Annotated in this window: 222 protein-coding genes, 4 tRNA genes, 3 pseudogenes and 1 riboswitch; of the genes and pseudogenes, 107 read left to right on the top strand and 122 right to left on the bottom strand. The window is 68.7% G+C overall.

Going from position 1 to position 224,374, the window contains the following annotated elements; genetic code table 11:
- Positions 1 to 134: 134 nt before the first annotated feature.
- From OG587_RS07955 to OG587_RS07990, 8 genes are all read right to left on the bottom strand, one after another.
- The gene (locus OG587_RS07955; RefSeq protein WP_329088282.1) at positions 135 to 374 is read right to left on the bottom strand and encodes a hypothetical protein; all 240 of its coding nucleotides are present in this window, start codon (positions 372 to 374) and stop codon (positions 135 to 137) included.
- 167 nt (positions 375 to 541) lie between these two features.
- Positions 542 to 1,846: an aspartyl protease family protein gene (locus OG587_RS07960; protein WP_329088283.1), complete on the bottom strand. Its 1,305-nt coding sequence runs from the start codon at positions 1,844 to 1,846 to the stop codon at positions 542 to 544.
- A gap of 382 nt (positions 1,847 to 2,228) precedes the next feature.
- Entirely contained in the window at positions 2,229 to 3,197 is a 969-nt protein-coding gene (locus OG587_RS07965; protein ID WP_329088284.1) for an NAD(P)-dependent alcohol dehydrogenase, read from the bottom strand.
- 30 nt (positions 3,198 to 3,227) lie between these two features.
- Entirely contained in the window at positions 3,228 to 3,497 is a 270-nt protein-coding gene (locus OG587_RS07970; RefSeq protein WP_329088285.1) for a hypothetical protein, read from the bottom strand.
- Positions 3,498 to 3,848, bottom strand: coding sequence for an ArsR/SmtB family transcription factor (locus tag OG587_RS07975; protein WP_329088286.1), 351 nt, complete (start codon positions 3,846 to 3,848; stop codon positions 3,498 to 3,500). It abuts the gene before it with no gap.
- A 296-nt stretch (positions 3,849 to 4,144) separates the two neighbouring features.
- Positions 4,145 to 5,260, bottom strand: a complete 1,116-nt coding sequence (locus OG587_RS07980; RefSeq protein WP_329088287.1) for an aldo/keto reductase — start codon at positions 5,258 to 5,260, stop codon at positions 4,145 to 4,147.
- Between the two features lie 258 nt (positions 5,261 to 5,518).
- Positions 5,519 to 6,016, bottom strand: a complete 498-nt coding sequence (locus OG587_RS07985) for a DUF1203 domain-containing protein (RefSeq protein ID WP_329088288.1) — start codon at positions 6,014 to 6,016, stop codon at positions 5,519 to 5,521.
- A 175-nt stretch (positions 6,017 to 6,191) separates the two neighbouring features.
- Positions 6,192 to 7,652: a hypothetical protein gene (locus tag OG587_RS07990; RefSeq protein WP_329088289.1), complete on the bottom strand. Its 1,461-nt coding sequence runs from the start codon at positions 7,650 to 7,652 to the stop codon at positions 6,192 to 6,194.
- Between the two features lie 197 nt (positions 7,653 to 7,849).
- Here OG587_RS07990 and OG587_RS07995 point away from each other — a divergent pair, with 197 nt between their 5' ends.
- Positions 7,850 to 9,031, top strand: coding sequence for a sensor histidine kinase (locus tag OG587_RS07995; protein WP_329088290.1), 1,182 nt, complete (start codon positions 7,850 to 7,852; stop codon positions 9,029 to 9,031).
- Positions 9,028 to 9,702: a response regulator transcription factor gene (locus OG587_RS08000; RefSeq protein ID WP_329088292.1), complete on the top strand. Its 675-nt coding sequence runs from the start codon at positions 9,028 to 9,030 to the stop codon at positions 9,700 to 9,702. The genes OG587_RS07995 and OG587_RS08000 overlap by 4 nt, the downstream gene beginning before the upstream one ends.
- A 318-nt stretch (positions 9,703 to 10,020) precedes the next feature.
- On the opposite strand, the gene OG587_RS08005 is transcribed toward OG587_RS08000, so the two are convergent.
- Positions 10,021 to 10,980: a superoxide dismutase gene (locus OG587_RS08005; protein WP_329088294.1), complete on the bottom strand. Its 960-nt coding sequence runs from the start codon at positions 10,978 to 10,980 to the stop codon at positions 10,021 to 10,023.
- Positions 10,981 to 11,463: 483 nt separating this feature from the next.
- Here OG587_RS08005 and OG587_RS08010 point away from each other — a divergent pair, with 483 nt between their 5' ends.
- The gene (locus OG587_RS08010; RefSeq protein ID WP_329088296.1) at positions 11,464 to 11,952 is read left to right on the top strand and encodes a CAP family protein; all 489 of its coding nucleotides are present in this window, start codon (positions 11,464 to 11,466) and stop codon (positions 11,950 to 11,952) included.
- A gap of 276 nt (positions 11,953 to 12,228) precedes the next feature.
- Positions 12,229 to 13,080 carry a DUF72 domain-containing protein gene (locus tag OG587_RS08015; protein ID WP_329088299.1) on the top strand — a complete coding sequence of 284 codons (852 nt, stop codon included), beginning with the start codon at positions 12,229 to 12,231 and terminating at the stop codon, positions 13,078 to 13,080.
- Between the two features lie 231 nt (positions 13,081 to 13,311).
- Here OG587_RS08015 and OG587_RS08020 read toward each other — a convergent pair whose 3' ends face one another.
- The 3 genes from OG587_RS08020 to OG587_RS08030 all read right to left on the bottom strand — a co-directional run bounded on the left by OG587_RS08020 (position 13,312) and on the right by OG587_RS08030 (position 16,436).
- Entirely contained in the window at positions 13,312 to 14,811 is a 1,500-nt protein-coding gene (locus OG587_RS08020) for a DHA2 family efflux MFS transporter permease subunit (protein WP_329088301.1), read from the bottom strand.
- 75 nt (positions 14,812 to 14,886) lie between these two features.
- A complete protein-coding gene (locus OG587_RS08025) occupies positions 14,887 to 15,375 on the bottom strand; it encodes a MarR family winged helix-turn-helix transcriptional regulator (RefSeq protein ID WP_329088303.1) in 489 nt (162 codons plus the stop codon).
- Positions 15,376 to 15,536: 161 nt separating this feature from the next.
- Positions 15,537 to 16,436, bottom strand: a complete 900-nt coding sequence (locus tag OG587_RS08030) for an aminoglycoside phosphotransferase family protein (RefSeq protein WP_329088305.1) — start codon at positions 16,434 to 16,436, stop codon at positions 15,537 to 15,539.
- Between the two features lie 334 nt (positions 16,437 to 16,770).
- Between OG587_RS08030 and OG587_RS08035 the strand changes: the two genes are divergently transcribed.
- Positions 16,771 to 17,736: a serine hydrolase domain-containing protein gene (locus tag OG587_RS08035; RefSeq protein ID WP_329088307.1), complete on the top strand. Its 966-nt coding sequence runs from the start codon at positions 16,771 to 16,773 to the stop codon at positions 17,734 to 17,736.
- Positions 17,737 to 17,844: 108 nt separating this feature from the next.
- On the opposite strand, the gene OG587_RS08040 is transcribed toward OG587_RS08035, so the two are convergent.
- The 7 genes from OG587_RS08040 to OG587_RS08070 all read right to left on the bottom strand — a co-directional run bounded on the left by OG587_RS08040 (position 17,845) and on the right by OG587_RS08070 (position 22,902).
- On the bottom strand, positions 17,845 to 18,090 hold the full coding sequence (locus tag OG587_RS08040) for a hypothetical protein (RefSeq protein WP_329088310.1): 246 nt from the start codon (positions 18,088 to 18,090) through the stop codon (positions 17,845 to 17,847).
- 146 nt (positions 18,091 to 18,236) lie between these two features.
- Positions 18,237 to 19,118 (bottom strand): L,D-transpeptidase family protein, encoded by an 882-nt coding sequence (locus OG587_RS08045; RefSeq protein ID WP_329088311.1) that lies wholly within the window; start codon positions 19,116 to 19,118, stop codon positions 18,237 to 18,239.
- Between the two features lie 179 nt (positions 19,119 to 19,297).
- Entirely contained in the window at positions 19,298 to 19,765 is a 468-nt protein-coding gene (locus tag OG587_RS08050) for a GNAT family N-acetyltransferase (RefSeq protein ID WP_329088314.1), read from the bottom strand.
- A 71-nt stretch (positions 19,766 to 19,836) separates the two neighbouring features.
- The gene (locus OG587_RS08055) at positions 19,837 to 19,968 is read right to left on the bottom strand and encodes a hypothetical protein (protein WP_329088315.1); all 132 of its coding nucleotides are present in this window, start codon (positions 19,966 to 19,968) and stop codon (positions 19,837 to 19,839) included.
- 318 nt (positions 19,969 to 20,286) lie between these two features.
- Positions 20,287 to 20,697: a Rieske (2Fe-2S) protein gene (locus OG587_RS08060; protein WP_329088316.1), complete on the bottom strand. Its 411-nt coding sequence runs from the start codon at positions 20,695 to 20,697 to the stop codon at positions 20,287 to 20,289.
- Positions 20,698 to 20,747: 50 nt separating this feature from the next.
- Entirely contained in the window at positions 20,748 to 22,232 is a 1,485-nt protein-coding gene (locus tag OG587_RS08065; RefSeq protein ID WP_329088317.1) for a sensor histidine kinase, read from the bottom strand.
- 1 nt (position 22,233) lies between these two features.
- Positions 22,234 to 22,902 (bottom strand): response regulator transcription factor, encoded by a 669-nt coding sequence (locus tag OG587_RS08070; protein ID WP_329088319.1) that lies wholly within the window; start codon positions 22,900 to 22,902, stop codon positions 22,234 to 22,236.
- A gap of 184 nt (positions 22,903 to 23,086) precedes the next feature.
- Here OG587_RS08070 and OG587_RS08075 point away from each other — a divergent pair, with 184 nt between their 5' ends.
- On the top strand, positions 23,087 to 23,713 hold the full coding sequence (locus tag OG587_RS08075; protein WP_329088320.1) for a hypothetical protein: 627 nt from the start codon (positions 23,087 to 23,089) through the stop codon (positions 23,711 to 23,713).
- Positions 23,714 to 24,205: 492 nt separating this feature from the next.
- On the opposite strand, the gene OG587_RS08080 is transcribed toward OG587_RS08075, so the two are convergent.
- Both OG587_RS08080 and OG587_RS08085 read right to left on the bottom strand, forming a co-directional pair.
- Positions 24,206 to 25,297 (bottom strand): hypothetical protein, encoded by a 1,092-nt coding sequence (locus OG587_RS08080; RefSeq protein ID WP_329088321.1) that lies wholly within the window; start codon positions 25,295 to 25,297, stop codon positions 24,206 to 24,208.
- A gap of 195 nt (positions 25,298 to 25,492) precedes the next feature.
- Positions 25,493 to 25,951, bottom strand: a complete 459-nt coding sequence (locus tag OG587_RS08085) for a hypothetical protein (RefSeq protein ID WP_329088323.1) — start codon at positions 25,949 to 25,951, stop codon at positions 25,493 to 25,495.
- Between the two features lie 9 nt (positions 25,952 to 25,960).
- On the opposite strand from OG587_RS08085, the gene OG587_RS08090 reads away from it, so the two are divergent.
- The 3 genes from OG587_RS08090 to OG587_RS08100 all read left to right on the top strand — a co-directional run bounded on the left by OG587_RS08090 (position 25,961) and on the right by OG587_RS08100 (position 27,971).
- The gene (locus tag OG587_RS08090; protein WP_329088324.1) at positions 25,961 to 26,140 is read left to right on the top strand and encodes a hypothetical protein; all 180 of its coding nucleotides are present in this window, start codon (positions 25,961 to 25,963) and stop codon (positions 26,138 to 26,140) included.
- Positions 26,141 to 26,323: 183 nt separating this feature from the next.
- Positions 26,324 to 26,860 (top strand): peptidylprolyl isomerase, encoded by a 537-nt coding sequence (locus OG587_RS08095; protein WP_329088326.1) that lies wholly within the window; start codon positions 26,324 to 26,326, stop codon positions 26,858 to 26,860.
- Between the two features lie 256 nt (positions 26,861 to 27,116).
- On the top strand, positions 27,117 to 27,971 hold the full coding sequence (locus OG587_RS08100) for a rhomboid family intramembrane serine protease (RefSeq protein WP_329088328.1): 855 nt from the start codon (positions 27,117 to 27,119) through the stop codon (positions 27,969 to 27,971).
- Positions 27,972 to 28,004: 33 nt separating this feature from the next.
- Here OG587_RS08100 and OG587_RS08105 read toward each other — a convergent pair whose 3' ends face one another.
- Entirely contained in the window at positions 28,005 to 28,250 is a 246-nt protein-coding gene (locus OG587_RS08105) for a cell division protein CrgA (protein WP_329088329.1), read from the bottom strand.
- A 211-nt stretch (positions 28,251 to 28,461) separates the two neighbouring features.
- Here OG587_RS08105 and OG587_RS08110 point away from each other — a divergent pair, with 211 nt between their 5' ends.
- Genes OG587_RS08110 through OG587_RS08120 form a run of 3 tightly spaced genes read left to right on the top strand, consistent with a single transcriptional unit; the run spans position 28,462 to position 29,904 of the window.
- Positions 28,462 to 29,151 carry a class E sortase gene (locus OG587_RS08110; RefSeq protein WP_329088330.1) on the top strand — a complete coding sequence of 230 codons (690 nt, stop codon included), beginning with the start codon at positions 28,462 to 28,464 and terminating at the stop codon, positions 29,149 to 29,151.
- 25 nt (positions 29,152 to 29,176) lie between these two features.
- The gene (locus OG587_RS08115; protein ID WP_329088331.1) at positions 29,177 to 29,335 is read left to right on the top strand and encodes a hypothetical protein; all 159 of its coding nucleotides are present in this window, start codon (positions 29,177 to 29,179) and stop codon (positions 29,333 to 29,335) included.
- Entirely contained in the window at positions 29,332 to 29,904 is a 573-nt protein-coding gene (locus OG587_RS08120) for an anthranilate synthase component II (RefSeq protein WP_329088333.1), read from the top strand. Before OG587_RS08115 ends, OG587_RS08120 begins: the two co-directional genes overlap by 4 nt.
- 184 nt (positions 29,905 to 30,088) lie before the next feature.
- On the opposite strand, the gene pknB is transcribed toward OG587_RS08120, so the two are convergent.
- The 7 genes from pknB to OG587_RS08155 form a co-directional block, all read right to left on the bottom strand.
- Positions 30,089 to 31,957, bottom strand: coding sequence for a Stk1 family PASTA domain-containing Ser/Thr kinase (gene pknB, locus OG587_RS08125; protein ID WP_329088335.1), 1,869 nt, complete (start codon positions 31,955 to 31,957; stop codon positions 30,089 to 30,091).
- An 82-nt stretch (positions 31,958 to 32,039) separates the two neighbouring features.
- Positions 32,040 to 33,587 (bottom strand): serine/threonine-protein kinase, encoded by a 1,548-nt coding sequence (locus OG587_RS08130; RefSeq protein ID WP_329088336.1) that lies wholly within the window; start codon positions 33,585 to 33,587, stop codon positions 32,040 to 32,042.
- The gene (locus tag OG587_RS08135; protein WP_329088338.1) at positions 33,584 to 35,041 is read right to left on the bottom strand and encodes a peptidoglycan D,D-transpeptidase FtsI family protein; all 1,458 of its coding nucleotides are present in this window, start codon (positions 35,039 to 35,041) and stop codon (positions 33,584 to 33,586) included. Before OG587_RS08135 ends, OG587_RS08130 begins: the two co-directional genes overlap by 4 nt.
- Positions 35,038 to 36,417, bottom strand: a complete 1,380-nt coding sequence (locus OG587_RS08140; protein ID WP_329088340.1) for an FtsW/RodA/SpoVE family cell cycle protein — start codon at positions 36,415 to 36,417, stop codon at positions 35,038 to 35,040. The genes OG587_RS08135 and OG587_RS08140 overlap by 4 nt, the downstream gene beginning before the upstream one ends.
- Before the next feature lie 4 nt (positions 36,418 to 36,421).
- Positions 36,422 to 37,735, bottom strand: a complete 1,314-nt coding sequence (locus OG587_RS08145; RefSeq protein WP_329088342.1) for a PP2C family protein-serine/threonine phosphatase — start codon at positions 37,733 to 37,735, stop codon at positions 36,422 to 36,424.
- Positions 37,732 to 38,199, bottom strand: a complete 468-nt coding sequence (locus OG587_RS08150; RefSeq protein WP_329088343.1) for an FHA domain-containing protein FhaB/FipA — start codon at positions 38,197 to 38,199, stop codon at positions 37,732 to 37,734. The genes OG587_RS08145 and OG587_RS08150 overlap by 4 nt, the downstream gene beginning before the upstream one ends.
- Before the next feature lie 17 nt (positions 38,200 to 38,216).
- Positions 38,217 to 38,957, bottom strand: coding sequence for a DUF3662 and FHA domain-containing protein (locus OG587_RS08155; protein WP_329088344.1), 741 nt, complete (start codon positions 38,955 to 38,957; stop codon positions 38,217 to 38,219).
- A 166-nt stretch (positions 38,958 to 39,123) separates the two neighbouring features.
- Here OG587_RS08155 and OG587_RS08160 point away from each other — a divergent pair.
- Positions 39,124 to 39,206, top strand: a tRNA-Leu gene (locus tag OG587_RS08160).
- A 552-nt stretch (positions 39,207 to 39,758) separates the two neighbouring features.
- Here OG587_RS08160 and OG587_RS08165 read toward each other — a convergent pair.
- Both OG587_RS08165 and OG587_RS08170 read right to left on the bottom strand, forming a co-directional pair.
- A complete protein-coding gene (locus OG587_RS08165; protein WP_329088345.1) occupies positions 39,759 to 40,793 on the bottom strand; it encodes a hemolysin family protein in 1,035 nt (344 codons plus the stop codon).
- The gene (locus tag OG587_RS08170; RefSeq protein WP_329088347.1) at positions 40,790 to 42,289 is read right to left on the bottom strand and encodes a hemolysin family protein; all 1,500 of its coding nucleotides are present in this window, start codon (positions 42,287 to 42,289) and stop codon (positions 40,790 to 40,792) included. Before OG587_RS08170 ends, OG587_RS08165 begins: the two co-directional genes overlap by 4 nt.
- 357 nt (positions 42,290 to 42,646) lie before the next feature.
- On the opposite strand from OG587_RS08170, the gene OG587_RS08175 reads away from it, so the two are divergent.
- Positions 42,647 to 43,879, top strand: a complete 1,233-nt coding sequence (locus OG587_RS08175; protein ID WP_329088348.1) for an LCP family protein — start codon at positions 42,647 to 42,649, stop codon at positions 43,877 to 43,879.
- Positions 43,880 to 43,905: 26 nt separating this feature from the next.
- On the opposite strand, the gene OG587_RS08180 is transcribed toward OG587_RS08175, so the two are convergent.
- Entirely contained in the window at positions 43,906 to 44,550 is a 645-nt protein-coding gene (locus OG587_RS08180) for a GOLPH3/VPS74 family protein (protein ID WP_329088350.1), read from the bottom strand.
- Positions 44,551 to 44,704: 154 nt separating this feature from the next.
- On the opposite strand from OG587_RS08180, the gene OG587_RS08185 reads away from it, so the two are divergent.
- The 4 genes from OG587_RS08185 (at position 44,705) to OG587_RS08200 (ending at position 47,943) form a co-directional block, all read left to right on the top strand.
- Positions 44,705 to 45,277, top strand: a complete 573-nt coding sequence (locus tag OG587_RS08185) for a DM13 domain-containing protein (protein WP_329088352.1) — start codon at positions 44,705 to 44,707, stop codon at positions 45,275 to 45,277.
- A 15-nt stretch (positions 45,278 to 45,292) separates the two neighbouring features.
- Positions 45,293 to 45,898, top strand: a complete 606-nt coding sequence (locus tag OG587_RS08190; RefSeq protein WP_329088353.1) for a TenA family protein — start codon at positions 45,293 to 45,295, stop codon at positions 45,896 to 45,898.
- A 159-nt stretch (positions 45,899 to 46,057) separates the two neighbouring features.
- Positions 46,058 to 46,381 (top strand): rhodanese-like domain-containing protein, encoded by a 324-nt coding sequence (locus OG587_RS08195; protein WP_329088354.1) that lies wholly within the window; start codon positions 46,058 to 46,060, stop codon positions 46,379 to 46,381.
- Positions 46,382 to 46,448: 67 nt separating this feature from the next.
- Positions 46,449 to 46,588, top strand: a riboswitch (TPP riboswitch).
- Positions 46,579 to 47,943, top strand: a complete 1,365-nt coding sequence (locus OG587_RS08200) for a purine-cytosine permease family protein (protein WP_329088356.1) — start codon at positions 46,579 to 46,581, stop codon at positions 47,941 to 47,943. (Overlaps the previous riboswitch by 10 nt.)
- Before the next feature lie 82 nt (positions 47,944 to 48,025).
- Here OG587_RS08200 and OG587_RS08205 read toward each other — a convergent pair whose 3' ends face one another.
- Positions 48,026 to 48,610 carry a methylated-DNA--[protein]-cysteine S-methyltransferase gene (locus tag OG587_RS08205; RefSeq protein WP_329088358.1) on the bottom strand — a complete coding sequence of 195 codons (585 nt, stop codon included), beginning with the start codon at positions 48,608 to 48,610 and terminating at the stop codon, positions 48,026 to 48,028.
- A gap of 125 nt (positions 48,611 to 48,735) precedes the next feature.
- On the opposite strand from OG587_RS08205, the gene OG587_RS08210 reads away from it, so the two are divergent.
- Both OG587_RS08210 and OG587_RS08215 read left to right on the top strand, forming a co-directional pair.
- Positions 48,736 to 50,607 carry a sensor histidine kinase gene (locus tag OG587_RS08210; protein ID WP_329088360.1) on the top strand — a complete coding sequence of 624 codons (1,872 nt, stop codon included), beginning with the start codon at positions 48,736 to 48,738 and terminating at the stop codon, positions 50,605 to 50,607.
- Between the two features lie 157 nt (positions 50,608 to 50,764).
- Complete coding sequence (locus OG587_RS08215; RefSeq protein ID WP_329088362.1) at positions 50,765 to 51,214, top strand: ATP-binding protein; 450 nt, start codon at positions 50,765 to 50,767, stop codon at positions 51,212 to 51,214.
- Positions 51,215 to 51,321: 107 nt separating this feature from the next.
- Here the strand turns inward: OG587_RS08215 and OG587_RS08220 are convergent, their stop codons facing one another.
- The 4 genes from OG587_RS08220 to OG587_RS08235 form a co-directional block, all read right to left on the bottom strand.
- Complete coding sequence (locus OG587_RS08220) at positions 51,322 to 51,501, bottom strand: hypothetical protein (RefSeq protein WP_329088363.1); 180 nt, start codon at positions 51,499 to 51,501, stop codon at positions 51,322 to 51,324.
- Positions 51,502 to 51,517: 16 nt separating this feature from the next.
- The gene (locus OG587_RS08225) at positions 51,518 to 52,213 is read right to left on the bottom strand and encodes a YidC/Oxa1 family membrane protein insertase (protein WP_329088365.1); all 696 of its coding nucleotides are present in this window, start codon (positions 52,211 to 52,213) and stop codon (positions 51,518 to 51,520) included.
- Between the two features lie 166 nt (positions 52,214 to 52,379).
- Positions 52,380 to 52,646 (bottom strand): DUF6412 domain-containing protein, encoded by a 267-nt coding sequence (locus OG587_RS08230; protein ID WP_329088367.1) that lies wholly within the window; start codon positions 52,644 to 52,646, stop codon positions 52,380 to 52,382.
- Positions 52,643 to 52,810 carry a hypothetical protein gene (locus OG587_RS08235; protein ID WP_329088368.1) on the bottom strand — a complete coding sequence of 56 codons (168 nt, stop codon included), beginning with the start codon at positions 52,808 to 52,810 and terminating at the stop codon, positions 52,643 to 52,645. The genes OG587_RS08230 and OG587_RS08235 overlap by 4 nt, the downstream gene beginning before the upstream one ends.
- Positions 52,811 to 52,938: 128 nt before the next feature.
- Between OG587_RS08235 and OG587_RS08240 the strand changes: the two genes are divergently transcribed.
- Positions 52,939 to 53,634: a response regulator transcription factor gene (locus tag OG587_RS08240; RefSeq protein WP_329088370.1), complete on the top strand. Its 696-nt coding sequence runs from the start codon at positions 52,939 to 52,941 to the stop codon at positions 53,632 to 53,634.
- Entirely contained in the window at positions 53,631 to 54,758 is a 1,128-nt protein-coding gene (locus OG587_RS08245) for a sensor histidine kinase (protein ID WP_329088373.1), read from the top strand. Before OG587_RS08240 ends, OG587_RS08245 begins: the two co-directional genes overlap by 4 nt.
- A gap of 153 nt (positions 54,759 to 54,911) precedes the next feature.
- Here OG587_RS08245 and OG587_RS08250 read toward each other — a convergent pair whose 3' ends face one another.
- A complete protein-coding gene (locus tag OG587_RS08250) occupies positions 54,912 to 55,550 on the bottom strand; it encodes a hypothetical protein (RefSeq protein ID WP_329088375.1) in 639 nt (212 codons plus the stop codon).
- A 229-nt stretch (positions 55,551 to 55,779) separates the two neighbouring features.
- On the opposite strand from OG587_RS08250, the gene OG587_RS08255 reads away from it, so the two are divergent.
- The 3 genes from OG587_RS08255 (at position 55,780) to mptB (ending at position 58,665) form a co-directional block, all read left to right on the top strand.
- Positions 55,780 to 56,133, top strand: a complete 354-nt coding sequence (locus OG587_RS08255; protein ID WP_329088376.1) for an STAS domain-containing protein — start codon at positions 55,780 to 55,782, stop codon at positions 56,131 to 56,133.
- Positions 56,134 to 56,182: 49 nt separating this feature from the next.
- Complete coding sequence (locus OG587_RS08260; protein WP_329088377.1) at positions 56,183 to 56,869, top strand: glycosyltransferase family 2 protein; 687 nt, start codon at positions 56,183 to 56,185, stop codon at positions 56,867 to 56,869.
- A gap of 281 nt (positions 56,870 to 57,150) precedes the next feature.
- On the top strand, positions 57,151 to 58,665 hold the full coding sequence (gene mptB, locus OG587_RS08265; protein ID WP_329088379.1) for a polyprenol phosphomannose-dependent alpha 1,6 mannosyltransferase MptB: 1,515 nt from the start codon (positions 57,151 to 57,153) through the stop codon (positions 58,663 to 58,665).
- On the opposite strand, the gene OG587_RS08270 is transcribed toward mptB, so the two are convergent.
- Positions 58,547 to 60,994: a hypothetical protein gene (locus tag OG587_RS08270; RefSeq protein WP_329088380.1), complete on the bottom strand. Its 2,448-nt coding sequence runs from the start codon at positions 60,992 to 60,994 to the stop codon at positions 58,547 to 58,549. The genes mptB and OG587_RS08270 overlap by 119 nt on opposite strands.
- Positions 60,995 to 61,059: 65 nt before the next feature.
- Here OG587_RS08270 and OG587_RS08275 point away from each other — a divergent pair, with 65 nt between their 5' ends.
- The 3 genes from OG587_RS08275 to serS all read left to right on the top strand — a co-directional run bounded on the left by OG587_RS08275 (position 61,060) and on the right by serS (position 65,210).
- Positions 61,060 to 62,472, top strand: coding sequence for a glycosyltransferase 87 family protein (locus OG587_RS08275; protein ID WP_329088382.1), 1,413 nt, complete (start codon positions 61,060 to 61,062; stop codon positions 62,470 to 62,472).
- A gap of 414 nt (positions 62,473 to 62,886) precedes the next feature.
- A complete protein-coding gene (pheA, locus tag OG587_RS08280) occupies positions 62,887 to 63,807 on the top strand; it encodes a prephenate dehydratase (protein WP_329088383.1) in 921 nt (306 codons plus the stop codon).
- A gap of 140 nt (positions 63,808 to 63,947) precedes the next feature.
- On the top strand, positions 63,948 to 65,210 hold the full coding sequence (gene serS / locus OG587_RS08285) for a serine--tRNA ligase (RefSeq protein WP_329088385.1): 1,263 nt from the start codon (positions 63,948 to 63,950) through the stop codon (positions 65,208 to 65,210).
- A gap of 56 nt (positions 65,211 to 65,266) precedes the next feature.
- Here serS and OG587_RS08290 read toward each other — a convergent pair whose 3' ends face one another.
- Together OG587_RS08290 and OG587_RS08295 are read right to left on the bottom strand one after the other, a co-directional pair.
- On the bottom strand, positions 65,267 to 66,799 hold the full coding sequence (locus OG587_RS08290) for a hypothetical protein (protein WP_329088387.1): 1,533 nt from the start codon (positions 66,797 to 66,799) through the stop codon (positions 65,267 to 65,269).
- Positions 66,800 to 67,197: 398 nt separating this feature from the next.
- Positions 67,198 to 67,401: a cold-shock protein gene (locus tag OG587_RS08295; RefSeq protein WP_012886943.1), complete on the bottom strand. Its 204-nt coding sequence runs from the start codon at positions 67,399 to 67,401 to the stop codon at positions 67,198 to 67,200.
- A gap of 236 nt (positions 67,402 to 67,637) precedes the next feature.
- Here OG587_RS08295 and OG587_RS08300 point away from each other — a divergent pair, with 236 nt between their 5' ends.
- Entirely contained in the window at positions 67,638 to 68,438 is an 801-nt protein-coding gene (locus OG587_RS08300; protein ID WP_329088395.1) for an HAD family hydrolase, read from the top strand.
- Between the two features lie 57 nt (positions 68,439 to 68,495).
- Here the strand turns inward: OG587_RS08300 and OG587_RS08305 are convergent, their stop codons facing one another.
- Both OG587_RS08305 and OG587_RS08310 read right to left on the bottom strand, forming a co-directional pair.
- Positions 68,496 to 69,011: a bacterial proteasome activator family protein gene (locus OG587_RS08305; protein ID WP_329088397.1), complete on the bottom strand. Its 516-nt coding sequence runs from the start codon at positions 69,009 to 69,011 to the stop codon at positions 68,496 to 68,498.
- A gap of 4 nt (positions 69,012 to 69,015) precedes the next feature.
- Complete coding sequence (locus OG587_RS08310) at positions 69,016 to 69,972, bottom strand: NAD(P)H-quinone oxidoreductase (RefSeq protein ID WP_329088399.1); 957 nt, start codon at positions 69,970 to 69,972, stop codon at positions 69,016 to 69,018.
- A 116-nt stretch (positions 69,973 to 70,088) separates the two neighbouring features.
- On the opposite strand from OG587_RS08310, the gene OG587_RS08315 reads away from it, so the two are divergent.
- Positions 70,089 to 72,524 carry a nucleotide-binding protein gene (locus tag OG587_RS08315; RefSeq protein ID WP_329088400.1) on the top strand — a complete coding sequence of 812 codons (2,436 nt, stop codon included), beginning with the start codon at positions 70,089 to 70,091 and terminating at the stop codon, positions 72,522 to 72,524.
- 118 nt (positions 72,525 to 72,642) lie between these two features.
- A tRNA-Ser gene (locus OG587_RS08320) sits at positions 72,643 to 72,731 on the top strand.
- Between the two features lie 253 nt (positions 72,732 to 72,984).
- On the opposite strand, the gene OG587_RS08325 is transcribed toward OG587_RS08320, so the two are convergent.
- From OG587_RS08325 to OG587_RS08335, 3 genes are all read right to left on the bottom strand, one after another.
- The gene (locus OG587_RS08325) at positions 72,985 to 73,719 is read right to left on the bottom strand and encodes a hypothetical protein (protein WP_329088402.1); all 735 of its coding nucleotides are present in this window, start codon (positions 73,717 to 73,719) and stop codon (positions 72,985 to 72,987) included.
- Between the two features lie 664 nt (positions 73,720 to 74,383).
- Positions 74,384 to 74,776: a hypothetical protein gene (locus OG587_RS08330; protein WP_329088404.1), complete on the bottom strand. Its 393-nt coding sequence runs from the start codon at positions 74,774 to 74,776 to the stop codon at positions 74,384 to 74,386.
- A gap of 267 nt (positions 74,777 to 75,043) precedes the next feature.
- Positions 75,044 to 76,506, bottom strand: a protein-coding gene (locus OG587_RS08335) for an IS3 family transposase (protein ID WP_443075509.1) whose coding sequence is annotated in 2 segments (ribosomal slippage) — positions 75,044 to 76,132 and positions 76,135 to 76,506 — 1,461 coding nt in all. Because the reading frame shifts where the segments join, the coding sequence is not laid out codon by codon here.
- A 1,366-nt stretch (positions 76,507 to 77,872) separates the two neighbouring features.
- Between OG587_RS08335 and OG587_RS08345 the strand changes: the two genes are divergently transcribed.
- From OG587_RS08345 to OG587_RS08360, 5 genes are all read left to right on the top strand, one after another.
- The gene (locus tag OG587_RS08345; protein ID WP_329088405.1) at positions 77,873 to 78,796 is read left to right on the top strand and encodes a hypothetical protein; all 924 of its coding nucleotides are present in this window, start codon (positions 77,873 to 77,875) and stop codon (positions 78,794 to 78,796) included.
- A complete protein-coding gene (locus OG587_RS08350) occupies positions 78,796 to 79,305 on the top strand; it encodes a hypothetical protein (protein ID WP_329088408.1) in 510 nt (169 codons plus the stop codon). Before OG587_RS08345 ends, OG587_RS08350 begins: the two co-directional genes overlap by 1 nt.
- A 5-nt stretch (positions 79,306 to 79,310) precedes the next feature.
- Positions 79,311 to 79,946, top strand: coding sequence for a 2'-5' RNA ligase family protein (locus OG587_RS08355; protein ID WP_329088411.1), 636 nt, complete (start codon positions 79,311 to 79,313; stop codon positions 79,944 to 79,946).
- A 233-nt stretch (positions 79,947 to 80,179) separates the two neighbouring features.
- Entirely contained in the window at positions 80,180 to 80,356 is a 177-nt protein-coding gene (locus tag OG587_RS47085; protein WP_443075510.1) for a hypothetical protein, read from the top strand.
- A 1,043-nt stretch (positions 80,357 to 81,399) separates the two neighbouring features.
- Positions 81,400 to 81,990: a DUF6000 family protein gene (locus OG587_RS08360; RefSeq protein ID WP_329088413.1), complete on the top strand. Its 591-nt coding sequence runs from the start codon at positions 81,400 to 81,402 to the stop codon at positions 81,988 to 81,990.
- A 319-nt stretch (positions 81,991 to 82,309) separates the two neighbouring features.
- Here the strand turns inward: OG587_RS08360 and OG587_RS08365 are convergent, their stop codons facing one another.
- The 6 genes from OG587_RS08365 to OG587_RS08390 form a co-directional block, all read right to left on the bottom strand.
- Positions 82,310 to 82,705, bottom strand: coding sequence for a hypothetical protein (locus OG587_RS08365; protein WP_329088415.1), 396 nt, complete (start codon positions 82,703 to 82,705; stop codon positions 82,310 to 82,312).
- A 531-nt stretch (positions 82,706 to 83,236) separates the two neighbouring features.
- Positions 83,237 to 83,860, bottom strand: a complete 624-nt coding sequence (locus OG587_RS08370) for an ASCH domain-containing protein (protein WP_329088416.1) — start codon at positions 83,858 to 83,860, stop codon at positions 83,237 to 83,239.
- Between the two features lie 120 nt (positions 83,861 to 83,980).
- On the bottom strand, positions 83,981 to 84,727 hold the full coding sequence (locus tag OG587_RS08375) for a 2OG-Fe(II) oxygenase (RefSeq protein ID WP_329088418.1): 747 nt from the start codon (positions 84,725 to 84,727) through the stop codon (positions 83,981 to 83,983).
- Complete coding sequence (locus OG587_RS08380; RefSeq protein ID WP_329088421.1) at positions 84,724 to 85,344, bottom strand: methylated-DNA--[protein]-cysteine S-methyltransferase; 621 nt, start codon at positions 85,342 to 85,344, stop codon at positions 84,724 to 84,726. The genes OG587_RS08375 and OG587_RS08380 overlap by 4 nt, the downstream gene beginning before the upstream one ends.
- Positions 85,341 to 85,832, bottom strand: a complete 492-nt coding sequence (locus tag OG587_RS08385) for an RNA polymerase sigma factor (RefSeq protein WP_329088423.1) — start codon at positions 85,830 to 85,832, stop codon at positions 85,341 to 85,343. The genes OG587_RS08380 and OG587_RS08385 overlap by 4 nt, the downstream gene beginning before the upstream one ends.
- A gap of 48 nt (positions 85,833 to 85,880) precedes the next feature.
- A complete protein-coding gene (locus OG587_RS08390) occupies positions 85,881 to 86,381 on the bottom strand; it encodes a methylated-DNA--[protein]-cysteine S-methyltransferase (protein ID WP_329088424.1) in 501 nt (166 codons plus the stop codon).
- A 421-nt stretch (positions 86,382 to 86,802) separates the two neighbouring features.
- Between OG587_RS08390 and OG587_RS08395 the strand changes: the two genes are divergently transcribed.
- The gene (locus OG587_RS08395) at positions 86,803 to 87,135 is read left to right on the top strand and encodes a DUF417 family protein (RefSeq protein WP_329088426.1); all 333 of its coding nucleotides are present in this window, start codon (positions 86,803 to 86,805) and stop codon (positions 87,133 to 87,135) included.
- Between the two features lie 109 nt (positions 87,136 to 87,244).
- Here OG587_RS08395 and OG587_RS08400 read toward each other — a convergent pair whose 3' ends face one another.
- Positions 87,245 to 88,012: an ArsR/SmtB family transcription factor gene (locus OG587_RS08400; RefSeq protein WP_329088427.1), complete on the bottom strand. Its 768-nt coding sequence runs from the start codon at positions 88,010 to 88,012 to the stop codon at positions 87,245 to 87,247.
- 268 nt (positions 88,013 to 88,280) lie between these two features.
- Between OG587_RS08400 and OG587_RS08405 the strand changes: the two genes are divergently transcribed.
- The 3 genes from OG587_RS08405 to OG587_RS47090 all read left to right on the top strand — a co-directional run bounded on the left by OG587_RS08405 (position 88,281) and on the right by OG587_RS47090 (position 90,073).
- Positions 88,281 to 88,937, top strand: coding sequence for a protoglobin domain-containing protein (locus OG587_RS08405; protein WP_329088429.1), 657 nt, complete (start codon positions 88,281 to 88,283; stop codon positions 88,935 to 88,937).
- 145 nt (positions 88,938 to 89,082) lie between these two features.
- Entirely contained in the window at positions 89,083 to 89,832 is a 750-nt protein-coding gene (locus tag OG587_RS08410) for a haloacid dehalogenase type II (RefSeq protein WP_329088431.1), read from the top strand.
- 58 nt (positions 89,833 to 89,890) lie between these two features.
- Positions 89,891 to 90,073 (top strand): putative quinol monooxygenase, encoded by a 183-nt coding sequence (locus OG587_RS47090; RefSeq protein WP_443075610.1) that lies wholly within the window; start codon positions 89,891 to 89,893, stop codon positions 90,071 to 90,073.
- Here OG587_RS47090 and OG587_RS08415 read toward each other — a convergent pair.
- Positions 90,055 to 90,225, bottom strand: coding sequence for a hypothetical protein (locus tag OG587_RS08415; protein WP_329088433.1), 171 nt, complete (start codon positions 90,223 to 90,225; stop codon positions 90,055 to 90,057). The two genes, OG587_RS47090 and OG587_RS08415, sit on opposite strands and share 19 nt — an antisense overlap.
- Before the next feature lie 36 nt (positions 90,226 to 90,261).
- Between OG587_RS08415 and OG587_RS08420 the strand changes: the two genes are divergently transcribed.
- Entirely contained in the window at positions 90,262 to 90,855 is a 594-nt protein-coding gene (locus tag OG587_RS08420; protein WP_329088435.1) for a DNA-3-methyladenine glycosylase family protein, read from the top strand.
- A gap of 127 nt (positions 90,856 to 90,982) precedes the next feature.
- On the top strand, positions 90,983 to 91,378 hold the full coding sequence (locus tag OG587_RS08425; protein ID WP_329088437.1) for a RidA family protein: 396 nt from the start codon (positions 90,983 to 90,985) through the stop codon (positions 91,376 to 91,378).
- 9 nt (positions 91,379 to 91,387) lie between these two features.
- Here OG587_RS08425 and OG587_RS08430 read toward each other — a convergent pair whose 3' ends face one another.
- From OG587_RS08430 to OG587_RS08440, 3 genes are all read right to left on the bottom strand, one after another.
- Positions 91,388 to 92,302, bottom strand: coding sequence for an alpha/beta fold hydrolase (locus tag OG587_RS08430; protein WP_329088438.1), 915 nt, complete (start codon positions 92,300 to 92,302; stop codon positions 91,388 to 91,390).
- A 171-nt stretch (positions 92,303 to 92,473) separates the two neighbouring features.
- Positions 92,474 to 92,647: a hypothetical protein gene (locus OG587_RS08435; RefSeq protein ID WP_329088440.1), complete on the bottom strand. Its 174-nt coding sequence runs from the start codon at positions 92,645 to 92,647 to the stop codon at positions 92,474 to 92,476.
- Between the two features lie 80 nt (positions 92,648 to 92,727).
- Positions 92,728 to 93,312, bottom strand: coding sequence for a hypothetical protein (locus OG587_RS08440; protein WP_329088442.1), 585 nt, complete (start codon positions 93,310 to 93,312; stop codon positions 92,728 to 92,730).
- 492 nt (positions 93,313 to 93,804) lie between these two features.
- Between OG587_RS08440 and OG587_RS08445 the strand changes: the two genes are divergently transcribed.
- Complete coding sequence (locus OG587_RS08445) at positions 93,805 to 94,074, top strand: hypothetical protein (protein ID WP_329088444.1); 270 nt, start codon at positions 93,805 to 93,807, stop codon at positions 94,072 to 94,074.
- A 239-nt stretch (positions 94,075 to 94,313) separates the two neighbouring features.
- Here OG587_RS08445 and OG587_RS08450 read toward each other — a convergent pair whose 3' ends face one another.
- The 3 genes from OG587_RS08450 to OG587_RS08460 form a co-directional block, all read right to left on the bottom strand.
- Complete coding sequence (locus OG587_RS08450; protein ID WP_329088446.1) at positions 94,314 to 94,928, bottom strand: hypothetical protein; 615 nt, start codon at positions 94,926 to 94,928, stop codon at positions 94,314 to 94,316.
- A 2-nt stretch (positions 94,929 to 94,930) separates the two neighbouring features.
- Entirely contained in the window at positions 94,931 to 95,503 is a 573-nt protein-coding gene (locus tag OG587_RS08455) for an RNA polymerase sigma factor (protein WP_329088448.1), read from the bottom strand.
- 321 nt (positions 95,504 to 95,824) lie between these two features.
- Complete coding sequence (locus OG587_RS08460) at positions 95,825 to 96,367, bottom strand: hypothetical protein (protein ID WP_329088450.1); 543 nt, start codon at positions 96,365 to 96,367, stop codon at positions 95,825 to 95,827.
- On the opposite strand from OG587_RS08460, the gene OG587_RS08465 reads away from it, so the two are divergent.
- A complete protein-coding gene (locus OG587_RS08465) occupies positions 96,366 to 96,641 on the top strand; it encodes a hypothetical protein (protein WP_329088453.1) in 276 nt (91 codons plus the stop codon). The genes OG587_RS08460 and OG587_RS08465 overlap by 2 nt on opposite strands.
- Before the next feature lie 44 nt (positions 96,642 to 96,685).
- On the opposite strand, the gene OG587_RS08470 is transcribed toward OG587_RS08465, so the two are convergent.
- Positions 96,686 to 96,934, bottom strand: coding sequence for a cell division protein SepF (locus tag OG587_RS08470; RefSeq protein WP_329088455.1), 249 nt, complete (start codon positions 96,932 to 96,934; stop codon positions 96,686 to 96,688).
- Between the two features lie 82 nt (positions 96,935 to 97,016).
- Here OG587_RS08470 and OG587_RS08475 point away from each other — a divergent pair, with 82 nt between their 5' ends.
- Together OG587_RS08475 and OG587_RS08480 are read left to right on the top strand one after the other, a co-directional pair.
- Positions 97,017 to 97,652: a DJ-1/PfpI family protein gene (locus tag OG587_RS08475; RefSeq protein ID WP_329088457.1), complete on the top strand. Its 636-nt coding sequence runs from the start codon at positions 97,017 to 97,019 to the stop codon at positions 97,650 to 97,652.
- Positions 97,653 to 97,862: 210 nt separating this feature from the next.
- A complete protein-coding gene (locus tag OG587_RS08480) occupies positions 97,863 to 98,420 on the top strand; it encodes a flavoprotein (RefSeq protein ID WP_329088458.1) in 558 nt (185 codons plus the stop codon).
- 381 nt (positions 98,421 to 98,801) lie between these two features.
- On the opposite strand, the gene OG587_RS08485 is transcribed toward OG587_RS08480, so the two are convergent.
- The 5 genes from OG587_RS08485 to OG587_RS08505 form a co-directional block, all read right to left on the bottom strand.
- A complete protein-coding gene (locus tag OG587_RS08485; RefSeq protein WP_329088460.1) occupies positions 98,802 to 99,731 on the bottom strand; it encodes a protein phosphatase 2C domain-containing protein in 930 nt (309 codons plus the stop codon).
- A gap of 265 nt (positions 99,732 to 99,996) precedes the next feature.
- A complete protein-coding gene (locus OG587_RS08490) occupies positions 99,997 to 100,233 on the bottom strand; it encodes a hypothetical protein (protein ID WP_329088462.1) in 237 nt (78 codons plus the stop codon).
- A 245-nt stretch (positions 100,234 to 100,478) separates the two neighbouring features.
- Positions 100,479 to 100,865: a hypothetical protein gene (locus OG587_RS08495; protein WP_329088464.1), complete on the bottom strand. Its 387-nt coding sequence runs from the start codon at positions 100,863 to 100,865 to the stop codon at positions 100,479 to 100,481.
- Between the two features lie 3 nt (positions 100,866 to 100,868).
- Positions 100,869 to 101,291 (bottom strand): hypothetical protein, encoded by a 423-nt coding sequence (locus tag OG587_RS08500; protein ID WP_329088466.1) that lies wholly within the window; start codon positions 101,289 to 101,291, stop codon positions 100,869 to 100,871.
- A 60-nt stretch (positions 101,292 to 101,351) separates the two neighbouring features.
- A complete protein-coding gene (locus OG587_RS08505; RefSeq protein ID WP_329088468.1) occupies positions 101,352 to 102,038 on the bottom strand; it encodes a hypothetical protein in 687 nt (228 codons plus the stop codon).
- A 183-nt stretch (positions 102,039 to 102,221) separates the two neighbouring features.
- Here OG587_RS08505 and OG587_RS08510 point away from each other — a divergent pair, with 183 nt between their 5' ends.
- Both OG587_RS08510 and OG587_RS08515 read left to right on the top strand, forming a co-directional pair.
- Positions 102,222 to 102,806: a cadmium resistance transporter gene (locus tag OG587_RS08510; RefSeq protein WP_329088470.1), complete on the top strand. Its 585-nt coding sequence runs from the start codon at positions 102,222 to 102,224 to the stop codon at positions 102,804 to 102,806.
- Between the two features lie 52 nt (positions 102,807 to 102,858).
- Entirely contained in the window at positions 102,859 to 103,671 is an 813-nt protein-coding gene (locus OG587_RS08515; protein ID WP_329088472.1) for a PrsW family glutamic-type intramembrane protease, read from the top strand.
- Between the two features lie 83 nt (positions 103,672 to 103,754).
- Here the strand turns inward: OG587_RS08515 and OG587_RS08520 are convergent, their stop codons facing one another.
- Together OG587_RS08520 and OG587_RS08525 are read right to left on the bottom strand one after the other, a co-directional pair.
- A complete protein-coding gene (locus OG587_RS08520; RefSeq protein WP_329088474.1) occupies positions 103,755 to 104,213 on the bottom strand; it encodes a hypothetical protein in 459 nt (152 codons plus the stop codon).
- A 43-nt stretch (positions 104,214 to 104,256) separates the two neighbouring features.
- Positions 104,257 to 105,120 carry an NUDIX hydrolase gene (locus OG587_RS08525; RefSeq protein WP_329088476.1) on the bottom strand — a complete coding sequence of 288 codons (864 nt, stop codon included), beginning with the start codon at positions 105,118 to 105,120 and terminating at the stop codon, positions 104,257 to 104,259.
- A 219-nt stretch (positions 105,121 to 105,339) separates the two neighbouring features.
- Between OG587_RS08525 and OG587_RS08530 the strand changes: the two genes are divergently transcribed.
- Positions 105,340 to 106,446 (top strand): DUF4328 domain-containing protein, encoded by a 1,107-nt coding sequence (locus OG587_RS08530; RefSeq protein WP_329088477.1) that lies wholly within the window; start codon positions 105,340 to 105,342, stop codon positions 106,444 to 106,446.
- Positions 106,447 to 106,696: 250 nt separating this feature from the next.
- Here OG587_RS08530 and OG587_RS08535 read toward each other — a convergent pair whose 3' ends face one another.
- Positions 106,697 to 107,500: a M15 family metallopeptidase gene (locus OG587_RS08535; RefSeq protein WP_329088478.1), complete on the bottom strand. Its 804-nt coding sequence runs from the start codon at positions 107,498 to 107,500 to the stop codon at positions 106,697 to 106,699.
- A 56-nt stretch (positions 107,501 to 107,556) separates the two neighbouring features.
- On the bottom strand, positions 107,557 to 108,459 hold the full coding sequence (locus OG587_RS08540) for a MerR family transcriptional regulator (protein WP_329088479.1): 903 nt from the start codon (positions 108,457 to 108,459) through the stop codon (positions 107,557 to 107,559).
- Between the two features lie 54 nt (positions 108,460 to 108,513).
- Here OG587_RS08540 and rplK point away from each other — a divergent pair, with 54 nt between their 5' ends.
- Entirely contained in the window at positions 108,514 to 108,948 is a 435-nt protein-coding gene (gene rplK, locus OG587_RS08545) for a 50S ribosomal protein L11 (RefSeq protein ID WP_329088481.1), read from the top strand.
- A gap of 347 nt (positions 108,949 to 109,295) precedes the next feature.
- Entirely contained in the window at positions 109,296 to 110,468 is a 1,173-nt protein-coding gene (locus OG587_RS08550) for an AAA family ATPase (protein ID WP_443075512.1), read from the top strand.
- Between the two features lie 119 nt (positions 110,469 to 110,587).
- Here OG587_RS08550 and OG587_RS08555 read toward each other — a convergent pair whose 3' ends face one another.
- Together OG587_RS08555 and OG587_RS08560 are read right to left on the bottom strand one after the other, a co-directional pair.
- Positions 110,588 to 111,433, bottom strand: coding sequence for a MauE/DoxX family redox-associated membrane protein (locus tag OG587_RS08555; protein ID WP_329088483.1), 846 nt, complete (start codon positions 111,431 to 111,433; stop codon positions 110,588 to 110,590).
- 5 nt (positions 111,434 to 111,438) lie between these two features.
- Entirely contained in the window at positions 111,439 to 112,389 is a 951-nt protein-coding gene (locus tag OG587_RS08560) for a hypothetical protein (RefSeq protein ID WP_329088484.1), read from the bottom strand.
- Between the two features lie 305 nt (positions 112,390 to 112,694).
- Between OG587_RS08560 and OG587_RS08565 the strand changes: the two genes are divergently transcribed.
- Entirely contained in the window at positions 112,695 to 113,201 is a 507-nt protein-coding gene (locus tag OG587_RS08565; RefSeq protein ID WP_329093789.1) for a SigE family RNA polymerase sigma factor, read from the top strand.
- Positions 113,202 to 113,409: 208 nt separating this feature from the next.
- Here the strand turns inward: OG587_RS08565 and OG587_RS08570 are convergent, their stop codons facing one another.
- Positions 113,410 to 113,913 carry a MarR family winged helix-turn-helix transcriptional regulator gene (locus OG587_RS08570; RefSeq protein ID WP_329088485.1) on the bottom strand — a complete coding sequence of 168 codons (504 nt, stop codon included), beginning with the start codon at positions 113,911 to 113,913 and terminating at the stop codon, positions 113,410 to 113,412.
- A 102-nt stretch (positions 113,914 to 114,015) separates the two neighbouring features.
- Here OG587_RS08570 and OG587_RS08575 point away from each other — a divergent pair, with 102 nt between their 5' ends.
- The 9 genes from OG587_RS08575 to OG587_RS08615 all read left to right on the top strand — a co-directional run bounded on the left by OG587_RS08575 (position 114,016) and on the right by OG587_RS08615 (position 124,054).
- A complete protein-coding gene (locus OG587_RS08575) occupies positions 114,016 to 114,579 on the top strand; it encodes a YceI family protein (RefSeq protein WP_329088487.1) in 564 nt (187 codons plus the stop codon).
- A 285-nt stretch (positions 114,580 to 114,864) separates the two neighbouring features.
- A tRNA-Ser gene (locus OG587_RS08580) sits at positions 114,865 to 114,954 on the top strand.
- Positions 114,955 to 115,212: 258 nt separating this feature from the next.
- Positions 115,213 to 115,623 (top strand): hypothetical protein, encoded by a 411-nt coding sequence (locus OG587_RS08585; protein WP_329088489.1) that lies wholly within the window; start codon positions 115,213 to 115,215, stop codon positions 115,621 to 115,623.
- A complete protein-coding gene (locus tag OG587_RS08590) occupies positions 115,620 to 116,333 on the top strand; it encodes a creatininase family protein (RefSeq protein WP_329088490.1) in 714 nt (237 codons plus the stop codon). Before OG587_RS08585 ends, OG587_RS08590 begins: the two co-directional genes overlap by 4 nt.
- Before the next feature lie 281 nt (positions 116,334 to 116,614).
- Entirely contained in the window at positions 116,615 to 117,970 is a 1,356-nt protein-coding gene (locus OG587_RS08595; protein ID WP_329088492.1) for a hypothetical protein, read from the top strand.
- Positions 117,971 to 118,566: 596 nt separating this feature from the next.
- A complete protein-coding gene (locus OG587_RS08600) occupies positions 118,567 to 119,844 on the top strand; it encodes a cytochrome P450 (protein ID WP_329088494.1) in 1,278 nt (425 codons plus the stop codon).
- Positions 119,845 to 120,117: 273 nt separating this feature from the next.
- Positions 120,118 to 121,899, top strand: a complete 1,782-nt coding sequence (locus OG587_RS08605) for a DUF2235 domain-containing protein (RefSeq protein ID WP_329088496.1) — start codon at positions 120,118 to 120,120, stop codon at positions 121,897 to 121,899.
- A 464-nt stretch (positions 121,900 to 122,363) separates the two neighbouring features.
- Positions 122,364 to 122,894 carry an RNA polymerase sigma factor gene (locus OG587_RS08610; protein WP_329088498.1) on the top strand — a complete coding sequence of 177 codons (531 nt, stop codon included), beginning with the start codon at positions 122,364 to 122,366 and terminating at the stop codon, positions 122,892 to 122,894.
- Positions 122,891 to 124,054, top strand: coding sequence for a CU044_5270 family protein (locus OG587_RS08615; protein ID WP_329088500.1), 1,164 nt, complete (start codon positions 122,891 to 122,893; stop codon positions 124,052 to 124,054). The genes OG587_RS08610 and OG587_RS08615 overlap by 4 nt, the downstream gene beginning before the upstream one ends.
- A 112-nt stretch (positions 124,055 to 124,166) precedes the next feature.
- Here OG587_RS08615 and OG587_RS08620 read toward each other — a convergent pair whose 3' ends face one another.
- Positions 124,167 to 124,475 carry a MiAMP1 family antimicrobial peptide gene (locus tag OG587_RS08620; RefSeq protein ID WP_157594637.1) on the bottom strand — a complete coding sequence of 103 codons (309 nt, stop codon included), beginning with the start codon at positions 124,473 to 124,475 and terminating at the stop codon, positions 124,167 to 124,169.
- 818 nt (positions 124,476 to 125,293) lie between these two features.
- Here OG587_RS08620 and OG587_RS08625 point away from each other — a divergent pair.
- A complete protein-coding gene (locus OG587_RS08625) occupies positions 125,294 to 125,863 on the top strand; it encodes a hypothetical protein (RefSeq protein WP_329088503.1) in 570 nt (189 codons plus the stop codon).
- 95 nt (positions 125,864 to 125,958) lie between these two features.
- Here the strand turns inward: OG587_RS08625 and OG587_RS08630 are convergent, their stop codons facing one another.
- The 6 genes and pseudogenes from OG587_RS08630 to OG587_RS08655 all read right to left on the bottom strand — a co-directional run bounded on the left by OG587_RS08630 (position 125,959) and on the right by OG587_RS08655 (position 130,299).
- Positions 125,959 to 126,207: a hypothetical protein gene (locus OG587_RS08630; RefSeq protein ID WP_329088505.1), complete on the bottom strand. Its 249-nt coding sequence runs from the start codon at positions 126,205 to 126,207 to the stop codon at positions 125,959 to 125,961.
- A gap of 172 nt (positions 126,208 to 126,379) precedes the next feature.
- Positions 126,380 to 127,603 (bottom strand): ABC transporter permease, encoded by a 1,224-nt coding sequence (locus tag OG587_RS08635; RefSeq protein WP_329088507.1) that lies wholly within the window; start codon positions 127,601 to 127,603, stop codon positions 126,380 to 126,382.
- 239 nt (positions 127,604 to 127,842) lie between these two features.
- Positions 127,843 to 128,502 (bottom strand): annotated as a pseudogene (locus OG587_RS08640) (ABC transporter ATP-binding protein); the annotation flags it as partial.
- Positions 128,499 to 129,635 (bottom strand): efflux RND transporter periplasmic adaptor subunit, encoded by a 1,137-nt coding sequence (locus OG587_RS08645; RefSeq protein ID WP_329088511.1) that lies wholly within the window; start codon positions 129,633 to 129,635, stop codon positions 128,499 to 128,501. The gene OG587_RS08645 and the pseudogene OG587_RS08640, both read right to left, overlap by 4 nt.
- Positions 129,635 to 129,784 carry a hypothetical protein gene (locus OG587_RS08650; protein ID WP_329088513.1) on the bottom strand — a complete coding sequence of 50 codons (150 nt, stop codon included), beginning with the start codon at positions 129,782 to 129,784 and terminating at the stop codon, positions 129,635 to 129,637. The genes OG587_RS08645 and OG587_RS08650 overlap by 1 nt, the downstream gene beginning before the upstream one ends.
- Positions 129,784 to 130,299: a hypothetical protein gene (locus OG587_RS08655; RefSeq protein ID WP_329088515.1), complete on the bottom strand. Its 516-nt coding sequence runs from the start codon at positions 130,297 to 130,299 to the stop codon at positions 129,784 to 129,786. Before OG587_RS08655 ends, OG587_RS08650 begins: the two co-directional genes overlap by 1 nt.
- A gap of 162 nt (positions 130,300 to 130,461) precedes the next feature.
- On the opposite strand from OG587_RS08655, the gene OG587_RS08660 reads away from it, so the two are divergent.
- Positions 130,462 to 131,118, top strand: coding sequence for a response regulator transcription factor (locus OG587_RS08660; protein ID WP_329088517.1), 657 nt, complete (start codon positions 130,462 to 130,464; stop codon positions 131,116 to 131,118).
- Complete coding sequence (locus OG587_RS08665) at positions 131,115 to 132,320, top strand: sensor histidine kinase (RefSeq protein WP_329088519.1); 1,206 nt, start codon at positions 131,115 to 131,117, stop codon at positions 132,318 to 132,320. The genes OG587_RS08660 and OG587_RS08665 overlap by 4 nt, the downstream gene beginning before the upstream one ends.
- Positions 132,321 to 132,362: 42 nt before the next feature.
- Here OG587_RS08665 and OG587_RS08670 read toward each other — a convergent pair whose 3' ends face one another.
- The 3 genes from OG587_RS08670 to OG587_RS08680 all read right to left on the bottom strand — a co-directional run bounded on the left by OG587_RS08670 (position 132,363) and on the right by OG587_RS08680 (position 136,504).
- Positions 132,363 to 132,548: a hypothetical protein gene (locus OG587_RS08670; protein ID WP_329088521.1), complete on the bottom strand. Its 186-nt coding sequence runs from the start codon at positions 132,546 to 132,548 to the stop codon at positions 132,363 to 132,365.
- Positions 132,549 to 134,464: 1,916 nt separating this feature from the next.
- The gene (locus tag OG587_RS08675) at positions 134,465 to 134,890 is read right to left on the bottom strand and encodes a hypothetical protein (protein WP_329088522.1); all 426 of its coding nucleotides are present in this window, start codon (positions 134,888 to 134,890) and stop codon (positions 134,465 to 134,467) included.
- A gap of 339 nt (positions 134,891 to 135,229) precedes the next feature.
- Positions 135,230 to 136,504, bottom strand: coding sequence for an esterase-like activity of phytase family protein (locus OG587_RS08680; RefSeq protein ID WP_329088524.1), 1,275 nt, complete (start codon positions 136,502 to 136,504; stop codon positions 135,230 to 135,232).
- Between the two features lie 300 nt (positions 136,505 to 136,804).
- On the opposite strand from OG587_RS08680, the gene OG587_RS08685 reads away from it, so the two are divergent.
- Positions 136,805 to 137,269: a MaoC family dehydratase gene (locus tag OG587_RS08685; RefSeq protein WP_329088526.1), complete on the top strand. Its 465-nt coding sequence runs from the start codon at positions 136,805 to 136,807 to the stop codon at positions 137,267 to 137,269.
- 23 nt (positions 137,270 to 137,292) lie between these two features.
- Here the strand turns inward: OG587_RS08685 and OG587_RS08690 are convergent, their stop codons facing one another.
- The 3 genes from OG587_RS08690 to OG587_RS08700 all read right to left on the bottom strand — a co-directional run bounded on the left by OG587_RS08690 (position 137,293) and on the right by OG587_RS08700 (position 139,846).
- Positions 137,293 to 137,928, bottom strand: a complete 636-nt coding sequence (locus OG587_RS08690; protein WP_329088528.1) for a response regulator transcription factor — start codon at positions 137,926 to 137,928, stop codon at positions 137,293 to 137,295.
- Entirely contained in the window at positions 137,925 to 139,055 is a 1,131-nt protein-coding gene (locus OG587_RS08695; RefSeq protein ID WP_329088529.1) for a histidine kinase, read from the bottom strand. The genes OG587_RS08690 and OG587_RS08695 overlap by 4 nt, the downstream gene beginning before the upstream one ends.
- 161 nt (positions 139,056 to 139,216) lie before the next feature.
- Positions 139,217 to 139,846, bottom strand: a complete 630-nt coding sequence (locus tag OG587_RS08700; RefSeq protein ID WP_329088530.1) for a nitroreductase family protein — start codon at positions 139,844 to 139,846, stop codon at positions 139,217 to 139,219.
- 91 nt (positions 139,847 to 139,937) lie between these two features.
- On the opposite strand from OG587_RS08700, the gene OG587_RS08705 reads away from it, so the two are divergent.
- Entirely contained in the window at positions 139,938 to 140,237 is a 300-nt protein-coding gene (locus tag OG587_RS08705) for an ArsR/SmtB family transcription factor (RefSeq protein ID WP_329088531.1), read from the top strand.
- A gap of 135 nt (positions 140,238 to 140,372) precedes the next feature.
- Positions 140,373 to 140,445, top strand: a tRNA-Arg gene (locus OG587_RS08710).
- 7 nt (positions 140,446 to 140,452) lie between these two features.
- Here the strand turns inward: OG587_RS08710 and OG587_RS08715 are convergent.
- On the bottom strand, positions 140,453 to 140,737 hold the full coding sequence (locus tag OG587_RS08715; protein ID WP_329088532.1) for a hypothetical protein: 285 nt from the start codon (positions 140,735 to 140,737) through the stop codon (positions 140,453 to 140,455).
- A gap of 75 nt (positions 140,738 to 140,812) precedes the next feature.
- Between OG587_RS08715 and OG587_RS08720 the strand changes: the two genes are divergently transcribed.
- Entirely contained in the window at positions 140,813 to 141,598 is a 786-nt protein-coding gene (locus OG587_RS08720; protein WP_329088534.1) for a DUF5677 domain-containing protein, read from the top strand.
- Between the two features lie 48 nt (positions 141,599 to 141,646).
- Here OG587_RS08720 and OG587_RS08725 read toward each other — a convergent pair whose 3' ends face one another.
- A complete protein-coding gene (locus OG587_RS08725) occupies positions 141,647 to 142,975 on the bottom strand; it encodes an IS630 family transposase (RefSeq protein WP_329081388.1) in 1,329 nt (442 codons plus the stop codon).
- 48 nt (positions 142,976 to 143,023) lie between these two features.
- On the opposite strand from OG587_RS08725, the pseudogene OG587_RS08730 reads away from it, so the two are divergent.
- Positions 143,024 to 143,698, top strand: a pseudogene (locus tag OG587_RS08730) (transposase); the annotation flags it as partial.
- 317 nt (positions 143,699 to 144,015) lie between these two features.
- Here OG587_RS08730 and ltrA read toward each other — a convergent pair.
- Entirely contained in the window at positions 144,016 to 145,332 is a 1,317-nt protein-coding gene (ltrA, locus tag OG587_RS08735) for a group II intron reverse transcriptase/maturase (RefSeq protein WP_329082443.1), read from the bottom strand.
- A gap of 791 nt (positions 145,333 to 146,123) precedes the next feature.
- Here ltrA and OG587_RS08740 point away from each other — a divergent pair.
- The 4 genes from OG587_RS08740 (at position 146,124) to OG587_RS08755 (ending at position 154,357) form a co-directional block, all read left to right on the top strand.
- The gene (locus OG587_RS08740) at positions 146,124 to 147,497 is read left to right on the top strand and encodes an IS1380 family transposase (protein WP_329088536.1); all 1,374 of its coding nucleotides are present in this window, start codon (positions 146,124 to 146,126) and stop codon (positions 147,495 to 147,497) included.
- Positions 147,498 to 147,834: 337 nt separating this feature from the next.
- Positions 147,835 to 151,383 (top strand): DEAD/DEAH box helicase family protein, encoded by a 3,549-nt coding sequence (locus OG587_RS08745; protein WP_329088537.1) that lies wholly within the window; start codon positions 147,835 to 147,837, stop codon positions 151,381 to 151,383.
- The gene (locus tag OG587_RS08750; protein ID WP_329088539.1) at positions 151,380 to 152,786 is read left to right on the top strand and encodes a restriction endonuclease subunit S; all 1,407 of its coding nucleotides are present in this window, start codon (positions 151,380 to 151,382) and stop codon (positions 152,784 to 152,786) included. Before OG587_RS08745 ends, OG587_RS08750 begins: the two co-directional genes overlap by 4 nt.
- Positions 152,783 to 154,357 carry a class I SAM-dependent DNA methyltransferase gene (locus OG587_RS08755; protein WP_329088541.1) on the top strand — a complete coding sequence of 525 codons (1,575 nt, stop codon included), beginning with the start codon at positions 152,783 to 152,785 and terminating at the stop codon, positions 154,355 to 154,357. Before OG587_RS08750 ends, OG587_RS08755 begins: the two co-directional genes overlap by 4 nt.
- A gap of 271 nt (positions 154,358 to 154,628) precedes the next feature.
- On the opposite strand, the gene OG587_RS08760 is transcribed toward OG587_RS08755, so the two are convergent.
- Entirely contained in the window at positions 154,629 to 156,686 is a 2,058-nt protein-coding gene (locus tag OG587_RS08760) for an AIPR family protein (RefSeq protein ID WP_329088542.1), read from the bottom strand.
- Between the two features lie 61 nt (positions 156,687 to 156,747).
- The gene (locus OG587_RS08765) at positions 156,748 to 157,068 is read right to left on the bottom strand and encodes a hypothetical protein (RefSeq protein WP_329088543.1); all 321 of its coding nucleotides are present in this window, start codon (positions 157,066 to 157,068) and stop codon (positions 156,748 to 156,750) included.
- A gap of 604 nt (positions 157,069 to 157,672) precedes the next feature.
- On the opposite strand from OG587_RS08765, the gene OG587_RS08770 reads away from it, so the two are divergent.
- Entirely contained in the window at positions 157,673 to 157,960 is a 288-nt protein-coding gene (locus OG587_RS08770) for a hypothetical protein (protein ID WP_329093790.1), read from the top strand.
- Positions 157,961 to 157,982: 22 nt separating this feature from the next.
- Here the strand turns inward: OG587_RS08770 and OG587_RS08775 are convergent, their stop codons facing one another.
- On the bottom strand, positions 157,983 to 158,522 hold the full coding sequence (locus OG587_RS08775) for a TetR/AcrR family transcriptional regulator (RefSeq protein WP_329088545.1): 540 nt from the start codon (positions 158,520 to 158,522) through the stop codon (positions 157,983 to 157,985).
- A 74-nt stretch (positions 158,523 to 158,596) separates the two neighbouring features.
- Here OG587_RS08775 and OG587_RS08780 point away from each other — a divergent pair, with 74 nt between their 5' ends.
- Together OG587_RS08780 and OG587_RS08785 are read left to right on the top strand one after the other, a co-directional pair.
- Positions 158,597 to 159,028, top strand: coding sequence for a hypothetical protein (locus OG587_RS08780; protein ID WP_329088547.1), 432 nt, complete (start codon positions 158,597 to 158,599; stop codon positions 159,026 to 159,028).
- Between the two features lie 108 nt (positions 159,029 to 159,136).
- Entirely contained in the window at positions 159,137 to 159,523 is a 387-nt protein-coding gene (locus OG587_RS08785) for a hypothetical protein (RefSeq protein ID WP_329088549.1), read from the top strand.
- 79 nt (positions 159,524 to 159,602) lie between these two features.
- Here OG587_RS08785 and OG587_RS08790 read toward each other — a convergent pair whose 3' ends face one another.
- Together OG587_RS08790 and OG587_RS08795 are read right to left on the bottom strand one after the other, a co-directional pair.
- Positions 159,603 to 159,989 (bottom strand): tyrosine-type recombinase/integrase, encoded by a 387-nt coding sequence (locus OG587_RS08790; protein WP_329093791.1) that lies wholly within the window; start codon positions 159,987 to 159,989, stop codon positions 159,603 to 159,605.
- A 379-nt stretch (positions 159,990 to 160,368) separates the two neighbouring features.
- On the bottom strand, positions 160,369 to 161,658 hold the full coding sequence (locus tag OG587_RS08795) for a helix-turn-helix transcriptional regulator (RefSeq protein ID WP_329088551.1): 1,290 nt from the start codon (positions 161,656 to 161,658) through the stop codon (positions 160,369 to 160,371).
- Positions 161,659 to 161,899: 241 nt separating this feature from the next.
- Here OG587_RS08795 and OG587_RS08800 point away from each other — a divergent pair, with 241 nt between their 5' ends.
- Positions 161,900 to 162,637, top strand: a complete 738-nt coding sequence (locus OG587_RS08800; RefSeq protein WP_329088553.1) for a Pr6Pr family membrane protein — start codon at positions 161,900 to 161,902, stop codon at positions 162,635 to 162,637.
- 446 nt (positions 162,638 to 163,083) lie between these two features.
- Here the strand turns inward: OG587_RS08800 and OG587_RS08805 are convergent, their stop codons facing one another.
- Positions 163,084 to 163,950, bottom strand: coding sequence for a hypothetical protein (locus tag OG587_RS08805; protein WP_329088555.1), 867 nt, complete (start codon positions 163,948 to 163,950; stop codon positions 163,084 to 163,086).
- A 765-nt stretch (positions 163,951 to 164,715) separates the two neighbouring features.
- Complete coding sequence (locus tag OG587_RS08810) at positions 164,716 to 165,639, bottom strand: hypothetical protein (RefSeq protein ID WP_329088557.1); 924 nt, start codon at positions 165,637 to 165,639, stop codon at positions 164,716 to 164,718.
- Between the two features lie 623 nt (positions 165,640 to 166,262).
- On the opposite strand from OG587_RS08810, the gene OG587_RS08815 reads away from it, so the two are divergent.
- Positions 166,263 to 167,003, top strand: a complete 741-nt coding sequence (locus OG587_RS08815; protein WP_329088559.1) for a hypothetical protein — start codon at positions 166,263 to 166,265, stop codon at positions 167,001 to 167,003.
- Positions 167,004 to 167,487: 484 nt separating this feature from the next.
- Here OG587_RS08815 and OG587_RS08820 read toward each other — a convergent pair whose 3' ends face one another.
- On the bottom strand, positions 167,488 to 167,940 hold the full coding sequence (locus tag OG587_RS08820; RefSeq protein WP_329088561.1) for a hypothetical protein: 453 nt from the start codon (positions 167,938 to 167,940) through the stop codon (positions 167,488 to 167,490).
- 492 nt (positions 167,941 to 168,432) lie between these two features.
- Here OG587_RS08820 and OG587_RS08825 point away from each other — a divergent pair, with 492 nt between their 5' ends.
- Entirely contained in the window at positions 168,433 to 169,902 is a 1,470-nt protein-coding gene (locus OG587_RS08825; RefSeq protein ID WP_329088563.1) for an MDR family MFS transporter, read from the top strand.
- Positions 169,903 to 170,179: 277 nt separating this feature from the next.
- Here OG587_RS08825 and OG587_RS08830 read toward each other — a convergent pair whose 3' ends face one another.
- Both OG587_RS08830 and OG587_RS08835 read right to left on the bottom strand, forming a co-directional pair.
- On the bottom strand, positions 170,180 to 170,614 hold the full coding sequence (locus tag OG587_RS08830; protein ID WP_329088565.1) for an Rrf2 family transcriptional regulator: 435 nt from the start codon (positions 170,612 to 170,614) through the stop codon (positions 170,180 to 170,182).
- A 139-nt stretch (positions 170,615 to 170,753) separates the two neighbouring features.
- The gene (locus tag OG587_RS08835) at positions 170,754 to 171,326 is read right to left on the bottom strand and encodes a helix-turn-helix domain-containing protein (protein WP_329088567.1); all 573 of its coding nucleotides are present in this window, start codon (positions 171,324 to 171,326) and stop codon (positions 170,754 to 170,756) included.
- A gap of 74 nt (positions 171,327 to 171,400) precedes the next feature.
- Between OG587_RS08835 and OG587_RS08840 the strand changes: the two genes are divergently transcribed.
- The 4 genes from OG587_RS08840 to OG587_RS08855 all read left to right on the top strand — a co-directional run bounded on the left by OG587_RS08840 (position 171,401) and on the right by OG587_RS08855 (position 175,851).
- Positions 171,401 to 172,351: an alpha/beta hydrolase gene (locus tag OG587_RS08840; protein ID WP_329088569.1), complete on the top strand. Its 951-nt coding sequence runs from the start codon at positions 171,401 to 171,403 to the stop codon at positions 172,349 to 172,351.
- Between the two features lie 322 nt (positions 172,352 to 172,673).
- Positions 172,674 to 173,420 (top strand): CPBP family intramembrane glutamic endopeptidase, encoded by a 747-nt coding sequence (locus OG587_RS08845; protein WP_329088570.1) that lies wholly within the window; start codon positions 172,674 to 172,676, stop codon positions 173,418 to 173,420.
- A 318-nt stretch (positions 173,421 to 173,738) separates the two neighbouring features.
- Positions 173,739 to 174,782: an alpha/beta fold hydrolase gene (locus tag OG587_RS08850; RefSeq protein ID WP_329088572.1), complete on the top strand. Its 1,044-nt coding sequence runs from the start codon at positions 173,739 to 173,741 to the stop codon at positions 174,780 to 174,782.
- Positions 174,783 to 175,044: 262 nt separating this feature from the next.
- Positions 175,045 to 175,851: an IclR family transcriptional regulator domain-containing protein gene (locus tag OG587_RS08855; RefSeq protein WP_329088574.1), complete on the top strand. Its 807-nt coding sequence runs from the start codon at positions 175,045 to 175,047 to the stop codon at positions 175,849 to 175,851.
- Positions 175,852 to 176,063: 212 nt separating this feature from the next.
- Here OG587_RS08855 and OG587_RS08860 read toward each other — a convergent pair whose 3' ends face one another.
- The 5 genes from OG587_RS08860 to OG587_RS08880 form a co-directional block, all read right to left on the bottom strand.
- Positions 176,064 to 177,017, bottom strand: a complete 954-nt coding sequence (locus OG587_RS08860) for a quinone oxidoreductase family protein (protein WP_329088575.1) — start codon at positions 177,015 to 177,017, stop codon at positions 176,064 to 176,066.
- Positions 177,018 to 177,021: 4 nt separating this feature from the next.
- Complete coding sequence (locus OG587_RS08865) at positions 177,022 to 177,384, bottom strand: hypothetical protein (RefSeq protein WP_329088576.1); 363 nt, start codon at positions 177,382 to 177,384, stop codon at positions 177,022 to 177,024.
- Complete coding sequence (locus OG587_RS08870) at positions 177,381 to 178,244, bottom strand: extradiol ring-cleavage dioxygenase (RefSeq protein ID WP_329088578.1); 864 nt, start codon at positions 178,242 to 178,244, stop codon at positions 177,381 to 177,383. Before OG587_RS08870 ends, OG587_RS08865 begins: the two co-directional genes overlap by 4 nt.
- A gap of 35 nt (positions 178,245 to 178,279) precedes the next feature.
- Complete coding sequence (locus OG587_RS08875) at positions 178,280 to 179,104, bottom strand: citryl-CoA lyase (RefSeq protein ID WP_329088580.1); 825 nt, start codon at positions 179,102 to 179,104, stop codon at positions 178,280 to 178,282.
- 159 nt (positions 179,105 to 179,263) lie between these two features.
- A complete protein-coding gene (locus OG587_RS08880; RefSeq protein WP_329088582.1) occupies positions 179,264 to 180,448 on the bottom strand; it encodes a CaiB/BaiF CoA transferase family protein in 1,185 nt (394 codons plus the stop codon).
- A 208-nt stretch (positions 180,449 to 180,656) separates the two neighbouring features.
- Here OG587_RS08880 and OG587_RS08885 point away from each other — a divergent pair, with 208 nt between their 5' ends.
- Both OG587_RS08885 and OG587_RS08890 read left to right on the top strand, forming a co-directional pair.
- Positions 180,657 to 182,117: an amidohydrolase family protein gene (locus tag OG587_RS08885; RefSeq protein WP_329088583.1), complete on the top strand. Its 1,461-nt coding sequence runs from the start codon at positions 180,657 to 180,659 to the stop codon at positions 182,115 to 182,117.
- A gap of 232 nt (positions 182,118 to 182,349) precedes the next feature.
- Entirely contained in the window at positions 182,350 to 184,440 is a 2,091-nt protein-coding gene (locus tag OG587_RS08890; RefSeq protein ID WP_329088585.1) for a sensor histidine kinase, read from the top strand.
- Here the strand turns inward: OG587_RS08890 and OG587_RS08895 are convergent.
- Positions 184,437 to 185,045 carry a response regulator transcription factor gene (locus OG587_RS08895; protein WP_329088586.1) on the bottom strand — a complete coding sequence of 203 codons (609 nt, stop codon included), beginning with the start codon at positions 185,043 to 185,045 and terminating at the stop codon, positions 184,437 to 184,439. The two genes, OG587_RS08890 and OG587_RS08895, sit on opposite strands and share 4 nt — an antisense overlap.
- A gap of 98 nt (positions 185,046 to 185,143) precedes the next feature.
- On the opposite strand from OG587_RS08895, the gene OG587_RS08900 reads away from it, so the two are divergent.
- Positions 185,144 to 185,875, top strand: a complete 732-nt coding sequence (locus OG587_RS08900; protein WP_329088587.1) for an ABC transporter ATP-binding protein — start codon at positions 185,144 to 185,146, stop codon at positions 185,873 to 185,875.
- Complete coding sequence (locus OG587_RS08905; protein WP_329088590.1) at positions 185,875 to 188,415, top strand: ABC transporter permease; 2,541 nt, start codon at positions 185,875 to 185,877, stop codon at positions 188,413 to 188,415. The genes OG587_RS08900 and OG587_RS08905 overlap by 1 nt, the downstream gene beginning before the upstream one ends.
- 143 nt (positions 188,416 to 188,558) lie before the next feature.
- Here OG587_RS08905 and OG587_RS08910 read toward each other — a convergent pair whose 3' ends face one another.
- Together OG587_RS08910 and OG587_RS08915 are read right to left on the bottom strand one after the other, a co-directional pair.
- A complete protein-coding gene (locus OG587_RS08910; RefSeq protein ID WP_329088592.1) occupies positions 188,559 to 189,137 on the bottom strand; it encodes a YdeI/OmpD-associated family protein in 579 nt (192 codons plus the stop codon).
- Between the two features lie 34 nt (positions 189,138 to 189,171).
- Positions 189,172 to 189,936: an SDR family oxidoreductase gene (locus tag OG587_RS08915; protein ID WP_329088593.1), complete on the bottom strand. Its 765-nt coding sequence runs from the start codon at positions 189,934 to 189,936 to the stop codon at positions 189,172 to 189,174.
- 68 nt (positions 189,937 to 190,004) lie between these two features.
- Here OG587_RS08915 and OG587_RS08920 point away from each other — a divergent pair, with 68 nt between their 5' ends.
- From OG587_RS08920 to OG587_RS08930, 3 genes and pseudogenes are all read left to right on the top strand, one after another.
- Positions 190,005 to 190,664, top strand: a complete 660-nt coding sequence (locus tag OG587_RS08920; protein ID WP_329088595.1) for a TetR/AcrR family transcriptional regulator — start codon at positions 190,005 to 190,007, stop codon at positions 190,662 to 190,664.
- A gap of 53 nt (positions 190,665 to 190,717) precedes the next feature.
- A pseudogene (locus tag OG587_RS08925) lies at positions 190,718 to 190,819 on the top strand (NAD-dependent epimerase/dehydratase family protein); the annotation flags it as partial.
- A gap of 23 nt (positions 190,820 to 190,842) precedes the next feature.
- Positions 190,843 to 191,442 carry a YdeI/OmpD-associated family protein gene (locus tag OG587_RS08930; protein WP_329088597.1) on the top strand — a complete coding sequence of 200 codons (600 nt, stop codon included), beginning with the start codon at positions 190,843 to 190,845 and terminating at the stop codon, positions 191,440 to 191,442.
- Positions 191,443 to 191,482: 40 nt separating this feature from the next.
- On the opposite strand, the gene OG587_RS08935 is transcribed toward OG587_RS08930, so the two are convergent.
- From OG587_RS08935 to OG587_RS08945, 3 genes are all read right to left on the bottom strand, one after another.
- Positions 191,483 to 192,028, bottom strand: coding sequence for an AAA family ATPase (locus OG587_RS08935; RefSeq protein WP_329088599.1), 546 nt, complete (start codon positions 192,026 to 192,028; stop codon positions 191,483 to 191,485).
- Between the two features lie 72 nt (positions 192,029 to 192,100).
- The gene (locus OG587_RS08940) at positions 192,101 to 192,298 is read right to left on the bottom strand and encodes a DUF397 domain-containing protein (protein WP_329088601.1); all 198 of its coding nucleotides are present in this window, start codon (positions 192,296 to 192,298) and stop codon (positions 192,101 to 192,103) included.
- Positions 192,299 to 192,300: 2 nt separating this feature from the next.
- Positions 192,301 to 193,128, bottom strand: a complete 828-nt coding sequence (locus OG587_RS08945; protein WP_329088604.1) for a helix-turn-helix domain-containing protein — start codon at positions 193,126 to 193,128, stop codon at positions 192,301 to 192,303.
- 231 nt (positions 193,129 to 193,359) lie between these two features.
- Here OG587_RS08945 and OG587_RS08950 point away from each other — a divergent pair, with 231 nt between their 5' ends.
- Positions 193,360 to 194,193: a hypothetical protein gene (locus OG587_RS08950; protein ID WP_329088605.1), complete on the top strand. Its 834-nt coding sequence runs from the start codon at positions 193,360 to 193,362 to the stop codon at positions 194,191 to 194,193.
- Positions 194,194 to 194,290: 97 nt separating this feature from the next.
- Complete coding sequence (locus tag OG587_RS08955; protein WP_329088608.1) at positions 194,291 to 194,572, top strand: hypothetical protein; 282 nt, start codon at positions 194,291 to 194,293, stop codon at positions 194,570 to 194,572.
- A gap of 82 nt (positions 194,573 to 194,654) precedes the next feature.
- Here the strand turns inward: OG587_RS08955 and OG587_RS08960 are convergent, their stop codons facing one another.
- Both OG587_RS08960 and OG587_RS08965 read right to left on the bottom strand, forming a co-directional pair.
- Positions 194,655 to 195,236, bottom strand: coding sequence for a putative glycolipid-binding domain-containing protein (locus OG587_RS08960; RefSeq protein ID WP_329088609.1), 582 nt, complete (start codon positions 195,234 to 195,236; stop codon positions 194,655 to 194,657).
- 56 nt (positions 195,237 to 195,292) lie between these two features.
- Positions 195,293 to 196,093, bottom strand: a complete 801-nt coding sequence (locus tag OG587_RS08965; RefSeq protein WP_329088611.1) for an aminotransferase class IV — start codon at positions 196,091 to 196,093, stop codon at positions 195,293 to 195,295.
- Here OG587_RS08965 and OG587_RS08970 point away from each other — a divergent pair.
- From OG587_RS08970 to OG587_RS08980, 3 genes are all read left to right on the top strand, one after another.
- Positions 196,074 to 196,283, top strand: a complete 210-nt coding sequence (locus tag OG587_RS08970) for a hypothetical protein (RefSeq protein WP_329088613.1) — start codon at positions 196,074 to 196,076, stop codon at positions 196,281 to 196,283. The genes OG587_RS08965 and OG587_RS08970 overlap by 20 nt on opposite strands.
- Before the next feature lie 256 nt (positions 196,284 to 196,539).
- Complete coding sequence (locus tag OG587_RS08975) at positions 196,540 to 197,580, top strand: cupin domain-containing protein (RefSeq protein ID WP_329088615.1); 1,041 nt, start codon at positions 196,540 to 196,542, stop codon at positions 197,578 to 197,580.
- Positions 197,581 to 197,817: 237 nt separating this feature from the next.
- Complete coding sequence (locus OG587_RS08980) at positions 197,818 to 198,981, top strand: acyltransferase family protein (RefSeq protein ID WP_329088616.1); 1,164 nt, start codon at positions 197,818 to 197,820, stop codon at positions 198,979 to 198,981.
- Between the two features lie 20 nt (positions 198,982 to 199,001).
- Here the strand turns inward: OG587_RS08980 and OG587_RS08985 are convergent, their stop codons facing one another.
- Entirely contained in the window at positions 199,002 to 199,418 is a 417-nt protein-coding gene (locus OG587_RS08985) for a VOC family protein (RefSeq protein WP_329088617.1), read from the bottom strand.
- Positions 199,419 to 199,499: 81 nt separating this feature from the next.
- On the opposite strand from OG587_RS08985, the gene OG587_RS08990 reads away from it, so the two are divergent.
- From OG587_RS08990 to OG587_RS09000, 3 genes are all read left to right on the top strand, one after another.
- Complete coding sequence (locus OG587_RS08990; protein ID WP_329088618.1) at positions 199,500 to 200,084, top strand: TetR/AcrR family transcriptional regulator; 585 nt, start codon at positions 199,500 to 199,502, stop codon at positions 200,082 to 200,084.
- A 138-nt stretch (positions 200,085 to 200,222) separates the two neighbouring features.
- Positions 200,223 to 201,584: a sensor histidine kinase gene (locus OG587_RS08995; protein WP_329088620.1), complete on the top strand. Its 1,362-nt coding sequence runs from the start codon at positions 200,223 to 200,225 to the stop codon at positions 201,582 to 201,584.
- Entirely contained in the window at positions 201,581 to 202,246 is a 666-nt protein-coding gene (locus OG587_RS09000; RefSeq protein ID WP_329088621.1) for a response regulator transcription factor, read from the top strand. Before OG587_RS08995 ends, OG587_RS09000 begins: the two co-directional genes overlap by 4 nt.
- On the opposite strand, the gene secY is transcribed toward OG587_RS09000, so the two are convergent.
- Together secY and OG587_RS09010 are read right to left on the bottom strand one after the other, a co-directional pair.
- Complete coding sequence (gene secY / locus OG587_RS09005; RefSeq protein ID WP_329088623.1) at positions 202,221 to 203,534, bottom strand: preprotein translocase subunit SecY; 1,314 nt, start codon at positions 203,532 to 203,534, stop codon at positions 202,221 to 202,223. The genes OG587_RS09000 and secY overlap by 26 nt on opposite strands.
- Positions 203,535 to 203,641: 107 nt before the next feature.
- Complete coding sequence (locus tag OG587_RS09010) at positions 203,642 to 205,909, bottom strand: DEAD/DEAH box helicase (protein ID WP_329088625.1); 2,268 nt, start codon at positions 205,907 to 205,909, stop codon at positions 203,642 to 203,644.
- Between the two features lie 363 nt (positions 205,910 to 206,272).
- Here OG587_RS09010 and OG587_RS09015 point away from each other — a divergent pair, with 363 nt between their 5' ends.
- Together OG587_RS09015 and OG587_RS09020 are read left to right on the top strand one after the other, a co-directional pair.
- On the top strand, positions 206,273 to 206,800 hold the full coding sequence (locus OG587_RS09015; RefSeq protein WP_329088627.1) for a GNAT family N-acetyltransferase: 528 nt from the start codon (positions 206,273 to 206,275) through the stop codon (positions 206,798 to 206,800).
- Positions 206,801 to 206,954: 154 nt separating this feature from the next.
- Positions 206,955 to 207,431: a hypothetical protein gene (locus OG587_RS09020; RefSeq protein WP_329088629.1), complete on the top strand. Its 477-nt coding sequence runs from the start codon at positions 206,955 to 206,957 to the stop codon at positions 207,429 to 207,431.
- A 369-nt stretch (positions 207,432 to 207,800) separates the two neighbouring features.
- Here the strand turns inward: OG587_RS09020 and OG587_RS09025 are convergent, their stop codons facing one another.
- Positions 207,801 to 209,225, bottom strand: coding sequence for an MFS transporter (locus tag OG587_RS09025; RefSeq protein ID WP_329088631.1), 1,425 nt, complete (start codon positions 209,223 to 209,225; stop codon positions 207,801 to 207,803).
- A 134-nt stretch (positions 209,226 to 209,359) separates the two neighbouring features.
- Between OG587_RS09025 and OG587_RS09030 the strand changes: the two genes are divergently transcribed.
- Positions 209,360 to 210,175: a winged helix-turn-helix transcriptional regulator gene (locus OG587_RS09030; protein ID WP_329088633.1), complete on the top strand. Its 816-nt coding sequence runs from the start codon at positions 209,360 to 209,362 to the stop codon at positions 210,173 to 210,175.
- A gap of 317 nt (positions 210,176 to 210,492) precedes the next feature.
- Positions 210,493 to 211,029 (top strand): COG4315 family predicted lipoprotein, encoded by a 537-nt coding sequence (locus OG587_RS09035; protein WP_329088635.1) that lies wholly within the window; start codon positions 210,493 to 210,495, stop codon positions 211,027 to 211,029.
- Positions 211,030 to 211,445: 416 nt separating this feature from the next.
- Here OG587_RS09035 and OG587_RS09040 read toward each other — a convergent pair whose 3' ends face one another.
- Positions 211,446 to 213,857 carry a GH1 family beta-glucosidase gene (locus OG587_RS09040; protein WP_329088636.1) on the bottom strand — a complete coding sequence of 804 codons (2,412 nt, stop codon included), beginning with the start codon at positions 213,855 to 213,857 and terminating at the stop codon, positions 211,446 to 211,448.
- Between the two features lie 458 nt (positions 213,858 to 214,315).
- Here OG587_RS09040 and OG587_RS09045 point away from each other — a divergent pair, with 458 nt between their 5' ends.
- Genes OG587_RS09045 through OG587_RS09055 form a run of 3 tightly spaced genes read left to right on the top strand, consistent with a single transcriptional unit; the run spans position 214,316 to position 217,493 of the window.
- On the top strand, positions 214,316 to 215,755 hold the full coding sequence (locus tag OG587_RS09045) for a serine hydrolase domain-containing protein (RefSeq protein ID WP_329088638.1): 1,440 nt from the start codon (positions 214,316 to 214,318) through the stop codon (positions 215,753 to 215,755).
- Positions 215,752 to 216,837 carry a sensor histidine kinase gene (locus OG587_RS09050; protein WP_329088639.1) on the top strand — a complete coding sequence of 362 codons (1,086 nt, stop codon included), beginning with the start codon at positions 215,752 to 215,754 and terminating at the stop codon, positions 216,835 to 216,837. Before OG587_RS09045 ends, OG587_RS09050 begins: the two co-directional genes overlap by 4 nt.
- Positions 216,834 to 217,493, top strand: a complete 660-nt coding sequence (locus tag OG587_RS09055; RefSeq protein WP_329088641.1) for a response regulator transcription factor — start codon at positions 216,834 to 216,836, stop codon at positions 217,491 to 217,493. The genes OG587_RS09050 and OG587_RS09055 overlap by 4 nt, the downstream gene beginning before the upstream one ends.
- A gap of 123 nt (positions 217,494 to 217,616) precedes the next feature.
- On the opposite strand, the gene OG587_RS09060 is transcribed toward OG587_RS09055, so the two are convergent.
- The 4 genes from OG587_RS09060 to OG587_RS09075 all read right to left on the bottom strand — a co-directional run bounded on the left by OG587_RS09060 (position 217,617) and on the right by OG587_RS09075 (position 221,258).
- On the bottom strand, positions 217,617 to 218,246 hold the full coding sequence (locus tag OG587_RS09060) for a TetR/AcrR family transcriptional regulator (protein ID WP_329088643.1): 630 nt from the start codon (positions 218,244 to 218,246) through the stop codon (positions 217,617 to 217,619).
- Between the two features lie 297 nt (positions 218,247 to 218,543).
- Positions 218,544 to 219,383: a hypothetical protein gene (locus OG587_RS09065; protein WP_329088645.1), complete on the bottom strand. Its 840-nt coding sequence runs from the start codon at positions 219,381 to 219,383 to the stop codon at positions 218,544 to 218,546.
- Positions 219,384 to 219,387: 4 nt separating this feature from the next.
- On the bottom strand, positions 219,388 to 220,029 hold the full coding sequence (locus OG587_RS09070; RefSeq protein WP_329088647.1) for a response regulator transcription factor: 642 nt from the start codon (positions 220,027 to 220,029) through the stop codon (positions 219,388 to 219,390).
- On the bottom strand, positions 220,020 to 221,258 hold the full coding sequence (locus tag OG587_RS09075; protein ID WP_329088649.1) for a sensor histidine kinase: 1,239 nt from the start codon (positions 221,256 to 221,258) through the stop codon (positions 220,020 to 220,022). Before OG587_RS09075 ends, OG587_RS09070 begins: the two co-directional genes overlap by 10 nt.
- A 414-nt stretch (positions 221,259 to 221,672) precedes the next feature.
- On the opposite strand from OG587_RS09075, the gene OG587_RS09080 reads away from it, so the two are divergent.
- The gene (locus OG587_RS09080; protein ID WP_329088651.1) at positions 221,673 to 222,458 is read left to right on the top strand and encodes a hypothetical protein; all 786 of its coding nucleotides are present in this window, start codon (positions 221,673 to 221,675) and stop codon (positions 222,456 to 222,458) included.
- 70 nt (positions 222,459 to 222,528) lie between these two features.
- The gene (locus tag OG587_RS09085; protein WP_329088653.1) at positions 222,529 to 223,500 is read left to right on the top strand and encodes an asparaginase; all 972 of its coding nucleotides are present in this window, start codon (positions 222,529 to 222,531) and stop codon (positions 223,498 to 223,500) included.
- Between the two features lie 299 nt (positions 223,501 to 223,799).
- Here OG587_RS09085 and OG587_RS09090 read toward each other — a convergent pair whose 3' ends face one another.
- Positions 223,800 to 224,309, bottom strand: coding sequence for a VOC family protein (locus OG587_RS09090; protein ID WP_329088657.1), 510 nt, complete (start codon positions 224,307 to 224,309; stop codon positions 223,800 to 223,802).
- Positions 224,310 to 224,374 lie beyond the last annotated feature (65 nt).

Raw genomic sequence — 224,374 nt, forward strand, 5'->3', positions numbered from 1 at the left:
TTGATCTTCATCCGGTACTTTTCGGCTTACGTTCCCGTCACCCACCCGAGGCGAAAGGGCCCAGGTGATCCCGACCCGGGCCCTGGTTGTCTTCGGGTTCATCCTGATCTCGGATGCTCGGGATCCGGCGACGGTTACCGGAAGGGGTTTCGCCCCGTGGCGGTCAGGTAGAGCGGAAAGAAGACAACCCACAGGATCAGGGATCCCAGGAACCACGCTTGGGGAGTCTCCACCCTGAGGGACCCGAACGAGAAGGCGACGGGATCGCCTCGCTTCAGCCGCTCCCTGGCATCGGCGTAGATCCAGGTGTCGATCCCCAACAGCAGGAGCAGGACGAGAATCGGCACCAGTGCGGTTGGGGACAGCCCTGTCATTCGCCCTGCTTCCGATCGGCAAGGTCAGCTAATTTCGCGGTCATTGTACATATATCGGACCCCTGCCATCCTGTCACCCTCGATCCCACCTGCGAGGGCAGCGGGTCTGCCCCGAGTTCACCCGGTTCGCTGAGAAGATCGGCCGGCCGATGACCGGACGGCAGAACTCACTTGCGCGTGATGTGAAGATGCATGTCGGTGTAGTCGAAGGTGATGGCGAAGGGCTTGAAGAACTCGTGGCTGAAGTTGGCGATCAGGTCGAAGCCGAACTGCGCGGACTGGCCTGGGCCGGGGAATCCGGGAAAGACCTTCTCGGCCGCGTGGCCGCGCAGATTGCGCCCGACCGCCCTGCCCAGGCTGATCCGCTCGGCCGTGATCGGATAGAGCTTGGCTCCGGGCTGTTCGATCGGGTGGTCGTAGTCCACCTTCATGCCCAACCGTTCGGCGATCTCCACCGTGGTGTCGACGCCGCTGCGGATGCCGCCGGTGTCGACGGTGACCATCCGCGGCCCGTAGTCGCCCAGACTGCCCAATGTGCAGGGGAAATGGTCCCCGGCCAGCCACAGCGGGAGCCGGTCGGTGGCGCGTGCTCGCGGCGGGGTTTTGGTCTTGCGCCGCAAGATCAGGGCTCGGCCGGCGTAGTCCATCGTGGTCAGGAAGTGGTAGAAGATCGTCGTTCCGAACGCGCCCGCCGCCGGTGACCCGTCAGGAAGGGGCGGCCGCCGCGCGTCGCTCCATTGCACCGGAAGGTTGCGGATCTCGATGTCACCGATCTTGAAAGAGTCCAGGATGCCGAGCCAAATGGTGATCGGCTGATTGTTGGCGACCCCTCCCGAGTGGGAGGCCACCGCGCGTATGCCCGCCTCTTCCGCCACCTCGCGCGACAGGTCGAGCGTCGCGTAGGTGTCGAGCCAGAACGTCCTGGGCTTCCCGCCGTTCAGGGTGGCTTCGACGGCAGGCACAGGATCCAGGGTGGCGAAGGGCACGTTCGCGCTCTGCGCCCCGTGAATCTGCCATGGCTTGCCGCTGATGTGGGAGTAGAGGTCGGCGTACGCCTTGTCGCGAGGGCGGCCGGTGCTCTGAAGCAGCGATACCGCACGGGCGGGCTGATCTTGCCGGATGAAGCACTCGGCCAGCCGCTGTGCCGAGGCGACGTCGCCCGACTGCAGGTCGACGGCCTTGGACAGGTGCTTCTCCGCGTCGCGGAAGCGGTTGGACAGCAGGGCAATATAGCCGACCTGAGCGAAGGCGTGCGCGTTGCGCGGGTCCTCGCGCAGGAGGTGTCGATAGCCGCGCTCGGCCGCGGCGAACCTGCCCTCCTTGAACAGCTGATCAGGGTTGCCCGCGGAGGCGAAGGCCGGGCTCGGAGCGGAATTCAGCAGGGGAAGGCTCGCACCCGCGGCCACGGCCAGGCCCGCTCGCCGCAGGAACGCGCGCCGGTCGGGGACATGGGGATCGGCTGAAAGGGTCATGTCGGGGTCCTCACATCGTGCTCTACGGGTCGCACCGCCGAGATGATCACAGCGGTCGTGAGGCCACACAACATGAAGGCGCGTTTCTCCGGTGTTTCCCCCCGCGCGTGCGCACCGTGGCTGGTCCCGAAGACGGCCCACCCCTCTCCCCGGCCCTGCGGCCGCATGCCCCGAGTTCACCTGGCTCGCCGAGAAGATCGGTGTGCGGCTTCGCGAGCGGGAGGTCAGGAGTCCGAACTCCCCTTCGCGGGGCGGCTCTCGGTCTCACACGGCCTCGGTCTCACACGGCCTCGGTCTCACGCGGTGCTCTCTGCTTCATGCGGCCTCTGCTTCATGCGGCCCCTGCTCCACGCGGCTTCGGCCTCACACGGTGCTCTCGGTCTCACACGGTGATGACGACCTTCGCCCGTGCGTGCTCCTCGCTGAAGTACCGCATCGCCTCGGGGGCCTCGCTCAGCGGGTAGGTCCTGTCGATCGCCGGTGTGATTCGCCCGGACTCGATCATCTCCTTGAGATCGGTGAGGTTCTTCTGGCTTCGCTTCGCCATGTACGGGCGCAGGCTCTGCCGTACGAACGGCGACAACACCAGCGCCCTCACGAGCCGGCCCATCGGCCCGAACCACCGACCGCCTTTCGAACTGGACAGGACGAGGATTCCCCCGGGGCTCAACGCGCGTCTGAAGCCGGACAACGAGTGATTCCCCGCCAGGTCGAAAACGAGGTCATAGCGCCGGTCGCCCCTGGTGAAATCCTCCCGGGTGTAGTCGATGACGTGGTCGGCGCCGATCGAGCGGACCAGCTCCATGTTCCTCGTGCTGCACACGCCGGTCACCTCCGCCCCGAACGATTTGGCGATCTGCACGGCGAAGGTGCCCACACCTCCCGACGCCCCGTTGATCAGGACCTTCTGCCCCTTCGCGATCCCGCCCCGGTCGCGAAGACCCTGCAACGCGGTGTTCGCCGCCCAGGGTACGGCCGCCGCCTGCTCGAAGGTCAGGTTGGCCGGTTTCGGGGACGGCAGGTTCTCGGGGACGCGGACGTATTCGGCGAAGCCTCCGGCGGAGACCTCGGCGTACACCTCGTCGCCCGGCTGGAAGCGCGTCACGTTCTTACCGACGGCCTCGACCTTTCCGGCGATGTCCCGGCCGGGGACCTTCTCCTTCGGCCCGCGCAGCCCGAACGCCAGGCGGCCCAGGTACGGCAGACCTGTCATGGTCACCAGGTCGCCGTGGGTCACCGATGCCGCGTGAACGCGTACCAGAACCTCGTTGTCGCCGGGCACCGGCTTGTCGACCTCACCGAGTCTCAGGACCTCGGCGGAGCCGTACCTCTCTTGGATGATCGCTTTCATCGTGTCCTTCTCATTCGCCGAGGTGTCCGTTCATTCGACGGTCCGCAGGATCTGCTCGATCGAGGCCGCGCGCGCTCGCAGTTCGGAGAGGTCGTTCGACATCCGCTGCTGGGCGTCCATGGTGGTCTCGGCGAGTTGCTCGTAGCGGCGTACGAGCTGGCGCAGGTCCTCCTGCACGGTGGCGGATATCTTCAGCTTGCGGAACTCCAGCACTGTCGCCGCGGTGCCGATGAGCAGGATCAGGGCCAGGAGTGACAGGCCCAGGATCAGGACCGTGCCCGGCCAGGTCGTCGTGTCCATTCAGGGCCGCTCCTTGGGTGCGGGACCCTTCTCCGGGTCCGATCGGGTAAGGGTCTGGACTGCCTCGGCCACCGTCGAGGCGGTCAGGCGCAGGTGGAAGTCCGTGACCTCGTAGTACTTCATGGCCTTGCCGTCCTCCGAGAGCTCGAGGCTGCCGGTGATCAGCCCGGCCGCCTCCAGCCGCTGCAGGTGCATGTGCAGGAGAGGCCGGCTGATCCCGATGTCGCGGGCCAGGTGGCTCACATAGTCACGCCCGCCGGCGAGCCTCGCGACGATTCGCAGCCGCAGCGGGTTGGCCAGCGCCGCGAGCATCACGACCAGTTCGTCACCGGTCGGCGCGACCCCTGTCATGACACTCCTTCACCTGTAAGAAACTTCTTACATATGAAATATAGCGCATACATGGCGAACCTGACCAGATTGGTGTGCCGGACCACACCCCGTGGGCCGGAGCCCTGGATCGGCAGCGGTCCCGGACGTACGGGCCGGCCCGGTGCTCCGGCGGTGAGGCCCTCTTCGGCCCTGCTCTGCCGGAGCTCCTCGCTCAAGCCAAGAAGGTCCTTGCCCAGGACAAGGACGTGTTCACGCGTCGGCACGGTGCCGGTGCCGGTGCCGGTGCGGGGGCCGTGGCGGGACGTCGCGGAAACCTAGTAGCGGACGTCACTCTGCGACAGCGGTGGGTACACGGTGGACGTCTCACCGTCGACGGTGGTCCCCGCGAACTGCAGCATCGCCCGCAGCGCGCCGTGCATCGGTGCCGGGTAGTTCAGGGTCGGAGCCGAGATCTCGTCCAGCGTGCGGAGGTGTTCGGGGGTGAGCGTCACCTCCAGACCGGCGAGGTTGCTGTCGAGGTGTTCCACCCGCCGGGCACCGAGAATGGGTACCACGGTGCCTTCGCGGGCGCGCAGCCAGGCCAGCGAGACCGCCGCGGACGTGGTCCCGAGCTCGTCGGCGATGGAGGCGACGGTGTCGATGACCGTGAACTCGTCCTCGCCGGGGCCGCCGACGAAGGCGGTGCGGGCGGAGTCGGTGACCCGGGTGCCGCGCCGGTACTTACCGGACAGGAAGCCGTTCTTCAGCGGGCTCCAGGGAACCAGTGCCATGCCCTGATCGAGCGCGAGCGGGGCGAGTTCGCCCTCGACGGTGCGCGCCAGCAGCGAGTACTCGACCTGCAGCGCGATCAGCGGGGTCCAGCCCTTCAGCAGCGCCGTGGCCTGGGCCTGGGCGGTGACCCAGCCCGGCGTGTTGGAGAACCCGATGTAACGGATCTTTCCGGCCCGGACCAGGTCGTCGAGGGTGCGCAGTGTCTCCTCGAGCGGGGTGTGCCGGTCCCAGTTGTGCAACCAGTACAGGTCCAGGTAGTCGGTACGCATGCGGCGCAGGGTCTCGTCGAGCTGGGCGATGATCGACGATCGGCCCGCACCGCCACCGTTGGGGTCACCGGGGAAGAGGTTGGTGAAGAACTTCGACGCCAGCACCACATGCCGGCGCAGTCCGGGCCGGGCGGCGAAGAAGTCGCCGAGGATCTTCTCCGAGTGGCCGTTGGTGTAGAAGTTCGAGGTGTCGATGAAGTTCCCGCCGCGGTCCAGGTAGGCCGCGAGGATCTTCTCCGACTCCTCGACACTGCACCCGGCGCCCCCGGGATCCTCTCCGAAGGTCATCGCGCCGAGGGCGAACGGGCTGACCCGCAACCCCGATCGGCCGAGTGTGACGTAGTGGTCGAGCGGCATGAGCGTGGCTCCAGTGCGTGTTGGGATGGTCATCCCATCGAAGCGCGAGCCATGCGGTCCGTGATAGACCGATCCAACCCGGCTCTTGCACGATCCTCCCGACTTCGTGCCGATCGTCGAGATGCCGGCCGAGGTGGGGACGGCGACGCCGGACCGTTCGCCGGCCGGGCCGCCGCCGGTCGTCACGGTCCGGGGCCGCCGGCCCCTCCGTGAGCGTCACGGTCCGGGGCCGCCGACCCCTCCGTGAGCGTCACGGCTCGGGGCAGCCCAACCTCTCCGTGAGCGTGGAGGTCAGGCGCGGTGTACCTCGAACAGGAAGCAGCCGAACTCCACCGCCCGTACGTGTACCAGCGCCACGTCGGGGTCCGCGAACTGTTCCGACAGGATGATCTCCGCCGCGGTGGCGTCGCGGCTGACGTACTGATCCACCAGCCGTCCGCCGAGGATGTTGCCGTCGGCGTCGTAGGCGCGGAAGACCCGCCGCTCGCCGCACATGTCGACGGGGTAGCTCGTCCCGCCGGGCCCCTCGCACGGCTCGGCGTGGACGAACACCGGGCCCAGCTCCTCGTACGGGCCGGGATCACCCCCGGTCCGCGCCCCCCAGCGGCGCAGCGGCGCGTACGAGAGCAGCGCGAGTCGCTCTCCCGGGAGGCTACGGCGCAGGCAGCATCGCAGCGGGGAGCCTCCCTCGGTGTCGGTGATCATGCGGGGTGGGCGCCCGGCATCGTCGCGGACGCGCAGCTCGGCGGCGACCTCGGCTTCGATGGCGGATGCGCGGAGAGTGCTCATGGATCCATGGTCGGCTTCGCCGATGTGACGTGCTGGCGGAAATCGGCCGTGGTTGTGGACTCAGGATGGTCGGTGGGGATCGGCCGTGGTCGTGGACCCGGATGGCGTCTTTCACCCGCGCGGGATCCTCTCCGTCCCCAGGTTCCCCGGATACCTCATCCGCGCCACCTCCGCCTCAGGTGGGGCGGCGCAGCCGGGAGCGGGCCAGGACGAATACGACCGCGGCGTAGCCGCAGAGCACGGCGAGCCCGGCCCACCAGGCGAGCGGGTAGTAGCCTGCCGACGGCGCGTAATGGGCGACCACCTGCGGATACTCGTGGACGGTCTGCTGGACGGCGAAGCCGGCGGCAGGTGTGGCGCGTAGCAGCCACCTGGCCGTTTCGTCGGGCAGGAGCGGCAGGGCCGCCAGGAGGTACGGGAGAATGACCACCGAGATCGTGAGGAGGATCGCCGTCCAGGTTCGCCGCAGCAGCGCGCCGAGAGCGAGCGCGAAGACGGCGGCGATCGCGAGCATCGCCGCGACACCGACGACGACCCGCAGTCCCGTGAGGGCCGGTGCCGAGATGACGCCGAGGCCGTTGGCGCGCAGGAGCGCCGGGCCGAACGGCACCACGACCGCCGCGGAGACCAGTCCGGCGAGGAAGGTGACCGCGCCGATCACGAGGGCCTTCGCCGCCAGTGTCCCGCCGGTGAGCGGCGCGGCACCGGCCCCGCCGGGCCGGTACTCGGCGGTCATGAACCGCACGGCCACCACCAGCACGATGATCAGGCTGATGACCAGGCCGACGAGGGTGCTCTCCACGGGGCGGCCGCCCGCGGTACCGGCCGGCCCGATGTCGCCGGTTCCGGTGACGGTGAACGCGCCGTCCGACTCGACGAGCCCGGCCGCCCGGTGATACTTCTCCCAGTCGGTGTGGCCCATCTCGCCCACGCTGCCGCGGCTCCACTCGCCGGAGGGCGCGCCGCCCTCCACGCTGACGCGGTCGAAGGTGGCGGTGGCCTGGGTGAAGCGCGACGCCGGGAGGCTTCCGCCGAGGGCGACAGGGGTGAGCGTCAGGTCACCCGGGGACGCGACGAAGAGCCCGACCCGCACCGTCTCGGGCAGCGCGGCGAGGTGGGCGGTGCCGACCTTCGTCCATCGCGTGCCGTCGGCCGACTCGTGGCCGGTGATGGTGTCGCCGGAGCGGGTCAGGCGCAGCCAGCGCGGTGTCTCCGCCGAGACGCCGCCCGCGCGGCCGGCCGTGTCGTGGGTGTAGTCGTGCTGCATCCGTACGCCGTGCGAGCCCGTGAGCATCAGCGCCGCGTAGGAGGAGCCCTGGGTGACGCCGTCCTTGATGATGATCCCGGCCTTCGCCCAGGGCACGAGACCGGGGACGATCTCGTCGTGGTCGGGCGGCGGGTAGGTGATGATGCCCGTCATGGACGTCATGCGGACGGTGATGCTGCCGTTCTCGCCCATGGGCTGGTGCGCGAAGTAGAACGTGTCGCTCACCGCCTGGCCGTGCGGCCCGACCGGATCGGTGGGGCAGGGGACCTCCACCGGGCCGTTGCTGCAGTGGGAGCCGCTGCCGAGCGTGATCGCGTAGAGCAGCCCGAGCAGGACGGTGACGAGGATCGCGGACGCCATGGCGATCATCCGGCCCCGGGTGCGGAACTTCCCCCATTCCTGTCGCACACGTGCGGTCAAGGGTGGCTCGGCGGTGGTTCTGCTGGTTTCTCGCATGGGGCCGGTTCTACGGATCCGGCCATAACACGGCCCGAACCACCCCTGTCATGCCGCTGTTAGGTCGGGCATCGCATCCTGGAGGTCCGCACGCGAACGGGAGAGGACCGATGAACAAGCCGCGACGCCCCGCATCATCGAGGCGGACAGTACGGCAGCGTTTCACCATCTTGTATGCCGTCCTGTTCCTCCTGTCCGGCTTGGGGCTGCTGGCCCTGACCAACCTGCTGGCCACCGGCGTGAGCGTGACCCAGCCGGCACCCGGCCGGACCCCTTCCGTCCAGCAGCCCGGCCTCGCCCAGGAGCGCGTCCACCAGCTCGAGGCACAGCTCTCGGACGTCCACGCGGTCCAGTCACGCCAGCTCCTGGTGGGCTCGGTGATCGCGCTGGTCGTGATGGCGGCGATCTCGTTTCCGCTGGGCAGGGCCGTGGCCGGCCGGGTGCTGCGCCCCCTGCGGACGATCACCGCGGCGACCCGGCGGATCTCGGCCGAGAACCTGCACGAGCGGCTGGCCGTGCCGGGCCCCGCCGACGAGGTCAAGGATCTCGCGGACACCATCGACGGACTGCTGGAACGCCTGGAGGTGTCCTTCGCCGCCCAGCGCCGATTCGTCGCCAACGCCTCCCACGAACTGCGGACGCCGCTGACGACCATGCGGGCATCGCTGGACGTGGCCGTGGCGAAGCCGCGGCCGGTGCCACCGCAGACGCTGGCGCTCGCCGACCGGCTGCGTACCGAACTCGACCGGGTCGACAGCCTTGTGGAAGGCTTTCTCGACCTCGCCCGTGCGCAGCACGGTGAGCTCCGGGACAGCGCCCCGGTCTCGCTCGGCACCCTGGTGTCCGAATCGCTGGCCGCCTGGGCACCGGACATCGCGCGGAGGAACCTGACCGTCGAGGTCCTCGCTCAGGACACCGCGTGGACCCGGGGCAGCCCGACCCTGCTGTCCCGCATGGTGAACAACGTGATCGACAACGCGGTCGTCCACAACCGGCACGGTGGCTCGATCCGGCTCGCGACCAGGGCCGGGAACGACTCGGCGCGGCTGATCGTGGAGACGGACGGGCCTGTTCTCGACCCGGCGCAGGTCGCCCGGCTCGCCGAGCCCTTCCGGCGGCTCGCCGCCGACCGGACCGGCTCCGAGACCGGCTCCGGCCTCGGCCTGTCGATCGTCGCGGCCGTCGTCGGCGCGCACGACGGCGTCCTGGACCTGCACGCCCGGCCGGAAGGCGGCCTGCGCGTAACCGTCTCGCTGCCGCCGGCGCCCGCACCGGAAGGCCGCGCCGAGTGAGGATCCTGGTGGTGGAGGACGCGCGCCCGCTCGCCGAGATCGTGGCCGAGGGCCTGCGCGACCAGGGCATGGCCGTCGACGTCGCCCACGACGGCCTGACCGCCGCGGCGAAGCTCGATCTCAACGCGTACGACGTGGTGGTCCTCGACCGCGACCTGCCCGGGATCCACGGCGACACCCTCTGTCAGATGATCACTGAACGGGACGACCGCGCGATGGTCCTGATGCTGACCGCGGCCGGCTCGCCGGGAGACCGGGTCAGCGGCCTCACCCTGGGAGCCGACGACTACCTCGCCAAGCCCTTCCACTTTCCCGAACTGGTCCTGCGCGTCCACGCCCTGGCCCGCCGCCGGCCGTCCGCGCGCGCACGGACACTGCGCGCGGCCGGGATCGAGCTCGACCCGGTACGCCGCACGGCCACCCGCGACAGCCGGCAGCTCGACCTCTCGGTCAAGGAGTTCGCGCTCCTCGAAACCCTCCTGCGTGCCTGCCCCGCCTTCCTGAGCACCGAGGACCTCCTCGAACAGGTCTGGGACGAGAACGCCGACCCGTTCACCAACACCGTCACCGTGACCATCGGGCGGCTGCGCCGAAAACTGGGGAGCCCGCCGATCATCACGACGACACCCGGGGTGGGTTACCGCATCGCCGATCCCGCCGACGAGGCGTAGCGCGAGACGGGTTACCGGCCCGGTCGTCCCGTTCTCCGGGCGTCGTCAGACTCGGGGGCGTGCGCCCTGCCGCCAACCTGCTGCGCGAGCGGATCGACGGCGTCACCGGCGAGTAGCCCGATCCCCCGCCGTGATCACGCACCGGCTCCCGTCCGGCGGGAAAGGATGTCACCCCAACGGGGGGTTCTCGGTACGGCGATGACCCCGGGCCCTCGGGAGTTCCCGGCATCGGCGGGAACCCCGGCGCGGACCCGGGGGCAACGGACGTACGGGAGCGTGCGGCCGGGGCGGGCACGCGAATCGGCGATAACCGATCGATCAGTGACGCTTGACGACCACCACGTTGTACGGGGTCGTCGGGGTGGGGGGAGTGGTGAAGCGGGCGTTGGGGAGATAGAGGCGGTCGCGGAAGGGGGCGACGGTGGTGGGGACGTCGAAGCGGTCGTCCACGAGCCTGCGGACCACCTTCCCGGACGTGGCGCCGCGGTTCAGGGAGAGGGACGTCAGGGTGTTCAGGCGGTTCTGCACGACGTAGAGGGTGCGGCCCTCCAGCAGTAGGCCGTCACCGTTGGCCAGGGACTCGGTGCCGATGTTCACCAGCGTGGCGACGCCGGTCGAGGGGTTGACGCGGAACAGCTTGCCGGTGTTGGACTGCACGACGAGCAGGGCCTTGCGGTCGGGGGTCGGGGCGATGCCGTTGGCGTTGTTGCCGGTCGTGTAGACGATGTCCCCGCTCAGCGGCACCTTCACCGCCTCGGCCGGCAGCGCTCCGCCGGGCCCGAACGGCAGCTTGTACAGCACGGGGTTGGCCGAGTCGGTGAAGTACGCCGCGTCGTGGGTGAGCACGACGTCGTTGACGAACGCGGTGCCGGTGGCGAGCCGGTAGCTCGCGAGCACCTTGCCGTTACGGGTATCGATCACGCGGGCGTCGCCGCCCGTGCCACCGGCGACGAACAGCCGCTCGCGCGCGTCGACCTTGAGACCGAGCGACGGGGTGCCCGGACCCGGGTTGATGATCCGGCCCTTACCCGTGCGCAGGTCGGCCCGGTAGATCGCGCCGGTCCCGCGCGAGCCGAAGTACGCGGCCGGGCCCGGACCGATGGCGATCCCCTCCGGCTGGAAACCGTCCGGAAGGGAGAACTCGGTGGGATAGGCCGGCTTTTCAAAAGAGGCAGGGGCCGTGGACGCGCCGGTCCCGGATCCGGTCTCGGCCGCCACTGCGGGCGGGGCCGCCACGAGGGCGGCCAGGACCCCTGCTACGAGAAATGTCACCTTCATCAAGGAACATCCCATCTGTCGCGAGTGCGATGGTCTACCGAAATGCCCGCCTGGGCAATGGATCTAACCAACGTACGACGCCGGGTTGTAGTGCTCCCGTAAAGCGTGCCCGTCCAGCCGGCACCCGGTGACTTCGGGTTCCGTCCCGCTGAGGGAGTGGCGTCAGGACAGGCGACGTACGCCCCGAAGCGTCCTTCGGATGACTCGGCGCGCCCCGTCGGAGATACGGGCCATAAGGATTCGCCGATCCGTTGTGCCCGCTTCTCCCGGTGTTTTGTTCACCGCGCGTCACCTCGAAGCCGTATCCGAGAGATAAATAGCACGTTTCTTGTTGACCGAATCGATTCGGGTCTTCCGGTAAAGTCCTTTGCGTGAATCGGCCCTTGCCGAATGGAATGCGCGCGTAAATGATTGGGCGAGAAATCCGCGGTCGTCAGGGATCGTGGTTCGGCCGGCGCCCACGGTGCCGTTTGAGGATGTCTCATGCCAGGAACTCGCCCCGCCTTCCCCGACAGCACGACGCCTGAGTTCCAGGCCGAGGCGCTCGCGGAGGCCAACGCCTTCCGGGCCAAACACCACGCGCCACCCCTGGTCCTGGACCCCGAGCTCAACGCGTACGCCCAATCGCGAGCCGTCTCCCGTTCCGAGCAGGAGGAACTCCAGGCCGGTCACACCGATCTGCGCGAGGGGACGGGCGAGAACATCTTCTGGGGCGGCGGTTCCGAGGCCCTGCCCGGATCGGACGCGGTCAAGAGCTGGTACAGCGAGATCGACGCCTACGACTTCGCCGCGGCCCGGTTCGACGGCGCCAGCGGCCACTTCACGCAACTCGTCTGGAAGGGCAGCACGAAGGTCGGAATCGGACGGGCGTCGGGCCAGGGCAGCGACTACTTCGAGACGTACGTCGTCTTCGTCTTCGAGGCGCCGGGAAACATGGAGGGCGACTTCGCGGACAACGTTCTTCCCGCCTGAATGAATACCTTCCGATCGGGGTCGCGGTAAATCAAGGCGCCGGTGTCGCCCAGGTAATTCCGGGGGCGACGCCGGTGCCCTGACCGATATTTCCTGCGTTTAAAAAGGTGCGACGTGTCACCTGTTTCCGGCTCTTCGCCGCGGGAGTGTCATCCGTGTCCGGTCACCGTCGGCGTCGTCGGTCCACGGAGGACCTCGGGACATGGCCGGCGGAGTGTCCGCCCCGAGGTGTGCTCGGTTCACCCTCTTCCGCGGCCCTTGGATAGCGTCGAGGTCATGCGGCTTCATGTGGGATGCGCGATGTGGACCCTCAAGTCATGGCAGGGGCGTCTCCTGCCCCATCCGCTGCCTCCCGGGGAGCGCCTGCGGTCCTACGCGACCTGGTGCAACGCGGTGGAGGGCAACACGACGTTCTATGCGACACCGGCGAGGAGCACGGTGGAGTCGTGGGCGCGGCAGACCGCGCCCGACTTCCGCCTGGTGGTCAAGCTGCCCAAGTCGATCACACACGAGGGCCGCCTCACCGGCGTCGATGAGGAGGTCCGATCGTTCCTGGAGACGATCGAGCCACTCGGGCCGCGAGCCCACGCCCTCTGGATCCAGCTGCCGGGGTCGTTCGCCCCGACCGACCTCGGCACCCTGGCCGGGTTTCTCCGCCGGCTCCCCCGCTCGCACAGGTACGCCGTCGAGGTCCGCCACCGCGCGTTCTTCGACGACGTGCGCTCCGTACGGCTTCTCGAAGGGGTGCTCGCCGGTGTCGGCGCCGAGTGGGTGCCCTTCGACACCACGACCCTCTTCCGGAGCCCCCCGACCAGCGACACCGAACGAGAGGCGTGGTCGAAGAAGCCGCGCATGCCGCGCCGGTCGGTCGCCCTCACCGACCGTCCGATCGTCCGCTACCTCGGCCGGGACGACACGGCGAGCACGATCGAGGGCTGGCGGCACTGGATCGGCACGGTCACCGGCTGGCTGCGCGAAGGCCGCTCGCCGACCGTGTTCATCCACACCCCCGACAACGCCGACGCGCTCACGCTCGCCCGTCGCTTTCACGACGACGTACGGGCCCTGCTGCCGGAGGTCGAGCCGCTGCCCGAGCCCATGCCCACCGAGCCGCTGACCCTTTTCTGACCGCCGGGCCCCCGTGGTGCGCCGGCGGTCGGAATCCTCGGGGGAGATGACTGCGCCAAAGAGGGCCGAAGAGGACGGTCACCGCGGGGCCGGAACCCGGATCGTTCCGGTGCCCGGTGCCCGGTGCCCGGTGCCCGGTGCCCGGTGCCCGGTGCCCGGTGGGCAGGGCGGTCAGCGGGGCGTCGGCGCCCGGCCCGCTCCCGTACGTGGTCAGGCCCGTCGCGGCGGTGGTCAGGTGCTCTCCGGCTGGGAAGTCGGCGTGACGGGGGGCGCGTCCAGGACGGCGGTGTCCGGTCCGGGCTGCCGCAACACGACGAGCGCGACGGTGAAGGCGGCCAGGAGCAGGGCGGCGGCGATACCGAAGGCCAGGTGGTAGCCGCCGGTCAGCGCGGCCGCCCCGCTCTCTCCCGCGGACAGCAGCTCCTCGGTACGCCGGGCGGCCAGCGTGGACAGCACCGCGACGCCGACGGCCATGCCGATCTGCTGGGTGGTGTTGAACAGCCCGGACGCCAGGCCCGCGTCGTCGGCCCTGGCGCCGGACATGCCGAGCGTGGTCAGTGCCGGGAGCACCAGCCCGGCACCCGCGACGAGCAGCATCACCGGGAGCAGGTCGGTGACGTAGTTCGCGTCCACCGGTACGCGAGTGAGCCAGCCCATCGCCCCGAACAGGAGCACCAGGCCCGCCAGCAGGACGGCGCGCTCGCCGAAGCGGGTGTTGAGCCGGGCGGAGAGGAACAGGGACACGCCGCCGATGGCCACCGCCGCGGGAAGCATCGCCAGGCCGGTGTCGAGCGCGCCGTAACCGAGGACCCGCTGCATGTAGAGCGCGACGATGATCTGGAAGGCGAACATGGCCGACAGCGTCAGGATCTGGACCAGGTTGGCGCCCGAGACGTTGCGCGAGCGGAGGATCCGCAGTGGCATCAGCGGGGTCGCGGCGGTCGCCTGGCGGATGACGAACGAGGTCAGCAGGGCGAGCGAGACCGCGCCGAGGCCGAGGGTGTGGGCGGCGAGCCAGCCGTACTCCTCGATCTTGACCACGGTGTAGATGCCCAGCATCAGGCCGCCGGTGACCAGCACGGCGCCGATGACGTCGGCTCCGGCGGCGAGCCCGATCCCGCGCTCGCCCGGCAGCGCCCGGATCGCCAGCGCGATCGTGGCCAGCCCGATCGGCAGGTTGATGAAGAAGATCCAGTGCCAGCTGAGCGCGTCGGTGAGGACCCCGCCCAGGACCTGGCCGATCGAGGCTCCGGCGGCACCGGTGAAGCTGAAGATGCCGATCGCCTTCGCCCGTTCCCCGGGCTCGGTGAACAGCGTCACCAGGATGCCCAGCACGACCGCGGAGGCCATGGCGCTGCCGACGCCCTGGAGGAACCGGGCGGTGATCAGCATGCCGGGCCCGGTGGCCACTCCGGCCAGCAGCGACGCGGCGGTGAAGACCACATTCCCCGCCAGGAACATGGTCTTGCGGCCGATGAGGTCGCCCAGCCGGCCGGCCAGGAGGAGCAGCCCGCCGAAGGCGATCAGGTAGGCGTTGACGGTCCAGCTGAGTCCGGCGGGTGAGAAACCCAGATCCGCCTGGATGGCCGGCATCGCCACGGTCACGATGCTGCCGTCCAGGATCGTCATCAACATCGCGGCGGACAGCACGGTGAGCGCCAGCCAGCGCGACGGGGACGTGCCGGTGCCGGGTGGCCGGGCGGGGCGGGGGGAAGGTGCGGTGTGCGACATGGGGCCGCCTCCTGTTCGAAGGGGAACAGGAGCGACCGTAGCAGATAGTTTTGTTATAGACGATCCCTTACGGACTTACTTTGTGCGCTGCCGTGCCCGCCGGATCCCCTGCGGCGCCTCCACGGGGACGGAGAGATGTCCCGTCACCAGGCGGCTCATGGCCCGTACGAGCACCTCGCCCTCGTTCCCGGACAGCGCGCCCAGCACCGCCCGGTGCACGCCGTCGACGATCTCCTGGCTCTGTCGCGCGGCCTCCGCGCCCTTCTCGGTGACCGCGATGATCCGGGCCCGCCGATCCGTACTGGACGGGCGACGCTCGGCGAGCCCCGCCTTCTCCAGGGCGTCGACCGTGACCACCATCGTGGTCTTGTCCATGTCACCGAGCTCGGCGAGCTGGATCTGCGTGCGCTCCTCCTCCAGGGCGTGGACCAGCACGCAGTGCATGCGTGCCGTCAGCCCGATCTCGGCGAGCGCCGCCGCCATCCGGGTTCTCAGGACACGGCCGGCGTGGTCCAGCAGGAACGACAGATCCGGCTCGGTACGGGCGGGTGCCATGGCGGTCATGCCCCCTACCATAGCCAACCGGTACCGTTCCGGATTATCCGCAAGCGGACGCACCTGTGTCGTCGACCGGCCGGCCCGGCCGGACGCGTGCGCTCGCCGAAGTCGGGTCGCGACCCGGTGGCTTCGCCCCGATCACGTGGCGAGCCCGTCCGGGGACCTTGTCATCCGGCGTTCTCGTGGTCGGCGAGGACTTCGTGGATCACGTGCCGCGCGTTCGCCGCGAACACCGGGTTCGTGTCCCTGTAGTACGGGAGCGCGATGAGGGCGATGGACAGGGCCCGGCCGCGCCCGCGTGCCCAGGTCGCGTCGTCGACCCGCAGGGCCGCGCGAAAGTCGTCGCGCACGCCGGCCGGGAGAAGGTTCCACGCGACGATCAGATCGCAGGCGGGGTCTCCCACGCCCGCGGTGCCGAAGTCGATGACGGCGCCGAGCCGCCCCCGGACGAGCAGCAGGTTCCCGGGCATCAGGTCGGAGTGGATCCAGACGGGCGGGCCCGCCCACCCGGGAGTTTCGAGGGCGACCTCCCACGCCGCGGTCGCCGCGTCGGTGTCGATCATCCCGCGCAGGTCCTCGATCGCGGTGCGCGTCGGGGCGTCCAGCGTCGCCAGCGGCCCACCTCGGTAGGCGGGCGGTCCGTCCGGGAGATCGATCCGGCGGAACGCGGCGACGAACGCCGCCAGGTCCCTCGCGAGCGGTCCCGGTTCGGTCAGGTGGCCAGGGGACGGGTTCTCACCGTCGAGCCAGCGGTAGACCGACCAGGGCAGCGGGTAATCCTCGGTGGGTATCCCCTTGCCGAGCGGGACGGGAACGGGCACCGGGAGCAGCGGGGCGAGCCTCGGCAGCCACCGCAGGTCCTTCTCGACCTGCGCCGCGGAACCGGCCCTGCGGGGCAGGCGTACGGCCATGTCGTCGCCGAGCCGGTAGATGGCGTTGTCCGTGCCGGAGGAGTCGAACGGCTCGACAGGAAGGTCCGCCCACCGCGGGAACCGCGTGGCCACCAGCCGGCGCACGAGGGGGACATCGTGCTCCATCTCATCCGCGTGCATCCTGCCGGCGCGCATGGACCACCTTCCTGATCTGGAGCGGGACCACCGCGTGACACGCGGGCGGCGCGACGAGGCGGGAGGACCGGGCTGCGTCTCCCGCCGTTCGTCGGACCGGTTTCGAGTCGCGTCTCCCGTCGTTCATCGGACCGGTTCCGGGCCGCGCCTGTCAACTCATATACCGGCGGAGACGCGCCCGCGCCCGGCGTTCGCCGGCCTCTCCCGGGGGACTCGGCACGGGCGCCTGTGCTCGCCGCCGGACGCCGGGTGTGAAGGAGGCGCGCACCGTGGTCAACGGAAGTTCTCCCTGCCGGGTTGCTCCTGACACGGTGGCAGGACGTAGAACAGGATCATGAGCAGCGACGCACTCACCGACCGTCTCGCCCTGGCCGTGGAGCAGGGCCGGGTGCCCGACCTCCACGGCGTGGTCGCCGTTCGCCACGGCCGGGTGATCCTTGAGCACTACGGCGAGGGCGAGGACTTCAAACTGAACGAGCCGCTCGGCCGGGTGCGCTTCACGCCCGGCACGCTCCACGACGTCCGCTCGATCACCAAGAGCGTCATCGGCCTCCTGTACGGCATCGCCCTGGCCGACGGCGAGGTGCCGGAGCCGCGCGAGCCGCTGCTACGGCACTTTCCCGAGTATCCGGACCTCGCCGAGGATCCCCTGCGCGCCGCGCTCACGGTCGAGCACGCGCTCACCATGACGCTCGGCCTGGAGTGGGACGAGAGCGCCCCCTACACGAGCGCGGCCAACAGCGAGATCGCGATGGAGTCGGTCCCCGACCGATACCGCTACGTCCTCGGGCAGCGGATCGTGGAGGAGCCCGGCAGCCGATGGTCCTACTGCGGGGGTGCTTCGGCGCTGGTGGCGCGGCTCATCGAGAAGGGCACCGGACGGGCGGTGGAGGACTACGCGCGTGCCAGGCTGTTCGAGCCGCTGGGGATCGCGCGCTTCGAGTGGTCGACCGGCGAGGACGGGGTGGCCCTCGCCGCCTCCGGGCTGCGGCTGACCCCTCGCGACCTTCTCGCGATCGGGCGGCTCGTGCTCGACGGGGGCGGCGGCGTCGTCCCCTCGTCCTGGCTGAAGACGGCGCTGCACCCGCACGTGCGGATCGACGAGGGTGCCCACTACGGCTACCACTGGTACTCGGGTGACACGTGGACGGGCGGGTTCGGCAACGGCGGCCAGCGGATCTACGTGTCACCCGCGCTGGACCTGGTGGTCGCCGTCACCGCGGGGCAGTACGACAGGCCTGACCAGTCGACCGCCTCGGTCGTGCTCGACGAGGTGATCCTGGAGGGGATCAGGCCCTGAGACGCGTCCGCGGGCGGCATCGATCGCCGGATGCCGCCCGTACCCTCGGGCCTTCGAGGGATCTTCCCGAGTGACCACCCGCGGAACCGGGCCTCGGCGGCCGTGCGGCTACGGATTCTTCGCCCGTGGCCGCTGCGCGATCGTGTTCCTCACGATCCACAGGACGCTCTGGTGGATCGCCACCCCGGCGGAGACGTTGAGCACTCCCAGCGCGGCCGCCATCATCAGTGACCCGTCGAGCCCGATCGCGTCACCGGCCAGGAGCACCACGGGCCAGAACACGGCGGCGGCGAGGAGAGAGGCCCGCCACCAGCGCCCGAAGACCAGGCCGAACAGGATCATGGTTGGTATCACGATTCACGCCCTTCGGAATGATCTGCCGACATCCTCATCATGACCTCGCGGCACCGGTTCTAAGCCCGTGAGGCCGGTCCGATCGCCGTACCGGCCGGGAATCGTGGCGGGAAGGCCACCTCCCGGCTCGGGCGCGCCGCCACGGCTCACCGGCGCCCCCTGCCGTGATCGCCGGTCGGGCGTCCGGGCCGCGAGGAGTACCGGTACGAGCGGTGAGGAGCTTCGGGAGGTCGTGCCTTGGGGATCCGCGAGTGTCGTTCCCCGCGAGCCTTCGGGCGGCGTTCGGCGGGAGCCTCCGAGCGGCGGACGTATACGGGGGTGCCCGGCTGAAGGAACCGGTAGAGGTTGAGGGCGTTGTGCAGCGGAACCCGGACGCACCCGTGGGACGCGGGGTAGCGGGGGACGAGGGTGGAACCGTGGATGGCGATGCCGCCGTTGAAGTAGACGGGGTAGAACATCGCCCCCAGGATCCCCGTGGACCAGCCGGAGACCCGCACTCCCACCCGATAGTCGCCCACCGGGGTTGAGGCGAACCCGCAGTGCCCCTTCTCGCAGTACGACCTGCGGGCGCCGGTGGAGATGTGGGTCACCAGCACGGGCTTCCCGCCCCGCCACGCGATGAGAAGCTGGCGCCGTAGATCGATCTCGGTCCTTTCCCGCTCTCCGTACGTCACCAGGGGCCTGATCCGACGGGGGTGCAGGAGGGCCTGCCAGGTCGGCGGGTCGATTCTGTCGACGGGCTTCAACCCGTTCGCCTTCTGGAAGGCCCATACGGTCATTCGCAGGGCGGAGTCGTACGTGGGGCTGAGATTTCCCGGGGGGAATCCCAGATCTCTGAGTCTTTTCTTCGCGTTGTGGACCTCGATTCCCCTGCTGCCTGTTTTGAGGGTCGTGAATTGATCTGGCAGGGGGACATGCTGGGAATCGGGGGTGGGGTCGGTCACGGCGTGCGCGACGCTGAAGGGGAGGGTTGTGGCCAGGGCGAAGACGGTACTGGTGATCAGGGATTGTTGAACGGTCCTTCGCATGTTGTGACGTCTATCCGCCGACAGACGCGATCAACCCTGTAATGTTACTTGCCGGGAAGTAAGACTTATACATCCGCGTGCGATTCACGGGTTATCTTGGGAGAGTTTTCCCGAGCAAAAATGTATATGTTTCCAGGCGGCGTTATATGGCGATATCAATAAGATATTTCTGAAACCGTTCATCGGGGACGCGAGTGGCGGGCCGTCCGGTCGTGGGCGCGGAAGCCGAGTCCCTCGTACAGCTGCGCGGGCACCGGATATCCCGCGTCCCCCCGAGGGTGGACGATCGCGGTGACCGCTCCGGCCTCCCTGAGCCGGTGCAGCGCGTACAGGCAGGCCGCGCGGGCCAGTCCCATCCGCCGGAAGTCCGGGTGCGTGCCGACCGGCTCCATCTCCCCGACGCCGTTGGCGTCGTCCAGCCAGATCAGGCAGTACGACGCCGCGCGGCCGTCCGGGGCCACGACGACGCAGTCCAGCTCGCGCCGGTAGGGCCACGCGCCCATGACGTTGCGGTAGCTCTCCTCGGTGACCGAGGAGGGGGCGAACGCCGACCGGTGCACGGATCCGCCGAGCCACCGAGCATTCGGACCACCGAACGGGCGGACCACCGCACCGCGTATTCTCGCGCCGCTCCCTGGTGGGCGCATCCGAATATCCCCTTCCCCCGCGGTGGGCGGGAGCGACCCTTCTGTCCCGCTGCCGGGCGAAGCGCATTGATTCACGTGAAACCATCGTCGATGTTCAGGCGGAACCGTCCGGCCTCGCCATCAGCTGGGGTTTCCTCCCGTGAGGTTTCCCTGTCGTCATCGATTTCGCGCACACGTGCTCGCTCGGCCATGAACTCGGCCATCAACAGGACCCCAGGCGATGCGCGCCGGCCCGAGACGAGATCTCGGCCGTGTGGTTCCTCTCGGAGCGAACCCAGTCGGTACGGACCGCTGCAAGGTCGGGACCCACGGCTGACGAGGAGAGCCCGCGCATGTGTCATGCGCGGGCTCTACCGACCACCGATGACCGCCGTCGCCCGGCGTCCGGCAGGTGGGACGCCGGGCCGGGGTGACGACACGTTGTCCGCGTGGCGGGTTCGGCCGGAGGCCGCCCTGGGATCCGCGGAGGATACGGGGGATTTCGCGGGTTCCCGTGCGGGATCCGGGTGAGCGCAGGTCGATCAGCTCAGCCGGATGACGCCCTTGGAGACCCTGATCTTCTTACGGGCCAGCGGTCGTTTGGCGGGACCTCTGGCCACCGAGCCGTCGGCGATCCGGAACCTGCTGCCGTGGCAGGGGCAGTTGATGGTCCCGCCGCGGATGGTGGAGACCGGGCAGCCCTGGTGCGTGCACTTCGCGCTGAAGGCGCGGAAGGTGCCCTTCACCGGCTGGGTGACCACCCACGTGTCCTTGATGATTCGGCCGCCGCCGACGGGAATGCTACTGGTCTTGGCGATTATGGGACCGGCGGCCTCCTCTGTCTCCTCGGAGGCATGGGCGGGGCGTACCCATGCGGCGGCCGACGCGATCACGGCGGCGGCGCCGCCCGCGAGACCTCGGAAGATCATTAAGCGACGGGTGGGGGCGGGCATGGCGGGCCTCCTGGGGAGTGAAGGGCTCCGTGACAGATCACGTGTGTGGTTCATATCACAGGAAAACGGGCCTGTAGCCAGGCTTCGCGATCTTTCCCCGCGACCCGCAGGCCACCCCCGTGCCGTACCGCGATGTCCCTGGCGATGGCCAGCCCGAGACCCGCACCGCCCGCGTCCCTGTCTCTGGCCTCGTCCAGCCGGGTGAAGCGGTCGAAGACCGCCTCGTGGTGCTCGGCGGGAATGCCCGGCCCGTCGTCGCGCACGTCGAGCACCGCCTCGCCGCCCTCCGTGGCCAGCCGGACGGTGACCGCGGAACTCGCGTGACGTACGGCGTTGTCGACCAGATTGGCCACCAGGCGGCGCAACTGCCCGGCGGAGCCGAGGACCACGGTGTCGGCCGCGACCTCCAGCGTGACCCTGATCTCCGGCCTGGGACGCGACCTGGCCGCCTCCTCGGCGGTCACCTGGCCGAGGTCCACCTCCTCGTGACAGCCGGGCTCACCGGCGTCCAGGCGGGCGAGCAGGAGGAGATCGGAGGTGAGCGCCTGGATCCGCTCCACGTCGGTCAGCGCCTCGGCCGCGAGCGGCCCCGGCTGGGCCAGCTCCAGGCGGGTCCGCAGGATGGCCAGCGGGCTGCGGAGCTCGTGGGCCGCGTCGGCGACGAAGCGCTTGTGCCGGCTGACGGCGAGTTCCAGGCGGTCGAGCGTACGGTTCATGGTCTCGGCGAGGCGGGCGATCTCGTCGCGCGACCTCGGTACGGGGACCCGCCGGTGCAGGTCGCTGGCGGTGATGTCGGCCATCTCGGCGCGGATGGCCGAGACCGGTGCCAGCGCCCGGCCGACGGCGAGCCAGGTCAGGGCGGCGACCAGCAGGAGCAGCGCGGGAATACCGGGAAGCAGCAGGCCGCGCAGGGACTTCAGGGCTTCCCCGGTGGGCTCCAGCGATGCCCTGGCCTGCACGAACAGCGTGCCGTTCGCGGTGTTCACGGGCATCGTGGCGAGGGCGAAGGAGTCGCCCGGCGCCCATCGTGCCGTCTCGGCCGGCTGGAGCACCGCCTCGCCCGCCTCGCCCGCCTCGCCCCTCACGGCCACCACCGTGGGTGACGTCGCGGCCTTCCCCGCGGACGGCGGGCCGGGGGCCGGAGCCGGGCCGGGGAACGTCGGCACCGGCCATGCGGGGCGCGTGAAGATCTTGACGTCGGGATCGAGGACGGTCGGCTCCGAACGCTGGACGATCTTGTTCAGCGGTCCGGTGACGGCCACCACGCTGACCGGCGAAGCACCGATCGCCGCCGTGGCGGTCTTCGAGACGGCGGCCGGCGTGGCGTCGAACGTCGGAACGTCGAGCGTCACCGTGCCGCCGGCGAGCACGTCGGCGGTCGCGCCGGCGCGGCGGGCGGCCTCGTCGGAGGCGCTTTGGGTCAGGCTTCCCGTCAGCACGCCGACGAGCACCGCCGACGCCACCCCCAGCGCGACCGCGACGATGGCGGTGGCCGCGAGGGTCGCCCGGAGCCGTACGGACAGGCGTGACGCCATCTCAGGCCTCCAACCGGTAGCCGGCGCCGCGCACGGTCACCAGTGACGAGCGGCCGAACGGAGAGTCGATCTTGCGGCGCAGCGCGCTGACGTAGACCTCGATGATGTTCGGGTCGCCGTCGTAGGAGAAGTCCCACGCCTGGGCCAGCAACTCACTCTTGGAGACCACCTCGCCCTGCCTGCGCGCCAGGCCGTGCAGGACCGAGAACTCCTTGGGCGTGAGGGAGATCTCCACATCGCCCCGGCGGCAGCGGAGCCCCGCCGGATCGACGGTCAGGTCGCCGACCACGATGGACACCGGCCTCGCCCCGCCGCCCCTGCGCACCAGCGCGCGCAGCCTGGCCAGCAGCACCACGTAGGAGAACGGTTTGGACAGGAAGTCGTCCGCGCCCGTGTCCAGGGCCTCGGCCTCGTCGTGCACCCCGTCCTTGGCTGTCAGCATCAGGATCGGCGTCCAGTTCTCCGCGTCGCGGAGCTTGGCGCAGACGGTGTAGCCGTTCATCCGGGGCAGCATGACGTCGAGCACGATCACGTCGTACGGGTTCTCGGTCGCCATCCACAGCCCGTCGCGCCCGTCGTACGCGACGTCGACGGCGAACCCCTCACCCGCCAGTCCCTCCTTCAGGAGATGGGCCAGGCGCTTCTCGTCCTCAACCAGCAGCACGCGCATGTCCTCCAGCCTGCCGTACCGCGCCTAAAGCCAACCTGAAGACGATTTCCGGCGCCTTCAGCCTGGGTTCAGGCAACGGGCGGGAACCTGTGATCTCCAGCACCGCGTGCCGGTCCGTCCATCAGTCCACCTGCCGATTCGCGCACCGACCCGTCCGCCGACCTGCCTGACAAGGAGAACACCCATGCGTATTCGCACTCTCGCCGTCGCCGTGGTGACCGCGGGGGCTCTGATGGCCACGCTGACCGGAGCCGCCAGCGCCGCCACCCCCACCCCCGCTCCCGTCCCCACCCCCGCTCCAGGGAACGGCATCGTGCTCATCGCCTGTGAGGGCGGCGGTCATGTGACCCTGGTGACGCGCTCGTTCACCGAGGCCGAGCTCAAGGAGATGAAGGAGTCCGGGGCCGCTCTCACGATGCCCGCCGTCCCCGCCTTGCCGCTCGGAAAGGACGGTGAGTTCGGGAAGCCCGGACAGGGCGGTGAGTTCAGGGAGCCCGGAAAGGACGGCGAGCTCGGGAAGCCCGGTGAGTTCAAGGGTGAGTTCAGGAAGGCCGAGCCCGGTCGCGTCACGACCACCGAGGACATGAGGGTGGTGCGGCCGGGCGTGGAGCCCCCCGCCCCGCCCAAGGACGCCAAGGTCATGGCCACACCCGCTCCCGTGGGGGTTGCGAAGCCTGTGGACGCGGCCACGCTCTCCATGGCCGTTCCCGTTCCCGAGGGAGCCGCGGTCACCGAGGTCAGGGTCGCGGGCAAGCTCTCCGAAGGCGGCGCGCCCGCCGTCACCTGCGCCAAGAAGGCCGAGGGGGAGTGACATCGCGGGGGCGCCCCGGAGGGCCGGGGGTGCCCCCGGAAAGACCTGCGAACCGGCCGGGGCTGTCCGTGCGGGAATGACCTCGGCCGGTTCGCAGCACAGGCCCGGTAGTGATCCGGGAAACCCGCGCGGAAACCCCGGCCTGTCCAGGACCACCGGGCCACCGGTGACGACCACGGGACCGATCCGGGAGTCCGCGGGACCGATCCGGGAGTTCGCGCCGTACGGGGGCCGGCGCGGTCCGACCTACGGTGGATGCCTCCCACCGCACGGGCTCGGAGCCGGGAAAAACGGGTCCCGCGCGGGATCAGCTTCCAGGAGGGCCGGGTCCCGTGCGGGGATCAGTCCTCCGGAAAGGCCGGGTTCCGCGCGGGATCAGCTTCCAGGAGGGCCGGGTCCCGTGCGGGAGTCGGCTTCGGGAGGGCGGGATCCCGTGTGGGGATCGGCTCTCCGGAAAGGCCGGACTCCGTGCGGGGAGGGCCCGTGCGGTGATCAGTCCTCGGGGAAGGACGGGTGCGGGCCCAGGGCCCAGTACTCATACAGGCCGTAGCCGATCCGGCCGTCGTACTCGAAGCGGCCGACCGCGTCGACCATGCCCCACATCCTCGGGGCGTCCTCGGGCAGCGTGTGGGTGACGCCCTGGACCACCGGGCGGGGACCCTGGTACATGCCGTGCTTCCAATCCGGTTCCAGGCCATATCCGGTGCCCACCATCAAGTGCACCGGAAGAATCGGGGTGCAGCGCAGGTCGAAGGGCTTCCCGCCCGGCGGGGAGAAGGAGATCGTCGCCTCGCGCACCTCCCGGGTGCCGTCCACGTACGTCGGGCGGTACTCGGGACGGCCGAGATACTCCTCCTCGCCCTCCCGCGGGGAACCGAACCCCCACACGCGCACCGCCTCCTCCAGCACCCGGCGGCCCTTCTCGTCCTCCTGGAGGATGCAGAGGATGGCGTGGTCGTCGAACTGGACGGGCGCGTAGAGCCAGTAGAAGGTGCTCGCGTCGCGCGCCTGGATGCCCGGGGGCTCGGGCTCGCCAACCGGGCGGATGCCCCACGAGCGGTCGCGGGTGCCCTGCCAGCGGTCGGGGGCGACCTCGACGCGCTCGTCGCCGATCAGGATGTGCCCGGTCCACCGGCCGGTCTGTGCCATCCGGGAGGAGTCGAACACCACGCGTTCCTGCCGGCGCAGGAAGTGCCGGGGTTCCAGCGTGGCAGGTACGGTGCCCTCCCAGGTGAGGTCGAAGGACAGGCCGTGCTCCGTGGGATCGAGCACCACCCGCAGCCGCCGCAGCCCCTCGATCACCTCGATCCTGAACGGGCCGACCCTCGTGTCCATCCGGTCGTCGCCGAGCTCCCGGGAGGCCCGGACCACGCGGTGCAGGTTCCGGTGGCGCACGCAGGCGAACGCGTCGGTGACCCCGAGGTTGGGATACTGGCCGAGGCCGACGATGAGCATCAGCTCGTCGGATCCGGCGTGGCAGTTGAAGTAGTACCGGTCGTAGAAGTTGCGATCCGACGTCGTGACGTGCCGCATCACCTCGGGCGACTGGTGTACGGGATGGTCGTCGAGGGGCGACAGCGTCATCGGTGCTCCTTGGGTCTTAGGAACACGTTCTAACAAGCGCTTGGTGATCGGTCAATGGGCCGCCACACGGGAGTACGGCCCGCACCTTCGCGGTGCGGGCCGTACTCCCGGCCGGTGCCGTACGCCGTGTTCGGCCGTACGCCGTGTTCGTTCGACCGATCGGAACTCACTCATCCGACCGGTGTGCTCCGGCCCCTAGGGCTGCCCCTTGGACGTGTGCGACGTGTGCTCCGCCTTGGAGTCGGCCTTGGCGCCGATCTCGCCGGCCTTCGTCGCGGCGTCCTCCGCCGCGCCGGAGACCTTCCCGGCCGCAGCCTCCGTCTTATGGCCAACCCACTGGGACGCGTCGGAGGCGCTCTCCTTCAGCGTGTCCGTCCACTGGTCGGCGTTCCTGCGGTACAGAACGTAGCCCGCCGCCGCGATCGCGACGCCCGCGAACAGCAGGACCATCGGCGTTTTCCTGGACTTCGCGGGAGTGGGATCGATCCTCGCGGCGGCCTGGGAGAGCGCGGCGCTGAGTTTCGGCGCGAGCTGCTCCTCGATCGAGTGCGCGGCGGCGTCGAGCCTCGGTGCCGCCCACCCACGTGCCACAATGATCTTCTCACTGGCCACGTCGCGGGCCTGACCGGCCACTTCACGGGCCTGACCGGCCATCTCGCGAGCGTGACCGGCCACATCGCGAGCCTGAACGGCTACGTCATGTGCGTGATGACTGGCCGCGTCACGGGCATGGCCGGCCATTGGGCCGACCCGATCCACGGCTCGGACGGCCTGAGCCTTCACGTGGCGCAGCCGCCTTTCCGGAGCCACGATCTTCATGTGGCGCTTTCCAAACAGTGCTAGAGGCACAACAACCTCCCCATTCGTTGGGGCCCCGTCGCCACCCCTTCCCGCTCGAAGGCGGCTCAATCATGACGGCCCGTGGGAGGATGCTTGGCGATGCGGCCACGGCCGAAATCGTCAAAGTGCCACAAAAGCAATACGTTGCATAGGTATTGCCTACGACTTGAAGGGGGCAGTCCGATCATGGCTGAGAAGTTGATCGCGAACCTCAACACCAACCGCGGTAGCGTGAAGGTCCAGCTCTTCCCGGATCACGCGCCCAAGACCGTGAAAAACTTCGTCGAGCTCGCCGAGGGCACCCGCGAGTGGGTGCATCCGGAGACCGGCCAGAAGTCCAAGGCCAAGCTGTACGACGGCACGGTCTTCCACCGGGTCATCTCGGGATTCATGATCCAGGGTGGCGACCCGCTGGGCCAGGGCGTCGGCGGCCCCGGCTACAAGTTCGACGACGAGATCCACCCGGACCTCTACTTCAACCGTCCGTACCTGCTCGCCATGGCCAACGCCGGTATCCAGTTCGGCCGCGGCACCAACGGCTCGCAGTTCTTCGTCACGGTGGGGCCCACGCCGCACCTGAACGGCAAGCACACCATCTTCGGCGAGGTGATCGAGGGCCAGGATGTCATCGACGCCATCGCCAAGACCGACACCGACGCCCGTGACCGTCCCACGGAGCCCGTGGTCCTGGAGTCGGTGACCATCGAGCGCGTCCAGAGCTGATCTCTCGCCCGGCGGCCTCCTCGGAGGCCGCCGTTCGCGTCCCCGTACCTTCCCGCCCTCGCCCCGGCTCCTCCGGCCCCTGACTCCTTCAGCTCCCTGTCCCCAGGGCCTCGCCCCGGCTCTTCGGGCCCCTGTCCTTCGGGCCCGCCACGCCTGGTGTGGCTTGACCGCCATTCGCGGGTGTACGGGCGCTCGGGATCGTGAATAGGCTGGCAGTCTGTGGATAACAGCACGCTCGAAGGGGCCAGCCACACACATGACCACCCAGCCGTCCAACGAGCCCGACACCGTTGTCCCCACCTGCTACCGGCACCCGGGACGTGAGACCTACGTCCGCTGCCAGCGCTGCGACCGCCCCATCTGCCCCGACTGCATGCGCGACGCCTCGGTGGGCTTCCAGTGTCCCGAGTGCGTGGCCGAGGGAAACAAGAGCGTGCGGCGGGCACAGTCCGTGTTCGGCGGTGGTGTGATCGCCAAGCCCTACGTGACCTGGACACTTCTCGGTGTCAACGTCGTGATGTTCCTGGCCCAGATGGCTTCGGACGGCAGGGTCACCGCGGAACTGGCGATGTGGGTCTTCGGGGTCGCCGTCGACTCCGACTACTACCGGCTGATCACCAGCGCCTTCCTGCATCGCGACTACGTGCACATCGGGCTGAACATGTGGGCTCTGTTCATGGTCGGCCCCTATCTGGAGCAGGCCTTCGGTCACGTCCGGTTCCTGGCGCTGTATTTTCTCGGCGCGCTCGGCGGCTCGGTGCTCGGCTACTGGTTCGACCCGATCAACGCCTTCAGCCTGGGGGCGTCGGGAGCCATCTTCGGCCTGTTCGGCGCGATCTTCGTGGTCAGCAGGCGGCTCCACCTGGACCTCCGCCCCATCATCGTGCTGCTCGTGATCAACCTGGTGATCACGTTCATTCCGGGGCTGAACATCAGCTGGACGGCCCACGTGGGTGGTCTCATCACCGGGGTGATCGTCTCAGCTGTTCTGGCCTACGGTCCGAAGGCCAATCGCGCGATCTTCCAGGGCATCCTGCTTCTCGGGGTTCTGGCGATCCTGGTGGGATTGGTGATAACCAGGACCGCCTTCCTGCTGTCGTCGGTTGCCTGAGTCCCCAGGGTGTGGATAATGCCTGTGGAAAAGCTAGCGCCACCGGGTGGACAGGACGACCCCGAGGATGATGAACGCGAACCCGACCAGCAGGTTCCAGTTCTGGAGGTCGCCGAGAAGGGGCGCGGTGGGCGCCACGTAGTAGACGGCGATCCACAGAATGCCGACAATCCAGCAGGTCACCATGACCGGCGCCAACCAGCGCGGACTGATCTTGACCTGATGCGTCGTCTGCGGCGGGGTGTAGACCGGCTTCTTGCGAGTCTTGGGCTTGGGCACTGGGGTTCTTCTCCTGCGTCAACCCTGCGCGATCTGGATCGTGCGCAGGCCGTATCGGTTAGCGTAGTCGCTAGTGGGCGAAGTCCCGTGTAAGGATAGTCCGCGCAGGTGGACCATGGCGATTCCGCAGGGCACCATCCTGCGGCAAATGTTACGCCGGGCCGGTGATCCGGCCCGGCGCCAAGGCCTTTTTCGTCACTACCCTGCCCCCATGAGAGCAGCGCTGAGGGCTCTGGGCGACCTGAGCGTCACCACGGGGCTGGTCATCCTTCTCTTCTGCGCCTATCTGCTGTGGGGCACCGGCTCCTACACCGCCGAGCAGCAGGTGCTGCTGCGGAAAGAGCTGCTGCGGGAGATCCCGCCGGGCGGAGAGGCCGGAGGTCGGCGCAACGGGCCGGTCCGGCTGGGCGGGGCGGTGGCGATGCTGACGATACCCAGGCTCGGTGACGACTACCGGTACGCCATCGTGGAGGGTGTCGACCAGGATCGGCTGCGGATGGGCCCCGGGCACTATCCCGGAACCGCCATGCCAGGAAAAATCGGTAATTTCGTACTTTCGGGCCATCGAACCACCTATGCCGCGCCCTTCAACCGCATCGACGAGCTCGGCCGGGGCGATCACATCCTCGTCGACACCCGCGAGGCCCGCTACACCTACCGCGTCACCGGCAGGCGCGTCGTCGACCCCACCGAGATCGGAGTGGTCGCCCCGGTCCCCGGCCGGCCGGACCGCGAGCCGACCAGAGCGCTGATCACCCTGTCCACCTGCCATCCGGAGTACTCGGCCGCCCAGCGGCTCATCGTCTCCGGTGAGCTGGAAGGACGCGAGAAGCACCTCGTGCGGCCCGAAGGACGGCCTGAAGCGCGGCCCGAAGCACGGCCTGAAATACGGCTCGAATAGCAGGATCGGCAGGAAGGTGGGTCCCATGTACGGCTGGATCTGGCGGATGCTTCCCGGAAACCTCGTGACCAGGGCGTTCACCGCCCTGGTGCTGGCCGGGCTGGTCGCGGCCGTACTCTGGTATGTCGTGTTCCCCTGGATCGAACTTCGCATCTCCCTCGACCTGACCACCGTGGGCCGATGAGCCGCGTCCTCGTCGTCGACAACCACGACAGCTTCGTCCACACCATCGTCCAGTATCTCCGCGAGCTCGGCGCCACCTGTGACGTGCGCCCGCGCGACCGGGTCGCGGTCGAGGACACCCGTGGCTTCGACGGGGTCCTGATCAGCCCCGGCCCCGGCACCCCGGAGGACGCGGGGGTGAGCGTCCCGCTCGTCGGCCACTGCGAGGCCCACGGCATCCCGCTGCTCGGCGTCTGCCTGGGGCACCAGGTCATCGCCATCGCCCACGGGGCGACCGTGGGGCGGGCTCCCGAACTGGTGCACGGCCGCACCAGCGCGATCGAGCACGACGGGCAGGGTGTCTTCGCCGGCCTGCCGTCGCCGGCGACCATGACGCGCTACCACTCGCTGGCGGTTCTGCCCGGAACGGTTCCCGAGACCCTCAAGGTCACCGCGACCACCGAGGACGGTGTGATCATGGGCTTGCGCCACCGTACCGCCCCCGTCGAGGGCGTGCAGTTCCACCCCGAATCGGTGATCTCAGAATACGGTCATCGGCTGCTCGGAAACTGGCTCGAAAAATTGTTGTAACGCGGCGCCCATCCTGGACGATTGACCAGTGAGAGTCCTTCCGCCATCGCCCCCGAGTGGCGGAAGGACTCTTCCCCGTTTTCCGGATCGTTCGGCGGAAATCCGCGCGAACAGTGGAAACACGCGGGGCGGGAAACGACGAAGGCCCCCGCGCGGTCGCGGGGGCCTCCATCAGGTGCTCCGGTCATCCGTCGCTGGGTGCCTCGTCGAAGATCGAGCCGTCGTCAGGCTCGGTGGGGAAGGTCTCCTCCGTCGGCTGCTCCTCGGGAACGGTCGGCTGCTCCTCGGGGAAGGTCGGCTGCTCGGTCGGCTCGGGCGGCGCCCCGCTCGACACGACCAGCGTGATCGTTGTCCCCGGGGGATACTTGCCGCCCGCCTCGGGAGACTGGCTCAGCACGGTGTCCTTGGGCAGGTCACTCGGTTGCGGGGAGACCTTCACCCTGAAGCCCGCCTCCTTGAGCGCATTCGTGGCGTCCCCGACCGTGAGGTTCGCCACGCCCGGGACCTCCACCGCCTCCTTGGGGACGTAGATCCGGACGGTACTGCCCTTGTTGGCCTTCTTGCCGGCCTCGGGCACGCTCTCGAAGACGATTCCCTGCTTGCGGCTGGAGGCCTTGGTCTGCAGGCTGACCTTGAAGCCGGCGTCCACAAGGGCCTGCCTGGCGTCGTCCGCGGTCATGTTGAGCACGGCGGGCACCTCGACCTTCTCGATGCCCCTGGAGACCGTGAGCGTCACCTCGGTGTCCTTGTCGACCTCGGTGTCGGCCGCCGGATCGGTTCCGATCACCGACCCCTTCGGGATCTCCTCGTCGTACTCCTGGGCCGTCTTCACCTTCAGGCCGAGACCGGTCAGCGTCTTGGTCGCCGCCTCCTCGGTCTGCGAGGCCAGCGGCGGGATCTTCACCTTGCTCGCGGCGGTGGGTGTGCCCGGCGAGCTGAGGAACATGTAGCCGACGCCGATGAAGGCCCCGATGACCAGCAGCGGGATGAGGATCCACGCCGCGGTCTTGACCGCGGTGTTCCCGCCGCTCTGCTGCTGCCGGCGCCGGCCGCCCCCGCCGGTGCGACCGCCGCCCTCCTCGCCGTACTCGTACGCCGGGACGGCGGTGGTGCGCTGGGTGGCCGGGCCGCCGGGCCCGGGAGCCTGCATCGTCCGGGTGGCCGGGGCGTAGTTGTTGTTGGCGCTCAACGCCATCGTCTGGGCGTCCGTCGGGATGCCGGACATCGCCCGCTGGATGTCGGCCCGCATCTCCCCGGCGCTCTGGTAGCGGTGCGCCGGGTCCTTGGCCATCGCCTTGAGCACGATGGCGTCGGCCCACGGGGGGATGTCGGGGTCGATCTGCGACGGCGGGATCGGGTCCTCGCGCACGTGCTGGTAGGCGATCGCGACCGGGGAGTCGCCGGTGAACGGCGGCTGCCCGGTCAGCAGCTCGTACAGCACGCAGCCGGTGGAGTAGAGGTCGCTGCGGGCGTCGACCCGCTCGCCCCTGGCCTGCTCCGGCGAGAGGTACTGGGCGGTTCCTATCACCTGGGCGGTCTGCGTCATCGTCGCGGCCGAGTCGGCCATCGCGCGGGCGATGCCGAAGTCCATGACCTTCACGTCGCCGTTGCGAGTGATCATGACGTTCGCCGGCTTGATGTCGCGGTGGACGATGCCGCCGCGGTGGCTGTAGTCCAGCGCCCGCAGGATCCCGTCGACCAGCTCGGAGGCGCGCTCCGGCAGCAGCCGCCGGTCGGCCCGGAGCAGGTCGCGCAGCGTGCGGCCGTCGACGTACTCCATCACGATGTAGGGCACCGGCGCGCCCTCGGAGGTGTCCTCGCCGGTGTCGTAGACCGCGACGATGGACGGGTGGTTCAGTGACGCGGCGGACTGCGCCTCCCGGCGGAAACGCGCCTGGAAGATGTGGTCCCTGGCCAGGTCCGCGCGGAGGGTCTTGATGGCGACGATCCGATCCAGCCGGATGTCTCGGGCGCGATAGACCTCGGCCATGCCGCCACGCCCGACGACGCCGTCAAGCTCGTAGCGATCGCCGAGGCGTCGGGGCTGAGTCATTTCCTGCACTGTCCCTTACCGTTCATCTTGGGTGCCGGTGAGCTCTTGAGCCACCGGTGTCCATCATCGACCCGTTGCCGCATTACGTCTCCTCATTCGGCGGGTCTGTGTCACCGGGTTCAGGAGTCGTGCTCGGTGTGGGGCTCGGTGTCACCGTCGGGGTGGTGGGCGTCGGGGTGGGAGTCGTCGGGCTGGGGCTGGGCGGTGGCGACGTACTCGGCCTTGCGGTGGGCGTTGCCGATGTGCTTACCGTAGCCGACGGCGTGACCGAGGGGCGGGCCGACTTCGTCGGCGAGAGCGGTGGTCTGCTCGTCGGAGGCTTGCTTTTCGTCGGCCGGGCCGTCGGTGACTTGGTGGCCGGGCTCGACCGTACGACCGGCTCTCCCGGCTCGCTGTCACCTGGCTGGTTCGCCAGCTCATGGACCGCGAGGGCACCCAGCCCGACCGCGGCGGCACACCCCGCGACCGCGGCGACGATCACCGTCGTCCTGCGCAGGCCGCGGCGCCCGCCGCGTACCGGGATGGCGCCCGGCGGAGTCGCGCCCGCTTCGGATCCCTCACCGGAGCCCGCGCCGTGACCGGGGCCCGGCCCCCTGCCGGAACCCGAACCCCCGCTCGCCCCGGAGCCCATGCCCTGACCGGGACCGGAGCCCGCGCCCGGACCCGCTCCGGAGCCCGCGCCCGATCCGGAGCCCGCGCCCGCCTCGGGCCGGAGCGGGACGGCGAGGGCGGAGGTGACCTCCTGGGGCCACTCGCTCGCGGGCTCCGCGCGCCAGCCCGCGGGGTCGGTGAGCATGCCGAGACCGGTGGCACCGGTGGCGGTCAGCGCGTCGAGCAGCATGTCCGCCCGCTCCGACAGCTCCCTGGCACCGGCCGGGCGCCGCAGCGGATCCTTGGCCAGGCACGCCATGACCAGGTCGCGGACCGCCGGCGGGATCCACTCCGGCAGCGGCGGCGGGGGCTCGCCGATGTGCATGAGGGCGATCGCCACCTGCGTCTCGGCGCGGAACGGCGCGTGACCGGTCAGGCATTCGTAGGCGACCACCCCGAGCGAGTAGATGTCGGTGGCGGGCGTCAGCGGCTCACCGGACGCCTGCTCGGGGCTGACGTACTGCGCGGTGCCCATCAGGATGCCCGTCTGGGTGACCGGCACGGCCTCCAGCGCCCTGGCGATGCCGAAGTCTGTGATCTTTATCACGCCCGCCTCGGTCACCAGAAGGTTCCCGGGCTTGATGTCCCTGTGGATGATCCCCGCGCGGTGCGCGGCGTGCAGGCCCATGGCGGTCTGGCGGACCACGTCGAGGGTGATCTCGGGGTTCAGCGCTCCGTCGCGGGACAGGATGCCGGCCAGGGACTGTCCGGGCACCAGCTCCATCACCAGATAGGCGACGCCGCCGCCCTCGCCGTAGTCGAAGACCTGCGCGATGCCCGGATCGGACAGCCCGGCCGCGATGCGCGCCTCGGAGCGGAACCGCAGGCGGAAGGCCGGATCCTCCGCCACGTGCGGGCGCAGCAGCTTCACGGCGACCTCGCGGCCGAGGAGCTCGTCCCTCGCCCGCCACACCTCACCCATGCCGCCCGACGCGATCCGCCCCAGCGGGCGGTACCGGCCCCCGAGCAACGCGGTCATCTACCCAGCACCGCTTCCATCACGCTCTTGGCGATCGGGGCCGCGGTCTGACCACCGGAAGCGTCGCTGCCGGCGCTCCCGGACTCGACGATCAGCGCGACGGCGACCTTGGGGTCCTCCGCGGGGGCGAAGGAGATGAACCACGCGTGCGGGTCACGGCCCTCGGCGGTCTCGGCGGTGCCGGTCTTGCCGCCGACCGTGACCCCCGGGATCTGCGCCGCGCTCGCCGTGCCCTTGTTGACGACGTTGACCATCATCTCCTGGAGCTTGCGCGCGCTGTCCTCGCTCATCGCGGTGGACAGCTCGTCGGGGTCGGCGCGCTCGACCTCGCCGCCCTCGGCATCCGCGATCCTGTTCACCAGGTACGGCTTCATGACCACGCCGTTGTTGGCGATGCCGGCGGCGATCATGGCCATCTGCAGCGGGGTCATCTGGTTGCTGCGCTGGCCGATCGAGGCCTGGGCGAGGGCCGCCTGGTCCTCCTCGGGGCCGATGCCGCTGCCCACGACCGGCAGCGGGATCTCGATCGGGTCGCCGCCGATGCCGAACTTGAGGGCCTGCTCGCTCAGCGCGTCGTAGCCGAGGTCCATCGCGATCTTGCCGAACGGGGTGTTGCAGGACTTCTCCAGCGCGAACGACAGCGTCACCCGCCCGGCGCCGCACGCCGCGCCGCCGTAGTTGGGCAGGTCGGCGGTGGTGCCGGGCAGGTCCAGCCGCTGCGGGGCGTCGACCTGGGTCTCCGGGCCCACGGTGTCGTCGCTCTCCAGGTACGCGGCGGTGGTGACCACCTTGAAGGTCGAGCCCGGCGGATAGGTGCGCTCGATGGCCCGGTTGACCAGTGGTTTGTCCTCGTCCTCGTCCAGTTTCTTGTAAGCCTTGTTGACGTCGTCCTTGTTGGGCTTGGACAGCAGGTTGGGGTCGTAGGTGGGGATCGAGACCATGGCGAGGATCGCCCCGGTCTTCGGCTCGATCGCGACCAGCGCGCCCTTCTTGCCGCTCTCGCCCAGCGCCTTGTACGCGGCCTCCTGCGCCCTGGGGTTGATCGTCAGGTCGACGTTGGCGCCCTTGGTCTGCTTGGCGGTGAACAGGTCGATGCTGCGCCGGATCAGCAGGTCGGCGCTCGACCCGTCGAGGAGGCTGTTCTCGGCCCGCTCCATGTCGCGCTCGCTCTCGGGCGCGAAGAAGCCGGTGATGGGCGCGTAGACCTTGTCCTCGGGATAGCGCCGCTGGAAGCGGAACTCGGAGTCGCCGGTGTCGAACGACTCGGCGAGGACCTTGTCGCCCGCGGTGATCCGGCCGCGCTCGACCTCGTACCGCGCGTAGAAGTTGCGGGTGTTGCGCGAGTCGTCGCGCAAGTCCTCCGCCCGCACGGCCTGCAGGTAGTTCACATTGATCATGAGCAGGCCGAACATGAGCAGGCAGGCAAGGGCGGCGCGCTTCAGGGGACCGTTCATCGCTGGAACACCTGCGTCATTCCTTCGTCCTGGATGGCCTGGGGCGGAGGCTTCCTCGCCGTATCGGACATGCGTACCAGCAGCGCGATAAGGATCCAGTTAGCCAGCAGCGCCGATCCGCCCTGGGACATGAACGGGGTGACCAGGCCGGTCAGCGGGATCAGGTTGGTCACGCCGCCCACGATGATGAAGACCTGCCAGGCGAGGATGAACGACAGGCCGCCCGCCAGCAGCTTGGAGAACGGCTCGCGGGCCGCGATCGAGGTGCGCAGGCCGCGCTCCACCAGCAGGGCGTAGACCATCAGCAGGGCCATCAGCCCGGTCAGGCCGAGCTCCTCGCCGGCGGCGGTGAAGATGAAGTCGGAGAAGGCCAGCGGGATCTCGTCGGGGTGGCCCTGGCCGAGACCGGTGCCGAGCACGCCGCCCTGACCCATGGCGAACAGGCCCTGCATGAGCTGGTAGCTGCCGCCGAACTCCCGGTCGTACAGCGCCGGGTTCTCCGGGTCGAGGAAGACCTCGAAGCGGGCCGCGACGTGGTCGAAGAGCAGCCCCGCCAGGACCGCGCCGCCGACGAAGAGCAGGATGCCGATGAGCACCCACGAGGTGCGCTGGGTGGCGATGTAGAGCATCGCGATGAACGTGCCGAAGATCAGCAGCGAGGAGCCGAGGTCCTTCTGCAGGATCAGCACGCCCAGGCTGAGGCCCCAGGTGATGAGGACCGGGCCCAGGTCGCGGGCCCGGGGCAGGTCGATGAAGAGCAGCCGCCGCCCGGCCAGGGCGAGCACGTCGCGCTTGGCGACCAGGTAGCCGGCGAAGAAGATGACCAGGGCGAGCTTGGTGAACTCCGCGGGCTGGAAGGTGAAGCCGGCGATCTTGAGCCAGATGTTCGCGCCGTTCTCCGAATGGCCGATGAAAGGCAGCAACGGGGAGACCAGCAGGACCAGGCCGATGGCGCCCATGGTGTAGGTCAGACGCTGCAGCGCGCGGTGGTCGCGCAGCACGATCAGCGTCGCCGAGAACATCACGACCCCGACGGCGGTCCAGAGCAGCTGGGTGGTGGCCGAGGCCCCCGGCATGCCGGACGCCTCAAGCCGGTAGATCATGACCAGCCCGATGCCGTTGACCAGTGTCACCAACGGCAGGATCAGCGGATCGGCCCAGGGCGCGAACTTCGCCAGCACCAGGTAGGCGGCCAGCATGAGGCCGCCCAGGCCGAGGCCGTAGGTGAGCATTCCGGCGGGGATCTGGTTGTCGATGGCCAACCCCACGTTGGCGTACGCCAGCATCACGATGGCGACCGCGAACGCGAGCATCGCCAACTGGGCCACCCGCCGTTTGGCGGGGAGCAGGACCGGCTCGGCGCTAGGGGTGCTCATGTGTTTACTGTGACCTTGGGGTTTCGGGAGCCCTGGCGGGCTTGGAGGACGCGGAGGCGCTCGGGGACGCGGTCGGTTCGTCCTTCCCCTCGTCGGATTCGGCTGCGGACGTCTTCAGCTCTTCGATCTTCTTCAGACCCGCCTCGACGTTGGAGACGGGGATGCCGTCGCGGACCTGGCCCTGCTGGAACGCACCGAGAGTCGTGATCGATTCCGCGGTGCTCTTGGCGACGTCGAAGAGTTCGATGGGACCCAGGTTGGTCTTCACGCCCTGGAAGACCACGATCTCGTCGCCCTTGGCCCCCACGAAATACTGGTCCTCCAGCCACTGCCCGCCGAAGTACCAGCCCAAGCCGCCCCCGATGACGACGACGCCGCCCGCCACGGCCAGGAGAGGCCACAGCCGGCGACGTTTGGCCGGTCGGGCCGCGGCCCTGATGATCGGCTCGTCGACGTCGTCGTCGTCGGAGATGACGGGCTGCGGCATGGTGACCGCGCTGGCGCGGCCCGCAGGGGTGTCCGGCGGTTGTGACCGCGGCATGCTGGAACCGGCGGCGCCGACCACGGCCGCGTCGGTGCGCGGCACATAGGTTTCGTCCACCTCCAGCACGTCGGCGAGGACGCAGGTGATGTTGTCGGGACCGCCGCCCCGGTTGGCCAGGTCGATGAGGGTGCGGACCACCCCGTCCGGGTCTTCGATCGTGGATAGCGTGTGGTGCAGGGTCTCGGCGCTCACCACCCCGGACAGGCCGTCGGAGCAGAGCAGGTAGCGGTCGCCGATCTGGGCCTCGCGCAGGGACAGGTCGGGGTCGACCTCGCCGCTGCCGTCGAGCGCCCGCAACAGGATCGACCGCTGTGGATGGGTGGCGGCCTCGTCCTGGGTGATCCGGCCGTCGTCCACCAGTGACTGCACGAGGGTGTGGTCGTGCGTGATCTGGTAGAGCTCGCCGGCGCGCAGCAGGTAGGCCCGTGAGTCGCCGACGTGGACCAGGGCGACCCTCGTCCCCGACCAGAGCATGGCGGTGAGGGTGGTGCCCATGCCCTTGAGGCTGGGATCGCGGCCCACCATCTCGTGCAGCTTGCGGTTGGCGTCGCGTACCGCGGCCTCGATGGCGCTGAGCAGGTCACCTCCCTGGGCGTCGGCGTCGAGCGAGGACATCGCGGCGATGGCGACCGAGCTGGCCACCTCGCCGTGTGCGTGGCCGCCCATGCCGTCCGCGACGGCGAGCAGGCGGCCGCTGGCGTAGGCGGAGTCCTCGTTGCCTTCGCGGAGGAGGCCGACGTCGGAGCGGGCGGCGTAACGGAGTGCGATGGTCATTTGCGCAATTCGATGACGGTCTTACCAATGCGGATCGGAACACCGAGCGGCACCGGAGTCGGACGGGTGACTTTGGAGCGGTCGAGATACGTGCCGTTGGTCGAGCCGAGATCTTCCACGATCCACTGACCGTCCTGGGGGAAGAGCCGGGCGTGCCGGCTGGAGGCGTAGTCGTCGCTGACTACCAGCGTCGCGTCGTTCGCCCGGCCGATGGTGATGGGCGTCTCCGAGAGGGTAATGGTGGTGCCTTGGAGGGGGCCACCGGTGACGACCATCTCCCGTGGTTCCCCCTTCTTGGATTTGGCCGCGGGCTTCACCGGCTTGGGGGCCTTGCGCGCGGGGACGGCTGCGGCCGTGCGTGATCCGAACAAGTCTGTCCGGATCACACCGACCGCGGCAATCACGAAGAACCACAGCACCGCGAGGAAGGCGAGCCGGATCAGCAGCAGCGTGAGCTCGGACATGGACCGTCTGTTTACCTTTAATCGCGCCGGAAAACCAGAGTCGTTCGCCCCAGCGTCACGCGAGTGCCGTTCTGGAGCTCGACCCGGCGAACCGGCTGGCCGTTGACGAAGGTGCCGTTCGTGGAGCCGAGGTCGACGAGCGCGACCAGGGGACCCTCCACTCGCAACTCGGCGTGGTGCCGGGACACACCCGGGTCGACCAGCCGTAGATCACAGTCGGTGCCCCTGCCGAGCAGGGTCACCGGTGTTGTCAGGTCGAAGGACCGCTGGCCCTGCGGGTCGTCCTGGGTGGACACCAGCAGGCGGGGGCGGCCTCCGAAGGCGTGGGATTTCGCGGCGGGCACGTCGCTCACCGGCTGGCGGATCTCGTCCTGCTCGACCGTCGCGCCACGGATCACGCCCGAGCGGATGCGGAACAGGCCGACCGCGAGGTCGTCGGCCGTCTCGAAGCGGACCCTGACCGGCCCCACGAAGGAGTAGCCCTGTTCCTTGGCGTACTCCCTTGCGAGGTTGGCCAGCTCGTGGCTGATGCTGTCGGAGTAGACCTCCAACCGCTCGTTGTCGGTCGTGGACAGCTCGACCACGAAGTCGTTGGGCACGAGAGTGCGTCCCTGGGCGACGATCGCCGCCCGCTCGTCCATCTCCCGTTGGACCGCACTGGCGACCTCTACCGGCTGAAGGTCAGATTTGAACGCCCGCGCAAAGGCCCCTTCAACCAAACCTTCGAGCCTCCGCTCGAAACGCTGAAGGACTCCCACCGGGTACCTCCCCTCCTCCGTCTATGTGGTCGCGGCCGCTTGGGGGCTCGTTGGCTCGTTCCTCGCTCTCTCGCACCCAGCTGCTCCGCTTTCGCATCTAGGAGGATCGTATCCGGGTTCATGGGTACCGGCTGATTCGTGCTAATGTTTCGACCGCACCCAACAAGGGCGGGTGGCGGAACGGCAGACGCGCACGGTTCAGGTCCGTGTGTCCGAAAGGACGTGAGGGTTCAAATCCCTCCTCGCCCACAAGATCATCACCCCGGTTACGCGAACATCGCGACCGGGGTTTTGTCGCTTCCTGGGAAACCGCGTATTCATCTGAGCCGTCCGTAAGGTCTCGTGCCGGACCGAGTCGATCATCGATCAAGGTAGTCGCTCGCTCCGTTATAGAGAAGTCCCAGGGGTTACGCATGGGTCTTGTGGTTTTTGACCCACTACGGCATGCCTCCCCGTTCTACCCGGCAGTGCTTGCTGATCACTTTCGGATGACTTGCATGGGTTCGTCGGTGTCGGATTACGCTGACAGAGAAAACAGGCCGGGGAAAGAATCTTTCCCCGGCCTGTGTCGTCTTCCCGCCGATCTCGAGATCAATCCCACCGGCCCCCACCGGTTCCGCCGATCCCGCGATCGGCCCGGCCGCTCTCCCGGCGATCGCACCGGTCCCACCGGTTTCGTCGATCGCACCGGTCCCACCGACCGCACCGGGCCGCGTCCGCTCCCGTGATCGGTTTCGCGGGTCTTTCGCCGGTCCTGCCGCGCTCCCGCCGGTCCCGTGGCCGGAGGGAGCGCGGGGACCGCTAGCGGGTCGCGAGCACCCGTACGTCCAGGATCTCGCCGAGCAGGTCCGTGAGGCTCACCATGCCGACCACCTCGCCGCCGCCGTCCGTGACCAGACCCAGGTGCGCGTGGGCGTCCTGGAGCGTGGAGACGGCGTCGGGGATCGTGGTGGCCTTGTCCAGGCGGGGCACCGGGCGGGCGAGCTCGGCGGGGCTCGCCTCCGGCCGGACGAGGATGTCCCTGACGTGCACCACGCCCAGGACGTCGCCCGGCCTGCCGGAGGTGACCAGCATGCGCAGGTGCCCGTCGCGCGCGGCGACCTGGCGCATCCGCTCGCTCGTCGCGTCGGCGGGCACCGAGGTGGCCTTGTCCAGCGGCAGCATCAGCCGCTCCACCGGCTGCTGGTGGACCCGCAGGGCCCGGGTGAGCAGGTCGTGCTCGTCCCGGTCGAGCAGACCCATCCGGCCCGACTCGCCGACCAGCATCGCCAGCTGGACCGGGGTCCTGGTGGTGGCCAGCTCGTCCTTGGGATCCACCCCGAACAGCCTCAGGATCCCGTTCGTCAGGCCGTTGAGCGAGGCGAGCACCGGCCTCACGAGCCAGGTGAAGCCGCGGAACGGCAGGGCCAGCCCCATCGCCGCGGTCTCCGGGTGGGTCAGCGCCCACGACTTGGGAGCCATCTCGCCGATCACCATGTGCAGGAAGGTGACGAGCGCCAGCGCGATCACGAGCGAGACGGGGACCCTCAGCGACTCGGGCAGGCCGACCGCGGCGAAAACCGGCTCCAGCAGGTGCTCGATGGCCGGTTCGGTCACCATGCCCAGGCCGAGCGAGCACAGCGTGATGCCCAGCTGGGCGCCGGCCAGCATCAGGGAGAGCTCCCTGCCGCCGCGCACGGCGGCGCGGGCGGCGAGCCGGGTCAACCGGCCTCCCTTGCCCGCCAGCTCCTCCAGGCGGTGCCTGCGGGCCGAGATCACCGCGAACTCGGCGGCGACGAAGAAGGCGTTGCCGATCAGCAGGGCCACGCCGAGCAGCAGGGCGGAGGAGGTGCTCATCGTCGCCTCCCCCCGCTCCGCTCGATCATGGGCTGCTCGGGGCCGCGTTCGAGCATCCGTGGCGCGCTCATCGCCGGTTCGTCCTCATTTCCGGGTTTCCCGGTTTTTCCGGGTTTCCCGGCTCTGGTCTCCGGGGCCTCCCCGGGATCGGCCTCCTGCGGCGCGTTGAGCGACAGCCGCACCCACTCGGGGACCCTGCGGTGCACGGAGAGCACCGTGAGCACCGCCTCCTTCTCGTCGGCGCTGTCGTTCTCCAGGGGGTCGTTCTGCGACGTCAGCGTGACGGTCACCTGGTCGCCCGGCTCGGCCATCCGGCCGAGGGTGGCGAGGACGAGGCCCGCGACGGTGTCGTAGTCGTCGCTCTCGGGAAGCTGCAGCCCGATGGCCCGCTCGATCTCGTCCAGCCGGAGCGTGCCCGGCAGGTCCCACGTGCCCTCGTCGCCCACGACGACCCCCGCGGGCTCCGGGTCGTTCTCGTCGATGAGCTCGCCGACGAGTTCCTCGGCGAGGTCCTCGATGGTGACCACGCCGGCCAGGCCGCCGTACTCGTCGATGACGCACGCCAGGTCGTCGCGGGCGGCGCGCATGCGCTCCAGGACGAGAGGCAGCGGCGAGGAGGTGGGCACCAGGAGCGCGGGGCGGGTGATCTTCTCCAGCGTGCCGTCGGTCAGTCCCGACTTGAGCAGCTCGCGTACGCCGGTGACGCCGACCACGTCGTCGCCGTTCTGGTTGCAGAGCACCGGGTAGCGGGAGTGGCCGTGCCTGCGGACGGCGTCGACCAGGTCGGAGATCGGCCGGTCGTCCCTCAGCAGCACCACGCGGGGGCGCGGCACCATGACGTCCTCCGCGGTGCGGTCGCCGAACTCCAGGGCGCGTCCCAGCAGCTCCGACAGCCTCGGCGGCAGGTCACCCGCCGTGGCGGACTCGGCGATGATCCGGGACAGCTCCTCGGGGCTGGCGCCGTGCTCGATCTCCTCCACGGGCTCCACACCGACCCGGCGCAGCAGGCCGGTGGCGGCGGAGTCGAACAGCCGGATGATCGGCCCGGCGATCCGCAGGTAGATCATCGTCGAGCGGGCGAGGAACTTCGCCACCGGCTCGGGACGGGCGATGCCGAGGTTCTTGGGAGCCAGCTCGCCGAGGACCATCTGGATGACGGTGGCGATCGCGACGGCCAGCGTCACGGCGATGCCGGGCACGGCCCCCCGCGGCACTCCCGCGGCCTCCAGCCAGGGGCGGATGACCGTGGCGATGGCGGGTTCCGAGATGAAGCCGACGAGCAGGGCGGTCACGGTGATGCCGAGCTGCGCGCCCGACAGCATGAACGACAGGCGTCCCGTCACCTCCAGCGCCCGTGCCGCGGCCGCGTCGCCGGAGTCGGCCTGCTCGCGCAGCACGCCGCGGTCCGCCGCGACGAAGGCGAACTCCTGGGCGACGAAGTAGCCGGTGGCGAGGGTGAGAAGGAGGATGGCCAGAAGGCCCAAAGCCGTGTTCACCGGGCGGCTCTCCCGGTCGGTTCAGTGGTGCCCGTGCGTTCGCACGGGCAGGTACTCCACGGGTCCGGAGTGGACACGATCATCCTTTCGAGCAGAGGTAGTCCTCTACCGTAACGATCCGGATGGGGGTCGATGTTTCCGGATCGGCCGACGATCGCATTGTTGGTCGCTAACAACCTGTCTGAGTACTTTTACATAGGGAAACCTTGAGGACCTGTCGGCAGGGGCCTGAGCCACGACGTAGCGTCGATAATGACGTTTTCACCATGAGATCAAGAAGTGGCGGGACAAGACGTGGCTGACAGGCCCGAAGACGACGATCGCACTCGTGCGCTGCGATCGCCCACGCCGGGGCCCGTGCCGCCGAGAGCGGCAGGGCAGCCCGCCTACCCCACGCCTGGCGGCCCGGGGACGCCCGTCCGGCAGGCGGCGCCCTCGCGACGGGAGGCGCCCGTCCCGGAGGCGTCGCGCGAGGTGCCGCCTCCCCGGGGCGGCGGGCGGGTGTACGGCAAGGCCAGGTCGGGCTCCAGCCCGGTCAAGCCGCTGAACGCGCCCTCGGCCTCGCCGGGCGGCTCGCACGGGGGCTCCGGCGACGGGGACGGCGGAAGCGCGTCGCGCATGCCCGGCTGGCGGCCGAAGCGTCCCGGCAGGCTGGCCGTGCGAATCCTCGCCGGACTGGTCGTCGTGCTGCTCGTCCTGGCCATTGGCGGGTATTTCGTGGTCAACTCGCGGCTGACCCGGATCGAGGCGCTCACCGACTACGAGGGCCGCCCCGCCGACACCCCCGGCACCAACTGGCTGCTGGTCGGCTCCGACAGCCGCGCGGGCCTGACCGCGGCCCAGCGCAAGAAGCTCGCCACGGGCAAGGCCGTGGGCCGCAGGACCGACACGATGATGCTGCTGCACATCCCCGAGGGCGACGGCCGCCCGACCCTGGTCAGCCTCCCGCGCGACTCGTACGTGCCGATCGACGGCCACGGCAGCAACAAGCTCAACGCCGCCTACGCCTTCAAGGGCGGCCAGCAGCTGCTTCCCAAGACCGTGGAGCAGGTCACCGGGCTGCGCCTCGACCACTACATGGAGATCGGCTTCGGCGGCTTCGTGGGTATCGTCGACGCCATCGGCGGGGTCGAGATCGACGTCAAGCAGGCCATCAGGGACCCCAAGGCCGGGATCAACCTGAAGAAGGGCCCGCAGGTCATGGATGGCGGGACGGCCCTCGGCTACGTCCGCACCCGCGCCACCGGCGCGATTCCCGACCTTGAGAGGACCCAGCGCCAGCGCCAGTTCTTCTCCGCGGTGGTGAAGAAGGCGGCCAGCCCCGGCGTCCTGATCAACCCCTTCACGTCCGTCCCGCTCGCGCTGAGCGCGGCCGACTCGGTGGCCGTCGGAGAGGAGACCGGCGCGTTCGACCTGCTCTCCCTCGGCCTCGCCATGGGCGGCAACCCGGTCACCACGGTCGTGCCCATCGGCTCCCTGCCCACCATCGACGGCCAGTCCGTCGTCAAGTGGGACCGGGCCAAGGCCCTGCGCATGTTCGAGGCCCTGGCCCAGGACAAGCCCGTTCCCAAGGACGCCCTCGGCAAGTGACGTCCTCCCCGGCCCGGAGGCGGGCCTCAGCCGGCGGCGGTGACGACGACCGCCGCCAGCACGGCCGCCATGACGGCGGCGTTGATGGCGGCGATGGTCTGGGAGACCGCCTCGCCGGCCCACCCGCCCTCGGTGATCTCCTTGATCCGCTCCTTGCTCGCGCCGGGGAACGCCTTACGGTCGATCTTGGCCGCGTACAGGATCGCGATCAGCACCGCGGCCCGCTCGTCGGGCGTGGCGCCGGACAGCACGCTCTGGACCCGCTCGCGGATCGCCAGCTCGACGCCCGGGTCGCGCTCGGGGTAGCGGGTGCTCGGGAAGATCCCCAGGACCTTGCGCCGCTCCTCGTCCAGCACGCCCCGCTCCGCCAGGCGTGACAGCAGGCGCCCGCGGAGCTTGCCGGAATGCAGCCTCTGCACCCACCACTCGGGCTTGCGCGGCTTGGACTCCGCCGCGATCCGCGCCAGCGCGGTGTCGAGCTCCTCTTCCCCCACCGGGGTCGCGTCGAGGACGGTGACCTTCTTGTCCGCGAGGTCGATCCGGCCGGCGACGGCCAGCTCCGCCAGCACCGCGCCGCCGAGCGCGGCGTCCAGCTCCGAGGAGCCGATGAGTTGTCTGCCCTCCTCCTCGTCGTACGCGAGCAGGAGTACTTCCTCAGCGATCATTGTCATCGTTCGACACTACGTCGCGGGCGCTTCGCGGTCGTAAGCACTCCGTAATCGATCGAAGCCGGTACCGCGGATAGCGTCGGCACCGGGGCCGGAGGGACGTCTCGGCTTTCTCCCCGTGACCGGAAGCCGCGGGTTTCGACGCTGGAGGTATCCGATGAGAACCAAGAGGCTGCTCCGACACCCCGTCACCTGGGGCGTCCTGGCGTTGGGCGCCGTCGCGCTCGGTGTCGCGCTGTACCTGTTCCAGCCGTGGCGCCTGTTCACCACCGTCGAGGTGAACGAGGCACTGCCCGCCGTGGCCGTGTCCCCCGCCGCGTCCCCCGGGCCCGAGACCACCCGGCAGGGCGAGCGGAGCGAGACCCCCGAGCCCGCCCAGAAGCCGAAGACCCTGTCCAAGGGCACGTTCGTCTCCCACGAGCACGAGACCGAGGGCAGGGCGAGGGTGCTGGAGCTGCCCGACGGGAGCCGGGTCCTGCGGATCGAGGACCTGAACACCTCCGACGGTCCGGACCTGCGGGTCTGGCTCAGTGACCAGCCCGTCAAGAAGGGCAACGCCGGATGGTTCAACCTGGACGACGGCAAGCACCTCGAGCTCGGCGAGCTGAAGGGCAACAGGGGCAACGCCAACTACGCCATTCCCGCCAAGGCCGACCTCGACAGCCTGAGGTCCGTCACCATCTGGTGCAAGCGCTTCAGTGTCTCCTTCGGCGCCGCGGCCCTGACCTGACACAATCTCCGACCCATGAGCGTTTCTGAGGAACTGCACGCCATCGGCCGCCCGCTCGTCGAGGCGCAGCTCGCCCACCCGACGGTGGCGGGCATCGCGCGGGGAGACCTGCCCGAGCCGGTGTTCCGGTCGTGGCTGGAGCAGGACTACCTGTTCCTGCTCGACTACGTCCGCGTCTTCTCGCGACTCGCGTGGCAGGCCCCTGACGGGCATCTGGGCGACCTGGTGGACCTGGCGCACGCCACCTTCCACGAGGAGCTGAGCCTGCACCGGTCGCTGTCGGCCGAGTTCGGCGCCGACCTCGACGGGGCGAGGAAGGGCCAGGCCTGCGCGGCGTACACCTCCTTCCTGCTCGACTCCGCGGCCGTCTACGCCGACGGCCTGGCCGCGCTCTACCCCTGCATGTGGGGTTACTCCACGCTCGGCCGCGTCCTGGCGGAGAACCCGCCCGACGAGCCCCGCTACCGCGCCTGGGTCGACACCTACGCCCACCCGGCCTTCGCCGAGCTGACCGGGCGCATCGCGGTGATGGTCGACGAGGTGGCGCCGGACCCGGCCAGGGCGGGGAAATTGTTCGCCGAGGGGATGTCCCACGAACTCGCCTTCTGGGACGTGCCCTGACCTCGCTCGGCCCGATGCCCGGCTGCCACCCGGGTCCGGGCGATTCAGCAGGGCCGAACGTGCCGAATTAGCCTGCTATCAGGGGAAATTGAAGGTCCGGATGAGGGCGTCCGAGTGGCTTTGCGCCCCATCCGGTGGAGGAGTTGGGACAATGGGCGTATGAGTGTTCCTGAGGTCGAGGCGCAGGCCGTGCCGGATGACGCGTTCCTGCTCGACGTACGCGAGAACGACGAGTGGCGTGCCGGGCACGCGCCCGGTGCCGTCCACATCCCGCTGGGCGAGCTGCAGTCCCGGGTCGACGAGGTGCCCAAGGGCGCGCCGGTCTACGTGATCTGCCGGGTCGGTGGCCGTTCCGCGAACGCCGCCGCCTGGCTCAACCACGTCGGCTGGGACGCGATCAACGTCGGCGGCGGCATGCAGTCCTGGGACGTCGCGGGGCGCCCGATGATCGCCGAGAGCGGCCAGGACCCCTTCGTCGCCTGAGCCGTCCGAACCGCACGGGAAGGGAGAAACCCTTGCCAAGGAAGGAATGAATGGCATAATCAGGGCGAATGTCTACCGCGGGAGCTCGGGCGTAACCGGGCTGAGAGGGCGGAACCACGCAGAGGGTCTCACGGACCCTCCGACGCGCCGCCGACCGCATGAACCTGTCCGGGTAATGCCGGCGTAGGGAGTGTGCGATGACGTCTGCCGCCGTTGATTCCAAAGGCTCCGGGGACTCCGGGGCGGTCGAGGCGCCCCTCACCCTCGGCGAGGCTCCCCCCAAGGCCCTCGGCGTGCTCGACCAGGGCGCGCTCTGGGCCAACCTGGGTGTCAGCCTGATCGGATTCTCCAGCGCGATCACGCTGATCAATCCGCTCGGCGACCGGCCGCTGAGCTTCGTGGCCGCGATCCTGGCCGCCGTCGTGGGCAGCGTCATCGGCACCGCGATGGTCGGCCTGGCCGCGATTCCCGGGCAGCGGACCGGCGCTCCGGCGATGGTCCTGCTGCGAGGCCTCTTCGGGGCCAGGCTCTCCTACCTGCCGACCGTGCTGAACATCGTCCAGATGCTGGGCTGGGGTGTCTTCGAGCTGTGGGTCATCGCCCAGGGTGCCCAGGCCATCGCCGGATCCTTCGGGATCGAGGTGCACAAAACGGTCTGGGTGCTGGTCGGAGGGGTGATCACCACCGCGCTGACCATCCGGCCGCTGGGAGCGGTCCGCCTGCTCCGCAGGTACGTCACCGCCGGCGTGGTGATCTCGATGATCTGGTTCATGGTCGCCCTGTTCCAGCGGGGACCGGCGATCGGCGGCGGATCCTGGGAGGCGTTCGCCCCCTCGGTCGACTTCGTGATCGCGCTGTCGGTCTCGTGGGTGCCGGTCGCGGCGGACTTCGCCCGCTTCTCCCGCTCCGGCAGGGCCGCGTTCGCCGGGGTCGTCGGCGGCTACACGATCGCCCAGGTGGCCTGCCTGGTTCTCGGCATCGCGGCGCTCGCACTGGTCGGCAACGACCAGAGCCAGGTCTGGGACCCCTTCGTGACCGCCGCGCTCGGCCCGCTGTTCTTCGGCATCCTGGTGCTGCGCGAGACCGACCAGTCGTTCGTGAACGTCTACTCCACCGCGATGTCGCTGCAGAACCTGATGCCCAGGCTGGACCGCCGGGTCATCTCCGTGGCCATCGGCGTGCTGGTCACCCTGCTCGCGATCGTCGTCACCGACGAGACCTACATCGTCTTCCTCGGCCTCATCGGGGCGGTCTTCGTGCCGCTGTTCGCGGTGCTCGCCGTGGACTACTTCCTGCTCGGCGGCGGCAGGCGCTGGGACACCTCCGCGACCGCGCCCTCGCGCCCGCTCATGGTGGTCCCGTGGGTGCTGGGCTTCGTGACCTGGTGGATGCTGGCCGCGCTGCCGACCGCCTCGGAGGTCGCGTGGTGGACCTCGTTCTGGAAGGGCGCCCGCGAGGTGCTCGGCTTCGTCCCGCAGCCGTGGATGAGCGCGTCCGTCGGCGCGTTCCTCGTCGCGGGTCTCGTCACCCTGGGTCTCGGCGCGCTCCGGCGCCGCTCCTGACCGTGCCGGCCGTACGGCTTCGGGGTGGTTCCGGCCGTACGGCTTCGGCCGTACGTTCCTGCCTACGGGGAAGGACGGCGGTCTACGCGCCGCCGGCGCCGCGGGTCGCGGCGGTGGACTCGATGCGCAGCAGGCGTTCCTTGGCGGCCGGGCCTCCGGCGTACCCGCCGAGGACGGCCTCGCTCTCGACCACCCGGTGGCACGGCACGATGACGCACACCGGGTTGCTGCCCAGCGCGTTGCCGACCGCGCGCAACGCCCGCGGCCTGCCGATCCGCTCGGCGATCTCGCGGTAGGTCGTCACCGTCCCGTACGGCACCGCGAGCATCATCTGCAGCACGGTCCTGGAGAACTGGGTGGCCAGGCGCAGGTCGACGGCGATCGTGAAGGCGCGGAGCCTGGCGGAGAAGTAGGCGTCCAGCTCCCGGCGGACCGGGTCGAGCCGCCGGGCGTCCGGCCCGATGAACGTGCCGACCTCCCGGCTGATCCGCTCGAAGACGACGTTCTCGTCCTCGTAGCTGCAGGCCACCACACCCCTGCCCGTCACGGCGAGGGTCAGGCGCCCCAGCGGACCGTCGAGCGTGCCGAACGCGATGTCGGGATGGCTCGTGCCGACGTAGTCGGGCGAGGTCACCCGTAGCAATGCATCGATGTCGCCGGATGACATGGCCCCACCCTTTCGTATCCAGGTGTGTGGTGACCGCAGAGTATCGGACGGATCGCCCGGCCAGTGGCAACACGTGCGGGACGAAAGTGCCAAGATCAGACCGGTTGAGACGGCACTATGGGTGTGTGGTGGACTACAGGGCCGACAGTGACGAGGGCATCGGCCGTGAGGTCGTCGCCGCGGCGCCCAACGCGATCGTCGCCATCGATCACGAGCAGACGGTTCTCGCCTGGAATCCCGCCGCCGAGCGCCTTTTCGGCTGGTCGGCGGAGGAGATCGTCGGGCGCCGGGCACCGGTGGTCCCCGAGGAGCTGACGGCCGAGCACAACGCGGTCCTGGAGAAGGTCCGCACCGGCGGCGAGGTCTCGCTGAGGACCAAGCGGTTCCGCCGCGACGGCAGCCTCCTCGACGTGCGGGTCGACACCGGCGCGCTGTCCTCGCCGGACGGAGCTCTCCTCGGCTACGTCAGCGTCTACCACCTGGCCCAGGACGACGAGACCGCCAACGACCGCAACGCCCGCCGGGCACAGCTCGTCCGCAGGCTCACCGACGTGGTCGCCGACATCAACGCCGAGCTGGAGCTGCCCGCCGTGCTCGACCGGATCGCGGCCAGCCTCGCCGACCTGACCGGGGCCGACGCGGGCGGGTTCGTGTTGATCGAGGGCGACCGGCTCCGCCTCGTGGCCTGCCACAACCTTCCCGACTCGATGCGCGACTCCACCGCCGACCTGCGCACCAGCCTGGTCGGCAGGCTGCTGCGCGAGGGCAGGACCATCCTGCTGGAGACCGGCGACCAGGACCGGCTGGACGAGCTGATCTGGTCGCGGCTGCCCGGCCTGCACACCATCGCGCTCGGCCTCGCGGCGACGGGCGGGCGGCCGTACGGCGCGCTGTACGCGTTGTTCGCCAAGCGCAAGGCGGGCCACCTGGAGCTGGAGCTGCTGGAGCTCCTCGCCGGTCACGCGGGCATCGCCGTGGGCAACGCCATGGCCTACCAGGAGGCCGTACGGCAGCGCGCCCACGAGCGGGCGGTGTTCGACGCCAGCGCCGACGGCATCGCGGTCCTCGACGGTGCGGGCCGGGTCGTCCAGTGGAACCCGGCCGCCAGCGAGCTGACCGGTTTCCACGCCGCCGAGGTGATCGGCGGGCCGCCGCCGTTCCAGCTGCCGGGGCCGGGGGACAAGCTCAGCATCCAGCTGCCCTCGGGCACCTGGCTGGACGTGCTCTGCGCGGAGATCGTGGAGACGGGCGAGATCGTGGTCGACTTCCGCGACGTCACCCGCGCGAAGGAGCTGGAGGAGGCCAAGGACCTCTTCCTCGCCACCACCAGCCACGAGCTCCGCACGCCGATCACCGTGGTCCGAGGCTTCGCCAGCACGCTCGACAGCCGCTGGGACAGCATGGCCGACGCCGAGCGCCGCGCCGCCGTGCACACCATCGCCGAGCGGGCCCGCTCCCTCGGCCAGCTCATGGACCACCTGCTGCTGGGCTCGCGCGCGGGGGCCGGCGAGCTCACCCTCAGGATCGAGAGCTTCGACCTGGCCGAGCTGGTACGGGGGGCCACGCTGGGCCTGCCGATCCTGTCGGACCTGCACCGGGTCGAGGTCGACGTCCCCGACGACCTGCCCCCGGTCGCCGGCGACGCGCTGGCCACCGACATCCTGCTGGCCCAGCTGCTGGAGAACGCCTTCAAGTACTCGCCGGACGGCGGCCTGATCAGGGTCGAGGCCTGGGCGGACGGCGACAGGGTGGTGCTGGTCGTGGACGACGAGGGTGTGGGCATCGCCCACGCCAGCCGGGAGCGCGTCTTCGAGCGCTTCGTCCAGGCCGACAGCGGTGACCGCCGCAGGTTCGGCGGGGTCGGCCTCGGTCTCTACATCGTGCGGAGCCTCGCGCGGGCCCAGGGCGGGGAGGTCTCGGCGCATCCGCGCCCCTCGGGCGGAACCCGAATGAGGTTGGCTCTTCGTATCGCCGACACGCCGGGTGCCCTTACCTGATCGACACGCCGAACCGGTAACGAGTCGGTAACGGATGCGCTGATCTATTGTCGAATGTGCACAAGCTGTAATTGACGCCCGGTTTCCAAGACTATCTAACGGGGCATTTCGGTCGTACTGGGGTGAGTTCCTCAGGGGGGAACAGGCATACGGGGAGGTGAGTGCGTCGAGCGTCGTTCTGTTGCCGTATGCACCGTCCAGCGTCGCTGTCGCACGCCAACGCCTCTGCTCTGACCTGCAGGAACGGGGTGTGTACGAGACCGCCATCGATGACGCGGTGCTCGTGGTCAGCGAGCTGCTGAGCAATGCGCTGCGTCACGCCCACCCGTTGCCATCAGGGCAGATCAGAGTGTCATGGCACTGGACCGAAGAGCATGTCGAGGTCGCTGTGAGTGACGGTGGCGCCGCCACCGAACCGCGGGCGGGACGCCCGACGCTCTCCTCCCTGGGAGGGCGAGGCCTTGGAATCGTCGAGTATCTGGCCTCCACATGGGGTGTCAGGCACGAGGGGGACATCACCACGGTATGGGCGGTGGTCACCGCGGTCGACACGGTAGGTAACGGCCATGTTTCCACCCCCGAACCCGCCCTCAGGGAATGCGGGTAATGCTTCTGACGGTTCCCGTCCCGCCTCACGCGTCATGAGGCGGGACGGGAACGGCACCTCTCCGGCGGGAAGATTTGCGGTTGCCCGGCGCTTTATGCGTAGGTGCTTTATGGGTAGAAGAACCATTTGTCGTACTGGGGAACGCAGGTGTACGAGGTCCACCAGCCGCTCTGGATACCGAGGTTTCCGACCCGGTGGCAGTCCCGGTCATAGTGGTAGACGTTTCTGAGCGTGTCGGCCTGCGCGGGCGCCGCGCCGACGGACGGCGCCAGGCAGGTGGCCGGCACGGTGTGAATCAGGCCCTCACCTCCCGGCGAGTGCCGGGCGGTGCAGCACCGCCTTCTCCCCGGCCGTCCAGGTCGTCGTGACGAGGAGGTAGATCCCCGCCGCCAGCGGCAGGACCGCGGCGGCCAGGACGGTCCCGTAAGGCAGCAGGGGCATTATCCGGCGCAGCGCCGCCGGCTGGACCTCCTCGCTCATCGTGCGCCGCATCCGGCGGGACGTGATCCACGCCACGGCGACGAGCAGCAGGAAGAGCCCGGCGAAGACCAGGGTCGGGCCGCTGAGCAGGCCGAATCCGGCCACCGTGCTCGCGAACTGCTGCCCGAGCGGCACCCCGAGGAGCCCGTGGGTCAGGAGCGCGTTGGCCTGCCCGGCGATCGTCGAGGAGATGAACACCTGGTACGTCACCATGATGAACGGCATCTGCGCCGCGGACGGCAGGCATCCGGCCAGCGGTGAGGTCTTCTCCCTGGCGTAGAGGGCGGTCAGCTCCCGCTGGAGCCGCTCGGGGTTGCGGCCGTGACGCTTCTTGAGCCGCTGGAGCTCCGGTGCGAGGCGGATCCTGGCCCGCTCGCCCCTGGCCTGCATGACACTGAGCGGAAGCAGCAGGAGCCGGACGAGGACGGTGAACACGACGATCGCCAGGGCGGTGGAGCCCAGCGGCTCGGCGAGCGCGGCGATGAGGTCGGCGACGAACGCGATGACGGGGTCGAACATGGAGAGGCCCTTCTGAGCGGAGTGAAGACAGCGCAGAAGGCGCCCGCGAATGGGGGCTCGTACCCGCGGGACACGGTGGCCGGGTGCTCCGAGGCACGGCGATCGCGTGCGTACGGGGCATGCCGGTCACGTGCGCGGGGCACGGGGTCGCGAGAGGTCGCGGGGGTTACGCGGGCGCCGGGCCCGCGGAGGGTGCTCTGGGCCGGGACCTCCCGGCCGCGTCGGGGTCGCGCTGCCGGACGAACATCGTCCGCCTGGCCCGGTCGCGCCGGGACAGCGGCGACCGTGACTCCGTACCGGAGGTGACGGGTGCCGGACGCAGCGCCCAGGCGAGCAGGAGCACGCCCAGCCCGACCACGGCGGCGGCCGTCAGGACACCGCCGCCGTCGAACATCCAGACCGCCAGGGTCTGGACGGTGAGCAGCAGGTTCACTTCTTGAACTTGGCCACCGCGGTGACCAGGGCGACGACCACGAAGGCCACCAACGCCAGCACGAGCGCGAACTTCAGCAGCCCGAAGAGGGCGGGCAGCACGAACCCGAACACCACGTAGAGCGCGAGCAGGACGCCCAGAACCCCCAGCACGATACGACTCATGCGGTCCACCGTACGTCGGCCGGGGAAACGGCGGGTGCCTTGATCATAACGATGGTCATAACGATCGAGTGCTTACGGACCGATGACACGACTTAGGGATCCTCCCCTCGCGGGCCTACCGTGGGGCCATGAGCACGCGGATTCTGGTGGTCGACGATGATCCGATGGTGGCCGAGGTTGTGGCCCGATACCTGGAACGCGACGGTCACGTGGTCGATTGCGTCGGAGACGGCGCCGAGGCGCTCAGGCGCGCGCTGGCCAACCCGCCCGACCTGATGGTGCTCGACCTGATGCTTCCCAAGATGGACGGGCTCCAGGTCTGCAGGAAGCTCAGGGAGCGGTGGCCGGTGCCGGTGATCATGCTGACCGCGCTCGGCGAGGAGCTGGACAGGGTTGTCGGTCTGGAGACCGGCGCCGACGACTACGTCACGAAGCCCTTCAGCCCCCGGGAGCTGGCCCTGCGCGTGCAGTCCGTGTTGCGGCGGGCGCGCGGAGCCTCCCTGCCGGCCGGTACCGGCGTGCTCAGGGACGGCGAGCTGACGGTCGACGTCGGTGCCCACGAGGTGCGACTCCGCGGCGACGAGATCATGCTGACCGCCCGCGAGTTCGACCTCCTCGCCCACATGATGCGCAATCCCCGCCAGGCCTTCAGCCGTTCCGCCCTGCTCGACCAGGTCTGGGGCTGGTCCTTCGGCGACTCGTCCACGGTGACCGTCCACGTCCGCCGCCTCCGCGAGAAGATCGAGCCCGACCCGACCGTTCCCCGGCGCATCGTCACCGTGTGGGGTGTCGGTTACCGCTACGAGCCGCTGGCGGAGCCGTGATCCCCGAGATCCTGCTGATCGTCGCGGTCACCGCCGGGCTCGGCCTGCTGGTCGCGCTGGCCGGGCTGGGCGCGATGCGGCTGCTGCGCGAGCGGTCGATCGGCGTGATGATCGCGGTGGTCGTCGTGGTGACCGTCGTGGCGACGGTTGGCGGCGTGGTCGCCATCACCCTGAAAATGATCATCGAGGGTACGTCGAGGGACATCGTGCTCAGCGTGGTCGCGGTGGGAGGCCTGGTCGGGCTGGGCGTCGCGACGGTGCTCTCACGCCGGGTCGTGGCGGCCAGCCGCAGGCTCGTCGACGCGGTGCACGCGGTGTCGGCCTCGGGGGAGTTCACGCCCCCCGAGGGGCTGCCCGCCGAACTCGGCACGATCGCCGGGAGCCTGGACCAGGCCTACCTGCGGCTGCGGCTCGGCCACGAGCGCGAGCGGGCCCTGGAGAGCGCCCGCCGCGAGCTCGTCGCCTGGGTCAGCCACGACCTTCGCACCCCGCTGGCGGGCATGCGGGCCATGGCCGAGGCCCTGGAGGACGGGGTGGTCGCCGACCCGGAGACCGTCGGCCGCTACCACCGGCAGATCCGCCTGGAGGTGGACCGGCTGTCGGGCATGGTCGACGACCTGTTCGAGCTGTCCAGGATCCACGCCGGGACGCTGCGCCTGTCGCGCAGCCGGATCGGCCTCGGTGACCTGGTCGCCGACGCGCTGGCCGGGGTGGAACAGCTGGCCAGGGACAAGGGGGTGCGACTGGCCGGCGAGGCCGACCCGGTGGTCCCCGTCCAGGCCGACGCGGCCGAACTCTCCCGGGCGCTGCGCAACCTGGTGGTCAACGCGATCAGGCACACCCCGGGCGACGGCACAGTCGTGGTCCGCGTCTCGGCCGAGGACGGCGTCGCCTGCCTGTCCGTCGCCGACTGCTGCGGAGGTATCCCGGCCGACGACCTGCCCCGCGTCTTCGACGTCGCCTTCCGCGGCGAGGCGGCCCGTACCCCCAGGGCCGACGGCACCGGGGCGGGCCTCGGCCTGGCGATCGCGCGCGGCATCGTCGAGGCTCACGAGGGGGCGATCGGCGTCGTCAACTCCGGTCCTGGCTGCCGCTTCGAGATCCGCCTGCCGCTCTCCGTCTGAGCGGCCGCGGCTGAGCCCGTCTCTGAGTGACCGTCTCTGAGCGGCCGTGTCCGGGCGATCGTGTCCGGGCGGTCTGGTCTGAGGGGCCTCGCCCCGGCGGCCTGACCTGGGTGGTTCGGCCTGGGTGGTTCGGCCTGGACGGCCGATGGGTGGTCAGTTCGCGCCGGTGCCGTTGGAACCGGTGCCGTTGGAACCGGTGCCGTTGGAACCGGTGCCGTTGGAACCGGTGCCGTTGGAACCGGTGCCGTTGGAACCGGTGCCGTTGGAACCGGTGTTGTTCGAGGCGGTGCCGTTGGCGGTCGGTGCGGGCGTGACGTGGCCATCGGGACCCTCGGGCCGCACGGAGACCATGAGGGTCATCTGCGCGCACTCGCCGCCCTCGGTGTCGGGTTCGACGTGCTGGCAGGAGGTCAGCCTCCTGGTGGTGCCGAGGGACTCCACCATCGCCCGGAACGTCGGGCACGGCCAGCGCCACATGCAGCTGCGGCAGCGCAGGATCGGATGTGCCGCGTCGCTGGTGATGCCGCCCGCGTCGCGCGGCTGGTGCAGGTCGAGCAGTCTGACGCCGAGCGTGGCGAAGTCGAGGAGCTCTTCGCGCGCCCCCTCGAGAAAGTCGAGGTCCTCGGTCGACAGGCGGGTCCTGATCGGGACGTGTCCCTCGTGGTTCACCAGGCCCCGCAGTGAACTCGCCGCGTCGCGCCACGAGGTGGCCTTGTCGGTACGAGTGATCATGGACTCCAGATGCTCCCGGAGCCGTTGTCGCTGGAGATCCTCAGGTAGGTCGGTGTTCATGGGTGCGTTCGAGCCCGTTTCTTGTAACTCAACGGCCGCCACTGACGTAGCGCAGCGACGATCGGGAGGTGCCGGGTCTCCTCCCTTTTCCGGCCAAGCCGGTGTTGCTTAGTGTCAAGCTTCGCGCACTCAGGGTTTCCGTGAGGCGGAAACGGGGGACAAAGGGCGGACGACTCGGGTTGTTCAAGAGAACGTGACCAGCGGCTCTCGCGCCGCTAGTGTGCCCGCTGTGGAGCTAAAAGTCTCAACTCGATCTCATGCCGGGCACACCGTCGTGACCATCGTTGGCGAAATCGACCTATATACCGCGCCTCGTCTGCAGGCAGAGTTCACCCGGCTGCTTGGGCAGAGCCAGACCATGCTTGTCGTCCTCGACATGTCCGCCGTGGAGTTCTGCGACTCCACCGGCATGAACGTGCTGCTGTCCGCGCTCAAGCGGCTGCGGGAGCGGGGCGGCACACTGGAGGTGGCGGCGCCCCGGCCCGCCGTACGCAAGATTCTGCAGGTCACCGGCCTCGACTCCGTCTTCGTCGTGCACGAGACCCTGCCGGAGAAGCTGCTGACCTCCGATTCCCAAGGATGACGTCCTTCCCCACGGCTGATGCCCGGGGACTCCACGCTGGAGGTGTTCGATGACCGGCACGGCGGCGATCATTCCCGCCAAGGACGAGGGCGACAGGATCGGGGCCACCGTGGCCGCGGTCCTGGCGCTGCCCGGCGTCGATCTCGTCGTGGTCGTCGACGACGGCTCCGTCGACGAGACGGGGCGGGTGGCCAAGGCCGCCGGCGCCCGCGTCGTGCGGCACAGCCACAACCGGGGCAAGGCCGCCGCCATGGAGAGTGGTGCCCATGCCGTGCGCCTGCTCGACCTCGACGGTGAGAAGCCCCGGCACCTGCTGTTCCTCGACGCCGACCTGGGCGAGACCGCTCGTACGGCCGCGCCGCTGATCGAGCCGGTCGCGGCGGGCGAGGCCGACATGACGATCGCCGTCTTCGTCACCCGGGTGAAGCTCGGCGGACATGGGTTCGTCGTGAGACTCGCGCGCGAGGGCGTCGAGCGCGCCACCGGCTGGACGCCCGCCCAGCCGCTCAACGGGCAGCGCTGCCTGACACGGGCCGCCTTCGAAGCCGCCCGGCCCCTGGCACGCGGCTTCGGCGTGGAGACCGGTCTCACGATCGACCTGCTCAGGAAGGGCTTTCGCGTGCGCGAGGTTCCGGTCGAGATGGCACACCGGGCCACCGGCACCGACTGGAAGGCCCAGGTCCACCGGGCCAGGCAGTTCCGCGACGTCGCCCGCGCCCTCCTGTCGCGCCGTTAACCCGGCCTGTCAGCCGGGTACCGGTGACCCGGCCGGTCCCCCGGACGCTGTTGATCCGGTCTGTCGTCATCACCGGCGTGAGGTTCAGGGGGAGGGTGATCTCGCGGGCGTCCGCGTCGCGCGGCACCCGGGCGCCGTCAGCCTGGCCACCCACCCGGTCCGCCGGGGGTGAGGCCGCCCGGCGTGCCCTCGCGGCGCCGCCCGGTCCGCCGGTGTCGTGCCGGGTGTGCTGGAAGCCGGTGCCGCACCGGGCACCGTGCCGGGTGTGCTGGAATTTGCGGGTGACTCGGGATGCGTCGGTCGTCGACGAGAGGCGGAGTTCCGCCGGCGGTACGCCGCGGGGGCTCGACGTCGCCGCGTTCGGAGCCGTGGGGCTCTCGGCGGCGACCACGGTCCTGATCGGGCTGCTGGGCCCCTCGGCCATGGTCCCGGGGCTGCCCGGACCCTCCTGGCAGCCTCCGTACTCGCTGGACGCCCACCCCGGTGCCCATCTGGTCATCGCCATGGGCGCCGTCGCGATCGTGCTGGGCGGGCTCGGGCTCGCCGCCGCGCTCAGGTCCCGGTGGGGGCCCGATCCACGCTGGCTGCTCGCGGCGGGCTGCGCAGTGGCGGGCCTGCTCGCCTTCCTGCCGCCCTCCGGCTCGGCCGACCACCTCAACTACGCCGCGTACGGCCGCCTGGTCACGCTCGGCCAGGACCCGTACGCGATCACCCCCGCCACCCTGCCCGGCGACCCGGTCACCGGCGCGGTGGAGGAGTGGGCCGGTGTGACCAGCGTCTACGGCCCGGTCGCCACCGCCGTACAGGCACTGGCGAGCCTCGTGGGCGGTGACTCGGTCAGGCTGACGGTCTTCGTGATGGCCGTCGTCAACGCGGCGACGTTCATCGGTACGGCACTGCTGCTGCACCGTTTCGCCAGGGGGGACGCGGACCTTCAGCGGCGGGCGGCGCTGCTGTGGGCGGCCAACCCACTGATGATCTACCACCTGGCCGCGGGGATGCACGTCGACACCCTCGCCATCGCCTGCATGGTCGCCGCGCTCACTGTTCGCGGTGCCGCCTCGGGGCTGCTGCTCGGGGTGGGCATCGGGGTCAAGCTCAACGCCGGGCTCGTCGCCCTCGGACCGGCGTGGGAGCTGCGCCGCTCGCCGCGCAGGCTCGCCGTGGTGGCGGGGACCGCGACGGCCACCGTGGTGGCGATCTACGCCGTCGCCGGGCCGCACGTGCTCGACCAGGTGAGCGCCGCCAGCAGGAAGGTCTCCCTCGCCACCCCCTGGCAGCTCGTCAAGGTGGGACTCCAGTCGCTCTTCGGGCCGGGCGCGTACTCGGCCTGGATCCAGATCGGGTCCCTGCTCCTGATGGCCTGCCTGGCCTGGCTGCTGCTGCGGGCGCGGGGGGCGCGGGGGGCGCGGGGGGCACTGCGGGCGCCGGGGGCGCCGGGGGCGCTGTCCGCCGATACCGCGCCCGCCGTCGCCGCCGCGATGGTGGTCGCCTGGCTGTTCGCCGCGCCGTACGCGCTGCCCTGGTACGACGGGCTGGCCTTCGCGCTGCTTGCCATGGCGTCCTGGCCCGCGCTGGAGGCGTTCATGGTGGCCAGGGTCGTCGTGCTGTCGCTCGGCTACCTCCCGGCCAGGGAGGCATTGCGGCCCGACGACCTGCTCTGGACGAAGACCCTGCTCAGGGAGGCGGTGGTGCCGTGGACGCTGCTGGCACTGACGGTCGCCCTGGCGTGGTGGGCGGCGAGAGCCGGACGGCGCGCACGCAGGCGGCCAGCGTCAGCGGTACCGCGACCGTGAGCGCCATGGCCGGGATCGCGATGCCCGAGTCGTTCATCAGGAAGCCGATCAGCGCGCAGGCCAGCGCCCCGATCAGCCCGGCGCGCAGCGCGGGCGCGAGCGCGTAGGCCCGGCCCAGGGCCGAGGCCCCCCACCGCGACGGGCGGTCGAGCACCAGGAACAGGAACGCCAGCGCGACCAGCGTGAGCAGCGACAGTGACCAGTTGCCGACCGTGACCCCGATCATCGCGCCGAACTTGCGTCCGACCACGGTCCAGGCCTCCCCGTCCAGCACCTGCTGCACGAAGGTGCCCAGGTGGGTGCGCCGGTCGGCGGGCCGCAGCCAGTCGAACACCGCTATGGCGCCGATCAGCAGGCCGCCCGCCAGGCCGACCAGGACCAGCCTGACCGGCGAGACCCGCCCGCCGGACAGCAGGATCAGGAAGACCGCGACCCCCATCAGGAACGCCGGGACCCCGCCGAAGTCGGCACCCCACGCGGTCCAGCCGTCGGCGAACACCGCCAGCCCCCCGTACGCCACGCACACCGCGAGCGCGAGCGCCCGCCGGCCACGTGAGATCAGCCACTGGGCGACCCCGGCGAGGGCCAGGATCGTGCCGGCGGAGTAGACGGCGAAGGCGATGTTGCTGAAACCGTAGAAGCGCCCGCCGGTGACCGGCTCGTAGCCGGTCACCGCGTTCACCTGGAGCGCCGAGCCGGTCATCACGTCTGCCAGCAGCGTCACCGAGGTGACGGCGGCGACCACCGTCAGCGGGCCGAGCGGGTGGGCCCGCCACGGCCCGGCGAGCGCCACCCCGGCGACCGCGCAGGCGAAGCCGAGGATGGTCACGATCACCCAGGTCATCGGCGCGGGCAGGCTCCACCAGGGGACCAGCTGCGCCAGGAAGGTGGCGACCGCGATCGCCCCGCTGACCACGGCGACGACCCGGACGGCCGTCAGGGCGCGGGAGCCGCCCCAGCCCCGGCGGATCGCGACGGCGGCCAGCAGGTAGAACAGGATCTGCACCGCCACGAACACCGCGAAGAACGGCCCCCTCACCTCGCGCAGCACCTGGCTCGCCAGGTCGTCGCCGGCCAGCTTCCCGACCGTCGCCGCGACCGGCTCCCCGCTCGGCACGTCGCCCAGCCAGGCACGTCCCACGACCCCGTTGGGGATCTTCAGGTCCAGCAGGCTGATCGCGGTGGCGGTCAGGTCGGTGTTCGTGACCAGGCCGTCCTGGCGGGTGGAGGTGGCGGTGAGGTAGCCGCGCGCGTACGTTCCCCCGTCGGGGGACGGGCCCCGGGCGATCGCCACGTGCAGGTGGGGCGCCACCGAGGTGTCGGCCAGGCCGCCGACCAGGACCGTGATCCCGGTCCCGGACGCCATGGCTCCGGGGGCCGTGCCGCCGGCGCGCGACGGAGGCAGCCGGTCGAGGACCGCGCCCACCACGCGGTCGGCCCTGGCGGCGGCCTCCCGCCTGGCCTGGGCGGTCATCGCGACCGGGGCGCCGTCCGGGGCGGGGGCGCCACCGGTCCAGGCCCTGGCGAGGTCGTCGGCCTCGACCACGATCAGTCCGTACGGGGACAGGTCGCCCAGTTCCTCGACGCTCGCCGCGTATTTCCCAATTTTTCCGGACTTGTCGGCGGCGGCGAGGGCGGCTCCCGGCCCGGCGGCCGCGACTTTCAGGCCCGCTCCGGCCGCGAGCCCGCCCAGCTGCCCGAGAACCGGCCGGTAGGAGGTGGTGGCGTTGAACGCGGACAGCTCGCCCCAGCCGGGCACGCTCGCCCCGCCGCCGGGGGTCGCCTCCGGTGCGCGCGGAGGCTCGCAGCCCGTACCGGGAGCGCCCGCCCGCTGGCCGGCCGACACCGTCAGCCAGCCCGCCACCGGGCACGTGATCCCCCGCTCGGGCGGCGGGACCGCCCGGGTGGACATGGACGCGGACCCGCCCTCGCCCACCAGTTTCCACAGGTTCGGGGTCCGCACCCGGTCCAGGTCGCTCCATTCCAGACCCGGTATCCCGACGATCACGACCCTCTCGGGAAGCATCCTCACCGAGGCGCCCGCCGTACCGGCACCGGAGACCCCCGGAACATTGGAGACCCCCGGAACACCGGAGGCACCTGGAACACCGGAGGCACCTGGAACACCGGAGGCACTCGGAACAGCGGAGGCGGCGAAGGCCTTCGGGGCGCCCGGGAGGCCGAGGAGGACGCAGAGCAGGGCCGGCAGCAGGATCAGCAGGGAGGCGGCGGCCGACGCGGTCCTGGCGACCCGGCGGAGCGCCGGTCGCGTCGCGATCCCCCCGGTAGCCGGGCGCGCGGGCCCGTGACCGCGGTGTGTCGAAGCCATCCGGTCCCCCTGTCCGTACCCGTCGGGCGGCCACTTTTCCCGGCCCCACGGTAACCTGCCTGCTCGTGAGGACTGGCGAGGTGACCACGACCGGGCGGCGCCCACGGACATGGCTGTCGTGGCTGCCCGCGTTGCTGCTCGTCGCCGCCGCAGTGGCCCCGCTGGTGCTCTACTGGCTGGGCAATGTGGACGACCAGCGCCTGGTCGACCTGGATGTGTACCGTACCGGCGGAGCGGCGGTCCTGGAGGGCCGGCCCGTCTACGGGTTCGTCACGCCCGCGCCGCAGCTGCTGCCCTTCACCTACCCGCCGGTGGCGGCGCTGCTCGCCACGCCGCTGGCGGCGGTGTCGTGGACGGCGGCGCAGTGGGCGTGGACGGCGTTGATCTTCCTGACGCTGGCGGTCACCGTCTGGCTCTCCTTCCGCGCCGTTCTCTCCTTCCGCGCCACGCCCAGCGGGGCGGGCACCGCGCCTGGAACGCCGGGAACGCCGGATGCCGTTCCCGGCACGCCCGGCGGAGAGCCGACGCGAACGGCGGGAACACCCCAGGGTGTACGCGCCCGGCTCGGCAGGCTCGGCAGGCTCGGCAGGCTGGGCGGGACGGGCGCGGGCCTGCTGTGGACGCCCCTGCTGTTCGCCGCCCTGATGATCGCGTGCACCTACCTGATGCCGATCAGGGACCAGGTCCGCTTCGGCCAGGTGGACATCCTGCTCGTCGCGCTCTGCCTGGCCGACTGCGTGGCCCGGCGCCCGGTGTGGCCGCGCGGCATGCTGATCGGCCTGGCCACCGCGGTCAAGCTCACCCCGGGTGTCTTCCTGATCTACCTTCTCATCGCCGGTTTCGGGCCCGGCGCGAGGCGCGAGCACCGCGGGACCTTCCTCGTGGCCGCGCTCACCGCCGCGCTGCTGACCCTGCTGCCGTTCCTGGTGATCCCGGCGGACGCCGCCGACTTCTGGTTCCGCGCGCTGCTCGACCCCGAGCGGCTCGGTGCCAACGCCGCGACCACCAACCAGTCGATGCGCGGCATGCTCATCCGGCTCTACCTGCCCGACGCGCTGACGAGCCTGCTCTGGGTGGCGCTGGTCGCCGTGGTCGCCTGGTACGGCTTCCGCCACGCCCGCAGGGCCCTGCTCGACGGGCACCTCGTGGCCGGGGTCGCCCTGGTCGGGCTGATGGCCGTACTGCTGTCGCCGGTCGCCTGGATCCATCACCTGGCCTGGGTGGTCGTGGTGCTCGGCGCGCTGGCCGGTGACGGGCGCGACCCGGTCAGGCTCCGGGTGGCCGCCGGGGTCTGGCTCTACTACGTGCTGCCGATCCCCTGGTGGGGCGTGACGATCAAGGCGGCGGAGATCCCGGTGCTCAGTCCCGTACTGGGCAAGATCGTGCAGAACGGCTTCGGGCTGGGCGCGCTGGCCCTGGTCTGGTTGCTGGGGGTATGGCTGCCCAGGCGGAGAGCGGCGTTCCGGGCACTCCCCTGACGGGACACGGCCGCTGACGCTGACGGGACACGGCCGCTGGCGCGAAGTGGCCCGGGAAGTGGCCGGGGAAGGGCGGCGACCCCGGCCGTGAAGCGGCCTTCGAGGGTGCCAGAGCGAGAGGGGGCTGGACACGAGGCGGCTTTCAAGGGAGTCCGAGCGAGTTTCAAGGGGGTCCAGCGAGTTTCAAGGGAAGCCGAGCGAGAGCGGTCCCGGCCGTGAGGGAGGCTCCGAGAGGATGGCCCGAGAGGATGGCCCGAGCGAGGGCGCCCCCGGGCGCGAGGCGGCCCCCGAGGGGATGATCGGCAAGGAAACGGCCTCTGACGTGGAACGACTTCGAGTGATCCGGTGGAGATCAGCCACATCGGTATGTAATCCTGCGCACATTTTCTGACAGTCGCCGGTTACCCTGAGGGCATGCCGAAACTCGCTTACCTGGGACCGGAGGGGACCTTCACCGAGGAAGCCCTGCGCATCCTGGCGCCTGAGGCCGAGCGCCTGCCGAGCCCGAACGTCACCGCCGCCCTGGAGGCCGCCCGGCGCGGGGAGGCCGACGGAGCCGTCGTCCCGATGGAGAACTCGCTCGAAGGCGCCATCACCACGACCCTTGACGAGCTCGCCCGGGGTGAGTCGCTGCTCATCACCGCCGAGCTGCTGCTTCCCGTCGAATTCTCGCTCCTGGCGCGTCCCGACACCGAGATCGGCCACATCAAGAGGGTCTTCACCCACCCGGCGGCGATCACCCAGTGCCGCAACTTCATCGCCCGCGAGCTGCCCGACGCCGTGGTGGTCGCCGCCCCGTCGACCGCCGCCGCGGCGCAGGAGGTCGCGCTTCCCGGCTCGCCGTACGACGCGGCCATCGCCGCGCGCATCGCCGGTGAGCACTACGGCCTGGTCGAGCTCGCGGCCAGGATCGGCGACCGCACCGACACCGTCACCCGGTTCGTCCAGGTGTCGCGTCCCGGCCCGCTGCCCGAGCCGACCGGCGCCGACCGCACCTCCCTGGTCGTCTTCCTCGCCGACGACCACCCGGGCGCGCTGCTGGAGATGCTGACCCAGTTCTCCGTTCGCGGCGTCAACCTGTCCCGCATCGAGTCGCGGCCCACCGGCGACGGCATCGGCCGCTATTTCTTCCACTTCGACTTCGAGGGCCACGTCGCCGACGCCCGCGTCGGAGAGGCGATCTCGGGTCTTCACCGGATCTCCGCCGAGGTGCGCTTCCTGGGCAGTTACCCGCGAGCCGACGGTCTCTTCCCGCAGATCAAGCGCGGTACGAACGACGGTGACTTCACCGAGGCCGCCGAGTGGCTCGGCAGGATCCGCACCGGCCAGGTCTGATCCTCACCCGGCCCGCGAGCCGGTGCGGGAGCCCGCGGGTGCCCGCCGAAGGTGTCCCGCCGGGCGGGAAACGGACGCCACGGGGGCGGCCCGGTTAATCCGGGCGCGGGCCCGAGCCGTACATCGGTAGCCTTGTGGCTGTGATTGACCTGCGTACCCTTCGTGAGGATCCCGACCGGCTACGGGCGTCGCAGCGTGCCCGCGGTGAGGACGACTCTGTCGTCGACACGCTGCTCGACCTCGACGAGCGACGGCGCGGTGCGCTGAGCCGCTTCGAGACGCTCCGCGCCGAGCAGAAAACCGTCGGCAAGTCGGTCTCCCGTGCCTCAGGGGAGGAGAAGGCGACCCTGCTGGAGCGGGCGAAAGACCTCTCCACGCAGGTCAAGTCCGCCGAGGCCGAGGCAGAGCGGCTCGGCGCCGAACTCGGCGAGGTCCTCTACACGGTGCCCAACCTCGTGGAGGAGGGGGCTCCCACCGGAGGCGAGGACGACTACGTCGTGCTGGAGGAGATCGGCGAGAAGCCGTCCTTCGGTTTCGAGCCCAAGGACCATCTGGAGCTGGGCGAGCTGCTCGGCGCGATCGACATGGAGCGCGGCGCGAAGGTCTCCGGCTCGCGCTTCTTCTTCCTGAGGGGTGTCGGCGCCCGGCTGCAGCTCGGGCTGCTCAACATGGCCATGCAGCAGGCGATCGAGGCGGGCTTCGTCCCGATGATCACGCCCGTGCTGGTCAAGCCGGAGTCGATGAAGGGCACCGGCTTCCTCGGCGCCCACGCCAGCGAGGTCTACCACCTGCCCGACGACGACCTGTTCCTGGTCGGCACGAGCGAGGTGCCGATGGCGGCCTACCACGGCGACGAGATCCTCGACGGCTCCGCGCTTCCGTACCGCTACGCGGGATGGTCCTCGTGCTTCCGCCGCGAGGCGGGCTCGTACGGCAAGGACACCCGGGGCATCATCCGGGTCCACCAGTTCGACAAGGTCGAGATGTTCTCCTACGCCCGTCCCGAGGACGCCCACGCCGAGCACCGGCGTCTGCTCGACTGGGAGAAGGAGATGCTGGCCAAGGTCGAGCTGCCCTACCGGGTGATCGACACCGCGGCCGGAGACCTGGGGTCCTCGGCCGCGCGGAAGTTCGACTGCGAGGCGTGGGTGCCCAGCCAGGGCCGCTACCGCGAGCTCACCTCGACCTCCAACTGCACCGACTTCCAGGCCCGCCGCCTCGGCGTCCGCTTCCGTGACTCCGGCGGCAAGCCCCAGCACGTGGCCACCCTGAACGGCACGCTGGCCACCACCCGCTGGATCGTCGCCATCCTGGAGAACCACCAGCAGGCCGACGGCTCCGTCGTGCTCCCCAAGGCCCTGCGCCCGTACGTCGGCCTCGACGTGCTCGAACCCGTCAAGTAGCCCGACCGGGGAAGCTCACGGAGAAGGCCCCGCCGCCCGGCGGGGCCTTCTCGCGTTCACACCGAACGTTCCACCTCCGCCACCTCCGCCACCTCCGCCGCGCCCACCCGGCCGACCAGCGCGGACGCTCCGATCCCGGCACCGCCGACGAGGTAGGCGAGGAACCCCGCCGTCGAGTAGGCGTCGATGACGCCCGACTCCCAGCCGGTGAAGAGCATCCAGATCGAGAACGGTGTACAGGAGGCGATGGTGACCAGCGCGAGCCAGGTCCGCGCGGGTACGCGTGCATTGATCGCCGCCGCCACCGCGAAGACCGCCGCGACGAGGGCGCAGGCGCCGCCGAGCAGGGACACGAGAGCGCCGAAGTCGATGATGCCGTAGGAAGGTCTGCCGGACGGCAGGGCGAGCACGAACCCGACCGAGGCGAAGACGTACGCCGGTACGGTCAGGCTGATGAACCGCCATCCGTGACGGCCCGCCATGGTCACGCCGACCATGAAGGCGAGCAGGCCGGAGAAGAGGCCGATGCGGTGCTCCGTCGTCAGATCGACGTCCGGCGCGTTGAGCGGGACCGCCGCGTCCGCGGAGAAACCTCCTTCCGACAGACCCAGCCGCCGCCAGTTTCCCCGCGCGTCCCGTACGGCGATGCCGTCGTCGCCGTTGGCCGCCACCACCACGTGGCCGTCCGGTACGCGCTGTACCGCGATGGCCGCGGAGCCCTGCCACGCCGTCACCGAGTAATCCTCCGTGTGCCGCCGGAGCGCGTCCTGGCGTCCCTCGGAGACCGCCCACACCGTGTTCCAACTGGTCCCGCCGTCACGGGACTCGTCCACGGCCAGCCGGGGCGGGAGGACGCGGTAGCAGTGCGAGGGCTCGTCGGGCAGGCAGGCCCGGGTCGCCGGCGCGGGTGTGGTTTCCGGGGAGCCCGAGTTCGGGGAGGGCGAGGGGTTTCGGGTACCCCTGTCCTGTACGGGAGAGCCGATCCATGTGCGGCCGCCGTCGCTGGAGAGTATCTCGGCCCCCTGGTCCAGGACCACGGTGATGGTCCCGCCGCTCACGAAGACCTGTTTCGCCGCGGGCGGCGGCTGGACGGCCGAGGTGGCGGTCACCCCGACGAGGGCGATCGGGACGATGATCAGCGCGCGGACCCGCCGTACCGGGTGACCGGTACGGCACCGGCGCCAGATCAGCCATGCGGCCCCCAGCGCGGGCAGGGCCACCAGGTCGGTCGGGTCGGCCAGAACTCGTGAGGGGCCCGCGGCCAGGGTCCACGCCCGGGAGGCGAGTTCCGCGCCCGCCTCCGTGGTCTTGACCAGGGTGAAGCCGACACCGACGGTGACGATGGCCGCGAGGGCGGCGAACCGGGTGGGGCCAGGGGAGAGGGAGCCGGTTCGGAGGAAGGGGAGAGAAAGGGCGAGGGCGAGCAGGGGCGGGGCGACCAGCAGCCCCGCGACGTCGCTCAGCTTGCCGGTGACGGGCCCGGGCCACAGGGTTTTGAGGAGATGGTCGTTGATCAGTAGCACGAAGGTGGCGACCACGGTCGCCGGGTGCCCGAACCAGGCGAGGAAGGGCTCTCGTGAACGTTCCATGGCCGGATGGATCCGCCGCGACGCGGTCCGGTTCGGGCTCGGCGGCATTCGTGACCGAGACGTGTTCCCGGCACCATCTGTGACCGAGGTGCGTTCCCGGCAGCATCTGTGATCGAGGTGCGTTCCCGGCGCCCGGACGGCTCGTACGCCCCGTCGCCGGGCGGGTCCCGCTCGTCGATGGCGTCCCGCACGCCCACAGCCCCGCGAGAGGGCCGGGAAGCGGCCATCGGAGGAAAACCCCGCCACCGCCGTGGCCGAAGCCCGCACGATCGCTCTCAGGACGGAGCATCCCGGTCGTCTCGTGGAGAACCCGGGCGTCCCGGGTGCTTCGGAAATGTAGAAGGCGGGGTTCGCTAGAAGCGAACCCCGCCTTCCGGTTCAACCAAGAGGTCTATGCGTCAGACGGCGCGGACCTGCGAGGCCTGCGGGCCCTTCTGGCCCTGGGTGATCTCGAACTCGACCCGCTGGCCGTCTTCGAGGCTACGGTAGCCGTTGCCCTGGATCTCGGAGAAGTGCACGAACACATCCGGTGCACCGCCGTCCGGTGCGATGAAGCCGAAGCCCTTTTCAGCGTTGAACCACTTGACGGTTCCCTGAGCCATTAAAGCTCTCCCTCAGGATTTGAAACTTTGGGATTCACACCTCATGAACCCCATGTGTCGTACAGCGGGCCCCGGGGTGGCTCAGTCAAACTGGTTTTCACAACGGGATTCAGCTAATACAACGCCATCACATCTAACACTATCCGGCGCAGGCGTGTTCCCGCCATGAGGAAGATTCCTCGGACCGGATCCGGGTGCCGACACGTCGGCCATCACAGTGCACACTGGGACGTGTTATGCAAAGCCCCAGGCTGGTCGCCACCGACCTCGACGGCACCGCTCTGCGCTCGGACAGCACCGTCTCCCCCCGTACGGCCGCCGCTTTTGCGCTTGTGGAGAACGCCGGGGCCACGCTGGTCTTCGTGACCGGCAGGCCACCTCGCTGGATGCACATGGTCGCGGGAGCCGTACGCCATCGTGGGCTGGCCATATGCGCCAACGGAGCCCTCGTCTACGACCTGCACAGTGAGCGGATCGTCAAATCCCACCTCATCCACCCGGACGTGCTTGAAGAGGTGGTGAGGCGCCTCCGCGAAAAGGTTCCTGACCTCGCCTTCTCTGTGGAATACGAGGGTGGATTCGCCCACGAATCGGACTTCCGTCTCGGAGGATGGGACAGCAAGGCGGTCGGCGGACTCCGTGTCGGAACGGACACACTCACCTCGCGGCCCTGCGCCAAACTTCTGGCACTGCATCCCAGAATGGACCCCGACATCCTCCACGCGGCGGTTTACGGGCTGGTCGGCGACCTTGTCACCCCCACCCATTCCACCGGCCGGGCACTGATCGAGATGAGCGCGCACGGTGTGACGAAGGCCTCGGCTCTCGCCCACCTCGCCATGACGCTCGGCATCGTGGCCGAGGAGGTGATCGCCTTCGGTGACATGCCCAACGATCTTCCGATGCTCCGGTGGGCCGGCACCTCGTACGCCGTCGCCAATGCCCACCCGGAGGTGCTGGCCGCGGTCGATCACGTGACCGCGGCCAACGACGACGACGGGGTCGCCGGAGTCCTTGAGGAGCTATACAAACCGTGACGGGCCTCGCAGGCCCCGCGGAAGCCTCGTGAACGGGCTCGCGGGCGCCTACAGGTCCTACAGGTAGGGCCCCGCGTTACCCGCGGGGCCGCCCTCCTGCTGCTGGAGGGACATGCCGCCGGGCAGGGCCCTGCGCATGTTCTCCAGCTGGGCGCGAGCCGCCATCTGCTGGGCGAACAACGTGGTCTGTATGCCGTGGAACAGCCCCTCAAGCCAGCCGACCAGCTGCGCGTGGGCGATCCGGAGCTCCGCCTCGCTGGGCGGGGTGCCGTTGACGTCCTCGGTGAACGGCAGCGAGAGCCGTTCCAGCTCGTCGACCAGTTCCGGCGCCAGACCGTCTTCGAGCTCCTTGATGGAACTCTGGTGAATCTCCTTGAGCCGCTTGCGGCTGGCCTCGTCCAGCGGAGCCGCACGGACCTCCTCGAGGAGCTGACGGATCATGCTGCCGATGCGCATCACCTTGGCGGGCTGCTCGACAAGGTCGGCGATGGACCGACCCTCGCCCTCCTCCTCGCCCTGGGAGCCCTGGGGACCCACGACCACGATGTGCGGAGTGCTCTCCTCAGCGTTCATAGCCTCAACTTACTAGCAGGATTTTCCCGACGTGTTCTCCAGACTCCAGGATGCGGTGGGCCTCGGCCGCGTCGCTCATCGGCACCCGGGCGTGCACCACGGGCCGGATCGCCCCGGCGTCGAGCAGGGGCCAGACGTTGTCCACGACCCCGCGCACGATGACCCCCTTCTCGTCGACGGGCCGGGAGCGCAGCGTGGTGCCGTACACCGAGGCCCGCTTCGCGAGCAGGGCTCCCAGGTTCAGCTCGCCCTTCGCGCCGCCCTGCAGGCCGATCACGACCAGCCGCCCGCCCGTCCTGAGAACCTTGATGTTCCCCGGAAGGTACTTGCCGCCCATGATGTCGAGGACCACGTCGGCCTTGACCTTCTCCGAGAAGTCCTCCCGCCGGTAGTCGATGCCCTCGTCGGCACCCAGCTCCAGGCAGCGGTCGATCTTCTCGGGGGACCCGGCGGTGACGACCACGCGCGAGCCGAACGCCTTCGCCAGCTGGATGGCCATCGTGCCGATACCGCTGGCACCGCCGTGCACGAGGAGGGTCTCACCCTTCCGCAGGCGCGCGGTCATGAAGACGTTGGACCAGACCGTGCAGGCCACCTCGGGCAGCCCGGCCGCCTCGACCAGGTCGACGCCCTCCGGCACCCGCATGACCTGCTGCCAGGGCACGGCGACCTTCTCCGCGTACCCGCCTCCGGTGAGCAGGGCGCACACCCGGTCGCCCGCCGCGAACCCCTCGACGTCCTGGCCCACCGCCTCGACCACGCCGGAGCACTCCATGCCCGGGTACGGCGAGGCGCCGGGGGGCGGGTCGTAGAAGCCCTGACGCTGGAGCGCGTCGGCTCGGTTGACCGCGGAGGCGGCCACGTCGATGATGACTTCGCCGCGTTCGGGCAGCGGGTCGGGAACCTCTCGCCACGTCAGGACTTCCGGTCCGCCTGGTTTATCGATCACGATGGCGCGCATGGAGCAAAGGTATCCGCCGAGCCCCAACTTGGTGGTTGCTCGCGTTGACAGGAACACAGGGCGTTAACCTGCTATGTGTTTGCTGCCCTTTTATGCCCATCCCGAGGGGGAACACGGTGGCAAGACACGATCGTGAGGAATCTCTCGAGGAACAGCTCGCGTGGCTTGACGCCATCAAGGAGCAGGAGGAGGAGGCGCCCGCCCTGGCGGTGAAGGCCACCGCGGTGGACGACACCGTCGTCTCGCCGTACCCGAAGGACCCCTGGAGCCTGGTCCCGACCGAGCCCGACACGACGTCCTCGCCGCTGTTCCGCGCGGCCGTCGACTCGGCCCACCCGGACACCGACCCACCGGCGGAGGACGCCGACGCGGCCGAGTGGATGGAGGCCTCCGACACGGTGAGTTCCTTCACCGTGCCCGCACCGGCCTCCGGCAAGCAGGACAACGACGGCTTTCTCGCGCCGCTCAAGCCCCTGCCGCGCCAGGAGCCGGTCGACACCGGCGACTACGGTCTCGCCGACTTCACCGAGCCGCACATCCGCACCCCGTTCGCGGCGCCCGCCCAGGAACCGTCCCGCGGCCTGTTCGAGCAACCTCAGCGTCCGGCGGAGGCCGAACCTTTCACGCCCCCCGCCCCTGCCTCGGACGAGTCCTCCGATCTGGAGCCGCTCAAGCCGTCGTCCTCGGACACCGAGCGGTTCACCTTCGGCAGTACGGAGTTCGGCGGCACCGACTCCGACCGCTTCTCCTTCGGAAGCGGCGGCACGCGATCCACCTCGGGCGGCAAGGACTTCTCCTCGACCAGCGGAGATTTCTCCACCGGAACCACCACCGGAACCACCGGAACCGCCGGGACCGCCGAGGCCGACCGGTCCCCGTCCGGCACGACCGGCTCCGGCACGTCCGGTTCCTCTTCCTCCGACGACGGCGACCGGTTCTCGTCAGGTGCCGCGGAGGCCGACCGCTTCCCCGCCGCCGACACGGAGCACGACCGCGACCGTACGATCTTCGAACCCTTCGAATCCTTCGAAACCACGATGACGTCGGTGACGAAGGAGTCGCCCAAGCAGGCGACCGAGCGCTTCGAACCCGCCTCGGACCGTTTTGAACCTGCCTCGGATCGCTTCGAGCCTGTTCCGGCCCCCGTCCCCCCGTCCGGCCCCGAGCCCGAGCCGGAGTCGTTCCGGGCCCCCGAGTCCTTCGGCGTCGACAGGCCCGAACCGGCCGTGTCGCCGGAGCGTCCCTTCACCTCGGGTGCGTTCGGTGCGGAGTCCACGTCGAGTTCCTTCGGTACGGAGCGCTCCAGCTCACCTCCGCCGCCTGCTCCTTCCGGTTCTTCTGGCTCTTCTGGTTCTTCCGGTTTCGCCGCCTTCTCCGGTCCCACGGCCTTCGCGCCGGGCCGGGACGCGTCCCCCGCCCCCGAACGGGAGACCGTCGCACCTCAGGAGCGCGTGGAACGCTCATCCCAGGAACGCGCGGAGCGGGAGAGTCCCTTCGCCCCCGGGCGGGACGCGGCCGAACCGATGCGGGAGCCGTACCAGGCACGCCGCCGCCAGACGGCTCCGGCACCCGCCTTCGGCGCACCGGCCAGGCACCAGCCTCCGGGCGCGGCTCCCCGGCAGTCCGCCGACAGCCTGGATCCGGAGTCGCTGCTGAGGGGGCGCCGCAACGCGCCCGCCGGAGGCTGGCGGAAGCTGGTATACAAGGCGTCGGCAGGGCTGATCAAGCCGGGCGAGTCCCCGGAGGTCCGCCGCCGCAGGGAGCTGGTCGGCCGCGCACGCACCCCGGTGGCCACCGGCCACCACCGCGTCGCCGTGCTCAGCCTCAAGGGCGGCGTCGGCAAGACCACGACCACGGTCGGCCTCGGCGCCACCCTGGCCCAGGTACGCGGTGACCGGGTCATCGCGGTCGACGCCAACCCCGACCGAGGCACCCTGTCGGACAAGGTCGAGCTCGAAACCTCCGCGACCGTCCGCGACCTGCTCAACGAACGCCAGCAGATCAAGAGGTACGTCGACATCCGGGCCTTCACCTCCCAGGCCCCGTCGCGTCTGGAGATCCTCGCCTCCGACCGGGACCCGTCGGTGTCCGAGGCCTTCAGCGCGGCCGACTACCAGTCGGTCTCCCAGGTCCTGGAGAACTTCTACTCGATCTGCATCACCGACTGCGGCACCGGCCTGCTCCACTCGGCCATGTCCGGCGTGCTCGGCCTGGCCGACCAGCTCGTCCTGGTCAGCTCCCCCTCCGTGGACGGCGCCCGCGCCGCCTCGGCGACCCTCGACTGGCTGGAGGCCCACCACTACGAGGAGCTCGTCCGCTCCGCGACCGTGGTGCTCTGCAGCGTCCGCCCGCGTTCGAAGTCGACCGTCGACCTCGACCGCCTGGAAGCCCACTTCGCGGCCCGCTGCCGCGCCGTCATCCGCGTCCCCTACGACCCGCACCTCGAGGAGGGCGCGGAGATCGACCTGGAAAGGCTTCAGCCCGGCACCCGCGAGTCCTACCTCCGCCTGGCCGCCTCGGTCGGCGACGGTTTCGCCGGTCCCCAGCCCTGATCCACCCCGGCGGGCGCCACGTCTCCAGATTGGAACGGTGGCGCCTGCCGGGTCCAGGCACGCCCGGTCCAATGAGAGACTAGGGTGCAATCTGACGCGTTCTCCGGACGTGTCACCAGGAGAGCTCGCCTAGTGGACGATGGCGGCGGTCTTGAAAACCGCTAGGCCGGGTGACCGGTCTCGTGGGTTCGAATCCCACGCTCTCCGCTGAGCATCAGAAACGGCGTCTGACCAGGGACTTCCCTCGGCCCAGGCGCCGTTGATCGTTTCCGGGGTGTGCAGCCGTATGCCGCTCTGAGCGGTCACATGTCGCTGGTCGTGGGATATCCGTGGGATGGAACCGGTCACGTTTGCCCAGCAGGGCAGTCCAGAACCGTTCAAAGTGGACCGCGCATGCCCTCTGATCCGAGTTTCCTCACGTCAGATGAGCTCCGTATGAGCACCTCTAGTCCGCCGCTCCTCAGGAACCGGGCCGGCGGTTCCGAGAAGCTGACGCTGGAAGAGCGTTTCCGTAAGGGGAGGGGATCGACGGCGATTCACTCCGACTGATGAGGAGCGAGAGCATTCGGAGCAGCCCGACCGCCAATGTCGGCATCCCGACGATCCAGCAACGTAAGAACGCCCAGATGTCCGCGTTGACGTGCTCGCCATTGCCCTGTGCCTCGGGCGCGAGATTCGAGGCGATCACCGGAAGCAGAAGCAGTGCGATACCTGCGAGGACGAGCGCCGTGCTGGATGCGATCGACTGCCCCCGCCGATAGGGGCGAGCCGCCAGCAGGGTCAGGGTGACGGCACATACGACGGCAGGCAGGGCCACCTTGCCCGCCCAGTGCAGCAACATCGTCGTCCCGTACCACCGCTCATCCGAAAGCGGCTCCGCGAAGTAGAGCACAGGAGTCGGTGCGCCGAGAAGATCCCGGAGTGTGCCCAGCAGGCCGCCGCCGATGAAGGCGCTGATGAACACAGCCCATCGCCACCTGGTCCGGGAACCCTTCGCCGAAACAATGGCAACGGCGACGGCGGCGAGTATGCCAAGTACCACGCCCTTGCTGGCCCCGTTGGCAAACGGTATCCATTTGTTCCACGGGTAGTTTCCGACCGTGATGGCCGTCCACGCGCCGATGGCGCCCCAGGCCAGGACCCCGACGGCGATCGCGACGGATAACAGATCCCTGACACGCTCACGTTCGGTCACGGCCTGGCCTCCACCTGCTTCATATGTACGGATCACTCTGTCGGTGACTTCGGGATGCTGCAATGCGTACTGTGGCAGCCCCTTATGATCGTCGGCCGTTGTGGGATATGTGCGGGATGATCTTCGGTGGTCGAGGTCCGGGGAGAGACTTTCACCCTGGTGAGAGGCATTGCCACCGCCTGGAACGCAGCCCTCTTGAAATAGGCCGGGTGACCGGTCTCGTGGGTTCGAATCCCACGCTCTCCGCCACCTGTGGCAACCTTCGGCTCCCGCCTCGATAGTGATCATCGAAGCGGGCCGGACGGGAGCACGGTGCCATGATCTCGCTTTCCGGGATCTTTTCCGCTCCGGAGGAGCATGATCACCTTCTCCGCCGCGTCGTCGAGGACGGCCTGACGGGCATGCCCGTACAGATTTGTGATCATCGTTCCGACGCTTCACTCAGATTCGCGAGCTTTAGAAGGTGGAGGGGCTTAGTGGAGGGGCTTAGCGGTGCCCCCGTCCCCTCCAGACGGGGGGCAACCGCCGCGACCGGTGTTCGACGGCGCCTTACCCAGGGCGTCGTCCGGTCGCGCTTAGTCCGCGAGTGGTGCTGGGGGCAGCGTCACTCGCGGGAGCTGAGTACGGCGGCCCGGAAGACGTACTCTCCATGCCGCCGCGCTGTTCATGGCCGGTTGTGTGGCTCGGTGTAGTGCTCCCCGAGTTGTTCGGCGATGTGGCGTGCGATCTGTGGCAGGTCGTCGGCCGGGGCGTGGTCGGCGGGTTGTTCCAGGTGGACGGTGCCCCAGCAGAAGAACATGCCTTCGCGGTCGGCCCAGACGGTCAGCGTGTCGGCGCTGATCACGAGGCGGGGCATGCCTCCGCCGTAAGCGATGGCGGGATAGATCCGGTGAGTGTGCAACTCGGCCCGCAGGTGCTGGAGGGCGGCGATGGCACCGGGCCGCCAGGTGGCCGCGTTCAACCGGTCGCCTGCCGGTGTGCCGTAGGGCGGGATCACGACTGCTTCCTTCCGTTGCTCGGCGAACCATGCCGCCTCGGCGTCAGATCGGGGCAACATGATCAACCACGATCACGTCGGCCAGCAGCGGCAGGCCGCTACGCAGTACGTCGGTGGCATCCCTGCCGCGCAGGATCGCGTAGTGCCTGGCGAGTTGCTGGGCGGCTACTGGCAGCGTCAGCTCGGAGCTGAGCAGAGGGCTGCCGGATTCGCTGAGCTCAGGACTGGTCCACCAGAACTTCTCCCCGTCGGTGTAGGCCAGCAGCCCGTAGTGGACGGACAGTATGGCGTTGCCGGAGCGGTGCCTGTCAAACTGGGTGACACAGGTCAGGCTGCAGCGTTCTGTGCTGATTGCTCCGTTTCGATCTTGGCTTCTGGCTGGTTGATCCAGGCACGTTCGGGTAGTCGGGGCGGGGTGGGCATGCGTCGGAACCGCTCGGGGTTGGCGGCGTAGGCGGCGGCCAGGACCCGGGCGCGCTCGGTCTGGACCTGGCCGACGGTGTCGTGGTGGACCGAGGCCGGCGTGTGCAGAGCGATCCCCGAATGCCGGTGCTCGTTGTTGTAATAGGTGAAGAACCGCCGGCAGAACTGGCGGGCGTCCTGGATGGACCCGAAGCGTCCGGGAAACGCCGGGCAGTACTTCAACGTCCGGAAGTTCGCCTCCGAATAGGGATTATCGTTCGATACCTTCGGCCGGGAATGTGACTGGTCGATCTTCAAGTCGGTGAGGAGCTGGCCGACGGTTTTCGATGTCATCGGGGTACCCCGGTCGGAATGGATCGTCTTCGGCGTCGATCCGCCGTTCCGCTCGATGGCATTCTTGATGAACCGTTTTGCGAGGTGGGCGTTCTCGGCGGGCCAGGTCTCCCAGTGCACGACGTACCGCGAGTAGATATCGATCATCACGTACAGGTTGTAGACGACCCCCTTTTCGGGTCCTTTCAATTTTGTTATGTCCCACGACCAGACCTGGCCGGGGCCATCGGCGACGAGTTCGGGTTTGACCTTGGCGGGGTGGGTGGCCTGGGCGCGCCGGTCGCCGGTCATGCCCTCGGCACGCAGCAGCCGGTACATGGTGGAGATGCTGCACAGGTAGGTGCCCTCGTCCAGCAGGACCGCCCACACCTGGGCAGGTGCCTTGTCGATGAACCGCCGCGAGTTCAGCGTCTCGATCACCTCGTGCGCCTCTTCTCGCGACAGTTTCGCCGGATGGGCCGGACGCGGCCGCGCCACGGGAGGTCCCGGCCGGGGGTTACGTGATCGGTGCACGGTCGACCGGGATTTCCCGGTAATATCGCAGGCGTATTTCGTGGAAGTCAAGGGCTCGAGTTCGGTGAACGCCCCGTCGATCACTTCCGTGGTTTCGTGTCGGAATCCGCGCTCTCGGAGAGCATTTCCAAGAGCGCGTGTGCTTTTCCCATGATCTCCAGCGCGGCTTCCGTCGTCGCCAGTTTTTTGGTGAGTCTCTCGTTCTGCGCGCGCAGCTTCTCGTTCTCGACCTCGGCGGCCGACTTCGACGGTTTGCGGACCTTCGGGGTCAGTGCCTCCAATGCGCCGTTCTTGCGAGCTTTGCGCCATTCGGTGATGTGCGAGGTCAGTAGCTTTTCCCGGCGCAGAAGCGCGCCCGAGGCGCCGGGCTCGCCGTCGGCCAGCAGCCGGTCGTACTCCTCCAAGATCCGCAGCTTGTAGTCCGCGGTGAACGTCCGGCGCTTGGGCCGGCCGCCGCCCGAGGGCTTCTTGGAGCTGCTCACCTGGACATCATCTCCCGGCTCGGGCTCCAGGTCGGTCAAGCTCAACGTCACGTCAGAAACATCCAGTTCTCGCCCTACTCATGCCATGCAAGGTTAGTTTGTCCTTTTGTGTCACACCAGTCTGACAGGGAGGGGAGCGAAGCTTGTGAACGTCTGCCGTGATGCCGTGCACCTCGGTCAGCACCGCGGCCAGTTCCTCGGCCCGTGTGATGGGTGAGTATTCACTGGGCTGAGTGCTGACCTGGCTCCCGGTCGATAGGCGGGACGAGTGGTCGACGGAGGTCGACGGCGCGGCGGCGTGCGTCTGGGAAGTGGAACTACCGCCGCGCCTGCTGGTGGGGACGTTGCCTTGCGGGGCCGCGCTCATGCTGCGGCCTCGTGTCGGTACGGGTCGTGCCGTCGCGGTGGGAAGGTGTCCGGTGAACGTCCCCAGCCGGGGGCGACGGCCGATCCTCGCGAGAGGGTCTGGTACGGCTGATGCCGGTCACCCGTGTTGGGGATGTTCGGTGACAGGGTGAGCGTTCGCCGAGGGGCCGGCTCTTCGCGATGGGGGTGCATTGCCTTGTGATCCACGATGCCGCGATGAGAGTGGGGGGCGGTGCCGACCTTGTAGGGGATGAGCTCTTGCGTGCGGGCTGTGGCGCGGGCTCGTCGCAGGGCGAGAGAATCACGGGCGAGCACCAAGCGGGCCGTACGGTCCTCCTGCGACTCGACAGGCCGGTACGGGCGGGCCGCGTTAGGCGCCGCCGGGCGCCGTACGCGCGATGGTGACGGATCGGGTTCGACCTGGCGGGGCGCGGGCACGAGCGGAGTCGGCTGCGCTGGGACCTCCCGGGTGTGCTCGAAAGGCGGCAGGGGCCGACCCAGACCGAGCCGACGGCGCGCGTCCAGGCGCTCGGCCATCAGCTCGCCGGACGGTTGCGCGTACTCGTGATCGGCGGGTTGGCCAGGGCAGCCGTGTGCGTAGGGCGCGTGCCCGCAGACAGCACAGCCCATCGGCATCGGCAAGGCTCCGGCGAAGCAGCCGCAGCCGTTCACCGTGGTCCGGTCGAGGACCGGGACACTAGGGTTGCTCACGGGTCAGGACTCACTTCCTGGTCAAGGGTCCGTCCGGACGTGGCAAGCGCCGGGCGGATCCGCTATTCGTTCGGCGGGACTTTTAAGTCTCCGGAGATGGCGTCAACGAATAAAGAGCCAGAAGAGTTAGCGCCAGGAAGGCGCTCTCAACTGGTCTTGAGCCCCGGAATTCGTTTGTGTAGTTAGCTGACGCTGCTTCAATGTGATGCGTACGCTGTGGAAGTCAGGCGCTTCGTCACTTCCTCGGACGGATTCAGTTATGGAGCAAATCGGACCCAGTCGGCGGCAACGTGCGTATCGCTCTCAGCAGCTTCGGATTCGTGGCCTAATGTGGGAGCAGATCGCCGCTGTCTGGGAAACCGATCACCCGGAGGTCGGTCCCCGCGTAGCTTTCCGCTGGGCGCACAACCTCAGCCACCAGGAGGTGGCTGATCGCTGGAACGCTCTCGACGCCGGTGACGCGACCATGGTCAAAGCGCGCATTTACCAGTACGAGCACTGGCCTGCGAAAGGGAGACGTCCCAGCGTGGCCGCGTTGCACGTTCTTGCCCGCGTCTACCAGACGCAAGGGCGGCGGCTGCTCACCGACGCCGAATACGTCCTGTACGGCACCGACGACCAGGCTGAGATCGACCGCATCGATTACCGGCAGGCCGACCCGAACTTCAGTGGGAATGTTCCGGCCGGCGGATCGCCTGCGTTTCCCGGGACTGTCGAAGTGGCGTCACCGGCTCTCTCCCGGCTTCGCGACAGGCGCCCTTTTTCCGATAGTGAGCAATTAGCCCTTTATGCAAGGGAATCCGATCTCATCCTCAGTGAGGCGGAGACCACCAATGTAGGCACCTCGACGATCGAACGCCTCAACGCGGACCTCCAACGCGTAGCGGCCAGTTACCTGAAGACGCCGACGGCTCCGCTGCTGGCGGACGCGCGACGCATCCGCGACGAGGCTCTGCGCCTGCTGGAAGGCCACCAACCGCTGCGCCACCGTCGAGACCTGTACCTGACCGTTGGCTGGGCGATGACATTCCTGGCCTGGGTCAGCACCGACCTGGGGAGGCCCGAGGCGGCAGACAGGCACGCACGAGCCGCGTGGCATTTCGCCGAGGAGTGCGGGCACAACGGTCTGCTCGCCTGGGTGTGCAAGACCCGGCAGGTTGCCGCGTACTGGGACGACCGTAAGCAGGACGCCCTACTCACGCGGAGCACGGGCTTCGCTACGCCGTGCGGACCAGAGGGGAGACCGAGGTAATGCTGGCCAGCACCCTCGCCCTGGACTACGCCCGGTTCGGACGCCCCGCCGACGCGCACGCCATGCTGTACCACGCTCAGGAGGTTCAGTCGGGGGAGACGAGTTCTCCCGGGGGGCCGCTCAGCTGCGCACCGGAACGGGCGCTGAGCTATTGGGCGGACGCTTACCTGGTGTTGTCGGACCCGGGCCGGGCGATGGAAATGGCCGACCGCAGCGTGGAGATCTCCCAGGGCAAGTCCGAGCGGACCCGGAACCTTGGGACCGAGCGGATGACCATGCTCCATGTGGTCCGGGCCCATATTGACACCGGAGCTCTGGACGGAGCAGCCGAGGCGCTCGCCCCGGTCTTGGAGACGCCCCTGGAGGCACGCGCGACGCCCCTGCTGCTTCAACTCGGACAGATTGCCAGCCGGATCCCAGCCGCGTTCCAAGGTGGCGGGGAGGGCAGAGCGATCAGGGAAACCATCAGCGCGTTCAGTGACGAGAGCAGGCCGCACACAGAAAGGTGACCTCCTTGGCTGGGGACAATACCGAGACTCGCGATCACTGGTGGTGGCGACCGGGCTGGCGACCGGGCCGCAGCTTCTACACCTGGCACTTCCTTGTGGATGATCAGCCCGAACTGCACGAGTTCGTGACACGGATACGTTCTGACCTCGACAAAGTGGCGGTTCTGGACCTCATTCCACCCCGGTGGCTGCATATGACCACCCAGGGTGTCGGCTTTGCCGACGAGGTCAGTGAGGAGGACCTGGAAGCGATTGGTGCCGCGGCGACCGAGCGAGTGGCCGGTCTCGGCCCGATCGAGGCGCGACTGGGCCCGGTACTGGCCGACGCTGAAGGCGTACATCTGCCGGTGCAGCCGGTCGAGGCCGTGGCCGTGGTGCGCCAAGCCGTACGTGAAGCCATCGGCGAAGTCTGGGGTAAGGGCCGAGTGCCGGAGGCCGCTGAGGGGTTTCACCCTCACGTCAGTCTCGCCTACGCCAACACCAGCGGCGCTTCGCTCGCTCCCATCCGAGAGCTACTCGACCGGCACGCCGATGTCGTACCGCTCACTCTCAGGCGCGTCGCCCTGATTGACCTGAACCGGGATGAGGGGTATCGCTGGAGGGCCGTTCTGACTTCTTCATTGGGTCATCCCAGATTTTGATCGTTGAAGTCCCGGTGCAGTCCTGCGCGCAGTGGTCATTTGGGAAGTGGCACTGTGTATGTACGATCTGCTTCACCGAGCAGCCTCTTCGGTAACCATGGTCCATCTGTGCTGAGCTCGTATCCTCTGTTCGTTAGTCGACGAGGAAGAGCCCGTACCGCCATCTCGCGTGATCGACACCACCACTCATCCCGCCGCAGTCATCTGGAAGGCCAACAAGCTCTCTGCCTAGCGTGGAAAGCGTTGTAGCCACCGGCCCGCGCCGGCTCGACGACCCCTGGGACGTCGACCTTCCAACGCTGGCCTGGATCGTGGGAAGGCTGGACTCACCCATGGACCGTCGAACGATGCTCCTCCTCGCCGCCGGAATGACCGCCGAAGCCGCGGCCACCATCAGCGACCCCTTGTAGGGGCGATGAGGACGAGCGGATCCGATCCGGAACCCGTACCGGATCTACCTGTTGCGACCCCTCGTAGGGACGATGAGGACTCAGCGGGATCATGCCGCAGTGGGTCAAGGATGCCCTGTTGCGACCCCTCGTAGGGGCGATGAAAATACGCCGTCGCGCGCTTCATCTCCTCCGACTACGTCGAGTTGCGACCCCTTGTAGGGGCGATGAGGACGGCGTGCGTGGAGTTCGCCGTGACGCTGCGATGCGCGGTTGCGACCCCTTGTAGGGGCGATGAGGACGCGTCATCACCACCAACGCCACAACCGACCTGTTCTTGTTGCGACCCCTTGTAGGGCGATGAGGACCCCCCGGGCTCGCCAGCTGGGCGCGTGGGCTGATCGCGTTGCGACCCCTTGTAGGGGCGATGAGGACCTTCAGGCGTGGACCACATGGCGTCACCCGTCCAGGTTGCGACCCCTTGTAGGGGCGATGAGGACCCCAGAGTAAAGCCGCAGTTCAAAGGCCCTCTTCTGGAGGCGATCCGGCCGCTTTTTGCAGTGAACCTCCGGTAGTGCAGAAAACCCGGGAGGTCTGCTGCAAATCTGTGTGATCACCATGATGCCATCAGTCCCGGTCAGTGTCACCGGACTCGAACCCGGTGGTGGAGTGGTTCGACCCTGACGATCGCCTGAGGGTGGCTGATCTTCGCGCGTGGTCGGGGGCGATCGACGGTCCGAGACTTCGTTCCTCAGTCCCGGCCCACCGCGCGGCGGAGGTGAGGGCTGTGCCCGGCGTGCCCATTGCGTGCCCGTCAGGAGGGTCACGAAGGGGGACTCACGGGGACTCACTGATAGAGCGAAACCGTCTCTTACCTAGGTCGCAGCAGACCACGGGGACGCGCGCCGCAATCTTCCAAACGGGTGATCCCGAATTGACCCTGACCTACTTCGACTGGCGGACCAACAACGATGGGATGATCCGGGTGACCGGACGTGCGGCTCGTTGGCCGATCACAGCAAGATGGTCTCATGCGTTTTCCCTCACCTTCCGATCCTGAGCTCATGGAAGCTATCCAGCGCTACGTCACGCCGGGGAAGGGGAGCCCGCGGTACATGGAGCTCCTTCATGGCAGTGTCTTAGAACTGGTAGAACCACAGCGCACGCTGTCTGTTCGTTCGCTTGCTGTGGACGCACGGCAGGTCACGGATAAAGAGCTCAGCACACTGCTCGACAGCGAATGGCGTTCCCGTCTCACAGCCGCATGGCTGATCGGTCTTGACCGTCGCACGCAATTTTGCCAACGTCTCGGCGAGCTGCTATTGGAAAGTAATTTTGTCTTCGCCGGACAAGGCTACTGTTTTGCCCTCGCCCGCTTCGGAGACATCAGTGATGCCGGCCTTCTCGTGGCTTACCTGGACCGATATCTTCCTAGGCTGGACTGCTACTACGACCAGCACTGGGCACTCGGCGCTCTCCTCCACCTTGACGAGTACATGGGGACCAACCATGCTGGCAGATTTCTCATCCCTAATGGTCTGTGGCAGCAGTCAGCGATGAGGCATGTGGATCTCGCCGAACAGAAGTCGTATGTCGACCGTCTGTGTGCTTTCGCTGATGACTGCATGGCTGGTGGAACCGGCCACGCGCCGTGAAGTTCTTGATGACTCTGGGAATACTGCAACGAGTACTGCAACAGCCCCTCACAACCGCTTACGTCCACATCCGCCCAGCACTGGTCGAAGTCAAGTTGCAGGCCCCCGAACATGGCCAGAATGGTCCTGATAAGGAAGCGGCCTTGAAGGTCAGGCCGTGCCCGTTGCGTGCCCGATGGGGCGGGCAATCGCGGAAGATTGTAGTTGACTTGACTGAAGTGGCACATGATGGCCGCCAGCACGCGCACAACGCTGAGGTCGGCGCTTGAGCAGTTCGCGGTCCCGGTTATGCGCCCTTCGATTAGGAGGTGCGATCGCTCTATTTGGCAATGAGACCAATCGTGGCGACGACGGCCGAGATCATGCCGCAGAAGGCAGCGGTGGTGGCCACCGACTTCTCTGGCGCAACCCATAGTCCTCGGTTGAGTTCACGCCACTTCGGCGGCACCACAGCGAACTTCAGCTTCTGCCACTTGTGCTGCTGATACGAGCATCCCATCAGGAGGCCGTGAGCGTTTTTCCGGCAGGGTTCTTTACCGCGCGTGAGGGCGCCGCACCACACTGGCACGCGAAAGAGGAAGAACACCGTGGTCAACCCGGACAGAGCAAGCAAGCCCGCAGGGCCGACTGATTGAGTCAGCCAACCTGTGATCACCACCACAAAGAGCAGGTAACCCCAATACTTCCCGAGTGATCCCGATTTTCGTTTGGCCACGTCCGGACACTACTGAATGCATCAGAGTATGAACAGAGAGCAAGTATTCACCCGAAAGCTACGCGCATGTCACGTTGACGAGGCTTGCATCTTAGGGGATACATCACCACGCTAGACAGCCGAACATCGGGGGCCAAGCTTTGCATAATCCGCTGTGCCAGTTCGAGAGCGTGATTGCCACGCCTATAGCCGTTGCGGGATATGTGCGGGATGATCTTCGGTGGTTGAGGTGGGAAAAGATGCTGCCGCCCTGGTGAGAGGCCCTGTCCCCGCTGTAAACGTAGCCCTCTTGAAAACCGCTGGGCTGGGTGACCGGTTTCGTGGGTTCGAATCCCACGCTCTCCGCTACCTGTGGAAACCTCCGGTTCCCGCCTCGATAGTGATCATCGAAGCGGGCCGGACGGGAGCACGGTGCCATGATCTCGCTTTCCGGGATCTTTTCCGCTCCGGGATGAGTGTGATCACTTTCTCTGCCGCGTCGTCGGGGACGGTCTGACGGAGTCACCGTTCGCATGACGGGGAGAGCGGCTTTCAAACTCGCTCGATCTGGATGGCCAGGACGCCCAGGGCCTCCTTTTCCGGGTTGTAGATACGGCGGATGTTGGCGAGTTGCTCCTCGCGGGGGGAATCGGGGTTGACGTTGGCCGGGCCTTCGGTGTCGAGCATCTCGTCGAAGCTGGTGTAGCGGGCTACCCGGACGACGCGGGTGAGGCATTCATCGGTGCCGCAGGCGAAGCGGATGTATTGGCCTGCGGCGAGGTTGCGCAGGTTGGCGTACTGGACGCGGACCTCGATCGTCTTGCGGCCGGAGGCGACCAGGTCGAAGTAGCGCCGGTACAGGTTCATGTGCCGGGCGCGGGGCGGGCTCGTCGGGGTGACGCTGCGAGTGCTCGGGTGTCGGTGTTTCCATTCCTGGTATTCGGCCGGGAGGCACCGGGCGCAGGGCCGGTATCCGGCGGCCAGGGCGGTTTCCTCGTCGGCGAAGAACACCCGGCTGTTCACGTAGCCGCCCCGGGCGATGGCGCGGAGCGCCGATCGGCAATCCAGCCGTCCGTAGATCTTCCTGGGCCGGTGACCGCCGAAGGTTCCGGGCCGGGGGCTTTCGTAGGGTCTGCGGTCCGCGCCCAGCAAGGTGTAGGTCTTGCCGCTCGTCATCTCTTCCTCCTCAGCGCTTGGTCGTGCGGCCCGGTTCGGGTGGGGGCGCGGGAGGCGGGCCTTCGGCTGTGGGGCCGGTTCGGGTGGGCGCGGGAGGCGGGCCTTCGGCCGTGGGGTCGTTCAGGTGGCGTCGTGGAAGACGAGGCCGAGGGTGTGCCTGCTTCCGGAGCGGATCGCGGACACCCCGTGCCGTACGGGTGCCGCCGACCAGCCGCGCGCGGACGGCACGGGCCTGTCGCGGGTGGTGAAGACCAGGCCGTGGCCCTGCGGGATGAGCACCGCCGTACCGCGGGACTGCGCCCGGGGCCGCTGCTCCACCAGCAGGAACTCACCACCGGTGTGATCCTGCCCCGGGGCGTTCAAATTGACGACGACCTGGAGCGGGAAGACCTTGTCGCCGAAGACGTCGCGGTGCAGGGCGTTCCAGTCGCCCGCCTGGTAGCGCAGCAGGATCGGCGAGGGTCGTCCCTGGCCGGCCCTGTGGCAGATCGTGAGCCATTCTTCCAGGGTGTCGGGCCACTCGGTCTCACGGCCGAGCTTGCCGTACCAGTCGCGGGCGATGGGCAGCAACCGCGGATACAGCTCCTCTCGCAGCCTGTGGACGGGCTCGGGGAAGGGATGGTCGAAGTAGCGGTACCGGCCACTGCCGAACCGGTGGCGCCCCATGTCGACCGTGGAGCGGAAACGGTCGCTCTCGTCGTACAGGCCGGTCAGTTTCCGGCACTGCTCGGGGGTCAGCAGCCGGGGCAGCAGGGCGCACCCGTACTCGTTGATCTCGTCGGTCACCGCCTGCCAGTCGGCTGAGGCGACCCGGTGGGCGAAGGTGTCCGTGCCGGGTTCGGCGGCAGTCTTTCTCCTCGTGGTCATGCCGCTTCCTCCAGGGTCAGCAGGGTGCGTTTGGCCTCGGGGCCGCCGGCGTAGCCTCCGGCGGTGCCGTCGGAGCGCACCACCCGGTGGCAGGGCACCACGACGGGCAGCGGGTTGGTGGCGCAGGCGGTGCCCACCGCGCGGACCGCGCGGGGACTGCCGGCGGCGGCGGCGACCTGGGCGTAACTTTCGGTGTGGCCGTAGCCGATCTCGCGCAGGTGTGTCAGCACCTCGCGCCGGAATCCCTTCGACAGCCGCCAGTCCAGCGGAAGGTCGAACCGGGTCCGCCGACCGGCGAAGTACTCCTCCAGCTGGCGGCTCGTCTCGTCCAGGCGGGCCGGGGCGTTCAGGATGCGGGGGCTGACGCGCTCGGCGAGCTGCCGCAGTACGGCGTCGTGGTCCTGGACGGCGTAGGCGACCCTCACCAGGCCCTGGTCGGTGGCGGCCAGCAGCAGCGTGCCGACGGGGGTGTCCAGGGTGCGGTAGGCGACGTCGAGGATTCCCTCGCGCTGCGCCCGGTCGGCGAGGTGTTCACGCAGTCGGGCCATCGCGGGGGCGTCTTGTGCGGGCAGCGCCGCGAACAGGCGCCTGGTCTGCGGGTCGGATGCGGTGGTCATCGGGCCACTTCCCTCTGCTCGGCCGGTTGCGGATAGGTGGTGCGCAGGGTCTTGATGCCGTCGGCCGCGGCTCTGCGGGCGGCGTCGGTGCTGCCGCCGTGCAGGGCGGCGATCTCCTTGTAGGGCAGCCCGGCCAGGTAGTGGTAGGCCACCGCCTGGCGCTGCCGGGCCGGTAGCGCCTTGAGCGCCCGCCACAGGTCGCCGTCCCAGTCCTCGGGGCGGCCGATGTGGCTGGGGTGCTCCGGTGGCGTCTCCACCGGGGTGGGCCTGCGGGCGGCGGCGCGGGTGACGTCGATGGCCTTGCGGTGGGCGATCGTCACCAGCCACGCCTCGACGTTCGCGTCGGGCGGCAGGTCGGGGTAGGCCTTCAGCGCCGACAGGAAGGTCTCCGACCAGGCGTCCTCAGCCTCCTGGGGGCCGAGGACGGCCCGGCACACGCGCAGCACCACGGGGCCGTACTCGGTGATGATCTGCTCGAAGGGTCGCATGGTCACTCCCTGTAGACGCCTCGGCTCTTCGAAACGTGAGGCCGTCGCTCAAAACAGCCTTTTCGCCTTCTGCTCGGCCGGCTCCTCCAGCTCCAGCAGGAATCGCTTACGGTCCAGGCCTCCGGCGTAGCCGGTCAGGCTGCCGTCGGCGCCCACCACCCGGTGGCAGGGCACGATCACGCTCAACGGATTGCGGGCGTTCGCGGCGCCGACCGCCTGTGCCAGTGACACGTCCCCGAGCTGCCGCGCGAGGTCTCCGTAGGAGCGGGTCTCGCCGAAGGGGATCTCCCCCAGCAGTTTCCACACCTGCTGCTGGAACTCATCCCCGTGCGGCGCCAGGGGAAGCTCGAAACGGGTCCGCTCACCGGCGAAGTACTCGTCCAGCTGGCGGCGGACCTCCTCGAAGCCCGACTCGTCGTGGGTGCCCCGCTCCTTGGGCTTGGGGCCGCGATGGTGGCGTTCGAAGTACAGCCCGCTCAGTACGCCGTCCTCGGCGACCGCCAGCAGGTCACCCAGCGGCGACGCGATGACGGTATGGGTCCTGACCATGATCGTTTCGTCCTTCCCGGGGTCGCGGGACCGCCTGCGCGATCCCTTCACACCCTGTAGACGGCCGGAGGCCGGAAAACGTGAGATCGCACCGCGCGGCGCCGGTGATCCATCCCCCGCGTCACTACGTGGCCGAAGCCGGGCGGGGCGGGGAGTGCGGGTCGCCGGTCGATCTCCTTACTCGAACCCGCACGTCAAAGGCCCTGCTCAGCGTGCTCCTGATTGCGGCCGACGTAAACTGGCTCCACGCAGGACGTCGCGACGCACCGTGCGAGGGGATGCCCGTATGAGAACGTCACCTGCGGCCATCGATAGTCTTCGGACGGTTGGGGCCGCTACGCTTCGTTACGGGCTGGCGCTCAACCTGGTGGTGATCGGACGGCTCAAGTTCGAAGACTACGAGGTTGAGAACATCCGCCCTTTGATCACTTCGAGTCCGCCGTTCTCGCGGTTCGCCGTCATGTTGGGTGAGCGGAGGCTGGCCAGGCTCATCGGCGCGGTGGAGATCGTGATCGGATCGCTGATCGCGGCGAAACCGCTGGCTCCCAGGGCCTCGGCGCTCGGCAGTCTGGCGGCGGCGGGGATGTTCACCAGCACGCTCAGCTTCCTGATCACCACGCCGGAGGCCTGGCAGCAGAGGCATCGGGAGCCGAAGCTGTCTCTCGTGGGCCAGTTCCTGATAAAGGACACCGTGCTGCTGGGAGCCTCTCTGCTCACGGCCGCCGAATCCCTGCGAGACGCCCGGTGCCGATGATCCCCGAGTTTCGGGAGGTCGGCGATGGCGGGCGATTTCCCGCTTGGCCGGTCGCCGCGATCCATACGCGCCTTCGCCGTGTTTTCTCCGTCGCGTGGGGCGGACGCGCTTACGGTGACGTGAGGTCGATGCCGAGGAGGTCGTGCAGGCCTTGGCGGCCGAGGTCGGTGATGCGGATGGCGCGGGTGGCGTCGGTGCGTCGTATCCAGTCGGCCTGGGTGAACCGGTCGAGCAGGCCGCGGCCGAGTGCTCCGGCGAGGTGGTGGCGTTGCTCGCTCCAGTCGACGCAGTAGCGGATCGGCCGCCGGCGCGCCGGCAGGTGCAGGTCGAGGTCGGCCAGGAGTTCCGCACCGGATGCGGTGAGGGTGTAGTCGACGTCGTGGCCGTAACCGACGGGCTGGTCCCGGCGGGCGCGTGCGAGGTCGAAGGTGCCGTCGCCGCCGGTCAGGTGGCCGCGTTCGATCATCGAGGCCATGAGTTCGACGCCCAGCCGCCCGGCGAGGTGGTCATAACAGGTGCGGGCCTCGCGCAGTGCCTGGGCACGGGTGTGCTGGCGTAGCGAGCGGACCGGCGCGGTGGGCGCGAGCTGTTGCAGGGCCTCGATGAGGCGTGCGACGGCGGGCCCGGCGAGCCGGTAGTAGCGGTGGCGCCCGCGGGCCTCGACGGCGAGCAGCCCTCCTTCGGTCAGCTTGCCCAGATGGCTGCTGGCGGTGGCGGGGCTGACCCCGGCTTCGGCGGCCAGGCGGGTGGCGGGCAGGGCCCGGCCGTCGTCGAGGGCGAGCAGGATCCGGCACCGTCCCGGGTCGGCGACCAGCGCGCCGATCACGGCGATGTCGGTGTCTCCGCCTGCTCGGAGTGCAGGTTCCGACTGTCCCATACGGCCAGATTAAGCCCGCTGCTATTTGACCGCCATCGAAGCGTTTCGCCGTTAGCGTCGGGGTATGACAGCCCCTGCGAAGGCCGAGCGCCTCCCCAGGGGGCGGGATCGCGACTGGCCCGCTGCCTGGACCGCGGGTATCCGGTCGCGCCTGTGAGCGTGCGAGTTCGTACAGATCGAAAATGCGGCGTCGAAGATCGCGACCGCCGCGTCGTGGCCCTTCGGGGTGCGATCTGCGTCGCCACACCGACCAAAGGGGACCTTTGCCATGAGTAGTCGCACGATGCGTGAGCACACGACGAGTGACCATACGCCGACACCGAAGCTGGTCACCGAGCAGCCTGAGAAGATCCCTGGTTACACGTACGGCACCGGTGTGGCCGCCCTCTCGCCGTTGACGCTGGAGGATCTGGAGCACCTCAAGGCCGTGGTGGGGCTGACCGAACAAGACGAGCAGGCTCTGGTCGAGGCCGCCCGCGTGCTGGCCGACCAGGCCGACGACATGGTGAGCGCCTACCGGAAGCGGCTCGGGGAACTGCCGTTCATGCGCGCCTACTCCGGCCATCCCGACGGCACGCCCAACCCCGAGTACGGCGCCGCGTCCAAGCCGCGCTTCGACCGCTTCATCATCGACGCCTGCACCCGGCCGCTGGATCAGGACTGGCTGAACTACCAGCACGAGATCGGGCTGCGTCACACCCGGGCCAAGAAGAACAGCACCGACCACGCCGACTCACTCGATCACATCCCGATGCGTTACCTGCTGGCCTTCACCGCGGTCGTCATCGCCACCGCCCGCGACTATCTCGCCGCCGGCGGCGCCCCGGCCGAGCAGGTCGACCGCATGCACGCCGCTTTCACCAAGTCCGTCATGCTGCACGTCACCGTCTGGACCCGGCCCTACGTGGCCGCCGCCGACTGGTGACGAACACCGCGGGCCTCGTTTCCAGGGGTGTGTACGAGGCCCGGGATACGGATCGCACAACAGCCGATCCGGCCGATCCGACCTATCGGACAACCGAGAACGGGCGGTTGACCGCCTGAAGATCATTCAACGGGGGAGCGAAACCATGAACCACAACCTGGCAACGTCCGCGACCCAGCACAGGCCGAACGGCGCCGAGTGGATCGGCGGGGAGCCGTCGGTGCTCGTGTTCGACGTCAACGAGACGCTGATCGACTTCGAGTCGATGAACCCGCTCTTCGAGCGGATCTTCGGCGACAGGCGGGTGATGCGCGAGTGGCTCGGCCACCTGATCATGTACTCCATGACCGTCACCCTGTCCGGCCTCTACGAGGGGTACTTCACCCTCGGCCAGGGCCTGCTCAAGATGGTCGGCGACATCCACGGGGTGAAGGTCACCGACTCCGACATCGAGGAGATCGGGCAGGCGATGCTGACGATGCCCGCCCACCCCGACGTGGAAGAGGGGCTGACCCGGATGAAGGACGCGGGTTTTCGCCTGGTGACGCTGACGAACTCCCCGTCCAACCCGCACGGCGAGAGCCCGCTGGAGCACGCCGGCCTCGCGCACTTCTTCGAGCGGCGGTTCACCATCGAGACCGTCCGCGCCTACAAGCCCGCCCAGCAGGTCTACCACCTGGTCGCCCAGGAACTGGAGGTGCCGCCGTCCACCTGCTTCATGGTCGCCGCCCACGTCTGGGACACGGTGGGAGCCCAAAGCGCCGGCTACACCGCGGGTCTGGTCACCCGGCCGGGCAACGCGCCGCTGCCGGTGGCCTCCCTGCCGCAGCCCAACCTCGTCGCGCCCGACCTGCCGGCCCTGGCCGGGCAACTGATCCAGCGGTGGCGCTCATAAGCCGCACGACGGCCCCGATGCGGCCACCGATCCACAGATCACTCGGGGTTTCCGAGATCTGGAATCGTCGCTTCATCGGCGACTCGACGACGACCGCGAGATCGTCATCCTGGAACGGTACGCCTCGCGCGAGGCGTTCGCCGCGCACCAGGCGGCACCGCACTTCAAGCACATCGTCATCGATCAGATGATCCCGCTGCCGGACGACCGCGTCGTCGAGTCCTACGACGTCGCCGAATGACCAGGCGGCCGGCCGCCGGAACATGAGGAGCCGACACAGGAGGAGCCGTCATCGGCCAGTTCGAGCACCAGTACCGCCACCTCGCCGAGCGCGAGCCGCTCTTCGCGCGCCTGCTCGGCGAGTACGGCCGGCCCGATCCCTTCGAATGGCACGACGGCGGACGTACCGGGTCGAGTCACTTCGCCGCGATGGCACTGCACATCGTCGGACAGCAGATCTCCGCCACCGTGGCGTTCGTCGTCTTCGACCGGATCGCCGCGGCCACCGGCGCCATCCCCGCTCCGGACGGCGTCATCCGGTTGGGCGCCGAGCGGTTGCGTGAATGCGGCCTGTCCCGGGCCAAGGCGGCCTACGTCCTGGACCTGGCCCAGCGGCAGGCGAGCGGGCTGATCGACATCGAGAACATGGCCCCGCTCGACGACGACGAGGTGATCGCCGCGCTCACCGAGGTGCGCGGCGTCGGCCTGTGGTCGGCGCAGACGTTCCTCATCCACCAGCTCCACCGGCCCGACGTCTTGCCGGCCGGAGACGGCGGCATCCGCCGCGCCATCCGCGAGACCTGGAAACTCCGCGAACTGCCCGCCGTAGGCGAGGTGCGCGACATGGCGGCCGAATGGGCGCCGTACCGCTCCTATGCGGCCGCGCTGCTGTGGCGATCACTACGACCCGCCGGCGAACCCTCCGACCCCAAGGCCCGCGCCCTGAGCCGCGAGGCGACGACGACCGGCTCGCGCACGTCGCCGGCGCCGACGCGGGCACCGTCCCACCCGGGACAGGCCTGACGCGCTCCATCCGGATCCGCGACGGCGAACCACGACAACCGGACATCTACCCGAGGCGGGCGTGTCGTCGACCGGCCCGTATTGGAGGAAGTCGACCGGCCCGTACCGGACGAACAGGAGAGCCACGATGAAAAGAGAGATCATCCGCGTCGAACCCCTGTCGACCTACCTGGAACGCTGGAAGGCACCGACCTCGGCCGTCACCCGAAGCGGCGACACCGTCTACGTGTCGGGATTTCCTCCGTTCGACCCCGGCACCGGGGAGGTCGTCCAGAACGCCTGCATCGAACGCCAGACCGAGCTGGTTCTGGAGCAGATGAAACTCTGCCTGGAGACGGCGGGGTCGTCTTTGAACAATGTGCTCAAGTGTAACGTGTACTGCACATCGGTCGAGAAGTTCGCCGCGGTCAACACGATCTACACGCGTTACTTCCCCGACGATCCACCCGCCCGGATCTTCGTGGCCGTTCCCGCCTGGCCGGGAGCCTTCGACATCGAAATGGACTGCGTCGCCACCGTGTGAGGTGGTGGCTCAGGTGGGCAGGGACGCGAGCCAGCCGGTCAGGAGCCGGTTGACCTCATGGGCGCGTTCTTGCTGGATCCAGTGGCCGCAACCGTCGAGAAGGTGAGAGGAGACGAGTCCGGGCAGAGTGACGGGGTAGGCGTCGATCGCGTCGGTCAGCCAGGTGGTGGAGGCGTCCAGGGCGCCGCCGATGAACACCGACGGCGCGGCGATGGGGGCCGCGTCCCAGGGAGCGAGGTCTTCCCAGTCCCGGTCCATGTTCCGGTACCGGTTGAGGGCCGTGCTCATGCCGGTGCGCTCGAATTCTCCGGCGTAGACGTCCAGGTCGTCCTGGCTGAGCCAGGACGGCAGCGGGCCGGTGGGGAACCGCTCGCGGAGCGTGCCGCCGTGGGTGGCGAAATGAGGGTCGGGCATGCCGGGGGTGGGCATGGTGTCGCCGGAGAGCGCGGCGTAGAGCCCGGCCAGCCAGCCGCGGACGTCCGGTTCGATCTCGGCCTCGGCCCGGCCGGGCTTCTGGAAGTAGCTGACATAGAACTCTTCCTCGCCGCCCATCCGGGCGAAGACCTCACTGGGCCGGGGCCCGCCCCGCGGTACGTAAGGAACGCTCAGCAGCCCGACCGCGGTGAATACCTCTGGCCGGACCAGGGCGCTGTTGGCGGCGATGCTCGAACCCCAGTCGTGACCGATGATGATCGCGGTCTCCTCGCCAAGGGCGTGCACCACCGCGACGTTGTCCTCGATCAGTTCCAGCATCCGGTAGGCCGCCACCTCGTCCGGCTTGGACGAACGGCCATATCCGCGCACGTCCACGGCCACCGCCCGGTATCCGGCCGCGGCCAATGCCGCCAGTTGGTGGCGCCAGGAGTACCAGGACTCCGGAAACCCATGCACCAGCAGCACCAGCGGTCCGGTGCCCTGCTCCACCAGATGGGTCCGGCCCGCCGGGGAGGGAACCAGACGGTGTGTTTCCCTAACCTGAACTGCCCGCGACATGAATCCCCCGTATCGAAGCGCTCCTCTGGCGCACCTTCCAACCATGGGGTGGTGGTCCGGAAACCCGCGAATCCTGTTGCCGCTTCAGCAACAATCTTCGACTCACCCGTCGACGTTGTGTTCGGCTCGGGCGCGGGTCTGTGCGAGGTGGTAGGAGTCGGTGCCGGTTTCGACGATCGCTCCGTTGTGGTCGAGGCGGTCGACGATGCCACGGCGTCTCCTCGACCAGTGCCGTGATCCTCCCGCCGCAAGCAGGTTGGTGGTGCCCGAACTCATTGACATCACCAACCCTCGCAAACGCTTGCGGTCACGTCTGATCGACAAGCGAGGTCGCTTCTCACCCGCAAAGCCGAACGTCAGGCAACGACGTCAACGCCGCTTTGCGCCTTGGGACGATGAGGCATGTCGGTGAGGTTGCGACGATGGATGTTGATCAGGATGTGGGCGGCGAAGGCGTAAGCGGGACTGTAGAAGAAGGGCGGAATGCCGACGCCTGTGCCGTTCCTGTAACAGGAGTACCAGTCGGGGAGAGACTGGTAATCGACCGGTGGGCAGTCAGTCAGGTCCGACGAGGGGCCGACGACGTTGGCGGCGAGGTTGACCACCGCGAGCACTCCCAGGACGACCGCCAGGACCAGGGTGGTTCGATCCCGCCACCTTCGCCGGAGCAGGGCCGCTACGGCCACCATGGGTACGGGGAGCGCGAAGGCCAGCACGACGACTTCGGCATCCCACAGCACCCGCATGACGTCTATGCCGACGGAGCCCAGATAGCCGATGCCGAGGCCCTGGGACAGAGGGAAGATCCCGATCCCGTCGATGACGTGGAAGTCGTAGTAGAAGAGGCCGGTGCTCGCGATGGCCCCGCTGCCGAACCAGGCCGTGACCGAGGGGAGGAGCGCGAGTAACGCAGCCGTCAGCCACCAACGCCGTACCCGCATCTGTCCTGCTTCCCGCCACCGGTACCGAATGAGACGGAAAGCATGTCATGCGATCGCTCTTATAGATCTTTCCGTGTCGGTGGCGTGGGACCTCTGACCTGGAGCGCGGCAGGTCACGGAGTTACGCGCGGCGAACTTCCAAACTGGTGATCACCCCCGGATCGGGACATGTTGATCAAGGGTGTCGCAGCAGGCAGCGAAACCGCTGTGTCGAGGGCACTCGACCTTGACACAGCGGTTTTGTCCGCGCAGCCGCAGTCAAAGAACTCGGGCAGGGGATCGGGAGGACTGCGCACGGTTGTGAGCATGCGTCGAGGACTTCGGCCGCGCAACCGCTTTGATCTTCGCTCGTCCGGCTCCCCGATCACCGGTTCGCTCCTCGATCTGGTTCCGTGTCCCCTCCGCGCACGATAACCAGGACGCCTCGATTTCCTCCGGCGTGAGACGACGCCTGAAGCCACGGGCTTTCGTGCACAGGCCTAAGATCAACTCATGCGAGCCGGGTACAGCGAGGCGTTGGCGATGCTCGGGTACGTGCTCGGAATGGTCGTCACGCCGGTGCTCGTCGAATGGGCGCGCGAGAGTGACCGGGAATCGCTCGGCGAAGTCCTGTTCATGTGCTCCCTGTTGTTCGAGATCGCATTCCTCTTCGGGGTGGTCCGGCTTCTTTTTCGCGGACTGCGGTGGGGCGGTCGCCTCTTCGCGCGTCGGTGGCGGACGGTGGCGCCGGAAACCGGTGGTAAGGGTGGTGGCCGGCTTTGAGAACACCCGGCACGATGGTGCTCCTGTGCCATGGGTCGGGATGCGTCCATGACCGATCTGGCGTCCGAGATCATCGAGCGCTATGTGATCGTCACACCAGAACCGGGAACCGGCCGCTCCGTCGACTGTTCGGGAACCCTGTGGTCGGAAGGCTCCCCTGGTCGGCCTGCGGCTCAGATCCTCACGGGGCCTTCGGATCTCCGTACGGCCCGCTGGGCGTGTTCCGGTGCGGGAGGTTCTCAGTTGGGGTCCTCGACGGGTGTGCACGGCTGCACGGGGGTGTTCGCCTGGGCCAACCAGCTGCCGAGTTGCCAGGGCGCCTGTCCGTTCGGGTTGTCGCGGAACTCCATGACAAGGGTCTCGCCAGGCTTGATGTGCTCCGGGGAGATCCGGATCGTCCGTATGGAGGTCACTTTGGTGGCCTTGAACGAACGCGATTCGTTCGCGACCGCACGCAGCTCGTCCGGTCCTGTGGTGGGCGGCCCGTCGTAGGTCGAATCCACAGCGGCGAACCGAGGGGCCGCGCACCGTGTGCCCGCGGCCAGGAACGTCACATCCGCCTCGACACCGGCCGCGCCCAGCTTGGCCTGCAGCCCGTCGGGGTCGCGTAGTTCGTTGACGGTCACCGTGAGCGTGCCGTCCGAGCTCCTGGCCAGTGCGTAGGCAGGGGTGTTGTTTCCGATGACCAGCGCCGTGGCGGCGGCCGCCGCGACACCGGCCGCGACCAGCAGCCGGGGGGCGGTGACGAAGCGCGGCCGGGGGCGCATCCCGTCGAGTAGCCGTCGCCGCGCTTCGGCGAGTTCCCCCGGGGTGGCCGGTGGAATGGTCCCCCACATGGACTTCAGTGCGTCCATCGTCATTCTCCTCGTTCTTCCTGGTTCAGGGCTTGGCGGATCTGGAGACGGGCCCGGTTGAGTCGCGAGGCGACGGTGCCCGCTGGGATGGCGAGCGCGTCGGCGACCTCCTGGTAGCTCAGTTCGGCCCAGGCGACGAGCAGCAGCACGTCGCGATCAGCCCGGGTGAGCCCCAGCAGGGCCCGTGCCAGCGGCCGGTTGACGGCGAGGGTGTTGATTCCGTCCTCTACCTGGAGACCGGGTATCTCCGCCGGATGTACGCCGCTGCGGATGTACGCGCGATAGAGGTTCGTCTCGGTGCGCCGCCGCTTGCCGATCACGTTGGAGGCGATGCCGTACAGCCACGGGCGGGCGTCGGAGCGGCCCCGGTCATAATCGCTCCGGCGTTGGAAGGCGGCCAGAAAGGTGTCCGCCACGACGTCCTCCGCCTCGCTGGGTCCCAGTCGCCTGGTCACGTAGCGGTGCAGGAGTGGCGCGTGCCGGTCGAACAGGACGGCGAAGATCTCGGGCTCGTTCAGCGACCGCTCGATGAGGGTCGCGTCATCGACCTCGATGGCTTCGCGGGGGATTGTCATACATGTCGGCCTTTCCTGGCGTATGCGGTCACCTGTACTTACCGCGCCGGGCAGAAATCCTTCACCGGACGATCAGCACGCCATGGAAACACGGCCGATGCGGAACACGCACGGAACGTTCTTCGCTTCTGGGCCGTCACATGTCGCCGGTCGTGGGGTGTCCGCGGGATGGAACCGGCCATGTCTACCCGGCTCGGCCGGACGGCTCGGCCAGACAGAAAGAGAGGGCCCCGGGATGGCCGGGACCCTCTCGCCGTAACCGGTGGGCTCACGCCGTTGGCGCATCCCCGATTCTCCACTTGACGGACCTGCCGACGGTTTCTATTCTCCGCCGCTCCGCTCGTGCTTCTCCGGGGCGAGATGGCCCCGGAGAGCTCCGGTCGCGGTCTTGACGACAATGGGGTCCTCAAAGGGCGCGGGCCAGACCTGAAGATAATGGTCATCGGCGGCATTCTCGGTGTCCTCCACTGTGCCCTCCGCGTCCATGCCCTTGACGTGATACCGGATGCGGTAGGTTCCGGGCCCGGCAGGGAGAGGAGGAAGGGGCAACATCACGTGCTCGTCGAAAGTGAACCCGGTTATCTCCAAGCGGCCCGACACGGACCCGAAGCTGATTTCCACGATGTCCTCATAACCGGTGAGGTCCGCCCCCGGATCTCGGTCGGCGACCGTCACGGTGAAGTCGGCCGGTCCCCACTGGTCGTTGATGTGGATGGTGGCGTGGTCCTTCTCGACCTTGATGATCCCAGCGGACTGGGCCGGTTGTCCGGCGTATGCCCTGCGCTCCCTGTCCGTCAGATAAGCGATACCGCAGTCCTCCACTTCGATCTGCAGGCGTACGGTGTGGGTTTCGTCGTCGCTCATGGGCGGAAAGCGTAGGCACCGCCACCGACAAGATCGCGCTACCGAGCGTGAGCCGTACCAGGGGATGCGCGAGGTCCTGGCGGGCTTCTTCGACGTGATCGCGGCCAGGCCGCGCCTGACGGCGCTGCTGGTGCACGAGGCGCCGGCCGGATGGCCCGCCACCACACCTCCGGTGGCCGACATGCTCCCCGCGACGCTTCGTGAGCTGTACGGACAGGGGCAGGGCTCCTTTCGCGCGGAGTGTCCCTCCGAGGCGGCCTACGGACGGCGCTGATCGCCCTGCCCATCTTTCTGCCGCGCCACCGCCAGGTCACCCACCTACGGTGCCTCTTCGGCGACCGGCACTCGATTGCCCAGTCCGCGAGGCATCAGCAGGAACACCTTCGACGACAGGCGGTCCATGTCCCCTCCTCTGCCGAACACCAGACCGGCGGCGAAGTCGACGAACTGTTTCGCCTCGTCGTCCGTCAGCCCGTTGAGGTCCATCACCACGGGCACACCCGTACGGAAGAAGTGCCCGACGTAGATCGCCTCGTTGTAATTCTGGGGACGTAGTGTTTTGACCACCGCATAAGTCTCCACCGTCCGTCACGTCCGTCAAGGTGTCTTCCGAAGCGTGGGTGACACCTCGCCGCCAGGGGGAATCGCCGTGCGTATCGTCATACCGCTGTTTGACCGGTTCACCGCACTGGACGCGGTCGGCCCGTACGAGGTGCTCAGGCTCCTGCCGGGTGCCGACGTCGTGTTCGCGGCCGTCGAGCCCGGCCCGGTACGGAACGACGCCGGGTCCCTGGTTCTCACCGCGGGCGAGGCCTTCGCCGACATCGACTCCTGTGACGTGCTGCTCGTCCCGGGAGGTCCGGGGAGCATCGGACTGCTCGGCGACGACGGGTTTCTCGACTGGATCCGCCGGATGGACGGGGGAAGTACGTGGACCACCTCGGTGTGCACAGGGGCGTTGCCGCTGGGGGCCGCGGGGTTGCTCGCCGGGCTCTCGGCGACGACCCACTGGGGTACGGCCGGCATGCTGGAGTCGTTCGGGGCCACCTACACGGCCGAGCGCGTGGTGTTCCAGGGGAAGGTCGTGACCGCCGCCGGAGTGTCCTCCGGCATCGACATGGCGCTCGCCCTGGCGGCGCGCGTCGCCGGTCAGACCACGGCCGAGGCGATCCAGCTCGCCATCGAGTACGACCCGCGACCGCCGTTCGACGCCGGTTCCCCCGCCAAGGCGTCGCAGGACGTGAAGGATCTCGCGATGGATCTCATCGCGGGCAGAGCCCGCTGACCTCACGGGGGACGAGCCCGAGAAGCCCTCTGCCTCTTCGGGGCCTTCCCCTTCGAGTCCGGGGACCCTTCGAGCTCGCGGAATTTTCGAGTCCGGGGAAGCCTTGAGTCCGGGGCCCCTTTGAACCCGCCGCACCTTTGAACCCGCCGCACCTTTGAACCCGCTGTACCTTCGAACTCGCGAATATGCCGCGTACCTGGGAGTGATCGCGTGACCGAGTCCGGCCGGCTTCTCTATGTCATCGTGTGCGCGGCCGGTGCCGCCCGAGACGTCGGCCGTCTCGTCGCCCTCGCCCAGGACGAGGGCTGGGTCGTCCAGGTCGTCGCGACCCCGTCCGCGCTGGACTTCGTCGACGTCCCCGCCCTGGAACGGCAGACCGGCCGCCCCGTCCGCAGCCGGTACCGCAGGCCGGACGAGCCCAAGCCCCCGAGAGCCGACGCGATCATCGTCGCCCCCGCCACGTACAACACCGTCAACAAGTTCGCCCAGGGCATCGCCGACACGTACGCTCTCGGCCTCCTCGCCGAAGCCCCCGGCCTCGGCATCCCCGTGGTCGTCCTGCCCTTCGTCAACGAAGCCCTCACCACGCGGGTGCCGTTCCGCCGGAGCGTCGAAAGTCTCCGGGCCGAAGGCGTCCGCGTCCTGCCCAGCCCTTCCGGCTCCGACCCGGCCGATACCGAGGACGGAGGCCAGGAGGACCACCCCTGGGCCCTCGCTCTCAAGGAGCTCTCAAGGAAAGAGGGAACAGGCCCGCCGGACGCGCGATGACCGACGTCAAGCCCCGTTCCGACGCTCCCGCCTCAGGACGGTAGCCGGTCGTGGATCACGGTGGAGAAGTCGATTCCCCGCGGTCATCGGTCCGCCACAGACACGCGTTAGGTATCCACGGTTTTGGGCGACGCGAGACCGCCATTGGTTTTCGTGGTCCCGGCCTTTTCAGTGTTCTTCGTCTTTCGACCGGCCGGCTCATATCTCGCCGGATTTCCTGGTGATGCTTTCCTTCGAGCCAGGGGCCGGGCCCGGAGTCCTGCCGCTCATCATGCTCGCGTACTGCGCCGGCCAGGTGAAGGTCATCGGGTGATCACCCGTCGCGTGCCGGCAGGTCGGGTCAGCCGAACAGACGGTAGGCGGCCGTCGCGTCGTCGTGGGTCAGCCGAATAGGCAGTAGGCGGCTGTCGCGTCGTCGTGGGTTTTCGCCCGGGGCCAGCGGGAGCCGTCGGAATCGGTGTGCTCGGCCTCGCGAACCCGGCGGATCAGCTCGCCGGGGCCGGACCGTTCGAGGGTGTCGAGGGCCTCACGCCAGGTGACCAGCTCGAACAGGTCGACGAGCCGGGAGGCTCCGTCGCTGAGCAGGGCGACCGCCCGTACCCGGTCGGCGGGGAGCGTGCCGGTGAGCGACTGCTCGGCGGTGAGCGGGTCGACGGCGGCGATCCAGAAACCGCCCTCGCGGTTGCGGTGGTCCCGCATGGTCTCCACGTACTCCCGGCGTGCGGTGACGTGCTCGGCACTTCCGTGGGCGAGGCCGTCCATGGTCGACCGGTGCGCCCTGCCGACCCGATCCACCCGGTCGTCACAGACGACCGTCGGCTCCGCCTGGCCGGCCATGTCCAGGATGAGGACGGAGTCCGCCAGGACGAGGAAGTCCAGGTTCCCCGCCGTACGGCGGACCATGATCACCGTGGCGGACGGCGATCCGGGATGGGTGAGGTCGCAGACGAAGTCGTGGAGGGAGGCGACGGCCTTTATGCCGTTCGCGAGTATCTCCGTGAGCGTTCCCGTGTCCTGCGTCATGCCCGCGAGGAGGGTCGAGCCCAGCGAGCGTACGTACCAGCCGACGCCGTGAACACACCCGGTCTCCGCCCCCTCCGGGGTGCCCGCGCCGTCGAGGAGGACGAAGGCGTCCGGGGTCGCCCCGAAGAAGTCCTCATTGTTGTCGCTGTCCGTGCTGTCCGTGCTGTCCGTGCTGTCCGTGCTGTCCGTGCTGTTGGTTCTGGCCGCGGTGTCCGCGGTGTCCGCGGTTTCCTTGGCGTCCGTGTTCTGCCTGCCGGGTGCCGCTTCGGTGGCGAAGGTGATGCGCATCGGGTCGGAGCTCCTCGTGCTGGACGGGCTTGCGCCGGACGGGCGTGCACGTTTCCCTCACGAGTTCCCCGGTTGGAACGGCGTATTCCCCCGCGTACTCCGCGCGGGATACCCCCGAGGCCTACCCTCAGTGGCGTACCTCCGGGACGTCCCCACGGCGGGCCACGGATCCGGGGCCGGGCACCGTCGGCCCGGAGGCGGGCGCACCGGCGCGGGGACACCGAGGCGCGGGGACGAGCGGGGCACGGGACACGGGGACGGATCCTCAGTACGAGGGTTCCGAAATGGACTCGGCCCGGTAGACGTCCATCGGCCCCTCTTCGTCCTCGTCCACGCCCACCTTCCTCAGCAGCAAAGTCCGGCTGCCGATTTTCAGGGAACGTTCGCCGTTGACCTCCGTGGACGCGAACACCGTGACCGTGTGACCGTGCATATCGCGCACCTGGTCGTATTCTGGTCCGTCAGGAATGTCTAGCTTGATGCGCCTCATCTGGAATGTCACCCTCCCAGTGTGAAAGCCGCAGCCCCGAAAATCGATCGTGCGCGCGACGATATTTGGCATCATTTTTCACTGAAAAGGTATGGGTGCTGGGAATCCCACCCGTCGCCGACCGTCTTTGGACAGGGATCAGACAGGGATCACCCGCCCTCGCCCACAGCCGATCGGCCGAACCGGGCGACAGGCCGCACCGGGGCGACCGGCCGAACCGGGAGCCGCCACGCCGGTGCGCAGCCCGGCCTGCCTCGCTACGGCAGGGGATCGATCCCGATGTTCTGGTCGTACTGGATGAGCTCCGCCCCGCGATCGGTGAGGATGGGCCATTTGGTGGCGCGGGCACACCAGATGACGTGTCCGGCCGTGATGTCGCGCGATCCGTCGAGGATCTCCGCGATGTCCCCCACCTTCCCATGGGTGAAGTCGTCGATCTTCACACCGGGTGTCGTGACGAGCTCGAACAGCTCCACCTGGGTCGAGATCGGGGAGATGGACAGGACGGCCGCGAGGCTGGTCGCCGGGACGCATATCCCGCCGCCACGGAAGAGACACATGGCGGCGACGCTCCGGGAGTATTCGGTCTTCGCCACCGCGATGTCGACCAGTGCGCTCACGTCGAGCACTCGACCGGGAAGCATGGTTCAGCGCCTCCGGAAACGGCGAATGCCGATCTGGCCCCACTCCGCCTCGGAGAGCTGGTCGACCCCGAGGGAGTCGGCCGCCGTGTCGAGGTCTTCGCGATGCAGATTCCAACGGTGCATCAGGGTAATCACGTGGGGCTTGTTGCCTATCTCTCGCTGGACGGCCGCGTGGATCACATCGGCGACGCGGTTTCCGGTCAGTCGTGCCTTACGAGAAAGCGCCTCATAATCCGCTTTATCCAGCTCTATGGTGATAGCTGTGTCAGAAGTCGGTGCGCTGATCGCCTTTTGTCCTTCTCTGAGCTGGAGATGTGCCAGCCACAGCGGAACCGAATCCGATTCTTGTCTGGCACCATCGTGATCATTCGATGATGGTTTTTCCGATCCTGTGCCGTCTCGCCATGCCGGCATGGAGTGGGCCATGCGTTCGACAGTAGCCGTGAATTGTGGATTATGGCAGCACTTCTGGACCAAAGGTCATCACTACAGGAACCCCGGCGGCTGAGTGGCGGGATCCGTAGGAACGGAGGGAACGGAGGGATCGCCAGGGTTCGTGGGAACCGTGGGAACCGTGGGAACGGAGGGAACGGAGGGATCAGCGGGATTCGTGGGAACCGTGGGAACGCTGGGAACAGAGGGGTCGGTGGGAGTGGTGGGGACAGTGGGAGTGGTGGGGGTGGTCGCGCCGGGGGTGGGGGTGACCGCGCCGCAGAATCCCATGGTCCGCCGCTGCTCGGCTATCTGGTCGACCGGCGCCTGGTAGGTGAGCCGCTCCTCGGGCGACGGCTCGTACAGCCACGTACCGCTCTCGAAGGTGAAGTCGAAGTCCGTCGCGTCGTTGGCCCGGGTCGCCTCGACCTGGGCGTTGTCGCCGGTGATCGTGACGGTGGCGATGGTGAGCGGGGAGTTCGTCAGGATCGGGGGGCAGATCTCGAACAGCCTCACGTACTCCTCCCGAGCGATCAGCCCCTGTGCCTCGGTGGTCCACAGGTCCCAGAAGTCGCCGTACGACCCGCTGCTGTAGGCGTCGAGCGCCGGTTGGACGGCCTGGCGGACCGAGGTCTCCGAGTGCTCGCCGCCGGGCGTCGAGGCCGTGCTCGGCGGCGACGAGGGCGGGTTGAACACCATGAAAACGGCGATGACGGTCCCGATGGCCAAGCCGATGGCCATGATGACTATCACGACCAGCCCCCGTCCCGTCTCACCCCGCGGCGGCTGGCCGTACTGCGGCGGATAGCCCACGTGCGGTCTCCGGGGGACTGGCAAGAGCGGATGAAAGTGATCATAACGCCCGTAGCTCTCGGCTGACCACGCTCATCGCGAACCCGGAGGGGGAGCCGACATAATGCGCGCGTGATTCAAACGATCGGTACGGCCGCCGCCGTCTTCGCCGGTACCAACGTGGACGACATCATCATTCTGACGGTGCTCTTCCTGGCGTCCAAGGCGGGTGGCGTTCCCCGCCCCTGGCAGATCGTCACGGGCCAGTACGCGGGCATCGCCGCGCTGGTGGCCGTCTCGGTCGCGGCGGCCCTCGGGCTCGCCGTGGTGCCGGACCGCTGGGTGGGGCTGCTCGGCCTGGTGCCGTTCGGCATGGGGGTGTGGGGGCTGGTCAAAGCCGGGAGGGCCAGGAGGGGCGGTGACGACGAGGCGCCCCGGATCGCCTCGGGGGTGCTCTCGATCGCGGGGGTGACCATCGCGAACGGGGCCGACAACATCTCCGTCTACACCCCGCTGTTCCGCACGATCGGACCGGCGTCCAGTGCCGTCACGGTGGCCGTGTTCGCGGTGCTCGTCGCGGTCTGGTGCGTGGCGGCCTCCTGGCTCGGGTCGCACGAGAAGGTCATCGCCCTGGTGGAGCGGACGGGTGCGTGGCTGGTGCCCGTGGTGTTCATGGTCATCGGCGCCGTGATCGTGGCGGAGTCGATGTTTCCGTAAATATGGACAATTCCCCCGAATCTAGGGCATATGTACTGGGGAATTACTTACCATGCGAGACCATATGCGCTTCTATCGGCATCGATGGTTCAAGGCGTGGATCGCCCTGATCGTTCTGTCCTTCTCGCTCATCGCCATGATGCAGGTGGCCGGTAACCAGGCCGTCCTGCCCGCGGCCTTCTTCTACGGGGCCGCGGCCGGGCCCATCGCGCTCCTGCTCGCCGTCCACGACCGTATCCACATCGCCACCAGCGTGCCGGCCATGACGCTGGCGGGCATGTTCCTGTTCGGCGGGGGTGTCGCGCTCCTGCTCGGCGGCTACTTCGACGCGCTCCTCATCTCCGAGAAGAACAGCAACTCGATCCTGCGGGTCGGATGGATCGAGGAACCCGCGAAACTCGTCCCGCCCCTCGCGGTCGCGCTCACCGGCCGCCACCTCACCAAGGCCGCGGGGGTCGCGCTCGGCCTGGCTTGCGCGACCGGATTCGCGATCATGGAGTCGATGGCCTACGCCTGGAAGAGCATCGCCAACCACGACGGCGCCCTGGGCGCGGGCACGGTCCTCCTCCTGCGTGGCCTCAGCACCCCCTTCAGCCACCTCGTCTGGACCGGCCTGGTCTGCGCGGTGGCCTTCGGCGCCTGGGAGGTCCGGGGCCGCGCCGTCGTCACCCTCCCCATCGTCGTCGCCTTCGTCACGGCGGCCATGCTCCACTCGCTCAGCGACGGGCTGCTCATCCTGGACATCCCCCGACCGGCCAGGCTGCTCTTCATCGCCGTCGCCGTGACGAGCTACTGGCTGTTCCACCGGGCCACCCGGAATCTGAAACCGATGCCGATCCCGGAACCGGAGCCGGTTCGCGCCTGACTCCCGGCCTCCCTGACTCCCGGCCTCCGCCGGCCGTACGGCCGCATGGGGGCCGAACGGGCGGGAGCGATCCGGGCCTCGGCCTACTCGTACTGCTCGTCGGGGGGATCGACCCTCGTGAGGCTCTTGCCGGTCATCTGCGGGTAGATGACCCCGTTGGGCATTGTGCCGAAGGTCTGCGGGATCCAGGTGCCGGTGACCTCGACCCAGGGCAGCGCCCTGGTCCAGAACGACGCCGGGACGAACGCCGTGATCGCCGCCGGCAGCGCCACCCCGAAGACCAGGAACGGCAGCGCCTGCACGCAGATCGCCACGAAGATCGTGGCCCACGTCCGCAGCGCGGGCGCCGTCAGGTGGGGCGTGAGCGCGAATCTCCCCACCACCAGCAGGACGATGACGAGCGCGAACCCCCACGGCAGGGCACGGTTCGCGGAACCCTTACGCCCCCGGGAAGCGGAGCTCGCACGTCCCCAGGAATCCGGAGGAACCGGGCTCTCGTCATCGGTCCAGAGACTCCGCGGGCCGGTTCGAAGCTCGGACACGCGCCTCATCGTGCCATATCGCTTCGATGCTTCACGTGGAACATCACAACTGCGCAAGCAGCCACCGGGGTCCGACGGTCTCGGCACCCAGTTCCGTGACCCGCTCGCGCAGCCCCCGGTCGGCGGTGACGACCAGGACGCGCTCCCAGGGGCGGGTGTCCCGTACGGCCCGGACGATGGCGTCGTCCCCGCTCCCCGGGGCGGCGATCACGGAGACTCCGGGCACGGAGGCGGTGCCGCGGGCGGCGCCCTCGACGACCGCGGTCAGCCGGGGGAACCAGCGCGCCAGCGCCGGGACACGGTCGGGCGCGGTCCACCGGCCGTCGGCGGCACGCGCGCCGACCTCGGCGAGCAGCTTGGCCGCCGCCCCCGCGCGATCCCGCCACCAGCCGTGCTCGGCGCGGGCGCCCACGATGTTGGCGACGTCGAGGACGACGAGGGAGGGGGTGAGCGCGAGGCCGACGACCGGCCAGGTCGCGGCGAAACCGGGGTGGAGGTTCCTGGCGGTGATCTCCTCGGCGGGGACCCAGCGCAGGTCGTCGCTCTCGGCGTTGGCGGGGATCGCGCGCAGCAGCTCGGAAGCCTCGGCGATCACGGTGTCGAAGGACCAGCCGCCGTGGTCGTCGAGGTAGACGCCCTGGACCCGCAGGCCGGTGCCGTCCAGCGCGGCCTCCTCGAAGGCCTCGCGCAGGGCGGTCGCGACCGCGTCCTCGTGGCTGTCTCGGGCGCCGCCCGGAAGTCCCCAGGTGCCGCCGTGATGGCTCCACGCGGAGCGCTTCTGCATCAGGACGCGGGGCCCGGCTGTGGCGTCGTGATGGACGGCGAGCAGACCGGCCGCGCCGTACACCCCCCAGTGCCGGTGCCCGAGATCGCACCGAGCCCACCCGTCCCCGTCCCCGGCCGTCATGAACCAATGATGCCTCAGGACCGGTCGAACACCCTCCGTCCCCCGGCCACCGGGGAGATGCGGGTCACCGGTCTGGCGGGGGACCTGACGGCACCTCCGTCCCCCGGCCATCGGGGAGATGCCGGTGATGGAGGGGACAACCGGCAGGTAGAAAAACGTTCATGGTGCCATGTCCTGATCCGGCATACTGGCCGCCTTGATCCTCGTTGAAGGACTCCCATGTACCCGAGCGCGCTTTTCGCGCCTGTTCGCTTCCTGCAGCCGGTTCGCGCGTTCGCGACCGTCGCCCTCACCCTGATCGCGCTGACCTCCGTCGTCTCCGCCGGCACCTCGGCGATGCGGCTCCTCTACCGGGAGAGCTGGTCGTGGCGGACGGTCTACGAGTGGAACGCCCTGTACGCGCTGCTCCTCTCCCCGGTCATCCTTCTTTTCTGGGTTCTCCACCTGCTGGCGGGCATCGCCTTCGTGTGCTGGCTGTTCCGCGCCCGGAGCAACGCGTACGCGATCTCCCCCGGGGTCTTCCACAGGTACGCCGCGCCGTACCTGGTGTTCGGGTGGATCGCTCCCATCGTCAACCTGTTCGTCCCCAAGGGGGTCGTCGACGACATCCTGACCACCTCCCGGCCCGGTGGGCTGCCGCCGGGAACCGACCTCTACCGGGGACGCCGCTCGGGGCTGGTCTGGGCGTGGTGGCTGGCGGGGCTGCTGTGGACGGTGACGGAGACGGCGTCCGTGGCTCTGGGGAACGCGGACCTGACCGTTCCGGAGACTGTCGCCCTGGTCGCCTGCGTCCCGCTGCCGATCGTCGCGGGCCTGCTCGCCGCCCGGGTCGTCCTGACGATCACCAATCTTCAGGAGACCGTCCGTGCCGATCTGATGGCGGGGGGACGGCCCCGGAAAAGGCTCGGGCCGCCCGTGGGGTCCTATTTGGGCCTCACCACTCTCGTCGTGCGTGACTACGACGAGGCCATCGGCTTCTACCTCCACGTCCTCGGCTTCGAGCTCCTGGAGGACACGCCGCTGGGCGACGGCAAGCGCTGGGTCACCGTCCGCCCGCGCGGTGCCCGGGAGACGGCGCTGCTGCTCGCACGCGCCGACGGTCCCGAGCAGGAGGCCCGGGTCGGCGACCAGACCGGTGGCAGGGTCGGCCTCTTCCTCCACACCGACGACTTCGCCCGCGACTACGAGCGTCTGCTGTCGGCGGGCGTCGTCTTCGAGGAGGCCCCGCGTAGCGAGCCCTACGGCCGGGTCGTCGTCTTCCTGGACCTGTACGGCAATCGCTGGGACCTGTTCCAGCCCGCCGACGTCTCACCGGCCTACGGCTGAGCCTGTTTCAGCCCGCCGGGGTCTCGGCGGCGTACGGCTGAACCTGGGCCGGCCCGCCGATCTCTCATCGGTGTACGGCTGAGCCTGGATCGGCCCGCCGGGAGTCTCACCGGTGCATGGCCGAGTCTGGGTCGGCCCGCCGGGAGTCTCACCGGCCTACGGCTGAGCTGCTGGGCCGGTCCGCCGACCTCTCGCCGGTGTCCTGCCGCCCGGACCGGCCTCGCCGCCGGGGCGAACGCCTTCCCAGGTCTCAGTTCCCGCCCTTCGAGAAGTGCTGGTAGTCCTTGATACCGGACCAGTAACCGCCCCACTCCCAACCCTTCTGCTGGAAGGCCCTGACCACGCGGTCGCCCGGGTTGATCACTCCGGGAGCCCGTACGGGGCGCTTGAAGAACTCGCGGGCGTTCTTGTGGGATCCCGTGCCGTTGGCGTATATGTACGGGTTCTCGCGCGGGTTGATGTCGACGGCCAGGCCGTAGGCGTGCTTGGACCAGCTGCTCGACCCCTCCGCGGGGCGGCAGTTGAAGGCCGAGGTGTTGTCGGCGTCGATCGAGGCGAAGTCGTCGGCCTTGTAGGCGTCGACGAGCCGCATCTTGTAGATCGGCCAGCGCCAGTCGTACAGGCGGTGGAAGACGGAGACGATGTCGTCGGCGGCGTCCTCGTGCACGACCAGCTCGCCAGTGTGCGGCTTGCCGTCGAAGCCCCAGTAGGTCATCGTGATCAGCCGCAGATCGCCGACCGGGACCGGGCATCCGGGCCGCCACGAGTATTCGAGCCGTTCACGGGCGACCCGGGAGACCTTCGCGGAGAACTTCGGCGGCCCCGTCGGGGTCGGCGACGCCGTGGTGGGCGGGATGGTCGCCGGCGGCACGACGGTCGGCTCCGGGGCGGCCACCTCGGTGACGGGCGAGGACGCCGAGATCGGCGCGGAGGTGACCGGAGGCGCGGCCGGGGTGGGTAGGGAGGTCGCCGCGCCACACGAGGCCGCCGCCAGGCACCCGGCGGCCGTCGCGAGCACGGCCCGCGTACGGATCATGAATTTGGAGCCTGACACGAGTCGCCCCCTCAGAAAAACGGACAAAAGCGACAAAAAGCATTGTAGATGATTGATTACCCGAGGTGAGAGGTGGCCGCGGCGGCGATCCACTCGTGGGCGATCACGGGTTCCGGTGGCCAGGGGGTGCCGTTGATCACGGCCACCAGCTCCCAGTATCGCCCGGCGCGCGGGTCGTGCTCCGCGTAGTCCCGGACGACCGACTCCGGGGTGCGCCGCTGAGCCCCGGCCAGGAGTGCGACGATCCCGGCCACGACGGGCGCGGCGGCCTCCGACTCCGGGGCCACGCCGTCCCGTATCGCGGCCAGCGCCGTCTCCGTGACCAGGGCGTTGACCTCGTGCCAGGCCGCCAGGTCGATCCGGTCGGCGTTCGCCCAGAAGTCGCTGCTCATCTCGCGCAGGGAGGCGCGGAAGCCGTCGTCGGCGAGCAGCTCGGTCAGTTCCAGCCAGGCGTCGAGTTGCTCGATGCCCGGCTCGTCGGGCAGGTCGGGCACCATGGCCGTGCGCAGGCCGCCGAGCCACTCCTGCCTGGCGGCGTTCTCGCCGGCGACGTCGTCGACGAACTCGTTCACCAGCGCGGCCGTCTCCGCCGCGCCGAGCCGCCCGAGGGCGTTGAGCCGGCGCAGGTCGTCGTCGGCAGGCTCGTCCCGCTCCAGGGTGGCCCTGAGCACCGCTCGGGTCCGCTGCAGCGCCCTGATCTGCGTCTCCACCGTACGGAGGTGCAGGGAGAGCACCTCGCCCAGGTCGCGGTCGCCGAGCGATCTGATGGTCGCCAGGTCGACGCCGATCTCGCGCAGCGTCCTGACGAGCTCCAGCCGCCCGCGGTCCTCGTCGCCGTAGAGGCGGTAGCCGCTCCGGGTGCGGCCGCGCTCGGGGAGCACCCCGATGTCGGAGTAGAACCGGATCGTCTTCACCGGCAGCCCGGAGAGTCTGGCGAGCTGTCCGATCGTGTAGCTCATGGCCGTGATTATTCCGTTGAGTCTCCAGTAACGGGAGACTTTAGCTTGGCGGGCATGTCGAACGTGTCGAAGAAGAAGGTCAGCCGGATCGCCAAGCTCCAGCTCCCGGCCGGTGAGGCCGGTCCCGCCGCCGTGGGCAAGGACCTGGGCCCGCTGGGCCTGAACCTCATGGAGTTCTGCCGCCAGTACAACGCGGCCACCCAGGACCGGCGGGGATTCGTCGTCCCCGTCGTCGTCACCGTGTTCGAAGACCGCTCGTTCGAGCTGGCGATCAAGATGCCCACCACGGCCTCGCTGATCCGCAGGGTGATCGGCCTGGACCGGGGCAGCCCCCGTCCCGGGCACCAGGCGGCAGGCACGATCACCCGCGCCCAGCTGCGAGAGGTCGCCAGGACCAAGCTGCCCGACCTCAACACCACCGACCTCGACCAGGCCGAGAAGATCATTGCCGGCACCGCGCGCTCGATGGGCCTGACCGTCCGGGACTGAGCCCTGTACGCCCCTGCTTACGGCCCCCTACGTCGTGTGCGGCTTACGACCGGATTCATAGTTGCTTGGCGTGGGAGCCCACATTCCTTGGGGAGGCTTTTCATCGAAACGTATCGCGCCTGTGTTCGAACCCGCGCTACAGTCATGGGCACGGGATCGAACACGGGTTCGGGCTGACGTTCTCGCAGGTGAAGGGGTGTGTCATGGCGATGCTCGCGGTGCCGCCGACGGCACGCCCCCCGCTCCCTCGCCCGCCGGTGGAACGCGGCGCGACACGCCGTAGCACTTTCTACGGAATTCTAGGCCGGCCGCTATATCCCGTCATAAAGTCCGAGAGCGTGGACCCCGTGCGCAATCCCTACGCCCCCGGTGCCGGACAGCGCCCCCCGGAGCTCGCCGGTCGTGACCGCGAGCTACAGCAGTTCGAGATCGTCCTGGAACGGGTGGCCCGAGGGCGCCCCGAGCGCAGCATGGTGGTCACCGGGCTGCGCGGCGTGGGCAAGACCGTTCTGCTCAACACCTTCAAGTCGATGGCCATGCAGCGGCTGTGGGGCACCGGCAAGATCGAGGCCAGGCCCGACCAGTCGATCCGGCGCCCGGTGGCCGCCGCCCTGCACATGGCGATCAGGGAGCTGGCCCCGAGGCATCGGGCGCCCGAGCGCATCGAGGAGTTCCTCGGCGTGCTCAAGGCGTTCGCGATGCGCGACCCGTCAGCGGCCAAGGGCACCTCGCACTGGTCGCCCGCGATCGACGTGCCCGCCGGCCGGGGACGCGCCGACTCCGGAGACCTGGAGATCGACCTCACCGAATTGTTCGTCGACGCCGCCGCGGTCGCCACCGACCTGGGCGTCGGCATCGCGCTGTTCATCGACGAGATGCAGGACGTGCAGGCCCCCGACGTCTCGGCGCTCTGCGCGGCCTGCCACGAGCTCTCCCAGAGCGGCGGGCCGCTGATCGTGGTCGGCGCCGGGCTGCCGCACCTGCCCAGCGTGCTGTCGGCCAGCAAGAGCTACTCCGAGCGGCTCTTCCGCTACGCCAGGATCGATCGCCTCGACCGCGAGGCGGCCGACCTGGCGCTCATCGCCCCGGCCGAGAGCGAGGGCGTGGAGTTCACCCAGGACGCCCTCGACGCCCTCTACGTGGCCGCCGACGGTTACCCCTACTTCGTTCAGGCGTACGGCAAGGTCGCCTGGGACCTCGCGCTGCGCAGCCCGATCACCGCCGACGACATCAGGGTCTCCGCGCCGGAGGCCGAGGAGGAGCTCGCGGTCGGCTTCTTCGGCAGCCGCTACGAGCGGGCCACCCCCGCCGAGCGCGACTACATGCACGCCATGGCCGCCATCGGCGACGAGCCCGTCGCCACCGCCGAGGTGGCCGAGGGGCTCGGCCGCAAGCCGTCGAGTCTCTCCCCGGCCCGCGACAGCCTCATCAAGAAGGGCCTGATCTACAGCGCGGAACGCGGGCTGATCGCGTTCACCGTCCCGCACTTCGGAAAGTTCCTGCGGTCCCAACCGGTCTGACTGAACACTTGTTCGATATAGTGCGAGGGGGCCCCTAGTCCTCTATATGGCTCTCTAGTGGGGAAGCTAGAGAGCCATATAGAGCTCAATCGTGCTGCCCTAGAAAAATCTAAGGCTCTCTAGCGTCCAGCCGATATCGGCAGAGATTCCGGCAGAGACTCCGTCTGCACCGGCTGCCCGTCCGAGCCGACCATGGCGACCCGCACCGCCGGGTGCCGTCCGCTCAGATAGACCGCGAAGACCACGTCGACGGGCGCGCCCGCGTGGCTGTTCCCCGGATAGACGAAGAACCGCCAGCACAGCTCCCGCCAGCTGTCGACCGGTTCCTTGCTCGACAGCAGTTCCGCGTGTGAGCGCCAGACCGTGCTCGACCGCAGCCGTCCGAGCGCGGTGGCCGGGTCGAGGCGGCGCTGCTCGCAGGGTGCCCGATAGCGGAGCCTGGCGATCGTCTCCTCGATCTCCGGCGAGAGCGTGGCGAGCAGCAGCAGCCCCGCGAGCGTGAGCGGCACGTGTGTCCAGGTCAGACCCGCCATCGCCTCCCAGCCGGGGATCGCCGGAGTCCAGACCAGTCCCAGGGCCATGGCCGTCAGCACCATGGTGCGGCCCAGCGACCGTCGTCCCACCGGGAGCGCGCTGACCTCGCCGAAGCAGCCGCACCCCGCGTCCGGGCGGCGGCGGCGCAACTCCCACAGGACGTAGGTGGAGATCGCGAAGAACCCGGCGATTCCCCACCGGAAGAACGGATGGCCGGTCAGCAGCAGCCCGCTCGCCAGGAACAGCTCCCCGAGCGCGCAGCCCAGCATCGCGGGCCCGCGCCAGCGCTCGGGCACCAGCACGGCCGGTCCCAGCTTGCTCAGCATGCCCGGCTCGGCCTCGCGCGTGACCGTTCCGATCTTCGCGACCGTGCCCGCCGCCAGCAGCAGGAACACGACCGGCAACTGCGCGGCGGCGATCGTCATCAGCATCTGTGTCACCCCATTCCGAGCCGGGCGTTGAAGCACCCGGTGGTCAGGTCTCCGCCGAGTTCCACGAAGGAGCTCGGTGACAGTTCAAGGATCCGGCCGCGCGGAGAGGTGCCGCACTCCAGGCACCGGTCGCAGAACCGGCCGGCCAGGCAGCCACACGCCACGATCGGCAGGACCGAGGTGCGTCCGGCGCACACGTTGCGCACGGTGAGCATCGACCCCAGCGCCAGGTACGGCAGCCCGGCGCAGGACACCCCGGTGTCGTCGCACGCCGTGTCGGCCCGTTCCAGCATGGGGTAGGCCACCCCCTGCTCCCCGTCGTCGAAGGTGTCCGACCAGGTGGCCGTGCCCGAGATCCGCGACTGCACGCCGACGTAGCCGGGGGGCGGTGGCGGCACGGCCGTCCACCGGTAGGGCGGCTGCGAGGTCGCGGGCAGCCGCGCCCGCGCCGTACCGTCCTCGCGAACCCCGATGGCGTCGAACAGGTAGCCGGGTTCGAACTGCGGATGCCTGACCCGCAGCCGCCCGGAGGAGCGGTAGGGGATGACGATCGTGCGCCGCCCGCGGTGCGGCCCGCAGTACAGCTCCACGGTGTGGTCCTTGCCCTCGGTGCCGATCGACTGGATCACCCCGGTGATCCTGGTGATGTCGGCCCAGATCCGGTCCACGACCCGGCCGGCCCGCAGCGCCCTGATGATCACATTGGACCCCGGGGGGAGGTCGGCGGGGCTGACGGCCTCACCGCGCCAGGCGGTCGCCCACGGGGCGATGACGAGCCGCTCCTCGTCGCCGTCCGGGGTGTCGACGACGATCAGATGCGGGCTGACGTCGAGGATCGTGCCGCTGACAGCGTGGAAGGACTCACCTTCGGTGGGGAGGGGGCCCGGCTCCTGGACGGTCCGGCCAAGCGCGGCGGCCGCCAGCGTGCGGCGGCGATCGGCGCTGCGATAGGGCATCGTCGCTCCCCAATTCTGCGAGGTGTCGCAGCCAGCGTCACACGCTTCGCGGAATCCCGCTGTCCGCTCCACGAATAATCACGGCAGGTGTCCAACCAGGTACTAAAGTTCCCCTCCCTGGTAGAACGCATTGGTGTCCACCCGATGACAAACCGCTATCTAATAGTTCTTGCGTGCTCCATCGCCCATCGAAGCCGATCTTTACCGTTGATGGGATGAAATATAGATTTCGGTTCAGCCGCAGTATGGGTTCTTGCTGCGATTCTGGCCACCATACGCACCTGGAGCACAGGCTGGTGATCGCGGTGGCCGGCGGGACCGACGAGGAGTTCCGCGAGTATGTCCTTGCTCGCGGCCCGGCGCTGCTGCGTGCCGCCTACCGGCTCACCGGGCACCCGAGCGACGCCGAGGACCTGTTGCAGGCGGCGCTGGTCAAGACCTACCTCGCCTGGGACCGCATCCAGGACCGTACCGCCCTGGACGGCTATGTACGCCGGGCGATGGTCAATATCAACATCTCCTGGTGGCGGCAGCGCAAGTTGGAGGAGTATCCGTCAGGCGAACTCCCGGAGCCGGTCGTCGCGGGCGGCCACCACCTGCCCGAGAGTGTCGAGCAGGCCCTCGACCGGCTGCCCGCCCGGATGCGGACCGCCGTCGTCCTGCGCTACTACGAGGACATGACCGAGCCGGAGATCGCCAAGGCGCTGGGCATCAGCGTCGGGACGGTCAAGAGCACGGTCTCCCGGGGGATGGCCAAGCTCCGCGGCGACCTCACCCCCTCCGAGGCGCGGCACCTGGAACCGCAGGTCTGACACGACGGGCGCCCCCACGCGCCACCGGTCCCCTCCCCGGCCACCCGTACGGAACCTGTCTCCACAGATCTCACGGGGACTCACGTCTCGTGGGACTTCCTATGGACCATGAACTTCCTGCGGGCCCCGTACCTTCTATGGCCCTTGTCTTCTGCGGACCCCGTCTTCCGCTCATCCCGCCTTCCGCTCATCCCGTACGGATGACGCGTCACTCGGACGGGATGAGCGCGGCCTCCTCCGGCCGGAAATCCTCCGCCCCCGCGGTGGCGCACGGTCGCACGGCGTCGCGGATGGTCCTGAGGGTGCCGAGGAAGGTGCTGAGCTCAGCGGGGGGAAGAAGCCCGGTGAACCAGGTCTCGATGTCGATCAGGTGTCGCGGAAGGACGCCGCCGAGCCGGTCGGTGCCGACCTCGGTGATGGCCGCGTAGGAGGCCCGCCGGTCGGTGGAACACGCCTGTCTCGTGACCAGTCCCTCGCGCTCCAGCCGGTCGACGACCCGGGTCGTCCCGCTCGTGGACAGGCCCGTCTGCGCCGCCAGGTCGCTCATACGCAGCCGCCCCTGCGGCGAGCGCGCCAGCCTGATCAACGTCTCGAAGTCGATCTCTGAGAGCCCCGCGGCCGCGAAGGACTCGTGCGTCTTCGCTGCGATACCGGTGTAGACCTCGGCGAGGAGGCCCATCGCCGTAAGCCGGGAGTCGTCAAAGTGGTTCACGCTCCTACCTTACCCGACAGTAGTTGACGAGAGGAATATTCCTCGTGTAGAAATCTGTTGACGCAAGCATCCACCCAGCAAGTATCTCTTCGGGAGTAGAAAATGACCACTCGGACCTGGGAGAACCTTCAGATCCCCGCCCCGGGCACCTACGCTCTGGACGTCGCCCACACCCAGATCGGCTTCGTCGTCAAGCACATGATGGTGAGCAAGGTTCGCGGTCACTTCAACGAGTTCGCCGGCACCGTCACCATCGCCGAGAACCCCCTGGACTCCTCCGCGCAGATCTCGATCAAGACCGCGAGCATCACCACCGGCGCCCCCGACCGCGACGGCCACCTGCGCAGCGATGACTTCCTCTCCGCTGACAAGTTCCCCGAGCTGACCTTCCACAGCACCCGCGTTCTCAGCCACTCCGGTGACGAGTTCACCCTCGCCGGCGACCTCACCATCCGTGACGTCACCAAGCCGGTCGAGCTCACCGTCGAGTACGGCGGCGCCGGCACCAACCCGTGGGGCCAGGACGTCTGGGGCTTCTCGATCAAGGCCGAGATCGACCGCGAGGAGTTCGGCCTGACCTGGAACCAGGCGCTGGAGACCGGCGGCGTCCTGGTCGGCAAGAAGATCAAGATTGAGATCGAGGGCGAGGCCAACCCGGCCGCCTGATCTCCGTGACCACCCGAGGTCTCCTCCCGTCCCGCCGGGCGGCGAGGGGCCTCAACGGCGTTCACTTGAGTGTTCACTTGGTGAGATGTAGCGTCTCGCAAACTGGGAATCCACAGGATTTCCGCCATGCTCAGCTGCGGACTCCTCAGTTTGTCCACAGGGTCGGGGAGAGTTATCCACCACTTGTGGATAACTCTCCTCCGACTCTTGCCCGAGACGCGATCGTCAACCGCTTTGCCGCCTCGCCTGATGGCCGGTACTCTGTGCTGAGCCGAACGGCCACCAGGAGGCTTCGCCTAGTCAGGTCTATGGCGCCGCACTGCTAATGCGGTTTGGGTTTACCGCCCATCCGGGGTTCAAATCCCCGAGCCTCCGCCGATCAGAGGCCCTCTCCCGAGATACGGGGAGAGGGCCTTTTCGATCTCCGAACACCGCCGTAGTTGCAGTTCGAGTTGCAGCTGGGCGCCGACCCGTGATGCGGCGACGCGGAAGACCAAGATCGACCATGCCGCCGCATCCGCCTATCGGGCCTCGCCGGAGAGCAGCGCCCTCCATATATCGCCGGCCTGCCGGATCGGCCACCGATAGGTCTCGTGAACTTCCGGGCTGCCTTCCAGTTGGAGCGTGCGCCGGATGAATCCCTGCCCTCCGGCCTGGCATTGCACTCCCGCCTACATCGCCATGGAGACAGGCGCGACCCGCGTCCTGCTGGGCCAGGCCACCGCGGCCATTCCGATATTCGAGGCCAGCCGCTCCCAGCGGTCCGAATCCAGCCGGGCACGCGATCACGTCTTGTTCCTGACCCGTATGGCGACCGCCTACGCCATAGCGGGCGAACGAGAGCACGCCTGCGCGGTGACCGAAGACGCCATCTCCCGCATGCAGGCTCTTCGCTCCAGCCGGGTCACCAGCCAGCTCATAACACTGCGCACTCACCTGGCCCGATGGACGGCAGACCCCTCCGTGGCAGACTTGCTCACCAGGCTCGACATCCTCTCGGAGTCCTTCTCCCTGCCAGCACCCTCGCCACAAGGAGACCGGTGACCACCCTGCTGCCCACCGCGACCACCACCGAGGAACGAGACCGCAACGCCCAGGTCGCGATCCTCCCTGTCGGCAGCTTCGAACAGCACGGTGACCATCTGCCCCTCAGCACCGACACCATCGTGGCCACCCTGATCGCCCGCCAGATCGCCGAGGCTCACCCTGTCCTGCTGCTCCCGCCCGTGACAATCTCCTGCTCGCACGAGCACAGCGCCTGGCCGGGAACCGTCAGCATCTCCGCGCGGACCCTGCACGCGATCGTCACTGACGTCTACGCCTCCGTCACCCGCTCCGGACCTACGGCCCTGGTCGTCGTCAACGGCCACGGAGGCAACTACGTCCTGAGCAACGTCGTCCAGGAGGCCAACGCCGAAGGCCGCCGCATGGCACTGTTCCCCTCGCGCGAGGACTGGAACGAAGCCCGAGCCGCTGCTCAGCTCACCAGTTCCACGCACGAGGACATGCATGCCGGAGAGCTGGAGACCTCTCTCCTGCTGCACGCCTGCCCTGAGGTGATCCGCCCCGGCTACCAGTCCGCCGACTGGATCGCCGACGACCGTCGCCATCTCCTGACGAAGGGCATGCAGGCTTACACGGACAGCGGGGTCATCGGCCGCCCATCCCTGGCCACTGCCGAAAAAGGCAAAGCTCTGCTCGACAGCCTCACCAACGGCTTCAGCGAGGTGCTCAACCTCTTCACGAAGCCCTGAGCGACGGCACACCAGCCGATCATGAGCTGAGTAACTGCCGAATTGTTCTGAGTAGGTATCAAGGGCGGCGCTCCGCGCCGCCGCGCGGCCCTGCGCTCGGCCACACGCTGCGCGTGCGGCCTGGGGGCCGTTCTCGCGCGCGGCCGTGCCCAGGCCGCACAAAGCCACTATGACCTCTAAAGTCTTTGGTCTCCCCATATCGAGCTACCTATGTCAGTCTATGGCGTAACCCTGTATCGGTAACACACCTTGCAAGCCGAGATCCGAGGAAATAGGTAGACGTGGAAATCAAGAGCTTGAATATTGTGTCTATTATAAACCGGCGAGTTGGCCGCGAAATCACCTCTACCGCTAAAGAATATAGTGGACTAGTTAGCGCATACAGTGAGGCATTCTATGGCACTGTCGATGACAGTCTCTCCAAACTAGATAGGCTCAGTTATTTAGATTCAGACACAATCGAGAAGATAAAGCCGACTATAGCCGATGCTGCACGCTGCTATCACGCACGCAACCCATTTCCCGTGCTACGCCAGGCAGCGAAGCGAAGAGTGCGCGTCAAGGTAACTTTCCCTCTAGTCATCATAGGAGCGTGGTGCTGGACCATCCAGGGCATCTTGCCACCCGCTCCCACTACCTCCGAAGCTATAGGTGGCGTGCTTTACGCCATTATTCCCGTGCAAATAGCATATTTTTTGGCAAAATTCCGCTACAAAAATGTATTTATTGTACAGCTAGTTGGAACGCTTCTTGTAATACTAGCCAGCTGGCGATTCCACTTCATCTCGTCTGAGACTAGAGCAGAATGGAACGCCCAGGTGTTCACGCCTCCGGCATTGCTTAAATTCCTAATTCCGGCCTGGAACCCCGAGCCGGTGAAAATATCGGCATACCAAATTGCTTATGCCCCAATTTGGGGATTAAGTGCAACGCTGGTTTTTCTTGCGATCGTTATGGTGGCTACTCGTTGGCAGCTAGCGCTTTTCCATGAGGCTGAGCCCGGTCCTTGGCACCCTAAAGCTGCCTATATGTCATCTGTCTTGATTGTGGGCATGCTTGATCTGGCCAGTCGACTAGAGGACAGTCTGAATAGGGAGGCGGGTCACGCGGATTCTTTGCTTCATGGTCGACATTATTGGTTCTCTAGGGAATTAGCGCGACTGGCCCGCGTTTCGAGCGGACCTTGGGCTCGGCTCATGCGTGCGCGCTACGGAAGTGCTGGATATAACGCAGCTTCACATGCGAGCGGCATGGCATTTACATTCCAGAGCTGGCGACTAAAAATAACCTTTATGAGTAATCAATTTCATGACGTTAACCGAGAGATGCAGCTCGCCTTGGTTGCCGCAGCAGAGGGTGATTGGGCCTCGGTGGTCGCTGATAATGCAGCGGACGCAAATCTTACACAGGGGCGCCTTGTAAGGGTGTTGAGGAAGACTGTGTCAATCGCTGTACCACTGGTGGTTGCATTCATGGTTTGGGCCTATCTGGGGTCGGCTCTAACCCCATTCAGTCAACCCATCATTATTACTTGTATCGCCTTTTCGGCCCTCCAGTTGTTCTTAGTGCTCGATCCTCAAGCTGTGGAAAGGCTTGAGGGTGTACAGAAAATTACCGAACTCTTTAAAAAGAATTAATAATCCTTGAGTCGCTCCTGTCGGACCTTCCGCTGGCATGCTATGAGCTGGCTAGCTGTTAGTACTGCACTCACGATCGCCTTCCTGTTGCTGACACCCAGGGTAAAGACCCTGTACGGGGTTGCAGTTTCACCGCCATACCAGTCCGTTCCAGAAGGATCGCCGACGGGCGTTGGTCCCGGTGGGACCGTCCTGAACGATGGCGCCCCGAGCTGTTAATGCGGTTTGGGTTTACCGCCCATCCGGGGTTCAAATCCCCGAGCCTCCGCAGATCAGAGGCACTCTCCCGAGATACGGGGAGAGGGCCTTTTTTGATTACCGGAGAAGAAGAGCGGCGGGCCGTACGGCTGTAGCACCTTGTCCTCGGACTCGGTTGAGTCCGTCTGATCCTTCACAAGCGTCCGCTGCGTGTCGGCCGGACCGGAGGGATAACGGCGATCGCGGGGCGGCCCTCCATGATCGCCCGGTCCTGGTCCGACAGAATGCCCGGATATGCGGATCTTTGTCCACCCTTCTCAACCGCTCGGCCAGACCGTTAACCCACCTTTGGCGATTACATGGTTTTTCCTCTCGAACACTGCGGACATAGTATGAATGTGACTTATCTTGAACAGTATGACGCCCAAGTTGATGATGAGAAAAAAGCCGCACTGGTGCGCGGATGGATCCGCACGGACACAGTTTTATTTTTTCGTGAGCTCCGTGAGCACCGTCCGATTTTCGTAACGCCTGGATTTACCCTCGTCACACGGTTCCCGGATGTGCTGGAGGTGCTGTCGCACGAAAATATCTTCTCCGTGCGCCTGAACGCACCACGCATGGATCCAGTAGTCGATGGCCCGTTCATGCTCGCCCGCGATGATACTCCGGTCAACTGGCGAGAAAAGGGAATCATGCAGGCTGTCCTCCGGCCAGAAGATCTTCCGAACGTACGCGAAATGGCGGGACGCATCGCGGACGAAGCTCTTGACCGTAACACTCAGGGTGGTCGCATCGAAGTAGTGAGCCAGCTCGGACGCTATGTACCGATCAGTCTCTGCGGAGAATACTTTGGCTTTCCGGGTCCTGATCTGGAAACAATGTATCGCTGGTCCCGTGCGACTCAATTCGATATGTTCAAAAACCTGCAGAACGATTCGGTGGTCCACGAGGAGTCCGTTCGTGCGGGTCAGGAGATGATGGCGTATCTCAAAGATCTTCTGGACGATAAGCGTACAACCGTGGAAAATGTGAAGGTGAATCACCGCCAGGACACCTTCAGCCGGCTTATCCGGACCTGTTTTCCTGCTGAACTGGACTTTGGCGACCATCGGATCCTGGCGAACGTCGCCGGTCTGCTGATCGGCGCGGGAGAAACAACCTCACAGGCGATCGTCCAGGCGCTGGAACAGATCCTGTTGCGTCCAGATATCCAGGCTCAGGCAACCGATGCGGCCACCGAACCCGACTTGGAGAGATTCGATCGATACGTCTGGGAGGCCCTTAGGTTCAACCCCATCAACCCACTGGTATTCCGGTACTGCGAAAAGGATTACAAACTGGCCGCGGGCACGCCGCGCGAAACGCTGATCCCGGCGAACGCGATCGTCTTCGCGTGTACGGCCTCCGCCATGTTCGATGAGTACTACGTTCCGGACGGAAGCTCATTCCGAATCGATCGTTCCGACTTCGTTCGCCTTCACTTCGGTTTTGGCCATCACACCTGTCTGGGACGCTACGTGGCAGGCGTGATGATCCCAGAAGTCGTCCGGCGAATCCTTTTGCGCCCGGGAGTGTCACTTCTCCCTTCACCGCATGGAGGTATCGATTTCCAGGGCGGACCGTTCCCCGAACGATTCACCATTTCCGTCGGTGAGGCCGCTCAAAAAAATTAGAGAACCCTATGAACGCCAAGAGAAGTAAGATCGACGACGGCTGGAACAGCCGAATTGAATTCTATCCGACCACACACTTCGAACCCCTCTGGCGATGGATCCAGCACATTCCGACGCTACGGCGCAAGGTCAACAAGGCTCTCATTGACCGAGCCATCTTAAATACCCTCGTGCGAATGAGGCCCGCTCCGACCGGAGCGAGTTTCCATTGAACACGCTCGGGAATCGTATGGTCACGGCCTCGATAAGGCTCTGGCAGATGGCGGGGGAACCATGACCCATCTCATCGTGTGCTGCGACGGTACCTGGAGTACTCCACAGAACGAGTCGGTCACCAATGTTTGCCGGCTGTACAACGCCCTCACCGAGACAGGCATGGACGGCGACCGCCAATTGGCTTACTACCAGCCCGGCGTCGGTACGCTGAGCAACAGACTGCTGGGGGGAGCCGTTGGGCTGGGCCTGTCCGACAATGTGATGGACGCCTATCTCTGGCTGACCATGCGATACGTCCCGGGATATCGCATCTCCCTGTTCGGATTCAGTCGCGGTGCCTACACGGCCCGAAGCGTCGCCGGGATGATCTCGGCGTGCGGGCTAATCGACAATGCCAAGGTAGACGAGGCCGAGCTCTGGCCTCAGATCAAAGATCTGTACGATCGTGGGTACCGGCAAAGAAAGCGTGACCCCCAAGGTCGTGAATGGCGAAACGGGCTCACCTTTCGCTGGGACCCGGACGATTGCGACCAGATCCCAATACATTTCATCGGAGTGTGGGAAACCGTCGGCGCCCTCGGTATTCCGGCCTACATGGGCTGGCTCAGCCTTCTGGACCCACTGCACCGGCACGACTTTCACGACGTGCGGCTCAACCCGTACATCAAGCACGGTCGCCACGCCGTGGCCATGGACGAGCGCCGCAGTCCCTATACGCCCACGCTGTGGTCGGAGCCGTACGGGACCGAACAGATCGTCAAGCAGGTGTGGTTTCCCGGTAGCCACGTGGACGTCGGTGGCGGTCATCCGCAAAGGGGGCTGAGCGACTGCTCGCTGCGGTGGATGATCGACGAAGCGCGCAGGGCGGTCGGCATCGGTTTCTACAAGACGACCGTGAAAAACCAGATCAACCCCAATCCGCTCGACGTTCTGCACGCCGACCATGGTGTGGTCGGCGTGCTCCAGCCCTTGGCCGCCCCGCAACTCGAGCCGCTGCTCGAAATCTTTCTACAGCCGCGGCCTCGGGCTGTGCCCAAAATCGACCCGGACGCGACGATCCCCCTGATCCACCAGTCGGTATACGACCGGTACCAGAACCCGCCCATCACGAGCGGGCCCTACCGGCCTACCCGGGTGCTTGCTCCAGAGCAGAGCAAGACGGTTGAGGTGTTCGCCCACGAGCCGTGGAACGAGACAGGGCTCTACCTTGAAGCCGGCGACTATCGCTTCACGGCTGAAGGCCGGTGGCGCGATGTCGGCATCCTGTCCGGTCCCGCCGGTATCACGGGTCTGCGCCGCTTCAATCCTCTGGTGGAGAGACTCCGGCTCGTGGGCACGCTGCTGGGGCAGGGCGAGAAGCTGTTCCAGCTGGTGACGGGGAAGAAGATGGCGAACTTTGTCGGCACGCGCAGGGAGGAGAACATGCCGTGGATGTCGCTTGTCGGCGTCGTCGCCAACGATGCGACAGCGGTTGACGGTGAGTACAAGTCCCACGAACGCATCGCCGTTGGCGCCGGCACATGCTGTCGGGTGGCCAGGAGCGGCTATCTGTACGCCTTCGCCAACGACGCCTGGGGTTTCTACGGGAACAACCGAGGCAGCGTGCACCTCACCGTGACCAGAATGCCTGTTGAGGAGCAGCCGACCGTTCCCACCCGCACCGAGCGAGAACGTACTCCAGGGCAGGCCGTGCCCGTCGGTAAAGCCGGTAAAGCCGGTAAAGCAAGGGGTACAGACGAAGCTTCACGACGTGGCGCTGCGCCTTCTGTGAATCGCCAGGCGGAGTTGGCTGACATAGGCCGGGGACGTCGAGCCGGGAAGCACGGGAAGCAAGGGTGACGTCTCATCGAACCGCGATGACCGCCCCTGATGCCTGTCCGGCGCCAAAGCCTCGCTCATAGCGCTGACCTGTGGTTTTGTGCTGTCGGCAGCGCAACGCCCACGTCGCGATCCTCCCTGTCGGCAGCTTCGAACAGCACGGTGACCACCTGATAGGTATAAGCGGCGGCGCGGCCCTGCGCTCGGCCGCACGCTGCGCGGGAACGGCCTGGGCCCGTTCTCGCGCGCGCCCGTGTTCGGGTCGTCCCGCACCGGGATCGGACCTGCCCGAACTCAGGCCCGGGGAAGGGCCTTACGACGTGCGGAGGATGCCCTGCACGCCTCCACCAGAGTTCACCGCCGACCTCGTTCACTGGAGACCCCGCACGAACCCAGCACAGGGGCGCGGCAGGAACCTTGTGGACAGCCGGTAAGACCGGGCCGCTCTCGGCCACTACCTGGTGAGTGTCAGTGAAGGAGCCTGGGTGCTGAACCAAGAGGAGTTCGCCGCGTTGTTCGATGCGTGCCGTCCCCGCGTGTACGCGTACGCGGTGAGCCGATGTGGCCGCCGGCTGGCCGAGGAGGTGGTCAGCGAGACGTTCGTGGTCGCCTGGCGCCGGCGTGATGACATCCCGGCCAAGAACGCGCTGCCGTGGCTACTGGGCGTCGCGCGCAACGTGATCCGCGACGTCCACCGGGAGGAGCTCCGGCGGGCGGCGTTGGACGACGCGTTACACGGCTGGGCCGACGAGATCGGACCCGATGTGGCTGAAGAGGTCGCGGAGCGCGCGGCCGTGTTGAGGGCGCTGGCCACGTTGAGCGACGAGGACAAGGAGGTGCTGATGCTGGTCTCGTGGCACGGGCTGACCTCGGTGGAGGCGGCCAAGGTCGTCGGGAGCTCTCGGTCGGCCTTCTTCGTACGGCTGCATCGCGCCAGGCGGCGTCTGAAGGCGGCCATGGACGACGTGACGGCGGTGCGCGCTCGGCGCGCGCTGGTATCGGAGGAGGAGCAGTGAAGCGGAAAGACGTCCTGGACGTCCTCGCGGCGGCCCGTCCCGCCGACCTCGACCCGCCCGGGACATCCCGCGCACAGGTCGTGGAGCTGCGCGCGCCGGTCAGAAGTCGGCACGCCACATGGCTCGGAGCGGTCGCGGCCTCCCTGGCGACGGTGTCCGTGATCGCCGTCATGGGGGTTCCCCGACTGATGGGCCAAGACACCGTCACCGGGCAGATAGCCGGCGGATCCTCGGCAAACGTCCTGGACATGGCGGCGGATCGGGCGGCCGGTCAGAGACAGACGCTCGGACGCTACTGGCACACCTCGGGCCTGATCCTCGGGGAACAGCTCATCGGCTCACCGGACAACCGGTATCGGATCAGAACTCGTGCCCAGACGAGCCGCTGGGTGCCGCCCGGCCCGGAGTACATGGTGTTCACCGAGCGCGGCCTGCCTACGGTACCGGCCTCGGCGGCGGACGAGCAGGCATGGCGACGGGCGGGCGCGCCCAAGCTCTGCGGCAACGACTCCAATTGCGGGAACGACACGGCGCCGCTCGGACGCACCCGATTCATGTTCATGCCCAGTACGTGGCCGATCCGCGACCAGGGTCTCACTCTTTCGGCGAGCGATCTGCTCGATCTGCCTCGCGATCCGGACGTGCTGAAGAAGCGGCTGCTGTCGTTCTGGCCCGCTTACGAGAAGACCATGGCCGCCTGGCCGTCACCGCCCCCGGGGGCATCGCTGCCTACCGAGGAGTCCTGGCTCCTGGACCTGTCGCTGGAACTCCTTGAGCACTCCCCGATCTCGGCGGGGACCCGCGCCGCCCTCTACCGGATGGTGGCGAGCCTGCCCGGCACCCGCGCCTTGGGCCAGGTCCGGGACGCCGAAGGGCGCCTGGGGATCGGTGTGGGATGGCGACGGGCGATAGGGGACGGGTGGAGCGAGACACAGCTCATCGTGGACGAGCCCAGCGGCAGGCTGCTGGCGCTGCAGCACGTCGTGGTCGAGCAGGCGTCGCAGGATCCACCCGGTGCCGACGGGATTGCCGGCCTGCCCGCGGGGTCTATCTACCACGCGCTCGTCTACCAGAAGGCCACCTGGACGGACACCCCTCCCACTCTCCCCGCCGACTGCCCCGCCCCGAAGGAGAACGGCAGGAACGAGTGCCTCGGATGACGCCACGCCCTGCCTCATCCCGCCGTCGCTGAGCCGGGAGCACGAAACGTCAGGGCCGGCCTTCCGCGTGACCGTGAGGCGGACGGGCTCCGGCCCTTCCGCCTCACGGGTGTCAGCACACGATGAAGATGCTCTTCCAGCCGACGGGCGTCCTCTGCTCCGCGTTGCGGTTGGACGGCAGCTCGAAGTGCGTCACACCCTGCGTGTTGGGCTGGTTGTACATCCGGCCGCTCTGGCCGTCGCCGTACCACTTGTACGACCCGTGGAAGGGGATGTTGGACGGGCCGCACCGGTCAATGACCACCGACCGGCCGGTGAAGCCCGGCCCTTCGTAGGCCACATACTGTGAGGCGTAGGCGGCACTGCCCATGACCGCGACCATGGCGGCGGAGATGACGGGGACGAGGGCGATTCGCTTCACGATGATCCTCTCGACGGTCCAGTGATCCACTCCGCGTATGCGTACCATTACCGTGAGTGAACGAAACATGCTGCGCATGGTCTGGACCGCTCGCCGAAAGCACCGCCGGGGCAATGTGTTCGAACAGGTGGCGAGCCGGTGTGTGTGTCCGCGCCCGTTCCACCGTCGCCGAACGATCCCGTCGACCTCGGTGGCACGCCGTCGTACTGGGCCGGCCCTCACGATCGCCTGATCGGGGCCGGCTGTGGCCGGTGGTCGGGGACGTTCGCGGAGCCGGGGCTGAGGCGCGGAGCCCCGGCTCAACGGCGGTGCCATTGGCGGTGGCGCCGCCGGCGGCGCCGATGCACTTGCCGGTGGTCCGGTTCGTGATCGTGCCCGTGTCGGCGACGGCCGGCTCGGCGACGGCGATGGCGAGTGCCATGGACACGGCGAGGAGGTTCTTGCGCAGGGGGATTTCATGTCGGGCTGTTACGTCCAGTTCATGGGGGGCTTCGGCGAGTGACTGGATGCGGTCTACGCGGGGGCCGGTGGTGCACCGGGACACGTGTCAGCCGGGCACCGAGCACCTTGCTCGCCGGTGCCTGCCACAGGCGCTCGCGATGTTCGCGAAATTTGAAGGTGACCGGTATGTCAAGCTCGAGTCAGGGCCGGCCTCGTCCCGTCGTCACCGTGGAGCGTTCCGAGGGCCGACGTCGGCGATTCGGCGTGCTTTTCAATGAAAGAACTCTCATGCCGGCCTCAGGGTCGCCTCACCGCCGGTCGTGATGCTTCGTGTTGGGCCGGGTAGCCGCTCGGGCCGAAGCTGACGGAGGAACGACATGAGCAGGATCAGAATGGCGCTGGCCGGAGCCGTCCTTGGTACCGCTGTCGGAGCGGTGGCCGTCGCCACCCCGGCGTTGGCCGAGGAGCGCGCCTGCCGTGGCACCCTCGGCGCGGTGACCCTCGACAACGTGCGCGTGCCGCAGGGCGCCACCTGCACGCTCAAGGGAACCCGCGTCAAGGGCACCCTCAAGGTCGAGAGGAACGCGACCCTTGTCGCCCGCGGAGTGTACGTCGTCGGCAATGTCCAAGCCGAGGGAGCCGCCAGTGTCTCGGTCGTCGGCGGGTCGGTCGTCGTCGGCAGTGTCCAGGTGAAGCAGGGCGGCGCGGCCACCGTCGAGTCGTCGCGGATCAACGCCGACATCCAATACGACGCCAACAGCCGCTACCTCAGGGCCAACGGCAACCGGGTCGGCGGCAGCGTCCAGGTGGTCGGCAACCGCGGCGGCGCGCAGATCAACGGGAACAAGATCAAGGGCAACCTCCAGTGCAAGGAGAACCGGCCGGCGCCGACCGGGAAGGCCAACGCCGTCGGGGGCAACAAGGAAGACCAGTGCAGGGGCTTCTAGCCGCCCCATGACGCGCTCGGCCTCGCGCGGGGCGGCCTCGCGAGGCAGTGCTTCGCGAGGCCGCCGCTGCCCATCGAGGCTAGCCGTCGGCGTGGCTAGCCATCGGAGCCGCTGTCGCAGTGCTGCTGCTCCCAGCTTCCGGTCCGGTAGCAGCAGTAGTAGTAGCAGTCACCCCTCCACGTGCACTGGCCGGGCGGGGCTGAGACGGGGGCGGCCTGCCAGGCCGACGTGCAGACGCCTGAGCCGGAGGCTTGCGCGGTACCGATGTCGGCGCCGAGTCCGATTCCGGTGACAAGGAGCGTGGACGCCGCCAGCGTGACGGCGAAGAGCGAACGCTTGAGCATCAGAGATCACTCCCTGAGGTGAGGAGCGAACCCCGATTGGCGGGGATGGCGGACGTCGGTTCCGGGTCTCGGGATACGACGATGCGGCGCTGAACATCTATCAGGCTAATCGTGGCCTCAGTCTCCTCGCGACGGTCTTGAGGGGTCTTCGCACGACGGGGACGAGCGTGTTCTACGGTGTGGCGAGTGCCTCTGTCGGGGAGAGCCGGGAGGCGCGGACGGCGGGGTAGAGGCCGGCGAGGGCGCCGATGACCAGGGTCGTCGCGAGGCCGCCGATCGTCGCCCAGGCGGGGAGCACCACCGGCCAGCCCTGGTAGAGCGCGTATCCGGCGGTGACGCCGGTGCCGAGGAGGATCCCGCCCGCCCCGCCCAGGGCCGAGAGCAGCAGCGACTCCGCGAGGAACTGCGTGCGGATCTGCCCGCGCGTCGCGCCGAGCGAGCGGCGCAGGCCGATCTCCGGGCGTCGTTCCAGCACCGAGATGACCATGGTGTTGGCCACCCCGACGCCGCCGACGAGCAGCGCGACCGCGCCGACCCCGAGGAGGAGCCCGGTGAACGCCTGGCTGGTGGCCTGCTTGGCGGCGAGGGCGTCGGACGGGCGCGAGACCTCGACCTCGTTGGGCGCCTGAGGGTTCGCCGTACCGGCCAGGACCGAGCGGACGGACTCCAGCCGCGACTCGTCGGAGCGGGTGTAGAGGGTCGTGGGGTGCCCGTCGAAGTCGAGTGCCGTCTCCGCGACGGGCCAGCCGACCAGTGCCGCGTCGTCCAGTTCGGTGGCGAGCGGCACCGGGGCGAGGATTCCGACGACGGTGAACCGTACGCCGCCGACGACCACCTGGGCGTCGGGTGCCGCCGCGCCCACCCCGAGCCGCTCCGCCGCCCGTGATCCGAGCACCACGGCCGGATAGCGTTCGGTGGCCCCGTTGAGCCAGGTGCCGCTGCGCACCGTCGCGCTCACCGTGGACAGGAGGTCGAGGCGGGCGGCATGGGTGGAGATCCCCCCGGTCTGCGCCTCGGAGATCTCCTCGGACCGGTAGACCTTGGCGTCATCGACGCGCCCGGCCGCGGAGGCGGACTCCACGGGGCCGATCCGCTCGATCATCGCCTCGGCGTCCACCGGCATCTTGGCAGTCTCGCCCAGCAGTGTCCGGCCGGACGAGACGGTGAGCAGGTTCGTGCCCAGTGCCGAGAGCGTACGGTCGAGTTCGGCGCCCGACGAGGACGAGATGCCGACCACGCCGACCATCGCGGCGATGCCGATGGCCACTCCGAGCGCGGACAGGAACGCCCGCAGCGGGCGGGTGCGCAGGCCGACCGCGCCGACCCGCATCACGTCGCGCGGTCGCATCCTGGCCGGGACCAGCTTCGGCAGGTCTGTCCGATCGATCACGGTCATCACGCCACCCCGGATCCGGCGCGCCGCGGTGACCCGGCCGCCTGGGTCCCCTGGGTCCCCTGGGTCCCTGACGTCGCGGAGGCCGCGGAGGCCGCCGACGTCGGGGAGATCGCGGAGTCGGGGACGGCTGTGAAGCCTGAGCCGATCACCGGGGAGCCTGAGTCGAGCACCGGACTGGAGCCGATCACCGGGCCTGAGCCGATCGCTGGATCGGAATTGTTCACTGGGCCGGAATCGTTCGCTGAGTCGGAGACGATCCGGCCGTCGCGCATCCGCACCTGCCGGGGCAGGCTCGCGGCGATCTCCCGGTCGTGTGTGATGATCACGATGGTGGTGCCCGAGGCGTTCAGATCGCGCAGCAGTTCCATCACCCCGGCTCCGGAGACGGAGTCCAGGGCGCCGGTCGGTTCGTCGGCGAGGAGCAGCGGGGGCTCCCCGGCCACGGCTCGGGCGATGGCGACGCGCTGCCGCTCACCGCCGGACAGCTCGTGCGGCTCGTGGTCGAGGCGATGGCCGAGCCCGACCCGTTCCAGTGCGGCCGAGGCCCGGCGCCGCCGCGCGGACAGGCCGAGGCCGGTGTAGAGGAGACCGTCGGCCACGTTGTCCAGCGCCGGGATTCTGGCGGCGAGGTGGAAGTGCTGGAAGACGAAGCCGATCCGCGTCGCCCGCAACGCGGAGAGCCCGCTGTCCGACAGCTTCGAGACGTCGTACCCGTCGATGCGTACGGTTCCGGAGGAGGGGAGGTCGAGCGTGCCGACGACGTTGAGCATCGTCGACTTGCCCGAGCCGGAGGGGCCGGCGATGGCGACGAGCTCGCCGCGCCCGATCTCCAGGGAGACCGAGGCCAGCGCGGTGACCCCGCCCGGGTAGACCCTGGTCACATCCGACAACGAGATCATTTCGGCATCCCCACGGTCATGCCCTCGACGAGACCGTCCCCGGAGATCTCGACCCGGCCGCCGGAGAACAGGCCCGTCCTCACCGTGAGGTAGCGGGACCCGGTGCCCTCGACGACCTCGACGCCGAATCCGCCCTCCTTCAGCGCCACGAGCGCGGAGACCGGTACGGTCAGCACGTCCTTGCGCCTGGACGCCGTGAAGGTCACTTCCACCGCGGCCTGGTCGAGGCCGGCCGCCGCCTTCTGGCGGCCGAGGGAGACGAGCGCCTCAAGCCTTGTCTCCGGGTCCGCGTCCGGGCCCTCCCCGGGCTCGATGATCGTGGCGACCTCGGTGACCTTGCCGGCCACCCTCCCGCCGTCGGGCATGGTGACCGACACCTTGGCCCCCTTCTTCGCCATCCGCCGATCTTCCGCCTGCAGCTGGACGGTGACCACCTTGGTGGTGCCGGTGTAGGTCAGCACCTTCTGGCCGGGGGCGACGGGCTGGCCCGCCTCGGCCTCCAGACTGTCCACGCGGATCTTGCCGCCGGCGAAGACGACCCGGCCGAGCTCGACGACGCCGGTCTCCTCCAGGCCCCGGTCGTCCTGCCACTGTATGACCGCCGAGGCGGTGGCGTCGGTGTACTCGTCGTCCACGGTGAAGCCGGTGTAGCCCAGCTTGTGGAGGTTGTGCTCCAGGCGTCTGACGTCCGGCCCCTCGGTGCCGATCCGCATGTCGCGATAGGCCGGCGTCGAGCCGTACATCAGCACCACCGGTTTGTTGTCCACCCTGTAGAGCGACTTGCCACGGGTGACCTGGGCGCCGCTGTCCGGAAGCCAGGTGACCGTGCCGGGCTGCCGGCTCACCGCGGTGGTGGCCGGGCCGTAGCCGAGCTCGCCGTCGGCGTCCCGTGTGTCGGTGAGCGTCTGCCGCTTCACCGGGGTGGTGGCCGGAGGCAGGAGGCCCGCCGTCCTGTCCGTTCCGGTGCCGCCCGGACCGATCATGCCGCTCGTGGCCGCGGCGGCCGTTCCTAGGATGACGACCGCGACGACCAGTCCGGCGATCTTCTTGCCACGGCCGCGGCCGCCGCGTCGCCGCGAGCGAGGAGAGGACGCGTCCATGTCCGTCCCGTCGTCGAGGGTGGCCGTGTCCATCAGAAGCCCTCCTGGCGGGTTGGACGAGGGTGGGCGCGTCTCAGGGGGAGCGTGATCGTGTCCGTCTGGAGTCTCCCCCTGTCCCAGGGGAGCGTGATCGTGTCCGTCAGGAGCCTCCCCGCGTCCCAGGGGAGCGTGGCCGTGTCCATCAGGAGCCTCCCTGACCCGCTTCGGGCAGGAACTCCTTCGAGCACTTCTCCTGCGCCGTCTGGAAGTCCGGGTCCTCTCCGATGGCCCCGGTTATGCGCAGCCCGCCGCCGCTCTCGGGGTCCGGGAAGGCCTCCACGCCGTTGTCCCGCATGCACTGCGCGAACTTGCGCATCGACTCCGCCCTCTGCGGGTCCGGCCCGTTCGGTCCGGCACCGCCCATCGGGGAGAACTCCTTGCAGGCCGCCGTGGCCTTGTCCACCGTCTCCTTGCCGACGCTCTTGTCGACCCGGATGGTGACGCCCTTGCCGGGTTCGGGGTCGGCCATGTCGACGCCGTTCTCCCGCATGCACTGGGCGAACTTGAGTCCCCTCTCGTGCTGGTCCAGGCTCGGCGCGGCGCTGCTCACGGCGGGCTTGCCGCCACCGCCGCCCGTGGACGCCACGTCCGCGCCGGTGTCGGCCGTACCGCACCCTGTCAGGACCAGGGCGAGCGCCAGCGCGCCAAGAACTCTCATGGGTTTCTCCTCTTCCGACGGCCGGTTCTCCGCCGGCCGTTCGAGAGGTGATGCAACAGGAGAGCGCGTTTCGGTCGCGTTTCCATCGGTGCTAACGGTGAGCAAACACCGCATACGTCACCATCACCTTGTCCGTACACGACGAAGGGGCGCGAAAACGCGATGCGAGTGCTGGTGGTGGAGGACGAGCGCATGCTGGCCGGCGCGATAGCCGAGTGGCTGCGCGGCGAGACGCACGCGGTCGACACCGCGCACGACGGCGAGGCGGCGCTGGAACGCATCGCGGTCAATGACTACGACGTGGTCGTTCTCGACCGCGACCTGCCCCTCGTGCACGGCGACGACGTCTGCCGGGAACTGGTCGAGTCGGAGTCGACCGCGCGGGTGCTGATGCTCACCGCCGCCGCGGAGATCGGTGACCGGGTGGCCGGGCTGTCCCTGGGGGCCGACGACTACCTGGCCAAGCCGTTCGCCTTCGCCGAGCTCGCCGCCCGTGTCCAGGCGCTGGGACGCCGCTCGCGGCCGGCCGTGCCGCCGGTGCTGCGGCGGGCCGGGATCACCCTCGACCCCGCGCGCCGGGAGGTGTTCAGGAACGGACGGTACGTGCCGCTGTCGAAGAAGGAGTTCGCCGTCCTGACCGAACTGATGCGCGCCGACGGGGCGCTCGTCTCCGCCGAGCGACTGCTGGAGAAGGCGTGGGACGAGCACGCCGACCCGTTCACCGGCGTGGTGCGCCTCACCATACTCAAGCTCCGGCGCAAGCTCGGGGAGCCGCCGGTCATCGAGACGATGCCGGGGGAGGGATACCGGATCGCATGATCATCGACAGGTTGCCGCGCCTCACGCTGAGGATCCGGCTCACCCTCGTGTACGGCGCCCTGTTCCTCGCCGCGGGCCTGACCCTGCTCGGCGTGACCTACCTGCTGTTCAACCAGCAGCTGGCCCAGTCCTTCGCCGACAGGTACGGGGGAGTCAAGGACGGGCAGAAGGAAATGGTCGTCATCAACACGAACGGCCACCTGTTCACCGGTCCCGAGGCGGTCCAGTGGCTGCAGCGGCAGGAGGAGGAACTGCGCAGCGCCGCGGCCACCTCGCTGCTCACCCAGGGGGCGGTCGCGCTGGCCGTGGTCGGTGCCGCCGCCGCGGGCCTCGGGTGGGTGGTCGCGGGGCGGGTGCTCGCCCCGCTGCACCGGGTGACCGACACGGCGCGGCGGATCGCGGTCACCACCGTCGCCGACCACGGTCTGCACGCGAGGATCGCGCTGCGCGGGCCGGAGGACGAGGTGAAGGAGCTCGCCGACGCCTTCGACACCATGGTCGAGCGGCTCGACCACTCCTTCGACGGTCAGCGCCGGTTCGTCGCCAACGCCTCGCACGAACTTCGCACCCCGCTGACGCTCAACCGGGCGCTGGTCGAGCTGGCCATGCACCGCAGGGCGGCGTCGTCCGACGTCCAGCAGCTCGGCGAGAGCCTGCTGGAGATCAACGCCCGGCACGAGCAGCTCATCTCGGGACTGCTGCTGCTGGCCCGCGCCGAGCACGAGATCGCCGACCGGTCACCGGTGGACATGGCCGACGTGGTGTCCCACGTGATCGCGCAGACCATCCAGCAGGCGGAGGATGCGAAGGTCACCGTGTACGAGGCGGCGGGCCCCGCACCCACCAGCGGGGACGCGCTCCTGCTCGAACGCCTGGTGCACAATCTGGTCGAGAACGGGATCCGGCACAACACCGACGACGGCACCGGCTGGGTGCGGGTCGTCAGCCGTACCACGCCCGACGGACGTGTCGAGGTGGAGGTCAGCAACACCGGGCCCGCCATACCGCCCTACGACATCCCGGAGCTCTTCAAGCCCTTCCGCCGCCTGGGTGCCGACCGCCTGGTCACGGCGAAGAGCGCGGGCCTGGGCCTGTCCATCGTGCGCTCCGTGGCTCGGGCCCACGGTGGCGACGTCACGGGCCGCCCGCGCGGAGGCGGCGGCCTGGTCATGACGGCCGTCCTTCCCCGAGCCAGGGAGTGAGCCGCGCGTCCCGTGAGTTCACCCGGCGCCACCTGGCCGGGCTCACGCCGGCAGCGGTCCCCGGAGGCTCCGCACCCGCTTGGCGTACTGGCGGCGGCCGACGGTTTTCCACAGCAGCCGGGCGATGGCCGGCACCTTGCCGAGGAAGAACCGGCGCTCCTCCGGGGTGGCCTCCTCCAGGATCGCGCCCATCGAGAGCAGCAGCTTCTCCTTGGCGATCTGCCCCACCGTTGGAGACGCCGACGCTCGATCGCCGGGCCGTGACTCCGCGTCGGCACGGCCACTACGTGATCTTCGGTTTCCCCTCCCCGACAGATCACGCGGTGGCCGTGCCGGCCGGCTACGTCCGCGCCGTGTGACGGTGCGATCCGGTGCCGTGCGGATTTCGCGAGGTCGTGCCCGTACCGAAGCGGCTCGTGTCCTGTCCCGCGTGGTTCTTACCGCGACACGCCGCCTCGCCACGGGCTACAGGCATCCGACGGTTTCCGACGTGCTGAGAAGGCCGACGGTGTTGAAGTCACCGGGCAGACAGAGAGGCCCGGCGAAGCTGACAGGGTCCACGACGAAGCTGACAGGGTCCACGGAAACGCTGACGGGAGCCACGGCGAAGCTGAAAGAGTCCACGGCGCACACAGGTTGAAGAGCGACCACGGGACTGGCCAGGGCGCACCCTGCCGCTGTGGGCTTGGATGGCTTCGCGAGCGTTGTCGATCCTGCGGGTCCGCGAGGTCCTGTGGGTCCCGCCGGTCCTGTCGGCCCCGCCGGGCCGGTGGGTCCGGCCGATCCGTCCGCTCCCGGAGGTCCGGCCAGTCCGTCCGCTCCTGCTAGTCCGTCCGCTCCTGTGGGTCCGGGCGGTCCTGCTGGTCCGGGCGGTCCTGCGGGTCCCGCTGGGCCGGTGGGTCCGGCCAGTCCCTTCGCTCCTGCCAGTCCGTCCGCTCCTGCGGGTCCAGGCGGTCCTGCGGGTCCAGGCGGTCCCGCGGGTCCAGGTGGTCCTGCGGGTCCGGGCGGTCCGGCGGGTCCGGACACGGCACTGGTGGAGCTGGTGGCGGTGGGAAGGCCGGTGGGAGAACCGGTGGGAGGACCGGTGGGAGGGCCGGTGGGAGGGCCGGCGGGAAGGTCGGTGGAAGGGGTTGCGCGAGGGACGGTGGGCCTGATGTCGGTGGAGATCAACCTCCCCTTGTTATCGTTATTGTTGTCCAGGTTTGCCCGGACCCGGCTTCGGTGCCGGTCGTCCCTGACGCACCTGTCCCTGCGACCGCCCGGAGGGCATTCGCAGTTACGGGCTCCCTTTGCGCATTGGCAGGGCCGGCACGGGCGAAGAATGGGCTTCTCCGCATGGTGTACGGAATGGGGACGGGCTTTGGCGCCGGCGCCCCCGGTGTCCCCATTGTCGCCGTGGGGCGCGAAATTGAGAAGGTTCGTTTCCCCGGTGGCGTTCGCCGGCGCCTGATTCGACGACATCACGAGGATACTGGCCATCACTGCGACGGCCAGAGCGCCGGCGTGCTTACCGGAAAGGGCTGGCGCCCATCTGCTCCTACGAGGAAGCACGTTATTTCCCCATATCATTACTAATTCCGAATTTATTCGGATCTGTCAGGTAGTCACGGAAGTGACGACGGACAGGAGATACCCGAGGCTTATGTGGATAACGCGCCGCCATAGTTCGGGAAGAGCAAATAAACAGTGTTGTGAAGGAAAACCTGCGCCTCATCTACGATTTGGTTGCATTTATAATGATTATTCGTTCATAGTGTTCAATGGCTGATTTCAGGATGGCCGGCGGGAAAGAGGAACGGCCGGCGCCATGGGGGTCACCCGACTCCGCTGCGGCCCGCTCGCCTCTCTCGTTCCGCTCATCCGATGTACGGGATCCCGGACGACGGGAGCGGCGGTGAGCGGGAACGGCGCCGCGAGGAGGGGAGGGATGGGCTGCCGTGTGCCGTACCGGTGCGCACCGGTACGGCACACGCGGCTCCTCTCCGGTCGGCGGCACCCGATCAGGTGCGGGGGTGGCCGACCGGCCGCTTTCCTCGTCGTGCCGTACCGGGCACCCGGTGGATTTCAGTGACTTGTCCCCGCCTCGGTGGCGCGCCGCGTCTTGTGTTCCGTCGCGGCAGGGCGCGGGGAGTGGCCCATCGGGCTTATTTCTCGCGGATGATGATTTCTGGGAATGACGGGTCCTCCTGGAGTTCCCTCATCATCCTCTCGGAGCGGGAAAGGCGCTCGCGCCCGGCGGGTGCCGCGTTGTCACCCCTGCGCCCGCGGTAGCGGTCGTTGGGACGGTCCTGGTGGCGCTGCGACCTTCCCCGCCACCTGTCGGAGGGCCTCGTCTCGCGTCCGCGATGCTGGTTGCGGGAGGGGTCGGGGCGGCGGGTGAACTGGCCGCCGGAAGTGCTGTCGGCATTCGGCTGTGAGATCGAGCCGAGCGGCTGGGCCTGCCCGATGGTGGCGTTGGCCGGTACCTGGTTCGACGTCATGAGGATGCCGGCGACTGCCGCGATGGCGAGGACGCCCACCTGCCTGCCGGAGTTCGTCCCCGGTGTCCGTCCGCTCTTTCGAGGAAGCACGATATTTCCCCATCTCGTTTCTGGTTCCGAAAACATCTGATATACCTCACTGCCCCATAAGTGGCAGCAGCTAGGAGATACCCCTCGGACCATGAGATAGCGTATTGAAACGGTTGAGGCACAGCAAATAAATAGCACTGTGAATGCTGATGGGAGTTTATCTATTGCTATTTACGATTTTGTCATAGTTGTTCGTACGGTAGGGGAAACAGAGCCACCTGCAATTCGCCGAACCGGATCACGGCGGCGACGCGACAGGCCCTCCCCGGAAGGCGGGGGAAAGATGGAGCCCTCCCTCCCCGGAGGGGGCCCGCAAGGGGAGGGAGGGCTCGCGAATCGCTACCGGTAGACGCGGATGTCGGCCTGGAGCGGACGCGACAGGCGCACGGTGATGAACTCGTTGTTGTCGGGCTTGCCCGGGGTGCGGCCGGCGGAGGACGGGAAGTTGTTGTCGTCCAGCACCCCCAGGGTCCGGTCGTCGAGGATCACGACGTCCTCGATGGTCTGGAACGGGAAGCGGAAGGTCTCCCCGAACCCGCCCAGGCCGCGCGGGTTGGCCAGGTCGAGCAGGTCGGCGACCAGGGTCTTGCGCAGGTCCGCGTGGCGGGTGTCCACCATGTAGATGCGCTTGGTCTTGGCCGCGTCCCCCTGGAGGTTGTCGCGCTCGATGACGAGGAACCGGTGCCGGTCGACCGCGATCATGTCGCCGATCGCGTTGTCGGGGCTCTCCAGCCGGTAGGTCCAGCGCCTGCCGGTGTAGGACCGCCTGCGCAGGTCGAACTCGTTCATCCGCAGCGTCCCGGCGGCGTCGCCGGTCACGGTGCCTTCGAGCAGCGGGTACAGCGTGCGGCCGTCGACCGAGCGCGCCATGCCCTCGAAGCCCTTGCTCCGCCCCAGGTTCGGCTGCTCGCCGTTGAGGGAGGGGTTCTCCGGGGCCTTCACGCCGGGCAGCGGGACCGGAGCCTCGAGCAGCTTGCCCGAGGAGGAGAAGTGCAGCAGGAACGGGCCGAACTCGTCCCCGATCCAGTAGGTGCCGTCGACGGTCCGTACGATCGACTCCACGTCGAAGTCGGCGCCGGTCAGCTTGCGGTCCGGCCGGGTCAGCGGCCAGGTGACACGCCTGTCGGGGTCACTCAGGTTGAATCCGCCCAGCACCGTCACCTTCTCGCGACGGAAGTCGGGCTTCACCCGGTGCACCCGCAGCAGGAAGTCGGCGCTGTTGTCCTTGGCGCCGAAGCCGTTGTCGGACAGTACGTCGAAGGTGCCGTCGTGCCGCCGCACGATGCCGCTGAAGCCCTGCACCGGCTGCCCGGCGAACGGCGGGGTCACCCCGTTGACGGGAGTCGTGCCGAGCTTGGATCCCGACGGCTCGCTGCCGGGGACGAAGGTCAGCGCGGGCAGGGATGCGAACCCGGTCAGCGTGGCGCGCCCGAATCCGGAGTGATCGGAACCTGGGTGACCGGATCCCGTCCGCTGCGAATCCGTCTGCTGGGTCCCCGCGTTGTCGGCGGAGGGAAGGCCGGAACCGGGCTGCCCGGGGTCGGCCACCGCCGGTGCGGACACCGCCAGCGCCAGCACGGCCGCGCCGATGGTGATCGTCATACGTCGTCTCATGGCGGGCACGCTAGGGAACCCGCGTGAACGGGCGGTGTTGCGTCGCGGGCCGTACAGCGAAAACAAGATGCGGACCGTACGAAAAGCTGTCAGAAGCCAGCCGGAAAGCGGTGCGCCGGGGATACGTGAAATGGGACGCAACAGAACGTGTCCCTGAAGCGTCCAGGTCACGCCGTACCGGGGTGAGCGTCCCCGAAGGGGAGGGGCGGTCTCCGGTGTGGCCCGCCCGGTGTTTCGGCGGCAGGGAGTTCGGGGGCGTGAACCTTCTCGCCGTGCCCCCAACGAAATAAAGTTCCGGGCATGAGGATTTTCGCCAACATCACCGAGCTCAAGGCCGCCGTCGGGGAACACCTCGGCCACACCGAGTGGCGCGAGATCACCCAGGAGCAGGTCAACCTGTTCGCCGACGTGACCGGCGACCACCAGTGGATCCACGTGGACGTGGAGCGGGCGAAGCAGGGGCCGTTCGGCGCCACCATCGCCCACGGATACCTGAGCCTGTCACTGCTGCCCTCCCTGATGTCGGAACTGCTCCAGGTGGGCGGCCTGGCCATGGGCGTCAACTACGGGCTCAACAAGGTCCGCTTCCCCGCGCCGATCCCGGTCGGCGCGCGGATCCGCGCCGGGGCCGAGCTCGTCGACCTCAAGGGCACCCCCTCGGGCTACCTGTCGAACGTGCGCATGACCGTGGAGATCGAGGGCGAGAAGAGGCCCGCCTGCGTCGCGGAGACCCTCTCCCTGTACGTCCCGGCGGAGGGCTTCTGACCTCTTTGGGGAGTTTCCCCCGGTCACCGCTCCGCGGAGAGCTCCTGGGCCAGGATCGCGGCCTGGACGCGACTGCGGAGACCCAGCTTGTTCAGCAACCGGCTGACATGGGTCTTCGTCGTCGCCTCCGCCATGTCCAGCTCGGCGGAGATCTCCGCGTTCGACAGGCCCCGCCCGATGCAGGCCAGCACCTCGCGCTCGCGCGGGGTGAGAACGCCGACCTCGTACGACCTGCGCTCGGGGACCGACGCGCCGAAGGCGGATATCAGCCGCCGGGTGACCGCGGGCGCGATGAGTCCCTCGCCTCTGGCCACCACCCGCACCGCGTCCACCAGGGCGTCGGCGTCGGTGTTCTTCAGCAGGAACCCGGCGGCTCCGGCCCGCAGCGCCCCGAAGACGTACTCGTCGATGTCGAACGTGGTCAGGATCAGCACGTCGGCGATCCCGCTCAGCTCGCGCGTCGCGGAGATCCCGTCGAGCTTCGGCATCCGGATGTCCATCAACACCACGTCGGGACGGAGGTCGAGGGCCATCGCGACGGCCTGTTCCCCGTTGGCGGCCTGGCCGGCGACCTCGATGTCCTCGTGGCCGTCGAGAATGAGGACGATCCCGGCACGGACCGCCGCGTGGTCGTCGGCGACGAGAACTCGGATGGTCATGCGATCTCCCGGGTGGGCAGTTCGGCACGGACGCGCCAGCCGTCGTCGTGCGGGCCGGCCTCGAAGACCCCGCCGACGAGGGCCGTACGCTCCCGCATGCCGATGATCCCCGCACCCGCGCCGGGAAGCCCCCGCTCCGCGCCGTCGATCGGGTTGTCCACGGTCAGCGTGACCAGCCCCGCCCGGTAGCCGATCACCACGTCGGCGGCCTTGCCGCCGTGCTTGAGCGCGTTGGTCAGCGATTCCTGGACGATCCGGTAGGCGGCCAGGTCGACCGAGGCGGGTAGCTCCCTGGCGTCGCCGTCCACGCGCATCCGGACGTCGAGTCCCGCCTCCCGCGCCCGCTCGGCCAGCTCTCCGGCCTCGGCCACCCGCCGCCTGGTCGCCTCCGGCTCCTCGCCGTCCTGCCGGAGCAGCCCGATCATGGCACGCATCTCCCCCATGCCCTGGACGCTGTTCTCCCTGATGGACGCGAGCACCTCCCGTACGGCCCGCGCGTCCAGGTCCCGGCGGGAGAGGACGGCGGTGGACTGGATGGCGATCGCGCTGAAGTGGTTGGCGATCATGTCGTGCAGCTCTCGCGCCATCCGGGTCCGCTCGGCCTGCACCGCCGCCGCCCGGTCGAGCTCCGCCAGCCGCGCCACCTGCTCGGCCCGCGCGCGCTCGGACAACGCCTGGTCCTGCAACTGCCTCGTGAGCATGGCGGTGAAGACGGGGGTCACCCCGACCAGGCCCCCCTGGACGAGGAAGATGGCGGCGGCCGACCAGTGCTTGAAGAGAGCCCCCGCGATCACGCCCGCCACGACGGCGATCACCGAGGTGATGCCGAGCATCCACCTGCCCAGCGCCCGCGGACCGTACCTGACCCCCGCGTAGAGGTTGTCCGTGACGATCATGACCGTACCCAGGGACGGCCCCATGGCGAAGTCACCGAGGAAGGCCACGACCCCCAGGCCCAGCGAGAGCAGCGGCCTGCTCCGCCGTACCGCGACCCCCGCGCACGCGATCGCCAGCGGCCCGACGAACAGCGGGGCAGAGGCCCACCGGTGCTGGTAGGCACCCGCGGCGAGCAGGAGAAGACCACTGACGAGGCACGCCACGGCCCACAGCGCGTCGTCTCGTCTCATGCCTCCCATCTCATCACCCCGACGCGGTCCGCGCGTCCGGCGCAGGACGGGTCACCCGTACACACAAGGATGTATCCGGATCATCGGCACCTCGTCAGCGCCGACGACGCCCCGGGCACCGCGGGATCTCCTGAGAAGAGCCGTTGGCACCGGGACCGGGATCACCAGCGATCCCAGTGTGTGACCTCCTCCATCGGCACCCGGCGCGCGGGCTTGAAGTCGGTCCCGATCGTGTAGGCCAGCGGGACGAACGCCACCTGCATCACCTTCTCGTACGGTATGCCGAGCACCCCGGCCGCCTCCCGCTCCAGGCGGAGCGGCCCCAGCCAGGCCGTGCCCAGCGACCTGGCCCGCGCGGCCAGCATGAAGCTCCAGACGGCCGGCATGATCGAGCCGAAGGTGTTGGCCTGCTCGTGCACGCTCGCCCCCTCGGTCCGCCCCGTGATGCACGGGATGAGGAACGCCGGAACCTCGTGGATGTGCCGGTACAGGTGCTCCGCCCCCTCCCACACGCGCTCCATCGAGCCGGGGAACGCGTACGCCCGCCGCGCGTCCTCCTCCGGCATCGGGGTCCCGGGACGGTTCATCCCCTCCCGCCACAGCTCCGCGATCCGCTCCCGCTGCTCCCGCCCGGTGACCACGACGAAGTGCCAGCGCTGGCGGTTGCGCCCGGTCGGAGCCTGTACGGCGAGCTTGAGACACTCCTCGACGAGCTCGCGAGGGACGGGCCGGGTGAGATCCAGCCGCCTGCGCACGGCCCTCGTCGTGGAGAGCACGTCATCGGGGGTCATCCGGCCTCCCCAAAGATTTCGACATGCATCGAATTGTGTGATGGACTTCGATGATTGCCAAAGTCTCGAATTCCTCGACTAGGATCGGCCCATGCGAGCCCTCCACCACCCGGACGTGGTCTCCGTCACACTTCCCGGCATGCTCAACGCCCTCGCCGACGAGGTCCGCCTCTCGGTCGTCCGCCAGCTCGCCGAGGCCGGAGGGGTGGTCTGCGGCCAGTTCGACGTCCCCGTGAGCATGTCGACCCTCTCCCACCACCTGAAAGTCCTCCGCGAGGCCGGTCTCCTCCGCGTCACCCCGGAAGGCAGCTTCCGCCGCCACGAACTCCGCCTCGCCGAGATGGAGACCCGTTTCCCCGGCGTTCTCACCTCGATCCTCCAGGCCGCCTGACCCCGCCCAGCGCTTCGAACCCCTGCCGGATCCCCGCCGCGCCGAAGAACCCGGCGCTGGCCAGCGGATCCAGGGGCGATCGTTTAACCGGTTCGAGGCATCGCCCAAAACCCGCTATGCTTGCTTACGCAGCGAGCGGCCGTAGCTCAATGGATAGAGCATCTGACTACGGATCAGAAGGTTGGGGTTTCGAGTACCTCCGGCCGCACAGCAGGTCAAAGGCCCTCCGGGATGATCCCGGAGGGCCTTTTTCGTGCCCGTACAGCAGCGAAATACAGCAACGTCGTCTGATGCGACCGCTCTCCGAATGACAGGCTCGGACTGTCCGGACAGGCGCCGAAGCCGTCCTCCGGGTGTCCGGTGTTGACGACGTGCGAGCCGTGACCGCCAGGCGTCAGCAGCTCGACGGGATCATGCCATGCAGCCGAGCCCGCCGCAGCCATCGTCGACGAAATCGGTGTCTGACCACCCAACTGCGGATTTACAAACATGTCGGGCATCTCCCGTAGCGTTGATCGTGAGGGCCGGATCCGGGCCTCCGGCCGTCTGTGGCCGTCCCCACCTTGGAGGCCCGTTTGACTTACAAGTTCTCCGACAGCCCTGCAACGTTGAAGCGCGCGGAAGTTCTCGCCGTCAAACTGATGCAAGAGGCGGACCGCCTCATCGAGGCGGGCAGCACAGATGTTCATTGGGAGCACAAAAAGACATTCCCCATCATGTTCGGGTGGTGGAGACTGATCAACCGCAGCACTGCCGCCTTCTGGGACTTGACCGGGCGTGGCTACACGATCGAGGCCGCGCCCATCATGCGGAACATCGTTGACCACACGTTGGCCATGATCTGGTTGGCTGACGTGGGCGATGACGGACTGCCGGCGCTGGAGCTGTCCGCTCACTACTCCCAGGACAAGCTTGCCAAGCTTGCCAAGGATCTAGGGTGGTCGATCCCAGCGGGAGCCGATCAGATGCCTCCGCCAGTGCCCAACACCGACCCTGACTACAAGAAGTACACGGCTCTGTCCGGAGAGTTCGCCAACTTCTTCAACCGGGTCAACGCGTTCGCCATGCGCGACATGTATGTGGTGTACCAGTACCTGTCGCGATACTCCCACGCGAGTCTCCATACCGCAGCGCGGTACGCCCAGTTGCAGGAAAACGGGCTGTTTCGTCTGAGCAGTGCGGCGCCTTCCCAGGGGCGTGCAGATGCGATTTGGGCGACCGTCTCGCTAATCCAAGCAGGGCACGCGATCAGCCCCACCATGGTCGGCGATCCGCTCCGGAAGCTGTTGGAGAAGGCCGCCAACGACTTGGGCTTGACCTCACCTGAGGCGGTTTACCCTGTGCGACCTACGTCGCCATAAGCGGATCTGGTGACGCCAACTGCAGGACCGTGATCTACAGTCTTCGAACTAGTGTCCTGCGTCAGAAATTCGTCGGCAATATCGGGCGAGTGATTCGAGGATCTCTTCGGCGGTCTTCTTCCACACGAATGGCCGGGGGTTGTCGTTCCACTGGCTGATCCAGTCGCGGATGTCCTTTTCCAGGGCTTGGACGCTTTTGTGGACTCCGCGCCTGATCAGCTGGTCGGTCAGGAAGCCGAACCAGCGCTCGACCTGGTTGATCCATGAGGAGCCGGTCGGGGTGAGGTGCATGTGGAAGCGGGGATGGCGGGCCAGCCACGCCTTGATCGCCGGGGTTTTGTGGGTGCCGTAGTTATCGCAGATCAGGTGGATGTCCAGCTCCACCGGGACGGTCTTGTCGATGGTGATCAGGAACTTCTTGAACTCGGCGGCGCGGTGCTGGCGGTGCAGTTCGCCGATGACGGTCCCATCAGCGATGTTGAACGCGGCGAACAGGCTGGTGATGCCGTTGCGTACGTAGTCGTGGGTGCGGCGCTCGGGCATGCCCGGCATCATCGGCAGCACCGGTTGCGAGCGGTCCAGGGCTTGGATCTGGGACTTCTCATCCACGCACAACACCACCGCCCGCTCGGGCGGGTTGTGATAGAGCCCGACGACATCGACGACCTTCTCCATGAACAGCGGGTCGGTCGACAGCTTGAAGGTGTCGGCCAGGTGCGGCTTGAGTCCGAAATCGCGCCAGATCCGCCCGATGGTCGACTTCGACAACCCGCTGCGCTGGGCCATCGAAGCCCGTGACCAGTGCGTGGCGCCCTTGGGCGTCTGCTCCAGCGTGGCCACCACGACCTGTTCGACCCGATCCAGCGAAACCGACGACGGCCGGCCGGGCCGCTGCTCGTCGACCAGCCCCTCCAGACGCAGCCGTAAGAACCGTGACCGCCACTTGGAGACCGTGTCGGGGTGCACCCGCAACCGCTCGGCGATCTGCTGGTTGTCCTCACCGTCGGCACACCCCAACACGATCTTCGACCGCATCGCCAGGACCTGCGCCGACGTCGTCCGCCGCGCCCATCGTTGCAGCGTCGCACGTTCCTCGGCGCTCAGTGTCAGCTCTGCCTTCGGCCGCCCGCTTCGGGGCCGGTCGGACAATGCGTCCATGCCCTCGCGGGCAAAGGTGGCCCGCCACCGGCGGACGGTGGCCACGGCCACGCCCAGGCTCCGGGCCACCTGCGCATTACTGGCGCCAGGTTCCGCGCAGGCCAAAACGATCCTCGCCCGACCGGCCGCCGCACCGGCCTGCGCCGTCAGCCCCTGAAGCCGCGCACGCTCGATCTCGGTCAATACAATCTGCACCGCCGACGGCCCTGGATGTCCCATACACATCAGGATACTGATTTACCCACCGCATTTCAGACGCAGTCCCGCACCCATGAGTTCCTCACCTGGCTGACACGTCCGGGCCGGTGGCTGAGGTACTCCATCGGCTTCACCATCACCGACGACCTCGAAGAGGCGATCTTGCGCTTGCCCGCCGGCGCGTGGACAGCCGCCTACGACGCCGAGGGGCAGGTAAGACCAGGCGCCTGGGTCGCCGAGATCACCGGCCTGGCGAACCTGACCTCCTGGCCCAAGGGCATGCGCGTCATCGCCCGCAAAGAGCGCCCGCACCCCGGTGCACGGCCGCGCTTCACCGACCCCGGCGGGCACCGCTTCACCTGTTTCGTCACCAACACCAAGCACGGTCAGCTCGCCGACCTGGAACTACGCCATCGCCGCCGCGCCCGCGCCGAGGATCGCATCCGCTGCGCCAAGGACACCGGCCTGCGCAACCTGCCACTCCATGACTTCACCCAGAACCAGATCTGGTGCGAGATCGTCGCGCTGGCCTGCGACCTCACCGCGTGGATGCAGATGCTCGCCCTGAACGGCCCCGCCCGCCGCTGGGAGCCCAAACGCCTGCGGCTGCGCCTGTTCGCCGTCGCCGGGCGCCTGGTCCGCGGCGGCCGACGCCTGCGGCTGCGCATCGCCGCCCGATGGCCCTGGGCACCGCAGATCATCACCGCCCACACCCGCCTGCAAGCCCTACCGGCGCCACCCTGACCAGCACCCAGCCGCCCCACCGACCAGGAAAGGACACCCACGGGCCCGTGGAACCCCGCCCACCCGGTGCGACAGCCGGGCCACCACGCTGACCAGGAACCGAAATCAATTCTCAGCCGGATGCCTCAGCCGACCACACGAAGATCGTGTAGGGTCGAGGACTGGCGCGGTAGCGTCTCCTGGCGGTAGGGCCTGAGGCCTTCATGTTCCGCCGGTTTCCCGGTCGGTTGTGCCACCCCAGTGACCGTGGCCAGGTTCATTGCCCCGTTTCCAGTCCCCGCCCGTCAAACCGTGCATGCGGTTCTCCCGCACACGGCTTACCGACGTCGTTCACCGCCGGCATTCGGTCTTCCCCGCCAGTCCCGAAAGGGCCTGGGCGCGACGACCATTCCAGACAGCGTGACCAGCCCGAGTTGGTTCGGGGACTGGAAGGCGACCACCGACCAGCCGAACTCCCGCGAACGCCGATGACGTTTGGCGATCACCAGCGCCAGCCGCATCCGCGCATAGCTCCCGATCTCGTTGAAGTACCTCGCGGAGTTCCCGAACCGGAAGTAGGCGGCCCAGCCGCTCAAGAACCGGTTCAGATCCGCCACAATCACCTCGACCGGCAACAACAACCGCGACCGCAGGGTGAGTTCCCTGACCCGGTCACGCGCGCGTTGCATGGCCCTGCCCGCGGGCCAGCGGGCCAGGAACGTCACGGGCCGTTTCCCGTTCAACCCAGGAGAACGCACCAGCCGGTGATGAAAACCCAGGAAATCCAGGCCCTCACCGCCGACCTGCAGGTTCACGATCCGAGTCTTGGCCGTCTTGGGCTCCAGCCCGAGCTCGGCCAGCAGACTGACCAGGCGCGCAAGCGCCCGCTCAGCCTGGCTACGGGACCAGCACATGACGGTCGCGTCGTCGGCATAACGGACCAGAACCCCGTCTGCCTCGTCCCATGCCCGATCGAGTCGGTGCAAGTAGACGTTGCACAGGACGGGTGAAACAACGCCGCCCTGTGGAGCTCCGGTGACCGCCTGCCGGACCTGCCCGTCCTCCATCACCCCGGCGCGCAAAATCGCACGCAGCAGCTTCAAGACGCTCCGGTCGCAGACGCGTTCCTCGACCGCTCGCATCAACTCAACATGCGGAATCGCCGAGAAGCAGTTGGCGATGTCCGTCTCGACCACCCAGCGGCGGCCCCGATAGCACTCATCAACGAGCACCTGCAGGGCATCGTGCGCAGACCGCCGCGGGCGGAACCCGAACGAACAGTCCAGCATGTCGGCCTCGAAGACCGGCTCGAGCACGATCTTCAAAGCGGCCTGCACGATCCGGTCACGAACCGAAGGAATAGACAGCGGACGATACTCATCCCTCAACCCGGGCTTGGGGATCAGCACCCTTCGCGCGGGCAACGGCCGATAGCGCCCCTCCTTCAGCTCAGCGGCCAACTCGTCAAGGAGACGGACGACGCCATACTCCTCGACCTGCGCCAGCGTGATCTTGTCGATGCCCGGTGCGCCATTGTTCGCGCGCACCGCGGCCCACCCGCGCCAAAGGACGTCTCTGCGATAGACCTTGTCCACCAGCGCATGGAATCTTCGTCCGGGGTCGGCCTTGGCCGCCCGGTAGAGCGCATGCTGCAAGGCACGGACCGGATCACGTGGAACACGCGACCCCAAAGCGGCGGGACTAGCCGAACCGGCACTCACCGGGCCACCTCCATACAGACGCTGCGCATCGACGAAGCAGCGGCCCTTCCCTCACCGCCGGTTATGTTGTCCGGTCGGCTCAAGCAGTACTACGGCCGCCTCCGACGCCCACCCGGCACGCCACCCACTTCCCGAGATCATCGGTTATAAGGCACGTCGCTCCGGTGACACCTTCCGCAGGTCACCGGGCCGGGGAGGGCCTCCCCAGTTCCCGCCGCCACCATCGATGCGTTCCGCGCCCCATACGCCGGGGAGTTCTTCGCGGCTGCGCTTCCAGGCTCTACACCGCTTCCATGGCCTTCACCCTGGATTCGGGGGCTCGGCTCTCCCTGTTCCCGGCCTTGCAGCCGGGACCTCTAACGACGCCGCAGGCTTCGCTTCATGCTACGGACCGCATCGTCGCTCCCCCTTACAGGGCCTTTGACGCTGGGCTTCGACCCCGCCCGTTTCCAGACGAAGCCGCCAGCCTGCTACCGGGCCTCCTGGCAGCTACCCGGACCGGACTTCCACCGGCAGGCGACGACGAGCTTACGAACAGAAAGATCAGCTACTCACGCAGCTTCACCTCCCCGTTCTGCTGGGCGCACGAAAGATCGAGGCTAGCCTGCGGCTTTCACGGTGAATATCGCCACCCTTGATCGTTTACATGAGAAAAGTGCCTTTGACCTGGAATGATCGGACTTGTCTAAGGTCCCGTCCACACCAGCTCAAGAGGCACTTTTCACGTGAAGACTATCGCTTCGCGACCCAAGATCGTCATGTCCGCCGACACCTCCGGGCTCATCTCCCAATCAGGCGCGCTGCTGTTGCTGGAAACGCTGCACGTCACTGGCCTGAACCACGCCCTCTCAGAGCACCTGCAACGATGGCGACCGGCCCGCGCGATCCATGACCCCGGAAAGATCGTCGCTGATCTCGCCGTCAGCCTCGCCCTGGGAGGCGACTGCCTGGCCGACATCGCCACCCTGCGCTCTCAGCCAGAACTGTTCGGCACCATCGCCTCCGACCCGACCGTCTCCCGGCTGATCGACCGGCTCGCCGCCGACACCACCAAAGCCCTGAAAGCGATTCGACGCGCCCGCGCCATCGCCCGTGAACACGCATGGACCCTCGCCGGGCCGGCCGCGCCCGGAACCGACGGCCACCTGATCCCCATCGACCTGGACGCCACCATCGTCATCGCCCACTCCGACAAGGAAAACGCCACCCCGACCTGGAAGAAAACCTTCGGGTTCCACCCCATGACCGCCTTCGCCGACCACGGCACCAACGGAACCGGTGAGCCACTGGCCCTGATCTTGCGGCCGGGCAACGCCGGCTCCAACACCGCCGCCGACCACATCACCGCCACCGTCTTGGCCCTGGCCCAACTGCCGCGAGCCCGACGCCGCCAGGTCCTGATCCGCACCGACTCGGGCGGCGGCACCCATGAGTTCCTCACCTGGCTGACCCGCCCGGGCCGACGGCTGAAGTACTCCATCGGCTTCACCATCACCGACGACATCGGTGAGGCGATCCTGCGTCTGCCGGCCACAGCCTGGACCCCGGCCTACGACGCCGACGGCCACATGCGGCCAGGTGCGTGGGTCGCCGAGATCACCGGCATGCTGAACCTGGCCTCCTGGCCCAGCGGAATGCGCGTCATCGTCCGTAAAGAACGCCCGCATCCGGGCGCGCGCCCGCGCTTCACCGACCCAGACGGGCACCGCTTCACCTGCTTCGTCACCAACACCCGTGGCGGGCAACTTCCCGAGCTGGAACTACGGCATCGCCGCCGCGCCCGAGCCGAGGACCGCATCCGCACCGCCAAGGACACCGGCCTGCGCAACCTGCCGCTGCACGACTTCACCCAGAACCAGATCTGGTGTGAGATCGTCGCCCTGGCCTGCGAACTCATCTCCTGGATGCAGATGCTCGCCCTGAACGGCCCCGCCCGCCGCTGGGAACCCAAACGCCTGAGACTGCGCTTGTTCTCCGTCGCCGGGCGCCTGGTCCGCGGCGGCCGCCGGCTCCGGCTCCGCATCGCCGCCCGCTGGCCCTGGGCACCACAGATCATCACCGCCGTCACCCGCCTGCAAGCCTTACCCGCACCATCCTGACCAGCACCAATCCGCCCAACCACCCCAGAAAGGACACCCACGGGCCCGTGGAACCCCGCCCACCCGGCGCGACAGCCGGGCCACCACGCTGACCAGGAACCGAAATCAATTCTCAGCCGGATGCCTCAGCCAACCACACGAAGATCGTGAAAGATCGAGGCTAGCGGATACCGCAACGGACGACGGGGCCGAGTGAAGATTGAATCCGTGGGGAGCACGGGCCTTCGAAAATTCGAGTTGGCCCGTATTTCGGGGGGCAATGGGAAGCATGAAGATCCAAAGTTACGTATTATTTGAGTCAAATTTGAGGTCACTATGTAGCAGTGGATAAGGCGACATGGACATACGGTTGGCTGACCTGGCGCGCTCTTCTGCGAACTTTGGGCGATTGTACGGCTATAATCCGCTGCTCGCGCTGTATGGAGCCCAGGCCGAAGCGGTCGTGTTCACCGACTCGAACGCCGCGTTGGTCCATACTCGGCAGTTTGGGGAAGTGCTGGCCGAGGAGCTGATCACCCGTTCAGGCCTGAGGGTGGCAGGGGATCACCAGGTTCACCGGATCGCGGCGCTGGCCAACGCGGGGATGCTGCCGTCGAAAGTGCGCAATGCGTTCGACACGCTACGACACACGGGCAATCAGGCGACGCACCGGCACATGTTCGACACCACCCGCGCCCTGGAGGGGATCCGGGTTGCCTGGGAGCTGGGCGTTTGGCTACACCGGGCGCTGTCGGGAGACCGCACGGTAGAGGGCTTTGTTCCCCCGGCCGAGCCGGTGATTGCCGATCCAGCTGAGCTAGCCGCGCTCCGCAAGGCTCTGGATGGGGACCGAGCGGCTCTGGCTGAGTCACAACTGAAGCTGAACCAGATCGCCGATCTCGCCCAGGAGCACGAGCGGGCGCGGGTGGTGGCTGAATCCCTGGTCGCGAACACCCGATCCCGGCATGAGGAACTGCGAGCGCAGAATGAGGCGCTGCTGGCGGAACTGGCACAACTTCGAGCGGCCCAGCTAGCGAACTTCAGCACACTCAAGGCTCAGCCGAGAAAGGTTTCCTCGGCTGAGCGTGCGACGATTGTGGAGCGGGCGCTCCGCCCTGCGCCGCTGAACGAGGTTCAGGCTCGGCGGGTGGTCGACCAGATGCTGAGCGAGGCCGGTTGGCTGGTCCAGGACTTCAAGGACCTCAATCCGATGGCTGGACACGGCGTCGCGGTTCGCGAGTTTCGCCTCGCCTCCGGTCCGGCGGACTATGTGCTGTACGTCGATGGAAAAATCGTCGGGGTAGTCGAGGCCAAGCGAGAGGGACAGACCTTGAGCGCGGCCCAGGCGCAGAACGCCAGGTACGCCGACGGTGCTTCGAAATCGCATTCTCTTGCGGTGTGGCGGAAGAAAGAGCCGCTCGTCTTCCGATACGCGACCACCGGCACGGAGACGGTGTTCCTCAACCGCCTGGACCCGCAGGCCCGCACCCGCGAGGTCTTCTCCTTCCACCGCCCGGAGACCCTTGCCGGGTGGATGCGGGAGGCCGATGAGCTCCCAGATGCCCCCACCTACCGAGCCAGGCTCAAGCACCTACCGGCACTGGAGACCAGTGGACTGCGTCAGGCGCAGATCGAGGCGATCACCGGTCTGGAGGCTTCACTCGCCAACGACCGTCCGCGTGGCCTGATCCAGATGGCGACCGGCGCGGGTAAGACGTTCACCGCCGTGACCGAGACCTACCGACTACTCCGGCACGGTAAGGCCCGGCGGGTGCTGTTTCTGGTGGACCGGAACAACCTCGGTCGCCAGGCTTTAGGCGAGTTCCGTAACTACATCACTCCGGATGACGGCCGGAAGTTCAGCGAGCTGTACAACGTCGAGCGCCTGGCTGGAGACCACGTCCAGGATTCCTCCAGCGTGCTGATCTGCACGATCCAGAAGATGTATGCGCTGTTGTGCGGCGAGATCGTGGTCAACGACGACGACGCCGACGACGCCGACGACAAGAGCGCCGAGGAGAGCGACGCTCTGTACGGGGTGGATGCTCCGGTCAGTGTCGAATACAACCCGCAGGTCCCGCCCGAATCCTTCGATCTGATCGTAGTCGACGAGTGCCACCGTTCGATCTACGGGCTCTGGCGCAGGGTGCTCGACTACTTCGACGCGCACATCGTCGGACTGACCGCGACCCCGACCAAGCAGACCCTGGGGTTCTTCCATCAGAACCTGGTTTCGGAGTACACCTACGAGATGGCGGTCGCCGACGGGGTGAATGTCGACTTCGATGTGGTGCGCCTGTCAACGAAGATCGGCGAACAAGGCTCGTTGATCGACGAGGGCACCACAGTTAAGGTCCGCAACCGCAAGACCCGCGCGCAGCGCCTGGAGCAGCTCGACGACGACTTCGTGTACTCCAATCGGCAACTCGGCCGTACGGTCATCGCTGAAGACCATATCCGCACCGTGCTAACGACGTACCGCGACAACTGGCAGCGATGGTTCCCTGACCGGGAAGTACTACCCAAAACACTCATCTTCGCTGCCGATGACAACCACGCCGAGGAAGTGCTCGGCCTCGCCAAGGAAGTCTTCGGTCAAGGCGACGAGTTCGCCACGAAAATTACGTACAAGGTGCGGGCTGCGGGCAAGAACCCTGACAGCCTGATCAACGATCTGCGACATGACGCCGCCCTGCGTATCGCCGTCACAGTCGATATGATCGCAACTGGGACCGACGTCCGCGCTCTAGAATGCGTCATCTTTCTGCGTGCGGTCCGCAGCGCCGTACTGTTCGAGCAGATGAAAGGCCGGGGGGCGCGGACCCTAGACGCGGAAGAGCTGCATGAGGTCACCCCCGGTGCGAGCGATCAGATCGCCAAGACCCGGTTCATCCTGCTCGATGCGGTCGGGGTCACTGACTTTCCATTGGCGGACTCTAAACCCTTGATGTCCGCCAGCGAGAAGCAGATCAGCCTGGACAAGTTGCTCCAGAAATGCGCCACCAAGGCAATTAACGTCACTGAGGCCGCCGCGCTGGCCGGCCGTCTGGCCCGGCTCAACCAGCAAATCACCCCCGAAGAGCGTGAGGAGCTCGCCACCGTCGGAGGCGGGGTCTCCATCTCGGCGCTCTCCCGCGCGATCGTCGCCGCGATCGACCCGGACGCCCAAGAGAAGGCGCGTGAAGAGGGCGGGACGGTCGCCGCTCGCAGGTTGGTGGAAGACGCGATCGCGCCGCTGACCGGGAACCCGCCCTACCGAAATCGGATCTTGGAGATTCGCCGTGACCACGACATCACCTACGACGAGACCAGCAAGGACGAGGTGGTCAACCTGGTCGAGGTTCCGCGCGAAGAGCGAGCCAGTTCCACGGTCCAGTCCTGGCGCGGTTTTCTGGAGAAGCACCGCGACGAGATCACCGCGATCCAGGTCCTGACCGAGACCAGGGGCGGTGGACACGATGCCCTGGCTAAGCTCAAAGACCTCGCCGCCCGGATCCGCCGGCCCCCGCACGCCTGGACTCCTGGCACCCTGTGGGACGCCTATGAAACCCTCAACAAGGCCGCAGCCTCACCCCAAGGGAACGCAGAACTGCCCGACCTTGTCAGCCTGATCCGCTACGAACTCGGCATGGACACTGAACTCAAGCCGTACCGCAGCGTGATCGAGGAACGCTTCGCGAGCTGGCTGGCTCGCCAGGCACAAGCCGGAGCGCACTTCACCGCTGATCAGTTGTGGTGGCTGGCACAGATCCGCGACACCGTCGCGATTGGCGTTGGCATCACCGTCGAGGACATCAAGGGCGTACCCTTTACCCAGCGTGGCGGCCAGGCCGGTCTGATCCGGGACTTTGGCGGCCGGGACCGCGCCCGTGCCCTGATCGCCGAAATGGATCGAGAACTGGCTTGAGTGAGGAACTACCAGATGGGTGGATCTGGACGACTCTCGAAAGACTCCTCGCGGCAGAACCACGGGCGATCACCGACGGTCCCTTCGGCTCGAACCTTAAGTCGTCGCACTACACCGATACAGGTGCTCAAGTATTGCGCCTGCAAAACGTAGGTGACGGCGCCTTCCGTGATGAGCGGGCCTATATTAGCCTCGATCATTATGAGGGTTTAAAGGCACATAACGTACAGGCAGGTGATCTCATCTTGGCTTCTCTCGGTGAGGAACTGCCGAGAGTCGCCTTGGTGCCCGATCTCGATGTCCCTGCCATCGTCAAAGCCGACGTGATCCGTGCTCGATTGCACCCCGAAGTAAATAGCAAGTGGGTGCTCTACGCGCTACAAGCGCCAGCGACACGCGCTGTCGCCATGAGCAAGATTAAGGGAGTTGGGCGACCGCGCCTCGGCCTCGGTGAAATCCGCAAACTCCCGATTCCCCTCCCGCCTTTGGCCGAGCAACTCCGTATCGTCGAAGTACTCGAAGACCGCCTGTCTCGACTTGATGCGGCGAATCATTATGTTGTTCGTATTCGTCAATCGACAGCCTCGTTTGATAACGCACGACGTCGCGAGCTTCTCGGCCCCTGGCTCTCATCGGCCCGTAAGTTGGAGACGCTCCTGGCTTCGCCGCTTATCAACGGTCGATCAGTGCCGACAGATGACGACGGCTTCCCGGTCCTCCGTCTCACTGCGATAAAGAACAGGGTCCTAGACCTTTCGGCGCGTAAGGGTGGGGCTTGGCTGAAAGAAGATGCTACGCCGTTCCTAGTTGAACGCGGCGACTTCATGGTCAGTAGGGGGAACGGCTCCCTTCGACTCGTCGGGCGCGGGGCTCTTGCGGTTGATGATCCCGACCCGGTTGCTTTCCCAGATACTATGATCCGCGTGCGGCCAAATCCGCATGTCATCGACCCGGAGTTTCTAGCTTTTGTGTGGGACTCCCGAACTGTGCGTCGCCAGATCGAGGCTACGGCGCGGACGACCGCAGGAATCTACAAGGTCAATCAGAGCATCCTTGCAGCGCTTAACATCCCGGTACCTCCGCTCGATGTGCAGGCTCGCATTGTCGAAGCCGCCCTGGATCACTTCGCGGGAATAAAGCGTTTGATGGGGGTAACGGGCATGGCGCAGGAACGGTCTAAATACCTCCGGCGTTCCCTACTGGCAGAGGCATTCGCGGGAAAGTTGGTCCCGCAGGATCCGGCAGACGAACCAGCGGTAGAACTCCTCAAGCGGATCGAGGCCGAGCGTGACAGTCAGCCGAAGACGACCCGCGCCCGGAAGTCCGCTACCTCCAAGAAGATAATCACACCGCCGAAGACCACGATCGTGCCCGCTGGCATCCAGGAAGAGCTTGCGCTGTGACTATTGAAACACCCGCTGGCGCGACCGCTGCTGTAGCACAGGCTAAGACGAATTCGCTCGTCACGAAACTGTGGAACTACTGCACAGTGCTGCGTGACGACGGCCTCTCGACGATCGATTACGTGGAGCAGCTCTCGTATCTGCTTTTCCTGAAGATTGCCGACGAGCAATATCAGAACGACCTGGCTGATGTCCCCAAGCGGCTCGTGGCGGAGCACCTGGACTGGTCCTCCTTGGTTGCGAAGAAAGGCGAGGAGCTTGAGCGGCACTACCGGCACGTTCTGATCGAGTTGGCGAAGAACCCGCACACGAACCTCGGCACGATCTTCGCCAAAGCTCAAAATAGGATCACAGATCCCGCGAAGCTTCAGAAACTTGCCGTCGATCTGATCGGCAAGCAGGATTGGGCCGCTGCCGGGGTCGACATCAAGGGTGACGCCTACGAGGGCCTGCTGGCGAAGGGGGCCGAGGACATTAAGACCGGCGCGGGCCAGTACTTCACCCCGCGCCCGCTGATCGATGCGATCGTCGAGGTCACCCGGCCCACTCCGGATGACACAATCTTGGACCCGGCCTGCGGCACTGGCGGATTCCTGATCGCCGCGCATGCGCACATCGCACGCGAGTACCAGGGGCGGATGACCAAGGCACAGCAGGATCACCTCTCCTCCGGCGCGATCCGAGGTGTCGAGCTGGTTCCGGGAACCGCGCGTCTGGCCGCGATGAACATGATCCTGCATGGGGTCGGCACGAGCGACGGCCCATCACTGATCGATGTGCGCGACGCGCTGGCCAAGCAGCCTGGTGGCGATGAGCGGGTCTCCCTGGTACTGGCCAATCCGCCGTTCGGCAAGAAGTCCTCAATTACTGTGTACGGCTCAGACGGGCGGTTGGACAAGGAGGACATCTCCTACGACCGTACTGACTTCCGCTCCACCACAACGAATAAGCAGCTCAATTTCCTGCAACACATCATGTCAGTGCTGAAGATCGGTGGTCGGGCCGCGGTTGTCCTGCCGGACAACGTGCTGTTCGATGGCGGAGCGGGGGAGGCGATCCGGCGGCGGCTGCTCAAGGAGTTCGACGTTCACACGCTGTTACGTCTACCGAAAGGGATCTTCTACGCCGGAGGCGTGAGGGCGAACGTGCTCTTTTTCGACAAGAAGAGCCCTCGAACCGACAACCAGCCGTGGACCTCAAAACTATGGGTCTACGATTTTCGGGTCGGCGAACACTTCACCCTCAAGACCCGGCCGATGCGCCGCGCGCACCTGGATGACTTCGTCGCCGCCTACCTGCCGGGCAAGCCACGCAGTGAGCGGGTTGAGTCCGAACGGTTCAAGGTGTTCGAAGTCGAGAAGTTGCTCAAGCGCGACAAGATGAACCTGGACATCACTTGGCTCAAAGATCCTGCGCTGGACGACGCGGACAGCCTGCTCCCTTCAGCCGTGATCGCCCGCGAGATCGTCGATGACTTGCAGGCCGCGCTCAACGAGTTCGCCGCCATCGCCGAGGCCCTAGGCGAACCGGTAGCAGATGAGATAGAGGCAGATGCCGGGTCGCCTCTTTAAGCGAATTGGGCTTCTATTCTGTTGATGAACGCTCTTGTGACCAACGGTATCTAATCCGGGCTGTTTCATGACTGGCAGGTGGGTTCAAGTACGGGGTTAGCCTCCTGAATCTGTAGGTGAGTTCGGTGATCGCCGTACGGGTTGGGGTGATCGGCTGCCGCGCCGCTTCCGGTGCTCGGGCCTGGCGGCCCTGCGCTCCGGGTCGGCTTGCCACCGGATGACGTGGTGTAGAGCCGTGCGGGCCGGGGAGCAATGGAGTTCGGCTTGCCTATCAATCAACTGAATCGCTTCGAATACTGTTGGCGATATCTACAAGTGAGCCTTGACCCGGCACGAACCAGCGACGGGTTCCTTGGACGGCCTTTGGTCTCGGCTTATTAGCTTGTCGGAACATTTCCATCACCAGGGCGCTAGGTGAATGCTGCTTACCGTCCCACTCCCACAACAGCGCCTTCGGCTTGCTCTCGACCCAAGTTGCCGAACCTCGACGCGAGTCCTCCAGAAGCCAATCAGTGAGAGCCCGTCGTTCGGACGCCACGATAGGACGGAATTCAAGACGGGTGCCCTCTTGGATGGCCCCTGCATCCACAATCACCGTGACGGCATTGGCTTGTCGTGCATGGCTCTCTCGTACTTCTGCCTTATAGTCCGGGGCCAATTCGGGAGGCTGATCACCAGAGAGCGTCCCCTCCAGGGCTACCTCTGCGACCTTCTCGTACCGTTGTGCGGTGCGAAACATGCTACTGACCTGACTGCTTCCCCCGAATGAAGTATCAATGGAATACATTGACCAGCGAATGGCGACATCGGTCGCTCTAGGAATATTGCTTAACAGGTTTTTCCAGTCCGCTTCGGAGCACGATGACCAGGCGCGAAGTTGCTGAAAGATAAGGTGGCTAACCAGATAAGTCCCTTGGTCGGCGAAAAGCGCCGCCCGCCCTTCGAGGTCCTGCTGTGCCGCGCCTAGTGCTGTCCGAACCTCACGAACCAATCTGACAGCACGCCAGACTTTTCGAGCCTCCGAACCGCCAAACAGCTTGTTATACGTCCCATCCTTCCATAGCTGAGTGATGTCCGATTTGGCAAGGAATGATAGTTTCGCATCACTCTTTGCAGAAGCTAATGCAATCGCCGCTTCTTCCATATCGCATCCATCGACGGGCTGTGGCAGCAACTCGCCGCGCTTGAGGACGTACTTCTTGTTTAGAACGACGTCGAACTCCACCCGAAGGCGCTCCTGGATAGGCTCTAGAGCCCGAAAATCTCTTTCCACCACCCCATGTTGGGTGTTTGTGGCAATGGTCACATGGCGGTCGAAAGTCTGATGTGTACCCTCCAATGAAATAATACGAACGCTGATCCGCGCCTTTGCCACGGCTTCCGCTGATCGATCAGCGGCAGCATACAGCGACGCTACCGTTTGGGCGCCATTCACGACGCTTGCCCCGTATAGTTCTAAGTCGCCTCGTGGGCCGACCTTAAGCTTGTCACATAGTACAGTGATGCCGTTGTGAAAGTACCAGAAACGCTCAGGATCCCGGATAACACTGTCGACTAGGTCTGAATTGATTTTTGTTAGACCTAGAGGGTAGCGAATATTGCGCTTAAACAGTCGGTTGCGGTTCTTTGCATACCAGCCTGCAACCTGATCCGCTGTGAGGGTTCCGAAGTAAGCCAAGTGGGGATCGACGTGAAATCGGAAATCCGGCATCTTGGCCTTGAGGTCGACCTTTGGATCATCTAGGCCAGCCCGCACTGCACTGATGAAGTCTGAAAGCAACAGCGGTTCGACTCGCAGTATCTCTTCCGGATCATTATATTCGGCCTGCAATTCCTTAAATTCTTGCCGCACCCCAGGAGAAAGGTCGCGATCACCAGCCAAAGCTGGGACTACGGTAATCTGCACCTGTGCGCTAGTTAGAGCTGCTTCCAAATCTGGGACCATGGGCTGAAGTTTCTTATTGAAGCGTTCATATTCGCCTCTGATGAGTCTTTTTAGTCCCTTGCCGAGAGCGCGAACGGCATCATTGTCGAAGGTGGCCTCGCCTTTGCTGCTCCATTTGGCCTGAATGATCCAGATATGTGGCGCATCGGGGTCAACCGCTACGGCATCGATTCCTTCATCATCAAAACCATCAATGACACAGGCCGCAGCTTCTTTGCGGTCTAGTCCGGTGACCTCGTGAACGGCAAGTGCCGCCAGGGCACGACTCAAAAACGACTGGCGAACCTGGTCAGGGGGACGCCGGTCCAGGTCGGACATGTCGATCAGGTCTCCGAACTGCTCGGTCAGAGCCCTCTCAAGCTGGCGCGCCTGGAGATCTTTCACGCTCGTCCCACCCCTTTGTGATGTTGTACGCCGTCAGCCTAGAGCGCTGAGGACAGGCGTGTCAGAGACAACGGAGGTTGATACGGATCCGAACCCACGCTCTCACCCAGCCTTGTGGCGCAGTCGTCAGGCCTAGCTGAAGCGCGGCTTGATCCGGAGTTTCGAACGGGCGCGGTGCGCGCCGTCTAGGTGCGCCGAGGCCGATCAATGCTGTCGCGGTGGTCGGGTAGATGGGGCCGCCCCAGGCCGTCATGAAGACGTGCCCGTTCTCTGTCCCCTTCCATGACTCGCCGCCACGGAACTTTTCGGCGTCCTGTGCTTCTTTGCGCTTCTGAAGGACGGCAACCGCGCCATCTACACGCCAGGCCACGATCACGTCCACGAAGGTGGTGTACAGCAGCGGCGTACAGCAACACCGCCTCATAGGATCACCTTCCACCGACCTGCAACCACCACCTGAGCAGGGCGAGACGCCGCTGACGAGGCATCTGCCTTTCCCTACGGATCAGAAGGTTGGGGTTTCGAGTACCTCCGGCCGCACACATGCAAGAAGGCCCCTGAACAGGCATTACGCCATCAGGGGCCTTTTTCGTTGTGGTGCTCAACCGGTCTCTTCGGTGTCTGTGGGAGCCAACCTGGGAGCCAAAGGCACAGGTCTGCCCAGCAGGGCCCCGGAAGGGCTGAGGTCATCGGCCTGTACACCGACTCGCCGCCAGGCACCACGGTGATCTGCGCCGATGAGCTGGGGCCGGTGACCCCACGCACCTTCCCACCCGTGCCCGCCTGGTCACCCGACGGGCACCGGATTAAAGCGCCGCTGACCTACTCCCGCGGCACCGGCAAGACCTGGGTGTACGGCGGCTTGCGCATCCGCGATGGAGCCGAGTTCACCTTCTGCGCGCCCTCGCGCAACAGTGACGGCTGGATCCAGTTGCTGACGCAGATCGCCACCGCCAACCGGCCCGATCGTCATCATCACCGACAATCTGTCCAGCCACTTCAGCTGGCGGGTCCGCCAATGGCTGCTGCGTCACCCGCGGATCCGCCAGGTGTTCATCCCGGTCAAGGCCTGCTGGCTGAACCTGGCCGAAGGCTGGTGGCGACTACTGCGCCGGGCCGCGTTCGCCGGACAGACCTTCGCCGACGCCACCGAGATCACCCACGCCGTCGCCGTGGCCACCGCCCAGCTCAACGCCCACGCCCAGCCCTGGATCTGGGGACGACCACCACCACAGCCTCGAACCCTGCGCCGCAAGTTCGTCTACCTGCTTTAAGGAACGTTGCAGTAGGCGGCGCTCAGCCCGTACCGCGGAGCGCGTCGAGGCCCTTGCGCCAGGTGGTGTCGAGATCGGCGCCGGGTGGGAAGCGTTGGTTCAGCTCAAGGATGACCATGCCGTGCGCGAAGGCCCAGATGGCACGTGCGCGTTCGCGGTCACCGCCGGTGGCGTCGAGGAGCGGCATTGCGGCCGCCTCCTCGACGCCGGAGGTGAGCAGGTCGCGGCGCAGGGGCCGCTCGGTCATCAGTCGATAGAGGTTCGGCTGGCGGCGCGCGAAGTCGCGGTACGCGACGGTGAGAGCGGCGATCGGGGCGTCGGATTGATGGACGGCCTGCGCGAACAGTTCGGCCTGCTCCTCGAAGCCGACCGAGATCAGCGCCGCCTCCAGTGCCTGCTTGTCGCGGAGATGTTCGTAGATCGAGGAGGCGCGGATCCCGAGTTGGGCGGCGAGGCGACGCATCGACAGTGCATCGGGGCCCTCCCGCTCGAGGAGCTGCCGCGCGGTCTGCACGATCTCCCGGGCTCGTGGGGTGAGCCGGCTCAGTGCGTGGAAAGCCATCCGTCCCGCCTTCGCATAATGTCCTAACGGTGTTAGGTTAGTGCCCTAACACCGTTAGGAAGAAGGTATCGTCGATGCCCACTCGTGCCCCATCCCTTCACGTCGAGACCGGCACCGGCTCCACGCGGATCCGTGACCTCGTCGCGCGGGCCCTGCTCATCCTCGCCGCCGCTGGCGCCGTCGCCGCGGTGGCCGGCGCAGTGGGCGCCGTCGCGGACGCCGGACCGGCCACGCGGATGGTCGAGACCTGGCGCATGCTCGGCTTCGGTGTCTTCGTGGGCGTGTTCCTGCTGCTGGCTTACCGCCCCCGGCTCTACGCCGGGATCTGGGAGCTCGCCATCCTCAACAAGCTAGGCCTGACCCTGGCCGCCCTGTCCTTCGGCAGCGGAACCGACGGCGCTGGCACGGCGCTGATCGCCGACGGAGCGGTCACGCTCATCCTGCTGGCCGCGTATGTGCTCGGCCGGGGCTGGACGGCCTGGTCGACCGCAAGGGCCGTCGCGTGATGAGGGCGTCCACGACCCGTACAGCAACGGGGTCTGACGGCCGCCATTGATCGAGTGTCCTGGGTCTGCTCCGTATGATAGGCATCCGCCGCCGAGGGGGTGAGGCACGTGACCGGGATCCGCGTCCTCTCGTTCGCGGCTTGGCGAGGAGGCCACTACGTCGGCCTGGCGGAGGTCCTCACTTCCCTCGGTGCCTTGATCGAGGGCTATCGCTGGCGATTGATCATCGACTGGCTCGTCTCTGCGGAGCTTGAAGCGATCACCGAGGCCACGGCGAACTCACTGGTGACCACGAGTCGTCTCATCGACCTGTTCAGCGGGGACTGCCGGCTCATCGATGGAGAGCTGGTGGGCTATGGCGACAGTTTGTCGGTGCCGGAGGTGAGGATCCGGGCGTTCGACAGCGGCCATTGGGATGTGCGGACAGGTAGCCCTGAGCTGTTGGAGAAGATCATCGTTCTCTATCCCGACGCTCACGAACTTCCCGAGTGGTGAGTCCGCGAGACTCACCACGAAGGCCTCCCAGGAGCATCCTGGAAGGCCTTCGTCGGTCGGTCCGTGTGGGCGATTGCGTCTAGCGGTCGCTTTCCTCGGTGTCGAGACTGGCATTCAAACGATCCAGTGCCTTCCGGGTCTCGGGTGATGGGATCTGCGGGTAGACGTCCATGGTCATCGAGATCTGCGAGTGTCGCAGGATGCGCATCGCCACTCGAGGGTGGACGTCGAGGGCGGCCAGGAGCGATGCGCAGGTGTGCCGGGTGTCGTGGACGCGGATGCGTGGGACACCCGCCTTGCGGCATCGAACCTCGAAAGATCGGTTGAAGTTGCGCGGCTCGATCGATGTGCCGTTTCTTGTGGTGAAGACGAGATTGGAGTTCTTCCACTTCGCTCCGGCCGCCTTGCGGGCCTCCTCTTGGGTTCGCCGGCGGTGTTTGAGTGCGGTGATGCACAGGTCGAGCAGCGGAAGCGACGCGGTGGAGTCGTCGGTTGGCGGGAGCGCTGGCGAGAAGGAACCACGGGAACTTACGGGCCATGGCGCAGGTGCCGATCGACAGCATCACAACCTTCCTGAGCAGTTGAACGACTACCTACTGATGAAGAGATCTGGGCGTCACGAGTTGCCCGGGGTGCTCGCCAGTGCTGTTTGCCCAGGTGACAGCCTGGAGGTATGAGGTACTCAGACAGAAGCGGAGGGCTGTCTGGTGCGGAGCGCGAACGGTGTGAGGCGCTGCGGCTTCAGGCGGAGGACATGTTCTCCGGGGGAATCTCCCCGGTCACGTCCAGCAGCGTTGTACAGCAACCGCTCACGCTGTTCGTCATCGAGTCGGAAGCCGAGCAAACTATGTGTCGGTGCCCATGACCTCCAACCAGGCCCGGGCGGCGAGCAACCGCCGGTTGCGGCCGTCGTCGCTCTCAAGCCCGAGCTTGGTGAAGATCCGCCGCAAATGTGTCTCGACAGTGCGCTGCGACAGGTGCAGGTGCTTGGCGATCGCAGCGTCGCGGGCGCCTGTGGCAACGAGGGCGAGAACCTCACGCTCACGCGGGCTGAGCAGTTCGAGCCCAGGTGGTGACTCCGTGCCCGGCCGCGGTGACGCCACTGGTGCGGCCGGCGGTCGCAGAGGCGGCGCGGCGGGCTGAACAACGGATGGCACGGCGAACCCGGTCAGCGCGGAGGACGTCCGCCACCAGGCGACGCCGACGACCGCGGTGAGCGCGGCCACGGCGAGACCGGAAAGCAACGGCCCGGCGGGGGAGAGCACGGCCCCCGCCCAGGTCGCGGAGAGCGTCACGCCGATGGCGGCGTATCCACCGAGAACCCCTGACAGCAGTCGGCGTACCGCTGAGGGACGGGCCGTCGTGTCGGCGGACGCCATGAGCGCCGCCGCCCCGACGAGACAGCCCGCAGCCAACGAGACCAAGTATGCGACGCTGCCGTCCGTCGGCGCGATGTCACCGGGATCGTCGGCTACGGCCGTGCCCATGCACACGACGATCAACAGCGGGGCCACCGCCGCCGCGGCCGCGGCCAGCGTGGCGCTCGCGCGTTCGTCCGCCGGGACGCGGGCCGCGCGCCACGCCAGGAACAGCACGGCGGCGAGTACCACGACGCTGACGAGGATGGTGGCGGCGACTGTGGCAACGGATGTGCGCCAACCCTCCGGCGCCGCCGGCGGGTGGCCGATGAACGGCTGCACGGGCTCCAGGTCCAGCGCCATGCAGACGACCGCTCCGGCGATGACGACGCCGCCCAGGATCGACCACCGGCGGGCGCGCGGCTCCGCCCGCAGTGCCGCAAGCTGCAAGACGGCGAGGGGTACGGGCCACCATCCACCCCAGGCACCGACGAGGAGAGGCGCCATACCGAACTCGGCGGTGACCGCGACCACGGTGAGCGCGCCGAGCACGAGGTACATGAGGACGGCGATGGCCAACGCGAGGAGCCAGCCGCCGCCCGTACGGTCACCCCGATCGGCCAGCCGTCGGGACAGCAGTACGATCCCCACCGCGCCACCCGTCAGTGCGAGCGTCGAGACGGGGTGGGTCGCATAACCGCCGGCGCCTCCGGCGCGTGCGATGGCCAGCGTGATCACCGAGCACAGTCCGAGCCCCGCGACTAACACGACCGGCATGAGGGGACGCCACAGCCCCGGAACCCCCAGACGCATGCGAGCGTCGCGCATCGGCCCCCCAGGGAGTCTTCGGTGCGTATCCGGAAGCAAGTTTAGCCGGATAGGGCGTCTGGGCCGAAGATTCAGGGCTACCCCGGACACCGTCGGAGCAACGTTCAGGGCTGTTCCGGATAGCGGTCGCGACCACAGACCGCGAGATTGCCCATGGGACTCCCCACACACCTGATCAGAGAGGTATCCCGTGGTCGCTGCTCCTCCCGCCCGCACCGGTCCGATCCTGCCCGTCGTCGTCGCGGGCGTTCTGCTGCTGGTCGCGACAGTCACCTTCGTTGTCGTCGACCCGCTGCTCGCCTGGGACGATGCCAACCCGCTCCTCGGCCGCGGCCGGCTGTTCCTGTACTTCACGACCCAGTCGAACCTGCTGGCCGTAACCGCCTGCGTGGTGTTCGGCGTCGCGCTGGCGCGTGGCCGGCATCCGGGCCAGGCGGCCGAGTATCTGCGCGGGCTCGCCGTGGTGGACATGGCCATCACCGGGATCGTCGCCAACGCCCTGCTCACTGAACCAGGAGCGCCATGGAGTCTCTCCGACTTCGTGCTCCACCAGGCGATGCCGGTCCTCATGGTCGGGTGGTGGATCGCCATGCCGCCGGCCCGGCCGCTGCCCGTGACCGCGGCGGTGCTGTGGCTCGTACACCCGGCGATCTGGACCGCCATGGCCCTCGCCTACGCGGCTGAGTCAAGCGACCACTGGTACCCGTACTTCTTTCTCGATCCCGCGGAGGCTGGTGGATGGGGCGGTGTCACACTATTCGTGACGGTGATTCACCTCGTCATCGTCGTCCTGGGTCTGGGAGCCGCACTCGCCAGTCGGGCACGATGGTCAGGCGCCGTGTGGCGAGCGCTGGGGCATGGAGAGCAGCCGGACCGTGTCCTGTCGACTCCTGTCGGCCTGACCGGCGCGGCGCAGCGGATCGAATGAGTGCGGCAATCTCGTCGGCCTAGCAGCAACCCTGGCCAAAGCCGCTTCCCTGCAGCCGGATCCAAACGAGAACGGACCCGACCGTGAGGTCTGGTCTGACAGTTTGAATGGACAAGGTGGCAGGGGGCGGCGGCGCGGCGCGCGTACGCGCATCGCACCAAGTCGCCGCGCCGCTTCCAGGTCTCGGGTCTTGGCGGCCCTGTGGTCCAGGGCCGCTTGCCCTCCGAACAGTGGTGGGCGCGTCGCCTCGCTCATGCTAACGAGGTTGCTGACAACGCCCCCGGACGATCATGGATGGCGGAGAGCTAGTTATGAGGCCATAGGCGTCCTGACCAGGACGGGAAGGCGACTGAAGATCTTGTGGGGACAGCCCGGATGCTCCTCGTGATGACGTGCTTTGGCGTAGGTGTTGCTCCGTGCCGTGTGAAATCTGTGTCGTTGTGCTCCTACCGTGTTGGCGTGAAGGACGAGACGACCAGCCAGACGGCGGTGGCCGCGATCACGACCGCGACGGCGACATTCTTCGCCTGTCCGGGAATCATGTCCTTTGATTGTCCGCGGATCATGTGCCGCGCCAGGCGGACGGTTTCGGCCCAGGAGATCCGCTGCCGGGGGCTCCAGACGGCCGACGCGACGAGGACGGCCGCGAGAAGCAGGTGCCACCGCACCGAATCGACGAGAGGTGTCTGGAAGTCCTCGCCGTACCAGCGGACGTACTCCACGACGTCGAGGAGCGGGAAGAGGAGGAGAGCCGCCGCGACCGCGGTGCCGGCCGGTCGTTCCCATCGGGCGGAGGCCGCCGCCCTCGAGGCTGCCGCCAACGCGACGAGAACGACCGGCAGGCCGATCATGTCGGCACAACCGGACCACCATGCGAGGTCGTTCCAGAACGACTCCGGAGCTTCGACGTCGGTGTAGAGGACCGTGACGAACCTGCCGAACGTGACCGGGAAGCGGTGGAACGCCGCAGCCCACGCCGCGGCGCCGACGGCACCCGACCACAGGATGGTCTCGTGCCATCTTGCGGGCAGCGGTCCCCGATGCAGCGGTGACCGGGCCGCCAGGAGTAGCGCCCCCGCGGCCACCGAATAGCAGAGGATCAAGGGCCAGGACGGTACGGCCACACGCTCCTGCCCGGTGCACGGGTCGAGGCCCGGCAGGAGAAACGCGATGAAGAGCCCGAACGCGAGCACGGCGCCGACCGCGGCGACCGCCGTGAGCGTGGCCCGACGTGACCCGCGCAGGAGAAGACCCGCAACGACGGCCGGCAGCAGGAGAACACTCCAGAACAGCAACTCTCCCGGCACGCTCACCAGCGCGTAAGGACCCCCGGGGGGTAGGAGGCGGAACCCGTCGCGGAACAGAACCAGCCGACGCTCTGCCTGCCGGCGCCGAACGTCATCAGGATCACCGGCCCTGACACCGCCAGAACCGCACCAAAGCGCAGCACCGCCGCCATCGGGGGTCGCGCTTCTGATCCGGGCTCCTGTGTCACGGCACCCTCTCCCGGAAACGATCAACTTGAGCGAGGGTAGTGGATGCCCGTCGACTGAGCGGGAGGTTGCTTTCTGTGGCAGTGCCGGCTGATCGCCGGCGTCGGCAGGAGTAGGGCGACCAGCCTGCGCACGGTCTGGACGCCGGAGGGGGCGACCGGGTCCTGAGCGCGGCGCGGAACATTTGCCACAGAGGTGCTCAGACGATGGAGCTCCCGCGTGATGAGCGCTGAGCGAGAGATCACGTCACAGCTCATGGGGGAGGGCCGTACAGCAGCCCGTACAGCAGCCCGTACAGCAACACCGCCTTACACGATCACACGCCACCGACCCGCAACCACCATCTGAGCAGGATGAAACGCTACTGATGAGGCGACTGCCCTTGCTTACGGATCAGAAGGTTGGGGTTTCGAGTATCTCCGGCCGCACACATGCAAGAAGGCCCCTGAGCAGGCATTACGCCACCAGGGGCCTTTTTCATTGTGTACTGACCAGATTCCCCGCAGAGCGAGTAGATCCTCATCTGGGGAAGTAATTGCCTGTGATCCACTGTCGGCTGGTATGCCGTGACTGCGGTGCTCGCGGTTACTGGAGCTGGGGCAGGAATCTACGGCGGGCGAGGGCGGTCGTTGTCTTGGCGACGAGCACGGCGATGAAGGCCGTGATCGCGAGCAGTACGCACCAGGCCCACACCGTGTACCCGACGGGCCTTCCGTAGTTGATCCAGTGCAGGGCGAAGATGGCGACGGCGGCGTATGGGAACGCGAACGACCAGAACGCGGGGCCGAACGCCAGCCGGCGGTACACGGGGATCAGCCGGAGTTGGACGATGACGGCGAGCGCGGTGAAGCCGCCGAACACCAGGGCGACGGCGTCAACCTTGTCGTGGGTGATGGCCAGGTAGGCAAGGCCGCCGAGAGCGGGCGGCGCGATCTCGATGGCCAGGGTGGGCATCAGTGGCGCAGGCAGGCGGGGGCGGAACAGTAGCCGGGCCATGATGACGGAGCCGATGAGCAGCCACGACACGACGCCGATGCCCATGAACGCGTGGGCGATGGCGGTCCAGCCGGCGCGGCCGGCACCGATGGAGGCGATGAGTCCTCCAGCGACGGCGGGCAGGACGTAGCCGGAGTGCAGCCGGTCCAGGTCGAGTTCTTCGACGATCCATTGGCCGGTGATCCACCCGGCCAGGATGGTCGTGGCGGCGGCGAAGACCGCGAACAGCCACCGGCCGGCGGTGGGGGCGTGGGGCATCAGACCGGTCGCCAGGAGCATGCCGACGATCGGGATCAGCGACACGAACGGCGCCAGCACCGGATCGGCCAGTTCGGCGCGCCAGCCGCCGGGCCGGCGCGGAACCTGCGACACGTAGCCGACGATGAGCACCAGCCACACGACGGCGGTGACGATGAACAGGACGTCGGCCACCGGCGCGGGCGCCACCCCCAGCATGGCCGCGTACCCCCAGCAGGTGGCCAGACCGGCCAACCCGTAGGAGATTCCAAACATGTTCGGGGTGATCCCAACCTGGGGCTGAGCTGTCCGCGTGTTCATCGAGCCCTCCAGCGCGAATACCGGCGGTCGCGTTCCCTCTGCAAATTCGCTGACGCTGACTGCGGTTGTCTGGAAGACGTCGTGGATCCGGCCTCCTGTCAGTTCGACCTACCCCGAAAACCCATGCTCGTATCACATGCGTGATCCATGCCAGCCAAGATCATGCCGTCACCAGGTCATGGAAAGACCATGCGTCACCTGGCCGCACTGCGGCTTCAGTCGACGGCTTGTTCGCGACCTGCATGGCGAACTGATCTGAACGCCCTGGGAGATCGTTTGGGGGTATACGAGAAGGTCGGGGTTTCGAGTACCTCTGGCCGCACACATGCACGAGGGCCCCTGAACAGGCGTTACGCCGTCAGGGGCCTTCGTGTTTTCTTGATCGTTCGGGGTTCTTGCCAACACCCTTGCTGACAGGGCGGCTCCCGGTTGGCTCCTGTTGTTCTTCTGTCGCCTTTGCTCCGATGCGGCTCTGTGCACCTGATCATGTGGACAGCCGCATTTTGTCGACCATGAGACTGTCGGGGCCGTCTGCTTGAGTCGCCGTGAGGACGAGCGGGAAGCGACCGGGAGCGGGAATGCGGCAGTCGGAACGCCTTTGGCATCTTGCCCGGTCCTACGGCATGGGCGAGTGGTTCATGGCCGTGTGGGTGGAGGGCCTGGAGGTGTGGGAGGTCGCCCGGCGTATGGGGGTGTCGGTCGTGGATGTGGACGACGCGGTCGAGTGCACCTGGGGCGGTCTGCGGGAGGAGTTGTCTTTCGACGGTGGTCCAGGAGTGATCTGGGCCGGCAGGTTGAACGAAAACTGGACGCAGATCATTCAGGCGCGGGGGTTCGACTGTGACGGGGCTTTGCGGGAGTTGTCGTACGGAGGGCGGGCGCTGCTGGTGCGGTGGGACTGGGACGGGCCGCATGATCTCGAATACGCGGTCGACGGCAACTACGCCACGGGCTTCAGCCTCACCACCCCCGGAAAACGGTGGGGCGATGATCCCTATGCGCTCGACCCCTTCGCGCAAGGACTGCAGTTCGACGTGACGGATCCGAGTTGGGAGAGCGACCTCGATCTACCGCCGGGATGGCTGGAGTACACCGCCTGGGAGGAAGCTCGGATCGAGAGCGGACGAGACTACGGGGAAGAGGACGACGTCCTGCCGCCTGAGTGGGAAGACTGCATGCAACTCGCTCACAGCGGATACAGGCCGTCGTTGGCGACGTGCATCACCTCGGCGTTGACGCTGGTCGGCAGGGTGACGGGGCGGGAGTTCGACAAGGAGTGGATGCACGAGCCCCACACCCGCTACGTGCTCCCCGGGTAGTGCGGCAGCGGAGCGCGTTGGAGCTGACCGAAGATGGCAGCGCGAGAACTGGATTCGTCTCCTGCATGTCCTGCCCGCCACGCCGGGCCTGGTCGGTTCGCTCTCCTCGGCCACCAAAACTGGGAATCCGGCCAAGCCGGACGGGATCGAGGTCATCGACCAGCCCGGAAAGTGCGAACCGTTCCGCTGCTCCATCGGGATAAAGGTCCCCAAGGACTTCACAGGCTCGGCCGAGATCATCCTCGGTCGTGAGGCCCGTCCCGGCGAGAAGTACAAGTCGATCACCGGCTTCGACGCGCCAGGCGAACCCATGCACTGCGTGCCGTTCCACAACAGGCCCGTCAGCGAGGTGCGCGCCTTGCTGGCGGATCGCGGCCTGGACATCCAGGTACCTTCGGCCGCACACATGCAAGAAGGCCCCTGAACAGGCACTACGCCGTCAGGGGCCAGTTGTTCGAGCTCCCTGCCGGCAGGGCGGCCCCCATCATCCTGCGAGGGTGGTCATTAGGAGGTGGTGGAGTGCGCCGCCGCCGAGGATGGCGACCGTGCCGGCGAGCCACATCGGCGCATGATCTTTCCCTCTGGACAGCAGCGGGGCTCCCAGGTCGTGTGGTCTCTGCACGTCCACCTGAACGACATGAACGACCAGTACGAGCAACACCGACGACACGGCGTAGGTGTTGGAACTCACCCTGGTGTCCCAGATCAGGACCACGTCCACGATCAACCCGAGAAGACCGGTGCCGGCGATGAGTGCTCTGCCCCTCTTCGGTACGTCGAGGCGAGCGGCGTTCATCAGCGCGATGGCGGTGACGGCGGCGACCCCGCCGAGGACGGCCACGTACCCCTGCGACTGGAGCCGCCACGGCCGGGGACGTTCGGCCACCACCGGCGGCTGGGACGGCACATCCGTGGACACCACAGGAACAACCTCCATGGTCCGATCTTGGAATTCTTATCCCATCCGGCCCGGCTCCGCCAGACGCCGACGGGCGACGACACGCCGGTGGACCCGCTGGGCGAAATGCCGGTACGGGCTGCCGGGTCGCGCCTGGGTTTCGAGCCTCCTGCTCCCCGACGGCCTCGGCGAAGGCGCCGGGGAGTAGGAGACTTCCGTCACTCGGGATCGATTTCTCTTCCCGGTTCTTGGTGCTCGCCGTCGGGGCGCCTCGGCCCTCGGGGCGGTGGTGCGCGAGGTATTCGACCAGGTCACAGTGCTTTTCGGGTGCTCCTTCGGGTGATCTGGAGATCGTCTTCCGCAGGTGAAAACCGGATGACATTTCACGTCACCTGTCGGAATGCTGGGGGTGGGCGATGAGTTTTGTCAGTGGTGCGGGTCATGCTTTGCATGCCCACAACTTCTTGTGAGACCCAGGGCTGGCACGCCAGCCATGATCGCGCCATGTCCGACAACCTTGATTGAGGTGCCGTGTCCAGCCCCCTGCTCGACTCACCCGCCAAGCCCGCGGCCGCCGTCTCAGGTCGCACCCCGGCTGTGATCCGGCTGCTGGTGCTCGCCACATTCGTGGTCATCCTCAACGAGACGATCATGATCAACGCGATCCCGCGGCTGATGGAGGCGCTGCACATCACCGAGCAGACCGCACAGTGGCTCTCGACCGCCTTCATGCTGACCATGGCCGCAGTCATCCCCGTCACCGGATGGTTCCTGCAGCGGGTGTCCACCCGCAGCGCGTACAGCACCGCGATGGGCCTGTTCCTGCTCGGTACGGCGCTGGCCGCCGTCGCGCCGTCGTTCGAGGTGCTGCTGGGCGCCCGCATCATCCAGGCGTCCGGCACGGCTGTGATGATGCCGCTGCTGATGACCACGCTGATGCAGGTGGTGCCCGAGTCGGACCGGGGCCGGGTGATGGGCACCGTCTCCCTGGCCATCTCGGTCGCGCCCGCCATGGGCCCGACGGTCTCGGGGGTGATCCTCCAGTTCGGTTCCTGGCGGCTGCTGTTCGCCGTGGTGCTCCCCATCGCCGCCGTGATCACGTGGCGCGGCCTGAAGCAGCTCAAGAACGTCGGGGAGCCCGAGTTCAGCACCGTCGACTGGTTGAGCGTGGTGACCGCGGCCGCCGGGTTCGGCGGCCTGGTCTACGGGCTCAGCCGGTTTGAGGGCGGTGACGTCCGCGTCGCCGCCGCGATCACGGCGGCCGGCCTGGCCGCCATCGCCGTCTTCGTCTTCCGCCAGCTGTCGTTGCAGAAGCGCGGCGTGCCGCTGCTGGACCTGCGGACCCTGCGCTACCGCACCTACACGGTCGCGCTGATCCTGATGTCGGTGGCCTTCATGGCGATGCTCGGCTCGATGATCCTGCTGCCGCTGTACCTGCAGAACGTCCGCGGGCTCAGCGCCCTGGAGACCGGACTCCTCGTGATGCCGGGCGGCCTCGCGATGGGGCTGCTCGGTCCGGTCATCGGCCGCCTGTTCGACCGGTTCGGCGGCCGGGTTCTGGTCATCCCCGGCGCGATCGGGATCACGCTCGCGCTCACCGGCTTCACCCAGATCACGATGACCATGCCGTTCTGGCAGCTCCTCGGCCTGCACGCGCTGCTGATGGTGGGTCTGGCCGCGACCTTCACCCCGGTGTTCACCCTCGGGCTCGGAGCGGTTCCCCCGCCGCTCTACTCCCACGCCAGCTCGATCCTGAGCACGCTGCAACAGGTCGCCGCGGCCATCGGCACCGCGCTCGTGATCACCGTGATGAGCGCGCGATCCGATGCTCTGAGATCCGCGGGAACCACGGAGGTGCTCGCCAACCTCGACGGTATGCGGCTGGCCTTCATCATCGGCGCGGTGCTGTCCCTGGCCGTGGTCGTCACCGCCCTGCTCCTCCCCGCCCGAGCGGACAACGCGGACGAGATCGAGGGGACCCGGCCGATGGCACCGGTGTGACGACGCTGGAACGGGACGCCGTAACCTCTCTCGCCGGGCAGGCCATGCCTGTCCGGCGACCAGCGGGTCAAGTTCACCGCCGCGGGATTTGGGGAGTGGCCGGTGTGGAGAAAGAAGCGCCGGGCCTCGGCCGGGGAGACGAGTGCACGGCCCGCGACGGCGTCGGGCCGACGAGATCCGCGAGTGCCGCGGGACGCGTGTCGTCACCCGGGGACGACCGGTCGACGGTCCCGGCCGGGTCCCCTCGAACCGGCCGCCCGCGAAGTGAAGTACGAAGCTAGCGAGGTGTCGCGAGGACGTCCCGGAGTACGTCCTCCAGCGTGACGCGGGCCAGCTCGCGCCTCAGGGTCTCCTCGATGCCCTCGTAGATGCTCTGCATCGCCGGCTGGATGCCGTAACCCACCACGCACCCCTGGTCCGGGGTGGCGCGGTGCATCGCGAACAGCGGGCCGGGCTCCACCGCCTCGTACACGTCGAGCAGGGTCATCGACTCCAGCTCGCGCGCCAGCGACCAGCCCGCGCCCACGCCCCGCCGGGACTCCACGAGCCCCGCCCTGCGCAGCTCGCCGAGCAGCCGCCTGATCACCACGGGATTGGTGTTCGCGCTGGACGCGATCTGCTCGGAGGTGGCGACCTCATGGCCCTGGCGCTGGTAGAGGCTGATCCAGGCCAGCGCGTGGGCGGCGATGGTCAACCTGCTGTTGGCGCTCACGAACCCCCTCCTCTCGGCCGTGACGCTCCATGTTACGACCGCTGGTCGTAACAGTAAAGGTTGCGACTATCTGTTGTAACAACTAGTGTTACGACAATCGAGCAGGACCGATCAGTGCGGGTCGTCGAGCAGGAACGGTTCAGTCGGCCGCCCGTTCGGTGCCGGTGTCCGGCCCGGATGTCCTCCCGGGTTTGTCCGGTACGACGACGAGGCTGACGATGCGACGGATGCGGCCGTCACCCTCGGCGAGGCTGACCCGTGAGAGGACCGCGCTCTCGATCTCCTCGACCATCGCGGCGAATTCATCATCGGTCAGACATACCGCCGCCTGCCGGTAGACCACGCCGTCCGAGACGGGCTCGGCGTCCTCGTGGCCGAGGTAGCGGCCGAAATCCGCCATCAACGATGCCGCGAACGTGGTGAACGCCCGCTGGTGGTCCTCCCGCGTCATCGCCGCCCGCGCCGCGGGGTCGACCGCCCCGTGTTCCGGGCGCACCCGGTAGCTGCGCTCCACCGTGCCGCGCACCCGTTTCTCCTCCACCACCTCCAGCACCCCCGCGCCGGCCAGCACGGCGATGTGCCGGTACATCGTCGCGGGCGCGATGTCGGGCAGGCGGTCGCGCAGCTGTGCGGTGGTCATCGGGTCGGTGTCGAACAGCGTTTGCAGGATGCGCATCCGGACGGGATGCAGGAGAAGGTCTGCGGTTGCCATAACCCAATGTTCTCACATACGATAAAGTTATCAAAGTTGATAACGATGAGAGGCGGGACATGCGGGACGTCGACATGACAGCCATCGCGGACGATGGGCTGCCCCTGGCCGGCACGCTGACCCTGCCCGCGGGGCCCGGCCCCCACCCGGCCGTCCTGCTGCTGCACGCGTCCGGGCGGCTCGACCGCGACGCCAACACCGGCCGGCTCCGCATGGAGCTCGGACCACCGCTGGCCGCCGCGCTCGCGAAGGACGGGATCGCCACCCTGCGCTACGACCGGCGCGGCGTCGGCGCCACACCCGGAGACTGGCGCGCGACCGGATTCGCCGACAACCGGAACGACGCCGCCGCCGCACTACGCGCCCTGGCCGGACGACCCGACATCCGGGCGGACGCCATCGGCGTGGTCGGGCACAGCGAGGGCGCCGTTCACGCCATGTCCCTCGGTGCGCGTCCGGAGGTCAGAGCGGTGGTGCTGCTGGCCGGGTTCGCCCGCCTGGGCGAGGACGCCCTGCGCTGGCAGGCCGGGATGATCGCCCGCGATCTTCCCGCGCCCGTACGGCCGCTGCTGCCGGTCCTGCGAGCCCTGGCCAACCGGCAACTGGCCCGGATCAAGGCGTCCGGCACGGACGTGACGCGCGTCGCCGGGATGCCGATGAACGCCCGGTGGATGCGGGAGATGCTCGACCACGACCCGCGCCCGGATCTGGCGAACATCCAGGTCCCCGTCCTGGCGATCACCGGAGGCAAGGACATCCAGGTCGACCCCGCGGACCTGGACGAGATCCGCAGGCTGGTGCCCGGCGAGGTCGAGGTCCACCGGATCCCCGACCTCACCCACCCGCTGCGCCGCGACCCGGGCCGTCCGTCGGTGCGCTCCTATCCCCGGCTGCTGCGCCGGCCGGTCGACGCCGACCTGCTCGCACAGGTGGCCCGCTGGCTCGTCCACCGACTCCAGGAGACGTCCCCGGGAACTCGCGCCACGGAGCCGGAGGACTCTCCTGACCGCTCGAAAACTCCATAGCAAAAACCCCTGGTCCGGCCGTTCCGGTCGGTAAGGCGTCGGCTGATGCCACGTCCGGCCGGCGCGCCCGTTTCCGCTGCTCCCGGGCTCACCGTCGGCCGTACCGTGCCGCGCCGGCCGCCGAGAATTCCCCAACCGCAGTTTCCGCTCGTCTTCCGCATGAAGGAATCAGGAATTCCTTCATGCGATACCCGTGAAAGGGAAAATCGTGACTACCGCACCCCCCGCTCGCCGGCAGAACAGCCTCGCCCTTTTCTGGACCGTCACGTTCACGACGAGCTGGGCCCTATGGCTTACCGCGATCATGCTCGGTGGATCGGCGATGAGTTTTCCCACCGTCATCCCCCATCTGCTCGCCGGTTTCGGCCCGATGATCGGCGCGATCGTGATCCGAGCGCGCCGTGCCCGTCGCGGTGAACCCGTCCCCGCTCACACGGTGAGACTCCGGCTGAGCACGCGGCTGTTCTGGGTGCCGCCCCTGCTGGTGCTGGCATCGGCGACCGTGGTGGGGGCCGCGCTGCTCGCGCAGCTCGTGGGTGGTCCCGAGGTGAGCCTGACGGCGGGCCAGGCTCTGGTCTCGACCGTGGGCGGGCCCGTGGCGTTCTTCGTCAGCATGCTGGTCGCCGGCCCGTTGTCCGAGGAGCCCGGTTGGCGCGGCACGGCGTATCCGCGCCTGCGTGCGTCGTTGAGCCGCTTCCAGGCCGGCCTGCTGCTGGGTGTCGTCTGGGCGGTGTGGCACCTGCCGCTGTTCTTCGTCCCCGGAACCATCCAGGCCGGATTCGGTCTGTTCAGCTGGAGCGGGCTGCTGTTCACGATCAGCGTCATCCCGGTGGCGCTGCTGACCGGTTACGCCTACGAGCGTGCCGGGGTCGTGGCGTCGATCGCGGTTCACCTCGGTTTCAACGCGACCATGGCGCTGTTGACCGTCAGCTCGCCCGTGACGCTGGCGTTCGTCGTGGCGGTGCAGATCATCGTCGCGATCGCGCTGCTCGCCTCGCGGCGCGACCGCCGGGCGGACCCGCCGGTCGATGTGGACTCCCACTCACGCCAGGTCGTCACCAACTCGTAGCGTCAGATCGGCCGGATCCGCGACCGGTCAATTCGAAGGCCTTCCGGGACGATCCCGGAAGGCCTTCGCCGTGCCCGTACAGCGGCCGAACATGTCCTTGGTCATCTTTGAGAGGGGCGGCGCGCGTTTCCCAGGACGTTTCCGTTGCCGACGCCGTTCGGGGCGACGAGGCCGGTACGGAAAACACCGCATTCCAGAAGATGCGCCGCGGAACGATCCACCTCGACAGTGTGGCACTGGTACGGCGAAGCCGACTCGTGAGAGCGGTGCGCTCCGATCTGTGAAGATCCGTGAAGATCTGTGAAAGGGAAGCCGAATATGCCGCTAGACGCAAGAACCGTGCGGGCGCCGGGAACAGGACCGCGGGGATCGAGGCTGGGGCGGGTCGCCCTCAGCGTGTTCGTCGCTCTGGTCATGGCCCTGCTCACCACGACCGCCAGCGCGGACGCGAACAGGAGGATCCACGAGCCTTCGGAGGGTCCGGCGAGGTTCGCCCCCGGGTTCAACCACGGGAAGGTGGCTGTGGACGGCGGCACCCTCCACTACGTCCGCGGCGGGTCGGGCCCGGCCATCGTGCTCCTGCACGGCTGGCCGGAGACCTGGTTGATGTGGCGCAAGGTGATGCCGGACCTCGCCCGCAAGAACACCGTGATCGCCTTCGACCTGCCGGGGCTGGGGGACTCCAGCGTGCCGGGCGGCGGCTACGACAAGGTCACCACGGCGCGGCGGATCCACGAGGCCGTCAAGAAGCTGGGCTTCACGCGGGCGGCGCTCATCGGTCACGACCTCGGCGCCCTGGTCACCTACGCCTACGCGCGTGACTTCCCGGCCGAGGTGAGCCGGATCGCCGTGATCGAGACGCCGCTGGCCGGCTTCGGCCTTGAGGAGCTCTACGGAATAAGCTGGCACTTCCGGTTCAACATGTCCCCGGCACCGATCCCCGAGCGGATCATGGACAATGACGACGTCAGCACCTACCTCGGCATGATGTACGACTTCAGCTATCGTCCGGAGGCGATAGAGCGCGAGCCCTACTTCAGGGCCTACGCGGACCCGGCCAGGCGCACCGCGGGGTACGGGTACTACCGGGCGTTCGCCGCGGACGCGGAGAACAACAAGGCCAACGCGGCGAGGCGGCTGCCCATGCCGGTGCTGGCGATCGGCGGTCAGTACTCGTTCGGGCCCGGCGTCGCCGACTCGTTCCGCCAGGTCGCCGACGACGTCCGTACGGCCGTGGCGCCCGACGCCGGCCACTATGTTCCCGAGGAGAACCCGCGCTTCGTGAGCGACTGCGCGAGCCTCTTCCTCGGCCCCCCGACCGGCACGCCGCAGCGGCCTGAACTCGCCGGCTGCGCCCCGTAGCGCCGGAGCCGAGGGGACACCTGGCCGGTGACCGCGCCGGAGAATGGCTACTTGTCCGCTCAGCGAGCGAAAAGGGACTGCCGCCTCGGCTGCTGGCCGGGGCGGGGGTTGCGATACGGCGGAAGGACATCTCCATAGTGCCGTACTACGTGGGCATATAAGCTAGGGGCGAATATGCCCACGTAGTCGCTCGATCTGTCCGGATGCCGGTCCTCCGTAGGGTGGGCTGTCCTGTAACAACCCTGTCGTGAGGAGTCGGTGCATGCCGCGGGAAGGCGTCGGACCGGATTTCATCGAAGCACTGGCCCGGGGGTTGGAGGTCGTCACCGCCTTCCAGCCCCGCCGGCCGGTGATGTCGCTGACCCAGGTGGCCACGGCGACCGGTCTGGCCCGGCCGACCACCCGGCGGATCCTGCTCACCCTCCAGGAGCTGGGCTACGTGCGTTCGTGCGAGGGCGGGTTCGCGCTGACCCCCCGGGTGCTGGACCTGGGGGTGGCTTACGTGCGCTCGATGGGGTTGTGGGACGTCGCCCGCCCGCACCTGGAAAGGCTCGTCGCCCGCACCGGTGAGTCGTGCTCGATCGCCCAGCTCGACGGCTCCGACATCGTCTACGTGGCCCGGGTCGCGGTGCCCAAGATCGTGGGTCTGGCCGTGCAGATCGGCACCCGGTTTCCGGCGCAGGCGACCTCGCTGGGCAAGGTCTGCCTGGCCGCGCTGGCTCCCGAGGAGGTGGACCACGTGCTGGCCGAGCCGTCCCGCTCCGGAATCGAACCACGGCGGATCGGCCGCGAGGAGCTGGACGCCGAGCTGCGCGAGGTCCGCGCGCGCGGCTGGGCGTTCACCGACGAGCAGCTCGCGCCGGGCATCCGTTCGGTCGCCGCGCCGCTGCGTGACGGGTCCGGGCGCGTGATCGCCGGGATCAACGTCAACAGCCACGCCGCGGAGACCTCTCTGCAACGCCTCCTGGAGGAGCACCTTCCGCCGCTGCTCCAGACCGCCGGTGAGATCAGCGCGGACTTCGCCCGGCTGGAGACGGTGCCCCACGTGACCCGGACGACCGCGTCCTGACCGGCGGCCCGGGTCGTCCGGGCCACTCGGGCCACTCGGGAGTGGGGACGATCCGGACGGCCGCGTTCCGACCGGCGGTTCGGGTCTCGCCCAGGCGCCCGAGCCACCCGAACCACCCGAACCACCCGAACCACCCGAACCACCCGAACCACCCAGGTCGTTCGGGGAGTGAGGACGATCCGACGGGTCGTCCGGGCGGTTCGGGGAGTCGTTCAGGGGATGAGGACGATCCGGCCGGTCGCGGTGCCCTCGCGCTGGCGCCGCCACGCCTTCCCGGCATCTCGCAGGGGCATGCTCTCGTGGGCGACGGACAGGGTGCCGAGCATGGCCTGTTCGGCGATGAGCACGAGCGAGGCGGCGCGCCGCTCCGGGGTCAGCTCGTTGTTGGTGTAGCCGAGCAGGCGCAGTGACCTGCCGCGAAGGGTGGCCGAGTCGATCGGGCAGGTCTCCCCCGCCGAGCTGCCGAGGTTGACCAGCCTGCCGCCGGGACGCAGGGTGCGCGCGGCGGCAGCGGCCGGTACGCCGAACAGCGGGTCGAGCACCAGGTCGACCGGACCGTCGGCGACGGCGGCGAAGCGCGCCGCCAGTTCGGCGACGTCCTCGGTGTCGAGCGCGACGACGGCGTCGGCGCCGGCCCGCTCGGCCCGGTCCAGGGCGGCGGCGGACCGCGCGCCCGCGATCACCCTGCGGGCACCGGCGACGCGGGCGAGCTGGACGGCCGCCTGACCGACCACGCCACCGGCGCCGAGCACCAGGACCTGTTCCCCGGCGACCAGTTCGCCGCGCCAGGTCAGCGCCATGTGCGCGGCGATGGCCGACAGCCCCAGCGCGGCGATCACCACCGGGTCGACTCCGGCGGGAAGTCTCACCGCGTCGGCCTCCGGCACGCGGGCGACCTCGGCCATGCTCCCGTCCCCCGGCGCCATCCCCGCCGAGGTCGCGAACCACACCGGCTCGCCCCCGACGGTCCCGACCCCCTGCACGCCCGGCACGTACGGGGTCCGCGGTCTCCCGAAGTAGGACGTGCCGCCGGCGCACAGCAGGTCGAGCGGGGTGACGGGGGCGGCCGTGACCTTGATCAGCGTCTCGCCCGGGACGGCCTCGGGCGCGTCCCGCTCGACCACCGTCGGGGGACGGCCGGGTTCGTGGATCTCTACGGCGCGCACGGGCTCAGGTGGTGATGTCGGGATAGGGGAGCGCGAAGTGCGCGAGCCGTTCGGCGTATTGGCGCTGGAAACCGAGCGGCTCGTCGTGGTCGCGTTCGAACATCGCGATGAAGAGGGTGAGGGTGAGGAACGGATGGGCCCCGAGCTCGAACAGCCTGGTGTGGTCGTGCTCGGCGAGCGCGGCGCGTTCGGTGTCGTCGAAGGACAGCCAGGTGCTCGACTCGCCGTCGACGCAGTTGAGGATGCGGTTGGCCTGTTCTCTCTCCCACCACTCCACGGTGCCCCGGGGGTCCTCGCGGTAGCGCTCGACGAGTTCGGGGTCGCGGTCGACGGTGTAGAGGAACTTGTTCAGCAGGTACTTGCTCACCGGCCGGCTCCGTTCGGGTACCAGGTGAAGTAGGCCTCCATGGTGTGGAACAGGTCGTAGGTGTCGACGTAGTCGGCCTTCATGCCCTCGCCCGCGACGCCCATCATCAGCATGAAGTCCATGAAGCCGTGGGTGGCGTTGCCCGGGGCGTGCAGGCTGTCCAGCGTCACCTCCGACAGGCAGCCCTCGAGGTCACCGGTGGAGATCCACTCCACGGCGCGCCGGTCGAACTCCGGGTCGGGGCCGTGCGGGCCGAACTGCCGGGGCCCGCCCAGCTCCAGCGACAGGTGCCCGGTGCCGATGACGGCGACCCTCACGTCCTGCGGCCAGGACTCCACCAGCTCGCGGATCGTCTTCCCGAGCTGCACGAAGCGCTTGGGGCGCGGCAGCGGCGGGGCGAAGATGTTGGTGTAGATCGGCACGATCGGCAGGTCGTTCTGCGGGCGCAGCGTGATGATCGGGCACGTGATCGAGTGGTCGATCCGCAGCTCGTTGGAGAACGCCAGATCGAACCCCGCGTCCATGCCCTCGCGCAGCAGGTAGGCCGAGAGGTCCTCCCGGCCCCTGAGCAGCATGCGCGGCAGCCCGAACTCGCGTTCCTCGTTGTGGAAGTTGGCGTCGTAGAACGGCGCCTTGCCGATGAGGAACTGCGGCATGTTGTCCAGCCACAGCTGGTGGAAGTGGTCCGAGCCCACCATCACCAGCACGTCGGGGCGGGCCCTGGTCAGCGTCTCGCGGAACGCCTCGACCTTGCGCACCCACTCGTCAGCGAACTCCGGACGGTCCGCGCCCGTCGCGGTGCTCGCCCGGTAGTAGAACGGGTGGTGCGTGGACGCGACCACCGCGACCAGTTCGGCCATCGGATCTCCTTGTCAGACGGTCTGGGCGGGCGAGGTCAGGAGTGGTTTTCCGGGGTGTGGGGCACGGGCTCGACGGACCGGTTGTTGAGGTCCACCGAGAGGAAGATGTCGTTGCCGACCGGGTTGCGTATCTCCTCGGCGAGCTGTCCGATCAGCCCGGCGGTCCGGGCGAGCAGGGCGAACCCGCGCAGCAGCTCCAGCGGCAGGCCCAGGTCGGCCAGCGCGGCGCCGCACACCCCGGCCCCGTTCAGCGGCAGTGTCCGGCCCAGCACCCGCGGATGCACCCGGCCGATCGCGGCGAACAGCGACAGGTGCGGCCCGAAGAGCCCCTCCTCGGTGGCGATCTCCATCAACCGGGGGGTGCGCGGGTCGCCCTCCTTGTGGACGTGATGGCCCAGCCCGGGAACGAACTTCCCGGTAGCGCGCCGATCCTGGACGGTCTTCAGGGCGAGGGCGTCCCAGCCGTCGTCGCCGTCCGGCAGGTGGCCGTCCACCGAGGCCAGCACGTCGTGCAGGAAGCGGCCGGTGTCCTCGGTGACGCCCAGGAACCTCGACCCGCCGCCCAGCAGGCCCGCCGCGAGCGCGCCCTGCACCGAGTCGGGCGCCGACAGGTAGGTCAGGCGGGTGACGATCGCGGTCGGGGTGAAGCCGTGGTCGGCCAGCGCGGCCAGGACGGCCTCGAACACCCGCACCTCGCCGCGTCCGGGCCGCCGCTGGGTCGCCAGCCAGAACGCCAGCTCGCCGAATCCGACCTCGCCCATCACGTCCGCCGCCAGGTCGTGGCCGAGCAGGGTGATCTTCTTGAGGCTGGACGCGCCGAGCGCGGTCGGGTACTCGGGGCGGTCGATCCGCTCAGCCACGGTCCTCCTCCTTCGCGAGCCAGTCGCGCAGCTCGGCGCCGTGCTCGTCCAGTTCAGCCACGGTGCTCCTCCTTGGCGAGCCAGCCGCGCAGCTCGGCACCATCCGGGTCCGCGCAGATTCGCAGACCGGGACGGTGCTCGGCGGCATGCTTGTCCGGTTCAGTCATGGTCGTTCTCCTTCGCGAGCCAGTCGCGCAGCTCCGCGCCGTGCTCGTCCAGCTCGGGCGGCGGCAGCCGGTAGCCGGCCGGGGTCCGCGAGAACCTGATCGGATGCCGCGTCGTCGGCACCGCCCGATCGTCCTCGCCCACCTCCACGATCGGGTCCAGCCCGAAGCGCTCGGCCATCGCGAACCCGCCGTCGATGGTGTTGATCGGACCGCTGGGCACACCGGCCTTCACCAGCAGCTCGAACCACTCGACCGCGCCCCGCTCGGCCAGCCGCTCGACCAGGATCGGGCGCAACTCCTCACGGTGCTCGGTGCGGCCGGCGTTGCGGGCGAACCGCGGATCGTCGGCGATCTCCGGGATGCCCAGGACCTCGCACAGCCTGCGGAACTGGCCGTCGTTGGCGGCGGCGACGATCAGGTCGCTGTCGGCGGTCGGCAGCGGCTCGTACGGGAACACGCTGGGGTGCGCGTTGCCCATCCGGTAGGGCACCACCCCGCCCGCCACGTAGGCGGAGCTGTGGTTGACCAGCCCGGTCAGCGCCGACGAGAGCAGGTTCACCTCGACGTGTTGTCCCTGACCGGTCGCGTCCCGATGGCGCAGCGCCGCGAGGATGCCGATCACGGCGTGGTTGCCGGCCATCACGTCGAACACCGAGATCCCCGCGCGGTAGGGCGGCCCGTCCGGATCCCCGGTGAGGCTCATCAGGCCGGAGATGGCCTGCACCATCAGGTCGTACCCCGGCACGTGGCGTCCCTCGCCCGATCCGAAGCCGCTGATCGAGCCGTAGACCACGCCCGGGTTGGCCGCGCGGACGCTGTCGTAGTCGAGGCCGTACTTGGCCAGCCCGCCGGGCTTGAAGTTCTCCACCACCACGTCCGCCCTGCGGGCCAGCTCGCGGGCCAGCCCGGCGTCGGTCTCGTCGCGCAGGTTCAGCGCGATCGAACGCTTGCCGCGGTTGACGCCCAGGTAGTAGGTCGACACGTCGCCGCGGACCGGCGGTGTCCACGAGCGCGTCTCGTCGCCCCCCGGGCCCTCGACCTTCACCACCTGGGCGCCCAGGTCGGCCAGCAGCATGGTGGCGTACGGCCCGGCCAGCACCCGGGAGAAGTCCGCGACCAGCACTCCCGACAGCGGCCCGCCGGTGGTCTCGTCCGGCGACGCAGCGCTCACTGACATCCAACTCCCTCGCTGGTCCGCCCAATGGACATATGTCCGCTAACTAGATTCTGGCCAATTTACGACATCCGTCAAGCAAGCCGCACACGGAAAAGATCTGTTGACAGCCGCAGTGTGAGGTACGACAGTACGAACAAACATACTGACCGGGAGGCGGACAATCGTCCGATCGCCTGATCTGATCTTCGTGCGGTAGGGAGTTCCGGTGATGAGCGAACGGATTCGGTTCGAGCCAGGCCGGCCGGTGGTGCTGCGCGGCGGCACGGTGCTGCCGATGGACGACGGACGCCGGGTGCTCACCGACACCGACGTCCTGGTCGTCGGCGACCGGATCGCGGCCGTCGGGCCCGGGTTGCCCGTGCCCGAGGGCACCGCCGAGATCGACGCGACCGACGGCATCGTGATGCCCGGAATGATCGACACCCACCGGCACATGTGGCAGACCGCGATGCGCGGCTACGGCGCCGACTGGACCCTGACGCAGTACTTCATCTGGTACTACCTGGAACACGGCAGGCTCTTCCGGCCCGAGGACGTCCACGCGGGCAACGTGCTGGCCGCCGTCGAGGCCCTCGACGCCGGTGTCACGACCGTCGTCGACTGGTCCCACGGCCTCCAGACGGCCGACCACGCCGACGCCGCCGTGGACGCGCTGCGGTCGGTGCCCGGCCGGTTCGTCCTGGCGTACGGCAACATCCAGCAGGCGCCGGCCGAATGGACCGGAGCACCGGAATTCCGTGACTTCGTCCGGCGGCGGATCACCGGGGACGACATGCTCGGCTTCCAGCTCGCCTTCGACGTCACCGGCGACCCGTCCTTCCCGGAGAGGCCCGCCTTCGAGGTCGCCCGCGAACTCGGCGTCGCGGTCACCACCCACGCCGGCGTGTGGGGCGCCACCGGCGACGACGGCATCCGGCTCATGCACGACCACGGCTTCATGAGCGCCGAGACGGTGTACGTCCACGCCGCCTCGCTGTCCGCGGACTCCTACCACCGCATCGCGGCCACCGGTGGTTCCATCTCGATCTCCACCGAGAGCGAGCAGAGCGCGGGCCAGGGCTACCCGCCCACCTGGGCCATCCGGGCTCACGGCATCCCGGTGTCGCTGTCGATGGACACCAGCGTCTGGTGGAGCGGCGACCTCTTCTCCGCGATGCGCGCCACGCTCGGCGCCGACCGCTCCCGCGAGCACATGGAGGCCCACGCCAAGGGCGACACCGTCACGCACTGCGGCCTGCGCGCCGACCAGGTCGTCGACTGGGCCACCCGGGGCGGTGCGCGCGCCCTCGGCCGTGACGGTGAGCTCGGCGCCCTGGAGGCGGGCCGCAAGGCCGACATCGTCCTGATCAAGAACGAGCACTCACCGGTCTCGTTCCCGCTGCTCAACCCCTACGGCCACGTCGCGTTCCAGGCGCAGCGCGGCGACGTGCACACCGTCCTGGTCAACGGCCGCGTCGTCAAGCACGAGCACCGCCTGCTCGGCATCGACCTGGCAGCCGCCCGCCGGCAGGTCGAGCGGACCGTCGACCACCTGCGGACGACGATGGGAGAGGAGGCGTGGCGGCAGGGGATGAATCCCGACGTCCCCCAGACCACCCTCCTCGACAACCCCTATACCTACACCGACTACCACAGCGACTCGACCCACACCCGCCGGGAGTCCGAGTAGCGCCGGGGCGTCGGGGGAAGAAGGGAAGATCCGCGGATCCGGCTCGTTCGCTTCCGCGAGGGCTCGTTCGCTCCCGCGAAGGTTCGCTCCCGCGAAGGTTCGCTCCCACAAAGGTTCGTTCGCTCCCGCGAGGGCTCGCTCACTCCCGAGGAGGGAGGTCTCCTTCGACCGCGCCCGTACCTCTCTCGAGTCGTCCCCGTAGGCTTGCCCTGTCTGGGGCGGGGGGAGTGGGTTGTCGCAGGTTCCGGTATCTCGCCTGGCGCGGGGGATCGTCGTCGTGGTGCTCGCCGGGTTCACGGGCGTCTATCTCCTCGCGGGGTCGCTTCTCGCGATCGTGGCGTTCGGGCTCCAGCTCGTCTACGTGTTCCGCTCCCTGCGGCGGTTCAGGCGACCGTGGCTGCTGGCCGTACAGGCGGCGGTCGGCTACACGGCCACGCTCGGCTTCGGGGACTCCGTCGGACTCCTCGGTTTCCTGGGCGGGTCGCTGCTGCTGACCCCGGCATGGCCGCTGGCCCCGCTGGTGGCGATCAGCGCCGCCGTCATCGGTCCGGCGGATCCCGCGATCAGCATGGTGCTCATCGCGCTGCTGATCTACGGTCTCACCCGGCTCACCGAGCGGGTGGAGGAGGTGCACGCCGCCCGGCTGGCCCTGGCGATGGTGGCGGCGGACGAGGAGCGGCTGCGGATCGCCGCGGAGCTGAGCGACGGCATCGGCAGGGGGCTCGCCGCGATCGTCGGCGGCGTCCGGCTCGTCCTGGAGCGGCCGGAACGCACGGCCGAGGTGCTCGGTGAGGTCGTGGGCACCGCCCGTCGCTCCCTGGCCGACACCAGGAACGCCGCCGCGGGCTACCGGGCCACGTCCCTGGCGCCCGAGGTGACGACCGCCCGCGCGATGCTCGCGGCGGCGGGGATCACGGCGGAGGTGCGTGTCGGGCACAGCGAACCGCTCGGTCCCGCGGGCGCGCTGCTCGCGGCCGTGTTGCGGGAGGCGGTGACCGAGGTCCTCCGGCAGAACACCGCCAGGACGTGCGTGATCGAGACCACCGCGGCGGACGGTACGGTACGGCTGCGCGTCACCCACGACGGCGCCCGCACGGCCCAGGACGAGAGCCTGGCCGACCTGGTCCGGCAGGCAGGCCAGGCCGGCGGCGGTATTTCCACGAGCCTGTCCGCCGAAGGCCGGCTCACCGTCGAGGCCGTACTCCCCGGCACCCACGGGCCGGTGGAGGCCGTCGAGGACCCGGGCGCCTACAGGCTGTCCCTCGCGCTGCTGGCCGCCGTGCTGGCCGGGTTCTCGGTCAAGGCGCTGCTGCTCGTCCCCGGGAGCCTGGCGGTACCGGCGGCGGTCTGTCTCGCCGTGATCGTCGTCATGCAGATCCGTTCGATCACCGGGCGTCACCCGCGCGCGCTCGTGCTGATGGCGCTGCTCACCTACCTGCCGATTCCGGTGTTCGGCAAGGCGTGGCTGGGCATCGCCGGGTTCCTCGCCGGTCCGGTCCTGCTCGCGCTCCCGTGGGCGGTGGCCTGGCCGCTGGTCGGATGCGTGATGGCGAGCGTGGCGGTGAGCGCGGTGCTGCTCGGCCTGCCGTTCCCGCTGACGGTCAACTTCACCGCGAGCACACTCGTGACCGGGCTGGTCGTGTACGGGCTGGTCAGGCTCGCCCAGCTGGTGAAGGAGCTGCAGCAGGCCAGGCAGGCGCTGGCCCGTTCCGCCGTGGTCGAGGAACGTCTGCGCGCCGCTCGTGACCTGCACGACCTGCTCGGGCACAGCCTGGCCGCGATCTTGCTCAAGTGCGAGCTGGCCAGACGGCTGGATCCCGGGCGGGCCCGTGCCGAGCTGGAGGACGTGCTGGCGATGGCCGAGAAGGCGGAGACGGACCTGCGGGTCGTCTCCGGCGAACGGCAGGCGATGTCGCTGGCCGTCGAGGCCGAGTCGGCACGGTCGGTGCTGGTCGCCGCGGGCATCGAGGTGGAGCTCGTCCTCGCGCACGAGGCGCACGAGGGGCACGAGGGGCTTCCCGCCGAGGTGGAGAACGCGCTGGGCACGGTGCTCAGGGAGGCGGTGACCAACGTGCTCAGGCACAGCGCGGCCCGGCACTGCGCGATCACGACGGTGGCGGAGGAAGGCGTGGTGTCGCTCCGGGTGCGCAACGACGGCGTGGGCCCGGCCGGGGGACGGCCGGGTTCGGCCGGAATCGGCAACCTGACCACCCGCCTGGCGGCCCTGGACGGACGGCTCGGCACGGCTCGCGAGGACGGCTGGTTCGAGCTGACGGCCCAGGCGCCGGTCGCCCGCCGGCCGAGCCCCCTGCCGACCGGCTAGATCCAGCCCGCCTCGGTGGCGATGCGGACGGCGTCGGTGCGGTTGCGGGCGTTGAGCTTGGCGACGATGGCGGTCAGGTAGTTGCGCACCGTCCCCGCGCCGAGGAAGAGCCGGGCCGCGATCTCGGCCGCGTCGGCGCCGCCCGCCGCCAGGCGCAGCACGTCGGCCTCCCGGGAGGTCAGTGGATTGTCGGACAGGTCCCAGGCGGTGACCGCGAGCGAGGGGTCGAGCACCCGCTCTCCCGACATGACCTTGCGGATCGCCGCGACCAGGTCCTCGGGCGGCGCGGTCTTCAGCAGGAACCCGTCCACCCCCGCCCCGAGCGCGCGGCGCAGGTGGCCCGGCTTGCCATGCCCGGTCAGCATGAGCGTGCGGCACGACGGCAGCTTCACGCGTAGTTCGGCGGCGGCTGCCAGGCCGTCGAGCGTGCCGGGCATGTCGATGTCGAGCACCGCGACATCCGGACGGTGGACCAGGGCCGAGGGGACGGCGGCGTCGCCCGACTCGACCGCGGCCACGATCTCCAGGTCCGGTTCGAGGCTGAGCAGCGCGACCAGGGCGCCCCTGATGACGTGCTGGTCCTCGGCTAGAAGCACACGAATCACAGAGATATGTCTATCAGTGTCCAGATCGGGACGAGGTCATGGCGTATGGGTGATCGCCTCCCTGGCCTGTTCCGCGCCTGGTCAGCAGGGTAGAAGCCATGACAGATGTGGTGCGGTTGGACGCGGTGAGCAAGGTGTACGGGAAGGGCCAGGGCGCGGTCGCGGCCCTTCGCGAGGTATCGGCAGGCATTCCCCGGGGGAGTTTCACCGCGGTGATGGGCCCTTCCGGGTCGGGCAAGAGCACGTTCCTGCACTGCGCGGCGGGGCTGGACGTGCCGTCCTCGGGTTCGGTACGGCTCGGTGGCACCGAACTGGCGGGGATGAACGAGACAGCGCTGACCGAGCTGCGCAGGCAGCGGGTCGGCTTCGTGTTCCAGGCGTTCAACCTGGTCTCGGCGCTCACCGTGATCGAGAACATCACGCTGCCGCTGCGGTTGGCGGGCGCGAAGGTGGACAGGGCGTGGCTGAACGAGGTCGTGTCCAGGGTGGGCCTGGAGGGGCGGACGAGCCACCGGCCCGCGCAGCTGTCCGGTGGACAGCAGCAGCGGGTGGCCATCGCCAGGGCACTGGTCACCAGGCCCGAGGTCGTGTTCGGCGACGAGCCGACCGGCGCGCTGGACACGATGACCGCCCGCGACGTGCTGACGCTGCTGCGGGAGGTCGTGGACGGGATGGGGCAGACGGTGGTGATGGTCACCCACGACCCGGTGGCCGCCTCCTACGCCGACACGGTGCTGTTCCTGGCCGACGGCAGGATCGTGGACATCGTGAAGGCTCCCACCGCGGAGCGGGTCGCCGAGCGGATGACCAGGCTGGGAGCGTGGGTGTGATGATCTCCTTGACGATGAGGACGCTCCGGCATCGCAAGGCCGCCTTCGCGGGGGCTTTCGTCGCCCTGCTCTGCGCCGCCGCGCTGGTCTGCGCCTGCGGCATGCTGCTGGAGACGGGGCTGCGCGCGAGCATCACCCCCGAGCGCTACGCGGGCACCCCGGTGATCGTCACCGGTGACCAGTTCGCCCGCCAGACGACCCGCGAGCCGAAGGGGAAGGTCAAGACCAAGGCCAAGCCGCTGTCCGAGCGGGCCTGGGTCTCCGCGTCCCTGGCCGAGCGGCTGCGCCAGGTTCCCGGCGTCTCGCGTGTGGTCACCGAGGTGACCTTCCCCGCCTACGTCGCGGGCCGCCGGTTCCAGGGGCACGGCTGGGAGTCGGCGGCGCTCACCCCGTTCACGTTGCGCTCGGGACGCGAGCCGAGAGCGGTGGGAGAGGTGGTCGTGGAGGCCGCGTCGGGGTTCTCCGTGGGCGCCCGCGTGCCCGTGCGGACGGTGGCGGGGAGCAGGACCTATCTGGTGACCGGCGTCACCGCGCAGAACCTGCCCAGCCAGGACACGTTGTTCTTCGCCACAGCCGAGTCCCGGCGTCTGGCCGGCCGGCCGGGGCAGGTCAGCGCGATCGGCGTCTTCCCCGAGGTGGACGTGTCCGCGGCGCTGAAGGACGCGGCGCTGAAGGACGCGGCACCGACGGGCGCGGCACCGACGGGCGCGGCGCCTGCGGACGCCGTACGGAAGGGCGCGGCGGCCGCCGACGGACGTGGGGCGGCGCCGGATGTCAGGGCGCTCGCCTACACGGGGGACGAACGCGGCACCGTGGAGTTCCTGGACGCCGAGGAGTCGCGGGTGAGGCTGATCAGCCTTGGCGGCGCGATCGGCGGGACCTCGCTGCTGGTGGCGGTCCTCGTCGTCGTCGGCACGTTCGCGCTGTCCATCCAGCAGCGCCAGCGGGAGATCGCCCTCCTCAGGGCCGTCGCGGCCACTCCCCGTCAGGTGCGCGCGATGCTCGGCGGCGAGGCCGTGCTGATCAGCGTGGTGGCCGGAGTCCTCGGCTCGGCGGCCGGCGTCGGCTTGGGATTCTGGTTGCGGTCCAGGTTCGTCGCGCTGGGCGCGATGCCGGAGAACCTGCGGCTGGTGGTGAGTCCGATTCCCATGTTCGCCGCGCTGCTGACCACCATGGTGGCTGCGTGGGCGGCGGCTCGCCTCTCGGCCCGCCGCGCCGTGAGGATCCGCCCGGTGGAGGCGCTCGGCGAGGCGGAGCTGCCGGCCGCGCGCATGCCCCGGGGCAGGATGGTCGCCGGTCTGCTGTGCACCGCGGTCGGCGTCGCGCTGACGCTGTTGCTGTCGGCCCTGTCGACCGAGGCGGCCTCCGGCCCGGTCACCATGCTCACCGCGCTGGTGTGGACGATCGCCGTCGCGCTGCTCGGCCCGGTGATCGCCCGTACGGCGACGGCCCTGCTCGGGGTGCCGCTACGCGCGTCCCGGGTGGGCGGATACCTGGCCGCGGCCAACCTGAGGGCCGGATCCAAGCGGCTGGCCTCGGTCATCACGCCGCTCAGCCTGATGGTGGCGATGACCTGCACGATCCTGTTCGTACAGACCACCATGGGGCACGCGGCCCAGGAACAGGCGACGGCGGGCACCCGGGCGGAGCACATCCTCGGCCCGCACGTTCCCTCCAGCACGGCGGCGGCCGTGCGCGAGGTCCCGGGTGTCGAGGCGGTCACCGAGGTGTTGCGCACCTCGGTGCGGGTGGGCCTGGACAAGTACGGCGCGCAGGCCGTGACCGCCGACGGGCTCGCCAATACCATGGACCTGGGTGTGGTCGCGGGGAAGCTCGACGATCTCGACAACGGCTCCGTCGCGGTCAGCCGGACGGCGGCCGAGCGGCTCGGCGTCTCGGTGGGCGCGAAGATCCGCCTGACACTCGGCGACGGCACCCCCGCCGAACTCCGCGTCATCGCGCTCTACAATCGCGGGCTGGGATTCGGCGAACTCACGCTCTCCCACGCGCTGGTGGCCGGGCACGTGGACGACCCGCTCGGGACCGTGCTGGTCGCGGCCCCCTCGCTGACCCGGGCGGACCTGGAACGGGCCGTGCCGGACGCCGGCGTGCTGGACCGGGCCCAGGCCGCCGAGGCGGGCGCGGCCAACGCCGAGGTGAACTACGTGGCGATGGGGCTGATCATCGCGTTCACCGCCATCGCCGTGGTCAACACCCTGGCCATGTCCACCTCGGCGAGGTCGCGGGAGCTCGCGCTGCTGCGCCTGGTCGGCACCACGCGGCGGCAGGCGCTGCGGATGCTCAGGCTGGAGACCCTGACCGCGGTCGCGGTCGCGGTGACCATCGGGACGGCGATCGCGCTGATCACCCTGTCGGCGTTCAGCACGGGCATGACCGGCTCGGCCGTGCCGTACGTCCCGCCGCTCACCTACCTCGCGGTGATCTCCGTCGCGGCCGCCCTCGCCCTGGTCGCCACGGCGCTGCCCGCCCGGCTCGCCCTCAGCCGGCGTCCGGTCGAGGCGATCGGCGCGCGCGAGTAGCGGGGGGTCGAACATCTCCGGCCACACATCTGAGAGAAGGCTCCTGAACAGGCGTTACGCCGTCAGGAGCCCTCTTGGTTTCTTGGTCGTCCGAGCTTCTCTCCGACAGGATCGAGCCGGTGACCAGACTCACGGATGCTGACTTATCTCGATTTTTCGCTCTTTGTAAGCATCTCTAGGACTTTGTCGAGCCGGACCTTTCTGTTCTCCGGTGTGAGCGCCTGGAGCAACGGCAGGATCACCAGGTAACGACCGGTCTTGTCGAGCGCCTCGAACGCCTTCTTGGCCTCCGGGTTCGTGTCGAGCGCCGTCGCGAGATCGGGGGGCACCGTCGCCGTCTTCTGCGACTCGTAGGCCACCGCCCACCGCCCGTCCTCCTGCGCCTTGCGCACCTCGGCCAGCCCGGGTTCGCGCATCCGCCCCTCGGCCGTCAGCATCGCGACCTTGTCCACGTTCACCTGCGACCACAGGCTCCTGGGCCGGCGCGGCACGTACTTCTGCAGGTAGTACCGCTCGTCGAGAGACAGCCGCTGCCCGGAGATCCAGCCGTAACACAGCCCGACGTCGACCAGCTCGTCGGAGGTGACCGTCGGAATGCCGGTCTTCTTCTTGGCCAGCTTGATCCACAACCCCTCGTGGCGCGTGTGGTGCTCGGCGAGCCAGCTCTCGAACGCCTCGGCGTCCACGAAGGTGATGATCTCCACTCCGTCGCGCTCATCCATATGGATCAGGCTATCGGCCGGTCGGCGCCGACGATCAGACGCGCGGTCCGAGGAACAGGCCGCCACTCGCGTCGATGACCTGACCGGTGATCCAGCGCGCCGCGTCGGAGGCGAGGAACGTGACTACGTCGGCGACGTCGTCGGGCCCGCCCAGGCGATCGAGCGCCGTCGTTCCGGCGATGAATTCGGCCAGGCCCGGCACTTCGAAGGCCGATCCGTTGGTCGCCGTCCGGGTGGCGCCTGGAGCGACCGCGTTCACCGTGATTCCTCGGACTCCGAGCTCGTTGGCCAAGGTCATGCTCATCGTCTCGACCGCGCCCTTCGTCATGGCGAAGGACGTCTGGGTGGGGTTGGCCATCCGGGTCGCCACGGACGAGATCGTGACGATGCGGCCACCGTCGCGGAGCAGTGGCAATGCCCGCTGGATGATGAAGTACGGCGCTCGCACGTTCACCGCGAAGAGGTGGTCGAACTCCGTCCGCGTCGTGGTTCCGAGCGGGCCGGCGGGCGCGGCCGCCGCGTTGTTGACGAGGATGTCGAGTGGCCGTCCGGCCAGGCCGGCCTCGACTCCCGCGAAGAGGGTCTCGACGTCGTCATCCACGCCCAGCTCCGCCCCGACGGCGAGCGCGGTTCCACCGGTGCGCTCGATCTCGTCGACCGTCGCCGTCGCACCGTCCTTGTCCGTGCCGTAATGCACGATGACCACCGCCCCCTTCGCCGCCAGCCGGGTCGCGATCGCCTGCCCGATGCCGCGCGATGCTCCGGTCACGAGGGCCGTCTTGCCGGTCAGATCACTCATGCCAACCACCTCAATCTGTTAGTAGCTACCAATCTGGTAGTTACTACCGCTCCGGTATGGTCTATCACATGTCCAACCAGCACACAACATTGCGAGCGCGACGACGAGCCGAGACGCAGCGCATGATCCAGGCGCACGCGGTACGGCTGTTCACCGAGCGCGGATACGACGCCACGACCGTGACCGACGTCGCCGAAGCCGCGGGCGTGTCGCCCATGACCGTGTATCGGCACTTCCCCACGAAGGAAGACCTCGTGCTCGTCGACCAGCACGGCCGGCTCGTCGCCGAGCGGATCATCGAGTCGTCCGCCGCGCAGCCCCTGGTCCGCCGCATCGGCAGCGCGCTCGTCGCCTCGGCCGCGATGTTGACCGGTGGCGGCCACGGAGACGACCTGACGGCGAATGAGCGGTTCCTGCTCGCCCGCCTCCGGCTCATGATCTCGACGCCGGCCTTACGGGCCAAGCACCTGGACAACCACTACGCCCTTCAGCGGGCGATCGTCGACGCCCTGGGAGACGATGCCACCGATCCCGACGCGGCGTTTCACGCCCAGGTGGCGGCCAGCGCCTGCCTGGCCGCCATGCACACGGCATTGGTGCGCTGGGCCGAGGACGACGGGCGGACCGAGCTGCCCGACGTGATCGCGAAGGCGCTCGCTGCCGCCTTCGGCGATGACTTCGCCGAACCCGCCGGCGGCGTCGACACCTCGGATCACTCCTCGCCCTGAAAACCTGCCGTCAACTTGACGCTGGACAATGTCGGCGAAGTAACGTGGATCATGTGCTGATCGTCGTCGCGGGATCGACCGGTCTTATCGGCAGAACAGTGGTTTCCGAGCTTCGCGAATCAGGTCACGAGGTGCGCAGGCTCGTCCGGCGCGAACCGGCGGCGGAGGACGAACACCGGTGGGATCCCCCGTCCGGCACGATCTCGCGGGACGCATTCGACGGCGTCGACGCCGTGAGTTCGCCGCTTGGCTGGAGGCGAACCACCGGACCGCCGAGGAGGTCTGGGTCGCCCTGCCGAAGAGGGGAACGGAGGTGCCGTCGGTCACCAGGTCCCAGGCCCTGGACGTTGCCCTGTGCTACGGCTGGATCGACGGCAAGGCGTTCTCGGGAAACGTGCCGGACGGCTGGTGGGCGCAGCGCTTCTCACCGCGCAGGGCCCGCAGCTCATGGTCGAAGATCAATTTTGCCAAGGTCGAGAAGCTCATCGCCGTCGGCCGGATGCGGTCGGCCGGGCTCGAACAGATCGAACTGGCCAAGGCCGACGGACGCTGGGCCGCAGCCTACGCCTCCCCGAGTACGGCGGAGGTTCCCCCCGATCTGCGGGCGGCGCTCGACGCCTCTCCCGCCGCGGCGACCGCGTACGCCGCCTTCAGCTACCAGATCCTGCTCACCATCCAGAAGGCGAAGAAGGCCGAGACACGGGCGCGCAGGATCGCCGGCTACATCGAACGTCTCGAAGCCGGGGAACCGCCCCACGGCCCCCGAAGAAAGCCCTGACACCTTTCACTCACCCGGGAACGGCTGAGCGCCTGGCCGATCACCGGACCTCGGCCTCGGTCCGGGCCCGGTCGAGGATCTCGTCCACGGTCTGCTCCGGGGCCTGGTCGGAGGTGTCGAGCCAGAGCCCGAGGCGGGGTGTCGTGGTACGCAGGCCGTTGTCGAGAAGGTCGATGGTCCACCGGTCGTAGGCGTCCTTGCCCCGCCCCGCCTCGCGGGCGGCGACGGCCTCGGGGCGCGGGGCGAGCACCACGACGAACAGCGGCCGTCGCCGGATCAACTCGGTCATCTCGGCGAGGTGGTCACCGAGGATGACATCCTGGGCGACCACCGTGAACCCGTTCTCGGCGTACTCGTCGCAGGTGGCCGCCGTCAGCCGATACCGCAGCCGCAGTTGCCGCACCGCTTCGGCGGACGGGTTGGGCGTCATGTCGGCCCGGCCATTGACCACCATGCGGCGAAACAGATCGCCCCGGATGTGCACCGAGCGCGGCAGCCGCTCGGCCAGCATCTGCGCGACGGTCGACTTCCCGGCGGCCTGAATCCCGGTGACGAGCACGACGGCCTGCGGGGGTAATGGAGTCATGGGCGTCCTTTGTCGCGCGGCGGCTTCGGATGGCCTCGTAGGCCTGCGGGTGCGTTCGCCGTGCGAGTCGGATCAGAAGTCGCCGTTGCGGACGCTCGCGAGGAAGTCGCGCCAGGCCCTCGGGGTGAAGGTCAGCGCGGGACCGGACGGGTCCTTGCTGTCACGAACGGCGACGATACCCGGAAGGTTCGTCGCCACCTCGACGCAGGCGTCCCCGCTGTTGCTGTAGCTGGACTTGCGGAAGTCGGCGCCGTGCAGGTCCGGGGACATGGCTACTCCTTCATGGCCGCGGCGATCATCGCTTGCGATGCGTCAGGGGCGAGCGCTGCATTACAAATGCGCTCAAAAGACACTTTATAACGCGTTACGTGCTCCGGGTTCTCGACGTATACGTCCCCAGCCGTCCCCGCTACGTAGGCGACGTCGTCAGCCGGGTCGGTGTACTCAAGAAGGATGAACGAGCCGTCCATGCCCGCGTGGACACCGACTCCGAAGGGCAACACCTGGATGGTCACGTTGGGCCGACGAGCTGCGATGGTCAGAGCCCGCAACTGCTCGCGCATCACTTCTGGCCCGCCGATCGGGCGGTGAAGCACCGCTTCGTCCAGCACGGCATGCAGCCTAGGCGGGTTCGGTCGCCCGAGTAGCGTCTTTCGCGCCATCCTGGCCATCACCCGGCGATACACCTGCTCGGCGTCACCGTTGCCGAGCCCAGTGCTTATGATCTCTCGGGCATAGTCCTCGGTCTGAAGCAGGCCGGGAACGAGTTGGACGCCCCACTCCTTGATGAGTGACGCCTCATCCTCCAGTCCGACGTACGATCCGGCGAACACATCGCTGTAGGCGGTCCACCAGCCGCGGCGAGTGCCGTCTCGCACCAGTTGGAAAAGCGCGGTCCGCACAGACTCGGCGACCTTGTAGACGTCGCAGATCTCGGCCACGTCCTGTTCCGTAGCCTTGGCCACGCCCGTCTCCAGCCGGTTGAGCCTGCTCTTCGACCAGGAGAGGTGTTGGGCAGCCTCGGTGGTCGTCCAGCCCGCGGCATCCCTAAGGCTACGGATCTCCCGGGCCAGCCGGCGTTGGCGGACGGTGTTCTGCATGGGGACAGTTTGCCCCACGGCGATTCCCTCTCCCGTTTCACGCTGTGCCATCTTGGGATAACCTATTGTGATCATGGGATTTCCCATCCACTATAGGGATGTCTCACTAAGAGTGGTGTGGTCACCAAGAAGCCATCGATCCCAGCCGCTGTTCCCCCGTGAACGCGAACGGACCCGCCCGGCGCTTGCGACGTCCGGACGGGCCCTTGATCAGGAAGTGAGTCCCGATCCGTGAACAACCCTAGCGTTCCGGTTCTTGACCGGACCGTGGCGAGCGGCTGCGGCTGTTTCGCCGACAGTGCGCCGATGCCGATGGGCTGCGCCGTCTGCGGGCACGCGCCATACGCGCACGGCTGCCCAGGCCACTTCGCCGATCACGAGTACGCGCAGCCGCCGGGTGAGTTGATCGCCGCGCGTCTGGAGACCCGGCGCCGTACCGGCCCCGGTCATCTGCCCGGGTTCGAGCCGCCCGCCGCCGTGGCCCCCGCCGAGGTGATCCCGCTGGTGCCCGCCCAGCGGCGTGCCGAGCCGACCCCCGTTCCCGACGCGCCGACGCCGCTACCCCGGCGGATGTCTCGGTCCTTCCGGCCCCGGGGATCGCGGACCGCTCCCACCGCGCCGCCCCGGCGCGACGACCGTCGACGCCCCGCCGGTGGTATGCACCCGGTCGCCTGCGGTCCTGACGAGGTCAAGGCCGCTCCGCCGACGCCCCGGCCGCCCGAGCCGTACGGCGCGGACCAGATTCTTCTTCCCCATCTCATAAGGCGGACCCGTCCGACGCTGCACACGTCCGGACGGGTCCTAGAGCGGACTGTGGAGGTCCGATCCATGGAAGATGCTAGATCTACTACGCCCAAACCGGCCATTCCCGGCTGGCGGGTGATTCTCAGCGACAGGGGACGGTTGTGGGCCTCCCGTGTCCTGCCGTTCACCGACGCCGAGTCGGACGCGGGCGCGGATCGTACGGTCGACGCCGACACCCTCGACGATCTGCGGGCAGAGGTCGATCGGCACGAGGCGATCGCCCGGGAGGCGGCCGGACGGGTGACGCGGGTGACATCGTGATCGGGCGCCGATCCCGCGCCTCCGGGCGGTGCCGCGACGGCCTGGCCCTCGTTCCCGTCCCCCACCGCTCACATCATCCGTACCGGAGCGTGCCGGGATGATCGCCATGAGAGCGGCCCAGGTCGCCGTCATCGTGAGCGCACCCGAGGAGCGCCGGCGCGCCGCGCTTGAGCGGACCTTCCCCGAGTGGCACATCGTCCACGATCCCCTTCTGCGCCGCTGGACCGCCCTTCGGCGTCGGCCGCTCACCGACCGGGAGGTGAGGGCGGGCATCAGGTACATGATCATTCGAGCTTCACCCGAGAGGCTGGTCACGGTACTGGTCCGTCAGGTGCAGATCGCGCTCAGTCTGAGCGCCGGTCACACGCCTGGCACCTGAGACGGCGCGGCGGCACGAGAGCGTCCTTCTCCCGAGCCGCCGCGTCACCTCGGCGGAGCCAGGTCCGGCGGCTCGCGGGAGGTCACGCCGCGCGTACGGCGATCTCGGGGTAGTCGAGCACGAGGCCGGACTCGTCGTAGACCAGGCGGCACGCGAAGTCGAAGACCAGGGCGCTGTAGTCGTAGCGCTGCCGGGAGCCCTCGTCGGCGATGCGGACGTAGTCCTGCTCAAGCCGTTCGACGGCGAGATCGGTGGCGCGTACGTAGGCGGCGGGGGCGGGCGACCGATCACCGACGCGCAGGCCCATCCGATGCACGGGGAAGGCGTTGGTCATCGCCGAGGACTCCAGGTCGACGTCCAGGCAGCCGTCCAGGTGGGGGGCCGGGGTGCCGTCGACGCGCCAGTGGCCCACGCCGTCGGCCTCCAGCAGGATGTGCCGTAACCCCGAGGCCGAACGCCCCGTGATCCGCGCGCTTCGCGTGGTCCAGGAGGCGTCCAGTTCGATGGCGTAGCCGACGATCCAGGTCTCGCCCTCCTCGACCGCCGTCGTGCACCCCTCGACGCGCAGGCCGTCGTCCGCAGGCTGGAAGTAGGCCACCTCGAAGCCGTCCCGCGCGTCGAGATGCCGCCAGGCGGCGGTTCCCGGTGGTGTTGTGAAAGTCATGGCCCGATTCTCCCCGTCGGCATGAGCAACCGGGCGTCACATGCGGGCCGCCGCCACTAAACGGTCTCCCAGGGAACGGAGTCCCATGCCTTCCCCAGCATCGTGAACGCCGCTGCGGGGTTCGCGAACGACACGTCGTCCAGACTGGCCAACGGCTGTGCCGGACACCAGGAGTAGCTGGCGAACGCCGCCTGGTAGTGGGCAAGATCCTGCGCGACCACCGGCCTGGTCCGTGTCCGCACTCCGATGCGGTGAAGGCCCATCGTCAGCAGCTGTTCGGTCACGCCTGGCAGCTTCGGCGCCTGTGGCCAGGTAACGGTTTCACCGTCCCAAAGCCCGAGGTTCCAGATGGAACCCTCGAGGATGAGCCCGTCCGGCCCGGTGAAGACGGCATCATCGAAGCCTTGGGACCTGGCGGCGCGGCGAGCCCTGATGAGTCCCATGGTCGCGGCGTGTTTCAGGTGTGCTGATTCCCGAAGGTACGGGATGGAGCACACGTTCCATGGTGTCTGACGTGTTTCAGGAACCGGATCGCTCAGCGACACCATGACGGCGAGATCAACGTCTGGGGTCGGGACAGAGATGTCGCCTGACCTGGCGAAGACGGAAATCCGTGCGGACACGTCACCCGGCACATGGTCCAAAGCCCGTCGCAGAAGCGAGCGTATGCGGTCGGCTCCTGGCGTCGCCATGAAAAGTTCCTTCGACGCGTCGTCGAGCCTGCGCAGATGCAGGTCCAACCCCCGAACCCGGTTCTCTCGCACCTGCATCGAGGTGAAGTGTCCGTAGTTGACGACCGCTACGCGGTGCAGGTCAGCTATCGAGGGAGCAGCACCGTTGATCTCCACGTACAACATCCCCGCAGGGTATGCCAACAACCGATGCGGGACGCTCGAGCCGGTCGACACGGCGATGGCCACGGTCGCAGCCGAAGCCTTCTGCTCGCGGAAGGATGGGCGGCGCCGCCGCGCCCAGGCCGCTACCGACCTGGATAACTTCGGCGTGTATCTCTCGCTGCCCGTCGCCGCCTGGGCGCAAAGCGAATAGGAGGCCTGCACGATCGTGGTCGGCCGCTCCACGGGTGGCGGCGTACCAGCCGAAAGTCATATGTGAGTGATGTCGGCGACACGCCGCGACAGGACCCGCCACAGCGGACACCTGCTGCTTAACCTGCAGAAACAGACGTACACCATCAGTGTGGACGTGACCATGTGACCCAGGCTGGAGTCCGAAGGCGGCGCACGTTCTTCGACCGTGACCGTGCGGGTCGAGACAACGAAGTCGCGACAACGAAGGGGAAGTCATGACCGGCACCTCACCGCACGTCACCTCGCTGGCGGCGGCGCCACCCGCGTTCGAGAGCGAGCTCGGATCGGTCACCCTGGTCGACGCCGGCGCGCTGCCCATTCTCAGCGGGCTGTCGATCAAGCACGTGGTCCTCGAACCCGGTGCGATCCGCGAGCCGCAGTGGAACGTCAACGCCAACCAGCTCGGCTACTGCCTTTCCGGCACGGTCCTGGTGTCGATCCTCGGAAACCTCGACGTCTTCTCCTCGTTCATTGTCACCGCAGGTCAGATGTACCACGTCGAGTCGGGCGCGCTTTACCATCTCGAGAACATCGGTGACGACCGCGCCGAGTTCGTTCTCGCGCTGCGCGACGAACGCCCCCAGCACTTCTCTCTGCACGACAGTTTCAGCGCCATGACCGACGCGGTCCTCGGTAACACCTACGACCTGCCCGCCTCGGCGTTCGCCGCCCTCGACCGGTCTCCGGCCCAGCAGATCGTCCGCCGTACCGGCGCCGCCGACGTCCCGTCCACGGCCGGACTGCCCAACGCCCACCTGTTCGACATCGAAGGCCAGCACCCGCCGCTGTCCTACGCCTACGGCGACGCCCGCCTCGCCCGTAAGCAGTACTGGGCCGCTTTGGAGGACATCTCCATGTACTCGCTGCGCGTCAGGGAGAGCGGGATGCGCGAACCGCACTGGCATCCCGTCACCGGCGAGATGGGATACGTCGAGAAGGGGCACGCCCGCATGCGTGTTCTGGACCCCGACGGCACCCTCGACGAGTACGTGCTCGGCCCCGGTGACGTGTACTTCGTGCCACGCGCCTTTCCGCACCACATCGAGGTCCTCGGCGAGGACGAAATCCACTTCCTCATCTTCTTCGACCAGGCCATGCCCGCCGACATCGGCTACCGGGCCAGCGCGTCGGCGTTCTCCCGCGAGGTTCTCGCCGCGAGCTTCGGCATGCCCGAGCGCGATCTCCCCCGGTTCCCCTTCACGCCGGTCGACCCGCTCTTCGTCGCCCGGGTCAACCCCCGCGACCCGGTTCGCTGAGGACGCCGCCTGGCCTCACCCGGCCGCGTTCCGCCCGGCTTCGGTTCCGCGACCGGTGGCCTGGACACCACGGGCGAAGCCTTCACCTCCGAGGACTACCGGCGAATCCACCGCACCTGGATCGGGTCGTGACGGCCACACCGGCCGCCAGAGGTGATCGAGGCCGCGGTCGCCGTCCTCCGGGTCACGGGCCAAGGAGTGCCCAGGAACCGATGACCATCGCCTAAAGTCGGGCGAATGGCCCCGATCCCCTCGCGGCTGGCCTGGCTGGACGCCCTGCGGGGACCGGCCGCGCTGGCCGTCGCGCTGCACCACGCCGGCTGGAACTTCATGCCGGGCGTCTGGGCCGAGGTAGACCGCAGGATCGACGTCGGCACCTGGGGCGTCTTCGTGTTCTTCCTGGTCAGCGGCTACATCATCCCCGCCTCCCTGGAACGGCGCGGTGACCTGCGGGCCTTCTGGATCGGCCGGGCCCTCCGCCTGCTCCCCCTGCTGCTCGCCGCGCTCGGCCTGGCCCTCCTTCTCGCGTACGCCGGGGCGTTCGTCCTCCACCCGGGCCTGAGCGCGCGCCCCCTTCCCCTGGTCGTCTTCGGGAACGTGACGATGCTGCAGGAGTTGCTCGGCGTGCCCGCCGTCATCGACGTGATGTGGACGCTCTCGTACGAGATGGCGTTCTACCTGCTGGCGGTCGGGCTGTTCGCCACGGGACGGGCGCACCGGTCGGCCGCGACCGCGATCGTTCTGGCGTTGTCGGCCGTCCTGCTGGGTCTCCTGCTGCCGGGCCCGGTCATCGGTGGCCGCGCCGACCTGGTCGCGGCGCTTCTCGGGGTCGCGGTGGTCGCGGTCGTCGTGGTGTCGGCGCGGGCGGGGGGCGGGGCGCGTACGGTCGCCGCGGTGGCGGGCGGGCTCCTCGGCCTCGTGCTGGTGATCCTGGGCAGCCGGATCGGCGCGTGGCAGGGGCTGATCATCCTGGCCATGATGTTCGCCGGTACGGCCGTGTACCGCGCCGAGCGGGGGACCATCCGGTGGCGCACCGCCGTCGCCACCGTGCTGACGGTCCTGGCCTGCGGAGTCCTCGCCAAGGACGATCCCGGGTGGGCGCCGGCGATCCTGCTGGCCGCGGCCTTCTTCGCGGCCGGGTTCGCGTTGCGGCGCAGGTCGTTCCCCCGGTGGCTCGCCCACCTCGGGGTGATCAGTTTCTCCCTCTATCTGCTGCACCCGCTCCTGCTGCGGGTGAGCCCGAACCTTCCGCTGTTCTTCCTCACCCTGGTGCCGCTTTGCTACCTGACCCACCGCCTGCTCGAGGCCCCCGCTCAACGTCTCGGCAGGCGGCTGGCCAGGTCTTCCACCGGGGAGTCCGCGAGGGAGCCCACCGGGGAGCCCGCGCCGGGCGGATCCTAGGACCCGCCCGGCTATGCGGGTCAGGGGGCCGCGTACTGCTCCGCGTAGGCGGCGGACGGCTCGGTCGGGGTGATCACGTCGATGAGCACACCGTCGGGCGCGGCCACGATGAAGTGCCGCTGCCCGAACTCCTCGGTGCGCAGCGTCAGTTCCACCGGGAGTCCCGCCTGCAGTACGAGCCTGTCGTGCTCGGCGTCGACGTCGGCCACCTCGAAGTTGAGGATCAGCCCCCGTACCGCCGAGCGGTATTTCTCCGGGACCGTCGGATGGTCGCTGTCGACGAGCGCCAGCTCGTAGTGCGGCGGCTCCGGCCGTCGCAGGCTCACGTACCAGTCCGCCTCGAACGTGGTCTCGAAGCCGAAGAACCGCCGGTAGAAGTCGTGGGACTCGGCGATCCGATCGGTGCAGACGACCGGGTAGAAGCTCGTGAGGGTCATGCTCTCTCCCTTCGGCGAATTCACATACCGTCGGTATGTGAAGCTAACATACCATCGGTACGCCAACAAAGGGAGGCCGCGGTGAACCGGGCACGGCAACGGCTGGAGACCAGGCGGGCGCTGGTGACCGAGGCCAGGACACTGTTCGCGCGGCACGGGTACGCCGCGGTGAGCCTGGCGCAGATCGTCGGGGCCGCGGCCGTCACGAAGGGCGCGCTCTACCACCACTTCGAGAGCAAGGCCGCCCTCTTCCACGTGGTCGTCGAGCAGGTGCAGCAGGAGGTCGGCGAGCGGGTCGCCGCGGCGGCGGACGCGTACGACGACCCCTGGGAGCAACTGGTCGCGGGATGCCGGGCCTTCCTCGCGGTGAGCCGCGACCCCGACGTGCAGCGGATCATGCTCATCGACGGCCCCGCGGTGGTCGGCTGGAACGAGTGGCGGGCCATGGACGAGGCGTCCTCGGCGCGGCACCTCGCCGAGGCGCTCGGCACGCTGATCGAGGCGGGGGTCGTCGCCCGCCAGCCCGTGGAGCCGCTGGCCCACCTCCTGTCCGGCGCGATGAACGAGGCGGCCCTGTGGCTGGCCCGCTCGACGGATCCCGACGACCTCCCCGCCGTCACCGAGGCGCTGTCGCGCATCCTGGAGTCCCTGCGCGACCACCGGTAGGCGACCGGGCCGCTCCTCACGTCCGAGGTTTCCGGGGTTCCCGTGGTTCTCCGTGGTTCTCCGGGGTTTCCGAGCTCGGACGGGACCGTCACGTACTGGCTAAGATCGGTGCGTACGAGTCTGTTCTGATGGAGGACGGTGACCGAGCCCACGCATCCGGACGGCCGTCCGCGTGACTCCATCGCGGCGGCCGCGATGGCGCTTTCCCGCCTGGGACGCCTGCGTGACCTGCCGGTCATCCTCATGCTGGCGTGGGTGGGCTGGCTGGCCATCCCGTGGCCGTCCAGCGGTCTCGTCCAGGCCCGCAGTACGACCACCCAGCCCCAGGACCGTGACGCGGGCGCGGCCGAGTCGCCGGGCGCCGGTGTCCCGGCCGGTCGGGCTCTCGGCGCGGCGCCTTCGAGCGGCAGGGTGTCGCCCGGTACGGACGTCCCGGCGAGCTGGAGCCTGAGCGCGGTGCCGGCCCGTCCGGCGCTGCTCGTTAAGCCGGTGAGACCGTCGGCGACGGTGACGGGCGCGGATGTCGCGACGGGTGTGGGGGCCGCCGCGACGGGCGCGGGAACCGTGACGACGGGCGCGGGGACCGCCGCGACCGGTGCGGGGACCGCCACGACAAGCGCGGGAACCGTGACGGCGGGTGTGGGGACCGCGGCGACCGGCGCGGAGGCCGCGAGACCGTCCGAACCGGCCGGTGAGGCGGTGCGGGAGCTGATCGCCCTGGAGCGGGCGCGTATCGCGGGAGAGGTTCACGACGTCGCGGGGCACGGCCTCGCGACCATCGCCATGCAGGCCGGGGTCGCCCTGCTCATGTTCGACGAGCGGCCCGACCAGGTCCGCGAGTCGCTGGAGGCGATCCGCTCGACCAGTGTGCGGGCGCTCGACCAGCTCCGCTCCGCGCTCGACCTCATCGACCCCGAGACCTCCGCCGACCACGACCTGCTCCGGTTGGTCGACGGGGTGCGCGCGGCGGGGCTGCCCGTCGACGTCGAGCCTGCCGCGCCGGACGTTCCCGCGCACCTCGAAGGCGTCGTCTACCGCGTCGTACGCGAGTCGCTGACCAACGTCCTGCGCCACGCCGGTCCGACCAGGGCACTGGTCCGCGTCACCGGCGACCCTCGCGCGTTCGTCCTGGAGGTCGCCGACAGGGGGAGCGGTTCCTCGGGAACGGCCGCCGAGGGCCGGGGGCTGGCCGGGATGCGGGTCCGGGTGGCGGAGGCCGGTGGCGCCTTCGGCGCGGGCCCCCGCGAGGGCGGCGGGTTCCGCGTCGTGGCCCGCTTCCCCCGGGTGCCAGGTGAGGCCTTCTCCCGGACGCGGGGCGACGTCCTTCCGCGGGTGCCGGGCGAACCCTGGACGCCGGGCGAATCCTGGACGCCGGGCGAATCCTGGACGCCGGGCAAATCCCGGACGCCGGACGAAGTCACCCCCCGGGCGACGCCGGGTGAGGCCTTCCCCGTACGCCACGTGAAGCCGGGTGGGGCCGTGCCCCGGGAGACCGCGTGACGTCTCCGGGGGGCCCGATCCGTGTGGCGCTCGCCGATGACCAGGCCGTCGTCCGCATGGGGCTGAGGGCGCTCATCGACCGCGAGCCCGACCTGGAGTTCGCCGGTGAGGCCGCCGACGGCGCCGCGGCGCTGCGGCTGCTGGGCGAGACCCGTCCCGACGTCCTGCTGCTCGACATCCGCATGCCAGGCATGGACGGTATCGACACGCTGCGGGCCATCGCCGCCGATCCCGCGCTCAACACCACGCGGGTGGTCGTCGTCACCACCTTCGAGGTCGACCGGTACGTCTTCGCCGCCCTGCAGGCCGGGGCCAGCGGGTTCGTCCTCAAGGACAGCGCCCCCGAGGAGCTCACCCGCGCGATCAGGGTCGTCGCCTCGGGGGAGGCCCTGCTCTCCCCGTCCGTCACCAGGAAGGTGATCGGGCTGTTCGGCCGCCACGACGTCACCCCGGTGGAGGGCCTCGACACCCTCACCCCCAGGGAACGGGAGATGGTCGCCTGGGTGGCCACCGGCCGGTCGAACGACGAGATCGCCGCGGAGCTGGTCATCAGCCCCGACACGGTCCGCACCCACGTCAGCCGGGCCATGGTCAAGCTGCACGCCCGCGACCGTGCCCAGCTGGTCGTCTTCGCGCTCAGGTCCGGGATGACGATCCCCTGAGGAAGCCCCGGTAGTCACGCTGGTCCAGCTGCGCCTCGATCTGCTTCACCGTGTCCAGCCCCACCCCGACCATGATGAGGACGGTCGTCCCGCCGAACGGGAAGTTCTGCTGGGTCGCCGGGTCGCGCAGCACCATGAACGCGATGATCGGGATCAGCGACAGCGTGGCGAGGTAGGCCGCTCCCGGTGCGGTCAGCCGCGAGAGCACGAACCGCAGATACTCCGCGGTGGGGCGTCCCGGCCGGATGCCCGGTACGAACCCGTTGAACCGCCTCATGTTGTCGGCCACCTCCTCCGGGTTGAAGGTGATGGACACGTAGAAGTAGGTGAAGGCCACGATCAGCAGGAGGTACGCCGTGATGTAGACCGGATGGTCGCCGGAGACGAGATAGCGCGCGATCCACGCCGAGACCGGTCCGGTGCCGCCCAGCAGCTGCATCGCCAGCTGCGGCAGGAAGAGCAGGGACGAGGTGAAGATGACGGGGACGATCCCGGCCTGGTTGACCTTCAGGGGGAGGTAGGTCGAGGTTCCGCCGTACATCCTGCGCCCGACCATCCGCTTGGCGTACTGCACCGGGATCCGTCGCTGAGCCTGCTCCATGAACACCACCGCCGCCACCAGGAAGACGCCCGAGACCAGCATGGTCGCCAGGGCGAACGGGCTGAGCAGGAAGATGTTGGACATGTAGGAGGGGAACACGGCGATCACCTGCGTGAAGATCAGGATGGACATGCCGTTCCCGATCCCCCGATCGGTGATCAGCTCGCCCAGCCACATGATCACGCACGTTCCGGCCACCAGGGTGACCACGATCACCGCGATCGTCATCGGGCTCCGGTCGTGCAGCACCTGCCGGTCGCAGTTGGGGAAGATCTGGCCCGAGCGGGCCATCGACACGACGGTGGTGGCGTTGAGCACGGCCAGCGCCACCGTCAGGTACCTCGTGTACTGCGTGATCTTCGCCTGTCCCTGCCGCCCCTCTTTCCTGAGCGCCTCCAGGCGCGGGACCGTCACGGTGAGCAGCTGGACCAGGATCCCGGCGGTGATGTACGGCATGATCCCGAGGGCGAACACCGACAGTTTCAGCATCGCCCCGCCGCTGAACAGCTGCAACATGTCGATGAACCCGCCACGGGTCCCGTTCAGGCACTCCCGCACCGCGACCACGTTCACGCCGGGCGCGGGCAGCATCTGCCCGAACCTGAACAGCGCGATCATCGCCAGCGTGAAGAGCAGTTTCCCGCGGAGGTCGGGCACGCGGAAGGCACGGACGAGCATGGTGGGCATGCGCAGAGTCTGGGCGCGCGGGCGCGGCGGGACATCCGCTCATCCGAGGCTTCGCCGTACGCGAATCCGCGTACTTCCCGGCTCCCCGACCGGATCCGCGATCTCTCTCAGGCGCGCGGTGGCCGTGACGTCGCGAGGCGCCGCTGTTCCTCCTCGACGATCTGGCGGGCCAGTGCCTGTTCGGAGATGTCGATCGCGTCGGGGGTGGACTCGGCCAGGTCGCTGCGGCGGGCGTAGGTGTCGAAGAGCCCGGCCTTGCCACGGAGGATGTCGAGCATGCGCTGGTCGACGCTGTCGGCCGTCAGGATGCGGTGCACCTGGACCTTGCGGACCTGTCCCATGCGGTGGGCGCGGGCCACGGCCTGGCTCTCCGTGGTCGGCTTGACCTGGGGCTCGCAGATGATCACTACGGAGGCGGCCTGCAGGTTGACGCCGATCCCGCCGGCCTGGATCTGGCTGAGCAGCACGGCATGGCCGGGGGCCGCCGTGAACTCGTCGATGACCTGCTGGCGTCGGGCGGCGCCGAGGTCGCCCGAGATCGGCCCGTGGACCCGGCCGCCGGGGTCACCGGCGGACTCCGAGGTACCGGGGCCGCCGAGGGCTTCGTGAACGGCGGTCACGACGTCGCGGAAGTAGGAGAAGACCACGACCTTGAGATCGTTGCCCGCCGCCTCGTCGACGAGTTCCAGCAGCCGCTGGAGTTTGGTCGACGTCTCCGGCACGGCGTAGGCGGCGCGGCGCATCGCCATGAAGTTCCCGCCGGACACGGCCTTCCGGTAGGCGGCGAGATCCGCGGGGCTGAACTCCTCCCACTCGTCCACGTGGACGAGGTCGGGCAGCTCGGTGAGCACGTCCTCCTGGTTGCGGCGCAGGTACACCGGCGCCACCGCCCTGCGGAAGGACTGTGCCCCCGCCGCCCCCGCGGCCCCCGCCGCCCCCGCCACCCCGGCGGCCCCCGCCGCCGCGTCGCCGTTCCGGAGGCCGGGGATCAGATCCGGCCTGAGGTAACCGATCAGGTTGCGGAACTCCTCGACGCGGTTCTCCATCGGGGTGCCGGTCATGAACAGCACCCGGTCGGTACGGCCGCACCACCGGGCGACGGCCTGCGACCGCCGGGCGGCGGGGTTCTTCACGTAGTGGGCCTCGTCGACCACGAGCATCCCGAGCGCCACGTCACCGGGGATCTCCAGCCGGTGCAGGGTGTCGATGGTGGTCACGGCGACACCGCCGGTGCGGACCCACTCCGCCAGGGCCGCGACCCGGTCGGTACCGCGCAGGGAGTAGGCCCTGAGCGTGCTGCGGGTCTCGACCTCGCGTACCCAGTTGATCAGGACGCTGGCCGGGCAGGCCACCAGGAAGTGGCTCTCACCCCGCGCCCTGAGGTGCGCCAGGGCGGCGATGGCCTCGATGGTCTTGCCCAGGCCCATCTCGTCCCCCAGGACCACCCGGCGCTGGGCGAGGGCGAAGCGGGCGCCGAACGACTGGTAGCCGCGCAGGGAGACCCTGCGGTGGGTGTCGTCGAGATCCTGGGCCTTGACCCGCGCGGAGATGTCGTCGGGCAGGAACCCCTCGGAGGCGACACGGTCGGGTTCCGTGGCCGCGATCTCGGCGAGCAGGTTGTAGTACTCGGACGCGCGGAGTTCGAAGTCGACCCACGCCTCGATGCCGGACACCGGCGGGCGCAGCAGATCCACGGAGGCCTGGCTGAAAAGCAGTGCCGTGTCGGACGCGTTCGCCTCCGCGATCACGTCCCCGATCCGCGCGACGGCCTCCTGCGCGCGGTGACGGCCTCCCCGGCCCGCGAGGAGCATCCGCAACCACCCGCGAGCCGGTTGCGCGGCGGGCAGGAGCGAGGCCAGCCTCTCCTCGATCCTCCGCGCGGCGCCGCCCGCGCGCGGCAGGTCGGGGCCGGCGTTCACCAGCCGGTTCAGCGCGATCAGCAGGGCCGTGGTCTCGTCGTCCTGCCGGTCGACGTCGATCCGCAGCGCCACCGTCTCCTCCACCGCCTTGGCGATCTGCCCGGCGGCGGCGTGTGCCTGTCTCGCGTTCCACGATCCGACCCCGGGGAGCAGCTGGAGCGCGTACGGCGTGGTGTCCAGGATGTCCAAGATCGTCTGGTAGCCGGCCTGTTCGAAGGGCCTGAGGCGCAGCCGCCCCACGGTGACGTCCTTCAGGCGCGCCAGGGGAATCGACCCCAGTTCCTCGCGTGCCAGGCGCGTGCGCATGGAGGACAGCGCCCGCTGGGCGTCGGCGCGCGCCCGCGCGTCATCGGCGAGCAGCGTGCGCGCGTGGGACAGGAGGCGACCCGCCCTCAGGAAGAGGGTCCTGACCTGCCTGGGTGTGGGTGCGGCGCCCTCCCGCCCGACTTCGCCCAAGCTCTCGTCCCTCCCGTCACGGCCCGATCGCGCTGGTTCACCGTCGTCGGCCGCCCGGCCGATCGCAGTAGTTCACCGTTGCCAACCGCCCGGTCGATTGTCAACGACCGGCCAGGCCGGACACGGCGTCACAGCCCTTTGCCCGGTGACGAGCCGTTCATGGGTGTCGGGGAGAACCCGATGGGCAGGCCGGTCGGCCCGGTGCCCGCGGGTCCCCCTTCCGGCGGCGGGCGCGTACGGACCCACGGGTGCGGGAGCCCCGGTCCCACCGCCCGCCGAGCACGGGCCGGGGCCGATTGTCGGTGGTGCCTGGCAGAATCCGCATGCCTCTGAACGCGAACGGCCGAAAGTGAAGTGAGAGAGATGCCGGAGCGAGGAAACGCGCCGCTGGTACGGCTCGATCCGTGGGCGGAGACCGACTTCGACCTGCTGCGTCGGATCAACGCGCCGGAGATGACCGAACACCTGGGAGGCCCGGAGACCGAGGAGAAACTCCTCGAACGTCACAGACGGTATGTCGACATCGTCGGGAAGGGGACCGGCCGCATGTTCAGCATCGTCCTGCTCGCCGATCTCCAGCGGGTCGGCAGTATCGGATACTGGGAACGCGTCTGGCACGACGAGACCGTGTACGAGACCGGCTGGGGCGTTCTACCGGAGTTCCAGGGCAGGGGCATAGCGGCCGCGGCGGCCCTGGCCGTCGTCGCCAGGGCCAGGGCGGAGCGGACGCACCGGTACGTTCACGCGTATCCCTCCGTCGACAACCCCGCGTCGAACGCGATCTGCCGGAAGGCCGGGTTCCAGTTCGTCGCCGAGTGCGACTCCGAATACCCGCCGGGAAACGCCATACGGTGCAACGACTGGCGCGTGGACCTCACCGCGGAGACGTGAGACGGTCTGCTCGGGTGAGGCCGGGGTGCGAATCCGTAATAGTGCACCTTCGACGGTGAATGTGTATTCCTCCGCAGAAGGAAGTGTCGACTGTTTCTAGTGTCCGTGGTGTCCGAACGGCAACACCCCCACACCACCGCACAGGAGCATGACGATGAGCACGACGCGCACCCTTCTCGCCGGAGCGGCCCTGGCCGCCTCCCTGCTGGCCGGTGTGGCCGCGGCCCCCGCCGCCTCCGCCTCCACCGCCGGTACCGCCTCGGCCGCCGCCACGCAGCAGGCGCAGACCTCCAGCAAGCACTTCTTCGGCCCCTACTACTCCGGTTTCGGCCGCGGCGAGGACTTCGGCCACCGCTCCTACTTCAAGGGCTACTGGACCAAGGACAACGGCCGCTACTGGTTCTACGGCGACCTGTTCGACCGTGACCGCGACCGCTCCTACAGCTACGTGTGGTTCAAGTGGCACGACCGCTTCGGCTCGCACACCAAGGTGTTCAAGACCTTCGGCCACGGCGACATCGACCACTTCGGCGGCTTCAAGAAGAGCGACGGCTTCGACGACTTCAAGATCCGCGTCTGCGAGGGCACCGACAAGTTCGACGACTGCGGTCGCTGGGGCGACGCCTTCTGACCCATCTCGCTCCATCACTCGGGCGACGCCTTCCGAACCGTCCCACCTCATCACTCAGGGCGACGCCTTCCGAACCACCCTGCCCACTCCGCGCGATCACTGACATCGGCCCGCCCGAGCAGCGGGCCGTGTCAGGGCGCGGTCGTCCGGTCGGCGAGAGATCCGGCCTCGTCGGGTGTCAGGTCGCCGCCGCGTTCGAACCGGGACGCGAAGTCGTTCTCGCCCAGCGCGTCGCGCGTTCTCGCCGTGATCCTGTCGGCGTCGTCGCGTTCGGCGGGTGCCGCGCCGGGCTTACCGCGATCGGGTCCCGTCGCGTTCGGCGGGTGCCGCGCCAGGCCTACCCGCGATCGGGTCCCGTCGCGATCGGACCTACCGCGACTCGGCGGCCACCGGAGTCTCCCGGTGGAGTCCCGCGCCGGCCCCGCCGCGCCCCCGCAGGCCGAACGCGATGACGGCCGCCCCGACGACGGCCATCGCGACCGGGATCACCAGGGCCGTGCGGAAGCCGTCGAGTTCGGTGAGGAGAGAGCCACCGGCCCCGGTGGCGGCGACGTTCACGGCGGTCACCGCCGACAGGCCGAGCGCCGCGCCGAACTGGAACGAGGTGTACAGCAGGCCACCGGCGAGTCCCTGCTCCTCCTCGGCCACGCCGTCGGTCGCGGCGATGGTGAGCGGCCCGTACGTCAGGGAGAAGGCGAGCCCAAGAATGATCATGGTCGGGAACATCGCCGCGTACGTCCAGTCGAGGCCGATCGGCAGGAACAGCGCGTAGGCCACGGCGGCGAGGCACAACCCACCGAGGATCACCCGGACGTTGCCGAAGCGGTTCACCAGGCGCGGGGTGAGGGTCGGCGCCAGGATGGCGTCGATGCCGACCACCAGCAGGGCCAGGGCCGCCTGCAACGACGACCAGCCGCGCAGTTCCTGCAGGTAGAGCACGACGAGGAACTGGAACCCGAAGAAGGAGCCCGCGAACAGCAGCGCGCCGAGGTTGGCGCGCACCAGCGGGCCTGAGCGGAGGATGCCCAGGCGCACCAACGGCGAGGCCGACCGCCGCTCGATCGCCGCGAAGACGGCGAGCAGCACGATCCCGACGGCGAGAGCTCCGGCCGTCCAGACCCATCCCGCGGCGGGGTCCTCCAGCCGGACGACCGCGAACACCAGCACCATCATCGCCCCGGTCACGGTGATCGCTCCGGCCAGGTCGAAGCCCCCCCGCGCCTGAGGGGGCGAATCGTCGCCCCTCGGAATGAGGAGGAGTGCGGCGACGAGGATCGCGGAGGCCATGATCACCGGGGCGAAGAACACCCACCGCCAGCTGATCTCGGACAGCAGGCCGCCGACGACGAGGCCGAGGGAGAAACCGGCCGCCGCCGTACCCGCGTAGACCAGGAGGGCCTTGTTGCGCTGCGGGCCCTCGGCGAAGTTCGTCGTGATGATGGACAGACCGGCGGGTGCCATGAACGCGGCGGCCACCCCTGTCACGAAACGGGCGACGACGAGGATCCATCCCTCGGTCGCGAACCCGCCCAGACCCGAGAAGACGATGAACACGCCGAGCCACAGCAGGAACATCCGCCGTCGGCCGAGCAGGTCGGCGGCCCGCCCGCCCAGCAGCATGAAACCGCCGTAGCCGAGCACGTACGAACTCATCACCCAGCTCAGCGCGCCCGTGCTCAGGTCCAGGTCGGAGCGGATCGACGGCAGGGCCACGTTCAGCATCGCCACGTCGATCCCCTCCAGGAAGATCGCACCGCACAGCACGAGCAGCACACCCCAGGCGCGCCCGCTCATGCGATCCGATGGTGGGGACAGTGGTGTGGACACGAGACGACTCCTTGGAGAGAGGCAGGAACCGCGGCCGGTTCTTGCGCGCCGTTACGGTTCCCTCTTGTAAGTAGTCGCATCATGCGGCACCATCGATGACCATGGAAGAAGGCACTTCGAAGTCACCGAGTTGCTGCCCTGATACCGACGACGCCTACGACGCCCGTCAGTGGGACACCCGGGAGGACTGTGAGGTCCGCCAGATCCTCGACCGGGTCGCGGACAAGTGGTCCCTGCTCGTCATCGCGCTCCTCGACAGCCGTACCCTCCGCTTCACCGAGCTGAGCCGCGAGATCGACGGCGTCAGCCAGCGCATGCTCACCGTCACCCTGCGCCATCTGGAGCGGGACGGCCTGGTGCGCCGCACTGTGCACCCCGTCGTGCCGCCCCGGGTGGACTACGAGCTCACCCCCCTCGGCGTGACCCTGCACGACACCATCCAGTCACTCGTCACCTGGACGGAGCGGCACCAGAACGAGATCGCCGCCGCCCGCGTGGGCTACGACGCCCGTGCGGAGACCGCGCCGGCCGCGAAGGGGATCGCCCCTTCGGCGAGGGGCGGGTACGGCATCGCGCGGGCGGCGGCCGGGTCCGGCGCCGTGACGAGGGACGGCGCGCGGGCGGCGGCACGCGGCGTCACGGAACGCGAGGCGGCGGCGATTCGCGGTCACGAAACTCCGCTCGCGTCACCACTACGTAACGAAACTCAACCTTCGGTGCCGCTACGTAACGGAACCCGGGTCGCGGCGTCGTCGCGTGAGGAGAGCCGTCCCGGCGCGGACCTCTCGCGGTGCGAGGTGTGCGGCGACCCGATCCGTGCCGCGCGTACGGGCCGCCCCGCCCGGTTCTGCGGCACGGCGTGCCGCCAGAAGGCACACCGCCGCCGCTCCCGCGCCACCCTCCGGACCTCCGGCTGATCCGCTCCTGCTCCTTCTCCCGGAAGGGACACGACCCTCGGCGCCGCCCTCCGGATCGCTGACCAACCTGCCCCGCTCCTCCCGGCGTGGTCCTTGCCCCTGGCCCGACCGGCCCGGTTTTCGCCCCCGGCCCGATCCCGACGTGACCCGCGACCCTGGCCCCCGACTCCCAACCCCAGGCTCACGGACGGTCGTGAGACGGGTTTCGCAAGGACGGGCAAAGGCATGGCCAAGGGATCCGTGTCGTGCTCCCCAACCGGTGCCGCAGCGTGTCTGCTGTCCAGCAGTAATGGCACTGCTTACCTGGAGGGTCGGAGATGAGGAAGTTGCTTCATGCCGGTGTGCTCGCGCTCGGCGTGCTCACAGCCGGATGCGGCGGCGCCGACGACGGGGGCACGACCGAACCGATGGTCGCGGACCAGGTCAAAGCGTCGCCCACCTCGCCAGAAACCCCCACCTCGCCAGAATCCCCTACCTCGTCCTCGCCTGCGACCAGAGCCAAGGTCGACCTGGGTGAGACGAAGATCGGAAAGGTTCTGGTCGGAGAGGAGGAGCACACGCTCTACCTCTTCAAGAAGGACAAGGACGGGAAGTCGTCGTGTTCCGACGCCTGCGCGCAGGCGTGGCCGCCGTACATCACGGACGGGAAGCCGGAGGCGGGCGAGGGGGTCAAGGCCGACCTGCTCGACACCACCGAGCGAGACGACGGCACGACGCAGGTGACCTACAACGGCCATCCCCTGTACTACTTCGCCACGGACACCGAGCCGGGCGATATCAAGGGGCATGACGTCGAGGGCTTCGGCGCCAAGTGGTACGCGGTCGGCGCCAACGGGAAGAGGGCGCGCGACTGAGCCGATCCGGGAGGGACGCGAGCGGCCCGCTCGTGAACCCGGGACCTGGGAACGCGGGACCTGGGACCTCGGGACCTGGGACCTCGGGACCTGTGAACCCGGGACCTCGGGGCCTGTGAACCCGGAAGTGCGAGTCGGAGGCGGCGTGCGCGTCGCCACCCACGGGCACCGGATTCCACCCGGGGTGGTCTCGGTCCGCGGACCGAGACCACCCCGGACGGTGCTCGCCCGCGCCCCATGACCCTCCGTCCCTCCGCGACCCCGCCGCTTCGGCCCACGGCCTTCCGCCGCTCCGGCCCGCAAACCGTCGTGCCCCGCCGCTTCGGCCCACGGCCCTCAGCCGCTCCGGTCCGCGAACCGCCGCGCGTCCGGCGGCCCGGGTGCGGCCTCGCCGGGCACGGCTCGCGGTCAACGCGTCAGGTGGACTCCCGGATGACCAGCTCCGTGGGCAGGATCGTCGACGACACGGGACCGCCGTCGATCTGGCGGAGAAGCAGGCGCACCGCCGCCCGTGCCTGATCCTCCCTGGGCGCGCGTACCGTGGTGAGCGCGGGCACGGCGTAGGAGGCGGCCTCGATGTCGTCGAACCCCGCGATCGCGACGTCGTCGGGCACCCGTCGCCCCGACTCGCTCAGCACTCGCAGGGCGCCGATCGCCATCAGGTCGCCCGCCGCGAAGACCGCGTCGAGCGCCGGGTCGTCGTGCAGGAGCTGGCGCATCGCGTCCGCGCCCGAGGCGAGGGTGAGGTCGCCGACGGCGATGATCGACCGGTGCCCGGTGTCACGCAGGGCCTCGCGGTATCCCCTGAGCCGTTCCTGCGCGGTGACCGCGTCCGGGGGCCCGGAGATCGCGGCGATCCGCCGCCGTCCCCGGGCGAGCAGGTGCCTGACCGCCAAGGAGGCGCCGCCCACGTTGTCGATGTCGGCGTACGGGGTCTGCGTCGCCACCGCGGGCCTGCCCAGCGACACGACGGGGATGCCCGTACGGGCCAGCGCGGCGGGCAGCGGGTCGGTGCCGTGCGCCGACACGAGCACCACCCCGTCGACGTGTCCCGAGGCGGCGTACTGCTCCACCCGGAGCCGTCCGGCCGCCGAGTCGGCGAGCATGAGGGTGACGCGCTTGCCAGACTCCTCCAGCTCCCGGGTGGCCGAGCGGACGGTCGCCGAGAACAGCGGGTCGTCGGCGCGGGCCTCGGTTGAGGAGCCGGAGACGACCAGCGCGATCGAGTCGGTGCGCCGGGTCACCAGGCTGCGGGCCGCCGAGTTGGGGACGTAGCCCAGCTCGTTGACGGCGTGCATGACGATGGCGCGGAACTCGTCGCTGACCGTGCCCTCACCGTTGATCACCCGGGAGACGGTCGACCTCGACACGCCCGCGCGGGCGGCGACCGCCTCCAGGGTGGGGCGTCTGGCGCGCTCGCGGTGCAGCCCGTTGTGCCGGATCACCTCGCGGTACCACAGCGCGCTGTCCTTGGGCAGCCGCCGCTGCGTCTCGAAGTCGACGTGCACGATCCCGAAGCGCTTGTTGTAGCCCTCGGCCCACTCGAAGTTGTCCAGCAGCGACCAGACCAGGAAGCCGCGCAGGTCGGCACCGGTCTCGATCGCGGCGTGCGCGGCCCTCAGGTGGCTCTCGAAGAAGGCGGTCCTGTCGGCGTCGTGCACGCGGTCGCCCGCCACCACGTCGTCGAACGCGGCGCCGTTCTCGGTGACGAGCAGGCCGACCTCGGGGTAGTCACACGAGAGCCGCGTGAGCAGCTGGGAGAGCCCGGTCGGCACGATCGCCCAGCCCATCGCCGTCGTCGGGGCGTGGGTGCCGCTGAACAGGATGTCCTCGCTGCCGGGATAGGCGGCGTTGGCCGGCTCGCCCGGCTCGGACCGTACGACGCAGGGGGTGTAGTAGTTGATCCCGAGCAGGTCGACGGGCTGGTTGATCGTTTCGAGGTCGCCGTCGCGGATGTGGTCGATCCCGCCCATGCGCTCCATGATGGCGAGCACCGGGTCGGGATACTTCCCGCGCAGGGCGGGGTCGAGGAACTGCCGGTTGATGAGGCAGTCGATCCGGTTCACCGCCTCGGAGTCCTCGGCGGACGGGACGAGGTCGGGGTCGCTCACCTGGCCGGGCGTCATCACCGGCGTGAGGTTCAGGGTGAGGGCGATCTCGCTCGCGCCCGCGTCGCGCAGCACCCGGGCGCCCAGCCCGTGGGCCAGCAGGAGGTGGTGGGAGGCGCGGAAGGCCTCCGCCGCCGACGCGCGGCCCGGCGCGTGGATGCCGATGCCGTACCCCAGCACCGCGGACACCCACGGCTCGTTGATCGTCATCCACGTCCCGACGCGGTCGCCGAGCCGGTCGTGCACGATGCGCGTGAAGTCGGCGAAGCGGTACGCCGTGTCGCGGTTGGTCCACCCGCCCCGGTCCTCCAGCGCCTGGGGGAGGTCCCAGTGGTAGAGCGTCACGTAGGGCGTGATGTCTGCCGCGAGCAACTCGTCCACCAGCCGGTCGTAGAAGCCGAGCCCGGCGGCGACGGCGGGCCCGGAGCCCGACGGCTGGATCCTGGGCCACGCCACCGAGAACCGGTAGGCCCCGAGGCCCAGCTCCGCCATCATCCGGACGTCGTCGGCGTAGCGGTGGTAGTGGTCGCAGGCCACGTCGCCGGTGTGGCCGTCGGCGGTCCTTCCCGGCGTGTGGGAGAACGTGTCCCAGATCGACGGGCCACGCCCCCCGTCTCGCGCGGCGCCCTCGATCTGGTACGCGGCGGTGGCCGCCCCCCAGACGAAGTCCGGGGGGAAGGCCAGGGTCTCGCCCTTGGCCGAGATGGTCGTTGCGGTCATCCTTCGAAAACCCCCGTTGGTTCTCGCGACTGCCGGGACGCGCGGGGCGGTGGCGGGGTCGCCGTCGTCCCGGTCGGTGAAAGCGTCCTACCGACATCATGAGCATGGTCGTGGCCTGGCGTCGAGAGGGTTTCCCAAACGCGTGGGCGCGCTCCCACCTCACTCGCGTTCATGATCGGCGACAGAGTAGCCGATGCCACCGACAGCGGGGACGGCGAAGGGGGCGGGGAACCGGTCGCCCTCCACCACGCCGGTGAGTGGGTGACGTGAAGGGCAGGTCGGCGCCGGACGTGAGTGCGGGGCCGGCGAGCACGCCTTGGAAGAGCCGGGCGACTCCGCGAGTTTTCGGCGGGACGTCGGGCCGCTGCCTGTCGCCGGCCGGAAATCAGACTTTGGTCGGGGGTGGTGGTGGCCGGTCGTCGGATCTTTCCGGGGCCGGGGCTTTCTAGGTTCTTCCCATGAAACACAAGCTCACCTCCCTGGCGGCGGCGGTCGGCCTGGTCTCGGCCCTCGCCGCGACTCATGCCGCGTGGGCCGCGCCACCCGCCACCGGGCTGACCTCGGCCGCCGTCGACGCCTACCTCGACAAGACCATGGAGTCCACCGGACTGCCGGGGATGTCCGTCGTCGTGACCCACCGGGGCGAGATCGTGCACGCCGGTGGATACGGGCGCGAGTCGGACGGCGAACCGGTCACCGCGAGGACCCCGATGCGTGTCGCCTCGGTCAGCAAGTCGTTCACCGCCATGGCGGTCATGACGCTGGTCGACGACGGCAGGATCTCGCTGGACGAGCCGGTCGCCAGGCAACTGCCGGAGTTTCGCATGGCCGATCGGCGCGCCGCCGGGATCACCGTGCGGCAACTGCTCAACCAGACCTCGGGCCTGTCCGACACCACCGTCGACATCGGCGCGACGCAGGCGGCCACGTCGCTCGCCGGCTACGTGTCCGCGCTGGGCACCGGCACGCTGGCAGCCGACCCCGGTACACGTTGGGAGTACTGCAACGTCAACTACGACGTGGCCGCCAGGCTGGTCGAGGTCGCCGGCGGACGGAGCTTCGGCGACTACATGGAGCAGCGTGTCTTCGGCCCGCTCGGCATGACGGGCAGCGCCGTCGGAGACCGCGTCGTCAGGCCGTCCGAGGGATTCAACTCGGTGTACGGCGCCTGGGTGGCGCGCCCCGAGCTGCCCGGCTTCCGCGACGGCGGTGCCGGCGGCGTCGTCACCAACGCCGCCGACATGGGCAGGTGGCTGATCAACCAGACCGGCGGCGGGGAGCGACTGGTGACGCCGGAGAGCCTGAGGACCATGCACACGCCGTCCACGGTGCGCGACTACGGCATGGGCTGGGGCGAGGAGAGCGTGGGCGGCACCAGGCTGCTCGTGCACTCGGGCAATCTGTTCACCTACACCGCCGTGGAGGCGATCGCCCCGGACACGGGGTACGGCTTCGCGGTCATGACCAACGGTGCCGCCCTCCACGACGACACCTACGACGTGCTCACCGGCCTCGTCGCGATGAGCCGGGGCGGCACGCCCGACGTGCCGGGCGGCGGTCGGCAGACGTTCGAGCTGGTCCTGGGGCTGATCGCGCTGGCGGCGGCGGGCCTGGGGGCGCTCGGCGTGCTGCGGTCTCGCCGCTGGGCGAGCGGGAGGGCAGGGAGCCCCGGCCGGCGGATCGGGCTGCGGTTGGCGTCGGTGCTGCTGCCGGTCGCGCTGTTCGCCGGGTATCCGTGGCTGATCTCCTTTCTCATGAACGGCCGGACGGTCACCTGGGAGCAACTCACCTACTTCGCCGCACCGATGACGATCACCTTCGCGGTCGTGGCCGCGGCGGGGGCCGCCACCGCCGCGATGCGGCTGGCGAGGCTGCGATCGGTAGTGTCGACCAGGTGAGGAACGGCGTGATACTGGCGGTGATCGCGGAATCCGCCCTGATCAGCGGGTTGCACCTCGACAGTATCCCGCTGTGGCGGCAGCTTCTCTTCGTGATACTGGCCGTGGCCGCCTACCTGCACGGACGCCACCTGCCCGTACGGCGAGGCTGGCTGCTCCTGACCGTTCTCGCGATGCCCGGGGTCGTCTACGCCGTGCCGGACTTCGCGACCGGGGCCGGCGCGCTGACGGCTCTCGGCCTCTTCGTGGTGCTGCCGTGGCTGGCGGGTCGTTTCCAGCGGCAGCAGGCCGACCTGCTGGAGGCGGGCCGGGAGCGGGTCGCCCGGCTCAGGCGGGAGCGGGAGTTCATCGCCGAGCGCGTCACCCTTCGCGAGCGCGCCCGTATCGCCGAGGACATGCACGACTCGCTCGGCCACGAACTGGCGCTGATCGCCCTGCGCGCCGGAGCCCTGGAACTGGCCGCCGATATGACCCGGCGGAACCGGGAGGCGGCGGCTCAGCTGCGAGCCTCCGCGGTCACCGCGACCGACCGGCTCCGCCACACCCTCGGGGTGCTGCGCGAGAGCGGGGCCGTTTCGACCGAGCCGCCGGACGAGTCCATCGAGGCGCTGGTGGACCGCGCGTGTGGTGCCGGAATGACGGTCGTCCTCCACCGTGCCGGCGAGCGGGCGCCCCTGCCGCCGCTGGTGGACAGGGCCGCGCACCGGGTGGTGCGGGAGTCGCTGACCAACGCCGCCCGTCACGCCCCGGACGCGGACGTGCTCGTCCGCGTCGAACGGACCCGCGACACGGTCACCGTCACCGTGTCCAACTCCGCCGTCCGTGCCATGCCGGGGCCGGGGCTGGGGCCAGGGCCGGAGCCGAGGCCGGGGCTGGGGAGCGGCGGGAGCGGGATCGCGGGTCTGCGCGAGCGAGTGCGGTTGCTCGGGGGCACACTGCAGGCCGGCCCCCATGACGGCGGGTTCACCGTGACGGCGCGATTCCCGCTCGACCAGGAGAGGGGCCCGCTCGATCGGGAAGGATTCCCGCCCGATCGGGAGGGGTTCTCACCCGGCAGGAGAGGAGACGAGGAAAGCCGATGATCCGGATAGTGCTGGCCGACGACGAGGCCATGATCCGAGCGGGGGTGAAGGCGATCCTGGCCACCGACGAGGGCATCGAAGTGGTCGCCGAAGCCGCCGACGGGCGCGAGGCGATCGAGCTGGTGCGCGCGCACCGGCCGGACATCGCGCTGCTGGACATCCGGATGCCCCGCCTCGACGGCCTGTCCGCCGCGGCCGAGCTGCGCGTCACGATGCCGGAGGTCGCGGTCGTCATGCTGACCACGTTCGACGAGGACGAGTACGTCTCCAGGGCGCTCGACGAGGGGGCCAGTGGCTTCCTGCTGAAAGCCGCGGACCCCCGCGAACTGATCATCGGGGTGCGCGCGGTCGCCGACGGTGCGGCGTACCTGTCGCCGAGGATCGCGCGGAAGGTCATCACGCAGTTGAGCGGCGGCAGGCTCTCCAGGGCGGGGGTGGCACGTGGGCACGTGAGGTCGCTGACCGCGCGGGAGCGCGAAGTGCTGGCACTCGTTGGCCGGGGCATGTCCAACCACGACATCGGCCGCGAGCTGTTCCTCTCGCAGGGCACCGTCAAATCCCACGTCAGCGCCATCCTGCTCCGGCTCGGCCTGAACAACCGCGTCCAGGCGGCGATCATCGCCTACGAGGCGGGGCTGGTGCCGGGGGACGCCTGAGCGTCGTCCGGCGCGCCCGCCGTCTCCCGGGACGGCACAGATCGGCGGACACGTCGTTCTCGGGGGCTCTCGGGGGCTCTCGGGGGCTCTCCGGGGCCGGGGAGGATCTCTCGGCGGCCGTTCTCAGGCGCCGGGAAGTCTCAGCATGCGATCGACCAGCTGGCGGTGATGGGCCAGGAAGCGTTGCCGCGCCTGCGGGTCGGCGGAGACGGAGCGGTCCGCCTCGGCGATCGTCTCGCCGTGCAGGAACCCGTACACGCTCCAGATCAGCGTACGGATCATCAGGCCCAGGTCCACCTGGTCGTCGATCAGTCCGGCCCTGGCGGCGGAGCGCAGCGCGTCGCGGGTGAAGTTGATGAGGGGGACCGAGTAGATCCGCTCCAGGTCGGGGATGTCGGCGGCGTCGCCGAGCCAGCGGTGCATCCACAGCGCGGGGATCTGCGGGCTGGTGAGGCAGAACTCCAGGTAGCGCTCGGAGAGTCCGTACATGGCGGCGGCGACCCCCTGGGGATCGGCGGCGGGGAGCGCGCTGAGCGCGTCCTCCACGACCGCCCGTTCCGCCCGGCTGGCGTGGTCGATGACGACGAGGTAGAGGTCGTGTTTGTCACCGAACCGCCGCTGCACCCAGCCCAGGTCCTCCCCGGCCGCCTCCGCTATCCCCTGGAGTGACGTGCCGTCGTAACCGAACGCCGCGAAGAGCCGCGTCGCGATGTCGATGACCGCTCGGCTCTGTGGGTCGTCGGCGGGAATCATGACTCGATTCAAGTCCTCCGCGCGGGCGGAGACGCCCCGGCATTGGTTTTGACCTGGTCAAACCTGTGTGCGCAATGCTCCGCCCCGCCCAACCCCGCCCTGCTGGGAAGGCGGGGACGATCCCCATCGCGTCGTGTTCACGGGATTCACAGGATTCACGAAACTCACGGAACTCGCAGGACTCACACGGAACCGGCGGGCCTCGCGGGCCTCGCGGAGCTCACGGGCCTCACGGGCCTCACGGAGCTCACGGGCCTCACGGGCCTCACGGAGCCTCGCGGGACGGGAGGCGGCGGGTCAGGACGGGAGGATGCTCAGCTCGCCCATCCCGGTCAGGGCGGTGATCCGCCGTGGGGCGGCCGGGTCGCGCCGCACCTCGACGATCGCGTTCCCGGTGCCGGTCCGCACGTCGTGGCCCTCCTGATTCCCGGTGCCGGTCCGCACGTCGTAACCCTCCCGGTACTCCTCCCCGTCCGGCACCGTGACCCTCACGTTCCCCGCGACCCTCACCACGGCGCTGACGTCGCCCGGCGGGACCGTGAACCCCAGCTCGACGTCTCCCGTGCCGGTCTCGACGTCGGCCCCGGTGGACCCGAGGCCGGTGCCGATCACGTTCCCCGTCTGCGCCCGTACCCGCAGCGCGCCCTCCGTGCCGTCCACGATCACGTCGCCGGTGGTAGTGGTGAGTTCCAGGTCACCCTGGACGCCGCTCACCGACACGGTTCCGAGGCGGCGGGACACCGCCTCGACGTCGGTGGTGGCGGGCACGCGCAGGATGTAGTCGGCCTGGCAGACGGGGCCGCCGGGACTGTCGCCGCCGAGGCAGTGGACGTCGAGCCTGAGCGTTCGCCCGTCCCACTCCTCGGTGACCACCGGCCGGTCCAGGGTCCAGAAGAGCGTCCGCTCCAGGTCCAGCCGCTTCGCCGCTCCCGGCACGACCGAGATGTTGACGTAGCCCGTGCTCTCCACGACGATCCCCGGCACGGTGAACGCCCGGGACTGCATCGTGGTCTCGATGGTCCGGCGGACCGTCATGATCTCGGCCCACGCCGCCAGGGCGGTGAAGGCCACGGCGAGCGCGGTGAGCGTCCCGCCGGTGATCAGCCAGGCGATCCGGGCGTTGTTTCGTATCGGCATGTCTTCAAACCTTCAGGAATCGCAGGACGGCGAGTACTCGGCGGTGGTCCTTGTCGGCGCCGGAGAGGTCGAGCTTGGTGAAGATGTTGTTGATGTGCTTGCCGACCGCGCTCTCGGACACCACCAGGGCCTCGGCGATCCCGGTGTTGGAGCGGCCCTCCGCGATCAGTGAGAGCACCTCGTGCTCCCTGCGGGTCAGCCGGTCCAGCGGGTCGCTGTGCCTGCGCAGCAGCAGCTGGGCGACCACCTCGGGGTCCAGGGCGGTGCCTCCGGCGGCGACCCGGCGCAGCGCGTCGAGGAACTCCTCGACGTCGGCCACCCGGTCCTTGAGCAGGTAGCCGACCCCGCTGGTCGCGGTGGACAGCAGCTGGGTGGCGTAGCGCTCCTCGACGTACTGGGAGAGCACGAGGATCGCGAGCGCGGGCCGCTGGCGGCGCAGCACGAGCGCCGCGCGCAGGCCCTCGTCGGTGTGCGAGGGCGGCATCCGCACGTCGGTGACGACGAGGTCGGGGACGTGCTCGTCCACGGCGCGCAGCAGCCCCTCCGCGTCGGACACCGCGGCCACGACCTCGATGCCCGCCGAGCCGAGCAGGCGGACGAGCCCCTCTCTCAGCAGTACGGAGTCCTCGGCGAGCACTACGCGCACGGTAGCTCCACTCTGATCGTCGTCGGCCCGCCGAGCGGGCTGTCGACGTACAGGATGCCGTCCACGGAGCCGACCCGGCGGGACAGGCCGCGCAGGCCGGTCCCCCGCTCCGGGTCCGCGCCGCCGTGGCCGTCGTCGCTGACGGCCACGTGGAGGCGGTCGCCGAGGCGGGTGACGGTGACCTCGGCGCCGGACGCCCCCGCGTGCTTGGTGATGTTGGTCAGCGCCTCGGACACGACGAAGAACGCCACCGCCTCGACCGTGGGGGAGGCCCGCTCGGAGATGTCGACGCTCAGCCGTACGGGGAACGGGGCCCGCGCGGCCAGGCCGGACAGTGCCGCGTCCAGGCCCTGGTCGTTGAGTACGGCCGGGTGCAGCCCCCGGACGAAGTCGCGCAGCTCCTTCAGGGCCTGCTTGGCCTCCTCGTGCGCCTGGACGATCACCTCGCGGGCGGGTTCCGGCAGGTCGGTGAGGGTGGCGCGGGCCATGCCCAGGTTCATCGCCAGCGACACCAGCCGCTGCTGGGTCCCGTCGTGCAGATCCCGCTCGATGCGGCGGCGCTCGGCGTCCGCGGCGTCAACCACCTCGGCGCGGCTCTCCCGCAGCGTCTCGACCCGCTGGACCAGCTGGTCGCTCAGGCTGGGGCCGAGCAGGGCCTCGGCGGCGATCACATCCAGCACCGCGAACCCGCGGGCCACCCACGGCCCCGCGACGAGCAGGGCCCCCGAGACGAGGACGAACGCCACGCTCCGCCCGCTCTCCTCCATCGCCCAGTACCGCACGGCGAGCCCGGCGGTGACCAGGCCGCCCGCCCAGGCCCCGACGACCGAGACGGCACCGACGCCGCTGATCAGCGGGGCCAGCAGGTGGTACCCGAGCCGGCGCCAGGTGCTCCGTGTCCTGGCCTCCTGGAGCAGCCGCCTGAACGGGTTCATGCTCAGGGGGCGGTGTGGGACCGGGAGGATGTCGACGCCGAGGAAGGCGGCGAATCGGGACCGCTGCACCAGGGTGAGCAGCCGGACGACCCAGAAGAACAGCAGCAGCGCGATCACGGGGACCACCACGGTCCACACCAGCAGCACCGACGCCGTCACCAGCGCCGAGATCGCCGCCACGCCCAGCAGGGCGATCGGCGCGCCCGTCACCAGGTGCGCGGTGCGAAGCCAGGCCCGCGCGGACCAGTGCGCGCTGATCCTCTCCCAGGGGGTGGTCATCTCGATGGCGGTCATAGGACCACCGTAGGGATCGTGGCGACCCGGACACAGGGGCGAGGTATCCCGGAAAAAGGTGAGGAAAACCCCACCCCCGCGCGGGCCGGGGGTGACGGCGTCGGCCGCGAGCCGCGTCGCGGTGACCCCACCCCCGCACGCGGGCTGGGGGTCTGCTGACCCTGCGCGCTGTTGACGAAGGCGGACCCCACTCCCCGCATGCGGTCAGGGGTTCCGCGCCCCGCTGTACGACCTTACCTCTTACGAGGTAAGACGATATTTGCCAACTTCACCTATTCTTGGGGAATGGTCCCCCTCGAACATGTCGAACGGCATGGCACGGGGTGGGCGACAGGCCGACCGCCTCCCGGTCGGGCCATACTCCCCGGCCTCCCTGGCACTGTCGATCCTCCCCGGCTTCTCGCCGACGACCCGATGTCCCATCCCCTGACCTACCCCGGCCGCCTCCCCCCGGGGGCGGGGCTGCTGGCCGACGACCGCTTCCTGCCGATGTCCGAGGAGGCCGGTCCCCTCGGCGGCTGGCGGGTCCGGTCCGGGAGCCGGGAGGCACGGCTGGCCGACCACCTGGCGGGCCTCGGCGCGGGGCCGCTGGAGGCGCGCCACCCGGTGGTCGCGGTGGGTTCCAACGCCGCGCCGGGCCAGTTGCGCCGCAAGTTCGCCGCCGCCGGGATCCGGCCCGTCGTCCCGCTCACCCCGGCCACCGTGCACGGCGTCGCCCCGGGGGTGTCGGCGCACGTCAGCAGGAACGCCTACCTGCCCGCCGCGCCCATCAGAGTGCCGGGGTCGTCGCTCCTGTTCGTGGTGTGGGTGGACGACACCCAGCTCGCCGCGCTGGACGCGACCGAGCCGAACTACCTCCGGCTCCCGCTGCCCCCGCACTCCTTCCCCGTGACCCTCTCCTCCGGGGAGGCGCTTCCGTCGTGCCACGTCTACGCGGGCCAGCACGGATGCCTGGTGGACGAGGAGGGCGAGCCGCTGCGTCTCGCTCCCCAGCCGGAGCTGATCGGACGCCTGCTGGCGCGCTCGGTGAAACTGCGGCGCCTGTTCGGGCGGACCCCGGAGGAGTTCGTGACGAGGGCGCGGCAGGACGACGGGACGCGGGAGGCGGCCCACGCGCTGTTCCGGAGCGACGGGCTCGCCGACCCGGGAGCCGGGCTCGCCGGAGAACTGTCGCGCTACACCGCGTGGTCTTTTGGATAACCCCAATGGGGGTAGTCATGGGTTATAAATAGAGGCGACCTGAACGCGGCCCATCGAAGGGACCGTCTCCGTGAAGCGCGTGCTGCTGCTGGCGACCGGTGACACCATCGCCCACTCCTACGCCCCCGGCCGCCCGGGTGTCTCCTCCGGTGCCGAGCTCCTGCGGGCACTCCCGCCCGGCGCGGTCACCGCGGACGTGGTGGCCGAGGACGTGATGGCGGGGCCCAGCTGGGACATGTCGCCCTCGACCATGCTGGAACTGGCCCGCAGGGCGCGCTCGGCCATCCTGGACCGCGGATTCGACGGCGTCGTGATCACTCACGGCACCGACACGCTGGAGGAGACCGCGTACCTCGTGGACCTGCTCGCGGGCCGGGCGGCGGAGCGCGGCGCCATCGTGCTGACCGGCGCCGTACGCCCCCTGGACGAGCTGTCCCCGGACGGCCCGCGCAACCTCGCCTCCTCCATCGTCGTCGCCGCCGACGGCGCGCCGAGCGGTGCCGGGGCCGTCGTATGCGTCAACGACGAGATCCACGCGGCCCGCTGGGTCGCCAAGATCGACGCCACGAGCGTCGCGGCGTTCTCGTCGGCCCCCTTCCCCGTGCTGGGCCGGGTGGTCGGCGGCCGGGTCGAGACGCTGGCCGCCCCACCGCCCCGGCCGCCCGCGTTCGGGGGGGATCCGGCGTCGGACGTCGCCCTGGTCAAGACCTACCCGGGGATGAACCCCGTGCTGCTCACCGCCGTCGTGGACGCCGGCGCCCAGGGCGTCGTGCTGGAGGGGACCGGCCTGGGCAACGTGCCGGTCGAGCTCTTCACGACGATCGCCGAGCTGACGGAGTGGGGGATCCCGGTGGTCGTCGCGTCGAGGTGCCGTACCCACGCGGTCCCGCTCGACGAGATGCGCTTCGGCGCGGGGCTCGCCACGCACGTCGGGGCGATCGGGGCCCGTGGCCTGGCGCCCTCGAAGGCGCGGTGCGCGCTGATGGTCGCCCTGGGGACCGGCGGGATCGACGCCGTACGCGACTGGTTCCGCAGGCTCTGACGCTCCGAGAGCCAGGCTCTGACGTTGCGTGAACCAGGTTCCGACGCTCCGAGAGCCAGGCTCCGACGCTCCGTGGGGCGATTTACGGATAGGTAAAAACCGCGAAAAGGGGAGTATCCCCGAGCTGTGCGGGCACGTCGGTGGAGTTCGTGATCCGGCGAAGGGCTGGGGAGGCCTTCGCCGGATCACCCCCCTCCTCCCCGTCCCGGTCCCCACGTGGTCCGACGTGGCGTGCCGGCCGCGACCCGACGCGGCATGCCGGCCCCGGGGGGACCGGGTGGGCCGGCCGCCCGGAATGATCAGGCGGGAATCGAGATCCCGAGGCCGCCGCGGGTCTCGGCGCCGTACCGCTCCTTCTCCCTGGCGATGTCGAGGGGTTTGATGCCGGAGCGCCCGCTCAGCACCTCCTCGGTGAGAAGGGCGGCGGGGACCAGCCAGGAGACCTCGAACTCCAGCCCGTCGGGGTCCTTGGCGTACAGGGCCTTGGTGGTGGAGTGGTCGGAGGCGCCGACGAGGGCGTCGAGCTCGCCGAGCTTGAGGGCGATCCGCTCCAGCTCCGCGAGGGTGTCGACCTCCCAGGCCAGGTGGTAGAGGCCGACGGTCGAGCGCCCGGCCCCCGAGGGGCCCGCCTGCGCGCCGATCTCGAAGAGGCCGAGGTCGTGGTCGTTGCTGGATCCCGATGCCTGCAGGAAGGCGGCGCCCGGCATCTCCATGACCACCCTGAAGCCGAGGGCCTCCCGGTAGAAGGCGACGCTGCGTTCGGCGTCGCGCACGAAGAGAACGGCGTGGTTGAGCCGCTGGACCGGCATGGTTCCTCCCAAAAGCTTGAACTCTCAAGTAGATTACCCCCGCTTGCTTGAGAGTTCAAGTAAGC

Origin of the sequence: Streptosporangium sp. NBC_01469 (assembly GCF_036227305.1) — a bacterium.
In the GTDB taxonomy this organism is placed as follows: domain Bacteria; phylum Actinomycetota; class Actinomycetes; order Streptosporangiales; family Streptosporangiaceae; genus Streptosporangium.

Excerpts from the sequence above, each read along its gene's own strand:
- OG587_RS08815 (WP_329088559.1), top strand. The coding sequence starts at position 166,263 with ATGCGGCAGTCGGAACGCCTTTGGCATCTTGCCCGGTCCTACGGCATG.
- OG587_RS08960 (WP_329088609.1), bottom strand. The coding sequence starts at position 195,236 with ATGACTTTCACAACACCACCGGGAACCGCCGCCTGGCGGCATCTCGAC.
- OG587_RS08375 (WP_329088418.1), bottom strand. The coding sequence starts at position 84,727 with ATGACCACGAGGAGAAAGACTGCCGCCGAACCCGGCACGGACACCTTC.
- OG587_RS08855 (WP_329088574.1), top strand. The coding sequence starts at position 175,045 with ATGCCGCGGGAAGGCGTCGGACCGGATTTCATCGAAGCACTGGCCCGG.
- OG587_RS08260 (WP_329088377.1), top strand. The coding sequence starts at position 56,183 with ATGACCGGCACGGCGGCGATCATTCCCGCCAAGGACGAGGGCGACAGG.
- OG587_RS08955 (WP_329088608.1), top strand. The coding sequence starts at position 194,291 with ATGATCGCCATGAGAGCGGCCCAGGTCGCCGTCATCGTGAGCGCACCC.
- OG587_RS08300 (WP_329088395.1), top strand. The coding sequence starts at position 67,638 with ATGCAAAGCCCCAGGCTGGTCGCCACCGACCTCGACGGCACCGCTCTG.
- OG587_RS08435 (WP_329088440.1), bottom strand. The coding sequence starts at position 92,647 with ATGAGTTCGGGCACCACCAACCTGCTTGCGGCGGGAGGATCACGGCAC.
- OG587_RS08900 (WP_329088587.1), top strand. The coding sequence starts at position 185,144 with ATGACAGATGTGGTGCGGTTGGACGCGGTGAGCAAGGTGTACGGGAAG.
- OG587_RS08185 (WP_329088352.1), top strand. The coding sequence starts at position 44,705 with ATGAGAACCAAGAGGCTGCTCCGACACCCCGTCACCTGGGGCGTCCTG.
- OG587_RS08700 (WP_329088530.1), bottom strand. The coding sequence starts at position 139,846 with ATGACCCCCGATGACGTGCTCTCCACGACGAGGGCCGTGCGCAGGCGG.
- OG587_RS08905 (WP_329088590.1), top strand. The coding sequence starts at position 185,875 with ATGATCTCCTTGACGATGAGGACGCTCCGGCATCGCAAGGCCGCCTTC.
- OG587_RS08460 (WP_329088450.1), bottom strand. The coding sequence starts at position 96,367 with ATGAGCGACGACGAAACCCACACCGTACGCCTGCAGATCGAAGTGGAG.
- OG587_RS08910 (WP_329088592.1), bottom strand. The coding sequence starts at position 189,137 with ATGGATGAGCGCGACGGAGTGGAGATCATCACCTTCGTGGACGCCGAG.
- OG587_RS08405 (WP_329088429.1), top strand. The coding sequence starts at position 88,281 with ATGAGTAGTCGCACGATGCGTGAGCACACGACGAGTGACCATACGCCG.
- OG587_RS08380 (WP_329088421.1), bottom strand. The coding sequence starts at position 85,344 with ATGACCACCGCATCCGACCCGCAGACCAGGCGCCTGTTCGCGGCGCTG.
- OG587_RS08100 (WP_329088328.1), top strand. The coding sequence starts at position 27,117 with ATGACCACCCAGCCGTCCAACGAGCCCGACACCGTTGTCCCCACCTGC.
- OG587_RS08885 (WP_329088583.1), top strand. The coding sequence starts at position 180,657 with ATGAGCGAACGGATTCGGTTCGAGCCAGGCCGGCCGGTGGTGCTGCGC.
- OG587_RS08085 (WP_329088323.1), bottom strand. The coding sequence starts at position 25,951 with ATGGCCGGTCAGGCCCGTGAAGTGGCCGGTCAGGCCCGCGACGTGGCC.
- OG587_RS08200 (WP_329088356.1), top strand. The coding sequence starts at position 46,579 with ATGACGTCTGCCGCCGTTGATTCCAAAGGCTCCGGGGACTCCGGGGCG.
- OG587_RS08500 (WP_329088466.1), bottom strand. The coding sequence starts at position 101,291 with ATGGCCCACTCCATGCCGGCATGGCGAGACGGCACAGGATCGGAAAAA.
- OG587_RS08940 (WP_329088601.1), bottom strand. The coding sequence starts at position 192,298 with ATGTCCCCGGACCTGCACGGCGCCGACTTCCGCAAGTCCAGCTACAGC.
- OG587_RS08140 (WP_329088340.1), bottom strand. The coding sequence starts at position 36,417 with ATGAGCACCCCTAGCGCCGAGCCGGTCCTGCTCCCCGCCAAACGGCGG.
- OG587_RS08050 (WP_329088314.1), bottom strand. The coding sequence starts at position 19,765 with ATGCGCCCACCAGGGAGCGGCGCGAGAATACGCGGTGCGGTGGTCCGC.
- OG587_RS08045 (WP_329088311.1), bottom strand. The coding sequence starts at position 19,118 with ATGCGAAGGACCGTTCAACAATCCCTGATCACCAGTACCGTCTTCGCC.
- OG587_RS08035 (WP_329088307.1), top strand. The coding sequence starts at position 16,771 with ATGAGCAGCGACGCACTCACCGACCGTCTCGCCCTGGCCGTGGAGCAG.
- OG587_RS09045 (WP_329088638.1), top strand. The coding sequence starts at position 214,316 with ATGAAACACAAGCTCACCTCCCTGGCGGCGGCGGTCGGCCTGGTCTCG.
- OG587_RS08920 (WP_329088595.1), top strand. The coding sequence starts at position 190,005 with ATGTCCAACCAGCACACAACATTGCGAGCGCGACGACGAGCCGAGACG.
- OG587_RS08485 (WP_329088460.1), bottom strand. The coding sequence starts at position 99,731 with ATGCGCATCACCTTCGCCACCGAAGCGGCACCCGGCAGGCAGAACACG.
- OG587_RS08180 (WP_329088350.1), bottom strand. The coding sequence starts at position 44,550 with ATGACAATGATCGCTGAGGAAGTACTCCTGCTCGCGTACGACGAGGAG.
- OG587_RS09065 (WP_329088645.1), bottom strand. The coding sequence starts at position 219,383 with ATGCCGATACGAAACAACGCCCGGATCGCCTGGCTGATCACCGGCGGG.
- OG587_RS08775 (WP_329088545.1), bottom strand. The coding sequence starts at position 158,522 with ATGGCTTTCCACGCACTGAGCCGGCTCACCCCACGAGCCCGGGAGATC.
- OG587_RS08420 (WP_329088435.1), top strand. The coding sequence starts at position 90,262 with ATGGCACTGCACATCGTCGGACAGCAGATCTCCGCCACCGTGGCGTTC.
- OG587_RS08385 (WP_329088423.1), bottom strand. The coding sequence starts at position 85,832 with ATGCGACCCTTCGAGCAGATCATCACCGAGTACGGCCCCGTGGTGCTG.
- OG587_RS08110 (WP_329088330.1), top strand. The coding sequence starts at position 28,462 with ATGAGAGCAGCGCTGAGGGCTCTGGGCGACCTGAGCGTCACCACGGGG.
- OG587_RS08195 (WP_329088354.1), top strand. The coding sequence starts at position 46,058 with ATGAGTGTTCCTGAGGTCGAGGCGCAGGCCGTGCCGGATGACGCGTTC.
- OG587_RS09040 (WP_329088636.1), bottom strand. The coding sequence starts at position 213,857 with ATGACCGCAACGACCATCTCGGCCAAGGGCGAGACCCTGGCCTTCCCC.
- OG587_RS08350 (WP_329088408.1), top strand. The coding sequence starts at position 78,796 with ATGCTGGCCAGCACCCTCGCCCTGGACTACGCCCGGTTCGGACGCCCC.
- OG587_RS08360 (WP_329088413.1), top strand. The coding sequence starts at position 81,400 with ATGGAAGCTATCCAGCGCTACGTCACGCCGGGGAAGGGGAGCCCGCGG.
- OG587_RS08945 (WP_329088604.1), bottom strand. The coding sequence starts at position 193,128 with ATGCAGAACACCGTCCGCCAACGCCGGCTGGCCCGGGAGATCCGTAGC.
- OG587_RS08745 (WP_329088537.1), top strand. The coding sequence starts at position 147,835 with ATGGACATACGGTTGGCTGACCTGGCGCGCTCTTCTGCGAACTTTGGG.
- OG587_RS08370 (WP_329088416.1), bottom strand. The coding sequence starts at position 83,860 with ATGACGAGCGGCAAGACCTACACCTTGCTGGGCGCGGACCGCAGACCC.
- OG587_RS09055 (WP_329088641.1), top strand. The coding sequence starts at position 216,834 with ATGATCCGGATAGTGCTGGCCGACGACGAGGCCATGATCCGAGCGGGG.
- OG587_RS08025 (WP_329088303.1), bottom strand. The coding sequence starts at position 15,375 with ATGACCGCCATGGCACCCGCCCGTACCGAGCCGGATCTGTCGTTCCTG.
- OG587_RS07975 (WP_329088286.1), bottom strand. The coding sequence starts at position 3,848 with ATGACAGGGGTCGCGCCGACCGGTGACGAACTGGTCGTGATGCTCGCG.
- OG587_RS08870 (WP_329088578.1), bottom strand. The coding sequence starts at position 178,244 with ATGGCCGAACTGGTCGCGGTGGTCGCGTCCACGCACCACCCGTTCTAC.
- OG587_RS08715 (WP_329088532.1), bottom strand. The coding sequence starts at position 140,737 with ATGCCCGACATGTTTGTAAATCCGCAGTTGGGTGGTCAGACACCGATT.
- OG587_RS08345 (WP_329088405.1), top strand. The coding sequence starts at position 77,873 with ATGTGGGAGCAGATCGCCGCTGTCTGGGAAACCGATCACCCGGAGGTC.
- OG587_RS08795 (WP_329088551.1), bottom strand. The coding sequence starts at position 161,658 with ATGCCGGTCGTGTTAGTCGCGGGGCTCGGACTGTGCTCGGTGATCACG.
- OG587_RS09030 (WP_329088633.1), top strand. The coding sequence starts at position 209,360 with ATGGAAGAAGGCACTTCGAAGTCACCGAGTTGCTGCCCTGATACCGAC.
- OG587_RS08390 (WP_329088424.1), bottom strand. The coding sequence starts at position 86,381 with ATGGTCAGGACCCATACCGTCATCGCGTCGCCGCTGGGTGACCTGCTG.
- OG587_RS08505 (WP_329088468.1), bottom strand. The coding sequence starts at position 102,038 with ATGGCCATCGGCTTGGCCATCGGGACCGTCATCGCCGTTTTCATGGTG.
- OG587_RS08725 (WP_329081388.1), bottom strand. The coding sequence starts at position 142,975 with ATGGGACATCCAGGGCCGTCGGCGGTGCAGATTGTATTGACCGAGATC.
- OG587_RS08680 (WP_329088524.1), bottom strand. The coding sequence starts at position 136,504 with ATGAGACGACGTATGACGATCACCATCGGCGCGGCCGTGCTGGCGCTG.
- OG587_RS08810 (WP_329088557.1), bottom strand. The coding sequence starts at position 165,639 with ATGTTTGGAATCTCCTACGGGTTGGCCGGTCTGGCCACCTGCTGGGGG.
- rplK (WP_329088481.1), top strand. The coding sequence starts at position 108,514 with ATGTCGAACGTGTCGAAGAAGAAGGTCAGCCGGATCGCCAAGCTCCAG.
- OG587_RS07965 (WP_329088284.1), bottom strand. The coding sequence starts at position 3,197 with ATGAAAGCGATCATCCAAGAGAGGTACGGCTCCGCCGAGGTCCTGAGA.
- OG587_RS08690 (WP_329088528.1), bottom strand. The coding sequence starts at position 137,928 with ATGACCATCCGAGTTCTCGTCGCCGACGACCACGCGGCGGTCCGTGCC.
- OG587_RS08295 (WP_012886943.1), bottom strand. The coding sequence starts at position 67,401 with ATGGCTCAGGGAACCGTCAAGTGGTTCAACGCTGAAAAGGGCTTCGGC.
- OG587_RS08465 (WP_329088453.1), top strand. The coding sequence starts at position 96,366 with ATGGGCGGAAAGCGTAGGCACCGCCACCGACAAGATCGCGCTACCGAG.
- OG587_RS08665 (WP_329088519.1), top strand. The coding sequence starts at position 131,115 with ATGATCATCGACAGGTTGCCGCGCCTCACGCTGAGGATCCGGCTCACC.
- OG587_RS07960 (WP_329088283.1), bottom strand. The coding sequence starts at position 1,846 with ATGACCCTTTCAGCCGATCCCCATGTCCCCGACCGGCGCGCGTTCCTG.
- OG587_RS08975 (WP_329088615.1), top strand. The coding sequence starts at position 196,540 with ATGACCGGCACCTCACCGCACGTCACCTCGCTGGCGGCGGCGCCACCC.
- OG587_RS09080 (WP_329088651.1), top strand. The coding sequence starts at position 221,673 with ATGTCCCATCCCCTGACCTACCCCGGCCGCCTCCCCCCGGGGGCGGGG.
- OG587_RS08065 (WP_329088317.1), bottom strand. The coding sequence starts at position 22,232 with ATGGCGTCACGCCTGTCCGTACGGCTCCGGGCGACCCTCGCGGCCACC.
- pknB (WP_329088335.1), bottom strand. The coding sequence starts at position 31,957 with ATGACTCAGCCCCGACGCCTCGGCGATCGCTACGAGCTTGACGGCGTC.
- OG587_RS08845 (WP_329088570.1), top strand. The coding sequence starts at position 172,674 with ATGAGTTTTCCCACCGTCATCCCCCATCTGCTCGCCGGTTTCGGCCCG.
- OG587_RS09015 (WP_329088627.1), top strand. The coding sequence starts at position 206,273 with ATGCCGGAGCGAGGAAACGCGCCGCTGGTACGGCTCGATCCGTGGGCG.
- OG587_RS08225 (WP_329088365.1), bottom strand. The coding sequence starts at position 52,213 with ATGTTCGACCCCGTCATCGCGTTCGTCGCCGACCTCATCGCCGCGCTC.
- OG587_RS08055 (WP_329088315.1), bottom strand. The coding sequence starts at position 19,968 with ATGGCCGAGTTCATGGCCGAGCGAGCACGTGTGCGCGAAATCGATGAC.
- OG587_RS08235 (WP_329088368.1), bottom strand. The coding sequence starts at position 52,810 with ATGAGTCGTATCGTGCTGGGGGTTCTGGGCGTCCTGCTCGCGCTCTAC.
- OG587_RS08780 (WP_329088547.1), top strand. The coding sequence starts at position 158,597 with ATGCCCACTCGTGCCCCATCCCTTCACGTCGAGACCGGCACCGGCTCC.
- OG587_RS07995 (WP_329088290.1), top strand. The coding sequence starts at position 7,850 with ATGAACAAGCCGCGACGCCCCGCATCATCGAGGCGGACAGTACGGCAG.
- OG587_RS08965 (WP_329088611.1), bottom strand. The coding sequence starts at position 196,093 with ATGTTGTACGTGGAGATCAACGGTGCTGCTCCCTCGATAGCTGACCTG.
- OG587_RS08080 (WP_329088321.1), bottom strand. The coding sequence starts at position 25,297 with ATGACGCTGTCGCCCCTCGACGACCATCCCGTACACCAGTCGCCCGAG.
- OG587_RS08330 (WP_329088404.1), bottom strand. The coding sequence starts at position 74,776 with ATGTTGCCCCGATCTGACGCCGAGGCGGCATGGTTCGCCGAGCAACGG.
- pheA (WP_329088383.1), top strand. The coding sequence starts at position 62,887 with ATGCCGAAACTCGCTTACCTGGGACCGGAGGGGACCTTCACCGAGGAA.
- OG587_RS09020 (WP_329088629.1), top strand. The coding sequence starts at position 206,955 with ATGAGCACGACGCGCACCCTTCTCGCCGGAGCGGCCCTGGCCGCCTCC.
- OG587_RS08015 (WP_329088299.1), top strand. The coding sequence starts at position 12,229 with ATGCGGCTTCATGTGGGATGCGCGATGTGGACCCTCAAGTCATGGCAG.
- OG587_RS08115 (WP_329088331.1), top strand. The coding sequence starts at position 29,177 with ATGTACGGCTGGATCTGGCGGATGCTTCCCGGAAACCTCGTGACCAGG.
- OG587_RS08495 (WP_329088464.1), bottom strand. The coding sequence starts at position 100,865 with ATGCTTCCCGGTCGAGTGCTCGACGTGAGCGCACTGGTCGACATCGCG.
- OG587_RS08400 (WP_329088427.1), bottom strand. The coding sequence starts at position 88,012 with ATGGGACAGTCGGAACCTGCACTCCGAGCAGGCGGAGACACCGACATC.
- OG587_RS09075 (WP_329088649.1), bottom strand. The coding sequence starts at position 221,258 with ATGACCGCCATCGAGATGACCACCCCCTGGGAGAGGATCAGCGCGCAC.
- OG587_RS09035 (WP_329088635.1), top strand. The coding sequence starts at position 210,493 with ATGAGGAAGTTGCTTCATGCCGGTGTGCTCGCGCTCGGCGTGCTCACA.
- OG587_RS08515 (WP_329088472.1), top strand. The coding sequence starts at position 102,859 with ATGCGAGACCATATGCGCTTCTATCGGCATCGATGGTTCAAGGCGTGG.
- OG587_RS08695 (WP_329088529.1), bottom strand. The coding sequence starts at position 139,055 with ATGAGACGAGACGACGCGCTGTGGGCCGTGGCGTGCCTCGTCAGTGGT.
- OG587_RS08425 (WP_329088437.1), top strand. The coding sequence starts at position 90,983 with ATGAAAAGAGAGATCATCCGCGTCGAACCCCTGTCGACCTACCTGGAA.
- OG587_RS08840 (WP_329088569.1), top strand. The coding sequence starts at position 171,401 with ATGACAGCCATCGCGGACGATGGGCTGCCCCTGGCCGGCACGCTGACC.
- OG587_RS08095 (WP_329088326.1), top strand. The coding sequence starts at position 26,324 with ATGGCTGAGAAGTTGATCGCGAACCTCAACACCAACCGCGGTAGCGTG.
- OG587_RS08120 (WP_329088333.1), top strand. The coding sequence starts at position 29,332 with ATGAGCCGCGTCCTCGTCGTCGACAACCACGACAGCTTCGTCCACACC.
- OG587_RS08270 (WP_329088380.1), bottom strand. The coding sequence starts at position 60,994 with ATGGCTTCGACACACCGCGGTCACGGGCCCGCGCGCCCGGCTACCGGG.
- OG587_RS08070 (WP_329088319.1), bottom strand. The coding sequence starts at position 22,902 with ATGCGCGTGCTGCTGGTTGAGGACGAGAAGCGCCTGGCCCATCTCCTG.
- OG587_RS08310 (WP_329088399.1), bottom strand. The coding sequence starts at position 69,972 with ATGCGCGCCATCGTGATCGATAAACCAGGCGGACCGGAAGTCCTGACG.
- OG587_RS07970 (WP_329088285.1), bottom strand. The coding sequence starts at position 3,497 with ATGGACACGACGACCTGGCCGGGCACGGTCCTGATCCTGGGCCTGTCA.
- OG587_RS08625 (WP_329088503.1), top strand. The coding sequence starts at position 125,294 with ATGAGCAGGATCAGAATGGCGCTGGCCGGAGCCGTCCTTGGTACCGCT.
- OG587_RS08835 (WP_329088567.1), bottom strand. The coding sequence starts at position 171,326 with ATGGCAACCGCAGACCTTCTCCTGCATCCCGTCCGGATGCGCATCCTG.
- OG587_RS08030 (WP_329088305.1), bottom strand. The coding sequence starts at position 16,436 with ATGCGCGCCGGCAGGATGCACGCGGATGAGATGGAGCACGATGTCCCC.
- OG587_RS08555 (WP_329088483.1), bottom strand. The coding sequence starts at position 111,433 with ATGCTGATGACGATCGCCGCCGCGCAGTTGCCGGTCGTGTTCCTGCTG.
- OG587_RS08685 (WP_329088526.1), top strand. The coding sequence starts at position 136,805 with ATGAGGATTTTCGCCAACATCACCGAGCTCAAGGCCGCCGTCGGGGAA.
- secY (WP_329088623.1), bottom strand. The coding sequence starts at position 203,534 with ATGCCCACCATGCTCGTCCGTGCCTTCCGCGTGCCCGACCTCCGCGGG.
- OG587_RS08660 (WP_329088517.1), top strand. The coding sequence starts at position 130,462 with ATGCGAGTGCTGGTGGTGGAGGACGAGCGCATGCTGGCCGGCGCGATA.
- OG587_RS08190 (WP_329088353.1), top strand. The coding sequence starts at position 45,293 with ATGAGCGTTTCTGAGGAACTGCACGCCATCGGCCGCCCGCTCGTCGAG.
- OG587_RS08060 (WP_329088316.1), bottom strand. The coding sequence starts at position 20,697 with ATGCCCGCCCCCACCCGTCGCTTAATGATCTTCCGAGGTCTCGCGGGC.
- OG587_RS08145 (WP_329088342.1), bottom strand. The coding sequence starts at position 37,735 with ATGACCATCGCACTCCGTTACGCCGCCCGCTCCGACGTCGGCCTCCTC.
- OG587_RS08075 (WP_329088320.1), top strand. The coding sequence starts at position 23,087 with ATGCGTATTCGCACTCTCGCCGTCGCCGTGGTGACCGCGGGGGCTCTG.
- OG587_RS08980 (WP_329088616.1), top strand. The coding sequence starts at position 197,818 with ATGGCCCCGATCCCCTCGCGGCTGGCCTGGCTGGACGCCCTGCGGGGA.
- OG587_RS08205 (WP_329088358.1), bottom strand. The coding sequence starts at position 48,610 with ATGTCATCCGGCGACATCGATGCATTGCTACGGGTGACCTCGCCCGAC.
- OG587_RS08935 (WP_329088599.1), bottom strand. The coding sequence starts at position 192,028 with ATGACTCCATTACCCCCGCAGGCCGTCGTGCTCGTCACCGGGATTCAG.
- OG587_RS08880 (WP_329088582.1), bottom strand. The coding sequence starts at position 180,448 with ATGTCAGTGAGCGCTGCGTCGCCGGACGAGACCACCGGCGGGCCGCTG.
- OG587_RS08915 (WP_329088593.1), bottom strand. The coding sequence starts at position 189,936 with ATGAGTGATCTGACCGGCAAGACGGCCCTCGTGACCGGAGCATCGCGC.
- OG587_RS08630 (WP_329088505.1), bottom strand. The coding sequence starts at position 126,207 with ATGCTCAAGCGTTCGCTCTTCGCCGTCACGCTGGCGGCGTCCACGCTC.
- OG587_RS08005 (WP_329088294.1), bottom strand. The coding sequence starts at position 10,980 with ATGAAGGTGACATTTCTCGTAGCAGGGGTCCTGGCCGCCCTCGTGGCG.
- OG587_RS07990 (WP_329088289.1), bottom strand. The coding sequence starts at position 7,652 with ATGATCGCCATGGCGTCCGCGATCCTCGTCACCGTCCTGCTCGGGCTG.
- OG587_RS08290 (WP_329088387.1), bottom strand. The coding sequence starts at position 66,799 with ATGGAACGTTCACGAGAGCCCTTCCTCGCCTGGTTCGGGCACCCGGCG.
- OG587_RS08130 (WP_329088336.1), bottom strand. The coding sequence starts at position 33,587 with ATGACCGCGTTGCTCGGGGGCCGGTACCGCCCGCTGGGGCGGATCGCG.
- OG587_RS08645 (WP_329088511.1), bottom strand. The coding sequence starts at position 129,635 with ATGGACACGGCCACCCTCGACGACGGGACGGACATGGACGCGTCCTCT.
- OG587_RS08820 (WP_329088561.1), bottom strand. The coding sequence starts at position 167,940 with ATGGAGGTTGTTCCTGTGGTGTCCACGGATGTGCCGTCCCAGCCGCCG.
- OG587_RS08575 (WP_329088487.1), top strand. The coding sequence starts at position 114,016 with ATGACCACTCGGACCTGGGAGAACCTTCAGATCCCCGCCCCGGGCACC.
- OG587_RS08305 (WP_329088397.1), bottom strand. The coding sequence starts at position 69,011 with ATGAACGCTGAGGAGAGCACTCCGCACATCGTGGTCGTGGGTCCCCAG.
- OG587_RS08440 (WP_329088442.1), bottom strand. The coding sequence starts at position 93,312 with ATGCGGGTACGGCGTTGGTGGCTGACGGCTGCGTTACTCGCGCTCCTC.
- OG587_RS08635 (WP_329088507.1), bottom strand. The coding sequence starts at position 127,603 with ATGACCGTGATCGATCGGACAGACCTGCCGAAGCTGGTCCCGGCCAGG.
- OG587_RS08150 (WP_329088343.1), bottom strand. The coding sequence starts at position 38,199 with ATGTCCGAGCTCACGCTGCTGCTGATCCGGCTCGCCTTCCTCGCGGTG.
- OG587_RS08560 (WP_329088484.1), bottom strand. The coding sequence starts at position 112,389 with ATGCCCTATCGCAGCGCCGATCGCCGCCGCACGCTGGCGGCCGCCGCG.
- OG587_RS08410 (WP_329088431.1), top strand. The coding sequence starts at position 89,083 with ATGAACCACAACCTGGCAACGTCCGCGACCCAGCACAGGCCGAACGGC.
- OG587_RS08445 (WP_329088444.1), top strand. The coding sequence starts at position 93,805 with ATGCGAGCCGGGTACAGCGAGGCGTTGGCGATGCTCGGGTACGTGCTC.
- OG587_RS08455 (WP_329088448.1), bottom strand. The coding sequence starts at position 95,503 with ATGACAATCCCCCGCGAAGCCATCGAGGTCGATGACGCGACCCTCATC.
- OG587_RS08165 (WP_329088345.1), bottom strand. The coding sequence starts at position 40,793 with ATGAGCACCTCCTCCGCCCTGCTGCTCGGCGTGGCCCTGCTGATCGGC.
- OG587_RS08705 (WP_329088531.1), top strand. The coding sequence starts at position 139,938 with ATGCGAGCCCTCCACCACCCGGACGTGGTCTCCGTCACACTTCCCGGC.
- OG587_RS08525 (WP_329088476.1), bottom strand. The coding sequence starts at position 105,120 with ATGACGGCCGGGGACGGGGACGGGTGGGCTCGGTGCGATCTCGGGCAC.
- OG587_RS08650 (WP_329088513.1), bottom strand. The coding sequence starts at position 129,784 with ATGGACACGGCCACGCTCCCCTGGGACGCGGGGAGGCTCCTGACGGAC.
- OG587_RS08850 (WP_329088572.1), top strand. The coding sequence starts at position 173,739 with ATGCCGCTAGACGCAAGAACCGTGCGGGCGCCGGGAACAGGACCGCGG.
- OG587_RS08605 (WP_329088496.1), top strand. The coding sequence starts at position 120,118 with ATGACCCATCTCATCGTGTGCTGCGACGGTACCTGGAGTACTCCACAG.
- OG587_RS08540 (WP_329088479.1), bottom strand. The coding sequence starts at position 108,459 with ATGAGCTACACGATCGGACAGCTCGCCAGACTCTCCGGGCTGCCGGTG.
- OG587_RS07955 (WP_329088282.1), bottom strand. The coding sequence starts at position 374 with ATGACAGGGCTGTCCCCAACCGCACTGGTGCCGATTCTCGTCCTGCTC.
- OG587_RS08530 (WP_329088477.1), top strand. The coding sequence starts at position 105,340 with ATGTACCCGAGCGCGCTTTTCGCGCCTGTTCGCTTCCTGCAGCCGGTT.
- OG587_RS07980 (WP_329088287.1), bottom strand. The coding sequence starts at position 5,260 with ATGACCATCCCAACACGCACTGGAGCCACGCTCATGCCGCTCGACCAC.
- OG587_RS08010 (WP_329088296.1), top strand. The coding sequence starts at position 11,464 with ATGCCAGGAACTCGCCCCGCCTTCCCCGACAGCACGACGCCTGAGTTC.
- OG587_RS09025 (WP_329088631.1), bottom strand. The coding sequence starts at position 209,225 with ATGAGCGGGCGCGCCTGGGGTGTGCTGCTCGTGCTGTGCGGTGCGATC.
- OG587_RS08655 (WP_329088515.1), bottom strand. The coding sequence starts at position 130,299 with ATGAGAGTTCTTGGCGCGCTGGCGCTCGCCCTGGTCCTGACAGGGTGC.
- OG587_RS07985 (WP_329088288.1), bottom strand. The coding sequence starts at position 6,016 with ATGAGCACTCTCCGCGCATCCGCCATCGAAGCCGAGGTCGCCGCCGAG.
- OG587_RS09060 (WP_329088643.1), bottom strand. The coding sequence starts at position 218,246 with ATGATTCCCGCCGACGACCCACAGAGCCGAGCGGTCATCGACATCGCG.
- OG587_RS08135 (WP_329088338.1), bottom strand. The coding sequence starts at position 35,041 with ATGAACGGTCCCCTGAAGCGCGCCGCCCTTGCCTGCCTGCTCATGTTC.
- OG587_RS08450 (WP_329088446.1), bottom strand. The coding sequence starts at position 94,928 with ATGGACGCACTGAAGTCCATGTGGGGGACCATTCCACCGGCCACCCCG.
- OG587_RS08020 (WP_329088301.1), bottom strand. The coding sequence starts at position 14,811 with ATGTCGCACACCGCACCTTCCCCCCGCCCCGCCCGGCCACCCGGCACC.
- OG587_RS08585 (WP_329088489.1), top strand. The coding sequence starts at position 115,213 with ATGAATCCCTGCCCTCCGGCCTGGCATTGCACTCCCGCCTACATCGCC.
- OG587_RS08240 (WP_329088370.1), top strand. The coding sequence starts at position 52,939 with ATGAGCACGCGGATTCTGGTGGTCGACGATGATCCGATGGTGGCCGAG.
- OG587_RS08985 (WP_329088617.1), bottom strand. The coding sequence starts at position 199,418 with ATGACCCTCACGAGCTTCTACCCGGTCGTCTGCACCGATCGGATCGCC.
- OG587_RS09090 (WP_329088657.1), bottom strand. The coding sequence starts at position 224,309 with ATGCCGGTCCAGCGGCTCAACCACGCCGTTCTCTTCGTGCGCGACGCC.
- OG587_RS08250 (WP_329088375.1), bottom strand. The coding sequence starts at position 55,550 with ATGAACACCGACCTACCTGAGGATCTCCAGCGACAACGGCTCCGGGAG.